The sequence below is a fragment of the Spirosoma flavus genome, from assembly GCF_054778555.1.
On the sequence record NZ_BAAGZL010000004.1, the window covers coordinates 461,371 to 692,056 of the forward strand.

The 230,686-nt window shown below is 48.1% G+C and carries 178 protein-coding genes (1 of these 178 cut by a window edge); 86 read left to right on the forward strand and 92 right to left on the reverse strand.

Annotated features, from left to right (window positions below):
* Together ACYVF1_RS22235 and ACYVF1_RS22240 are read right to left on the reverse strand one after the other, a co-directional pair.
* Positions 1-325, reverse strand: the 5' portion of a protein-coding gene (locus tag ACYVF1_RS22235; RefSeq protein WP_461082981.1) for an acyl-CoA dehydrogenase family protein. 1,487 nt of this gene lie to the left of the window's left edge; 325 of the gene's 1,812 nt are visible here — the first part of the coding sequence; its start codon is at positions 323-325; the stop codon falls past the left edge of the window.
* A gap of 156 nt (positions 326-481) precedes the next feature.
* Positions 482-1,660 (reverse strand): acetyl-CoA C-acyltransferase, encoded by a 1,179-nt coding sequence (locus ACYVF1_RS22240; RefSeq protein ID WP_461082983.1) that lies wholly within the window; start codon positions 1,658-1,660, stop codon positions 482-484.
* 261 nt (positions 1,661-1,921) lie between these two features.
* On the opposite strand from ACYVF1_RS22240, the gene ACYVF1_RS22245 reads away from it, so the two are divergent.
* The 4 genes from ACYVF1_RS22245 (at position 1,922) to ACYVF1_RS22260 (ending at position 5,185) form a co-directional block, all read left to right on the forward strand.
* Complete coding sequence (locus ACYVF1_RS22245; RefSeq protein WP_461082985.1) at positions 1,922-2,245, forward strand: potassium transporter KefB; 324 nt, start codon at positions 1,922-1,924, stop codon at positions 2,243-2,245.
* Positions 2,246-2,446: 201 nt separating this feature from the next.
* Positions 2,447-3,550: a chorismate synthase gene (aroC, locus tag ACYVF1_RS22250; protein ID WP_461082987.1), complete on the forward strand. Its 1,104-nt coding sequence runs from the start codon at positions 2,447-2,449 to the stop codon at positions 3,548-3,550.
* Between the two features lie 25 nt (positions 3,551-3,575).
* Positions 3,576-4,163: a Uma2 family endonuclease gene (locus tag ACYVF1_RS22255; RefSeq protein ID WP_461082989.1), complete on the forward strand. Its 588-nt coding sequence runs from the start codon at positions 3,576-3,578 to the stop codon at positions 4,161-4,163.
* 74 nt (positions 4,164-4,237) lie between these two features.
* Entirely contained in the window at positions 4,238-5,185 is a 948-nt protein-coding gene (locus ACYVF1_RS22260; RefSeq protein WP_461082991.1) for an FAD:protein FMN transferase, read from the forward strand.
* A gap of 28 nt (positions 5,186-5,213) precedes the next feature.
* On the opposite strand, the gene ACYVF1_RS22265 is transcribed toward ACYVF1_RS22260, so the two are convergent.
* Complete coding sequence (locus ACYVF1_RS22265; protein ID WP_461082993.1) at positions 5,214-6,575, reverse strand: Gfo/Idh/MocA family protein; 1,362 nt, start codon at positions 6,573-6,575, stop codon at positions 5,214-5,216.
* 341 nt (positions 6,576-6,916) lie between these two features.
* Between ACYVF1_RS22265 and ACYVF1_RS22270 the strand changes: the two genes are divergently transcribed.
* On the forward strand, positions 6,917-9,475 hold the full coding sequence (locus tag ACYVF1_RS22270) for a GEVED domain-containing protein (protein ID WP_461082995.1): 2,559 nt from the start codon (positions 6,917-6,919) through the stop codon (positions 9,473-9,475).
* A gap of 5 nt (positions 9,476-9,480) precedes the next feature.
* Here ACYVF1_RS22270 and ACYVF1_RS22275 read toward each other — a convergent pair whose 3' ends face one another.
* The 6 genes from ACYVF1_RS22275 to nirB form a co-directional block, all read right to left on the reverse strand.
* The gene (locus tag ACYVF1_RS22275; protein WP_461082997.1) at positions 9,481-10,869 is read right to left on the reverse strand and encodes an APC family permease; all 1,389 of its coding nucleotides are present in this window, start codon (positions 10,867-10,869) and stop codon (positions 9,481-9,483) included.
* 189 nt (positions 10,870-11,058) lie between these two features.
* Positions 11,059-14,022 (reverse strand): TonB-dependent receptor, encoded by a 2,964-nt coding sequence (locus ACYVF1_RS22280; protein ID WP_461082999.1) that lies wholly within the window; start codon positions 14,020-14,022, stop codon positions 11,059-11,061.
* 241 nt (positions 14,023-14,263) lie between these two features.
* On the reverse strand, positions 14,264-14,932 hold the full coding sequence (locus ACYVF1_RS22285) for a response regulator transcription factor (protein WP_461083001.1): 669 nt from the start codon (positions 14,930-14,932) through the stop codon (positions 14,264-14,266).
* Between the two features lie 20 nt (positions 14,933-14,952).
* Positions 14,953-16,437 (reverse strand): ATP-binding protein, encoded by a 1,485-nt coding sequence (locus ACYVF1_RS22290; RefSeq protein WP_461083003.1) that lies wholly within the window; start codon positions 16,435-16,437, stop codon positions 14,953-14,955.
* A gap of 15 nt (positions 16,438-16,452) precedes the next feature.
* Complete coding sequence (gene nirD, locus ACYVF1_RS22295) at positions 16,453-16,806, reverse strand: nitrite reductase small subunit NirD (RefSeq protein WP_461083005.1); 354 nt, start codon at positions 16,804-16,806, stop codon at positions 16,453-16,455.
* 198 nt (positions 16,807-17,004) lie between these two features.
* The gene (gene nirB / locus ACYVF1_RS22300) at positions 17,005-19,539 is read right to left on the reverse strand and encodes a nitrite reductase large subunit NirB (RefSeq protein ID WP_461083007.1); all 2,535 of its coding nucleotides are present in this window, start codon (positions 19,537-19,539) and stop codon (positions 17,005-17,007) included.
* 278 nt (positions 19,540-19,817) lie between these two features.
* Here nirB and cobA point away from each other — a divergent pair, with 278 nt between their 5' ends.
* From cobA to ACYVF1_RS22325, 5 genes are all read left to right on the forward strand, one after another.
* A complete protein-coding gene (gene cobA, locus ACYVF1_RS22305; protein WP_461083009.1) occupies positions 19,818-20,576 on the forward strand; it encodes a uroporphyrinogen-III C-methyltransferase in 759 nt (252 codons plus the stop codon).
* Between the two features lie 487 nt (positions 20,577-21,063).
* Positions 21,064-22,587, forward strand: a complete 1,524-nt coding sequence (locus tag ACYVF1_RS22310; RefSeq protein ID WP_461083011.1) for an alginate export family protein — start codon at positions 21,064-21,066, stop codon at positions 22,585-22,587.
* A gap of 135 nt (positions 22,588-22,722) precedes the next feature.
* Positions 22,723-24,027, forward strand: a complete 1,305-nt coding sequence (locus tag ACYVF1_RS22315) for a NarK family nitrate/nitrite MFS transporter (RefSeq protein WP_461083012.1) — start codon at positions 22,723-22,725, stop codon at positions 24,025-24,027.
* An 83-nt stretch (positions 24,028-24,110) separates the two neighbouring features.
* Complete coding sequence (locus tag ACYVF1_RS22320) at positions 24,111-27,683, forward strand: molybdopterin-dependent oxidoreductase (RefSeq protein ID WP_461083014.1); 3,573 nt, start codon at positions 24,111-24,113, stop codon at positions 27,681-27,683.
* A gap of 43 nt (positions 27,684-27,726) precedes the next feature.
* On the forward strand, positions 27,727-29,187 hold the full coding sequence (locus ACYVF1_RS22325; RefSeq protein ID WP_461083016.1) for a rubredoxin: 1,461 nt from the start codon (positions 27,727-27,729) through the stop codon (positions 29,185-29,187).
* Positions 29,188-29,244: 57 nt separating this feature from the next.
* Here ACYVF1_RS22325 and ACYVF1_RS22330 read toward each other — a convergent pair whose 3' ends face one another.
* A complete protein-coding gene (locus ACYVF1_RS22330; protein WP_461083018.1) occupies positions 29,245-31,041 on the reverse strand; it encodes a M61 family metallopeptidase in 1,797 nt (598 codons plus the stop codon).
* 337 nt (positions 31,042-31,378) lie between these two features.
* Here ACYVF1_RS22330 and ACYVF1_RS22335 point away from each other — a divergent pair, with 337 nt between their 5' ends.
* From ACYVF1_RS22335 to ACYVF1_RS22345, 3 genes are all read left to right on the forward strand, one after another.
* Positions 31,379-31,774 (forward strand): hypothetical protein, encoded by a 396-nt coding sequence (locus ACYVF1_RS22335; protein WP_461083019.1) that lies wholly within the window; start codon positions 31,379-31,381, stop codon positions 31,772-31,774.
* A gap of 164 nt (positions 31,775-31,938) precedes the next feature.
* The gene (locus tag ACYVF1_RS22340) at positions 31,939-34,782 is read left to right on the forward strand and encodes a M16 family metallopeptidase (protein ID WP_461083021.1); all 2,844 of its coding nucleotides are present in this window, start codon (positions 31,939-31,941) and stop codon (positions 34,780-34,782) included.
* 208 nt (positions 34,783-34,990) lie between these two features.
* Entirely contained in the window at positions 34,991-40,339 is a 5,349-nt protein-coding gene (locus tag ACYVF1_RS22345) for a fibronectin type III domain-containing protein (protein WP_461083023.1), read from the forward strand.
* A gap of 43 nt (positions 40,340-40,382) precedes the next feature.
* Here the strand turns inward: ACYVF1_RS22345 and ACYVF1_RS22350 are convergent, their stop codons facing one another.
* The 5 genes from ACYVF1_RS22350 to ACYVF1_RS22370 form a co-directional block, all read right to left on the reverse strand.
* The gene (locus ACYVF1_RS22350) at positions 40,383-41,780 is read right to left on the reverse strand and encodes an MBL fold metallo-hydrolase (RefSeq protein WP_461083025.1); all 1,398 of its coding nucleotides are present in this window, start codon (positions 41,778-41,780) and stop codon (positions 40,383-40,385) included.
* A gap of 55 nt (positions 41,781-41,835) precedes the next feature.
* A complete protein-coding gene (locus ACYVF1_RS22355) occupies positions 41,836-42,633 on the reverse strand; it encodes a sulfite exporter TauE/SafE family protein (protein ID WP_461083027.1) in 798 nt (265 codons plus the stop codon).
* Between the two features lie 107 nt (positions 42,634-42,740).
* The gene (locus ACYVF1_RS22360) at positions 42,741-44,243 is read right to left on the reverse strand and encodes an APC family permease (protein ID WP_461083029.1); all 1,503 of its coding nucleotides are present in this window, start codon (positions 44,241-44,243) and stop codon (positions 42,741-42,743) included.
* Between the two features lie 166 nt (positions 44,244-44,409).
* Positions 44,410-47,490, reverse strand: coding sequence for a protein translocase subunit SecDF (gene secDF, locus ACYVF1_RS22365; RefSeq protein ID WP_461083031.1), 3,081 nt, complete (start codon positions 47,488-47,490; stop codon positions 44,410-44,412).
* Positions 47,491-47,584: 94 nt separating this feature from the next.
* A complete protein-coding gene (locus ACYVF1_RS22370) occupies positions 47,585-47,965 on the reverse strand; it encodes a hypothetical protein (protein ID WP_461083033.1) in 381 nt (126 codons plus the stop codon).
* 122 nt (positions 47,966-48,087) lie between these two features.
* Here ACYVF1_RS22370 and nadC point away from each other — a divergent pair, with 122 nt between their 5' ends.
* Positions 48,088-48,921 carry a carboxylating nicotinate-nucleotide diphosphorylase gene (gene nadC, locus ACYVF1_RS22375; protein ID WP_461083035.1) on the forward strand — a complete coding sequence of 278 codons (834 nt, stop codon included), beginning with the start codon at positions 48,088-48,090 and terminating at the stop codon, positions 48,919-48,921.
* A gap of 60 nt (positions 48,922-48,981) precedes the next feature.
* Here nadC and ACYVF1_RS22380 read toward each other — a convergent pair whose 3' ends face one another.
* The 4 genes from ACYVF1_RS22380 to ACYVF1_RS22395 form a co-directional block, all read right to left on the reverse strand.
* Entirely contained in the window at positions 48,982-49,341 is a 360-nt protein-coding gene (locus ACYVF1_RS22380) for a hypothetical protein (RefSeq protein ID WP_461083037.1), read from the reverse strand.
* Between the two features lie 236 nt (positions 49,342-49,577).
* Positions 49,578-50,558: a pyruvate dehydrogenase complex E1 component subunit beta gene (locus ACYVF1_RS22385; RefSeq protein ID WP_461083039.1), complete on the reverse strand. Its 981-nt coding sequence runs from the start codon at positions 50,556-50,558 to the stop codon at positions 49,578-49,580.
* A 340-nt stretch (positions 50,559-50,898) separates the two neighbouring features.
* Entirely contained in the window at positions 50,899-52,140 is a 1,242-nt protein-coding gene (locus tag ACYVF1_RS22390) for a Ser-Thr-rich GPI-anchored membrane family protein (protein ID WP_461083041.1), read from the reverse strand.
* Between the two features lie 11 nt (positions 52,141-52,151).
* On the reverse strand, positions 52,152-53,168 hold the full coding sequence (locus tag ACYVF1_RS22395) for a hypothetical protein (RefSeq protein WP_461083043.1): 1,017 nt from the start codon (positions 53,166-53,168) through the stop codon (positions 52,152-52,154).
* A gap of 376 nt (positions 53,169-53,544) precedes the next feature.
* Between ACYVF1_RS22395 and ACYVF1_RS22400 the strand changes: the two genes are divergently transcribed.
* The 3 genes from ACYVF1_RS22400 (at position 53,545) to ACYVF1_RS22410 (ending at position 56,305) form a co-directional block, all read left to right on the forward strand.
* Positions 53,545-55,023, forward strand: coding sequence for a type III PLP-dependent enzyme domain-containing protein (locus tag ACYVF1_RS22400; RefSeq protein WP_461083045.1), 1,479 nt, complete (start codon positions 53,545-53,547; stop codon positions 55,021-55,023).
* Positions 55,024-55,148: 125 nt separating this feature from the next.
* A complete protein-coding gene (locus ACYVF1_RS22405; RefSeq protein WP_461083047.1) occupies positions 55,149-55,274 on the forward strand; it encodes a hypothetical protein in 126 nt (41 codons plus the stop codon).
* Between the two features lie 338 nt (positions 55,275-55,612).
* The gene (locus tag ACYVF1_RS22410) at positions 55,613-56,305 is read left to right on the forward strand and encodes a TetR/AcrR family transcriptional regulator (protein ID WP_461083049.1); all 693 of its coding nucleotides are present in this window, start codon (positions 55,613-55,615) and stop codon (positions 56,303-56,305) included.
* Positions 56,306-56,533: 228 nt separating this feature from the next.
* On the opposite strand, the gene ACYVF1_RS22415 is transcribed toward ACYVF1_RS22410, so the two are convergent.
* From ACYVF1_RS22415 to fusA, 4 genes are all read right to left on the reverse strand, one after another.
* A complete protein-coding gene (locus ACYVF1_RS22415) occupies positions 56,534-57,889 on the reverse strand; it encodes a vanadium-dependent haloperoxidase (RefSeq protein WP_461083051.1) in 1,356 nt (451 codons plus the stop codon).
* 104 nt (positions 57,890-57,993) lie between these two features.
* Entirely contained in the window at positions 57,994-61,368 is a 3,375-nt protein-coding gene (locus ACYVF1_RS22420) for a VCBS repeat-containing protein (RefSeq protein ID WP_461083053.1), read from the reverse strand.
* Between the two features lie 69 nt (positions 61,369-61,437).
* Complete coding sequence (locus ACYVF1_RS22425; protein ID WP_461083055.1) at positions 61,438-64,857, reverse strand: VCBS repeat-containing protein; 3,420 nt, start codon at positions 64,855-64,857, stop codon at positions 61,438-61,440.
* 241 nt (positions 64,858-65,098) lie between these two features.
* Positions 65,099-67,216 (reverse strand): elongation factor G, encoded by a 2,118-nt coding sequence (fusA, locus tag ACYVF1_RS22430; RefSeq protein WP_461083057.1) that lies wholly within the window; start codon positions 67,214-67,216, stop codon positions 65,099-65,101.
* Between the two features lie 213 nt (positions 67,217-67,429).
* On the opposite strand from fusA, the gene ACYVF1_RS22435 reads away from it, so the two are divergent.
* Positions 67,430-69,205, forward strand: coding sequence for an ABC transporter ATP-binding protein (locus tag ACYVF1_RS22435; protein ID WP_461083059.1), 1,776 nt, complete (start codon positions 67,430-67,432; stop codon positions 69,203-69,205).
* A gap of 68 nt (positions 69,206-69,273) precedes the next feature.
* Here ACYVF1_RS22435 and ACYVF1_RS22440 read toward each other — a convergent pair whose 3' ends face one another.
* From ACYVF1_RS22440 to ACYVF1_RS22455, 4 genes are all read right to left on the reverse strand, one after another.
* Positions 69,274-70,017, reverse strand: coding sequence for a LexA family transcriptional regulator (locus ACYVF1_RS22440; RefSeq protein WP_461083061.1), 744 nt, complete (start codon positions 70,015-70,017; stop codon positions 69,274-69,276).
* A 206-nt stretch (positions 70,018-70,223) separates the two neighbouring features.
* Positions 70,224-70,502 (reverse strand): hypothetical protein, encoded by a 279-nt coding sequence (locus ACYVF1_RS22445; protein ID WP_461083063.1) that lies wholly within the window; start codon positions 70,500-70,502, stop codon positions 70,224-70,226.
* Between the two features lie 117 nt (positions 70,503-70,619).
* Entirely contained in the window at positions 70,620-72,353 is a 1,734-nt protein-coding gene (locus ACYVF1_RS22450) for a M3 family oligoendopeptidase (protein ID WP_461083065.1), read from the reverse strand.
* Positions 72,354-72,404: 51 nt separating this feature from the next.
* Positions 72,405-72,896 (reverse strand): group II truncated hemoglobin, encoded by a 492-nt coding sequence (locus ACYVF1_RS22455; protein WP_461083067.1) that lies wholly within the window; start codon positions 72,894-72,896, stop codon positions 72,405-72,407.
* Positions 72,897-73,081: 185 nt separating this feature from the next.
* On the opposite strand from ACYVF1_RS22455, the gene ACYVF1_RS22460 reads away from it, so the two are divergent.
* Positions 73,082-73,471, forward strand: a complete 390-nt coding sequence (locus tag ACYVF1_RS22460; RefSeq protein ID WP_461083069.1) for a BlaI/MecI/CopY family transcriptional regulator — start codon at positions 73,082-73,084, stop codon at positions 73,469-73,471.
* 62 nt (positions 73,472-73,533) lie between these two features.
* Complete coding sequence (locus tag ACYVF1_RS22465; RefSeq protein WP_461083071.1) at positions 73,534-75,867, forward strand: M56 family metallopeptidase; 2,334 nt, start codon at positions 73,534-73,536, stop codon at positions 75,865-75,867.
* An 81-nt stretch (positions 75,868-75,948) separates the two neighbouring features.
* On the opposite strand, the gene ACYVF1_RS22470 is transcribed toward ACYVF1_RS22465, so the two are convergent.
* The 3 genes from ACYVF1_RS22470 to ACYVF1_RS22480 all read right to left on the reverse strand — a co-directional run bounded on the left by ACYVF1_RS22470 (position 75,949) and on the right by ACYVF1_RS22480 (position 78,276).
* Positions 75,949-77,019 carry a 2Fe-2S iron-sulfur cluster-binding protein gene (locus ACYVF1_RS22470; RefSeq protein WP_461083073.1) on the reverse strand — a complete coding sequence of 357 codons (1,071 nt, stop codon included), beginning with the start codon at positions 77,017-77,019 and terminating at the stop codon, positions 75,949-75,951.
* A gap of 137 nt (positions 77,020-77,156) precedes the next feature.
* Positions 77,157-78,002 carry an N-acetylglucosamine kinase gene (locus tag ACYVF1_RS22475; protein WP_461083075.1) on the reverse strand — a complete coding sequence of 282 codons (846 nt, stop codon included), beginning with the start codon at positions 78,000-78,002 and terminating at the stop codon, positions 77,157-77,159.
* Positions 78,003-78,033: 31 nt separating this feature from the next.
* Complete coding sequence (locus ACYVF1_RS22480; RefSeq protein WP_461083077.1) at positions 78,034-78,276, reverse strand: cytochrome b5 domain-containing protein; 243 nt, start codon at positions 78,274-78,276, stop codon at positions 78,034-78,036.
* Positions 78,277-78,386: 110 nt separating this feature from the next.
* Between ACYVF1_RS22480 and ACYVF1_RS22485 the strand changes: the two genes are divergently transcribed.
* Both ACYVF1_RS22485 and thiL read left to right on the forward strand, forming a co-directional pair.
* Positions 78,387-78,833: a hypothetical protein gene (locus ACYVF1_RS22485; protein ID WP_461083079.1), complete on the forward strand. Its 447-nt coding sequence runs from the start codon at positions 78,387-78,389 to the stop codon at positions 78,831-78,833.
* Between the two features lie 134 nt (positions 78,834-78,967).
* Positions 78,968-79,984: a thiamine-phosphate kinase gene (gene thiL, locus ACYVF1_RS22490; protein ID WP_461083080.1), complete on the forward strand. Its 1,017-nt coding sequence runs from the start codon at positions 78,968-78,970 to the stop codon at positions 79,982-79,984.
* 43 nt (positions 79,985-80,027) lie between these two features.
* Here the strand turns inward: thiL and ACYVF1_RS22495 are convergent, their stop codons facing one another.
* The 6 genes from ACYVF1_RS22495 to ACYVF1_RS22520 all read right to left on the reverse strand — a co-directional run bounded on the left by ACYVF1_RS22495 (position 80,028) and on the right by ACYVF1_RS22520 (position 88,149).
* Positions 80,028-80,621 carry a hypothetical protein gene (locus tag ACYVF1_RS22495; RefSeq protein WP_461083082.1) on the reverse strand — a complete coding sequence of 198 codons (594 nt, stop codon included), beginning with the start codon at positions 80,619-80,621 and terminating at the stop codon, positions 80,028-80,030.
* Between the two features lie 108 nt (positions 80,622-80,729).
* Complete coding sequence (locus ACYVF1_RS22500) at positions 80,730-81,815, reverse strand: mannose-1-phosphate guanylyltransferase (RefSeq protein ID WP_461083084.1); 1,086 nt, start codon at positions 81,813-81,815, stop codon at positions 80,730-80,732.
* Positions 81,816-81,942: 127 nt separating this feature from the next.
* Positions 81,943-83,436 (reverse strand): efflux transporter outer membrane subunit, encoded by a 1,494-nt coding sequence (locus ACYVF1_RS22505; protein ID WP_461083572.1) that lies wholly within the window; start codon positions 83,434-83,436, stop codon positions 81,943-81,945.
* Positions 83,436-84,536: an efflux RND transporter periplasmic adaptor subunit gene (locus ACYVF1_RS22510; protein WP_461083086.1), complete on the reverse strand. Its 1,101-nt coding sequence runs from the start codon at positions 84,534-84,536 to the stop codon at positions 83,436-83,438. Before ACYVF1_RS22510 ends, ACYVF1_RS22505 begins: the two co-directional genes overlap by 1 nt.
* 4 nt (positions 84,537-84,540) lie before the next feature.
* Positions 84,541-84,840: a DUF952 domain-containing protein gene (locus tag ACYVF1_RS22515; RefSeq protein WP_461083088.1), complete on the reverse strand. Its 300-nt coding sequence runs from the start codon at positions 84,838-84,840 to the stop codon at positions 84,541-84,543.
* Positions 84,841-84,915: 75 nt separating this feature from the next.
* On the reverse strand, positions 84,916-88,149 hold the full coding sequence (locus ACYVF1_RS22520; RefSeq protein WP_461083090.1) for an efflux RND transporter permease subunit: 3,234 nt from the start codon (positions 88,147-88,149) through the stop codon (positions 84,916-84,918).
* Between the two features lie 309 nt (positions 88,150-88,458).
* Here ACYVF1_RS22520 and ACYVF1_RS22525 point away from each other — a divergent pair, with 309 nt between their 5' ends.
* A complete protein-coding gene (locus ACYVF1_RS22525) occupies positions 88,459-88,896 on the forward strand; it encodes a peptidylprolyl isomerase (RefSeq protein ID WP_461083092.1) in 438 nt (145 codons plus the stop codon).
* Positions 88,897-89,068: 172 nt separating this feature from the next.
* Positions 89,069-90,340, forward strand: coding sequence for a LamG domain-containing protein (locus tag ACYVF1_RS22530; RefSeq protein WP_461083094.1), 1,272 nt, complete (start codon positions 89,069-89,071; stop codon positions 90,338-90,340).
* A 106-nt stretch (positions 90,341-90,446) separates the two neighbouring features.
* Here the strand turns inward: ACYVF1_RS22530 and ACYVF1_RS22535 are convergent, their stop codons facing one another.
* A complete protein-coding gene (locus ACYVF1_RS22535) occupies positions 90,447-91,787 on the reverse strand; it encodes an NAD(P)/FAD-dependent oxidoreductase (protein ID WP_461083096.1) in 1,341 nt (446 codons plus the stop codon).
* Between the two features lie 250 nt (positions 91,788-92,037).
* Between ACYVF1_RS22535 and ACYVF1_RS22540 the strand changes: the two genes are divergently transcribed.
* From ACYVF1_RS22540 to ACYVF1_RS22615, 16 genes are all read left to right on the forward strand, one after another.
* Positions 92,038-94,440, forward strand: coding sequence for a TonB-dependent receptor (locus tag ACYVF1_RS22540; RefSeq protein ID WP_461083098.1), 2,403 nt, complete (start codon positions 92,038-92,040; stop codon positions 94,438-94,440).
* Complete coding sequence (locus ACYVF1_RS22545; RefSeq protein ID WP_461083100.1) at positions 94,440-95,372, forward strand: DUF4249 domain-containing protein; 933 nt, start codon at positions 94,440-94,442, stop codon at positions 95,370-95,372. Before ACYVF1_RS22540 ends, ACYVF1_RS22545 begins: the two co-directional genes overlap by 1 nt.
* 178 nt (positions 95,373-95,550) lie before the next feature.
* Entirely contained in the window at positions 95,551-95,922 is a 372-nt protein-coding gene (locus tag ACYVF1_RS22550; RefSeq protein ID WP_190889460.1) for an NADH-quinone oxidoreductase subunit A, read from the forward strand.
* 65 nt (positions 95,923-95,987) lie between these two features.
* Positions 95,988-96,533: an NADH-quinone oxidoreductase subunit B gene (locus ACYVF1_RS22555; RefSeq protein ID WP_461083103.1), complete on the forward strand. Its 546-nt coding sequence runs from the start codon at positions 95,988-95,990 to the stop codon at positions 96,531-96,533.
* A 68-nt stretch (positions 96,534-96,601) separates the two neighbouring features.
* A complete protein-coding gene (locus ACYVF1_RS22560) occupies positions 96,602-97,102 on the forward strand; it encodes an NADH-quinone oxidoreductase subunit C (protein WP_461083105.1) in 501 nt (166 codons plus the stop codon).
* Positions 97,103-97,202: 100 nt separating this feature from the next.
* Positions 97,203-98,435 (forward strand): NADH dehydrogenase (quinone) subunit D, encoded by a 1,233-nt coding sequence (gene nuoD, locus ACYVF1_RS22565; RefSeq protein ID WP_461083107.1) that lies wholly within the window; start codon positions 97,203-97,205, stop codon positions 98,433-98,435.
* Positions 98,436-98,455: 20 nt separating this feature from the next.
* Positions 98,456-98,899, forward strand: a complete 444-nt coding sequence (locus ACYVF1_RS22570; RefSeq protein WP_461083109.1) for a DUF29 domain-containing protein — start codon at positions 98,456-98,458, stop codon at positions 98,897-98,899.
* Positions 98,900-98,902: 3 nt separating this feature from the next.
* Positions 98,903-99,406, forward strand: a complete 504-nt coding sequence (gene nuoE / locus ACYVF1_RS22575) for an NADH-quinone oxidoreductase subunit NuoE (RefSeq protein WP_461083111.1) — start codon at positions 98,903-98,905, stop codon at positions 99,404-99,406.
* Between the two features lie 7 nt (positions 99,407-99,413).
* The gene (gene nuoF / locus ACYVF1_RS22580; RefSeq protein ID WP_461083113.1) at positions 99,414-100,754 is read left to right on the forward strand and encodes an NADH-quinone oxidoreductase subunit NuoF; all 1,341 of its coding nucleotides are present in this window, start codon (positions 99,414-99,416) and stop codon (positions 100,752-100,754) included.
* A gap of 65 nt (positions 100,755-100,819) precedes the next feature.
* Entirely contained in the window at positions 100,820-101,905 is a 1,086-nt protein-coding gene (locus ACYVF1_RS22585; protein ID WP_461083115.1) for an NADH-quinone oxidoreductase subunit G, read from the forward strand.
* A gap of 74 nt (positions 101,906-101,979) precedes the next feature.
* Positions 101,980-103,173, forward strand: a complete 1,194-nt coding sequence (gene nuoH / locus ACYVF1_RS22590; RefSeq protein ID WP_461083574.1) for an NADH-quinone oxidoreductase subunit NuoH — start codon at positions 101,980-101,982, stop codon at positions 103,171-103,173.
* Positions 103,174-103,274: 101 nt separating this feature from the next.
* On the forward strand, positions 103,275-103,841 hold the full coding sequence (locus ACYVF1_RS22595; RefSeq protein WP_461083117.1) for a NuoI/complex I 23 kDa subunit family protein: 567 nt from the start codon (positions 103,275-103,277) through the stop codon (positions 103,839-103,841).
* A 37-nt stretch (positions 103,842-103,878) separates the two neighbouring features.
* On the forward strand, positions 103,879-104,436 hold the full coding sequence (locus tag ACYVF1_RS22600; RefSeq protein WP_461083119.1) for an NADH-quinone oxidoreductase subunit J family protein: 558 nt from the start codon (positions 103,879-103,881) through the stop codon (positions 104,434-104,436).
* A gap of 131 nt (positions 104,437-104,567) precedes the next feature.
* Positions 104,568-105,875 carry a 30S ribosomal protein S12 methylthiotransferase RimO gene (rimO, locus tag ACYVF1_RS22605; protein WP_461083121.1) on the forward strand — a complete coding sequence of 436 codons (1,308 nt, stop codon included), beginning with the start codon at positions 104,568-104,570 and terminating at the stop codon, positions 105,873-105,875.
* A gap of 178 nt (positions 105,876-106,053) precedes the next feature.
* On the forward strand, positions 106,054-107,601 hold the full coding sequence (gene bshC, locus ACYVF1_RS22610) for a bacillithiol biosynthesis cysteine-adding enzyme BshC (protein WP_461083123.1): 1,548 nt from the start codon (positions 106,054-106,056) through the stop codon (positions 107,599-107,601).
* 106 nt (positions 107,602-107,707) lie between these two features.
* On the forward strand, positions 107,708-108,313 hold the full coding sequence (locus tag ACYVF1_RS22615) for a 5-formyltetrahydrofolate cyclo-ligase (protein ID WP_461083125.1): 606 nt from the start codon (positions 107,708-107,710) through the stop codon (positions 108,311-108,313).
* A gap of 6 nt (positions 108,314-108,319) precedes the next feature.
* Here the strand turns inward: ACYVF1_RS22615 and ACYVF1_RS22620 are convergent, their stop codons facing one another.
* Together ACYVF1_RS22620 and ACYVF1_RS22625 are read right to left on the reverse strand one after the other, a co-directional pair.
* Entirely contained in the window at positions 108,320-109,297 is a 978-nt protein-coding gene (locus ACYVF1_RS22620; RefSeq protein WP_461083127.1) for a Gfo/Idh/MocA family protein, read from the reverse strand.
* A 131-nt stretch (positions 109,298-109,428) separates the two neighbouring features.
* Positions 109,429-111,471, reverse strand: coding sequence for an alpha-1,4-glucan--maltose-1-phosphate maltosyltransferase (locus tag ACYVF1_RS22625; RefSeq protein WP_461083129.1), 2,043 nt, complete (start codon positions 111,469-111,471; stop codon positions 109,429-109,431).
* 301 nt (positions 111,472-111,772) lie between these two features.
* Between ACYVF1_RS22625 and ACYVF1_RS22630 the strand changes: the two genes are divergently transcribed.
* The 4 genes from ACYVF1_RS22630 (at position 111,773) to ACYVF1_RS22645 (ending at position 116,415) form a co-directional block, all read left to right on the forward strand.
* On the forward strand, positions 111,773-112,651 hold the full coding sequence (locus ACYVF1_RS22630) for a glycosyltransferase (RefSeq protein ID WP_461083131.1): 879 nt from the start codon (positions 111,773-111,775) through the stop codon (positions 112,649-112,651).
* 36 nt (positions 112,652-112,687) lie between these two features.
* On the forward strand, positions 112,688-113,770 hold the full coding sequence (locus tag ACYVF1_RS22635) for a hypothetical protein (RefSeq protein ID WP_461083133.1): 1,083 nt from the start codon (positions 112,688-112,690) through the stop codon (positions 113,768-113,770).
* Positions 113,771-114,138: 368 nt separating this feature from the next.
* Positions 114,139-114,999 carry a class I SAM-dependent methyltransferase gene (locus ACYVF1_RS22640; RefSeq protein WP_461083135.1) on the forward strand — a complete coding sequence of 287 codons (861 nt, stop codon included), beginning with the start codon at positions 114,139-114,141 and terminating at the stop codon, positions 114,997-114,999.
* A 96-nt stretch (positions 115,000-115,095) separates the two neighbouring features.
* Positions 115,096-116,415: a Gfo/Idh/MocA family protein gene (locus tag ACYVF1_RS22645; protein WP_461083137.1), complete on the forward strand. Its 1,320-nt coding sequence runs from the start codon at positions 115,096-115,098 to the stop codon at positions 116,413-116,415.
* Positions 116,416-116,514: 99 nt separating this feature from the next.
* On the opposite strand, the gene ACYVF1_RS22650 is transcribed toward ACYVF1_RS22645, so the two are convergent.
* The 13 genes from ACYVF1_RS22650 to ACYVF1_RS22710 all read right to left on the reverse strand — a co-directional run bounded on the left by ACYVF1_RS22650 (position 116,515) and on the right by ACYVF1_RS22710 (position 131,639).
* Entirely contained in the window at positions 116,515-117,987 is a 1,473-nt protein-coding gene (locus ACYVF1_RS22650) for an FGGY family carbohydrate kinase (protein ID WP_461083139.1), read from the reverse strand.
* A 111-nt stretch (positions 117,988-118,098) separates the two neighbouring features.
* On the reverse strand, positions 118,099-119,079 hold the full coding sequence (locus tag ACYVF1_RS22655; protein WP_461083141.1) for an ABC transporter permease: 981 nt from the start codon (positions 119,077-119,079) through the stop codon (positions 118,099-118,101).
* A gap of 100 nt (positions 119,080-119,179) precedes the next feature.
* Positions 119,180-120,703 carry a sugar ABC transporter ATP-binding protein gene (locus ACYVF1_RS22660; protein WP_461083143.1) on the reverse strand — a complete coding sequence of 508 codons (1,524 nt, stop codon included), beginning with the start codon at positions 120,701-120,703 and terminating at the stop codon, positions 119,180-119,182.
* Positions 120,704-120,846: 143 nt separating this feature from the next.
* On the reverse strand, positions 120,847-121,500 hold the full coding sequence (locus ACYVF1_RS22665; RefSeq protein ID WP_461083145.1) for a DUF2291 domain-containing protein: 654 nt from the start codon (positions 121,498-121,500) through the stop codon (positions 120,847-120,849).
* Entirely contained in the window at positions 121,497-122,441 is a 945-nt protein-coding gene (locus ACYVF1_RS22670) for a substrate-binding domain-containing protein (RefSeq protein ID WP_461083147.1), read from the reverse strand. The genes ACYVF1_RS22665 and ACYVF1_RS22670 overlap by 4 nt, the downstream gene beginning before the upstream one ends.
* A gap of 100 nt (positions 122,442-122,541) precedes the next feature.
* Positions 122,542-123,960 (reverse strand): DUF1593 domain-containing protein, encoded by a 1,419-nt coding sequence (locus tag ACYVF1_RS22675; RefSeq protein WP_461083149.1) that lies wholly within the window; start codon positions 123,958-123,960, stop codon positions 122,542-122,544.
* A 74-nt stretch (positions 123,961-124,034) separates the two neighbouring features.
* Positions 124,035-124,997: a transketolase family protein gene (locus ACYVF1_RS22680; RefSeq protein WP_461083151.1), complete on the reverse strand. Its 963-nt coding sequence runs from the start codon at positions 124,995-124,997 to the stop codon at positions 124,035-124,037.
* Between the two features lie 13 nt (positions 124,998-125,010).
* On the reverse strand, positions 125,011-126,045 hold the full coding sequence (locus tag ACYVF1_RS22685; protein WP_461083153.1) for a nucleoside hydrolase: 1,035 nt from the start codon (positions 126,043-126,045) through the stop codon (positions 125,011-125,013).
* Positions 126,042-126,869, reverse strand: a complete 828-nt coding sequence (locus ACYVF1_RS22690) for a transketolase (protein WP_461083155.1) — start codon at positions 126,867-126,869, stop codon at positions 126,042-126,044. The genes ACYVF1_RS22685 and ACYVF1_RS22690 overlap by 4 nt, the downstream gene beginning before the upstream one ends.
* Positions 126,870-126,943: 74 nt before the next feature.
* The gene (locus tag ACYVF1_RS22695; RefSeq protein ID WP_461083157.1) at positions 126,944-128,530 is read right to left on the reverse strand and encodes a DUF1593 domain-containing protein; all 1,587 of its coding nucleotides are present in this window, start codon (positions 128,528-128,530) and stop codon (positions 126,944-126,946) included.
* 13 nt (positions 128,531-128,543) lie between these two features.
* On the reverse strand, positions 128,544-129,431 hold the full coding sequence (locus ACYVF1_RS22700; protein ID WP_461083159.1) for an alpha/beta hydrolase: 888 nt from the start codon (positions 129,429-129,431) through the stop codon (positions 128,544-128,546).
* Positions 129,432-129,449: 18 nt separating this feature from the next.
* Positions 129,450-130,868 (reverse strand): L-fucose/L-arabinose isomerase family protein, encoded by a 1,419-nt coding sequence (locus ACYVF1_RS22705; protein WP_461083161.1) that lies wholly within the window; start codon positions 130,866-130,868, stop codon positions 129,450-129,452.
* Positions 130,869-130,874: 6 nt separating this feature from the next.
* Entirely contained in the window at positions 130,875-131,639 is a 765-nt protein-coding gene (locus ACYVF1_RS22710) for a DeoR/GlpR family DNA-binding transcription regulator (protein WP_461083163.1), read from the reverse strand.
* Between the two features lie 252 nt (positions 131,640-131,891).
* Here ACYVF1_RS22710 and ACYVF1_RS22715 point away from each other — a divergent pair, with 252 nt between their 5' ends.
* A complete protein-coding gene (locus tag ACYVF1_RS22715) occupies positions 131,892-132,617 on the forward strand; it encodes a YqjF family protein (protein WP_461083165.1) in 726 nt (241 codons plus the stop codon).
* Between the two features lie 76 nt (positions 132,618-132,693).
* Positions 132,694-133,179 carry a GyrI-like domain-containing protein gene (locus ACYVF1_RS22720; RefSeq protein WP_461083167.1) on the forward strand — a complete coding sequence of 162 codons (486 nt, stop codon included), beginning with the start codon at positions 132,694-132,696 and terminating at the stop codon, positions 133,177-133,179.
* On the opposite strand, the gene ACYVF1_RS22725 is transcribed toward ACYVF1_RS22720, so the two are convergent.
* The 3 genes from ACYVF1_RS22725 to gcvP all read right to left on the reverse strand — a co-directional run bounded on the left by ACYVF1_RS22725 (position 133,176) and on the right by gcvP (position 139,096).
* Entirely contained in the window at positions 133,176-133,913 is a 738-nt protein-coding gene (locus ACYVF1_RS22725) for a tryptophan-rich sensory protein (RefSeq protein ID WP_461083169.1), read from the reverse strand. The genes ACYVF1_RS22720 and ACYVF1_RS22725 overlap by 4 nt on opposite strands.
* Positions 133,914-134,039: 126 nt before the next feature.
* Positions 134,040-136,034 carry an OmpA family protein gene (locus ACYVF1_RS22730; RefSeq protein ID WP_461083171.1) on the reverse strand — a complete coding sequence of 665 codons (1,995 nt, stop codon included), beginning with the start codon at positions 136,032-136,034 and terminating at the stop codon, positions 134,040-134,042.
* Between the two features lie 155 nt (positions 136,035-136,189).
* On the reverse strand, positions 136,190-139,096 hold the full coding sequence (gene gcvP, locus ACYVF1_RS22735; protein ID WP_461083173.1) for an aminomethyl-transferring glycine dehydrogenase: 2,907 nt from the start codon (positions 139,094-139,096) through the stop codon (positions 136,190-136,192).
* Between the two features lie 278 nt (positions 139,097-139,374).
* Here gcvP and rfbF point away from each other — a divergent pair, with 278 nt between their 5' ends.
* From rfbF to ACYVF1_RS22775, 8 genes are all read left to right on the forward strand, one after another.
* A complete protein-coding gene (rfbF, locus tag ACYVF1_RS22740; protein ID WP_461083175.1) occupies positions 139,375-140,145 on the forward strand; it encodes a glucose-1-phosphate cytidylyltransferase in 771 nt (256 codons plus the stop codon).
* Between the two features lie 13 nt (positions 140,146-140,158).
* Positions 140,159-141,259: a CDP-glucose 4,6-dehydratase gene (rfbG, locus tag ACYVF1_RS22745; protein ID WP_461083177.1), complete on the forward strand. Its 1,101-nt coding sequence runs from the start codon at positions 140,159-140,161 to the stop codon at positions 141,257-141,259.
* On the forward strand, positions 141,256-141,807 hold the full coding sequence (gene rfbC / locus ACYVF1_RS22750) for a dTDP-4-dehydrorhamnose 3,5-epimerase (RefSeq protein ID WP_461083179.1): 552 nt from the start codon (positions 141,256-141,258) through the stop codon (positions 141,805-141,807). Before rfbG ends, rfbC begins: the two co-directional genes overlap by 4 nt.
* Positions 141,808-141,812: 5 nt before the next feature.
* Positions 141,813-143,039, forward strand: coding sequence for a methyltransferase domain-containing protein (locus ACYVF1_RS22755; protein WP_461083181.1), 1,227 nt, complete (start codon positions 141,813-141,815; stop codon positions 143,037-143,039).
* Positions 143,036-143,902, forward strand: coding sequence for an NAD-dependent epimerase/dehydratase family protein (locus ACYVF1_RS22760; RefSeq protein WP_461083183.1), 867 nt, complete (start codon positions 143,036-143,038; stop codon positions 143,900-143,902). Before ACYVF1_RS22755 ends, ACYVF1_RS22760 begins: the two co-directional genes overlap by 4 nt.
* Positions 143,899-144,966, forward strand: a complete 1,068-nt coding sequence (locus ACYVF1_RS22765) for a class I SAM-dependent methyltransferase (protein WP_461083185.1) — start codon at positions 143,899-143,901, stop codon at positions 144,964-144,966. Before ACYVF1_RS22760 ends, ACYVF1_RS22765 begins: the two co-directional genes overlap by 4 nt.
* A gap of 74 nt (positions 144,967-145,040) precedes the next feature.
* Positions 145,041-145,778, forward strand: a complete 738-nt coding sequence (locus ACYVF1_RS22770) for a cephalosporin hydroxylase family protein (protein WP_461083186.1) — start codon at positions 145,041-145,043, stop codon at positions 145,776-145,778.
* Between the two features lie 7 nt (positions 145,779-145,785).
* The gene (locus ACYVF1_RS22775) at positions 145,786-146,997 is read left to right on the forward strand and encodes a glycosyltransferase family 2 protein (RefSeq protein WP_461083188.1); all 1,212 of its coding nucleotides are present in this window, start codon (positions 145,786-145,788) and stop codon (positions 146,995-146,997) included.
* Positions 146,998-147,191: 194 nt separating this feature from the next.
* On the opposite strand, the gene ACYVF1_RS22780 is transcribed toward ACYVF1_RS22775, so the two are convergent.
* The 5 genes from ACYVF1_RS22780 to ACYVF1_RS22800 all read right to left on the reverse strand — a co-directional run bounded on the left by ACYVF1_RS22780 (position 147,192) and on the right by ACYVF1_RS22800 (position 154,239).
* Positions 147,192-149,327, reverse strand: coding sequence for a LamG-like jellyroll fold domain-containing protein (locus ACYVF1_RS22780; RefSeq protein ID WP_461083190.1), 2,136 nt, complete (start codon positions 149,325-149,327; stop codon positions 147,192-147,194).
* Positions 149,328-149,887: 560 nt separating this feature from the next.
* Entirely contained in the window at positions 149,888-151,030 is a 1,143-nt protein-coding gene (locus ACYVF1_RS22785) for a glycosyltransferase family 4 protein (protein ID WP_461083192.1), read from the reverse strand.
* Positions 151,027-151,431, reverse strand: a complete 405-nt coding sequence (locus ACYVF1_RS22790) for a DUF2304 family protein (RefSeq protein WP_461083194.1) — start codon at positions 151,429-151,431, stop codon at positions 151,027-151,029. The genes ACYVF1_RS22785 and ACYVF1_RS22790 overlap by 4 nt, the downstream gene beginning before the upstream one ends.
* Positions 151,428-152,126, reverse strand: a complete 699-nt coding sequence (locus tag ACYVF1_RS22795) for a glycosyltransferase family 2 protein (RefSeq protein ID WP_461083196.1) — start codon at positions 152,124-152,126, stop codon at positions 151,428-151,430. The genes ACYVF1_RS22790 and ACYVF1_RS22795 overlap by 4 nt, the downstream gene beginning before the upstream one ends.
* The gene (locus ACYVF1_RS22800) at positions 152,119-154,239 is read right to left on the reverse strand and encodes a DUF7657 domain-containing protein (RefSeq protein ID WP_461083198.1); all 2,121 of its coding nucleotides are present in this window, start codon (positions 154,237-154,239) and stop codon (positions 152,119-152,121) included. The genes ACYVF1_RS22795 and ACYVF1_RS22800 overlap by 8 nt, the downstream gene beginning before the upstream one ends.
* Positions 154,240-154,402: 163 nt before the next feature.
* Here ACYVF1_RS22800 and ACYVF1_RS22805 point away from each other — a divergent pair, with 163 nt between their 5' ends.
* The gene (locus ACYVF1_RS22805; protein ID WP_461083200.1) at positions 154,403-155,422 is read left to right on the forward strand and encodes a lysylphosphatidylglycerol synthase transmembrane domain-containing protein; all 1,020 of its coding nucleotides are present in this window, start codon (positions 154,403-154,405) and stop codon (positions 155,420-155,422) included.
* 4 nt (positions 155,423-155,426) lie between these two features.
* On the opposite strand, the gene ACYVF1_RS22810 is transcribed toward ACYVF1_RS22805, so the two are convergent.
* The gene (locus ACYVF1_RS22810; RefSeq protein ID WP_461083202.1) at positions 155,427-157,055 is read right to left on the reverse strand and encodes an amidohydrolase family protein; all 1,629 of its coding nucleotides are present in this window, start codon (positions 157,053-157,055) and stop codon (positions 155,427-155,429) included.
* Between the two features lie 87 nt (positions 157,056-157,142).
* Here ACYVF1_RS22810 and ACYVF1_RS22815 point away from each other — a divergent pair, with 87 nt between their 5' ends.
* Both ACYVF1_RS22815 and ACYVF1_RS22820 read left to right on the forward strand, forming a co-directional pair.
* A complete protein-coding gene (locus tag ACYVF1_RS22815; RefSeq protein WP_461083204.1) occupies positions 157,143-158,087 on the forward strand; it encodes a hypothetical protein in 945 nt (314 codons plus the stop codon).
* Between the two features lie 62 nt (positions 158,088-158,149).
* Positions 158,150-158,914 carry a hypothetical protein gene (locus ACYVF1_RS22820; RefSeq protein WP_461083206.1) on the forward strand — a complete coding sequence of 255 codons (765 nt, stop codon included), beginning with the start codon at positions 158,150-158,152 and terminating at the stop codon, positions 158,912-158,914.
* A 2-nt stretch (positions 158,915-158,916) separates the two neighbouring features.
* Here the strand turns inward: ACYVF1_RS22820 and ACYVF1_RS22825 are convergent, their stop codons facing one another.
* From ACYVF1_RS22825 to ACYVF1_RS22850, 6 genes are all read right to left on the reverse strand, one after another.
* A complete protein-coding gene (locus ACYVF1_RS22825; protein WP_461083208.1) occupies positions 158,917-159,804 on the reverse strand; it encodes a metallophosphoesterase family protein in 888 nt (295 codons plus the stop codon).
* Positions 159,805-159,828: 24 nt separating this feature from the next.
* Positions 159,829-160,476, reverse strand: coding sequence for a hypothetical protein (locus ACYVF1_RS22830; RefSeq protein WP_461083210.1), 648 nt, complete (start codon positions 160,474-160,476; stop codon positions 159,829-159,831).
* 8 nt (positions 160,477-160,484) lie between these two features.
* Positions 160,485-161,753: a glycerophosphodiester phosphodiesterase gene (locus ACYVF1_RS22835; RefSeq protein WP_461083212.1), complete on the reverse strand. Its 1,269-nt coding sequence runs from the start codon at positions 161,751-161,753 to the stop codon at positions 160,485-160,487.
* Positions 161,750-162,505, reverse strand: coding sequence for a hypothetical protein (locus ACYVF1_RS22840; protein WP_461083214.1), 756 nt, complete (start codon positions 162,503-162,505; stop codon positions 161,750-161,752). The genes ACYVF1_RS22835 and ACYVF1_RS22840 overlap by 4 nt, the downstream gene beginning before the upstream one ends.
* A gap of 446 nt (positions 162,506-162,951) precedes the next feature.
* A complete protein-coding gene (locus tag ACYVF1_RS22845) occupies positions 162,952-163,308 on the reverse strand; it encodes a LytR/AlgR family response regulator transcription factor (RefSeq protein ID WP_461083216.1) in 357 nt (118 codons plus the stop codon).
* A 131-nt stretch (positions 163,309-163,439) separates the two neighbouring features.
* Positions 163,440-163,751: a hypothetical protein gene (locus tag ACYVF1_RS22850; protein WP_461083218.1), complete on the reverse strand. Its 312-nt coding sequence runs from the start codon at positions 163,749-163,751 to the stop codon at positions 163,440-163,442.
* A gap of 443 nt (positions 163,752-164,194) precedes the next feature.
* Between ACYVF1_RS22850 and ACYVF1_RS22855 the strand changes: the two genes are divergently transcribed.
* The 5 genes from ACYVF1_RS22855 (at position 164,195) to ACYVF1_RS22875 (ending at position 169,604) form a co-directional block, all read left to right on the forward strand.
* Positions 164,195-164,587, forward strand: a complete 393-nt coding sequence (locus ACYVF1_RS22855; RefSeq protein ID WP_461083220.1) for a DoxX family protein — start codon at positions 164,195-164,197, stop codon at positions 164,585-164,587.
* A 153-nt stretch (positions 164,588-164,740) separates the two neighbouring features.
* Entirely contained in the window at positions 164,741-167,761 is a 3,021-nt protein-coding gene (locus ACYVF1_RS22860) for a tetratricopeptide repeat protein (RefSeq protein ID WP_461083222.1), read from the forward strand.
* A gap of 35 nt (positions 167,762-167,796) precedes the next feature.
* Entirely contained in the window at positions 167,797-168,327 is a 531-nt protein-coding gene (locus ACYVF1_RS22865) for a hypothetical protein (RefSeq protein WP_461083224.1), read from the forward strand.
* A gap of 11 nt (positions 168,328-168,338) precedes the next feature.
* On the forward strand, positions 168,339-169,061 hold the full coding sequence (locus tag ACYVF1_RS22870) for an ABC transporter ATP-binding protein (protein WP_461083226.1): 723 nt from the start codon (positions 168,339-168,341) through the stop codon (positions 169,059-169,061).
* A 63-nt stretch (positions 169,062-169,124) separates the two neighbouring features.
* Positions 169,125-169,604, forward strand: a complete 480-nt coding sequence (locus ACYVF1_RS22875) for a heme-binding domain-containing protein (protein WP_461083228.1) — start codon at positions 169,125-169,127, stop codon at positions 169,602-169,604.
* Between the two features lie 82 nt (positions 169,605-169,686).
* Here the strand turns inward: ACYVF1_RS22875 and ACYVF1_RS22880 are convergent, their stop codons facing one another.
* Positions 169,687-170,865, reverse strand: a complete 1,179-nt coding sequence (locus tag ACYVF1_RS22880; RefSeq protein ID WP_461083230.1) for a Gfo/Idh/MocA family protein — start codon at positions 170,863-170,865, stop codon at positions 169,687-169,689.
* Positions 170,866-171,043: 178 nt separating this feature from the next.
* A complete protein-coding gene (locus ACYVF1_RS22885) occupies positions 171,044-171,871 on the reverse strand; it encodes a hypothetical protein (RefSeq protein WP_461083232.1) in 828 nt (275 codons plus the stop codon).
* Positions 171,872-172,170: 299 nt separating this feature from the next.
* Here ACYVF1_RS22885 and ACYVF1_RS22890 point away from each other — a divergent pair, with 299 nt between their 5' ends.
* The 11 genes from ACYVF1_RS22890 (at position 172,171) to ACYVF1_RS22940 (ending at position 183,604) form a co-directional block, all read left to right on the forward strand.
* Positions 172,171-174,321 (forward strand): S46 family peptidase, encoded by a 2,151-nt coding sequence (locus tag ACYVF1_RS22890; RefSeq protein ID WP_461083234.1) that lies wholly within the window; start codon positions 172,171-172,173, stop codon positions 174,319-174,321.
* Between the two features lie 101 nt (positions 174,322-174,422).
* On the forward strand, positions 174,423-174,956 hold the full coding sequence (locus ACYVF1_RS22895; RefSeq protein WP_461083236.1) for a DinB family protein: 534 nt from the start codon (positions 174,423-174,425) through the stop codon (positions 174,954-174,956).
* Positions 174,949-177,171: a S9 family peptidase gene (locus ACYVF1_RS22900; protein ID WP_461083238.1), complete on the forward strand. Its 2,223-nt coding sequence runs from the start codon at positions 174,949-174,951 to the stop codon at positions 177,169-177,171. Before ACYVF1_RS22895 ends, ACYVF1_RS22900 begins: the two co-directional genes overlap by 8 nt.
* Positions 177,172-177,339: 168 nt before the next feature.
* Positions 177,340-177,996 (forward strand): hypothetical protein, encoded by a 657-nt coding sequence (locus ACYVF1_RS22905; RefSeq protein WP_461083576.1) that lies wholly within the window; start codon positions 177,340-177,342, stop codon positions 177,994-177,996.
* A gap of 91 nt (positions 177,997-178,087) precedes the next feature.
* Positions 178,088-178,768, forward strand: a complete 681-nt coding sequence (locus ACYVF1_RS22910) for an NUDIX hydrolase (protein ID WP_461083241.1) — start codon at positions 178,088-178,090, stop codon at positions 178,766-178,768.
* A gap of 40 nt (positions 178,769-178,808) precedes the next feature.
* A complete protein-coding gene (locus ACYVF1_RS22915) occupies positions 178,809-179,243 on the forward strand; it encodes a nucleoside deaminase (protein WP_190885638.1) in 435 nt (144 codons plus the stop codon).
* Between the two features lie 53 nt (positions 179,244-179,296).
* On the forward strand, positions 179,297-180,121 hold the full coding sequence (locus ACYVF1_RS22920; RefSeq protein WP_461083243.1) for a hypothetical protein: 825 nt from the start codon (positions 179,297-179,299) through the stop codon (positions 180,119-180,121).
* 60 nt (positions 180,122-180,181) lie between these two features.
* Positions 180,182-181,153: a polyprenyl synthetase family protein gene (locus tag ACYVF1_RS22925; protein WP_461083245.1), complete on the forward strand. Its 972-nt coding sequence runs from the start codon at positions 180,182-180,184 to the stop codon at positions 181,151-181,153.
* 62 nt (positions 181,154-181,215) lie between these two features.
* Positions 181,216-181,836, forward strand: coding sequence for a rhomboid family intramembrane serine protease (locus tag ACYVF1_RS22930; protein ID WP_461083247.1), 621 nt, complete (start codon positions 181,216-181,218; stop codon positions 181,834-181,836).
* Between the two features lie 36 nt (positions 181,837-181,872).
* Positions 181,873-182,769, forward strand: coding sequence for a LytR/AlgR family response regulator transcription factor (locus ACYVF1_RS22935; RefSeq protein ID WP_461083249.1), 897 nt, complete (start codon positions 181,873-181,875; stop codon positions 182,767-182,769).
* A 136-nt stretch (positions 182,770-182,905) separates the two neighbouring features.
* Positions 182,906-183,604, forward strand: coding sequence for a DUF2306 domain-containing protein (locus tag ACYVF1_RS22940; protein ID WP_461083251.1), 699 nt, complete (start codon positions 182,906-182,908; stop codon positions 183,602-183,604).
* A gap of 112 nt (positions 183,605-183,716) precedes the next feature.
* On the opposite strand, the gene ACYVF1_RS22945 is transcribed toward ACYVF1_RS22940, so the two are convergent.
* The gene (locus ACYVF1_RS22945) at positions 183,717-184,925 is read right to left on the reverse strand and encodes an FISUMP domain-containing protein (RefSeq protein WP_461083253.1); all 1,209 of its coding nucleotides are present in this window, start codon (positions 184,923-184,925) and stop codon (positions 183,717-183,719) included.
* A 350-nt stretch (positions 184,926-185,275) separates the two neighbouring features.
* Here ACYVF1_RS22945 and ACYVF1_RS22950 point away from each other — a divergent pair, with 350 nt between their 5' ends.
* The 3 genes from ACYVF1_RS22950 (at position 185,276) to ACYVF1_RS22960 (ending at position 187,898) form a co-directional block, all read left to right on the forward strand.
* Positions 185,276-185,857 (forward strand): cupin domain-containing protein, encoded by a 582-nt coding sequence (locus tag ACYVF1_RS22950; RefSeq protein ID WP_461083255.1) that lies wholly within the window; start codon positions 185,276-185,278, stop codon positions 185,855-185,857.
* A 98-nt stretch (positions 185,858-185,955) separates the two neighbouring features.
* The gene (locus ACYVF1_RS22955) at positions 185,956-186,981 is read left to right on the forward strand and encodes a sensor histidine kinase (protein ID WP_461083257.1); all 1,026 of its coding nucleotides are present in this window, start codon (positions 185,956-185,958) and stop codon (positions 186,979-186,981) included.
* Between the two features lie 140 nt (positions 186,982-187,121).
* On the forward strand, positions 187,122-187,898 hold the full coding sequence (locus tag ACYVF1_RS22960; protein WP_461083259.1) for a LytR/AlgR family response regulator transcription factor: 777 nt from the start codon (positions 187,122-187,124) through the stop codon (positions 187,896-187,898).
* Between the two features lie 8 nt (positions 187,899-187,906).
* On the opposite strand, the gene ACYVF1_RS22965 is transcribed toward ACYVF1_RS22960, so the two are convergent.
* The 3 genes from ACYVF1_RS22965 to prfB all read right to left on the reverse strand — a co-directional run bounded on the left by ACYVF1_RS22965 (position 187,907) and on the right by prfB (position 190,611).
* Complete coding sequence (locus tag ACYVF1_RS22965) at positions 187,907-188,602, reverse strand: SGNH/GDSL hydrolase family protein (RefSeq protein ID WP_461083261.1); 696 nt, start codon at positions 188,600-188,602, stop codon at positions 187,907-187,909.
* A 122-nt stretch (positions 188,603-188,724) separates the two neighbouring features.
* Positions 188,725-189,408 carry an SDR family NAD(P)-dependent oxidoreductase gene (locus ACYVF1_RS22970; protein WP_461083263.1) on the reverse strand — a complete coding sequence of 228 codons (684 nt, stop codon included), beginning with the start codon at positions 189,406-189,408 and terminating at the stop codon, positions 188,725-188,727.
* A 128-nt stretch (positions 189,409-189,536) separates the two neighbouring features.
* Positions 189,537-190,611, reverse strand: a protein-coding gene (gene prfB / locus ACYVF1_RS22975) for a peptide chain release factor 2 (protein WP_461083265.1) whose coding sequence is annotated in 2 segments (ribosomal slippage) — positions 189,537-190,550 and positions 190,552-190,611 — 1,074 coding nt in all. Because the reading frame shifts where the segments join, the coding sequence is not laid out codon by codon here.
* A 232-nt stretch (positions 190,612-190,843) separates the two neighbouring features.
* Here prfB and lpdA point away from each other — a divergent pair.
* The 5 genes from lpdA (at position 190,844) to ACYVF1_RS23000 (ending at position 199,291) form a co-directional block, all read left to right on the forward strand.
* A complete protein-coding gene (lpdA, locus tag ACYVF1_RS22980; RefSeq protein ID WP_461083267.1) occupies positions 190,844-192,244 on the forward strand; it encodes a dihydrolipoyl dehydrogenase in 1,401 nt (466 codons plus the stop codon).
* A 265-nt stretch (positions 192,245-192,509) separates the two neighbouring features.
* Positions 192,510-195,074, forward strand: a complete 2,565-nt coding sequence (locus ACYVF1_RS22985; RefSeq protein WP_461083269.1) for a TonB-dependent receptor — start codon at positions 192,510-192,512, stop codon at positions 195,072-195,074.
* A 90-nt stretch (positions 195,075-195,164) separates the two neighbouring features.
* The gene (locus ACYVF1_RS22990) at positions 195,165-195,878 is read left to right on the forward strand and encodes a LolA family protein (protein WP_461083271.1); all 714 of its coding nucleotides are present in this window, start codon (positions 195,165-195,167) and stop codon (positions 195,876-195,878) included.
* 279 nt (positions 195,879-196,157) lie between these two features.
* Positions 196,158-197,324, forward strand: coding sequence for a YncE family protein (locus ACYVF1_RS22995; RefSeq protein WP_461083273.1), 1,167 nt, complete (start codon positions 196,158-196,160; stop codon positions 197,322-197,324).
* 80 nt (positions 197,325-197,404) lie between these two features.
* Positions 197,405-199,291, forward strand: coding sequence for a malate synthase (locus ACYVF1_RS23000; protein ID WP_461083275.1), 1,887 nt, complete (start codon positions 197,405-197,407; stop codon positions 199,289-199,291).
* 44 nt (positions 199,292-199,335) lie between these two features.
* On the opposite strand, the gene ACYVF1_RS23005 is transcribed toward ACYVF1_RS23000, so the two are convergent.
* The 3 genes from ACYVF1_RS23005 to ACYVF1_RS23015 all read right to left on the reverse strand — a co-directional run bounded on the left by ACYVF1_RS23005 (position 199,336) and on the right by ACYVF1_RS23015 (position 202,716).
* The gene (locus ACYVF1_RS23005; protein WP_461083277.1) at positions 199,336-200,583 is read right to left on the reverse strand and encodes an NAD(P)/FAD-dependent oxidoreductase; all 1,248 of its coding nucleotides are present in this window, start codon (positions 200,581-200,583) and stop codon (positions 199,336-199,338) included.
* A 111-nt stretch (positions 200,584-200,694) separates the two neighbouring features.
* Complete coding sequence (locus ACYVF1_RS23010; RefSeq protein WP_461083279.1) at positions 200,695-201,699, reverse strand: 4-hydroxyproline epimerase; 1,005 nt, start codon at positions 201,697-201,699, stop codon at positions 200,695-200,697.
* Positions 201,700-201,810: 111 nt separating this feature from the next.
* A complete protein-coding gene (locus ACYVF1_RS23015) occupies positions 201,811-202,716 on the reverse strand; it encodes a dihydrodipicolinate synthase family protein (RefSeq protein ID WP_461083281.1) in 906 nt (301 codons plus the stop codon).
* 86 nt (positions 202,717-202,802) lie between these two features.
* Between ACYVF1_RS23015 and ACYVF1_RS23020 the strand changes: the two genes are divergently transcribed.
* A complete protein-coding gene (locus ACYVF1_RS23020; protein WP_461083283.1) occupies positions 202,803-203,729 on the forward strand; it encodes a helix-turn-helix domain-containing protein in 927 nt (308 codons plus the stop codon).
* A 197-nt stretch (positions 203,730-203,926) separates the two neighbouring features.
* Complete coding sequence (gene fbp, locus ACYVF1_RS23025; protein WP_461083285.1) at positions 203,927-204,931, forward strand: class 1 fructose-bisphosphatase; 1,005 nt, start codon at positions 203,927-203,929, stop codon at positions 204,929-204,931.
* A gap of 87 nt (positions 204,932-205,018) precedes the next feature.
* On the opposite strand, the gene ACYVF1_RS23030 is transcribed toward fbp, so the two are convergent.
* The 13 genes from ACYVF1_RS23030 to ACYVF1_RS23090 all read right to left on the reverse strand — a co-directional run bounded on the left by ACYVF1_RS23030 (position 205,019) and on the right by ACYVF1_RS23090 (position 222,689).
* Positions 205,019-208,927, reverse strand: a complete 3,909-nt coding sequence (locus ACYVF1_RS23030; protein ID WP_461083287.1) for an Ig-like domain-containing protein — start codon at positions 208,925-208,927, stop codon at positions 205,019-205,021.
* Between the two features lie 27 nt (positions 208,928-208,954).
* Positions 208,955-210,670 carry a hypothetical protein gene (locus ACYVF1_RS23035; RefSeq protein ID WP_461083289.1) on the reverse strand — a complete coding sequence of 572 codons (1,716 nt, stop codon included), beginning with the start codon at positions 210,668-210,670 and terminating at the stop codon, positions 208,955-208,957.
* A 59-nt stretch (positions 210,671-210,729) separates the two neighbouring features.
* Positions 210,730-211,644 carry a hypothetical protein gene (locus ACYVF1_RS23040; protein ID WP_461083291.1) on the reverse strand — a complete coding sequence of 305 codons (915 nt, stop codon included), beginning with the start codon at positions 211,642-211,644 and terminating at the stop codon, positions 210,730-210,732.
* A gap of 4 nt (positions 211,645-211,648) precedes the next feature.
* Positions 211,649-212,977, reverse strand: a complete 1,329-nt coding sequence (locus ACYVF1_RS23045; protein WP_461083293.1) for an OmpA family protein — start codon at positions 212,975-212,977, stop codon at positions 211,649-211,651.
* A 7-nt stretch (positions 212,978-212,984) separates the two neighbouring features.
* Positions 212,985-214,226 (reverse strand): hypothetical protein, encoded by a 1,242-nt coding sequence (locus ACYVF1_RS23050; protein WP_461083294.1) that lies wholly within the window; start codon positions 214,224-214,226, stop codon positions 212,985-212,987.
* Between the two features lie 18 nt (positions 214,227-214,244).
* On the reverse strand, positions 214,245-214,991 hold the full coding sequence (locus tag ACYVF1_RS23055; protein WP_461083296.1) for a hypothetical protein: 747 nt from the start codon (positions 214,989-214,991) through the stop codon (positions 214,245-214,247).
* Positions 214,992-215,033: 42 nt separating this feature from the next.
* Entirely contained in the window at positions 215,034-215,645 is a 612-nt protein-coding gene (locus tag ACYVF1_RS23060) for a hypothetical protein (protein WP_461083298.1), read from the reverse strand.
* Between the two features lie 191 nt (positions 215,646-215,836).
* A complete protein-coding gene (locus ACYVF1_RS23065) occupies positions 215,837-217,654 on the reverse strand; it encodes a protein kinase domain-containing protein (protein WP_461083300.1) in 1,818 nt (605 codons plus the stop codon).
* Between the two features lie 6 nt (positions 217,655-217,660).
* Complete coding sequence (locus ACYVF1_RS23070; RefSeq protein ID WP_461083302.1) at positions 217,661-218,440, reverse strand: caspase family protein; 780 nt, start codon at positions 218,438-218,440, stop codon at positions 217,661-217,663.
* 32 nt (positions 218,441-218,472) lie between these two features.
* Positions 218,473-220,152, reverse strand: a complete 1,680-nt coding sequence (locus tag ACYVF1_RS23075) for a protein phosphatase 2C domain-containing protein (protein ID WP_461083304.1) — start codon at positions 220,150-220,152, stop codon at positions 218,473-218,475.
* 18 nt (positions 220,153-220,170) lie between these two features.
* Positions 220,171-220,857, reverse strand: a complete 687-nt coding sequence (locus tag ACYVF1_RS23080; RefSeq protein WP_461083306.1) for an FHA domain-containing protein — start codon at positions 220,855-220,857, stop codon at positions 220,171-220,173.
* A 50-nt stretch (positions 220,858-220,907) separates the two neighbouring features.
* Complete coding sequence (locus ACYVF1_RS23085) at positions 220,908-221,978, reverse strand: hypothetical protein (RefSeq protein ID WP_461083308.1); 1,071 nt, start codon at positions 221,976-221,978, stop codon at positions 220,908-220,910.
* A 27-nt stretch (positions 221,979-222,005) separates the two neighbouring features.
* Complete coding sequence (locus tag ACYVF1_RS23090) at positions 222,006-222,689, reverse strand: FHA domain-containing protein (RefSeq protein WP_461083309.1); 684 nt, start codon at positions 222,687-222,689, stop codon at positions 222,006-222,008.
* A gap of 307 nt (positions 222,690-222,996) precedes the next feature.
* Between ACYVF1_RS23090 and ACYVF1_RS23095 the strand changes: the two genes are divergently transcribed.
* From ACYVF1_RS23095 to ACYVF1_RS23105, 3 genes are read left to right on the forward strand one after another with little or no spacing between them, the layout of a single operon-like run.
* Positions 222,997-224,745, forward strand: a complete 1,749-nt coding sequence (locus ACYVF1_RS23095) for a protein kinase domain-containing protein (protein ID WP_461083311.1) — start codon at positions 222,997-222,999, stop codon at positions 224,743-224,745.
* Positions 224,746-224,768: 23 nt separating this feature from the next.
* Positions 224,769-226,043, forward strand: a complete 1,275-nt coding sequence (locus tag ACYVF1_RS23100) for a hypothetical protein (RefSeq protein ID WP_461083313.1) — start codon at positions 224,769-224,771, stop codon at positions 226,041-226,043.
* Between the two features lie 49 nt (positions 226,044-226,092).
* On the forward strand, positions 226,093-226,926 hold the full coding sequence (locus ACYVF1_RS23105; RefSeq protein WP_461083315.1) for a hypothetical protein: 834 nt from the start codon (positions 226,093-226,095) through the stop codon (positions 226,924-226,926).
* Between the two features lie 3 nt (positions 226,927-226,929).
* Here ACYVF1_RS23105 and ACYVF1_RS23110 read toward each other — a convergent pair whose 3' ends face one another.
* The 3 genes from ACYVF1_RS23110 to ACYVF1_RS23120 are packed head-to-tail and all read right to left on the reverse strand — an operon-like array spanning position 226,930 to position 230,533.
* On the reverse strand, positions 226,930-228,171 hold the full coding sequence (locus ACYVF1_RS23110) for a type VI secretion system baseplate subunit TssG (RefSeq protein ID WP_461083317.1): 1,242 nt from the start codon (positions 228,169-228,171) through the stop codon (positions 226,930-226,932).
* Entirely contained in the window at positions 228,168-230,063 is a 1,896-nt protein-coding gene (locus ACYVF1_RS23115; protein ID WP_461083319.1) for a type VI secretion system baseplate subunit TssF, read from the reverse strand. The genes ACYVF1_RS23110 and ACYVF1_RS23115 overlap by 4 nt, the downstream gene beginning before the upstream one ends.
* Before the next feature lie 17 nt (positions 230,064-230,080).
* Complete coding sequence (locus ACYVF1_RS23120; protein ID WP_461083321.1) at positions 230,081-230,533, reverse strand: GPW/gp25 family protein; 453 nt, start codon at positions 230,531-230,533, stop codon at positions 230,081-230,083.
* Between the last annotated feature and the right edge of the window lie 153 nt (positions 230,534-230,686).

Below are 230,686 nucleotides of genomic sequence, written 5' to 3' on the forward strand. Positions count from 1 at the left end.
AATGCCCGGCTCCCGTTGTCTCAGCCACCAGCATCGACGTATTGAAATTGGTTCCGAAACCGCCGTACTCTTCGGGCACCGAGGTACCAAGCAAGCCCAGTTCGCCCGCCTTGTCCATCAGCGACGAAATCAGCTCCGGCGACTTGGCATTGTCGATTTCATTCAGGCGAGGCCACACTTCACGTTCCAGAAACTCGCGGCAGGTAGCCGCAATCATCTGCTGTTCTTCTGTAAACTCTTCAGGGATAAAGACTTGAGAGGCTTCGGTTTCTTTAATCAGAAATTCGCCACCCTTGATAGAGGCTTTAGGTTCGGTTGCAATCATGATTTGTTCTATTGTTATGCTTGCATACTAATTCGTTTACAAAGAAACTAACTTTAAAATTAGTATGCAAGCATACTATTAATAATTTTATAAAATAGCCGGACCCGTTTCCAGACTCGTATTTATGAAGTCTAGAACGCCAGTCCGGCCAGATGATTAATTGAGTCTTTCGAAAATTCCCGCAACGCCTTGTCCACCACCAACGCAAGCCGAAACCATGCCGTATTTCTGATCACGACGGCGCATTTCGTTCAGCAACTGAACTGACAAACGGGCGCCGGTCGAACCGAGAGCGTGCCCAAGAGCGATAGCGCCACCGTTTGGGTTAATTTTGCTACGATCAAGGCCAAGTTCCTGAATAACAGCCAGCGATTGGGCCGCAAAAGCTTCGTTTAGTTCAATCAGGTCAATGTCGTCCTGTTTGATACCGGCTTTTTTCAGTGCAATTGGGATAGCGGCTACAGGACCAATGCCCATAATCTTAGGCTCAACACCAGCCGTAGCATACGATACCAGCCGGGCGATGGGTTGCAGGTTCAACTCATTCACCAGCTTTTCAGACATAACGATAACAAAGGCAGCGCCGTCGGACGTCTGAGACGAGTTACCCGCCGTTACTGAACCTCCAGCGGCAAAGACAGGCTTCAGTTTCGCCAAACCTTCGGCGCTGGTGTCTTTACGAGGGCCTTCGTCCTGCGCTACCGTCCAATCGCGGGTTTTCTTTTTGCCGCTTTCCGTATCGAAATAGGTTTCGCTTACCTTAATCGGTACAATTTCGTCGGTGAATTTGCCATCTTTCTGAGCAGCCAGCGCTTTCACGTGCGACTCAAGCGCAAATTCGTCCTGAGCGTCGCGGCTGATGTTGAACTGCTGGGCAACCTGCTCGGCCGTGAGGCCCATCCCAATGTAATAATCAGGATGCGCTTTGGCGATTTCGTAATTCAGCGCTGTTTTCCAGCCCATTACCGGCACAAGCGACATCGATTCGGTGCCTCCGGCAATAATGCAGTCGGCTAATCCCGAATGAATTTTGGCGGATGCAATGGCAATCGCTTCCAGACCTGAGCCGCAATACCGGTTGATGGTCATACCCGGCACGCTTTTCGGAAGCGATAGCAAGGCGATATATCGAGCAATCTGCATACCCTGCTCCGCTTCGGGCACGGCATTGCCCACAATGAGGTCTTCAACCTGAGCCGGATCGAGATTGGGTACTTGATTTAATAAATGCTTGATCACTTCAGCCGCCATATCGTCGGGGCGGGTAAAACGGAGACCTCCGCGAGGAGCTTTACCAACGGCAGTGCGGTATCCGGCTACAATGTATGCATCCATGTTTGTCTTGATTACTGGTTTGACAGGAACCCGTCCAAATAACAGATTCACTGTTGGAATAATTACAAATCTAAGATAAATTATTATGCAAGCATACTATTTTTAAATTACTTCTTTTGAGACAATTAAGAGGTTTTAGTCTTTCTGGCACATAAACTATTTTTTAAGAAAATAATTTGTTCGTATCAAAAACTCCTATTTACTTTGTATCACAAAGTACTTTTAGATATTTAATTTTATAACAATCAAAATCAGATAAACATGTACGAACTCAAGCCGCTTGATATGGCATCACTCCGCAAACGGGCACTGCTAGGCGCTGTGATTGGTCTTGCCCTGATCAGTTATTTCCTACTTAGCCTGAACCACCCTAATCCAAACTGGCCTAAGTTTTGGATGGTCAGACCGCTGCTTGTTGTTCCGTTCGCCGGTGCCTGTGGCGGTATCTTTTATTATTTCACGAGTCATCTTTCTATCCGGAAAGGCTGGCAAAAGATAGCCCTTAACGTACTAAGCTTTCTTGTATTCATTATTGGTTTGTGGATGGGTATCGTTTTAGGACTGGACGGTACAATGTGGAATTGAGCAGTCACCTTCCGATTATCTGTAGCCTGTTTTGACTTGGAGAACCGTCAGACAGGCTTTATTTATGTCCCAGTTTACCGGATGAATTTTCCTGAAGCACTACGTATACTTCCTGTATAGGAGAGCTATTAGATTTTATTCTGTTATTAGCTCATCAGACTTCGCTATTTTTGGAGTCTTATCTACGTAGCGTCGGTTAGCATGAGCAGTACATACGGCACAATATTCAGAATTTCTACGTTCGGCGAGTCGCACGGGCCGGGCATTGGTGTGGTAATTGACGGATGTCCGGCGGGGCTTTCGTTTGATACGGAATTTATTCAGAATGAACTGGATCGGCGGAAACCCGGCCAGTCGCGCATTACAACCCAACGGCGCGAAGCTGATGAATTTGAAGTGCTTTCGGGCGTATTCGAAGGGGTAACGCAGGGAACACCGATTGCGCTACTGATACGTAACACCGACCAACGTAGCAAAGACTACGGCCACATTGCCCAGCAGTTCCGCCCTTCACATGCTGATTATACGTACCAAGCTAAATATGGCTCCCGCGATTATCGGGGTGGCGGCCGTTCGTCGGCGCGGGAAACAGCCGCCCGTGTAGCCGCTGGTGCCGTAGCTAAGCTGCTATTGGCTCAGCAGGGCGTTCAGATTCAGGCCTACGTATCGCAGGTTGGTACGCTTAAACTTGCCAAAACGTATCAGGAATTGGATCTGGCTCTCGCCGAAGAAAACGCCGTTCGTTGCCCCGATCCCGAAACCGCCGAACGTATGTTCCAATACATCGACGAAACCCGGAAACGGGGTGATTCCATCGGCGGTGTTGTCGATTGCGTAGTAACGGGCGCACCGGCTGGCTGGGGCGAACCCGTGTTCGATAAACTACACGCCGAACTGGGAAAAGCTATGCTGAGCATCAATGCCGTGAAAGGCTTTGAGTACGGCAGCGGATTTGCCGGAGCTGAACTCTATGGTTCGCAGCACAACGATGAATTTTATACCGATGCTGACGGTCGCGTTCGGACGAAAACCAATCAATCAGGCGGTATTCAGGGAGGTATCAGCAATGGAGAAGATATTTATTTCCGTACCGCTTTCAAACCTGTAGCGACCATCATGCAGGATCAGGATAGCGTAGATATTAACGGCCAACCAGTGACGGTTTCGGGCAAAGGCCGTCATGATCCCTGTGTAGTTCCGCGTGCCGTGCCGATTGTGGAAGCGATGGCAGCTCTCGTGCTGGCCGATATGTCTCTCCGTAACAAAGTGGCCCAGGCCGAAAAAAAGGAGGTCGGAATTCTGTAAATTTGTTAAGCAAGAGCTGTTTACTATGATTCTCACTATGGAAACGCCGATACGTTCATCCGCTCAACGAAAAAGCCGGTCGGCTCCGCAAACGGTAGCCGAGTTTGAGAAGTGGCTTACTCGTCGGAAAACGGACGCGAACTACGAATTCGTTCGGGGAAGAATCATCCGTAAACCGCCCATGAAGCAGGAAGAGTTATTTATTGCTCGATTTATGATGCGAGCTTTTGCAAAAACGCAGCTATATAAAAAAGGTGCTGAAATGCTATCGGAAGGCGATGCTTATATAGATACATTTCGAAAGCGAATTCCTGATTTAGCCGTTTTTACGGATGAGCAAATTCGAGAAGCAAAAAACGGTAAACGTTTCATGCCGCCATTGGCCATCGAAATCCTCTCGGATTCAGAATCGCAAAACGACGTACTGGAAAAAGTGCAGGATTATTTCGATGCGGGCGTGCAACTTGTTTGGTACGTAGTGCCTAAGCAGCAGAAAATTTATGCCTATTCTTCCCCGGATGATATTAAGGTTTTTAAAGGGCAGGATGTTTGTTCGGCGGCACCCGTTGTTCCTGATTTTTCATTTGTCATCGACGATTTATTCAACGCCTGAAATTGATTTTTACTCCCGAAATAAGTAGCCGTTTGTGGGTTCACAGGCGGCTTTTTTACGTCTTTTGGCTCCTCATGCTGGCGAACGTAGCATCGGCACAAACCCGATTTACGTATCGGCGGGGACTAATGGGGACGCAGTTTAACGTACTGTTTTACGCGCCGGATAGCCTGACCGCCCAACGTGCCTACGTAGCGGTTTCGGCCCGTATGGATACGCTTAATCAGGTGATGAGCGATTACCTGGATGGTTCCGAAATTAATAGACTGTCGGCGACGGCAGGACAAGGTAAATGGGTACCGGTCTCCGCTGATTTGTTTAACGTATTACAGAAAGCCAAAACCATTGCTCAACGCTCCAACGGTAACTTTGATCCAACGATCGGGCAGCTATCACTTTTATGGCGAAGGGCTGTCCGGCGAAAGGAGTTTCCGGATGCGATTGCCCGAAAAAAGGCACACCAGACGGTTGGGTATCGGTTTATGGAACTGGATAGTATTACACGTTCGGTACGTTTGCAACGACTCGGCATGCGGCTGGATGTAGGTGGCATCGGGCAGGGATTTGCTGTTGATGAAGCGCTACGTGTCTTTCATCAATTCGGTATACGATCGGCTCTGATTGATATTGGAGGGGATATTCTGGCGGGTGATTCGCCACCAAACAGCGCAGGCTGGCGCGTTCAGATTGGCTCCGGGAACGTAGCAGATACTGATACGTCTACCATCTTACTCAAAAATGCAGCCATCACCACGTCGGGTGATACGTATCGTTTTCTGGAAATCAACGGTCGGCGGTATTCGCACATTATGGATCCTAAATCTGGGCTTGGACTGCGGCATTTTGTTCGGGCTACGGTCTTGGCACCAGAAGGCTATCAGGCCGATGCACTTACAAAGGTGTTCAGTGTGGCTGGTTTACAACGTAGCAAAAAACTGCTGAAACGTTTCCCCGATGTGAAACTGCTGATTCAGGAAAAAAAACGGGGCCAACTGCACAAGTGGCAATCGGCCCCGTTTTGAAAAATAGATAATCTGTTACGTCGTGTCTCTACACGGCTATCGTCTTGCCCGGAACGGCGATCTGGTAGAAACCGTCTTTATCGGGAAGGCTTTTGGGTTGGGCATCCCAAGCTAGTGTTGCGGGGAAAAGGTCAATTTGCGAATTGAGGGCTTCTTCCCACTTCACCACTTTGCCCGAATACGTTGCCATACGTCCCATAATGGCGGTCATTGTGCTTTTAGCACCGTTTTCGGCATCGGCGAATTTGTACTCACCTTTGGCGATGGCGGCAAATAGTTCGTCGTGCTCAATCTGATACGGGTTACCGTCGGCTTTGGCATTGTAGCTAAAGATTGGCTGTCCATTGTATCCCATCAAAGCACTGGCTTTCTTTTCAATGCCTTCGATTTTGCCCTTCGTACCCAGAAACATCTCATCGACGCGGCTGTATGTACCTTCATAATGGCGGCACTGGCTGTTGATCGTCGTACCATCTGCATACGTAAAATCAACGATGTGGTGATCGAAAATTTCGCCGTCTTCCTTGCCGTTACGTACCTGACGGCCGCCCGTGCCCTGGCAGGAAACCGGATATCCTTTTTTCACCCAGTTGGCTATGTCGATGTTGTGAATATGCTGCTCGTTAATATGGTCGCCACAAAGCCAGTTGAAGTAATACCAGTTACGCATCTGGTAATCCATTTCGGTCTGGTTCGGTTTACGAGGCTTGTGCCACACGCCACCGCTCACCCAATAAACCTGTCCGCCAACGATATCACCCAGAGCACCATCGTGAATGCGCTTGATCATTTCGCGGTAGCTGGGTTGATAATGCCGCTGTAAACCAACCACTACGTTCAGTTTTTTCTTTTTCGCTTCTTCGGCAGCAGCCAGCACCCGGCGAACACCCGGCGCATCGGTGGCTACCGGTTTCTCCATGAAAATTTGCTTGCTCTGCTTAACGGCTTCCTCGAAATGGCTCGGACGAAAACCGGGAGGTGTTGCCAGAATCACTACGTCGGCCAGGGCCATTGCCTGTTTGTAGGCATCGAAACCAACGAATTTGTGGTCTTCCGGTACGTTCAGTTTCGACGATCCGTCCGGCGCTTTCAGGTTCTTCGCCGTCAGGAAGTTGTTGATGTTCTGATACGAATCATCCAAACGATCCCGGAAGGCATCGGCCATCGCCACAATCTGTACGTTCTGTTTCGTGCTCAGGGCTTGCTGAGCAGCACCAGTACCGCGTCCACCACAGCCAATCAGGGCTACTTTAATCGTATCGTTTGCCGAGAAATGATACCCCGGAGAAGCTTTCGTCTGGAAGGGCAGACTGCTCAGAAGCGCACTGCCCGTTAGCAGGCCGGAAGTTTTCAGAAAGTCCCGCCGGTCCTGATTTGATTCGTTGGTCATATCGGTTACAAAATTTGGTTGAGAGAATTGCCTGATAAAAAGCGAATAAGGTTTCGAATTTACTAGTCTGGGTAGTGTAGTTATAAAGTTGTAGGATTATAAAATTATAGGGTAGTATAGTTAGTTACAGCGTAGATAGGATTTTAGCGTTACCCAACTTCACAACTTTATAGTATACATCTTTACAGTTACACATTCTCGTAGAAAATACCTTTTAATAAATGCTCGCTTGAGATTTAGCCCTTTTTGCTATTTATGTGTTTTAGTTAATTAGACGTAACTTGTTGATTTTAAACGCCTTATTTTATGAACCGTTATATAGAAAATAGTAACATTTGCGTATGCTCAAACCGCTACTTGGCCTTATTGTACTCGTATCTATCCCAATCAAAGGGCAATTATTTGCCCAGCGGAGTGAACCCGTTATTGCTACATGTGACGTAGTTGAATTAATGCCGGCCGCACGGCAAGAACTTGAAAAACAGTCAATTTTTGCATTGCGGACTAAACAGGCTACCCATGGCACATTCAACAGCATAACCTATGTACCTATCCGGCCGCATATTCTGCGCCGGAGCGATGGAACAGGGGGCGCAACCATCGCAACGATCAACCAGGTCATTGCGATTACCAACCGGTATTATTTGTTCAACGGATACGGTATTCAATTTTATTTTGCGGGCAACACACCCGATTACATCGATAATACAGACCAGTATAACAGTTTTACGGACGAACGAATCGTTACGCAGGGGCACGACGTATCCAATGCACTGAATCAATACTACGTCAATAGTTTTGAGTCTGGTGCGGGAGGATACGCTTACTATCCGGCCAATAACGTTCAGTCGACACGCTCGTTTATACTGAATGAGTCGTGGAATGTGGATGATATGGCTTATCGGTTGGTGCCGCACGAACTAGGCCATAACTTCAACCTGATCCATACGTTTGGGAGTTCGAACGGCACATCAGTTACTGACGAAAAAGTGACGAGAGGGCAGGGGGCTAACTGTGCAACCGCTGGTGATCTGCTATGCGATACCCCCGCCGATCCGAACAATACAGCCGGCGCCAAACTTACGTACGACGCGAATGGATGCCCGCGGTATGACCCAGCCAGTACAGCGCGTGACGCCAATAATGACCCCTATTCGCCATCGATTTCAAATCTGATGTCATATTACTATGGCTGTACCCATGATTTCACCCCCGGCCAGTACGACCGAATGCAAACCGCTCTGGCGCTACGTCAGAGCCACACGGCCTATTCGCTGACGTATCCGCCAGCCAACGCTGCGGCTCCGAGTAATCTGGTCGCTACGTTGGTAAACGGCGTCGTAACGCTGACCTGGCAAGACAACGCTACCAACGAAATGGGGTATTTTATCGAACGCTCTACGTCGCCAACGAGTGGCTTTTTACCGATTGGCGGAGTGGCCGCTAACACCACTACGTTTGCCGATACGAAAACGAGCAACGTTGTTACGTACTATTATCGGGTTAAGCCATCCAACAATACCACAACTGGTTTCAGCACCGTTGTCAGCTTCACAACGCCCACCTGCCGACCAAGTTTTTCAGCCGGTTGTTCGTCGGGTGATGGACTGGCCGCTTTTAAATTTAATAACATCAGCCTGAGTCAGAATTCTGGTTGTGCTTCCGGAAGTTATAGATCGTTTACAACGGTTGCCACGGTAATGCCCGGTCAGACGTATCCGTTTTCTGGAACACTCATATCGTCAACCTATAAAGAAGGCGTTACCATTTGGGTCGACATCAATCAGAACGGTAAGTTTGATTCGAATGAAGAAAAAGTATTTCAGACGCTAGTAGCGGCACAGAGCAATCAGTTTGCTGGATCGCTCACCCTACCCGCGAGCTTGACGAGCGGTACGATTCCCCTTCGCATTATCGTCAATTATAACGCCATTCCTGCTGATCCGTGCGGTGCCTATAACTGGGGCGAAGCGGAAGATTATCAGCTTAAGATAGACGCCCCGGCCGTAGCCGATCTGAGTGTATCGTTGCAGGCAGACAGACGTATTGCTTTTGATAATCAGCCGGTTAGTTACTCGTTAATTATACGTAACAATGGTCCGGATAACGCAACTGGTATTCAGTGGGAAAATCAATTGCCACCCGGAATGACGTTTGTGAGCGGTTCTTCGAACGTAGCAGCTTCGGCCAATTCGCTACGTGCCATCAATAGTCTTTCGGTAGCGGCCGGGCAAAGTATTACGATGACGTATCAGGTTCAGGCTACACGCACCGGTACGTATCGAAACTCGGTCCAGATTTTAAGTAGCGACCAGACTGACCCCGACAGTCAGCCCGGTTCGGGAACGGAGGATGGTCAGGACGATACGGCTACGCTTGATTTCCGAACGGCTACTCTCTCCGATACGTTGTATGTTTCGCCTAATCCTAACCCGGCACCCCGGCCAGCAACGGTTTCAAATCAGCCTGTCTCTGATCCAACCCAGGCTGATTTATCGTTAACAATGGCCGTCAATCAACGTATCGTCGCTATTAATCAGCCTGTTACGTTTACCATTAATGTTTCTAATCAGGGAGGTATGAGCGCCGGTAGGGTAGTAGTTCGTGATACGTTGTTTAACTTGATTCCGATGACCAATCTTCCCGATATAAGTATTGTCGGGAGTGGCCCAAACTATACCATCGTTGAGGCAGAAATCGGTGCCCTGCCTGCCAATTCGAAAGTGGATATTGTATTCAGAGCGACCGTTAAAACGGAGGGTTATATTCGAAATGCGGCTCAGATATGGTCCTCGGTAACCCCTGATCCTGATTCCCGCCCCGGAGCTATGACTTCCGCTGCCAATAATCTGAACGGGGAAGATGACGTGTTCTTTGTTGATTTACAGGCAGTTCCCTGATGTCGCTACGTAGATAAAAAAGGCCACCGCTTTCGGAAGGCCGATGAAATCAGAAACGCGACTGTTCCTATGCCGATGACAATTAGTCCTGATGTCATAAACGTAATGCCGGTAGAGAAGAAAATAAACAGCCAGACACTGATTGCCAGCAACACCGGTAACGGGTAGAGCGGCATTCGGAACGGGAACGTAGCACTGGCTCGACGGTTGTGAAGAATGAGCAATCCAATGGCCTGCCCAACAAACTGGATGACGATACGCATGGCTAGAATGGCCGTTATTACGTCGCCCAACCGAAACAGCAGGCTAAAAACGAAGCCTAGTCCGCCCAGAAATAGCAGCGATACGTATGGAAACTGTCGGGTGGGGTGTAAACGGGCGAAAATTGGGAAGAACTGACCATCGGCCGCAGCCGCATACGGAACCCGTGAATAACCAAGCAATACGGCAAATAATGATGAAAAAGCCACCAGCAAAACCAGTACCGTAGCCAATCGGGCTGCTCCGGGGCCATACAGCGTTTCAACGAACGTACTGACAATGAAATCGCTGTTTTGCGCAATTTGCCAGGGCACTACGCTCACTACGCTGATATTCATGAGCAGATACAAGCCCGCAATACCAACGATGGAAATAAACATACTCGCCGGAATGTTGCGGGCCGGCTGCTTGATTTCACTACCCAAATGGCAGACGTTGTAATACCCTAAATAACAGTAAATTGTCTTAACGGAAGCCTGTCCTAACCCCGCAGCCAGTAAACCGCCACTCACAGAACCCATGCCCTCCAGCGTAGTGGCAAGCGGAATGCGGGCGTTACTCAGTCCGCCCACAATAATCCACCCCAGCGTGAGCAGTACGGCTCCCCACATGATCAGCCCGATTTTGCCGATCGAGTCGATTTTTCGATAAAGCAAAGCGATGATTACCAACACAATGCCGCCCGATACGGCTTTTCGTTGCCATTCTTCTAGCGGCATAAGGTACGATGCGTATTGGGCAAATCCGATAGCGCCGGATGCCACAACCAATGGAGCCTGAATAAGTGTTTGCCAGACGTAGAGAAAGGAAAACAGGCGACCCCAACGCTGCTCGCCGTAGGAGATTTTCAGGAAATTATAACTGCCTCCAGCCTGCGGAAAAGCCGCGCCTAATTCCGCCCAGATAAACGAGTCGATTAACGAAACGACTGCTCCCAGCACCCAGGCCCATAGAAAGTGTGGCCCGCCCAGTGTTTTGATAACCAGCGGCAACACCACAAAGGGTCCAATTCCCACCATATCGATCATGTTCAGCGCCGTACCCTGCAACAAGGTCAGCCGACGCGGTAGGGCCTGTTCAGAAGGTGATGGATTTTGATCGGGATCGGAAGGCGGAGGTGTAGAATTAATCAATAGCGTAAGAAAGCAAGACGGATGAAAACGATTAATCAGACTATCGGGCAACGGACAGAAGTGACCTAAAAGTTCGGTTTTCTATACGGGACGGCCACAAAAAAAACTCGCTGCCGATACGTATCGGCAGCGAGGGTTACGAATTTGTTCGAGTTAACTCAAACGGTCTCTTGAGGATTCAGTAGCCGCTTAATTCATCAGCTGATCAAAATTCAGGCTGATGTAATACATCGACCCGACAAGTGGATTACCCCATGCCTGACGATAGAGTGTTCCGGTCAGGTTGGTACCGCCAATTTTCAGGATAGATTTAATACCCGTAAGTTTTTTGCTGATCTGAGCGTCCAGTGTACTATAGGCCGGTACGATGGTTTGTCTACGGCCCGTCGCTTCGGTGTTAGCAAAACTACCCTCCCAGAGGAAAGCATCCTGCGCCCGGTATACGATATTAAAGCCAAAGCCCGACCCGCCTACGTTGCGATTTCCAAAGGAGAGATTATACCGGTACTTGGGCGTATTGAAGAACGTAACAAAACCCGTTGGAAGCTCACCTTCATCGACCAGATAATTCGATGATACGTTACCACCGATTGTATAATTAGCAGGTAGCAAATAGTCTAAACCGATCGCCCAGCCTGCATTTTTTACCTGCGTTGGCGAGTTTACAGGATATGAATACACGCTACGGGTGGCACCGTTTATCAACTGAAGTGCCGTTTGCGGGTTAGCAGCGCTAATTGGCGTTGTTGGCTGTACCACTACCTGGCTACCCAGGAAATTCAGGAAACGGTTGTAGTAGTAATAAGCGTCGATAAATAATTTATTGCCCAGTAAACCTTTATAACCCACTTCGTATGTTTCTACACGCTCAGGGTCGTAACCGGGATCAACCGTGGGTTTTAGCAGCGCAAGGGCTTGCGGTAAAGCGGCCGCTCCACCCTGCTGCAACGTAGCGCCAAACGCCTGTACCGATTGAAGGGTATACGTCGGATTGTTGGCGAAGTTATACCGTTGCTTCAGGAAAGGCAATCCGCCAATCAAGCGTGCCGATGGCGTATTCAAATCAATGTACTGATCCTGATTGGTCGGGATGCGGAAACCGCGCTGGAACGACGCCCGGAAATTATGCACTTTCGACACTGTTAAAACGGCCGATAAGCGGGGGCTAACCTGCGCTTTGAAGTTCTGATTTTTGTCGTAACGTAACGAACCCGTCAGTTTCAATACGTCGGCGATGGTTTTGGAGGCCTGCGCGTAAGCACCGTATTCGTCGATGTTGAATTCTTTACCGCTCTCGTCGCGGGCAAACAACGTACCTTCCGAGTTCAACGCATACCGCCGGAAATTTGCACCAACAATCAGTTCAACGATTTTGGGGCTGATTGCCTTGCTGAAATTGTACATAAACTCACCGTGATAGAGGTTCGTTTTGTCCAGGAACTTAGCACCCACGCCACTTGCATTTCCCGGAATTGGACGGCCTGTTACGTTGTTCAGAGCCCGATCAAATTCGGGAGTGCCGGGCAGATAGCGACCTTGGTCAGCCGCACCTCTGGCCTGATTCAATAAAGCCGCCTGCTGACTGGCAATGTAGCTATTGGCAGCGGCCAAGGCAGCCGCCGGTGCCTGTCCAGTTCCTAATGCCGTCAGATACGCTCCAGCATAGCTTGTCAGCGCATTTTGGCCGTATGTCCCGAAAAACGTTGGAAACCACTTTGCTACGCTGCCGCTCCATTCTTCGTTAATGCCCTGTCCTAAAATCGACGTAGCATAGGCATCGCCTGAACGTTCCTGCGTTGTGTAAGCCCGAACGAAGAAATTAGACCCACGTAATTCGAGTTTGTATTGACCCAGCATAAACCCTTTGATATAATACCGGTCGGCACCCGTGTATACGGTTGTTCCGGTTCCCCAGTTGGCCTGAAGAATGGCTTCTACGTTCTCATTGATCCGATAATGCAGCGCACCATTTAGTTTCAGGTTTGTGGCGTCGTAATTCACCAGATCACGTTCCAGATAGCCTGTCCGTGAGATGTTCAGATTGGGAACAACGTTGTTGAAAATCTGGAGGGGAGTAAGACCCGTAATCTGCGGTAGTGTGCGGTTACCTGCCTGCGCAATCTGCGTTGTAGCGATCGCTCCCAGCAAAGCCGACGTACCGTTAGCACCGGTTCCGGGAGTGCCATTGCCTAAAAGTGATGAGTAAATATTGGCGCTGGCATCGCCGTAGATATTGACGCCATCGTACCCCTGATTATTCTCGCGGGTACCGTTGTCCAGCGTAAAGCCATTCGAAAAGCTCTGATCGCGGTAGTCCGTGGCCTGCCAGTCTTTCGAAGCTATGTACGAAACCCCTACTTTGAACGCAAATTTGTTGTTGAACGCTTTAGCGTACCGGAAAGCAGCGTCATAAAAAGGCGTGGTTGCCGTAGAGCGATTGCTGGCGTTCATGACACCCGTTTTCACATAGGCACTTAAGCCTTGATACAGAAACGGACTCTTCGAGTTCATCAGCAATAAACCATTGATGGCATTAGGGCCATACAGAGCCGATGCCGCGCCCGGCAGCAATTCAACACTTTCAAGGTCCAGTTCCGAAACACCGGCAATATTTCCGACCGAAAAGTTCAGACCCGGCGCCTGGTTATCCATGCCATCGAGCATCTGAACAACCCGCGTATTCCCGTTCGAGCCAAATCCGCGGATGTTAACCGATTTGAACGTCTGGCTCTGCGTATTCATGTCAACGCCTTTGATATTCTGGAGCGCATCATAAAACGAAGCCGAAGGTGTGTTCTGAAACGAGCGAATATCCAACCGTTCGACTGATACCGGCGACTTCAACACGCTCTCTTCCACGCGCGACGCCGATACTACAACTTCCTGTCCCTGAATTACCTGCTCTTTCAGGCTAATATTCAGGTCGGTTTGGTTGCCGTTGATCGCAATTTCCTGCGTTTGAAAGCCAACACCCGTTACAGCAATGGTAAATGGCGCTGCCGTATTGGTGGTGAGCGAAAAATTCCCTTTCTGATCAGTGATAGTGCCGATTACTTTGCCTTTAACGGCGATGCTGATACCAGCCAGCTCATTTTTCTTCTCGTCGACGACTTTTCCGGCGATACGTGTCTGCGCAAGGGCAGAGAGGCTCATTAAGCAACAAAAGCTCCAGAAAAGTAATGATTTAGTAATCGTTTTTTGCATATGCGGTTATAAGTTAGTGTACAGGACAGCCCAAATTTAACTTTGGAGATAAACATACAGTAAGTCTGCGTTTCGTACAAAAATTTCTTGCAATTGTTTTGATAGCTACAAAGTCGTATAGTAATAAGGTTGCACAGTTTTACAGCGTGAGCAGCCAACTATATAACCTTATAACTCTACAACTTTGTAACTATTTTCTGTCTTCCAAAGCAATTCGAATCAGATCGGCTGTGTTTTTAACACCGGCTTTACGGATAATACTCGCTCGTTGATTCGCCACCGTATTGGGACTAATACCGAAGCGCTCGGCGATTTCTATACTGCTCAATCCATCAATCAGACAGGACAGAATCTGAGCTTCACGAGACGTTATTTTTTGCCAGACAGATGGCCTTTTGGGTTGTGTAGGGAGATCTGATTTAGGGATTGTACTGCTTACCTGCATCAGATTGCGAATGATAACCGACGATGCATTGGGCGGGTAATACAAATCGCCGTTGACGATGGTACGTACTGCCAGCAAAATCTCTTCCTGATTGGTGTCTTTCAAAATATAACCAGCCGCGCCATGCTGAACAGATTTCAGAATATAATCCGGATTGTTGTGCATACTGAACATCAGCGTCCGGACGCGCGGATACTGCTGCGACACAACTTTCAGTGCTTCGATGCCCGACATGCGCGGCATTGTAATATCGAGCAGCAATACGTCTGGTTCCGTTTGCGACAGCATTTCAATGGCTTCGTCGCCATCGGCCGCTTCTCCGATGATCTGCATGTCGGACTCGTCTTCGAGCAAGGTTCGAATCCCTTTCCTAACGACAGAATGGTCATCGGCCACCAAAATACGTATCGACATAGCTTTCCTGTTTTAACTTCTCACTGTAAACTATCAGATAAATTGACAATAACCTCAACGGTTGTGCCTTTTTTGGGTTTAGACGTAATACTTAACTCACTACCGAGCAGCCGGGCACGCGTTCGCATGTTATCCAGACCGTTAACCACTGATAACGGACGGTTACTATCCGATTTACTTTTGACGGAAAACCCTTTCCCGTTGTCAATAACTGCCAAAATCAGGCGCTTGCCCTTCTGCTGCAACGTAATACGTATCATTTGTGCTCCGGCGTATTTTATGGCGTTGTTCAGCGCTTCCTGGGCAATCCTATACAAGCCAATTTCCATAACCGGAACGTAACGCTGTGTTGGCTGGCTGCCCTCAAAAATAATGTCGATACCCGATGAACGAGCGGTTTGTTCGGCCAGAAGATGTAACGTAGCAGCCAGGCCAAAATCGCTGAGCGTCGACGGCATAAGGTTGTACGAAATCTGCCGGGTTGTCTGGATAGTTTCGTAAATCAAGTCGCAGAGTTCAGCGAAGCGGGCGCGTTGTTTTTCGTCCGCCATTGGGCCGGATTTCAGCTTCTCGGCATGTAATTTCAGACCCGTCAGCATCTGGCCGATACCATCGTGAAGCTCGCGGGCAAACCGTCGTCGTTCTTCTTCCTGACCTTCGAGCAGTGCTGCCGAACGTACCGTGTCTTCGGCCCGCTGCAATTCGTATTTTTCTTCGGTGGTACGTAGCAGTTCAGCTTGTGTATCAACGAGTTTTCGATTCGACGTAGCGAGATTCTGATTGGTGGCTTCCAGTTCGTGATTGGCAATGGCTAACTGATTATTAGTGGTTTGCAGCGCTTTTTCGGACGTAGTGAGTTTGTTAATGACGTGCCTGGTATGGCTCACCACCGGTCGAAAAATGAATAATCCTTCAATCAGCAAAACCAGCAACGTAGCACCCGTCAGCAGCCATTCGATACGTTCCAGCGTTTTCACCCGCTCAAAACTTTCGGTATCGATCTGAAACACGATGTCGTTCATCTGTTGCAGAAACGGTAGTTCATCCCGCAGAATGATACGTAACGCTTCCTGTTTTTCAGCAGACGTTTGCTGCGGTTTGCCGATACGTTCAAACGCCTTGTACATCGACTGAAAATACGGCTCAATCCTGACGAACATGCTATCCAGCCGCGCGCTTTTCCGAACGGAATACGCCTTTTCCATCATCAACGTACCATTACGTAGCTGAATGTGTGTTTGCCCCCAGCTACGTAGCAGCGAATCAAACGACGCCGTATCAACCGTTGACAAGCCTGTACTACGCATCAGGGCGAGTTTCGTGAGCCGCTGACTTAGCATCCGTTGCCGGCCTGCTACGTTCACGACCCGGCTATCGTCGTAGTGATTGCTGATGGTACGTTTGATAAACAGCAGCCCGCTCAACGACAGCACGGCAATGACGGCAAGCGCAATCATGTAAAACCGGGTCAATCGGCGGGCTACCTGCTGATCAAGCTGACTCATAAACTTCTGTATTTATCACACGCCAATGTACACAACGCCCTGTTCAACCTTAACAGGAAACGTATTGATTCGATAGCCGTCGTCGTTCAGGCAATGGCCGGTTTTGAGCGAAAAGGTTCGTTTGTGAAACGGACAGGCCACTTTCGGCTCCTCACCCTGACTGCCAATCATACCCCGGCCAAGGGCCATCTGCTGTCGATGCGGACATTCGTTGTCGGTAGCGTACCATTCGCCCCGTCGGGCAAAGTTAAAGATAGCAATTTGCCGCCCGTCGATCAGCGCACAAGCGCCCCCGTCCTGAGGAATATCCTCGACACGGCACGCGGGGTGCCAGGTTACTTTATCGGTGTTTATTTCAAGAGCTTCCATGTTTGATTTTGGTTATCAGGTTGTCATTAGGCTCCGACAGGCTCTGGCCGCTTCGGCGCGGGGCGGCCCGTGCCGTCCGATGTCGGAATTGCCGGATGGCTTGGAGTTACTTACTTGTGTTACGTAGTAAGATTGTCTCAGACGGCAAGATGCTGTCTGAGACAAATACAGGCTCCGACAGCCAGAGCCTGTCGGAGCCTACGCCCACTCCTTCGCGCGCACTTGGTCGCGCAGGGGTTCGAATTGAACGGTGGGGTCTTTTACTTCGGGGGCGTTCACAAAGTGGGTGAAGCGTCGGCGGAGGTCGGGGCTTTCAACAACTTCTTTCCACTCACAGGCATACGTATCGACAATGAGTTGCATTTCGCGTTCCAGGTCGGCGCAGATGCCCAGTACGTCGTCAACGACTACAGCTTTCAGGTACGTCATGCCGCCTTCCAGCTTGTTCAGCCATGTAGCGGTACGGGTGAGGGGATCAGCCGTTTTTACGTAGAACATCAGGAACCGGTCGAGAAACCGGACGCAGGTTTCTTTATCAACATCCGACGCCAGCAGTTGGGCGTGTTGGGGTTTGATACCACCGTTGCCGCAGACGTAGAGGTTCCAGCCTTTTTCGGTAGCAATAATGCCAAAATCTTTGCTTTGCGCTTCAGCGCACTCACGCGTGCAACCCGATACGCCCGATTTCAACTTGTGGGGTGATCGTAATCCTTTGTATCGGTTTTCCAGCTCCACAGCGAACGTAACAGAATCTTGTACACCAAAGCGACACCACGTACTACCCACGCAGCTTTTCACAGTACGTAACGATTTACCATACGCATGACCACTCTCAAAACCAGCCGCAATCAGCTCTTCCCAGATTTTCGGTAAATCGCCGACGTGCGCTCCGAACAGATCGATACGTTGCCCGCCGGTAATCTTGGTGTATAAGCCGTATTTCTGCGCGACCTGTCCTAACACAATCAGCTTTTCAGGTGTGATTTCGCCACCCGCCACGCGCGGCACCACCGAATACGTACCACCTTTCTGAATGTTGGCCAGAAACCGGTCGTTCGAGTCCTGAATTGTAGCACGGTCTTTCTTTAGAATATTTTCATTCCATAAACTCGCCAAAATGGAAGCCACGGCTGGTTTGCAAACTTCGCAGCCGTCGCCATGTCCGAACTGATTCAGCGTTTCGGTGAATGTTTTCAGGTCGTTCATTTTCACCAGATCGAGCAATTCCTGACGGGTATAGCTGAAATGTTCGCAAATGATGTTGCGGACGTAGACACCTTTCTCCTTCATCACGCCCTGAATCAGGTCTTTCACTAGCGAAGTGCAGCCTCCGCAACCGGTGCAGGCTTTGGTCGATTTTTTCAGCGCATCGACTGTCGTATGGCCATTCTCGCCGATTTCGTGGCAGAGCATCGCTTTCGTGATGGCTTCGCAGGAGCAGATGAGCGCATCGTCGGGTAGCCCCATAACGCCCGCGCCCGCTTCTTCGCCACCGCGTGAACCTAGAATAATGTCTTCTGGGTCAGGCGGCAGGATGGTTTTATTCTTGCAGGTTTGCAGAAGCATGTTGTACTGCTCGGCGTCGCCTACCAGAATACCGCCCAGCAACTCTTTCCCGTCGGCCGAAACGTTGATGCGTTTGTAAACGCCCTTCGCTTTGTTCTCGTACACGATGGTACGACAGGCTGGAGTGCGGCCGTCCGATTCACTTGCAAATGGATCGCCGAAAGAACCTACGTCAGTGCCGATCAGTTTGAGCTTAGTCGACATATCGAAAGGCTTGAATTCTTTCGTTTCGCCCATCAATTGCGACGCTACTACGTCGGCCATTTCGTAGCCGGGAGCAACCAGACCATAAATCATGTGGTGAGCCACAGCACACTCGCCAATGGCAAAAATGCTGGGATCAGACGTTTTGAGCGAGTTATCAACGAGAATACCCCCGCGAGGATGCGTGTCAAGCCCAGATGATTTAGCCAGTTCATCACGCGGACGAATACCTGCCGAAATCACCAGCATATCCACTTCCAAATGCGAGCCATCGGCAAACTGCATGCCTGTAATACAATCGTAGCCCGTAATTTCCTGCGTACTTTTCGAAAGATGAATGTTCAAACCCAGTGATTCAAGCTGGCTCTGTAAAATCCCCGAACCAGCGTCGTCAATCTGCCGGGGCATCAGCCGGGACGCAAATTCTATGACGTGCGCTTCTTCCAGACCCAAATCGAGCAGGGCTTTGGCCGCTTCCAGGCCTAGCAAACCTCCGCCCAGTACGGCACCCTTACGCGCACGACGTGCATACGATTGAATGAGTTCGAGGTCTTCGATGGTTCGGTATACGAAAACCCCGTCTTTTTCGACGCCCGCCAGCGGGGGCACAAACGCGCCCGAACCGGTAGCCATAATCAGATAGTCGTAAGGCACCACCAGACCGTGATGCGACCGCACTTCTTTACGTTCCCGGTCGATGTCAACAACGGGGTCGGTGAGATGGAGCTTGATGCCGTTTTCAGCGTACCATTCTGCCGGAGCGAGGGTTAAATCCTCGGCGGTTTTTCCCGCGAAATACGCGCTCAGGTGAACACGATCGTAGGCTACGCGTGGTTCTTCCCCAAAAACCGTCAGCGTAAAATAATGCCTGTCTTTTTGTTTGGCTACGAGTTTCTCGCAGAATTTGTAGCCCACCATGCCATTGCCAATCACAACGACACGCTTGCTGGTGTTTGTGTTCATAGTTATTAGTAACTATAACATTGTGAAAACCCTATTTTATTATTGTATTATTCTAATAATCACGCCTTTTTCCTCCCCAAAAAGACAGGTCAAAACTAAACGGTATTTTTTTTAAATCCTAACAATACATTTGTTAATAAGTCTGTTTTGAAAGATAATTATTTAAAAAAAGCTTGTTTTTAAGAATTTTCACTCTACTTTTGAAGTGAAAACAGTATATAGTTGTTTTTGACTATAATAGTACAATACCACTATTAACCTATTAACGAAAGAGTCCGATGCAGCCAAAGCTAACACTCGTGGGGGCGGGTCCCGGCGACGGCGAATTGATTACCTTAAAAGGAATCAGGGCGCTTCGGCAAGCCGACGTCGTTTTATACGACGACCTTGCCAACAATAGTTTACTGGAGTTTGCGCCCGAACAGGCGTTGACGATGTACGTAGGAAAGCGGGCTGGAAAAGCGTCGTTTTCGCAGGATGAAATCAACGGTCTGATTGTCCGGCTAGCGCAGGAACATGGGCACGTAGTACGTCTGAAAGGGGGTGACTCCTACGTATTTGGGCGTGGCTTTGAAGAATTTGCCTATGCTCGTGAACATGGGATTCCGTGCGACGTAGTGCCGGGCGTATCGAGCAGTATTGCGGTGCCGGCTTCGCAGGGAATTCCCGTTACGTGCCGGGGCGTCAGCGAGAGTTTCTGGGTCATTACCGGAACGACACGTACCGGCGAACTCTCCGACGATCTGCAACTGGCCGTTCAGTCGAAAGCGACCGTTGTGGTGCTGATGGGCATGAGTAAGCTGGAAGAAATTTGTGCGATGTACTGCCGGGCCGGACGGGCTAATGTGCCGATGGCGGTAGTGCAGAACGGGACGCGCCCTGATGAGCAGTGCGTGGTTGGTCAGGTCTGGAATATGCCTCAGTTAGTGGCGCAGCAGGGTGTGGGGGCACCCGCTGTGCTTATTATCGGCGAGGTCGTTACGTTGCATCCGTCGTATCTGGCGGAATGCCTGCGAACAGCCGGAATGACGTATTGAGTTTTCTGTTTGGACCAACCGAATCGTCGCGTAGCGACCTAATGTTTGTAGAAGTAAAAGTGTATTATAGCGTTTCCCGTCGCGTAGCGACCCAACAACAATACAGTTTGGTTAGGTCGCTACGCGACGGGAGATTACAGAGAATTCTTTCAAGCTACAAACATTTGGTCGCTACGCGACGATTCGGTGGCACGAATACACAACAGAAAACGTAAAAAAGCCGGTCCGGTGTGGGGGCACCTTTGGACCGGCTAACAGGGTTTGTCTATGCGAAAAACACAAACGTTTCAAAGAAAATGAAAAAAACAGCGTAAAGCAAATTCGTTTCTCTCACCAGTCGGGTCATACGCTTATTGAAGCGACGCTCTTCCCATTGCCTGACTTCTGCTTTTTTACGTACTAACTCGCTGATTTGGGCCGCGTTGACGTGGGTTGGGTATTCTGTGTGCTTTCTCCACCGATTTTCTTCTGTCAACCATCATTTTCGATGAAAAATCATCTTCTAATTATAACACTCTTGGCCGGGCTGACGCTTGGTTTTCAGCGGCCAGTCAACGCGCAATTTTCCTTAACTGGGCAGCTACGTACCCGTACGGAGCTACGTAACGGCGTCGGCAATTTACCCGCAAAAGATAGTCCCATGGCGGCCTTTACGTCGCAGCGGGCGCGGCTTACGTTCGGCTACAAATGGGATCGTGTTACGTTCAACGTAGCGGTTCAGGACGTACGGGTTTGGGGTCAGGATGCGTCTACCATCTCGAACGCCGACGGTAACCGACTGATGGTGCACGAAGCCTGGGCCGATCTCACGCTTCTCAACCGGGCCGATTCAACTATTGCCACGAAAACCATTGATTTCCTGTCGCTTAAAATTGGTCGGCAGGAACTGGTTTACGACGATGTCCGGCTGCTAGGCAATCTCGACTGGCTTCAACAGGGACGGCGATTTGATGCCGCTCTACTAAAAGCGCAGCACAAAGGCTGGGCGCTCGATCTTGGGGTGGGTTTTAACCAGAATACCGATGCGTTTGGCGTGGCCGGAACGTATTACACGCCCGCTAACGTACCAACCTCGGCCCTCTCGACGCAAAACGTTACGTTGTCAGTGCCAGTCGGATTTATCCCAACGAGTGGCAAAGGTGGTGCGCCAGTTGTAGCGAATGCGGTGAGTACCAACGGCCAGAATCAGCAGTTCAAGTCGTTTCAGATGGCGTATCTGACGCGCAAGTTTAAGAGCACTAAATTCTCGGCGCTGGTTTTTAAAGACGATTTCCAGAAATACCGAATTGACTCCATCGGTACGTCGACGACTGGTTACGTATATGGGCGCCGTTACGACCAGTCGGGTACCAACTCGCGCGTTACGTATGGGGCTATGCTGACCGGGCAAGCGGGTAAAACGACGCCCGTTTTGTGGCAGGTGTTCACCTACGGGCAAAGCGGTCGTGATCGAGATGGGCTTCAAATCAAAAATGCCTATCACTATGGCGGAAATGTCATGTTCCAGCGTGGCGTGTTCAGCGTTGGGCTAGGTTATGAAGTGCTGTCGGGTAATGACGATACGAGTATCAGATCAGGCGAAACCAGCCGCTTTGATCCGCTTTACGGTACGCCACACCGGCATTGGGGCTACATGGATTACTTCTACGTCGGAACGGGCTCACCAGCGGGCGGTTTGCAGGATGCTTTCCTGAAGTTCAAATACGCCGGAAAGCGCCTGACCACTACGTTCGATGTGCATTATTTCGCGCTGGCCAACACTACGTTCAACAAACTTCCCGACGTAGCACCTGCTACGCCATTGTCCTCAAAACTGGGCGTTGAATACGATCTGATTGCTACGTATGCTCTCAACAAATTCACGACGCTGGAGGGCGGCTACGCTATCATGAACGGCACTAATACGCTCGAATACACCAAACAGGGCACTATGAATCAGAAAGATAAAATCGGTACGTGGGCATACTTAATGATTAATATCCGCCCAGATTTTCTAGCATCTAAAAAGTGATGAAGGCCCCGACAGGCTCTGGCTGCTTCGGTGGTCCGATGTCGGAGTCGCGCCAGCGACTAACCCAGTAGCTACAATCCATCCGGCAATTCCAACAGCCAGAGCCTGTTGGTGCCCTAAAAAACACATACAACCATGAACCTAACGACGAATAAGCCACTCGAATCGCTTAATATTTTCAGTTTCAAAGACATACAGATGCGGACGTTCCACATTACGTGGTTCACTTTCTTTGTCTGCTTTTTCGGATGGTTTGGTCTGGCTCCACTCATGCCCGCCATCCGGGCAGACCTCGGCCTGACGAAACCACAAGTTGGCAATACCATCATCGCGGCTGTATCAGCTACCATTTTCGCCCGCCTGATTATCGGAAAACTGTGTGATACGTGGGGGCCTCGCAAAACCTATACGGCGTTGCTGGCGATTGGTTCATTGCCCGTAATGCTAGTCGGATTGGCGCATGATTACACTACGTTCCTGCTGTTCCGGCTGGCGATTGGCGTTATTGGTGCCTCGTTCGTGATTACGCAATTTCATACGTCGGTCATGTTTGCGCCGAAAATTAAAGGAACGGCTAATGCGGTGGCTGGTGGCTGGGGTAACCTTGGCGGTGGAATCACGCAGTTGGCGATGCCCGTTATCATGGCAGCTATCGTTGGGTTTGGCTACACAAAATCCGAAGCGTGGCGCTTGGCGATGATTGCGCCGGGGGGACTGATGCTTATCATGGCGTTCGTGTACTACCGTTTTACGACCGATACGCCAAACGGCAACTATGAAACTATTGAACGTACTACCGCAACAGGCGAGAAAGTAAGTTTCTGGAAAGCCTGCGCCGACATTCGTGTTTGGGCGCTGGCACTGGCCTACGCTTGTTGCTTCGGTATGGAAATCACCTTCGACGGTGTGGCTGCACTATATTTCTTCGACAACTTCAAAATGGCCGAAACTGAAGCGGGTTTCTGGGCCATGCTGTTTGGCTTCATGAACATTTTTGCCCGTGCGCTGGGCGGTATCGTGGCCGATAAAGTCGGGAATAAATACGGCATGCGCGGCAAGGGAGTTTTGCTGGCTAGTATGCTACTGCTTGAGGGACTAGGTATTATGTTGTTCTCACAGGCCGGTAGTTTGCCTATGGCCATTGCGTCGATGCTCACGTTTGCGCTCTTCCTGAAAATGTCGAATGGCGGTACGTATGCCATCGTTCCCTTTGTGAATCCGAAAGCCGTAGGTGTCATTTCGGGTGTGGTGGGCGCAGGCGGAAACGTTGGCGGGATGCTGATGGGCTTTCTGTTCAAATCCCAGTCGATTAGCTACGGACAGGCGTTCATGTACATCGGTTCCCTCGTCGCCGTCGTCGGCCTGATTCTCTTTCTCGTGAATTTCAATAAATCTGTAGTGGTCGAAGAAGTGGCCGAAACGGAATTGCAAACAGCTTAATTGAATGAATAATGTAGAATGAATAATGATTCGTAAGCCCGATCCCATTATTCATTCTGCATTGTCCATTATTCATTAAAATTATGACTCATCAAACGACCTGTTGTTATTGTGGTGTTGGCTGTGGAATCGTGGTCAAACAGGAGTCGAATGGCCGGCTGACCGTCGAGGGCGATAAGCAGCATCCGTCGAACCGGGGCATGTTGTGCTCGAAGGGCATGAACCTGCACTACACGGTCATGGACCAGTCGGATCGGCTGCTGTATCCGCAGATGCGGCTCAATCGGTCGATGCCCATGCAGCGGGTGAGTTGGGATTCGGCGTTGGACCGTACGGCCGCCGTTTTCAAAACGTTTATCGAGAAATTTGGCCCTGATTCGGTCGCGTTCTACGTATCGGGCCAGTGCCTGACGGAAGAATATTACTTGGTCAATAAGCTCATCAAAGGATTTATTGGTTCCAATAACATTGATACCAACTCGCGCTTGTGCATGAGTTCGGCAGTAGTCGGCTATAAATTGTCGCTGGGCGAAGATTCGGTACCGGTTTGTTACGACGACATCGAAGAAGCCGACCTCTTTCTGGTGCAGGGTGCTAATCCAGCTTGGTGTCATCCGATTCTCTGGCGACGTATCGAAGCCCACAAAGCTGCCAACCCCAACGTAAAAATTATCTGTGTCGACCCACGACGTACCGATACGGCTCGTTCGTCGGATTTACATCTGCCCATTCGCCCCGGCACCGATATTGTATTGAACAACGCCATCGGTCGACTGCTGATTGAAAACGGGGATATTGATCTTGGTTTCATTACCAACCATGCCGACGGTTTCACTACGTATCGCGAGCAGGTCATGCTACGTTCGATAGACGAAGCGGCTGAAATTTGTGGAGTTTCGGAAGCCGACATTCGCCAGACAGCCGATTGGATTGGCCGTTCGAAAGGCTTCCTATCGCTTTGGACAATGGGATTGAATCAGTCGGTGGTTGGCGTGAACAAGAATTTGTCACTCATTAATTTACACCTCATTACGGGACGTATCGGCAGACCCGGAAACGGTCCGTTTTCGCTCACCGGCCAGCCTAATGCGATGGGAGGCCGCGAAACTGGCGGTCTGGCGAACGTATTACCCGCCCACCGCGACGTGACGAATGCCGCTCACCGTGCCGAAGTTGAAGCCTTCTGGAACACGCCGGTACGTATCGCCGACAAACCCGGCCTCACCGCTACCGAAATGTTCGACGCGCTGAACGCCGGTACGTTAAAAGCCATCTGGATTATCAACACAAATCCAATGGTAAGTATGCCCGACGTAAATACGGTGGAAGCGGCCTTGAAAAAAGCCCGTTTTGTGGTCGTGCAGGACGTATCGAACCGCGCCGACACAGTTCAGTTTGCCGACGTAGTACTACCGGCAGCCGCCTGGCTTGAGAAAGAAGGCACGATGACCAACGCCGAGCGCCGGATTGCCTATCTTCCTAAAGTACTCGACGCGCCCGGCGAAGCCCTGCCCGACTCAGAAATCATCTGGCGATTTGCCCAGAAAATGGGTTTTGAAGCCAATTTCAATTATACCAACGTAGCAGAAGTCTATGACGAATACGCCAAAATTACCGCCGGGACCAACGTTGATATTACGGGCGTCAGTCATGAATTGCTGAAGCAGAAACGTACTGTTCAGTGGCCGTATTCGGCAGCGGGTAAAGGGCAGGGGACGAAGCGGCTGTTTACTGATAACCAGTTTTACACTGCGAATCGCCGGGCGCAGATTCATGCGTTGCCCGATGAAAATACGTCGGAGCCGACGGACAGCGATTTCCCGTTGGTGCTTACGACCGGACGTATTCGCGATCAGTGGCATACGATGACCAAAACGGGACGTGTAGCCAAACTGAATCAACATAGTCCGCAGCCATTTTTACAGATTCATCCCGACGATGCCCGTATTCGTGGTATTCAGGAAGGACAATTGGTAGAAGTACGTAGCAGACGGGGAGAGGTACGTGTAAAAGCACAACTAACCGAAGACGTACGACCTGGACTCTGTTTTTTGCCGATGCACTGGGGGAAACGACTCGGCAATAACCTCAATCGAGCTAACAACGTAACGAACGCGCTCATTGACCCTCGTTCTAAAGAGCCGGATTTTAAATTTTCGGCGGTGGACGTAGTACCGTACCGGAAACCGGTCGAGAAGATCATCATTATTGGCGCTGGTTCGGCTGGGTTGGGTTTCATTAATACGTATCGTTCGCTCCCGACTTCGGCCAACGACGAAATTCATGTCTTTTCCAAAGAGATTTATCCATTCTACAACCGCGTATTGCTTCCCGATTACATCAGCGGAGCGCAGTCGTGGGAGCAACTCGTCAAGTTGCGCGAGGAGCAGTTTGAAGAAGCTAACATCATCGTTCACAAAGGCATAGGCATTGCGCATATCGACCGAAATGCTAACGTAGTAGTCGATACGAACGGTGTAGAACATCACTACGATAAGCTGTTACTAGGTACGGGTAGTAGTGCGTTTATGCCCAAAGGAATCCCGAAGCTGCCTGGCATTTTCAACATGCGGTCAAGGCTCGACGCGGATTCACTCATGCCGTTTTTGAGTCCTCGAGCTGGCATTTCAGGTGAGCCGCATACGGTTATTGTTGGGGGTGGATTACTTGGCCTTGAACTGGCTGCGTCGCTACGTCAGATTGGCGTTCGGGTAACGGTGATTCAACGGGTAGGTCGATTTATGGAACGCCAACTTGATCCGCTGGCCAGCGAACTGCTTTATCTGGAATTAATTGACCGGGGCATCGACATTTATTTCAACGAAGAAGTTCAGACATTTCTGGGTACCGACCGTGTCGAAGGTATTACGTTAAATTCCGGTAAACGTATTGATTGTCAGGCGGTCGTTATAGCCATCGGTACCGTGCCAACTATTGATCTCGCCCGCAATGCCGGACTTGTATGCAACCGGGGCGTAGTAGTGAATGATTACATGCAAACCTCTGACCCTGACATTTTTGCGGCTGGCGAGGTGGCCCAATGGAACGGCCAAATGTGGGGTATTACGTTAGCCGCCGAGCAACAAGCCGACGTAGCAGCCCGCTACATTGCCGGTGATATTTCACAGCCGTATCGCGGAAGTCTGGCGATCAGCATTCTGAAAATGGAAGGGTTACACCTGTGCAGCATGGGCTTAACCGAAGTGCCTGTAACGGGTTCAGGAACGCCCGACCGTGATTACGAAGAAATCGTTTTCATCGACAAGGCGAAACGGTATTATAAAAAGTGTATCGTTCACCACGACAAACTGGTTGGCGCAATCCTGATTGGTGATAAAAATGAATTCGCCGAATTCCGTGAACTGATTGCCAATGGTATCGAGCTATCCGAAAAACGCCTGCAACTGCTACGTGCCAGCAAAAAAGTCGATCCGGTCGAAGGCAAGCTGGTTTGTTCGTGTAATACTGTCGGTCAAGGAAATCTGGAACGCGCCATCAAAGCGGGCTGCACTGATTTTCAACAACTCTGTCAGAAAACCGGCGCGGGCACCGGTTGCGGTTCTTGCCGGCCGGAAGTACGTAGCATTTTAGAATCAATGAGTGCCGCAACGGATGTTGAAAGAGCGAATGAGCGAAAGAGCGAAACCATCCGGTAGCCTTCGTTCTTTCACTCATTCGCTCTTTCGCTCTTTAAATCTCATGCGCGATTATTATACCCTGAAAATCAATCTTCCCGGTGGCATTGTGGCGCCGGGAGCTTTGCAGAACGTACTGACGCTGGCTTACGAAGCGGGCGTTCGAAAGGTGCGTTTCGGTGCACGTCAGCAGTTGTTGATGACGGTGCATTATGAAGATATGCGGGCGCTGGAAAAGAGCTTGAAACAGCAGTCAATTTCCTATGAAGCGAACACGGAGCAGTATCCCAACATCATCAGTTCGTATTGTGGCGAAGACGTGTTTCGGACGGGAGCGTGGCTGCGCGAGAGCGAATACCACACGATTCTCGATCAGTTTGATTATGAGCCTTGTCTAAAAATTAATCTCTCTGATTTTAGCCAGAGTTTTACGCCGTTTTTTACGGGAAATCTGAATTTTATTGCCTCGCCTGAACCGCATTTCTGGTACCTCTACGTTCGTCCGAAGCAAACCAACGTCTTGTTTCGCTGGCCCCAGTTGATTTATACAAATGATATTGGCCGACTCGCCAAAACTGTTGAAGAAGCGATGCTCGAAGGGCAATTCCTTGATGAGCATACGCTTTACAAGGCCGTTACGTCGGGGCAGTCATTTATTACGCAGCCCGCTACGCAGGAGGTCGATTTGCCAGAATTTTCGCTGCCGTACTACGAAGGTTTTAATCGATATGGTCAGCGTTCGTGGCTGGGGTTGTATCGTCGTGATGAGCAGTTTTCGATTGCTTTTCTGTTGGATGTGTGCGCCCTGTGCCTGAAAACACGTATCGGGGAAATCTGCACAACCCCTTGGAAGTCGCTCATTATTAAAGGTATCGAAGAAAAAGACCGATCAGCGTGGTCGTACGTATTGGGTAAGCACAACATCAACGTGCGTCACGCGGCTAACGAACTGGCCTGGCAGACAGAAGACCATACCGACGAAGGCGCACAACTTAAAAATTACATCGTCCGGTATTTCGAGAAGCACGATACGCGCACGTTTGGCCTATGCTTCGGTGTGCAGACTCGCCCCAAATCGGAAGTTTTCGGTTCCGTGCTGATTCGCCAGCGACCGTTGCTACGTATCGGCCAACTGGCTTTGTTCAATCGATACGATATCTATTTCACGGAGAATTTCAATCCTAACAGCCGGACGTATCACCTGTTCGAAAAAGGGTTGTTCAAATTACACGTACCCAATCAACTCCACCGCCTTTGCCGGAAATTCAACGCCCGCCGTGCCACTGAAACCAGCGAAACGATACGTCTGGAGCCGGAACGTACTGAGCCGGTGCTGGCTGACGTAGCAATAGTACACCAATGCCCGCATTGCTTTACCGTTTACGACGAACAATACGGTGACGAACGTAACAGCATTGCACCCGGCACCCCTTTTAACCAGCTTCCCGCAAATTATACCTGTCCGACTTGTGATGCGCCGAAACAGGAAATGGAGCAACGTAACGCGGCTCTGTTGCCAGTATAGTTTGTTTAACTCAACTATACTGGCAACAGAGCCGCGTTACGTTGCTCCATTTTTACCTTACAAATTCTTTAGCCACTGGCCGCGAAGCTGAAGCTGCTGCGCAGTTGCCTGTGCGTCAGGTTCGAAGCTGTATTTTTTGACCTCGTCAATTTCCTGCATCGTCGGTTTTACGGTTACCGACTGACCATTCCGAAGCACCGTTACTTCATACGCATCACCCGCTTTTAAGCTGTTGACCTGACTGCGTAGAGTAGCGAACGTGGCGGGGCTAACTGCCTGCTGATTAAAACTAACCAGTACGTCATTGTCCTGCAAACCAGCCTGACGGAGTGGTTCACTGACTTGTCTTAAACGTATCGTGTCGTTTGCTGGAACGAGTCGCATACCGAGCGAAGGAAGCTTGTTACCAGTGCTGACGGCTGGTTCGTAGCGAATACCCAATTTGCCAAAATAGTCTTTCAGCGGTAGCGGCTGAGCATCTTTAACGTAGCGATTAAAGAAGTCCGCGATTTCGGGATACGTTTTCTGCGCGAAAACAGTGAAAAACTCTTTCTCTGGAAACGGGCGATTCGGACCATACGCAGTGGCCAACTCGTTAATCACTTCCCGCAAACCGCGCTTTCCACCTGATAATTCCAGCAACCGAATATCGAGCAGCGCACCAACCAGCGCACCCCTATTGTAGATGTTGACGTACTGCCGCTGACCCTCAGGTGTATAACAAGTGAGAGCCAGTTTCGACAAACTATATGTAGTGTCTAACTGCTTGTCAACCTGCACTTTCTGACTCATTTCCTGTAAATATTCCGGCAAATCAATCAGACCACCCCGAAGCCGCATGGCGCCGTTGGCCCATTCCGTTATGCCCTCATATAGCCACAAATGCTCTGAGGGTGTGGGCGTTACGAAATTGAACTGCTGAATAAGTTCGCTGTGAATATTGAGGGGCGTTACTACGTGGAAAAACTCGTGAGCCGCAATGCTGGTAGCGCGAGCAGCCAAACGTGCCGAATAAGGTTCTTCTTTGAAGATGTACTCCGAGCTGTACGAGTGCTCCCAGGCTCCCCACGATTCATCTTCGAAATGATATAGAAAAGCGTAGCGCTTCACCGGCAACTGCTTCAGAAACTGACCGGCTGCATTGAGCATCGACTGCATCCCATCGAGCAACTGCTTCGATGTAACCTGATCCGATTTCGAATACGTATACAACTCAATAGCTGCCCCGCCAACGGTCGTTTGCGCTTTGGTCAGGCGGCCCAGCAGAATGGGTGAATCGACGATACGGTCGTAATTATCAGCCAGGTAATATCCTTTATTGTTTTTCTCCAAGGCTGTTCCAACCTCCCAGCCAGATGGATAGTTTAGCTTCACGGCTAGTGGCGCCCCCTGCATGCCCGCCGGAAAACCAAATACGCCCTGACCGTTAATTAATACGTGATCCTGCTCAATCGACGTACCACACATGCGGTAAATGACATCTTTATCGACTTTCGTATCCCATGTTTCGGCAATACTGTAGCGAATTTCACGAACCTGTTCGGGCTGCTCAATTTTCCACTGATTGGTCGATATGTGTTCGGTTTTTAGTTCTTTACCTTTCTTGTCAAATGCCTGAAAGGATTTTACAAATCGGCCGATATCCATCACCTGATACGTACCGGGAGCCGTGGCAGCGAACTGATACACAGCATTTTCGGGTTTCAGGCCATCTACGTGTAAAGTGACCTTAAAGTTATCGTCGGCGCGGTCGTTCAGGTTCACTTCATAGCTGAGCACCGATGGCGGAGCTGCCCGCAGGACTGGGGTTAACGAAAAAGCAATCAGGAAAAGGAAAAGCGTCTGTTTTTTCATGAAAATGGTATTGCTGGAAGTAAGAAGTTGTATATGCGAACGTAATCGTCGCGTAGCGACCAAAGGTTTATAGAACCAATTACTTCCAGTAACTCCCCGTCGCGTAGCGACCTAACCTTAGCTGGGTTCTGTTAGGTCGCTATGCGACGGGGGATGGGATGAAATCTCTTTTTATCTACAAACCTTTGGTCGCTACGCGACGATTGTTCGAACTCAAATAGATTTTAAGGTGTAACTACAAATTTACTAATCAATTTGGTTACGCAGCCAGTGAAATTGGATGGTAGGTGTAATACCTTGATTTGTGGATATTCGGAAAAAGTGGTATTCTTAAAACATGACCCGTCAGATCGCCGACCTCAAGCAACAAATCGAACGAATTTTACGCTGGGAGCCATCCAGTCATTGGCGCCCCCGCGATTTTGCGCAACTGAGCGAACGTATCGAACGGCACACGCAGCAGTACGTAGCGGCTCAGGAGTTACAGTTGTTCTGGCAATCAGCCGCCAATCCGTCAGCGGGATTACTTGATGCACTGGCCCGTTTCGCTGATTATGATGACTGGATGGATTTCTGCGACCGAAATTTCTATGGCAACGTAACGCCCGATGAGGAAACGCAACTGCTCCACGCGCCCATGTGGGAAATTCCGATACGTTGGGTCATTGCGATCTGCTGGTTATCGGTAATTGGTTTAATTGTGGTCGCGGCCTTACTGATCTGGAAACGATAAACGATTAGGGCGCGTCCATCGTTATTAATTAAATGAAAACTGCACTGTCGATTCTCAGAGCAACGTAGTGATAATCAGAGTCTGTTGCCGCTTATCAATTACTCCTCGTAAATCGCAGGTAAGTCAATAACTTCGTCCCAATCATCAATTTCTTTAAACCACTAATGGTACGTTTCCCGCTCTTTTTGAGTCTGTTAGCGAGTGCTACGTTCGTATGGGCGCAGCCTGTTCCTAAACCGAAAACAACGGCTTCAAAAGCCGCTCCCAGTGCCCTTAATCTAACTACTCCTATTCCTGTCGATCCAGCTGTTAAGGTTGGGAAATTGCCGAATGGCCTGACGTACTACATCCGCAAAAATGTGGAGCCGAAAAATCGCGCCGAACTGCGGCTGGTGATTCGGGCGGGTTCGGTGCTGGAAAACGATAATCAGCAAGGTTTGGCCCACTTCATGGAACACATGGAGTTCAACGGCACCAAAAATTTTCCAAAAAACGAACTGGTCAATTTTCTGCAAACGGCTGGCGTTCGCTTCGGCGCCGATCTGAATGCGTATACAGGGTTTGATGAAACGGTCTATCAGTTACCCGTTCCAACCGATTCGGTCAAACTGTTTCGGGAAGCTTTTCAGATTCTGGAAGACTGGGCACATAACGCAACCATCGACCCCACTGAAGTAGACAAGGAGCGGGGCGTTGTGCTGGAAGAACGTCGGCTTGGGCGCGGGGCTGGTCAGCGGATGCGCGATCAGTATTTTCCGGCTTTGCTGAATAATTCACAATATTCAAAACGGCTTCCCATCGGTACTGAACAGGTGCTTACTACGTTCCGGCCCGAGACATTACGTGAATTTTATAAAGACTGGTATCGCCCTGATCTGATGGCCGTTATCGCCGTTGGCGATTTCGATACAAAAGAGGTCGAAGATATCATTCGGGAGAAATTCAGCCGGATTCCGGCCGTGAAAAATCCGAAGCCACGTACCGACTTTGAAATCCCGGCGCACAAGGATACAAAAGTTGTTATTGTAACCGATCCCGAGCAGCCGAATACGGTGATTCAGGTGATTTACAAGCGTCCTGAAATCAAGGAGAAAAACTTGAATGACCTTCGTGAGAGTATCAAACGAGGTTTTTTTAATACCATGCTGGGCAACCGGATTCAGGAGTTGACCCAACGCGCCGATCCGCCGTTTTTGGGTGGGTACAGCAATTACAGCGATTTCCTGGGTAATCTTGACGCCTTTACGTCGATTGCCGTGGCGAAGGAAGGCAACGTAGAGAAAGCCATTCGGGCCGTGCTGGACGAAAATGCGCGCGTGAAACAGTTTGGCTTTACGGCTACCGAACTGGCGCGGGCGAAGCAGGAATTCATGACCAACGTAGAGCAGGCCTACAGCGAACGTAATAAAACCCGTTCGTCCAGCTACGTGAACGAATATGTCCAGAATTTTACGGATAAAGAGCCGTACACGAGTATCGAGTTTTACTACAATTTCCTGAAAAAAGTGCAGGACGGCATCAAGGTAGACGAGGTAAACGCGCTGGTTGATCTATTCATTCACAACGACAACCGGGCTGTGATCGTCATGGCGCCCGAAAAAGACAAAGCCAAACTCCCGACCAAAGAGCAGATTTTGACATTTATTGATGAATCGGGCAAGGGATTGTCGGCCTACGAAGACAAAACACTCAGTAGTCCACTACTTGCAAAAATGCCGACGGGTTCGCCAGTTGTGGATGCTAAGAAAATCAACGACATCGGCGTAACGGAATGGAAGTTGAAAAATGGCGTGCGCGTCATTCTGAAACCCACCGATTTTAAAAACGACCAGATTTTGTTTTCGGCCAATAGCCTTGGTGGTACGTCGCTGTATGATTTAAAGGATTTTCAGTCGGCACGTTTTTCTTCTACGTTGACGGCGATGGGTGGTACGGGCGAGTACAGTCAGATTCAGTTGGGTAAGTTTTTGTCGGGCAAGCAGGTAAGCGTTTATCCGTATATTGGCGAATTGAGTGAAGGCATCAATGGGAGCGCGGCTCCTAAAGATTTGGAAACCGCTTTTCAGTTGATTTACAGCTATTTCACGCAACCTCGTAAAGACGCCGACGTAGTGAAAGGTTTTTTATCGAACCAACGTAGCGGTCTGCAAAACCAGATCAATACACCAACCCCCGCCAAAGTATTTCAGGATACGGTAGCCGTTACGTTGGGTAATAACAACCCGCGTCGGCAACCACTCAAACCAGACGATCTCGACAAAATTGACCTTGACAAGGCGCTGAAAATCTACGAAGAACGTTTTTCTAACGGTGGTGATTTTACGTTCTTTTTCGTCGGCAATTTCAAGGAAGACCAACTTAAACCATTGGTAGAAAAATATCTGGGGGGATTGCCATCTTCCGACAAAACCGAGAAATTCAAAGACCTTGAAATTCGTGCGCCAAAAGGCCAAATTAGTAAAACCGTGTATCGGGGACTTGATCCGAAAGCGTCGGTGCAGTTAGTTTATAGCGGAGATATTACGTGGTCGCCGGATGTCGCTACGCAACTCGATGCCCTGAGTGAAGTGCTGGAAATCAAACTGTTAGAGAAACTTCGGGAGGAAGAAGGGGGTGTTTATGGCGTTGGGGCCAATGCCGCTTATGCGAAATACCCGGTTCCGCGTTATACGTTCCGCATCAGTTTCGGTTGCTCGCCCGACAACGTTGAGAAACTGATTGCCAAAACGCAGGAGTTAATCAACGACTTGAAGCAGAAAGGCGCGGCTCCCACCGATATTGCCAAATTCAAAGCCGAAACCCGTCGCGAAACTGAAGTACAGCTGAAAGACAATCAGTTCTGGCTCGGCTACCTGCAAAATCAATACTACAACGGCGACGCTCCCGACGAAGTCCTGCACGAAAAAGAGCAGTTAGACAAGGTGACCGTCGAAAGCACGAAAGCGGCCGCCAACACATATTTCGGCTCGAATTACATTCGACTGGTATTGATGCCTGAGAAGAAGTAGTAAAAACTTTCTTGGCCAAGCCGCTACGGCGGACCGTTCCAGCTTGGCCCAAACACGTAATAGCCCGATCAGGAAATTTCTGGTTGGGCTATTGATTTTCAGGTTGGAACGTATCGTTGATGGGCCAAAAAAAGGAAATAATACGTAATGATTTGGCGGAGTTTTTGCTGCATTTTCTAGTAGTAAAATAACCTTCCTGAATCCATCTATGCCATTTCGCTACCTACTTCTCGTACTGGGATTTGTTTACGCTACGTCGGTCTTTGCAGATTGTAGAGGTCCGGAATCATTAGCTGCGGCCGATGTTACGTATCAGTCGGCTACGTTAACGTGGAGTTATTTTAGTGGTGATCCTTCATACAAGTTTCAGGTTCAGTGGCGAGCTGCTGGAAGTACAGGATGGACAATCTCGCCGGTATTGACTGCATACTCAACCAGCCTGACAAACCTGACTAATAACACGACGTATGAATGGCGTGCGCGTACAATTTGTGCTGTGGGCGATACGTCGGTTTTCATAAACGGAATACCTTTTCAGACAAAATGCGCGACTCCCTACCCAAGCAACGTAACAAATATTACCCATCAGTCGGCGCAGTTAAGCTGGCATCAGCCCGTAAGCGGTGCCACATCTGAAGTGCATTGGAAAGCGGCTGGCGATCTTAACTGGACCATCGTCAGTGGCTTGACAACCGACTTTCTCAACCTGGCGGGGCTGCCCGAAGAAACATCGTTCGAATGGAAAGTTCGAACTATTTGTTCAGCTACGGAGAATTCTGATTTTCTGATTGGTAGCTCATTCCGCACACGTTGCCTGCCGCCAGCCAATGCCCGTGCGAAGGCAATTAATCCTGACGCCGTAGAATTAGCCTGGGATAACCCCAAGACCAACGTATCATTTGATCTTCAATGGCGACGCGCCGGAAGCTCAGCCTGGACGGTGGTAGAAAATATCAGGTCGGCGGAGTACACACTAACAGGATTAGAGAATTCCACTACGTATGAATGGCAGGTACGTACGGCTTGCTCGTCGACGGACAAATCGGCTTTTACCGATGTACAATTAGTGCAGACTAGCTGCCCGTTGCCTACAGATGTATTGACACGATCTGTAAGCTATAATTCGGCTGTGCTGGAATGGAAAACGTTTGCTGGTGAGCTACAGTGGCGAGCTGCCGGAACTGCTGCATGGAACGTTGTTTCGAATGCACAATCTCCATATAGCCTTACTGGTCTGATAAACAATACTACGTATGAATGGCGGGTGCGAACGGTTTGCTCGTCGTCGGTGTCATCGGCCTTTACACCAACGCAATTGATAACGACGCGATGCGCAGCTCCGACGTATACGTTTACCAGTGCATCACAATCCAACGGCCTATACCTTACCTGGGATTCGCCTATCACTAGTTTATCCGAAATTCAGTGGCGAATTGTAGGCACAACCAGTTGGTCGTCGGTGACCGGCATTGCCGGAAATAGCTACCTCTTGACCGGCCTACAGGTTGGAGCGACGTATGAGTGGCGCGTGCGAAGTCAGTGTTCGGCTACCGAGTATTCTAATTTCCTGATGGCGCAACCCTATACGGTATATTGCCTTGCGCCTGGCTCTCTTCGGACGGAGAATGCGACGAGAACAGCCATTGATCTTGTGTGGGATTCGCAGGGAGGGGCAACAACTTATGAAGTTCAATGGCGACCTGCTGGAGCAGCTAATTGGTCGATCGTGCCGGGTATTGCGGCAACTCGCTATAAGTTGACCGAATTACAACTGGGTACGACGTATGAATGGCGGGTCCGGAGCGTATGTTCGAGTACTGCCATGTCGGAATTTACATTTACCCAGTCGTTCTCTTTACAATGCGCCAATCCATCATATCTATCCGTAATTGCTGTAGACATTTCGTCGGCTGTAGTTGGTTGGTTTGCGTTCGAAGGTCAGTCTCTTTATGAGCTACAGTATCGTATACAGGGAACAACTGACTGGACATCGATAAACAGTCTGACTACCACGGCCGTATCACTGACCGGATTGGCTAATAATACAACCCACGAGTGGCGGGTAGGCTCCGGTTGCTCCATAGATTTTTCGCCGGTGCAGACATTTAAAACGCAATGCGTTACACCAGTAAATCCTGTAGTGTCGACTATCAATTTCAATGCGGTACGGCTGGAGTGGCAAAGTAGTAAAAACAAGCTGACTGAGATTCAGTACCGTGAAACAGGCGCGGCTACTTGGATCAGTATTGTTACAAAGGGGAATGAACCAATTGTTGAAGATGGTAACTGGTATTCAAACCAAAGCTATTCGCTTTATAATCTACCGATTGGCAAAACGTATGAATGGCGGATTAGAACGCAGTGTGCTACGTCGATTTATTCAGATTTTGTGAATGGGCAGCCCTTCGACTCTAACTGTTCAGCGCCAGTGCCTTTTAATGCTGTTCAGCAATCGACTACATCGTTAAGGATTTTTTGGTATGCGTCTGCCTTACCTACCGAATATGGTTTGCAGTGGCGTTCTGTCGGAAGCTCCGTTTGGAACGACGTGAATGGAATTACGGGGAATAGCTATGACCTGACAAATCTGACAACCGGCCTGAGTTATGAATATCGGCTTCGGCAAACGTGTTCAGCGGGTGTAGTTTCCGATTATTCATCGACTTTCACTGCTACGTTAGGATGTTATGCCAACTACGTTCCGGCTCAGACTTTATTACCGAATTTCGCTGTACGATTACATTTTGACTGGTCGACTAGCGTCTATAATGCTGATCTTGTAAGCGAATTGCAATACAGAAATAACCCATCTGGTGCCTGGACTACGATTTCTGGAATTATTGGTACGACGTATTCGCTCACCGGCTTAACGCCAAATACCACGTATGAGTGGCGAGTAAGAAAGCAATGTTCGCCCGCTGTTTTCACTGATTTCTCTGCTACGTCGTCGTTTGTCTGGACCTGCTCCTCACCTCAGCCAATAGGCTCCTCGGTGAATGCCAATTCCGCTACGTTACGGTGGCGAAATTATTCACAATACATGCCTTCGAACGTAGTACAATGGCGGGTAGTAGGTACAACGAACTGGTCGAGCGTAACGGTGCCGGGCGAAAGACTTGAGATGACATACGCTCTAACCGGGCTAACAAACAATACTGTTTACGAATGGCGGGTGGCTACTAGCTGTGGTGACGGCATTTTGTCGGACTTTTCAGCGCCGGTATCCTTTCAAACCGCCTGTCCAGCAGTTACCTATGTAGGGTACTCTTATCCGGGGTATAACACGGCGCAGGTTAACTGGCCAGCTGTAAACCTGTCGGCAGGCCAAACCTATACCGTTCAATACCGAATTGTTGGCCGGGTAATCTGGTCGGAGCTGACGGGTATTACGTCGGGAAATGCCTTGCTGACCGGTTTGGCTGGTAATGCGAATTATGAATGGCGCGTAAAAACCCAATGTGGAGAAGGTGGAACTGCGCTGTTTTCACAAATTGGTACGTTTATAACGCAATGCCAAAATCCAGCGAATGTCAACGTCTCCAACCTTACCTCCAGCTCATTCTTACTAAGCTGGACGAATAGAGTTGATAATACAGCGGTAAATTTATTGGTACGTTCCCGGGCCGAAAATGGCTCCTGGGTTAACATGATTACTGTCAATGGACTCACTAATTCCGCGTATCTAGTGAAGAACCTGAACCCGGGCACTACTTACGATTTTCAGGTTCGGGGAGTCTGTGACGTCAACACACTGGCTGATAATCCTGGGTTTTCGAATCCAATAACTACTCCTGGTAGTGCGTCGGCTCTCAATATACGAGTGGATAGTATGTCTTATCAGACAGTCCGACTCAACTGGTCGGATGGGCCTGAAGCTACTAACTACGTTCTGCAATGGCGAACACGTAACGGAAGCTGGAACTCAACGGGTTCTCTGTCAACAAAGCGATATTTACTAACGGATTTAACGCCAAACACGACCTATGACGTTCGGGTTAGCTACGTTGATAACGCTGGCGTAGCGCATGAAGCAAGCACCAGTTTTACCACGACGTGTTTGTACCCATCTAATCTATCAACCGCTCAAATTCGGTCGAACTCGGCTCGGTTAAATTGGGTTGCCCTCGGCTGGCCAGTTACGATACAATGGCGAGTAGCGGGTGCTACTGACTGGCAATCAGTAACGGGTATAACCAGCAATACCTATTCATTAACTGGCCTGACCAATTATACGATCTATGAATGGCGGGTAGTGACCAAGTGCTCAGACAACGTAATGAATGCTTCTCCAATCGCTCTATTCAGAACGATTTGTCAGATGCCATACGCTACCGAAACACGTAACGAAACTCCTCAGGCTGCTCAACTTAGCTGGGCTGGTTCGGGACCAATCTACTCGATACGCTACCGGGTCGTTGGCGAAACTGCCTGGACGGCGATTTCCGGAATAACGAGTACTACGTATGCACTCACCGGCTTAACGAACAATACGGATTATGAATGGGCCGTCGCCACTGTTTGCGAGCCGACTACATCCACCCTTTACACCAGCCCAACACGCTTCAAAACGCAGTGTAAACCTCCGACCAATCTGCGCAGCGCTGGTGGAAAACCCAATCGGACTTATTTGATATGGGATGGGGGCGAACCGACGTATCAGGTCGAATGGAGACCGGTGGGAAGCAATTCCTGGACGACAATCCCGGCTGCTACGTCCCCGTATTTATTGACAGGGCTTACCAACAATACGACGTATGAGTGGCGGGTGCGTGGGGGCTGCTCAGATAGTCCTAGCGTTCCAGCAGAGTTTCTGGTGCAATGCTATTATGGTGGCTATGAATATAAATATCAGCCAGATGTAACAGCTACTTCCGCTCAACTCAGTTGGTCTTCCGATAATTATCCTCTTTATGTCCTACGCTGGCGAAAGCTGGGCAATTCAAACTGGACGACTGTAACGGACATTACTACGTTGCCATACAAGCTGACTGGATTAACAAATAATACGATTTACGAATGGCAGATACGTAGCGATTGCCAGGCTGACTTCGGTACGTCGGATTTTTTCCTGACGCGCTGTAGTTCACCCAGTCGACTATGGACGGAAGACCTAACTACTACGTCCGTTCGGCTCCGCTGGAATGACTCTGGCGACGGAGTTGGGTATCAGCTCCGGTGGCGGGCCGTTGGTAATTCGGAATGGAACACGATTTCCAATAGTACCGAAACTCAATTTCTGCTCACTGGTCTGACGAATAATACGTCGTATGAGTGGCAGGTTAGTTCTCAGTGTGGTGATGAAAGCAACTTTCAGCTAACGACTTCTTTTAAAACCGTAAACAATTGCCCTTTCGGTTTGTATACGCTACGTGATGGTTCTTGGAACGACCCGACAATTTGGTCATGTGGTCGCGTACCAGATTTAATAGATTTAGTGGAACTCAACCACGCGATCTCTGTGCCAATGAATTATACGGCAAAAGCACTAACGATACGTTATGGCACTGGTGCCCGAATTACGTTTGGAAGCGGTGCTACCTTGCGGTTAAAACAGTGATTTTACGAATGCCATTACTTAGGGTGATGGCATTGTAGTTCTATTAATTAGCAACTGTCGACTGAACCGGAACGTTGGTTTGCCTGATGGCCGCCATGCCGCCCTCTACGTTCACTACGTTCTGAAAACCGCGCGCTTTCAAAATGGAATTGGCGACCATTGATCGGTAACCACCAGCGCAGTGAACGTAGACTGGTTCGTTACGTTGAATTTCGGCCATGTGGTCGTTTAACGTATCGAGCGGCATGTTTTCGGCCCCTGTTACGTGTTCCTCTGAAAACTCAACAGGTTTCCGTACGTCAACGACAGCTACGTTCGGGTTTTGTGACCAACGGTCGGCGAATTCTTCGGCTGAAATTGACTCGATTGTATCTACTTCTTTGCCGGCATGCTGCCAGCTAGAAAATCCGCCGTCCAGATAACCGATGCAGTTGTCATAGCCGACGCGGGCTAAACGTAGTACGGTTTCTTCTTCCTGACCGACGGGCGTGACGAGCGCAATCGGTTGTGTTACGTCGGGAATCAGCGAACCGACCCAAGGCGCAAATTGGCCATTTAAACCAATGTTGATAGCGTTGGGAATGAAGCCTTTTGCAAAATCAGCAGCGTTACGTACATCCAGCACCAAAGCGCCTGTTTCGTTGACGGCGGCTTCGAACGCTTCGGGCGAGAGTGCCTGACTACCGCGTTGTAGTACTCGATCAATGGATTCGTAACCTTCTTTGTTCAGGCGGGCGTTTTCGGCAAAATAGGCTGGAGCGGTTGTGAGGCCATCCAGTACTTTTTCGATGAACTCTTCCTTCGATTTTGCCCGAAGCGCGTAGTTGAAACGCTTCTGATTGCCTAATGTATCGGTCGTCTCCTTACTCATGTTTTTACCACAGGCCGAACCCGCTCCATGTGCCGGATACACGATTACGGAATCAGCTAAGGGCATGATTTTCTGGTGGAGACTGTCGTATAGCATACCCGCCAGATCGTGCTCAGTTAAATTACCTTTAATTGCCAGATCGGGTCGGCCAACGTCGCCAATGAACAACGTATCGCCGGTGAAAATGGCGTAATCGTTTCCGGATTCGTCAATGAGCAGATACGTAGTGGATTCGAGCGTATGACCGGGTGTGTGTAAGACTTTTATTGTTACGTTGCCCAGCGCAAACGTCTCGCCGTCGTGGGCCAGATATACTGGATAGTTCGTGTTGGCATTGGGGCCATAAACAATCGTAGCACCTGTCTGCTGGGCTAAATCGAGGTGACCCGATACGAAGTCGGCGTGAAAGTGGGTTTCAAAAACATATTTAATGGTGGCACCGGCTTTTTGCGCTTTCCGAATGTACGGTGTCGTTTCGCGAAGTGGGTCGATGATGGCGGCTTCGCCGTTGCTTTCGATATAATAAGCGCCCTGGGCTAGACAGCCCGTGTATAATTGTTCGATGGTCATACGTAACGCGGATATATTATCCGCGGATAGATACATTGCGGATGCAATATCCGCGTTATAAAATCTCTCTTAGAATCATGTAGCTTGCCACGACCAGCACAAACCAGCCGAATCCTTTTTTTAGTTTTTCGGGGGCCACGAAACGGGCTAAATACATCCCAACGAAAATACCGATGATAGATAAACCCGTAAACGGCAACAGAAAATTCCAGTTCAGTTCCGTATGATGAATATCGCCCAGAAAACCAACGAACGAATTGATCGCAATAATCAGTACCGACGTAGCAACCGCCCGATGAACGGGCAAGCCTGCCAGCAAAACCAGCATGGGCACGATAAGAAAACCACCGCCTGCGCCAATAGTGCCTGTAAGCAACCCAACGGCTAATCCATCAAGCGCCAGATTTTGGTAGCGCGGTCGGCCGTCAGCCGCTTCGCCTTCTTCAGGTCTGTCGCTACGTATCATGGCACGCGCGGCAAGAATCATAACAAGGGCAAAAAAGTAAAGAATAGCATCGCTTTTCGGCAGAACAAAACCCTCGATACGTAACATGGGGTCGGGGAGGGCAGGTACCAGAAATCGGCGACTTATGTAAACCGAAACAAAAGAAGGCAGCGCGAACGCCAACGTAACCCTCAGGTCAACCCTTTTGCCCCAGATGTGATTCAGCGAACCGACAAACGACGTCGTACCGACAACGAACAACGAATACGTAGTAGCCAGTATGGTCGGGATATGAAAAACGTAAACGAAAATAGGGACCGTCAGAATAGAACCTCCGCCCCCCGCCAGACCAATAACCAGTCCGACGACAATCGCTGATGCATACCCGAATAGTTCCTGTGTACTCATTAAGTGACAAAACTACGTTTCTCACCTGAGATGTTTAGTCTATAGAGAATGAAAAACCCCTCGACATGGCGCCGAAGGGTTTTGATAATGTCAATCGGAAAGAAAATTTATTCCTGGGGTTTGTTCAGATTGCTGTGATGACGGCTATAAGCGAAATACACAATCAGACCCAGAATACCCCATACCACGAATGTAATTTTCGTATCGGTACGTAGGTTCCACATCAGGTATAAATTGGCCAGAATCCCCAACGTAGCGATGACCGGCAGGGCTGGCGTACGATAAGGGCGCTCCAGGTTCGGTTCGCGCACACGGAGTATCCAAACGGCTCCGCAGATCATGGCGAAGGCAAACAGCGTTCCCGAACTGGTAAGTTGTGATACTTTGTCGATAGGGGTAAGAGCCGCTACAATCGACACAATAGTACCCACGAAAATAGTGCTTTTCCAGGGCGTTTTGAAGGTCGGGTGGATGGACGCAAACAGGTTTTTTGGCAGAAGACCATCTTTCGCCATACCCAGGAAAACCCGCGTCTGGCCGAGCATCATCACAAGCATTACAGACGTGAGTCCCGCAATAGCTGCAATGGTAATCAGATAAACCGCCCAGTTAAGTCCTGCATCAGCAAAAGCCTGGGCTACAGGGGCTTTCAGATCTAACGTATCATATTTAACCATACCCGTCAACACCAGCGAAACCAGAATATAGAGGGCCGTACAGATAAGCAGCGAGGCAATAATGGCAAACGGTACGTCTTTTTTCGGATCAATAGCTTCACCAGCCTGCGTCGAAACGGCGTCGAAACCAATATAAGCGAAGAAGACAATCCCGGCTGCTGTAACAATTCCCGGCCAGCCAAAGTGTGTTTGGCCAGTTTCGTCAGGAACGCCGACTGGAATAAAGGGCGTCCAGTTTGCAGTATCAACGAAGAACGAACCAGCTATAATCACAAAAATGACGGTTGCCACTTTCAGAATTACAATCAGGTTGTTGGTGCTGGCAGCTTCTTTGATCCCTTTTACCAGAATATACGTAACAACGATTACGATCAGGAAGGCTGGCAAATTCATAGCAAACGTAAAGTCAGGAACGGGGGTCCCGGCGGCACGTAGCGCTTCGGCCTTTTCGTGCGCCGTTACCGGGTCGTTCATGAGCCATATGGGCGGTTCTATATGGAATAGATGGAGAAATTTCTCGAAGTACCCCGACCAGCTTACGGCTACCGTTGTGGCCCCCATCATGTATTCCAGAATAAGGTTCCAGCCTATCAACCAGGCAAATAACTCACCTACTGTACCGTACGAATACGCATAAGCCGAACCTTCAACGGGCAGAATAGACGCAAACTCCGCGTAGCACAGGGCTGCAAACGTACAAGCAACGCCCGCGATAATAAAGGCTAGTGCAAGAGCTGGGCCAGCCCACTCGCGAGCGGCAATACCGGTCAATACGAAAATGCCACCCCCAATAACGGCACCAATACCTAATGAGGTCAGTCCCCAACGGGTCAGTACGCGTTTAAGTTCACTTTTCTGTGCATCAGCCGCATAAGCCGAAAGTGGCTTTTTGCGCATAACGCTCGTATCAACCGGTTTTAGTTTAGTTTCCATGCAGAAAGGATTATCGTTTGGTGATTGTGTCTTTTTGAAAAAGATTGTTGGGAGTTTGAAGCGAAAGATACGAAAAATAAAGAGCGAAAATGCGAAAGAGTGAAAGCGCGAAAAATTTACCGAATGGCATTCGCTCTTTCACTCTTTCATTCTTTCACGCTTCAAATTACGACTGTGAAGGACGGATCAGCGGTTTTTTGTCTTTCTTTTCTTTCTTAGCTGTAAACTCTTCGGGCGTAGCTGGGGCAGCCGTTGTGAAGTCGGCCGGAATAGCATCGTAACCGGTTTTCTTTTCCAGTTTGGCTGGTAAAGCGTCTTCTTTATCCTGATCGCGGCTCAGCGCGTCTACGACAATCGGCGTAGCAACGAACAGTGACGAGTACGTACCGACGATTACGCCAATCAGCATGGCGAATGAGAAACCCCGAATGGTTTCACCACCGAAAATAAAGAGTACCAACAAGACCAGAATGGTCGAGAAACCGGTTACTGCCGTACGACTCAACGTACTATTCAGGGCGTTGTTAATAATCGTCGGAATGCTTTCTTTCTTACCCCGGTTTTCGGACAAATACTCCCGTACGCGGTCGAAAACAACGACGGTATCGTTCATCGAGTAACCCATAATCGTGAGCAACGCGCCCACAAACGCCTGGTCAACATCGAGCGAGAAAGGCAGAAGTCCGTTGAAAATCGAGAAGATAGCCAGGATAATCAGTACGTCGTGGAACATAGCCACAACCGCACCATAACCAAAGGCCAGTCGTTTGAAGCGAATCAGAATATAGGCAAATACGACGGCTACCGCCAGCAAAATCGACCACAGGGCTGATGTCAGAATATCATAAGCGATTGTCGGACCAACTTTCTGCGAGCTCTCGATTTTGGCCGGATTTCCTTTTAATGTGCTTAAACCTTGATAAATAGTCGCTTCCGCTTTCTTATCGGCTCCCTGCGAATTATCGTCGATCAGGTAAGGCGTCGTTACTTTCACCTGACTCGCGCCGATACCCGTACCACCGTAGGTTTTTACCTCTGGCGATGCCCCTAAAACACCTTCCAGCGCGTTCCGAACGTCGTCGGTACTTACCGATTTTTCAAAACGTATTACGTATGAACGGCCACCTTTGAAATCGACGCCCAGGCCGAAGCCTTTGATCAATACCGAGATGATGCCCGCAGCAATAATAACCGACGATACGGTGTAATACAGTTTCCGACGTGATACGAAATCGAAGTTAGAATCGGCAAACAGATTTTTCGCCCACGATGAAGTAAACGTCAGCGTTTTGCCGTTGCGGATGTAGTATTCCAGGATAAGCCGTGTGATGAAAATAGCGGCAAACAACGAGGTCAGAATACCAATAATGAGCGTAGTAGCAAAGCCCAGAATCAGACCCGTTCCGAATATGAAGAGGACAATACCGGTCAGGAAAGTCGTTACGTTCGAGTCGATGATGGACGACATAGCGTTCTTAAATCCATCGGCCACCGCAATCTTAAATCCTTTCCCTTCAGCCAGTTCCTCCTTGATACGTTCGAAAATCAGTACGTTGGCATCAACGGCCATACCGATCGACAATACGATACCAGCAATACCCGGCATGGTCAGTACGGCACCCAGCGACGCCATTACACCAAGCAGGAAGAACAGGTTGACAATCAGTGCTATGTCGGCAATGAGACCAGCGCGATTGTAGTAGAACACCACAAAACCCAATACCAGCAGAATACCCACCAGCGACGAAAGTACCCCAGCACTAACGGCTTCTGAACCTAACGTAGCACCTACTACGCTTTCTTCTACGATGTTGGTTGGCGCAGGCAACTTACCGGCTTTCAGTACGTTAGCCATATCTTTAGTCTCTTCTACTGTGAAGTTACCCGAGATGCTCGAACGTCCGTTCGGAATTTCGTTCTGTACGTTTGGCGCGGTATAAACCAGGTTGTCAAGAAGAATAGCGACTGGGCGACCCACGTTAGCAGCAGTCAGGTTACGCCATTTGCGAGCACCTTCCGGGTTCATGTTCATCGTTACTTCCGGACGGCCACGATCATCATAATCGTTGGTAGCATCCGTAATAACGTCACCTTCCAGCGGAGCGCGGCCACCCAGTTTTTTCAGGAAATAAAGCGGCAGAATTTCTTTGCCATCAGTAGCTTTGAACGTCTTACGATCCCACGCAAACACCGCGTCGGCGGGGAACAAACCACGTACTTCAGAAGCGTTCAGCACAGCGTTGGCGCGTGCGGTATCTTTCAAATAAACGCCCAACTGATCCTGACCAACGGGCAGGAATAATTGCGTAAGGGCTGTTCCCTGAGCAGCAGCGGCCGCCGTATCATTTTTTGCTTTACCGGTTGAATCAGTTTTGCTACCCTGCGCCAGCTGCGTTTCAAGGCTGGATGTGCCTTTGGCAGCTGTACCCGTGGCTGGAGCAGTCGTTTTCAGAGCTGCTTTGCGCGCTGTTTCTTCACGAAGCAGATACGCACCAATACCTTCAATGGCTGGAGCCAGTTCGTTCAGACGGTAAACTTCGGTGAATTCGAGTTTGGCAGCGCCGGTCAGCAGGCGACGAATACGTTCTGGATTATCAACACCCGGTAATTCAATCTGAATCCGGCCCGAACCTGGTAGGCGTTGGATGTTTGGGTTTGCTACACCAAATTTATCGACACGAGCCTGAATGATCTGGTAAGCCCGTGTGATAGCACCGTTTACCTCTTCATTCAACAACTTCCGTACTTCCGTATCCGACGATTGGAAGTTGATCTTGCTACGGTTGGCGCTTGTTGCAAAAACGCTTGCCAAACGTGTATCAGGAGCCAGCTTTTTGAAGTTATTCGCGAACAGATCTACGAAGCTCGTGTTGCTGGTTTTTTGGTCTTCGAGCGCCTGTTTCAGCGCCTGGCTAAACTTAGGATCACGATTGTTACCCGATAAGCTACGCAGAATATCTGCTGGTGACACTTCGAGTACAACGTGCATACCACCCTGAAGGTCAAGGCCTAATCCTAGTTCGCGCTCGGTAACTTCCTGTAACGTACTACCTAGAAAAACAGGTTCTTTCCAAAGCGAATCAAGATAACGTTGTTTTTTGTTACGGTCTACAACGCCTTGTTTATTAGTTGCGTAAGCCTCCGCGTCAGCCTTAATGTTCCGCGAGACGAACGTAAACGACAGGAAGTAGATGCAAATGGCTGCAATAACCCCTGTCAGAATGAGAATTCCGGTTCTGTTTTGCATGGTTTTTAACAAGCAGTGCGCTTGTTAGAAAAAATAAAATAGTAGAAAAAAGTTAGAAATGATCTGATTGTCAGGCTATAGCCTGATAATACCACTAGGGCGCATTAGTGGCAATGTGATGGCCGAAGACGTGCCGGAAATAAGAGAAATAAAAATGCGGAAGCGTAAAATGCCGAAGCAATGGAACGCTCAGCAAGAGCAGGATCACCAACGTAGGTGCAGGAAGCAAGAATGCTGTCTGCCCTGAATCACCTAACTGAATCGCCGGTGTTACGACCGCTTCAAATTGGGCCGTACTCAGTTGGGCATCGTTCGCATGATCAGCCGACTTACCCGATTTGCTCTGTTCAGCAACCGCTTTTTTAGCTAGAAGTGCTTTCTCCGATGCAGAATGCTGACTCCAGACTGCTGTAAAGAGCAGCAGTGTAGCTAGCATCAGGCTGGAAAGACGTTGTATGACGCGCGGTTGCTTCATAATTTTCCTTAGCGGATGACAAATTTCGTACCATTTTTATTAGAATCCAATAGGTTGGCCAACGGATTTTGAAAACCAGTCGAAGCTGGAAGGGTTTATAGGAAATAATGTACCTTGCGACTATGAATCTGCATGAATTTATTCAATTGGCCCTTGCCGAAGATGTTGGCGACGGCGACCATACATCCCTTTCTACCATCCCGGCAGACGCTCAGAAACGCGCTCGCCTGTTAGTAAAAGAAGCGGGTATTCTGGCTGGCGTTGAAGTTGCCAAAGCCATTTTCGCCGAAGTTGACCCGAGTTTTGTTGTCGACGTATTGATGCAGGACGGGGCATCCATCAAACCCGGCGATATTGTGCTGACTGTAAGCGGAAATGCACGTAACATACTCACCGCAGAGCGCCTGGTACTCAACTGTATGCAACGTATGAGCGGCATAGCCACGCATACGCGCGAATTGGTGAATCTGCTCGAAGGCACACGGGCGAAGCTGTTGGATACACGCAAAACCACACCAAATTTCCGGATTTGTGAGAAAATGGCCACAAAAATTGGCGGAGCCGTCAATCACCGCTTTGGATTGTACGACATGATTCTGATTAAAGATAATCACGTCGATTACGCGGGAGGTATCGAAGCTGCTGTTACCAAATCCGTAGCTTATCTGAAAGAAACAGGTCGCCAGCTACGTATCGAAGTAGAGACACGCAATCGGGCCGAAGTAGAAGAAGTACTACGTGTCGGGCAAATTGACATTATTCTGCTGGATAACTTTTCGCCCGAAGGTACGCGCGAAATGGTACGTTTAATCGATGGCCGTTTTATAACCGAAGCGTCGGGCGGTATTGATGAAGCGAATCTGCGCGCTTACGCCGAAACAGGCGTCGATTTCATCTCTTCGGGTGCTCTTACCCACCAGGTCAAAAGTCTGGATTTAAGTTTGAAAGCTTATTAAAATGAGTCATTAGTCATTAGTTGTTAGCACCTCTAATACCTAATGACTCATAATTTCTCTTCATTTCGCTGGATTTTCGTCGATACCCAGCCGGGGTAGAGGTGGGTTTAATAAGCGCGGAACTACTTTAAGGCGAAATACCTTCGTGCCTGCTACGTCGAAATCACAGCTATAAAACTGCCGTTGCTTCACTCCTCGATATACAGCCGTGTAATTCACTTTTGGTGGCCAGTTGTTGAGAGCTAATTCCGCGGCTATTGCGTCTACAGCTTTACGCAAATTTGAAAAGAACGTAACAGTCGGCTCACGATGACGTAGCGTTGTCAATGAACCGACGTATTGAATTGTAACTTCATAAATTACACGGCTCCCTAAACGGAGTCGCGATTCATTTGGAGCTGTCTCTACTAAATTCTGCATAATCGAAAATAATACGAAAAACTATGCCACTATTTTTCAAGGTGTAAACTTTTTAGTCAGTATGGGCGTTTTACTATCAATTCCAGCAAACTAAATGCCCGACTGTTTTCGCAGCCGGGCTTTTTTATAAACAGCAAACGTCGACCAGATGGTCGACGTTTGCTGTTTAGCATGTGAGTGATGTAAAATAATAAATGCTTCTTACCAAGCATTACCCATTTAACTTTTTACAGTATTTATTTCTTGTACATCACAGTATCAACTGCCTGCAAAGTGCGTTTTACGTTAGGCAGAATCGCTTCAATCAACGTAGGGGCGTAGGGAAGGGGCAAATCCATGCTGTTGACACGTACTACCGGAGCATCCAGATAATCAAAAGCGTTACGTTGGATATTATAAGTTAACTCCGACGAAATTGCCGCTAATGGCCAGGCTTCTTCCACAATCACACAACGGTTCGTTTTCTTTACCGAGTTGATGATCGTCGCATAATCAATTGGACGAACTGAACGAAGATCAATTACTTCGGCCGAAACGCCATTTTTCGCTAGTTCTTCGGCTGCCGCGAGAGCTACCTTCATAATTTTGCCGAACGAAACAATCGTTACGTCGTTTCCTTCGCGTACAATATTGGCCTGACCAATTGGAATTAAATATTCCTCTTCTGGAACCTGACCTTTGTCGCCGTACATCAATTCCGACTCCATGAAAATAACGGGGTCGTTGTCGCGGATACAGGATTTCAGCAGTCCCTTGGCATCATAAGGATTCGAAGGAACCACTACTTTCAGCCCCGACGTATTGGCAAACCAGTTTTCGAAGTTCTGCGAGTGCTGCGACGACAACATACCGGCGTTACCGGTAGGCCCCCGAAATACAATTGGGCAGGAGTACTGTCCGCCCGACATCGACATCACTTTAGCCGCCGAGTTAATGACCTGATCGATAGCAACCAGCGAGAAGTTGAACGTCATAAACTCGATAATAGGCCGTAGCCCGTTGATGGCCGAGCCAACGCCAATACCGGCAAAACCCAGTTCGGCAATGGGTGTATCGATAACACGCTCCGGGCCAAATTCGTCGAGCATGCCCTGACTGACTTTATAAGCGCCGTTGTATTCGGCAACTTCTTCGCCCATCAGATAAACCAACGGGTCCCGGCGCATTTCTTCCGACATGGCCTCCCGTAGGGCTTCACGGAATTGTATTTCTCTCATAATGAGCTTATTGATTTCGTGTTAATAACTCCCTCAATACATCCAGATTCAGAGCGAGGTGGCTAAACGTCGGTCAAAATTAGGCAAAATGCCCTGATTCATCAAATCGGACGTACTGTTTGATAACCTATCTTTTACTAAAAGTATAAACCCATAAATAGGCGAGCCGTTACGTTACTTTTGGGCAGCTATATACCAACGTAACGCCCGGCCAGTGATAAACACTCAGCCGGGCGCTACGTTGGTATGAATAAAATGAATTTTTCGCAAACGTGAATACTTGATTGGCTAACGTATTACGACATATTAGAAATTGATACTATTTATTATCCACGTTAATCTAGGGCGTTAGTTGAAGTCGGGCGTTCAGATTGTACCGTAGTTGCCCGCCTAGATCGTACTTGAGCTGCTTTGCCTGTCCGAGAATAGAGGTAGGTAACGTAACAAGGTGTTTTAGCTGCACAACATCCGTAACCGCCGGTTGCCGATTACAGGTCCAGGTGGCAGGATCATTCCAGTTGCCGATACGTATGCTGGCAATGGTGGAGCAGGTGCACACGTTTGTAACCGGAAACTCCAGGCTAGGCATGTTTGTCAGTGATGGATTACTGGCTATCATTCTGATTCGATACCCTGAACCGATAGCCACAGAATTTGGCACTGTTACCGTCACCGTACCCGACGTAGTGCTATTGATGTTCGCCAGGGACGTAACACCGCTCAGAAAACTTCCTGTAGAGTTGGAGAGCTGAAGCGTAAATACGTTGTCACCGCCATACGTACCGGTGGCTTTATAAGCCAGGTTAAATGGCGTATTACGGCACCAGCCGGCTGGCGCAGAAAGCAAAACCACTACGTTGTCCTGAACCGTAAAATCGCGCACACTAATGGTGCTCCATCGGCCAAGGCCATTTTGAGCCCGGATATTTAATGTGTGAGCGCCATTAGAAATGCCTGTCAGATCGACGGTGTATTCCAGATTATTGATGGAAGTGCCTTGTGTAATGGCTACTGCCCTTGCAGCACCAAAACCTGGATCATTATCCACAAAATATTCCAACCGAACGATATCGGACTGATTGACTTCGTTTTTGAAGAATAGTCGCCGTTCCAGATTACTCCACTGCCCGGAAGCATCCCGCCCTCGGATAAACAGACTGTGAAAACCCACTGCTACGTTCGTCAGGGGAACCGTAAAGTCCAGATTATTGACCGATGTATTGGCCGTAAAGTTTACCGCCGTAGCTGCTCCAAAACCAGGGTCGTTGTCCACAAAGTACTCGATGCGATTAATGTTGACGAACGGGTTAGTACGTTCTTTATAGAACATTTGTCGGGCCACGGTACTCCATTTTCCTGCGGCTGATCTGGCCCGGATATACAGACTATGAAATCCAGGCTGCACACTGGTCGTTGGAACGGTGAATGCCAGATTTGTCAGGGTTGTAGCGGGAGAAATGTTGACCGACGTAGCACTGCCAAATCCAGGGTCGGTATCGATAAAATATTCAACCCGATTGATTTGTGCCAACAATGGCTGAATCGTCAGTAGGCAGACGATGATTCCCAATCCAATTTTCATAGCGACTGGGATTAATTGTTCGACCGAATACTGATTTTGACTTTCAGGGGCGAATTATTGTTGCCCGATGGATCGCTGCTAAGATTAGTAATAACAGGAATAGGGGGTTGACCTGATAGTACATAAGGGTTACTGCCACCAAACGCTCCGATATCTGTTCCACCCGTGCCCGCTCCCTGAGCTATTGATCCTTGTGCCAGCCGGAAATTAATATCAATCTGCGGGTTGCTCGACTCAAAAATTGACGCCCAGTTAGCGCCATTTACATTGCCATTTCCAGCAGGGAGGTCATTCGTGCTATTGATAGTGTTATTAAAGGTCGTTGCGGTATTGTTATTGATACTCTCTCTAATAATTGAGTTCGTGACTGTACTATTAATTAGATTACGTAGACCTCCGCCTAACACGGAATTAGCAACGAGAACATTATTTAGAGTGGTAATGTGGTAAAATCCACTTTGACGGAGAATGCAGTTTAGAATAGTTATGCCGTTTGCATTATTTTCTGGAGTTCCACAGCTACCTACCACACCACCTGAATTAATGAAGCACTGCTTGATAGCGCAATTTCGAGCAAACTGGCTTGTAGCTCCCGAGCATGTACTGGTAAACGTAATACCATTGGCAATGTACGAACGCTCAACCGTGATGGCCGAAATACTCGTACCAAACGTAATAGTTCCTTGTACATTGACCCCACTGAACAGCGTATTACTACTGCCAGATCCGAATGATACGTTGCCAATTGAGGGCGAAATTTGATCGGGCGAACCAATTGGGCTGTTTTCGAGAAAATACCCTTTTCCGTAAATCGTCAGGCGTTTGGCGCAGTTCAGCGTACCATAACTTGTGCCGGAGGATTCGATGTAAATAATGTCATCGTTAGAAGCGGCATCGTGGGCAGCCTGAATACTGGTATACACGTTGGGGCCGGTAACGCCGGGGTTGTTGTTGCAACGGCGAATCGTTTGTGCCGGGAGCGTAGTGACAACTAAAAACAGGAACGACAACGTAGAGAGTATACGCATAAAAAATAGGAAGGTTTACTAATGGCTGGACAATAAAAAGCCTAAAATCCTTCAATATTTTCATACATTAAACCTCACCTTTACCAATCTCCGGTTTCTCTTTCTGAAACCGGGTATTTTTCTTATGAGGCTTTGGTATCGGTAGGGTTAAACGAAGCCCGCAAGTACAGGCAAAGTCCTGAGTTGATATAAACAGATCGTGAAATTTGATGAACGTAACGAATCAAACCCCCTACTTATTCGTTAACAATCTTGCGAATCAATTCTTTTTGCAAAGCCCGATTTTCGGGGCCAAATTCGCGCCTGTTTTTTTGAATGCTGTACTAAAAAAGGTATACTTCGTAGGGACTATCCATTTTATGCGCCGAAGCCAGGGATGAAGACATATTATGACCTGATTGATCAGACATTTGAATTCCCGACGCGGGAGTTTAACGTTGAAAATAATGAGTTGATGTTCAATAATGTTCCATTGATGGACATTATCAAGGAGTACGGTACGCCCCTGAAGCTGACGTACTTACCAAAAATCACCGAACATATTGAACATGCGAAGCTGCTGTTTAAAAACGCGATGAAACGCTATAACTACAAAGGCAGCTATACGTACTGCTATTGTACTAAGTCGTCGCATTTTCGGTTCGTGCTGGAGGAAGCTCTTAAGAATAACATCCATCTCGAAACATCGTCGGCATACGATATTCCCATCATTCGGGAGTTGTATAAGATGGATAAAGTATCTAAGAGTACGTATATCATCTGTAATGGATACAAACGTCCTCTTTACACGCAATACATCAGCGAGCTAATCAACGACGGGTTTACAAACTGCATTCCTGTCCTCGATAATCTGAAAGAAATCGAGGCTTACGAAAATTCAATTACGGCTGAGTCAGTAAATTTTGGGATACGTATCGCCACGGATGAAGAGCCGAATTTTGCGTTCTATACGTCCCGGCTGGGTATTCGTTACAGCGATGTGAATGAATTATACCGGAGCAAGATTCAGCCAAATGAGCGGTTTAAGCTCAAGATGCTGCATTTCTTTATCAACACGGGTATTAAGGACAGCGCCTACTACTGGAGCGAACTGAGCCGGTTCATGTACAAATACTGCGAATTGCGCAAAATTTGTCCTGATCTCGATTCAATTGATATTGGTGGCGGAATGCCCATTCAAACGTCGTTCCAGTTTACATACGACTATCAGGCCATGATCGACCAGATTGTGGAAAGTATTCAGTGGATCTGTAATAAAAACAACGTACCAGTTCCGCATATCTTCACCGAATTTGGTTCGTATACGGTCGGCGAGAGCGGGGCAGTTATTTATCGGGTAATCGATCAGAAGTTGCAGAATGACAAGGAGTTGTGGTATATGATTGACGGTTCATTTATCACGCAGCTTCCCGACTCTTGGGGATTAGGACAGAAATACATCATGCTGTCGGTGAATAACTGGGACAATCCATACCAGAAAGTGAACCTGGGCGGCTTAACCTGCGATTCGCACGATTTTTATAACACAGAAGCCCACAGCGCCGATCTATATCTGCCTATTTTCGACCAGGATGCCGAAGAGCAGTACGTTGGTTTGTTTCACACGGGTGCGTATCAGGAATCGCTTGGCGGCTATGGCGGCATTCAGCATTGCCTGATTCCGGCCCCGCAGCACGTAATTGTTGATAAAGACGAAAATGGAAATTTACGCACCCGCCTGTTTGCACCCGAGCAAAACAGCGAAGTGATGCTAAAAATTCTGGGTTATGGCGGAGCCGAACCCGGCATGACCGAACTGGAAGCAACTGAAGCCGCGGAAGAGCGTGAAGAGGAGTTGATAAAAGAAGAAAATTGAAATTAATTCCTATCAGATAGACAGATTAGGCCACCGTTGGTACAAAAAAATGCCGAACTGTACCATTTTTGGCATTATATTCGTTTCAAAATCTGAAGATTAAGCGCAAAAGGACGATTATTTACATGAAAAAACTACTGATTTTCGGGGCTGTGCTGGCGACATTGTCGCTTGGGTCGTGTGCACGGAAAGCAAACTGCCCGGCTTATGGCAGTGTACAGAAGCCTGCTTCAGCGCAGGTTCGGGTTTAACGAAACGAATTTTTCCAGGAAAAGCCATCCTTTTAACCAAAAGAGGGTGGCTTTTTCGTTGTAGTTATAACTTGACAATCCAACGGAAACAATTAACTATTCATAGTGAGCCGTTAGTTATACTTACTGATTTGACTTTTGAAAAAAAAGTTCAAACGTGCTGAAAGGCAATCCGATAGCTCACAATTTGTTGCTGAAACAACGTTCTATCGACGTATTGCTATAAGTGTATCTACCCTTTTTTCAGAACAATTGTTAGTAAAATACATCTTACCTAAAACCTAAAGTGACTTTCTAATGAAGTTATAGTCTGATAGAGAATAGATACTTGAAATAATATGAATGTAGTTAATATGGAGAAAGATGAAAAAGTAAGACGGAACCGGGTAAAAACCACCCAACGTATCGTTGAAGCCCTGGAAGAAGTCATTGCCGAACGCGGATTGGAAGGGGTTGGTGTAAACCGGGTAGCCGAAAAAGCCAATGTTAGTAAAGTGTTGATTTACCGATACTTTGGTGGCATGGAAGGCCTGCTGGAGTATTACGTAAAAATGGGTAAATTATTTCCAGTATTTACGACTACAGTGCTCGATCAGATTCGTCCCCTGCATGAAACGGACGTGGCTAGAATCTGGTATCGTCAGGTGATTCAAACGTACCGATATTTCCGTACGTTTAAAGCGGCCCGCGAAATCATCAAGGCTAGTGTTATTGAAAATGATTCTATTGCCGAAACAACTGCCCGCGCTCAGGACGAAGAAATGACTCGCCTTGTCAGTCAGTTATCATTCGTGAAAGGTGCTGATATTCAGGCCATTTCAGCCGTAGTTATCGGTGCTATGAACTACCTCACCATCATGGCGCAGAACGACCGGACTATGATCAGCATCGACCTACGTAGCGAAGAAGGCTGGCAACGAATCGAAAGTGCCATTAAAACAATTTATATCGCATTGAACAGACTGGCAATCAGCTCGAAAGAAGTCGAATTAGAACTTCAGTCAGCGCACCTGCCAATGGCTCAGTGGTAGATATAACCGTTTCAAAGTATTCTTAGTGATTAGCGTATTAAAATTCTTAACTGAATTACAGGTGTTTAGATCGTCTGTGGGCTTCTCTATCGCCAGCGTAAATCACTATCATTGATTTTTGAGTTTAGATATTCCTCTTTCGCCATATACTTTAAGAGCTAAACAAATCAATGTTTAGCTCTTTTTTTATAGACAGTTGTAGCGACAAGACAGGCCTTTGTGAATAGGCTACCGAATAGCAACGTCTGATTTACGGGACTTTATTTTCTCAATTACCCATTTACCGACTTTTTCACCTTCTTCCTGCCCATTCATCAGGGCCGAACGGTAGTGAATGCCCCCATACATTCGACTGATAGAAGCTTCATCGGCAGCTTGCCGGAACGAAGTAAACGAGCGTACTCCATGGCCGTATTTAAACTCGGTTGAGTCCGTAAACGCAATATTATTGCCCATAAGCTGGGTGAGTACCGTAGCCGCTGCAGTCGAGATAACGCTGTGGCCACTTGGATATTCTGGAAAAGGGGGCGTTTGCAGGAAAGGTGTCCACTTTGGGTCAATATATTTATTGATAACCGTTTCCGGACGAATCGTTTTGGTCCTGTATTTTTCGTCCCAGCATGAAATAAAGCCATCACTTAGTGCAAACGACGTTAGCGCGTATGCTTCAACGGTTTGCATCATATTCATCTTTTTCTGACGGGCCACAGTTTGAGCAATGCCGAGCCAGTGACCACCCGGCGTCATTTTTTTGCTGGCATACATTACGTGCCCCGCTACGTTCATTACGAAGGCGTTGTCATCCCAGAAATAGGCAATGTCCTGCTTCAGCTTATCAAGATTTTTTCCGGTCAGATATACCTCATCCAATTCCTTTTGATAGGGGCTGCCCTTAGTCAGACTATAAGGAAATGGGCGAGGAGGCATAAATTGATTACAGGTGTCCATTGCCCAGCAACGTAGCTTATTCCACTGAGGCTCAGCCGCATCCATATAAGCGGGGGGGGTAGGCACCCAGGTACCCTCTTCGTTTGTCACAGTGTGCTTAAAGCCACGTGTTTGTTTATAGTTGTCTTTGGCAGCGTAATCGAGTATGTGCTTGGCAACAGCCTCTCCATAGGCCATCGAGCGTTCATAAACTTCATCAGGTACGCCGTCTTTCTTATACTGTTCGTAGAACGGTTTCTCAAACTCATCGTAAAAAGGAACGGAGAACGTCAGCGCCCGCGCCACAGTCAGAAAGGCCCGTGTGCTGGCCAGCGGAAAACAGTATTCTTTACCTACTTCTGGTTGTGGACCAGCCTGAAATCGCTTCAGTTTTCCGCCAAGCGATTGATAATGAGAATCGAAAGGGACCAAAGCTTCGTAACCTGCCAGATTGGCGTACGAATAAATACGGCTGGCTACCGGAGGAGAGAAAATGTCGTGAATAATAACGTCGGTCATCTGGTTCAGTGCCGAATTGTAGTACTCAGGATTGGAAGCTTTGGCATTATACTCAGCCGGAGTAGCTGATTTTTTGCAATTAGTTAACCCAACCAGAAAAAGTATGAAAAGAAAACTTAATTGGACAAAAGATTTCATAAGGTTAATACAAGTTAAAACCGGAACAAGCTAAGTTATAGCCTATAGCAGAATTACAAAATTAACGGAAATTGCTGGACAAATCGTAGGGAAGCTCAGTTTGCTCAAGGAATCGTTGGCTTAAAAACTTGAATCCCAGCGTTGTTTCTGGCTACGAAAATCAACAATCCCTGACTCGTTAAAACTGGCTGAATATCCCGAATTTCACCATTTAGCAGAAATCCGCTGTCGATAGGCGACAAAGCAGTGAAATTTCCTTTGCCGTCGTTACGTAGTACCAGACCGTAGCTGGCGTCGTAACGCCCCTGATACGTACTGACACCGTAGAAGTTGCCGCCACCTAATACGTCCAGATCGCCATCGTGGTCGATGTCGATAGCCTGTAAAGCAAACAGTTTAGATACCTGCGCCATCATTGGTAGCGTATGTACTACAAACTTACCACCCTGGTTTTCAAGATAAATCGATGCAAATTGATTAACTGTGAATTCTTCGGCTCCTTTCAGTTCATCGTCTTTTACGACTTCATCCAGCTTTTTCCCGGCGAATGATACGTAATCAGTAAAGCGCTTATTTATAATGCTCGGCATCTGTTTTCCCAGCTCGTCTTTAAACGCCAGTGGATACCAGTCTTTACCTCGATTGTAGGCAATAATTTGTTCAGTACTCTGATTATTGTCTACATCTTTCACCCACATATGTAGCTGTGAATCAGGCGTTTTTTGCAACTTCGTATTTGTACCCAAATTGCCGGCCATGAGATCAATATCGCCATCGCGGTCAAAATCGGCCGCGATGATACGTTGATAAAAGCCATTCAATGGCGTTTCATCGGAAGTAATCGAGCGGATTTCCTCAAAAGCTCCTTTATTGTTCGCAAAAACGCGAATGGGCATCCAATCTCCAGCAAGAATTAAATCTGTGTCTTTATCACCATCGTAGTCAGTCCAGATGGCATCTGTTACCATACCTGCTTTACGTAAGCCTTTCGCCAGTTTATCGGTCTGATCAGTAAATTTTCCTTTACCATCATTGATTAACAGATACGAGTTTGGCGATTTTCCATACCCAAAACCTACAACACGGCCTCCTACAAACAGATCGAGGTCGCCGTCACTGTCAATATCAAAAGGACGCACACAACTTTTGTTGTCGAACATAGGAGGCAGTGCGTTTGCTGCCCGACTGAAATTGCCTTTCCCGTCGTTTAGATACAATCGGTCATTCTGTTCGGGCATCTGGCCGTAAAACTCGTTTCCGCCCGACACTACGTACAAATCCAGATCTTTATCGCCATCGGCGTCGAAAAATGCGGCATCGACGTCTTCATAGGTCGAATCACGCACGAAAGCTGGTTGTGTACTTGGTATAAACGTACCACTACGTTGCTGAAGCAATAAACTGCCAGGAATCCACTTGGCGCTACCAGCATATACATCGGCTAATCCATCGCCATTGACGTCACCAACGGCCAAATGAGGCCCTTCAGTCGACACCTGAAAGGGCATCAATGGTTCCCGCACATAGTCAAAATAGCCGAGGTTTTCCCGATGCCGATAGGGAATCGAGTCCGCAGCCGTTACATCTGCGAACAGTGGCTTCCCTTTGGGAATAGCGTAGTGATACGTAGCCGCATCTCTCCGAGCATCAGTTTGTTTTAGAACCAGCGTCTGATTCGTTGTTACGTTCGTACGTACTTCCATTCGCTGATTTGGCCAGATCACAACCAACGTATCAATAGCCGCCCGGTTACCCACGCCAAATAACAATTCCGGCGGCACCGACGACTCAAACCCCCGTGTGAGCATGAGCTGCTGCACCTGAATAGTATCAGCCTCTTTTGCTGCACCAGCATACTTCAGAATAACTTTGGCACCCACGCCAAATGAGTTCGGTGAGTCTCCTTTTAGTCTAACTGTCAAGTGCTTATTGTCTGGAAATAGCTCATTCGCATCGTTACGGTAAAGGCTGGCCGGATCATCGATATTGTTCGTGACCAAGTCCAGATCGCCGTCATTATCCAGGTCGGCATACGTAGCACCATTAGCGTAGTTGGGCGTTTCGAAACCCCAGGCTTTCGATTTGTCATCGAATCGAAGCGACGTAGTGCCCCGGAATAAATAGTTGTGTGTTTTGCCATCGGGCATCAATTTTATAGCCCGCTCGTCAAGTGATTTTGATGTTTCCATGGCATAACGAAGCGAATCGTCGGCGGCAAATTTCACGTAATCCAGGTTATTAGGCCGATGGACGATACCATTGGAAATGAACAGGTCTTTAATGCCATCGTTGTCATAATCAGCCAGTAATGGTGACCAGCTCCAGTCGGTAGCCGCAATCCCCGCCATCGCGCCGATTTCCGCAAACTTTTGTCCCGACATGTTGAGTTGCAGGCAGTTGCGGCTATACTGGTTCATGTAGCCGTACGACATTTTGTAGAGATATATATCGAGCGGATCTTCGCCCAGCGACGATTTTTCTATGGTCTCATCTTCGGGGTACATATCCAGCGTCACTACGTCGGCAAAGCCATCGTTGTTGACGTCCGCTGCGTCGTTTCCCATCGAGAAACGGCTCACGTGCTGAAACGCTTTTTTGACGCTTTCGGTGAACGTACCGTTTCGGTTATTGATGTAATAGTAATCGTCTTCGTGGAAATCGTTGGAGATGTACAGATCTTCCCAGCCGTCGTTGTTCAGGTCGGCTACCGAAATCCCTAGCCCGTAGCCCATTGCAGCTCCAAAAATACCGGCTTTCTCGCTCACGTTTACAAAGCGGGGCGCTTTGCCAGCAGGCGCTTTACCAGCTTTAGTAATGAGCTGATTTTCATACAAATAATCTCCTGATTCGTTATGGCGGAGGGAACGGGCATTAACACGGTCGTAGCTACGTGACGTATGCACGGCGTGATTGAGCAGGTAACAGTCTAAATCACCATCGTGGTCGTAGTCAAAGAAAGCAGCTTGTGTAGAAAAACCAGTGAAATCCAGTCCATAATCGGCGGCTTTTTCGGTGAAGGTGCCGTCGCCATTGTTAATGTACAATTCGTTAGAACCCTCCAGGCCCCGAAAATTTCCGACAGCGCATACGTAGATATCAAGAAATCCATCGCCGTTGATATCGACCATGGTAGAGCCCGTTTGCCAGTCAGAAAAGCCTTCAACGCCCGCCTTCGTCGTTACGTCCTCAAACTTGAAATTGCCTTTGTTCAGGTATAGTTTATTTTTACCCTGATTGGAAACGAAGTACAAATCAATTAAGCCGTCGTTGTTAATGTCGCCCGACGAAACGCCCGCCCCATTATAGAAATACAGGTAGTCGAGAATATTCAGTTTATCAGTTGGAACCAGTTTATTGACAAAGCCAACGCCTGTCTGCGTCGAATCGAGAGTTTGGAAAAGCTGCTTTTCAGCATTGAACGGGTTACAGCCTGATAACGCCAGCCCGACAATCGTCAGCAATAAAACAATACGTATCATAGGTAAAAGAAGAGTGCAGGAATGCTACGTAGTGAGGAGACCGAATCTGCCTCATCTCGTTACGTAACACTACTTCATCAAAAAAATTTGTGCCCGGTCGTTGTTTTTGGCGAGAATAAGCTGGCCCTGTGCCAGTCGTGCCATCCGGCGAACCTGACCGCGAACAAAAAAGCCTGATTGTGCCGGATTGATGGATACATAGTTGATGGTGCCGTTAGCCGCTTTCCCTGTATTGCGTAGCACAACGCCGTAGCTGGCGTCGTAGCGACCAATTTCGGGTAATACGTCCAGAAAATTTCCCGTTAAAATCAAGTCAGTACGTCCGTCGTGATCGTAGTCCGAGAAAATGGCTCCACAAACAGGGGAATATTGCGCTTCACCCGGCAACGTCTGGGCTGTAAATTTCCCTTTCCCATCGTTCACAAGTAACCACGTTTCAGCCGTGTAAGCTTGTCGCACAACGGCCTGTTTCAATTGTGCTTCGTCCAGGATGTCGGTTATTTTTTTGCCAGCATAATCATTGAATTTTATGTACTTCTTTTTGATGCTAGGCATTTCCTTCTGCAAATCGTTTTTCAGCACCATTGGGTACAATTCGCCGGTCTCATCGGCGCAGTTAATGATTTGCTCAACGGTACCACTCTGATCGAAATCACCGATATATATTTCTGCCGGCTGTTTTTGTGTAGCGCGGATTCGGGAATTAAGCCCCAGATTACCCACAACTAAATCCAAATCACCATCACCGTCGGCATCACCCGCTTTGATGCAGTTCCACCAGCCGTTTGTTTTCAAAACATCACCGGTCGTCGACGTGATTGTCATTGCCGAATTCTGCGCTAAACGACCGCGTTTGTTCTCGAAAACGGTTATCGGCATCCAGTCGCCTACCACAATGAGTTCAGGGTATTGATCGCCGTTGAGATCGGCCCACGTAGCGCTCGTAACCATTCCTAACTGGTCGGCATCGGGAAGAAAACGTTTAGTGTAGTTTTTGAAGTTACCGGTGCCGTCGTTGCTAAGCAGAAAACTGGGCGGACTGTAACCGTATTGGCTTGGAATAAGCCGCGAACCGACAAACAGATCAATATCGCCATCTCGGTCAAAATCGGCCGCAGCTACGCAGGAGCCGCTCATTTTAAGGTTAGGCAAGCCGGTCTCCGACCGCGTGAAATTGCCTTTCCCATCGTTTATGTATAATCGGTCGATCAGTTCATCGGCTTCTGCCGTGAATTCGTTACTTCCCGACACCACGTATAAATCGAGGTCTTTATCATTGTCGGCGTCGAACAGAACCGCATCAACGGCCTCATACGTAGTGTCTTGACGAATAACGGCAGGCGTTCGATCGGCGAATTTCCCGTTGGCCTGTTGTATAAATAAGCGGTGCGGCTGCCCACTTGCCCCTCCCAGAAATACGTCATCCAGGCCATCGCCGTTCACGTCGCCTGTAGCTAGAGCTGGTCCTTGTGTGGATAATTGCTGTTTCAGCAGCGCATCTCGGTTGTAATCCACAAAATTGCTTTCGGTATGGACGTAGTTTAAGCCCGTATTGGACGTATTATCCACAAAAAACGTTTTACTCGGCTTTGTGGACGGCTTCCATGTCTGATTGGCATCCTGCCAACGTAACGTCAGTAGTTGGTTGGCTTTTGGCTGACGTAACGTCTGCATCCGGTCGTCGGGCCAGATCACCACAACAGAATCAATGGTCGGTTTATCGCCAAGTCCAAAGAGCAGATTTAGATCGACGGATGACTCAAATCCCCGGTTGGGCATCTGCTGTAAAACCTGCGTCTGAGAGGATTGGTGAAGGAAAACACGCGCTCCAATGGCGTTTCGGTTGAGGTCTTTTCCTTCCAGCTTTACCCTTAAATAATTAGTTTTATCTTTATTAACCGACTGATTCTGGTATACAGCAACTGGCGCATTCATGTTATTTACCACCAGGTCCAAATCACCGTCATTGTCGAGATCGCCATAAGCGGCCCCATTCGAAAAATCAGGTTCTGACAGGCCCCACTCAACAGCTTTATTGGAGAATTGGAGGTTGCCATCGTTGTGGAAAGCATAATTTGGCACCGCTTCGGATGGCGCCTTATCCAGAAATTCTTTGAAGTTGAACTTACGCTGACGGGCAATCTGCGCCATATTTTCGCGATCGGCCAGAAAATTCACAAAATCCTGATCTGTTACGTCCTTGGCAATACCGTTGGCGACAAAAATGTCTTTACGACCGTCATTATCCATATCAAAAATCAAGGCTCCCCAGCTCCAATCGGTTGCCTGAACACCTGCAAAACGCGCAATTTCGCTGAAAACGGGCAAGCCGCCATTTCCCGACTGATTGCCCTGATTCAAATGCAGCATGTTCTGCATATGCTGATAATGAAAATCACGATCATGCTTTATCACTTCAAGATCATGCCCCTCGAACGTAGAGGTTTTTTTCAATCGCCGGTCATTACCAGGCAGCATGTCGGTAATGAAAATATCCAGTTGCCCGTCGTTATTGACATCGGCAATATCGGCCCCCATCGACGAGAGGCTGGTATGCGGCATCGCGTCTTTTATCGACTCCCGGAACGTACCGTCGTGGTTGTTGACGTATAAGTAATCCCGTTCGTAGAAGTCGTTGGAAATATAAATGTCCGGCCAGTTATCGTCATTCACGTCGCCAATGGTAATGCCCAAACCAAAGCCAATCAAACTTCCATAAATTCCCGCTTTCTCAGATACGTCAACAAACTGAGTTAAAACTTTCCCTGTCTGCGTAACAGCTTTACTACGTTCCACGGCCATATTCTGAAACAGTTTATGGCCTCCTAATGAATCCCGTTGCGCGCGAAGGTTCGCGTACGCCAGCCTGCCTACCGGCATAAAGCTGTTGTTAAGCAAATACATGTCGAGATCGCCGTCGCGGTCATAGTCGAAAAAGGCCGCGTGGGTTGAAAAGCCACGGTCGTTCAGGCCGTATTCCGCGGCTCGTTCGGTGAACGTAGGAATACCATTGGCGTCGTTTCCGTTGTTGATAAACAGTTCGTTAGCCCGGTCGTCGCCATCGCGTATACCCGCATTGCAGATGTAAATATCCAGTCGGCCGTCGCCATTGACGTCGGCGAACGTAGCGCCCGTACTCCATGCCCGTTTGCCTGCTACACCAGCCTTAGCTGTTACGTCCTCGAACTGCATCGGAGTTGTCCCCTTTTTGCCTTTGTTCAGATACAATTTGTTATCGCCCATATTGGCAATGAGCAATACGTCCGAGTAGCCATCGTTGTTGACGTCGCCAATAGCAACGCCCCCGCCATTGTAGAAATTGCGGTAATTGAAAATGTTAAAGTCTTTATCGTCAGTCACTACGTTGGCGAAATCGATCTTCGTTACGTCGGCGGGTAGTTTCTGAAAGAGTGGGTCAGTCGGCTTCTGTTGACCCGAACGGCAACCAGCTAGTAGGCCAATTGCCAGAATAAACAAACTAATGCGCATTAGCACAGGTCAAGAAAATAAAATAGAGTGTAGAAGAGCGTTGAGCTCGAGAGTATAACTAGTTTAAGAAAAAGGATTGTAAAAATAACAAATAGCGAGGAGTATTCTCCATTTTTTGCTGTAGAGTCTGAGTAAGAATGCCTAGGTAAGTGATAAATTTAATGCCTTTTTGATATGTATAAAAGAAAAGGGATACCTGTTAACAGGTATCCCTTTTCATATTACTGAACCGATTGAGTTGTTACGCTTTCACGGTGCCTTTTTCTTTAGCTACTACTTCATCAGAGATGCTCTGCGGCACGAATTCGTAGTGCGAGAAAGTCAAGTTAGCCGTAGCACGACCCGACGACATCGTCCGAAGGTCTGTTACGTAACCGAACAGTTCAGAAAGTGGTACGTCGGCTTTGATAACCTGCGAACCTGCTTTTGAATCCATTCCTTTCATCACACCCCGACGACGGTTCAAGTCACCCGTGATCGGACCGGTATATTCTTCTGGCGTCAGAACTTCAACAGCCATGATCGGTTCGAGCAGTTTCGGACCAGCCTGACGAGCAGCCTCACGGAAGCCCAGACGAGCGGCCATTTCGAACGACAGCGAATCGGAGTCAACGTCGTGGTAAGAACCGTGGAACAGACGAACTTTCATCGAATCCAGCGGGAAGCCGGCCAGCGGACCATTTTTCAGCGACTCGTCGAAACCTTTCTGTACGGCAGGGATAAATTCACGAGGAATAACACCACCCACAATACCGTTTACGAACTCAAGGCCCGAAGGTACAACACCATTTTCGTCGGCAGCACGGGGTCCAATTTCAAACACGATGTCGGCGAATTTACCACGACCACCCGTTTGCTTTTTGTACACTTCGCGGTGTTCAACGTTTTTGGTCAGCTTCTCTTTGTAAGCCACCTGAGGAGCACCTTGGTTCACTTCTACTTTAAACTCACGACGCATCCGGTCGATGATGATTTCAAGGTGAAGCTCACCCATACCCCGGATGATGGTTTGGCCGGTTTCTTCGTTTGACTCAACCTTCAGAGTTGGGTCTTCTTCGATCAACTTACCAATGGCTTTCGAGAAGTTGTCCTGATCGGCGGTTTTCTTCGGCTCGATAGCATAACCAATAACCGGATCTGGGAATACCATCGATTCCAGGATAATTGGGTTTTTCTCGTCCGATAACGTATCGCCGGTTTTGATATCTTTAAAACCTACTACAGCACCGATGTCACCAGCTTCCAGACGCTCGATCTGGTTTTGCTTGTTGGCGTGCATCTGGAAAATCCGCGAAATCCGCTCTTTGTTACCCGACCGGTTGTTCAGAATGTATGAACCCGACTCAAGTACACCCGAGTACGAACGTACGAAGCACAAACGGCCAACGTAAGGGTCAGTAGCAATTTTGAACGCAAGCGCCGAGAAAGGCTCGCTAGCCGATGGCTTCCGCGAAATCTCTTCACCCGTGTCAGGATTGGTTCCTTTGATGCTTTCCTTGTCCAACGGCGATGGCAGCAGGGCCATTACGTAGTCGAGCATGGTTTGCACACCTTTGTTTTTGAACGACGAACCGCAAAGCATCGGAACGATCTTCATGGCGATGGTTGCTTTACGAAGAGCAGCCAGCATTTCGTCTTCCGTGATCGACTCAGGATCTTCAAAGTATTTCTCCATGAGATGATCGTCGAATTCAGCTACGGCTTCGAGCAATTTCTCGCGCCATTCGGTAGCTTCTTCGAGCATATCATCCGGAATAGGAACAACCTGGAACGTCATACCTTTATCAGATTCGTTCCAAACGATACCCCGGAAGTTTACCAAGTCAACAACGCCTTTGAAGTTATCTTCTTCGCCGATTGGCAACTGAAGAGGCACGGCGTAGCTGCCCAGCATTTCTTTAACCTGCTTGCAGACATTCAGGAAGTCAGCTCCCGAACGGTCCATTTTATTTACGAAGCCCAGACGTGCTACGTTATAGTTGTTAGCCAGACGCCAGTTGGTTTCTGACTGAGGCTCAACGCCATCAACGGCGCTGAACAGAAACACCAGCCCGTCGAGTACACGTAACGAACGGTTCACTTCAACCGTGAAGTCAACGTGGCCAGGGGTATCGATGATGTTGATATGGTATTTTTTGTCGCGGTAGGTCCAGTCAACAGTCGTAGCGGCCGAGGTAATCGTAATACCGCGCTCCTGTTCCTGCTCCATCCAGTCCATGGTGGCTGCACCATCGTGCACTTCACCAATTTTATGACTTACCCCGGCGTAATAGAGAATCCGCTCGGTGGTGGTCGTCTTACCCGCATCGATGTGGGCAGCGATACCGATGTTTCTCGTAAATGCTAAATCGCGAGCCATTAGCTTGTTAAACTGAAAGTTATGTTTTTCTAAATTGATAAGGAAAGAGTTGTCGGTGTTGACAGAGGTCTTCCTGCAAAATCAGGTCGCAAAATTACTGAAATTCAATAAGAAAAGCAACTCATTTATAAAGAATATCCAAGAAACTATTCTTCATTTTTGTCCATTTAAAGAGTGACTACGTCTCAGAAAATGAGACCAGTCCTTAGAATCATGCAAAATCCATACATAGCCTTACTTCGTACGGCCTGGACGTATGCCCGCCACGAAAAACGGCAATATGTATTCGTTTATGTTTTATTCATCCTGGCCAACCTAGTGGCGGCAATGCGTCCGTTACTGTTCGGCTGGTTTGTGGGTCAGTTTCAGCAACCTAACGTTGATATCCTGCGGTTGGTGTGGATTTACGCAGGTAGTTACCTGGGTTTGGAAGTATTGGAATGGGTATTTCACGGCCCGGCCCGGATTATGGAACGACGGTTGGCGTTTAACCTGAGCCGCAATTTTCTGGATGAACTGTTTCATCAAACGCTGCATCTGCCCGTTGGCTGGCACAAAGATCACCACAGTGGCGTAACCATCAACCGCATCCGAAAAGCGTATGACGCCCTGAAAACCTTTTTTCAGGATGGCTTCATCTATCTTCAGGCGCTGGCGAAGTTCGTTTTTTCGTTTGGAGCCATGCTATATTTCTCGCCCCTGTTTGGCTTGATTGGCGTGGCGTTGGGCGTAGTAACTATCTGGGTAATACTACGTTTCGATCGGCCATTTATCAAAGCGCTAGACGAAACCAACGAGCGGGAACACGTAGTATCTGCTACGTTGTTCGATAGCTTGTCGAATATCATTACGGTCATTACGCTACGTTTGGAAGCCCGTATTCAGGCGGGGCTGGGACTGAAGATTGTAGATGTTTTCCCGCCGTTTATGCGGCAGGTACATATTAATGAATGGAAATGGTTTGCCGCCAGTATGCTCGTTGGGCTGATCTACGTAGTGATGGCTGCGGGTTACGTGTATCAGCATTACACGCCTGGACAGGTTTTTCTGGTGGGTGGACTTGTTACGTTACTGGGCTATGTAAATCAATTTACCAGTGTGTTTCATGATGTAGCGTGGCAATATACCGAGATTGTAAAATATAACACCGACGTACAAACGGCACGTAGCATCAGCGAAGCCTATTCTCAATACGAACATCCTGAATCAGAGCAATTACCCGACAACTGGCGTACAATTGACATTGCCAAACTTAACTTCTCGCACGGACGTAACACAATCGGAGTGAGCCGTAAAATTGCGAATCTAAGCAATGTACAACTAAGCATCAGCCGGGGTAAACGAGTTGCGTTTATTGGCGAAAGTGGTTCTGGGAAAAGTACGTTGCTGACATTGCTACGTGGCTTATATCAGCCCGAACCGGGCGTATCGGTTTCGGTAGGAGAGGAGCAATTTTCAGATCTGAACGCCGTGGCCAATACTGTTACGTTGTTTCCGCAGGAGCCCGAAATCTTCGAGAACACAATTGCCTATAATATTACGTTAGGGTTACCTTTCAGCGACGATGAAATACGTGAAGTGTGTCGGGTAGCGCGTTTCGAAGACGTAGTGAAGCAATTGCCGAATGGTCTCGAAACCAATATTCAGGAAAAAGGAGTAAACCTGTCGGGTGGGCAGCGACAGCGATTGGCGTTGGCTCGTGGCGTATTGGCAGCCCGCACCAGCGATATTGTTTTACTGGATGAACCGACCAGCAGCGTTGATCCTAAAACGGAACTAGAGATTTATCGCGAGTTGCTACGTGAGTTTTCTGATAAAGCTGTTGTTTCCACGCTCCACCGATTGCACCTGCTACCCTTGTTCGACTACATATATATCATGCAGGACGGACGTATCGTCGATGAAGGTACTTTTTCAACGCTTCGCCAACGTAGCGCCATTTTTCAGGATATGTGGGCGCACCAAAAAGACGTAATGGAACTAGTATAGATATATAGAATGCGGATTTTTATGATAATCCTAAAGATCATATAAATCCGCATTCTATTAAAAGTCATCTACTCTACTGGCGCTTCCACGATAGATACGATTTTCCAGATACCCCGAATGTCTTTCAGAGAAACCGTTACATTGCCGCCGTTTGGGTTGTCGGAATGAAGGGTGAGGTATTTACGGGTTAAAAGCTCGTTGTCGATGATCCGCTTGACGACAAAATAGTCGCGGTACATCACCGCATACACTCCGCCAGATTGGTACTCCCAGTTGGTTTCGCTGATAGGTACGGCCAGTACTTTGGCACCGTGAGCCAGCTGCGGACTCATGCTATTTCCCGAAATCTCCAGCACAACCGCCTGTTTATGACCTTTCATAACCGCTTTCCGGACTCGAAACATTTCGGCATCAGCGCCATAAGATCCATCGGCATAACTCTCTACGAAGCTGGCGTAGAACTTGACTGGAACGAACGGAACTTCCAGAGAATCTTCGTCGGCAGAAACCATCCGGGCGTTTGTTTCCGGCGAGTTTAATATAGGTAGCTTACCCCGAATCAGATAGTCAGAGCTGATCTGCGGATAGCAGGCCAGCAAACTCATAATGGTATCGTACGACGGTTTTGCCCGACCATTCAGAATGTTATAAAACTTCGACGGGTTCTCGCCTAACTCTTTCGCAATCTGGTAGATAGTTATGCCTAAAGCGTCAAAGACGTGCTTTAGTCGATCCTGGATAGTCACAGCACTAGTGGTTTTGGGGACAATATTTAGATACTCCTGCCTGAGAAAATGGCAATGCAATCGCATTAAAGTGTACTACACTTGTATTACAACAAATATACTGCAAATATAAATATGTGGCCTTCGTAGAGGTGGCTTTCTGACATAAACGTTGGATAAATTTACCTATAGGTACCTATATCTGTGTATGAATTCAAATCTGTGGGAAGAATATAAAAAGCGACCAATCAGTCTATATGCTGATTGGTCGCTTTTTATAATTGATTTAAAAACTACAGGCTTTGCGTCTTATTGTTTGGACCGTACAGTTTTTTACGGATATCTTCAGCTTTGGCATCCAGAGCCGGATTGGCCGTGTATTTATAACGCGACTGTACGGCTACTGAATCTTTTCCGAGGCCATATACTTCTGGATCACCCGCCCGGTACGTCGGACTAAAATCCCGCGCCCGGTAATCGTTTTGACGTATTGAATTGTATTTCTGGTAGTCGCAGGAAGCCAGCGACAATACCGCCACTGCCAGCAAACTTATATGGAATACGCGCTTCATAGCTCTTTGGTTACGAATTGATTCGGCAAAAATAAGAAAGAGTCGTTAGTCGACCGTCGTTCGTCAATAGTTTTTTTCGCTACGTTCCTTTTTAAGTTCAGTCGGCTACGTTATTGTCTATCGGCCTAGCTTCTGAATTTCGTCCCACACAAACTGCATTAACTCCTGAATATGGTCGCGTGAAAAATCGAATGGTACGTTGGCAGCAGCGTAAATGTCACGTATCGGCGCTTTGTAGCCCAGACGTAGCGCGTTTTTATAACCCTCAAGCCCGGCTTTAGGATCTTTCCGATAATTTCGCCAGACGCCAATAGCACCCAATTGCGCAATGCCATATTCGATGTAATAAAATGGCACTTCATACAGGTGAAGTTGCCGCTGCCAGATATACTCTTTATAATAGGCGAACCCGTCCCAGTTCGTCACCGAATCGGCAAACTGCTCATAGATTCTTAACCAGTTTTCTCGGCGCTCTGCGTCGGTGTGCGTTGGGTTTTCGTAAATCCAATGCTGGAATTTGTCGATGGTTGCTACCCAGGGTAGCGTTTCAATGATGGATTCCAGATGCTGAAGTTTTGCCCGACGCAGTTCTTCTGGATTCTCGAAAAACACATCCCAATGATCCATCGAAAGCAATTCCATGCTCATCGAAGCCAGTTCAGCGACTTCCATCGGCGGATTCCGAAACGCTTTTAAAGGCAAATCACGAGTCAGGAACGAGTGCACAGCGTGACCACCTTCGTGCACCATCGTCACCAGATCGCGGAGGCTGGACGTAGCATTCATGAAAATAAACGGTACGCCAATTTCTTCCAGCGGATAATTGTAGCCGCCGGGCGCTTTGCCTTTCCGCGATTCCAAATCGAGGTGGCCCATCGCCCGCATGATACGTAGGTCGTCGCCTAATTCCTTGTCCAGTCGGTCGAAACACGTAATGGCTTTTTCGAGCAGTTCGGTTCCGGTAGCGAAGGGTTTCAACGGTGGGCGGCTCTCTACGTCGACTTTCGCATCCCACGGACGTAGCGGATCTACTGAGAGCTTGTTCTTACGATCCTGCGCCAGTTCGTTTAGTAAAGGCACTACGGCCTCCGCCACCGATTCATGAAAATTGAAGCAGTCCTGCGGGGTATAATCGAACCGCCCCAGTGCGGCAAACATATAATCGCGGAAGTTTTCGAAACCGGCGTTCACCGCTATTTGATGACGTAGCGTACGCAACCGGTCGAATAATTGGTCGAGTGTTTCGTGATCGGCATAGCGACGCTCCCAGATTTTGCGCCAGGCTTCTTCACGTACCGCCCGGTCGGTCGATTGGAGCAGGTCGCTGGCTGCGGGTAGGGTTATCTCGCGACCGTCAATTGTCACGGTCATAGCTCCAACGATGGCTCCATATTTCCGCTCCTCGGTCTGAAGTTCAGTCTGAAGCGGAATGTTTTCGTCCCGGAAAATTTCGATGGCCTTTTTCATGCCACGTACCATAATATCGTAGCCTTCGTCGGTCAGCTGGCTCAGGTAAGGGCTATGAACGGCTTTCAGATCAAGGTCATTGCCGAACGCCGTCATCGGCGGCTGAATTTCCGCGATGAAAAAATTCAACTGATTCACCAGATCCTCATTCGCTGTATCGCAGGTCATTTTGATGTAGCGCCACGCGAAGTCTTCGGAAAGATAGGATTCCAGCTCACTCCGATCGACCAGCCATTGGCGTAGCTCGTCGGCAGTTTCAATCGGGCGTTCGCGAAGGTTTTCGTACAAAGGTTTTACGTCGTCCCAGCTTTTCAAGGCTAAATTTTCGCCAATAAACGGGCGTTTCGGACGGGTTGGAATGGGTAGCGATTCGTTTGCGGTCATTAGTAATTGAATTGAAAATCGTCGGGCTGCAAAAATAATATAATAGCGTAACTAGCCTTGATTAGCTGTACTTTCTGGAATATAAGGGCCACCGGTTTCGCCCCAGCCCCATTTAGGCATTGGTTCACTTTCGGCAATCGGTAGTTCAAGCAATTGCGAATTTATAACCGCCAATCTGGTGCCCCATTCGATGTAGCCGACAAAAGCAGACCGGAATTCCGGGTCACTCTTCAGGCCAACCTCATCGGCAGTCTGCAATAAAAGCTGAACCCAACGCTGCCGCTTGTCTTCAGTAAGCATTTTACCAATGTGCTTTCCGATCATCTGCGCATGGCTCCCGTTGTCCTGCGTAGTGTATAACGTTTCGCCACCAAAAACCTCAGCCACAAAATGCGCTACGTGTATTCGGTGTTCGGGCGACATATTCTTAAATACGTCTACTAACAGTTCGTCGTTCAGGACTTTGTCGTAAAACCTTTCAAATAATGTTTCAAAGGTTTTCATATCGCCCGCCCATTCGTATAGCGTTGGTATTGACTTCATCAATTTTAGAGCGTTTTTAAAACTAGATGTGAAGCCTTTTTAACAGATAATAGGGCTAGTACGTTCGCTTGATCTGGATGATCCCATTTCACTAAATAAAGGGTTTTAACAATTTTTTTGTTTTAAAATTTGGATCTACGAAACTGTTCGTATATGTTTGCTACGAAATTATTCGTAGATCGGAAATGAAACCTACTGATGCCGAACTTGAAATCCTGCACGAACTCTGGGCGAATGGCCCCAGCACCGTACGTCAGGTGCACGAAGCGTTGAGCCAAAGTCGCGATATTGGCTACACAACCGCGCTGAAACTCATGCAGATTATGTACGAAAAAGGCTTACTTACCCGTGAAGAAGATGCTCGTTCGCACACGTACACGGCGGCTGTGACTGAAGAAGATACGCAACGAAATCTGGTCGACCGGTTTGTAGAAACGGCCTTTCGCGGATCGGCGTCTAAGCTGGTGATGCAGGTGCTGGGTCAGCATAAGGCGTCGCGGGAAGAACTGGACGAAATCAAAAAGTTACTCAACAATCTGAATCAGGATACCAGCCGCCGGGATTCAGCTGATTAGCGGATTGGCTGGATTGTGTTCGAGACAATGATTTTACTGATAACAATATATTCCTTTAACTCATGAACGCTTTCAATTTTTTACCGAGTTCGGTTGTGGACGCGCTGGGCTGGACGTTGCTTCATGCTGTCTGGCAGGGGTTTGCACTGGTACTGCCCGTGGCCGTACTACTTCACCTGCTACGTAATCAATCGAGTAGTCTACGCTATCAGATCAGCGTAGTTACGTTGCTGGCTCAATTGCTGGCGTCGACCGCTACGTTCATCTGGTACTACAAATCGGACGTAGCCACACAGCCGCTTCTTTCTGCGCAGTTATCGCAACAGCTTTTAGTGATGCGCCTTCAGGTGGCTTCCCAGAACGTATCGTGGACGTATCAATTCCAGCAGTTTCTTCAGGCGCATCTGAGCGAATTTGTCCTGATCTATCTCATTGGTGTCGCGCTGTTTGGGTTGCGGTTGGCGGGTGGCTGGGTTTATCTGCAACGGTTGACCAAAACCGCTACGTTGCCCGCGTCGATAGCCTGTAGGCAGTTAGTTGGTCAGCTACGTTCTTCGCTGGCTATTCGGTCGGCAGTGCGGGTGCTGGAGTCGGCGCATATTGCTGTGCCTATGGTAGTTGGCGTGCTGAAACCTGTTGTGCTGATGCCTATCGGCTTGGCCGCGCACCTGACCCCCCGCGAAGTCGAAGCTGTTCTGGCGCACGAGATGGCGCACATTAAGCGGCACGATTACGCCGTCAATCTCCTGCAATCGGTGGTTGAAGTGCTGTATTTCTTTCATCCGGCGTTGTGGTGGTTGTCGGCGCGGGTTCGTGAAGAACGTGAGCATTGCTGCGATGATCTGGCCGTGGCTGTTTGTGGGGGCGATGGGCACGTGCTGGCACAGGCGCTGGCTCGTGTGGAGGAACTACGTCTAATGCAACTCGAACAAACGCCTACGCTCGGTATGGCGCTGGCCTCTAACCGGCAGCATCTGTTGTATCGGGTTCGGCGAATGCTGGGCGTCGCAAATCGCCCGTTTGTGTCAAATAGCAGCCTGGCCGGGCTTACACTCGCTACGTTGCTGCTGATGAGCGTATCGGTTTATGCGGTGCAGAAACAGGACAAGCCAGTACATAAAACCACCCAGCCAAAACCTACCCGTAAACATAAAATCGACCGCGATTCAGAGTACGGAATGGCTGGTAGTGATGTCATTAGCTACGTTACCTGGAAAGGTAAAAAGCTATCGGCAGCCCGTGTTGCTACGTTGCAGCGAGAGTTGGATGCGGTTATGGGCGGAAAATTATCGCTTGATAAGGTACCGAAAGCTGACCGCGATATTTTATTGACCATTATTGAAAAAAACGCGGCATTCGATGGCGGCATGGAGGCTTTGGCGGAGGGTTTATCCCATATCGATTACAATACGATTATTAATACGAGTCTTGCGTCTGTCAATGCGGCTGGTGCGTTTCCAGTTGACATAAGTAAGACACTAAGGGAAGTTGAGAAAACTGACTACAACAGCTTAATTGGTGATGCCATGGCATCCTTGGGTCATTTGCAGCCACTCAGCGATTCGCTTGATCGACTGCGCACTCTACAGCAAAGCCGGATGGATAGCCTCAGTCAGATCATGGGTGAGCGTTCGAAACAAATGGAAATTCTACACTCCCAAATGGAAAAACTTCGATTCCCAATCGAAGCATCGGAACGGAATCAGCAGGTTCTTGAGTGGAAAAAGCAAAAACTTGAACAACAGCGCCAGGCACTTATTGAAAAACACAAACAGTTACTTTATAATGATGGAAAGCAGAAACTGAATCAGGCTGAGATTGAAAAACAGTTGGCCGCGCTTGAACCAGATATTAAAACGCAGGAAACGGGTATTGAAGACTTAAACAAACAACTCGACGCAGCCCGACAAAAAATGGAAGAAGCTCGCTTGCCAATCGAGAAGCTCGAACGGGAATCCATGCAGCTTCAGGAGCAGTTGGACCGGTTATCTGACCAGCTTGATCGTCAGCATCGGTACCGGGATCAGGAATGGCACCGGTCGAAAGAGCTAAACGAGCGTGATCCGGAAATGAACTCAGATCTAAACATGAATTTGAATTCGGATTTAAATCTGGATTTGAACGTAGATACGAGCTTGAAACGAACTCGTTGGAAACGTATTAAGGGTGCGAAATCTGTACCTCGTACTCCTCGTGCACCCCGCCCAGCCATAGCCCCCCGAGTTAGAGTGACTCCTGCCTTGCCCGCAGCACCTGCTCTGGCACCAACACCGCCAGCCGTTGAAGCTATTCCTGACGAGGCTCTCAATCCACCTGCAGAAGTTGTAAGTCCTCGGGTAAAAGTTACAAAGCCTCGGTCTAAGCCAAAGCCAGCGATAGCGCCGAAACCTGAGTAATAGGGGGGTAAGCCAGTAATTTACTATCAACGTAACGCGGTCGGACTTTTGTAAAAGTCCGGCCGCGTTACGTTGATACGTTTACTCAATCTCAATTACGACATTCGGGCCAACGGGGTGGGCCACGCAGGTCAGTACGTATCCCGCTTTCAGTTCAGATTCCGACAAACCGTCTTCTTCGTCGAGCTTCACTTTTCCCGATGTGCAGCGGCCCAGGCAGGCGGTACACATGCCCGCCTGACAGGAGTAGGGGAGGTCAATATCCAGATCCAGCGCAGCTTCCAGAATGGTCTGGTGCGGAGCTACGGCAAATTTATACTCACTGCCTTCATACAGCACCGTAACTTCGGGCGTACCTGAATCGTCGGCCGTCATGGGTTCTTCTACTACGTCGCCAGCGGGTACAGACGCATGAGCGAAACTTTCTTTATGAACCCGTTCGGTCAAAACACCCAGTAACGCCAGCGCCGACCGTGCTTCGGTCATCATGCCATCGGGACCGCAGAGATAAAAACTGGCATTCTGACGTTCGGCAGCCGGAAGTTGTTCCAGTAATTTGGTGAGCGAATGTTGATTCAAGCGTCCTTTGGTGCCCGTCCAGGTCCATGAAGGCTGGCTCAATACGTGCGTTATCTGAAACCGTGAACGGCCATATGCCTGCTCCATCGCGTCCAGATGGGCTTTATAGATAATCGAATTCTGATTCCGGTTTCCGTAGATGAGCCAAACGCGGCTGTTCGGCTCGACGTGCAGAGCCGATTTCGCCATCGAAAACAAAGGCGTAATGCCACTGCCTGCCCCAATTAGTACAATTAATCGGCGGTTTTGCGGGTCGAGTTTAGGAACGAACGTACCCATTGGTTCCAACGTCTCCAGAATATCGCCGGGCCGAATTCGGTCGCAGAGATAATTGGATGCTATTCCACCCGGCACTCGTTTCACCGAAACCGACAGTGATACGTCGACATGGGGCGAAGACGCCATGGAGTAAGACCGGCGAATCTTTTGGCCGTTTATGTTCAGTAGAAACGTCAGAAACTGACCGGGCTGGTAACGTACTTCTTCGTTGATGGGGTGCCAGAAACTAATGGTGACGGCATCGGATGTTTCCCGAACAACGTCTTTCACTTTCAAAAAATATCGATTTGCCATTCGTCTTCAAGTTGTATAGTTATAATGTTTTAAGGTTATATAGTTTTGCTACAATCGCCCGGCCGGAGCCTTATAACTATACAATCCTGTAACTTTATAACGTACTAGTTGCAAAGTTACGCCTGATCTGTTGGAACTTACCCATTTTTGTGAAATTCGACCAATTGGGTGGCTGGCGCTTTGAGGATACGGCCCATTTTTAAACCAGTTTGGTCAACAGCCTGTTCCAGCAACGTCGCAAAATAATGGGCAATCGAACCCACAAAATGAACAGGCCATTGGCTGGATTCCGGAAAACGCCGAACGTAGGTAGTGAGAAACAAAACAAACGCGTCGGTAACTAGCCCACTGATGTATGGATGCGTCAGATGCTCCGATAAAAAAGGTGTAAACGACGCGAAATAGCGGTTAGGGTACGGTTTTTGGTAAGCGTTTTCGAGCAATGTCGGACGGTCGAGCGCGTAACGAGTTTGAAAAGCGCTACGTAGTTCGGCTGGGAGTCGTTCCTGGAAAAAATCACGTACCAGCGTTTTGCCCAGATAACCACCGCTACCTTCATCGCCCAGCCAGAAGCCGAGCGACTGAATTCCTCGAATAATAGTATTGCCATCGTAGCAGCAGGCATTCGAACCTGTACCCAGAATACAGACAATACCCGGTACGTGCCCAGCGGCTCCGCGAGCCGCTCCCAGCATATCGCTGTTCACCGAAACAGACGTTACGTTCGGTAACACAGCACGTAACGCGTTGGCAACAATATAGTTGACCGTTTCGCCCGTACAGCCCGTTCCGTAGAAAAAAACATCAGTAATAGCATCGTTTTGAAGCTGTGGCACTAATTGTGCTTGTAACGTAGCAACCATTTCGTCGGTTGTCTGATAATATGGATTGAATCCATCCGTTTGAATAGCAGCAGCTTGACCTTGCGGACCGACCAGCCGCCAGTCTGTTTTGGTTGAACCGCTATCGGCGATGAGGAGCATAGGGCTTGTGGGTAAGGGCAGAGGAATATGATTAGATGAGTTTGCCGACGACTGGGAAACGCCCAAAAACACTGTCTGTGTGGGGGGCGTCGGGGAGTTCGTCAGTTAAATCCTGACCGGCCCAGTGCTCGTAATGATGACCGTTTCGCCAGAGTCTGGAGCCGGATACGTCGTAGATGATTCCCTGGTAAGCACACCAGATTTCGTCTCGATCTTGGCCATTGCGAAGGGCGAGTTGCGAACGGGTAAATTGGGCGGAATGGGCGGGCAGCATAGTAGCCGTTAAGTCAATTGAATGAATTATTAGTAGCTGCGTTTTGCGCAGAACTACAAAATTAGCGTAACTTTAGCCACTACTGTTTTTCTGTATAGATTAGATTGATTATGAAAAAGATTCGTTTTACAGCTTTTATCGCGCTAGTAACTCTGGTCAGTGTGTTTACAGGTTGTAAGAGCAAAACACCTGCGCCTGTTTCAGAACGTATCGCTAAAGTCTGGACGGCCAGCAAAGTTGATGAAAACAGTTCAACGGTGTATACACGCGGAGCCACCACCAATGTCCGTAATTATGCCAACTATAAACTCGATTTAAGTGCAGCCCCTACGGTCAAATACACCGAGTTTGATGGGTCTATTTTTACAGGACAATATTCCGTTCCATCTGATACGCGGCTCGTACTGAGCAATCTAAATCCTCAGCCAACCGGCACCAACGGCACGATTGAATTCAACATTGAACTGGTTGATGACAACAATCTGAAGCTGACGCGCACAACGACCAGTCAGAAAACGGGCAACTCCACAAACGTGTATACGCTAACGAATCCGTAAAGCTCCGCAAACCAATTTACCCGAAAAGCCGTTCCGTAGATCAACCGGAATGGCTTTTTTAATGTGTAATGACTAATGAAGTAGTCAGTTTCTGAATCATTATTCTTTATCCATTAATCATTATTCACTGACTCATGACAGACCTCAATACGCTGGGCGAAATTGGCCTCATTGACCGCATACGTAACGCAACACCAGCAACCAAGCATACCGAAACCGTACGCGGCATTGGCGACGATGCCGCCGTGTTTGACTGGGGCGATGATTATGGCCTGCTGGCTACGGATATGCTGGTCGAAGGTATTCATTTCGACCTGACCTATGTGCCGCTTAAACATCTGGGTTACAAGGCCGTTACGTTCGGTGTATCGGATATTGCGGCTATGAACGGGCTGCCTTTACAGTTAACCGTTAGCATCGGCCTGAGTAGCCGTTTTCCGGTTGAAGCGATTGACGAGTTGTACGACGGCATTCGGGCTGCCTGCGAAGCATACAATGTCGATCTGGTGGGGGGCGATACTACGTCCTCACGTTCTGGGCTGATACTATCGGTCTCGGTGCTGGGTAAGGTGCCGAAATCGCTGATAACGTACCGGAACACCGCCCAACCCGACGACGTAGTGTGCGTAACTGGCGATTTAGGAGCCGCTTACCTGGGCCTTCAGCTGCTGGAACGCGAAAAACAGGTATTCCTGGCCGATCCAAATATGCAGCCCGGCTTATCGGAAGAACGGGCGTACCTGATTCAGCGTCAGCTACGTCCCGACGCCCGCACCGACATTGTTCACGAACTTCGCGATTTAGGCGTTCGGCCAACGGCTATGATTGATGTTTCGGATGGACTGGCATCGGAACTGCTTCATCTGTGCCGCCAGTCAGGAACGGGAGCTGTTATTTTCGACGAAAATATTCCAATTGATGATCAGGCATATCTGGCGGCTGACGAGTTTAAAATCAGCCCGGTAACAGCCGCTTTGAATGGGGGAGAAGATTACGAATTACTCTTTACCGTTCGTCCGCAACTCTTCGAGAAACTGGCCAACAATGCACGTATCACGGCCATTGGCTACCTTACCAACAATCCAGAGCAAGTAGTATTAGCCACCAAGGCCGGGCAGCAAACGCCAATTCGCGCACAGGGCTGGACGTAGCTCCGGGCAATGGCATTCGTATTGACTTATTGCTTATTAAACCCTACCGTATGCGAACAAATTTGGAGAAACAGGGCTGTTCACAGAGGGGGGAAAGCACCAGTGTATCTTTCCGAAAAGCTAACCCCTGCCGGAATGGTACGTTAGCGCGATTCGTATAAATGAAGAAGTCGATTGACAGACTGTCTGGAAACGTTTTGTCGATGCGGTAGTATTTTATGGGATTGTAATAGGTCATTTCGGGGCCACTGGCGCTCAACTGTCCATTTGCATCGAACGTAACGGTTTGGGGTTGACTCACCGGGTAACGGCGGGTGGTGTAAAACGACGTATCACGCTGTACGTACAGCGTATCTTTCCGGGTGTAAGTCGTAACACCGCCTGTAACTATTGTATCCCACTTAACCTTCGTACCACCGATTACGGTCACTGTTGTATCGTTCGGAGGACGGGTTATCGTGTTGATGGTCTGGAATGAATACGTAGAGTCTTTGGAAAAGCGTCGTTCGACCAATTGCCACGTACCTGTAATACGTGCGTCACTTTCGCCGGGCGAAAACACCGGTGCCGTCTCTTTACACGAAGCAAGCAGTGCGGCAATAAATAGCGTCAGGCTCAGGTAAAAAACTTTTTTCACAAGTCAGTTGACAGTTCGTAAGGCTAACGAACAAATAGTGGCTGCCATTGCCTTTTCTAGTACGTTAGCGCTTCCCGAACTAAAAAGCATCGGGAAGCGCTACGTTACTTACACAAACTCCGTGCCCCGTTCTTTAGCGTCGGCCACAAAGTTTTTCACTTTTTGTTCTTCTTCTTTCCGGCAGATCATCAGTACGTTGTCATATTCTGCCACAATGAAACCATCTAGCCCATTGACAACCACCAGCTTATCTTTGGGCGTTTTAATAATGCAATTTCGCGTATCATAGAGCATGATATGCCCGTCGATTACGTTGAAATCTTCGTTTTTATCGGATACTTCATACAGCGATTTCCACGTACCCAGATCCGACCAGCCGAAATCACTCAGCACTACGTATACGTTTTTCGCCTTTTCCATCACACCGTTGTCGATGGAAATGCTTCCGGTAAGTGAATACGCTTTGTCAATAAACGCTTTTTCCTGATCGGTATAATAGACGTCATTCCCTTCTGCAAAAATTTCGGCTACTTCAGGCAAATAGGTCTCAAACGCACGGATGATAGCCTGCGCATTCCAGACGAAAATACCGGCATTCCAGACGAATTCGCCACTGTCCAGAAATTGCTGGGCCAGTTCGAGATGCGGCTTCTCAGTAAAGGTTTTTACTTTTTTGACCTTTTCATTTGCTTCCGAAGCGCCCCCATCAGCGATGTACTGAATATAGCCATAACCGGTATCCGGACGGCTCGGCTGAATGCCCAGCGTCACCAGAATATCATCGTTTTGCGTCGCCTGGAGCGCCGTCTGAATGGTACGCTGGAATTCTTCTTCCTTCAGAATAATATGGTCGGCGGGAGCCACTACAATATTGGCTTGCGGATCACGCTGGGCGATTTTGTAGCAGGCATAGGCGATGCAGGGCGCCGTATTACGGGCAATTGGCTCACACAGTACCTGATCGTCGCTCAACTGAGGAAGCTGCTGCTGACACAGATCTTTATAAAGCGAACTGGTGACGATGTAAATATGCTCGGGTGGACAGATGCCCTTAAACCGGTCGGCTGTTTGCTGTAGGAGTGTTCGGCCTGTGCCGAGAACATCGTGAAATTGTTTGGGATAACTGGTTCGGCTGAACGGCCAGAATCGCGTTCCGACACCTCCAGCCATGATAACCACATATGTATTGCTCATTTATACTTCGATAATTTCCACAAAGGTAACGGATTTAACAGGTATGGGTTTTGAATACCGATTTAATGGAGTTCTGTATGGAGCAAGCCGCTACAGCGGACCGTTCCGGCTTAATCCATACAGAAGATTAATACTCTCCGCCAACCGCTCGTAGCAACGCTACTGAAAACTGGGCTTCCTGACTACGTAGCTGCACCAGTTGTTGTTCAGCACCGAGGATAGTACGTTGGGCGTCGAGAACTTCCAGATACGTAGCAAGTCCCCGGACGTAAAGTTCCCGATTATATTGTTCAGTACGTCGAGCTAAAGTCAGAGTTTGGCCTTGTAAGTCAATTTGTTGACGTAGCATAGTAAGATTATCCAGCGCTGTTTCAGCTTCACGCTGCGCCAGTTGCAGGGCCTGTTGATACGTCTGTTGGCTGGTTTGGGCGAGTTGTTTCGACAATGCGATGTTCTGGCGAGCGCGATGGCCTTCGTATAACGGAACCGACGCATTTACCCCAACCAGATACGTAGCGCTACCGGGCGTAAACCAGTTGCCGATACGTCCCGACAGAATACCTCCCGAACCAACAATATTGATACGTGGCTGCGTACTGGCCTGCTGAAACGTTATCTGGGCTGTTGCAATCTGATTCTGGCGGCTAAATTGAAGCAGATCAGGCCGTTGTTGAATTTGCTCAATCGGGACGCTATTGTATGAATAAGCAGGCATCTGGGGCGGTAGCGCGCCGTTCGGAATAGAGAATTGTCCTAAATCCTGAGCGCAAAGCTGAGCAAGACTGTTGACCAACTCAGTACGTGCTCGTTCGAGCCCTTTCAGCGTGACCTGTAAGCCAGCATAATCGGTTTCGGCACGCTGTACGTCTATTTGGTTGATTAATCCAACCCGGAACCGTTCGCGGAGAATCGATAACGTAGTATCGCGGGATTGAATATTCCGGCGAAAAACGGCCTGTTCGCTGTCGTTGCCCCGAATAAGCAGATACGTTCGGGCGATGTCGGCCGCTAGCGTAAGTCGAAAAGCCTGGTAATCAGCCTGACTAGCCTGCGCCTGTAAATCCGCTACGACAATACTGCTCCGAATCCGTTTGAACAAATCGACTTCGTAACTCGCATCAATGGGTAACAATTGAAACGTATTGAGCTGAAAACGAGGTAGTTGATCAGCCTGATTTGGTACAGTCAGTGGTCGGTGTTCAGATAAACTTTGGGTCGTAATCAAAGCCGAACTACGTAACGAGGGCGACAAAAACGACTGCGCTACGCTAACCCGAATCCGCGCTTCTTCCAGACGACTTAGAGCTGCTTTTATGTTGGGGCTATTCTCCAGACCCAGCTGAATAAGCGATTCGAGCAAAGGATCGCCAAATCGCCGAAAACCACTCAGACTCAGTGTAGGAACTAAGTTTCCCGTCGTAACGGCTGATCCTGAAGACGTTGGCTGAACCGTACCCAGTGCAGGATTGGCATTTTGGGGTTGAACGCTCCCCGGCGATCCGGGCGAACTGGCTCCCGGTTGAACGGTGACCGAACCGGCCTGCGGGTTAATTGGCGTGGTCTGCGCCTGTGCTACGTATCCAAACCAGCTAAGCCCCAGACTATAAACTAAATATTTCATCATTGACGTGCTACTGTTTTTTCGGCCATGGGTTTCCGAAGCCTTACTTTCTGACCATCGCGCAGGCGGTCATTTGGATTTGTTACTACGTATTCCTGACCCGTCAGCCCACTCGACGCTTCTAACGTAGTACCAAAATCGCGGCCCAACGTAATGGCGACAAACCGAACCCGCTGGTCATTGTCGACAACCACAACGCGAGGGCCTTGTGGCGTGATTTGCAGGGCGTTGGCAGGAATCAGAATGGGTGATTTACTCGCGATCATATCAAATTTTACCTGACTATACAGCCCCGACGGCAGCTCCTGTTTCGGGTTGGGAATCACCACTTCGGTAAGCAAGGTCCGCGATTCGTTACGTAGCGCGCCGGACGTACGTACCACTTTTCCCCGGAATTTCTGATTTTTCAATTCGGGCACGATGACCGTAGCGGGGAGCCCCACTTTAACGTAGCGAAAATACGTCTGTGGTACGTCGACAAATACACGTAGCGTACCAAGTTCTGAAATCGTAAACAAGGGTTGCCCTGCACCGGGCGACACCAACGTACCGTTTTCGGCCGTTCGGCTGGTAATTACCCCACTGAACGGCGCCCGAATTTGCTGTAAATCTTTCAACGCTACCAATCGATTCAGATTGGCCTGCGCTACCGCCACTGCTGATTGTCGCGTATCGACATCCTGTTTGGCCACTGCGCCCGGTAGTTGCACACTTTTAAGTCGGTCGAGGTTGGTTTGGGCGAGTTGCTGGTCGGCTTTGGCGCGAGCAATATCCTGGTCAAGTTCGGGCGCATCGATGGTCGCCAAAAGTTGGCCCTGTTTTACCTGAGTACCGATGTCAACGTACCAGCGACGCAGAAATCCTTGTGTTCTTGCATATAACGGCGTTTGGCGATACGGCTGAATTTGACCCGGCAGCAACAAACCTGTTGTGTCGGATGCGTATTTCAGCGGAACAGCATTGACAATCGGTTCCCGGTTCTTTTCCAGTTCGGCCGACTTTTGTAATTCCTGCTTGTTACGAAGGCGCGGCATCACACCGAAAAAAACGAATACGCCAATCAGCACTACCAGCAGAATAGCAATACGTAGCAGTTTCATAGGTTTAATTCAAGGCTTCAATCTTAACGATTGCATCTTTATTGAGCGGACCGTACAAATGAGGAAACAACTCATTGTTAGTCGACGGTTCGTATTTCAAAGTATGCGTGAGTTTCGCCGTATCTACGTGCAGTAACAGTAAATCTGGTACGTTCTGATAATAGCGACTTAACGTTTGTGCAACTTGCTCTTTTGTCGACAGGTGAATAAAGCCCTCTGTCTGTAAACTAGCCGCTTCGTAATTGTCTTGTTCTTTGAAAGCCAGCCAGTTCGTATTTGGAACAATATGGTAAATAAGACTCATGTATTAATCGTAAATTATGAGGTATGCTGCTTATGTTATGCTAACCAAGGAAGCATGACATAAGAGCGCTCAATTTTATACACTTTTCACTGTCTCTTTTTGACGCGCCAGATAACTGAATACCACAGGCACGAACAACAGCGTAGTGAACGTGGCCATCAGCAAACCGCCAATGACTGCCCGGCCCAGCGGAGCGTTCTGTTCACCACCCTCTCCCAATCCCAGCGACATAGGTAACATCCCGATAATCATGGCAATTGCCGTCATCAGAATCGGGCGCAAACGAGTACGTCCGGCTTCGAGCGCGGCTTCATAAGCATTACCGTTTACCGCAGGCAGATGGTCTTTGGCAAAACTAACCAGCAAAATACTGTTAGCTGTAGCCACGCCCACACTCATGATTGCGCCCATGAGCGAGGGAATGCTGAACGTAGTACCGGTGAGAAACAGCATCCAGACCATCCCGCACAGCGCACCAGGCAACGCTGTAATAATAATGAACGGATAGCGAAACGACTGGAAATTTACTACCATGAGCAGGTACACGAATAAAGCCGCGAACACAATCCCTAAACCAAGCCGGTTAAAAGCACTTTCCATGCTCTCGACCTGTCCCCGAACCGAAATGGTGTTACCGGGCTTTAGCTGCGTTTTATATTCGGCTGCCAGTTTGTTGAGCGCTTCCGCCACCGACCCCAGATCCGTTTTCTCAACCGACGCATAAATATCATAGGTCGGCTGCGTATTGACTCGGTTGATAATGACCGGGGCCGTCGTTCGACGTACCGTCGTGATGTTGCTGAGTAGTTGCGGAGTGGCCTGCTGACCCGGCGCCAGCGGTGTACGTAGCAGTTTGTCGTATGAATCCAGTTGATAGGGTGGCGTCTGTACGGCAATAATGTACGGGAAACCCGTGTTCGGATCGGGCCAGAAGTTCGGGCGGGTTTGGCCGGTACCGCTCAGCGAAATATTAAGGTTCGTCGCTACGCGCTGTTCTGTCAGGCCGAATTGACTAGCTCGTTCGCGGTCAACATCCAGAAAAATTTCAGGCGCATCGAGTACCTGATGTAAATGCACGTCGACCAATCCGGGAATCTGGGTCATTTTTTCCTGCATTTCCCGAGTCAGTTTCAGGTTATTGACCCGGTCGAAGCCCGAAACCTGTATATCAATGGTCGAGGTCAGTCCGAAGTTCAGAATCTGGCTGACGATGTCGGCTGGAAGAAAGAAATACGTAATGTCGGGCATTTCTTCGCGCAATCGTTCACGTAGCGCGCGTACATACGTATCGGTTGCGCCCTCGCGTTCCTCACTGAGCGAAATCAGCAATTCGGCATCGGCAGAACTGGCTGTAGCGTTGTCGGAGAAAAAGAAATTATACCGTTCCGACGTCAGCCCGATATTGCTGATTACCGATCCAATTTCTTCTTCGGGGATCACTTCGCGAACAATTTCAGCCGTTTTCGCCGAAATCTGTTCGGTAGCCTCAAGCCGGGTGCCAGCCGGAGCGCGGAGGTGCAAACGAATCTGTCCCGCATCGACTTGTGGAAAGAAATCACGCCCCACAAACGGTAACAGCACAAACGTAAAGGCTACTACGCCAACAAAAATGACTAGCACTGATCGGCGGTGGTTGAGTACCCATTCTAACGAACGCATGTAGCGGGTCTGAAACCGTTCGAAACGGGCGTTAAAGCGCTCGTGCAAACCAGCAGAAGGTGTTGGGGGCGGGGATTGTTTGGCAAAGCGTGGCGCTACGGGCAGTGAATGATTTTCGGGTTCGACAGGTGCAGGCAGTTCGGCTTTGGCTTCCGATTTGTGCGCGTGTTCGTTACGTAGCATCAGGTCGGCCAGCGCGGGCACCAGTGTTCGCGACAGTACGTAGGAAGCCAGCATCGCAAAAACAACCGCCTGCGCCAACGGCCCAAATAAGAACCGAGCCGGGCCTTCCAGAAAAAGCACGGATGTAAATACGATACAAATCGTCAACGTAGAGACGAGCGTTGGCGTCGCAATTTGCTGAGCGCCTTCCAGAATTGCCTGACGTAGCGGCATGCCCAACTCCTCATTTCGGTGGATGTTCTCGATAGTTACCGTCGCATCATCCACCAGAATACCAATTGCCAGCGCCAGTCCGCCCAATGTTTCAATATTCAGCGTTTCGCCCAGCAAATACAGAATAATCAGCGACGTAAGAATAGACAACGGAATAGAAATCGCCACAATGAGCGTACTCCGCCAGCTACCTAAAAACAGGAGGATCAAAGCGGCTGTCAGTAAGGCCGCAATAAGTCCTTCCACCAAAACACCCTTGATGGACGCGCGCACAAACAACGACTGATCGAACAGGGCTTCGACCCGCAAATTGGCCGGTGCAGCCGCCCGGATAGTTGGCAAAATCTGATTTTTGATCCTGTCGACAATCTCAGTGGTCGATGCGTTACCGGTTTTCACGATACGCATCAGAGCGCCCTTACTACCGTCCTGTTTCACGATATTGGTCTGCACGGCGGCCCCGTCATGAACGTTCGCTACGTCGCGCATGTGAACCGTTGTGCCGCCCACCACCTTAATTGGAATGTCGTTTAACGTAGTGATTACATCAGGCTTGGAGTTGAGCCGGATGTTGTATTCGCGGTCTTCAATACGTAGTGAACCGCCGGGCAGCGTCAGGTTCTGCGCGGCTACAGCGTTTAGAACTTCTTCGGGCGTTACGTTGTAGGCAATCAGTTGTTCAGGCTCCAGATCAACCGCAATTTGTCGGGTTTTCCCCCCGAATGCCTGCGAAAGTCGGCTGCCCTGCACCGTCGAAATCTGTGGTCGAACCCGCGTTTGGGCGTAGTCGGTAATTTGCGGATCAGTCAGGCTATCCGAGGATAGGCCCAATTGAAGTACTGGTACGTCGGTAGCGTTGTACCGGACAATTAAAGGAGGCTGGGTGCCGGGTGGCATCCTGACCAGAATCGTCTGTGAAATGGCCGTTACCTGCGCAATAGCTTCTTCAATTTTAACGGTCGGTTGAAAGAAGATTTTCAGAACAGCCGTACCGTTATACGTTTGTGATTCAACCCGTTGAATATCGCTTACGTTGTTAATGATTGAGGTTTCGGAGAAGTTCGTAATCATTTTCTCCATCTCGTTGGTCGACAGACCGCTATAGCCCCAAATAACCGATACAACCGGGATGTTGATACGTGGAAAGATATCGGTAGGCATTTGCGTAACAGCCAATCCACCCATAATCATAATGAGCAGGGCCATCACGGCAATCGTGTATTTTTTTTCAAGCGCTAGGCGAACAATCCACATGGTAGAAAGCTAAAAAATAGAGATAGCGGAAACTGCGAGGGTAGTACTACTCAAAAAGCGGTAATTGCGTGAGTATAATTGCACAAAAACAAGCATTTAAACAGTAACTTATCTCATTACCTACTTACGGTCAGGCAATTTAGGCCAATTTTTTCAAAAAAATGATCTGGATAATTGTCTTATTCCAAGAATTTGTTGCTTAGTGATTTTGGGCTGACTGATTGCCACTATACGTATGAAGTTTGATACGTTACCTATTCCCGGAAATTCTGTCGTAATTTTGGCCTTACAACAAAATCTGATTTTGCTATGCCAAAGGCACAAATGAACACCGATAAGGGTACAATGCTCATCGAATTTTTTGATAAAGACGCACCCAAAGCGGTCAATAACTTTATTACGCTTGCCAAAAAGGGATTCTACGATGGTATCACGTTCCACCGCGTTATTCCCAACTTTATGATTCAGGGTGGCGACCCAACGGGTACGGGCGCAGGTGGACCCGGCTACACCATCGACTGTGAACTAACTGGCGAAAATCAATACCATGATCGTGGCGTTCTGTCGATGGCACACCGGGGACGTAACACGGGTGGTTCTCAGTTTTTTATCTGCCACAACCGCCAGAATACGCAGCACCTCGACCGCAACCATACTGTTTTCGGAAAAGTAGTTGAAGGGCTGGACGTAATCGACCAGATCCGTCAGGGCGACAAGATCAACAGCATCGCCATTATTGAAGAGTAAACATAACGCTACGTTACTGTATTAACTTTTATGCCTGGTCAAAAATGAGCCGTTTCTGCCATGCTTCTTTCGTTAGCATGGCAGAAACGGCTCATTTTTGACCTTTTAAGGTAAAATGAATTCAATACTGACTTTCTCCATCTCATCCTGAACCAGACGTATCTTTTGATCTATGCAGAAATCTTTACAACTACTTTTCTTACTAGGAGTAAGCGTTTTTTTGGCCATTAATGCTATCGCCCAAGCTCCTACTGCCGGTTTGGTTGCTTATTATCCTTTCAATGGAAATGCCAACGATGAAACTGGAAACGGTCACGCGGGCTCGGTGTTTGGTGCAGGCTTAACCACCGACCGATTTGGCAATGTCTCGAAAGCCTTCAGCTTTGATGGTGTCGATGATGTAATTGTAGTGGCGAATCAAGCCGATCTCAACAGCCTCGACTTCACTTATTCCCTTTGGGCTAATATCAATGAGTACGGTACTAGCACGCTGGATGATAACCGTATTGCCAGCATGCTAATGGCGAAGTATGACAACAGTAAAGGGTTTGTCATTTTTAACAACGAGCCCGGTCAACTCGTCCTTCGGCCCACTCCATCAACCGCTCTCCCAGCGTCTAACGACTTCTTTACGAACCAACCCATACCGTTAAACAGCTGGAAACAGGTGGTTTTTACAAAATCGGGTCAGCAGATTCGGGTATATGTGGACGGTACGTTATCGAGTGCAGGTGTTTACGAAGGAAATTACACAACATCAGCTTCGCATCTGATGATCGGTAGTGGTCCCTGGCAATTTGACGAATTTTTCAAAGGCAAACTGGATGATATTCGTATCTATAACCGGGCTTTGTCAGAATCTGAGGTAGCTCAGTTATATACTAGCGAAGCAACACAAGCCAACTGTGTTTCGGTGAAATCAGGGTTTTGGAATGATCCCAGTGTTTGGTCTTGTAATCGCATTCCACTGATCTCAGACTTGGTTCAGTTGAAGCATGTTGTGACCATTCCGACTGAATACCAAGCTTTAGCGATGCGAGTTACGTTCGATGACAGCCAGCGGTTGGTTTTCGGCACAGGGAGTACCATTCGATTAGGTATTTCTTCAATCCAGGGAGTATGGACTGGGACTTATACGTACAACGGGAATCCTGAATTAGGTGCTCAGTATTTCAGCTTCGAAATAAAACCTGACGGAACGCTGATCGTAAATTCAGAAAATTTGGGCCAGCGTTATACCGCAACTGGTACCTGGGTTTTAAACGGGAATGCGTTCAGCGGTTCATACACCTATGTCAATGGTAGTTCACCAGGTTTTGGTACTTCACAAACCGTTACTGCCACTTGGGACAACGCTACAGGCAAATTGACTTCTGGAGTCTGGGCAAATACTTCTCCCGACAACGGGTATACTGGCACGTTTTCGTTGACCAAGGTCAATTAAAAAATACAATGGAAAAGCCAGCGAATTGGAATCGATCATAAAAGTGAAGGGCCACATTACAAACGTGGCCCTTCACTTTTATGATCGATTCCAATTAAATTAATCCTTACTCCATTTCGTTCTGCACCAGAATTTTCTGGCCAACTTCGTCATCTTTCCGCACGAATGGGCGAATGATGATTCGGGTACCACGTTGGTACGTAAATAAGCGGTACATCCAGTTGCTGAAGACAATCAGTTTACTTCGGAAGCCAACCAGATACCAGATGTGTACGAACAGCCACGCCATCCAGGCAATGAAACCGCCTAAGTGAACTTTACCCGGCAAATCGGCAACGGCACGGCTCCGGCCAACAATCGCCAGCGAGCCTTTGTCGAAGTATTTAAACGGTTCGGTCGATTCATTTTTGAGGATGTGGCGCAGGTTCTTGGCTAAATGTTTCCCCTGTTGAATAGCTGGTTGCGCTACGCCCGGGTGGCCTTTCGGATAATCTTCCAGCTTCATGAAAGCGATGTCGCCGATGGCGAAAACGTCGTTCAGGCCCTGCACCCGGTTGATGGGATCGACCAGAATCCGACCTTTTTCGATAGCTTCTGCCGGAATACCCTCAATAAGTGCGCCCGTCACACCAGCTCCCCAGACGAGCGTCTGCGTTCTGATTTTTTCGCCCCCTTTGAACGTAACAGTCTCGCCGTCATACGATTCTACCAACGTATTAAGCTTAATAATCACACCAAGGTCTTCCAGATATTGCTGCGATTTCTTACCGGCTTCTTCCGACATCGGCGGCAAAACTTTTCCCAAGCCCTCCACTACGTAGATTTTCATCTGGCTGAAATCCAGACCCGGATAATCGTTGGGTAATACGTGTTTCCGCATTTCAGCCAGCGACCCCGCCATCTCGACGCCCGTCGGACCCGCACCCGCAATGACGAACGTCAGCAGACTTTCGCGCTCGGTAGAGTCAGTAGTAACGCTGGCCTGCTCGAAACACTGCAAAAACTGGCTACGTACGTTGAGGGCTTCGGGGATGGTTTTCAGCGGGAAAGCATATTTCTGAATTTCGGCATTTCCAAAGAAATTTGACTTCGACCCCGCGGCAATCACCAGATAATCATAGTGTAAATCACCAATTAACGTAGTGACCGTTTTCGCCGACGTATCAATTTTGTTGACCCGCACCATGCGGTAATGAAAGTCTTCATGGCCGTCGAACATCTTCCGAAAGGGCTCGGCGATGGCATCCGGCTCCAGTCCGGCGGTGGCTACCTGATACAGCAGCGGCCAGAATCCATTATAATTTTGCTTGTCGAACAGCACCACCTGCACATCCGTATTGCGCAGGCTTTTGGCCAGGTTCATACCACCAAAACCGCCCCCGATTATCACGACGCGCGGCTTGGCTGTATCTGGTATATTGAGCGAAAGTTTATCGAATTGAAGCATAATCGGTCATTGATTTCCGTAGACAGGAACGTCCCGTTGTAAGTACCGTTCAATATCTACTTTTGTTTGAAAAACAGCGTTTTGACTATCTCTTGTTCCCTTTTATACACGATTTCAATGGCCGAGCGTTTTATTCTTTAAAAGGCCTCGACAGGCTCCGGCTGTAGGCTATAGCTGCAGAGTTAGTCGCCAGCGCGACTCCGACGGCCGGAGCCTGTCGGGGCCTTCTTTTGTACCCTCTCAACTATTCATGCTGCTACGTCTCCTTTGTTCCTTTCTTTTAATACTTTTTCCCTATCTGCTACGTGCCCAGGCAGTTTCTCGCTTCACTGTGAGTGGCTACGTTCGCGAAACAGGCAGTCAGGAGGCTTTGATTGGCGTGAACATTTACCTGCCCGGCACTACGACGGGTACGACTACCAATACGTACGGCTTTTATTCGCTTACGTTACCTGCGCAGGATAGCGTTCGGCTGGCCTATTCATTCGTTGGTTATGAGAGTATTAGCCGAACCATTTCACTACGTAGCAATCGTACGCAGAACGTATCACTCACACCCGGACAGGCACTGGCTGAAGTAGCTGTGACGGGAACATTGGTTGAAAAAGTGAGCGAAACGCCACAAATGAGCGCGATTGACGTACCGGTAGCGCAGATCAAGAAAATTCCGGCCTTTTTGGGCGAGAAGGACGTATTGAAAGTGCTTCAGTTGATGCCAGGCGTTCAGAAAGGTTCTGAAGGGCAAACGGGTATTTACGTCCGGGGTGGCGGCCCCGACCAGAATCTCATTATTCTGGATGATGCGGTGGTTTATAACGCTAATCACCTGTTTGGCTTCTTTTCGGTTTTCAACGGCGACGCCATCAAAAGTGTTGAGCTGATCAAAGGCGGTTTTCCGGCTCGCTACGGCGGTCGTCTCTCATCGGTTATTGATCTGAACATGAAAGATGGTAATCGGGATAAACTGCATGGCGAAGGCGGTATTGGCCTGATTGCCAGTCGGCTGATGCTTGAAGGGCCACTGACAAAGAACAAAAAAAGTTCATTTCTGGTATCGGCTCGCCGGACGTATCTGGATATCATTGCTGCGCCAATTATCAAAGCTCAGACGAACGGACAAACTGAAGCCGGTTACTACTTCTACGACCTCAACGCCAAAGCGAATTACGATTTCAGTCCGAAAGACAAAGTGTACCTAAGTGCCTACTTCGGCCGCGATCGTTTCTACGCTACCGACAAAACCAGCAATACCGATACCGGTCTGAACTGGGGAAACGCCACCGCTACGTTACGTTGGAATCACCTCTTCAATCAGAAACTTTTCTCAAATCTTTCACTGATTTTTAGTGACTATAAATTCCAGATTTCGGCCGTTGAACGTAGCGCGCAGGATACCGAAGTGTATTCGCTATTTTACAATTCTGGCATTCGGGATTTCGGGCTGAAATACGATTTCGATTTTTACCCAACTCCTCAACACTCCGTTCGGGCGGGAATTCAGAGTACGTATCACCGATTCACGCCGAGCGCGGTGGTGTTGCAGAATGCAGGAATCAACCAATCTATCAATAATGTCAGCAATATCGACGTACTGGAATCGGGCATTTACGCCGAAGATACTTGGCGGCCTTCGAGCAAGCTGCGCGTGAACGGTGGATTGCGGCTGAGTTATTTTCAGGGAACGGGCGTTGGTTACATTCGTCCCGAACCCCGGCTTTCGGCCGCTTTCACCATCAAACCTGATTTGTCGGTGAAAGCATCGTATGCGCTGATGAATCAATACGTTCATCTGCTTTCCAACACCGGCATCGGACTCCCCACCGATCTTTGGGTGCCTACTACTGACCGCGTGAAGCCCCAGCAGTCGCAGCAGGTGGCGGTCGGTATCGCCAAAGATTATACTGATAAAGGCTTGACGCTTACGGTTGAAGGGTATTACAAGCAGATGAACAATATTATTAATTATAAAGAAGGGGCCAGTTTCCTGCTTATCAACGATCCAAGCGCGGCTAATCGGGTTCGTTGGGAAGACAACGTAACGGCCGGCCGGGGCTGGAGCTACGGTGGGGAGTTTTTGCTGCAAAAGAAAGTCGGGCGATTGTCGGGATGGGTTGGCTATACACTCTCGTGGACGCAGTGGCAATTTGACGAACTGAACGGTGGAAAACCTTTCTTCCCGCGTTATGATCGTCGTCACGACGTATCGGTGGTAGGTATTTACGAACTGAATAAACGTATTACGCTGTCGGCTACGTGGGTATATGGCACCGGCAATGCGCTGACTGTGCCTGTTGGTCGATATGATACGTATCGCCCTGCTAATGCAGTAGTTACGGGTGGCATATCAAATTCTGCTGTTGTTCAGTCTCTTTTCCAGAATACACGTACCGTTGATGATTATGGTACGCAGAAAAATACGTTTCGCGCTGAAGCCTACCACCGGTTTGATTTCAGTATTCAGTTTCACAAGCAGAAGCGAAATCACGAACGTACCTGGGAAATCAGTTTTTACAACCTGTACAATCGACGAAATCCATTTTTTTACCGACTCGAATCCGTTCCGGCGACGGCTACGACAAGTTCCCGAACGGCACTGTTCCGCTATTCTGTTTTCCCGATTGTTCCGGCGGTTAGTTATAATTTCAAATTCTGATGCAGGTATTCGTTCGAAATCATCGGGCATTTGCTACGTTGCTGATTATTATTGTCAGCTTTATCGGACTTGTTAGCTGTTCCAGTCTTCGAAATGAGGTGTCGCCTAGTTTGCTGGGCGCTACGTCGTCGAAGTTGGTGATTACCTGCTATTTATCTCCTCAGGATACAATACTGGCTGTCAAAATTACCCGCTCAAACACGGTCGTGGGTGATAGTTTATCTTTACTACAAACCGGAAATAACGTAACAGATGCCACCGTTACGTTATCTGATGGAAGCCGTACCGCTACGTTAACGTACAACCGGGTTGCACCAGGCGACACGCTGAAAAGCCGCCCTTATTATAGTGCTGATATTCGTTCATTGCCAATTGCTGTGGGGCATACATATACGTTGCGCGTGACTACGCCCGACGGTAAAAGCGCTACCAGCCGATGTTCTATACCAGCGGCAGTGCCAATAAAGGACGTAACGCTCGAAGCGCTGAACCAACGCTATTTTCTACGGGCAAGCTGGCAAGACCCCGCTAATCAGACGAACTACTACCAGGTATCAGGCACATTTCGCTACGTCTCGACCAACTGCAAATCGTGCCAGATAGAAGCCATCAATAACCTGTCGTTTGACGACGACGGTCGAGGGTTGTTCAGCGATGCGGGTTTAGATGGAACCGTGATACCGTCCGGACGGTCTTATCTGACCGCTAATTCAATCAGTGACATAAATGCGCAGTTCAGAAGTGCCAGAGCTATCATTAACCTGCTTAGTATCGATCAATCCTATTATCTTTTTCAGGATGCCATCAACCGCCAGCGACGTTCACGTAACAACCCATTTGCCGAACCCGTATTGATTCCCAGTAATATTGAAGGTGGATTAGGCTGTTTTGCTGGTTATAATACTATAAGTAAAGAGCTGAGTATCAAATAGACCAAGGCATAATGTTTTGTCATATTGAGGCAAGAAAATCGGTTTGCTTAAAACAGCTTTTGCCAAAAAAGTTTAAACAGATTCTATATTTGACAGGCATCTGACGCTACGTAGCTTATTGTCACGAGTCTATCGGTTTTATCGTTACCTTTGTACTGTTTTTTTCTTACCTACTCCTATGAATGCAACTTATGTTCCGGCCGATTACCTTCCAGTGCTCATCCAGCTTGGTTTAGCTCTGGGATTCATCGTGACAACGATGATCGTTACCCACAACATTGGCCCCAAACGGAACAGTCAGAAGAAAGACGATCCGTTCGAGTGCGGTATTCCCGTACAGGGCGACGCCCGGACTCCCATTTCCATCAAGTATTTTCTGATTGCTATCCTGTTTGTTCTGTTCGACGTGGAAGTTATCTTTTTATACCCCTGGGCGGTCAACTTTAAAGGGCTGGGAATGACCGGCTTTATTGAAATGATTCTGTTTATGGGGCTGCTTCTGGCGGGTTTTTACTATATCATCCGCAAGGGAGTTTTGAAGTGGGAATAAGCCTCGATAAATGAATTTTTGTGCATACTTATTCGTTGTTTTAGTAGTCCAATACAACGTTTTTCATGGCAACTGATATAAAGCTGGCTGAAGCCCCCGCGAGTTACGATGGTCCCGGATTTTCAGCTACCTCCTTCGATAAAATAATTGGTTTGGCCCGGGCAAACTCGCTCTGGCCATTACCGTTTGCTACGTCCTGCTGCGGTATCGAGTTCATGTCGACCATGGCTTCGACCTTCGACCTGGCTCGTTTTGGCTCTGAGCGACCGAGTTTCTCGCCCCGTCAGGCCGATATGCTGCTGGTAGCGGGTACTATCGCTAAAAAGATGGGGCCTGTGGTCAAACAGGTATACCTGCAAATGGCTGAGCCTCGGTGGGTTATTGCTATTGGTGCCTGCGCATCGAGTGGTGGTATTTTCGATACGTATAGCGTTTTGCAAGGTATCGACCGTATCATTCCCGTCGATGTATACGTACCGGGTTGCCCACCTCGTCCGGAGCAGATTCTGGAAGGCGTGATGCAAGTGCAGGAGCTCGCCAAAAACGAATCGCTACGCCGACGTAACACCGAAGAGTATCAGAAGCTTCTGAATTCGTATAATATTCAATAACGATTGAATGAGTGAATAAATGGCCGATAATATGCCGTTTGTTCACTCATCACCATTCATCCCCGAAGATGCTGACCAACGAAGAAGTTGCGCAGACCATAATCAACCAGTTTGGCGAGGCCGTCACCGACTTCGATGACCCGTATAATCTGCTTACGTTTTCGACTAGCCGCGAGCAAATTATTCCGCTTATTACCTTCCTAAAAGATCATCCGACCCTACAGGTAGGTTTCCTGACCGACGTAACGGCCATTCACTACCCGGATTCGAAAGGGAAAGAGTTCTGTGTGGTTTATCATTTGCACAGCCTGACGAATAATTTTCGGATACGTATTAAGGTCTATCTGACTGCCGAAGATGTGCATATTCCAACATTGACGCCTGTATTTGCCGGAGCCAACTGGATGGAACGCGAAACATTCGACCTGTTTGGTATTATCTTCGACGGTCATCCCGATCTGCGCCGGATTCTGAACATGGAAGAAATGGATTATTACCCAATGCGCAAAGAGTACCCGCTCGAAGACGGTACGCGGGAAGACAAAATAGACGCATTGTTTGGACGATGAAGAATAGTTGTAAAGTTGTAGGGTTATAAAGTTGTACAGTTCCTCCAGTGCTAGTCAACTTTATAACCCTACAACCTTACAACTTTATAACTTAACCAATATGGTTTCTGAAGAACTTGATATAGCCCAAAAAAACCTGCCTGCCGAACAGGGGCCGGTTCAGTACGTTAACGAACTGACTACGCTTAATCTGGGACCAACGCACCCGGCCACGCACGGCATTTTTCAGAACATCCTGCAAATGGATGGCGAGAAAATTGTGTCGGGCGAACAGACCATCGGTTATATCCACCGGGCCTTTGAAAAGATCGCTGAACGTCGGCCTTTTTACCAGATTACGACCCTCACCGATCGGATGAATTATTGTTCGTCGCCCATCAACAACATGGGTTGGTGGATGACGGTTGAGAAGCTGCTGGGTGTCGAAGTTCCCAAACGGGCGCAATATATCCGCGTGATTATGATGGAGTTGGCCCGTCTGGCCGATCACCTCATTTGCAACGGGATTCTGGGCGTGGATACGGGCGCGTTTACGGGCTTCCTGTATATCTATCAGGAGCGCGAGCAGATTTATGAAATCTACGAGGAGATTTGCGGTGCCCGTCTGACGACCAATATGGGACGTATCGGCGGCATGGAGCGCGATCTTTCTCCTACGGCGATACGTAAGATCAAAGAATTGCTGGTACGTTTCCCGAAAGTGCTACGTGAATTTGAAAACCTATTCAACCGCAACCGCATTTTCATGGACCGCGTGATAGGTGTGGGTGGTATTTCGGCGGAGCGGGCGTTGAGCTACGGCTTCACTGGGCCAAACCTGCGCGCTGCCGGTGTGGACTATGACGTACGCGTCATGAATCCGTATTCGTCGTATCAGGATTTTGAATTCGATATTCCGGTGGGGCAAAGTGGTGATACGTATGATCGCTTCATGGTACGTAACGAGGAAATGTGGCAGAGTCTGCGCATTATTCAGCAGGCAATGGACAACCTTCCTGAAGGTCCATACTACGCCGACGCTCCTCAATATTACCTGCCTCCGAAACAGGAAGTTTACAAAAACATGGAAGCCCTCATCTATCACTTTAAGATTGTGATGGGCGAAATTGATGCACCAGCTGGCGAGGTTTACCACGCTGTGGAAGGAGGCAATGGTGAGTTAGGTTTCTACCTGATTAGTGACGGCGGTCGCGCACCGTATCGCCTGCATTTCCGGCGGCCCTGTTTCATTTATTATCAAGCTTACCCAGAAATGTGCAAAGGATTGACCCTGTCCGACGCCATTGTGATTATGAGTAGCATGAACGTAATTGCCGGCGAGTTGGACGCTTAATGAATTTAATAACCGAAAATATGAAGACGATAGACTGGCAGGAGATGGTAGCTACGTCTCATTTAGACACGGTAGGGGCTATTCGAAGGCTTCTTGAAGAAAAAGAATACGAAGAAGCTCAGGAAGCATTAGATGAGTTATACAATGCAATGGCCAATGCCGAACGTAGAGCATTAAGTAGTCAGCTCACGCGGTTAATGATGCATGTATTGAAGTGGCGTTATCAGGCTGATAAACGCTCTACGAGTTGGGTCAGGACAATTATTAGTGTTCGCCGTGAAATTCGTGTTCTGCAAAAATACATGCCTTCCTTTACGCGTGAGTACATTGAAAAAATCTGGGATGAGACGTTTGAGGACGCCATTGCCGAAGCAAAAGCAGAAATGAACTTATCCCGTAAGGATAAATTTGAACCGGCTGCACTCACTTGGGAAGAAGTTTTTGATGATGAATACCTGCTGTAGACAATGACGACAGAGACAAATAATTCCGCTGTAGAATTTACGCCGGAGCGGTTGGAAAAAGCAAAGGAAATTATTGCACGCTACCCAGAAGGTCGACAAAAGTCAGCCCTGCTGCCGTTATTGCACTTATTGCAGGAGCAGGAGGGTTGGACCAGTCCCGAAGGTATGGACTACGTAGCGCGTATGCTTGATATTCAGCCAATTGAAGTATACGAGGTTGCTACGTTCTATACCATGTATCACCTCGATCCGGTTGGCAAACATGTTATTGAATATTGCCGTACGGGTCCCTGCTGTCTGATGGGTGGCGAAGAAGTCTATGCTCACCTGAAAAATCGGTTGGGTATTGATGCAGGACAAACTACAGTAGACGGACAATTTACGCTGAAAGAAGTGGAATGTCTGGCAGCCTGCGGGATGGGGCCTGTTTTCCAGATTCGGGAAAAATACTACATGCACCTGACCAACGAGCGTGTAGACGAAATCATTGACGAGTTATCGAAATAATCCGCAGATGGGTATTAAGATATTAACCGAACATATTAACGTTCCTGGCATCGAGACATTTGATGTGTACCGGAAACAAGGTGGCTACACGGCTGTCGAGAAGGCGCTTAAGACGATGACGCCCGACGCCATTGTAGAAGAAGTAAAAAAAGCAGGCGTTCGTGGCCGCGGTGGAGCTGGCTTTCCGATGGGTATGAAGTGGAGCTTTCTGGCTAAGCCCGAAGGTGTTCCCCGCTACCTGGTCTGTAACGCTGATGAGTCGGAGCCCGGTACGTTTAAAGACCATTATTTGATGAAAAATATCCCTCACTTATTGATCGAGGGCATGATTATTTCATCGTTTGCGCTGGGTGCCAACAAATCGTTCATCTACGTGCGGGGCGAATTGATGTACGTAATACGTATCCTCGAAAAAGCCATCGCTGAAGCCACTGCCAAAGGATTTTTGGGTAAAAACATCCTCGGTAGTGGCTACGATCTCGAACTGGTTGTGCAGCCCGGCGGTGGTGCTTACATCTGCGGTGAAGAAACGGCACTTCTCGAATCACTGGAAGGCAAGCGAGGTAACCCACGTAACAAACCGCCATTCCCGGCTGTAAAAGGACTATACCAGTGTCCAACAGTAGTTAATAACGTAGAGTCGATTGCGACGACGGCCTGGATTGTCAATAATGGTGGTGATGCTTACGCAGGTATCGGCATTGGACGTAGCACGGGAACGAAACTGATTTCGGCTTCAGGGCATATCAACAAACCCGGCGTTTATGAAATTGAGCTAGGTGTTCCGGTCGAAGATTTTATTTACGCTGACGAATGGTGTGGTGGTATCCGGCCTGGTCATAAATTCAAAGCGCTTGTCGCTGGCGGTTCATCTGTCCCCATTTTGCCCGCCAATCTGGCCCTAACTTTAGCCAATGGCGAAAAGCGGTTAATGTCCTATGAATCGCTGTCGGATGGTGGGTTTGCTACGGGGACAATGTTAGGTTCAGGTGGATTTATTGTGTTTGATGAAACATCGTGTATTGTACGTAACACCTGGAATTTCTCCCGATTCTATCATCACGAATCGTGCGGACAATGCAGCCCGTGCCGTGAAGGAACCGGCTGGATGGAGAAAGTGCTACACCGCATTGAATACGGTCACGGTCATCAGCAGGACATTGATTTGCTGGTCGACGTATCGAAAAAAATTGAAGGAAATACCATTTGTCCGCTTGGCGATGCAGCCGCCTGGCCCGTAGCCAGCGCAATTCGGCATTTCCGGGACGAGTTCCAGTGGCACATCGATAACCCATCAGAAGCTACTCAACCAGGAGCTGTCTACCGGGGCGAAATGGCATTGGTCTAAGTAACGCGGCTGGAAAGCCGTGACTAATTTAGCTTATTGGCGGCTTCTTAGCCGCGTTACAATATATGGAAGACGTAAAGCCGCAATTATTGAAAGTCACTATTGACGGAATTGAAGTCGAAGTTGAGCCGGGCACGACTATTTTACAGGCGGCCCGCAAAATTGGTCCGTCGGTAGCTCCGCCGGCCATGTGTTATTACCAACCCTTAAAAGGTAGCGGTGGCAAATGCCGGGCTTGTCTGGTTCGAGTGGCAGCTGGTTCGGCAAAAGATCCACGGCCAATGCCAAAACTGGTAGCGTCCTGTCTGACTGCCGTTCAGGACGGTATGATTGTCGAGAATGAGACTAGCCCCCAGGTTATTGATGCCCGTAATGGCGTGGTTGAGTTTCTCTTGTTAAATCACCCACTCGATTGCCCGGTTTGCGATCAGGCAGGCGAGTGCGACCTTCAGAATTTTGCCTTTGATCACGGCAAAGCGACAACCCGTTACGAAGAAGAGCGCCGGACATTCGAGAAAAAGGATATTGGCCCGTATGTGCAACTGCACATGACCCGTTGTATTCTCTGCTACCGCTGTGTTTATACGGCCGATCAAATTACAAATAAGCGGGTTCACGGCGTATTAGGTCGGGGCGATGCCTCCGAAATCAGTACGTATATTGAGAAAGCCATCGACAACGATTTTTCCGGTAACGTAATTGACGTTTGCCCAGTCGGTGCTTTGACTGATAAGACGTATCGTTTCAAAAACCGGGTGTGGTTTACCAAACCCGTTGACGCCCACCGCGATTGCCCAACTTGTTCAGGTAACGTAACGCTTTGGTATCGGGGCGATGAAGTGATACGTGTTACGGCCCGGAAAAACGAATGGAGCGAGGTAACAGAGTTCATTTGTAATACGTGCCGCTTCGATACCAAGAAAACCAGCGACTGGACAATCGAAGGGCCAACGAAGATTTCGCGGAGTTCGGTGATTTCGGCTAACAAGTATCGGGCTGATACCATCAAACCGAGCTTTGGTCAGCGACTGGCGGCTGCGGAATACAAACCCATTCATGATGAGCGTGATACGTCGCAGTTAGCAATTCAGCAATTGCCACCTGAGCGCTTTGCCAAAACGCTGCCATCAGCCTTAGAACCAGAACCATGAGAAGTTGTATGGTTATAAAGTTATAGAGTTGTAAAGTTTTATTCTTCGACTCATAACTATATAACCTCACAACTATACAACTTTATAACTTAGTTAAAATGGACGTTACCGTATTAATCGTTAAAGGAATTATTATCCTGGTCATTTTCGGGATAACACTCCTGATTGCGACCTATTCTACTTACGCCGAGCGGAAAGTAGCTGCTTTTTTGCAGGACCGTATCGGCCCAAACCGGGCGGGGCCTTGGGGATTGCTTCAGCCGATTGCTGACGCTGGTAAAATGTTCTTCAAAGAAGATTTTATCCCTTCTCAGGCCAGCAAGTGGTTATTTATTCTTGGCCCTTGTCTGGCCATGCTAACCGCGCTGATGTCGAGTGCTGTAATTCCGTTCGGCGACAGTATCCGGTTTGCGTGGGATAAAATCAATTATGACGTACCAGTTCAGGGCATCGAGATCAACATAGGCGTACTCTACATTTTTGGCGTTGTATCGCTAGGGGTGTACGGCATCATGGTTGGTGGCTGGGCTTCGAACAACAAGTTCTCGTTGTTAGGGGCCATTCGGGCGGCTTCGCAGAATATTAGTTATGAAATCGCACTGGGTTTATCGCTGATTGCCATCCTGATGATGACTGGCTCTTTGTCGGTACGTGCTATCGTAAACGAACAGGCTAGTTTCTTCGAATGGAATATTTTCACCCAACCACTAGGGTTTGTTATTTTCCTGACCTGCGCTTTTGCTGAGTGTAACCGCACCCCTTTCGACTTGCCTGAGTGCGAAACGGAATTGGTTGGCGGTTATCATACGGAATACAGCTCGATGAAACTCGGCTTTTATCTGTTCGCCGAATACATCAATATGTTTGTTTCGTCGGCCTTTATTTCAGCGCTTTATTTTGGCGGCTTCCACTATCCGTTCATGAACGAAGTAGCTGGCATGCTCGAAAAATCGCTGGGTAGCGTAGCGGGTCATAACGTAGCAACGGCCATTACGTTTGTCGTTTTCTTTGCCAAGATTTTCTTCTTCATTTTCTTTTTCATGTGGGTACGCTGGACGCTTCCACGCTTCCGATATGACCAACTGATGAACCTGGGCTGGAAAACATTCATTCCGTTAGCTATTCTGAACGTAGTAATTACAGGTGCTGGCTTGCTCTATAACTTTAAATACGCAAGCTGGTTAATTGCCATTGTCATGATTGTGCTGGCCGTTACGTCGACAGCTCGCGCGCCAAAACGGGAAATCGTGTCACAGCGAACAGCTTAAGTGAACGCGTTTTCATTTTACGGTTTACCGTTAGCTAATGCACAAATTAATGTCGCTCAGCCAACTGTAAACCGTAAACCGTAAACTGAAAACTGAGAAATATGCAACTAACAAATCGCTCTAAACAGGTCAGCAATAAGGAAATGACGCTGGCCGAAAAAATGTACCTGCCGGCCGTAGTGGGTGGGCTGGCGATTACGATACGTCACTTCTTCCGTAAGAAACCGACGATTCAATATCCAGAAGTAAAAAAATACCTTGGCCCAATTTATCGCGGTCACCACGTACTGAAACGCGATGAACAAGGCCGCGAACGCTGTACGGCTTGTGGTTTGTGCGCCGTTGCCTGCCCTGCCGAAGCAATTTCAATGGTGGCCGCCGAGCGGAAGAAAGGTGAAGAAAATCTCTATCGCGAAGAGAAATATGCAGCTGTGTATGAGATCAATATGCTACGTTGCATTTTCTGCGGATTATGCGAAGAAGCATGCCCTAAACAGGCTGTTTACCTGCGCCACGATCGGATGGTGCCGGTTTTTCAGGAGCGCGACGACGTGATTTATGGTAAAGACAAACTCGTTGAAAAACTGGACGACCGCTACGTTCGGGTAAATAATTCTGAAGTAAAAACAACTCCCACCGAGCCTAGCCTGACGCGTGCCGCTACGTAGCAACCCGTCATTTCAAACGGCGAATATATATTGATCTATGACTGAGACACTTAATTTCTTTAAAACCTTAACCGGTACCGGATACCTTTTTCTGGGGCTGACTGCTGTTACGTTATTCTGCGCCATTGGGGTAGTAACAGCGCGTAACCCCATTTATAGCGTACTGGCACTGATTGCTACGTTCTTCTGCCTCTCGGGCCATTATATTTTACTAAACGCCCAGTTTCTAGCGGCTGTAAATATAATCGTGTATGCGGGTGCCATTATGGTTCTTTTCCTCTTCACCATCATGTTCCTGAATTTGCGGAAAGAGGATGAAGAGTCGAAAACGAACCTGACCAAAATGGCTTCGGTCGTAGTCGGTGGCTTGTTGATGGTGATGCTCATTACCATTTTCCGAGCCAAAAGTGCACAGGTACCGACAGTAAGTCCTAACTCACCTTTCGATCCAAAAACAGGCTTGGTCGAGCAATTAGGGAATCTTTTATATAGCGATTATATACTACCGTTTGAGCTGGCATCGGTACTATTTCTGGTAGCTATGGTTGGCGCTGTGATGCTCGGTAAACGTGAAGCAGGCGACCGACATTTCTAAGAATTTACCCGTATCGCCAACGTAACTTGGAGGCCGCTCGTTAGAGCGGCTTTTTCTTTCATTAATCCAACCGAACTTTGTCGTTGAAGAGGATTGTTATCCAAAAACAATAATTTGACTAATTACCTGTTTTGAAAACCAAAGGATTACGTACGAATAAAATTAATATCGTTACGCTCGGCTGCTCGAAGAATCTGGTCGATTCGGAAGTGCTGTTTACCCAGCTCAAGGGCAACGGAATGGACGTAACGCACGAGTCGAAGAAAGACGATGCCAATATTGTGGTCATCAATACGTGCGGCTTCATCGATAATGCCAAGGAAGAATCGGTTAACACTATTCTGCGCTACGTTGACGCGAAGGAAGCGGGTGTAGTCGATAAAGTGTACGTAACGGGCTGCCTCTCGCATCGCTATAAGGACGAACTGGAAGTTGAAATTCCAACCGTCGATGCGTGGTTTGGGACCAACGAAATGCCCCGATTGTTAAAAACGCTACGTGCCGATTACAAACACGAACTCGTTGGCGAGCGGCTCCTGACGACCCCCGCTCATTTTGCTTACCTCAAAATTGCCGAAGGCTGCGACCGTCCCTGCTCGTTCTGCGCTATCCCACTTATGCGCGGAGTACATGTATCACGCCCAATCGACGAATTGATCACAGAAGCGAAATCGCTGGCTCGTCGCGGTACGAAAGAATTAATTTTGATTGCGCAGGATTTGACGTACTATGGTCTCGATTTATATAAAAAACGTAATCTGGCTGACCTTATCGACCGTCTGTCCGACGTAGAAGGCATTGATTGGATACGGTTGCAATACGCTTATCCTTCTGGATTTCCGCTCGATGTATTGGACGTAATGCGAAATCGACCGAACGTGTGTAATTATCTGGATATGCCCCTTCAGACGGGTTCGACGGAACTGCTGAAAATCATGCGTCGGGGCATTACGCGCGAAAAAACAGAAGCGCTAATTCATACGATTCGGGAGAAAATTCCTGATATTACGTTGCGTACTACGTTGATTGTAGGTCATCCCGGCGAGACAGAAGCCATGTTTCAGGAGACATATGATTTCGTGGAACGGATGCGCTTCGACCGAATGGGCGTCTTTACGTACTCGCACGAGGAAAACACCCACTCGTTTTCCATGCCCGACGATATCGATGCTGACGTAAAGCAGGAACGTGCCGATGAACTGATGGAATTACAACAGGGAATTTCGCAGGAATTGAATCAGCAGAAAGTTGGCCGGACTTATAAAGTATTGTTTGATCGTAAAGAAGGCGGTTATTTTATCGGACGTACCGAAGCCGATTCGCCCGAAGTCGACAACGAAGTGCTGGTGCCAGCCAGTCAGTATGTTCGAATAGGTGATTTTGCCAACGTTCGCATCGACCGCGCCGAAGAGTTTGATTTGTACGGAACTGTACTATAAAAGATATGATTTGTCCGTGATATTTCTCAAAACCGAACGAGAATCAGTATGTTTTGAGAAACATTACCTATCAGCTTATTATAACTGACATCACATCTGCACCCGATAAAGTAATACCATCGAACCTTGCGGGATTTTCTGTTGTTGAGCCGAATAAATACATATCGTAGCCCATCGCATGGACTGTCAGTACCTGCCCCTTACATCTACCGGCCAGTTTTCGCCCCTTTTTCTCGATTATATTAACCAAAACGATACCTTAAAACCTTTTTATAACCGATTTCCTCAGGTATCGGCGTTTGGAGAGCAATTAAAGGAAAAAACGTTCGAGGACTCAAAACGGCAGGTTCTGGTGCGTGTGCTGGAACGGCAATACCAGGCTATTCCGAATAAGTCCGACTTTTCGAAGTTATTGGAACCCAATACGTTTACGGTAACGACGGGGCATCAACTCAATATTTTTACGGGGCCGCTGTATATCCTGTACAAACTTATTACCACGATTAAACTGGCCCGCAAACTCAAGGAGACGTACCCTGATTACAATTTCGTACCCATCTACTGGATGGCCACCGAAGACCACGATTTTGCTGAGATCAATCATTTTTCCATGTTCGGACGAAGCTATGCGTGGCAAACCGAACAGCGCGGTGCGGTTGGACGAATGAATCCGCAGGAATTAAAAAGCATTTTTGGACAGATTCCTGAGAAACTAACTCTATTTGAAGAGGCTTATCTGAAAAATACTACGTTAGCTAATGCCGTCCGGTACTACGTTAACGAATTATTTGGAGCGGAGGGGCTAGTTTGCCTGGACGCCGATGATGCGGAGTTGAAACGCGTCTTTCTGCCCGTGATGCGGGATGAGTTACTACGTCAGGAATCGGGTGAACTGGTTCAGAAACAGACTGAGCTGCTGGAAGATTTAGGCTACAAAACCGTTATTACACCCCGCGATATCAACCTGTTTTTCCTGGATAATCAACTTCGCGAACGTATCGAACGCAAAGAAGATGGAACGTATCGGGTGCTTCATACAAAACTTAAGTTTACAGAAAGCGAGCTGCTGAAACTTCTTGATGAGCATCCGGAGCAGTTCAGTCCTAACGTAGTACTTCGGCCTCTGTATCAGGAAACCATTCTGCCAAATCTGGCTTACATTGGCGGTCCGTCGGAAGTGCCTTACTGGTTGCAGCTCAAGCCCGTTTTTGAGCGTTTTCAGACTGCTTTCCCGATTCTGATGCCTCGTAATTTCGCGATGTACGTACCGTCGGTGAGCGCGAAACGAATCTGCAAACTGGGCCTGACACCTGAAGAGCTTTTCCAGGATATAATGAAGCTAAAGCGTGAATTTGTGGAACATCACACGCGTCATTCGCTCAAGTTCGATAACGAAAACAAAATCGTGAACAAAGCGCTGGACGCTATTCTGCATAAAGCGCAGATGGTTGATCCTACGTTGGAAAAAGCCGTTCTGGCTGAAACTAAACGGTTTGCCGACGCCGTGGCCCGACTCGAAAAAAAGATGCGCCGTGCGGAAGAACGCAACCAGGAAGTGGGTGTACGGCAGTTGTTGGCGGTCAAAAATGAGCTGTTTCCGAACGGCGGTTTGCAGGAACGTAGCGAAAACTTCCTGACATTCTACCTGAATGACCGGCAGTTTCTCCAGAAAATGTTAAACGTTTTCGACCCGTTTGATTTTCGGATGCAACTGTGTCTGGAGTGAATAGGCCCCGGCGGCCTCTGGCGGCATCGGCCGTCCGACGTCGGAGTCGCCATAGCGATTAATCTTGTAGCTACCGCCGACAGCCAGAGGCTATTGGAGCCCCACTATGAACAAAGCTGAGTTACGAAAACTGTTTCTAGCCAAACGTAAGGCTCTTTCAACTGATGCAGTTCAGCAACGTAGCAAACAGATAGCTCAGCTTTTTTTTGATTTTCTCGATAAAAGCTATTTTGCTAACCCATCTATACTTATCCACACGTTTCTCCCCATTGAACGGCAAAAGGAACTTAATACGTGGATAATTATAGGAGAGATATGGAGCAGTTATCCACAGGTTCGGCTTAGTGTGTCGATAACGGATACGTCAACGAATGGCTTGACGCATTATCCACTAAATGCCAATACACGCTTACAGGAAAATCGGTGGGGGATACCAGAGCCTGTTCAACCAGCCGAAACTTCTATTCCCGCTAATCAGTTCGACGTAGTGCTTGTGCCATTACTTTGCTTTGACAAACGTGGCCATCGAGTTGGCTATGGCAAGGGTTATTACGACCGCTTCCTGGCCGATTGCCGAGCCGACTGTGTAAAAATTGGCCTTTCTCTATTTGAGCCTGTAGACCAAATAGACGATATTTTGGAGACAGACGTAGCACTGGACGTAGTGATTTCAGTCCGCGAGATATTTATCATATCAAAGGGCGAAGGATGATAATCACTACGTTGTAATCCAGTCCAGAATCTTGGACGAACGAGCGCCTGTTTCGCCGGTACTTGGGCTTTTACCTTCGCCCCGAAGGTCGCTCACGATCAACTCAATGAGTGGTTGTTGTACGTGTTCCGGAAATGGAATGGAATAATCCACAGAGCCAGATTCCGTTTCGACGAGCAGACGGAAATTTTCAAAAAACGAAAACGTGATTTTACCTTTGGAGCCGATAAGTTGCGTTTGCTCCATCCGCTGCTCTGGATTGACCGTAAAACACCAGTTTCCCGTTCCCACCGCGCCCGACTCGAAAGCGAACGTAGCCACTACCATGTCATCGGCTTTATATAGCCCAGCCTGATTCAGGCTAATGCCACTGGCGTTTTTGATGGGGCCGAGGAGGTATTCCAGAAAATCGAATTGGTGTGAGGCCAGGTCATGGAAGCGTCCACCGCCAGAAATTTCTGGAAAGACACGCCAGCCCGGTTGTGGATTGTCGCCCGTTTCGCCTGGAAGGGGTTGCCAGTAAAGCTGTACATTTACGCAGCGAATTTCGCCAATTGCCTGCTGATCAACTAGTTCTTTTACTTTAAGAAAATAGGGTAACGCCCGGCGATAGTAAGCCACAAAAAGCGGTACGCCAGTTTCCCGACTCGCCTGGTTCATAGCTTCACATTCGGCGGCATTGAGTGCCATTGGTTTTTCGACGTAAACAGGCTTACCGGCCTGCATAGCCCGGATAGCGTAATCGGCGTGGCTATCGGGGGGAGTTGCTACGTAGATGGCGTTTACTTCAGGGTCGTTAATGAGCTTGTCAGCATCACTATACCATTTCGGTACGTTGTGTCGACGGGCGTAATCGGCTGCTTTTTCAGCGTCACGGCGCATGACGGCTACCAGTTTCGAATGAGGTACCTTATTAAAAGCCTGGCCACTTTTTACTTCTGTTACGTCGCCACAGCCGATAATTCCCCACTTTATTTCGTCCATCGGATTTAGGTTTTAGGATTAAGTAAGCTAGTTAATAAACCACAGAGAGCACCGAAGAATACACAAAGGTCACAGTGTACTTATTTCTGTGGACTTTTTGTATCCCTGAGCACTCTATGTGGTAAAAATCGTCACACGTCGATACGAAACAAATGCATAGGCAACGAATAGGGATCTAACTCTACGTAGTTGGATTCGCCCTGCCAGATATAATAAGCGCCAGTAAGCAGGTCGTACACAGTATATTGCTGCTCCTGGCCAATTCCCAACTGCCAGATGGGTACTTGTACTACGCCCGCCCGACGGCTATACGCATCCGTATTGACAATAATTAGCAGGCGGTTATTGCCCGATACTTTCAAATACGCCATAATGGCATCGTCGTTGACTGAACAGAAGGTAATGTTGTTGGTCGTCTGTAGCGCTACGTTCTCATGGCGAATCCGGTTGACCAACGTAATGAGGTACGTTAGCTTGTTGGTTTTATCCCAGTCCCAGCGCCGGATTTCGTACTTTTCAGAGTTCAGGTATTCCTCCTTATTAGGAAATGGTACGTGTTCCATCAACTCAAATGAGGGCCCGTAAATACCATAGTTGCTCGCTAACGTAGCGGCTAGGCAGTAGCGGATCAGGAATTGTGGTTCATGGCCGCTCTGTAGGCTATACGGGTTGATATCGTGGGTTGTTGGCCAGAAATTTGGGCGGTAATAATATTTCATGTCCGACTGCGTCAACTCGGTCATGTACTGCTCTAGTTCCTGTTTTGTATTTCGCCAAGTGTAATACGTATACGATTGCGCAAAACCGCGTTTTCCCAACTCCTGCATCACTTTGGGCTTGGTAAAGGCTTCGGCCAGAAAAAGCATATCCGGAAATTCTTTTTTCACTTCGGCGATGACCCATTCCCAGAATACAAACGGTTTAGTATGTGGGTTATCGACCCGCACGATACGTACTCCCCAGGATGCCCACACGAGCAGGATGCGCTTAAGCTCCTGCCAGAGATTCTGCCAATCGTCGGTTTCGAAGTAAACCGGATAAATATCCTGGTATTTTTTGGGTGGATTTTCAGCATATTGGATCGTACCATCAGGTCGTTTTTTGAACCATTCAGGGTGATCTTTCGCCCACGGATGATCGGGCGAACACTGAATAGCAAGGTCCATTGCTACTTCCATTCCGTAATTGGCCGCAATAGCAATCAAGTGCTTAAAATCGTCAACCGTACCCAGCTCAGAATGAATGGCATCGTGGCCACCCTCCTCTGAACCAATACCATAAGGAACGCCCGGCTCACCCGGCTGGCAAATGACTGAGTTGTTTTTACCCTTCCGGTGCGACGTACCTATAGGATGAATAGGGGGCAAATACAGTACGTCGAAGCCCATATTTGAAATGCGAGGCAGTAATCCTTCTACGTCTCTGAAAGTGCCATGGTGAGGTTCGCTGGTTGTTTCATCGCGTGATGCTGAACGCGGAAACAGACAATACCACGTACTGAATTCAGCCCGCGCCCGGTCAACCTCGATACGTAGTTCATGCTCATAACGCGTTACGTTCTTTCGCTCGGGGTATCGATTTATATAGAACGTAAACTGGTCACTCTCAGCTACAGATACAGCTTCATCGTAGCGATTTTCGTCACGGAATAGGGCCGCCATTTCTCGCAAAGCCTTTACATCGGAACTTTCATCGACTGGCTGAACCGCTTTTTTAGACTTACTTCCTTTTGTGTGTTCCGACTTTCCACCAGCCCGTTCAAGCATTCCTTCAACGTAGTGCGACCCAGCCAGCAACTCACTGGTAATGCGTTGACCGTCAGCTGTTTTAAGGTGAATTTCATGCTGCCAGGAAGCCAGATGATCTACCCATGCTTCTATAGTATAATAGTATTGTCCCTGTTTTTGAGCGATAAACGCAGCGCCCCATCGATCGTTAACAATCAGCGACATAGCTGTTTTTGTCCAGGACGTATCGTCGGAGTGTTTATAAAGGAGGTAAGCAGCCAGATAATCATGTCCATCAGCAAATATGTCGGCCTCAACCGCAATTACGTTCCCAGGAATGGCTTTGATAGGGAATCGACCGCTGTCGAGTTCGGGCGATACGCGTGCAATGACCACGCGAGACTGACCAGGCCCGTCGAGGCCGGAACGATGAACAGGAGTATTCATGCACGTAATAATTAATTTCAGGCAGGTTTGTTAAGGCGCTAACGCTCTATTATCCCCCTGTCTGATAAGCCTGAATGATGCGACAATGTTACAAAAAAAGGCTATGCGACTGCCGTTTTAAGGCTGACCAAGCCCTAACTGCGTACAAATAATGGTCGCAAGAGTGCAGTAAATGATCGATGTATGAGTCATCTAAACGCTATGTTAACCAAGCCGCAAGGTAGGAATCACGCACGCAATCACCTTATTATCTATCGGAACAGCTATCTTTGCGGTTGATTTCTTCGTACATAGAATCGTTATGATTGGTAAAAAAGATATTGCAGGGGCTGTTGTTCTGTATAATAGTCCTATGGAAGTGCTGGATAATATTAGTACTTATATTGATCAAATTTCTAAATTATACGTTGTCGATAATTCTGCCAAGCCTAACGTTGCGTTAATAAAAGAATTAGAAAAAAATGATAAAATAAGTTATATTTCACTAGATGGAAATAAAGGTATTGCTACTGCATTAAACTTAGGCGCTCAACATGCTATAGCTGATAATTTTGCTATATTACTAACGATGGATGATGATACCAGAACGCCACCGACTATGGTTGACGAAATGATAACTTTCTGGAATAATTATCCACAGCCAATCGGTATTTTATCGGGCGTTCATCACACAAAGCCGGATAAAGTCGCTTACAGAAAACTACCTTACACGCTCACATCAGGAAATTTGTTAAACCTGAAAGCTTTTTCGGAAGTAGGTAGTTTTCAGGATGATTTATTTATTGATCACGTTGATCATGATTATGGTTTTCGATTAAATGAGAAAGGATATGAGGTGATAGAAATACCAAGTATTCGTTTAATTCATCAGTTAGGATATGCTAAGCCGATAAAAATTGGTTCATACGTAGTAGGCCAATATGGAAATCACTCGCCGATCCGCTTATATTACTACACAAGAAATGGTTTATATTTGTCGGGCGTTTACTCAAAAAGACTACGCGTATCAAACATTTATTTAAAACATTATCCGTCGTTTGTGCTAAAATTTGTCATACACATTAGCAGAATGTCACTGAAAGCAATTTTGCTGGAAAAAGATAGGAAATATCGGATCAAGATGTTGATAAAGGGGTTAGTAGATGGCTGGAATGGGAATTTAGGAAAAATAAATACCTAGCTTTATCGAACTCACTCGTATTAACTAAATAAGCTGATGAGGAATTATGTGTTTAAAATTCAAAAATTTGAATTGTTCCTATTCGCTTATTTTCTAGTTGCCCTGCTTTTTTTCTGGTTAGTAGCTTATGATGATATCTATAATGCTAGTACACAGAATAATAGCGTTGAAAGCCTTCATCTTTACGCTGACCATCCTACTTATGTAAATGATTATAAAACTTATAACGATAACCTACTTGTTTATTTTGCCCTAAGACCCAACTTTATTGGCCCTTTTTTTATAATATGGCTGATCGGAGACAATTTGATATCTGTATTTATATTTAATGTATGTTGTCTATTAATATCGATACGTATTATAAATAGAATAAATTACTTTAATATAAATAGATATACTATTCTGCTAGCCATCAATCCAATTACTTTTATAAGCTTATTTTCTATCAACAAAGAAGTTTTGTCTTTGTTGGCTATGACATTTTTTGTGCATTCGCTAATTAAACCTAAGTTCTTTTATGTTGTCTTAGGATTTATTATTGGCTTCTTGGCAAGAAAAGAACTTACTTTATTTATGGTCATAATTTACTGTAATTTCTATTTCGTGCCTCAATGGAATAACTATAAAATATTACTTTATTGTACTTATATTTTTATTATTTCTGTTGCCAGTAGTTATATTAACCAAAATTTTAGCGCTATTGAAAATTATAGTATCGAAATAGAAAATACTGTAGAGAGCTCTAACAGTGGAGGAACTATATTGGCATTAAATAATATTCAAAATAAATACGGTTACTTTTTAGCGGTAATTCCAAAAGCATTACTTAATCTTTATGGAAGTGTTCTGTCAAGAACCAGTCAAATGATTTTTTTTAAAGAAGTCTATAACGATGTAGTTGTGTGGGGACAATCGTTTTTATTTGTGTATACCATACCTAAAGCAGCTTATATTTATTGGAAGACCCAAAATATACTGGCGAGCAAATTGTTATATTCATTTGTAATTATGTGTATTATATTTTCATACATACCTGTAGTTCAGACCAGATATTTTTATAGCGGTTATATTTTATTAATAGCTATTATTTCTATAAAAAAGCCAACAGTTGAGAATTAATGATGGCTTACTAAATTTGACTAATCTGTTAAGAATTAACACTATCTTAAAATGCAGTGAATAGTGCATAAGTTGATATGCGCTGTTTTAGCCGTCACTGATAGGTCGCGATTATGAGGGGCTTATTTTTGTATATATTAGTAATAGTTAGGGTTCCGGCCTTTGTTTGGCTCTGAGCTAACTCAGTTTCTGGGTTTTCCCGGCTGGTGAAGTTGTCGTACAAGGTAAGTATGATGGTCCATTTACTAAGTTTACCTACTCTACATCAATACTTAATGAGGGGTAAGGGGTACTAAACCTTCCTTGATTTGCCGGACTAGCAGGATTTCTCTAAATTTGAAACTTTTGCGTACGTTCATCCTGTAATCATGAAAGTTAACAACTTAGTTACACTCCGGAAGATTTTACCATCCCCAATCTATAAAACGCTAAAACCTGCTTCTAAAATGATCCAGAGAGGATATTTCAGTTTCCTTGATGGATTAGATACGCTCCTCAATCGTAAAGACCCTTTAGTTCCACCCAGAACTCAAATTTTTGTTGGACACGGCGATTTTAAACGGACGGGGATTGAATTTAAAGATTTGTTTATAAAGATAGCTGGACTGAAACCTGATGAGCGAATTCTGGACATAGGCTGTGGAATCGGACGTATTGCGGCTCCCTTGACAAGTTACGTAAGTAAAAAAGGCTCCTACGAGGGATTTGACATTGTTGAGTATGGAATCAAATGGTGCCAGGAGAACATCACTACGCGATATCCTAACTTTCGCTTCCAGGTAGCAGACATTCACAACGACCACTACAATCCAAAAGGGAGATATCCAGCTCTGGAATATAAATTCCCCTTTGAGGCTAACAACTTTGATTTTGCTTTCCTTACCTCTGTTTTTACCCATATGCCAACGCTGGAGGTTGAAAACTATGTAAGTGAAATTAGCCGTGTATTGAAGCCTAGTGGACGCGCTTTCGTAACATTCTTCTTGATAAATGAAGAGTCGAAAGTATTGATGAAAACCGACAAAAGTGTCCATAATATTGAACACTATGAAGATGGGCGGTATATAGCCTATCCCGATGATCCCGAAATATGTGTAGGCTTCGATGAATCGTACGTAAAAGAGTTATTTAAGCGTAACGGTATGAAAGTTGAAATATTCCCCGGTGCGTGGTGTGGTCGGGAGAAGTTTACATCGTTTCAGGATATCGTCCTTGCTACAAAAATTTAAGTCGCCGGCTGTAGCTTTTCATAAGAAAATACAAACTCTAAATTAGATTTCATTGGGAATCATGCTTTTGGGTATAAACCTTAACGCTGGTTCACAATGAAAGATAATCAGTCCATTAATCGTCGGGATTTTATCGGAAAGGCAGCCACAGTTGCGGCCGGATTTATGATAGTCCCCCGGTACGTTCTGGGAGGAAAACGCCCCGACGGTTCAAAATACTTGGCTCCCAGCGATGTAATTTCTTTGGGGTTTATTGGGACAGGTAAGCAGGGGCGTGGTCTAACCGCTTCATTTCTAAATACGAATGAAGCTCGTATTGTCGCTATCAGTGAAGTCTATAAGGCTAAAGCCCAGCTCACCCTCGACCGAATTAAAGCTCATTACGAGAAAAACACTCAATTAGGCGCTTACTCCGACATTCCGGTGTACAACGACTTTCGGGAACTGCTGGCCCGTAAAGACGTTGACGCCGTTGTTATTGCCACACCCGACCATTGGCACGCGGCTGCGGCAGTGCGGGCGGCCGAAGCTGGCAAAGATATTTACTGTGAAAAGCCGCTTTCGCTGACCGTTAAAGAAGGTCGGGCTATGGTCAACGCAGCCCGAAAATATAACCGCGTATTTCAGACGGGGAGTATGCAGCGTTCTTGGCCAGAATTTCGGCAAACGGCCGAGTTAATTCGGAATGGCTACATTGGTCAAATCAAACACATTAAAGTTAACGTTGGGCCTCCGCCGACTCCTTATAATCTACCTGCTGAACCCATTCCGGATGGGCTCGACTGGGTAACTTGGCTTGGGCCCAATGAGCCTGTGGCTTTCAATTCAGAATTAGCGCCCCCAACTTCTAAAGACGTATTTCCAAACTGGCGAAACTACAAAGAGTTTGGTGGTGGCATGGTGACCGACTGGGGCGCCCATATGTTCGATATTGTGCAGTGGTCACTGGATATGGACGATAGTGGCCCGGTTGAAGTGATTGCACCCGATGGTAAAGAGCATCCGTTTCTTACGTATCGATACGATAATGGGGTCACAATGACCCACGAGAAATGGGACTGGAATAATGCTATTCTCTTTACCGGTAGTGAAGGAGAGCTCAGAGTGCAACGCCGAAAACTGGAAACAACCCCCGCTTCGCTAGCTACAAAAGTTATTGGCGAAAACGAAAAACACGTTTACAAAAGCGATAATCACTACAAGGATTTTCTGGACGCTATGCGGAAACGTAGCAAACCCATCTGTGATGTCGAAATTGGTCACCGAACAGCATCCGTTTGCAACATTAGCAACATTGCATATCAGTTAAAACGTCCTCTCCAGTGGAATCCTAAAAAGGAAATGTTCAAGAATGACGCAGAAGCCAACGCTTTGCTTGGTCGGCCCATGAAAAATGATTGGGGAATACGTATCTAAATCATTAGTACGTTACCAAGTGCCTCTGCCATAACGCAACGTATTGCTGTCGAAACCCCACACGACAGCAATACGTTGTTCTATTTACAAATCAGTTAACTATTGGTATACGGCACTCTGCCAGCCTTGGTAAGATTCATGAACGGCTGTATTGGAAAGGTTCGGATAGATAGCCTGTTTGTCAGCTTCTAACTGCGACAGATGGTCCAGGTTTTTGAAAATTCCGGCTTTTAGACCAGCCAGATAAGCCGCTCCCTGCGCCGAAACATCCGGCATCCCTTTATTAACAACCGGTTTTTTTAGTAAGTCAGTCAGAAAACGGAGAACGAACTGATTCGCACTAATACCCCCGTTGACTATCAACTCCGCTAACGGAATACCAGTATCCTGCTCCATGGCTGTAATCACATCCTTTATCTGATAAGGAATCGATTCCAGAGCTGCCCGAACTAAGTGGTTTTTGGTGGTACCGAACGTAAGTCCGACAATAGATGCTTTACGCGACATCTCCCAGTAAGGCGCCCCCAGACCGCTAAAAGCAGGAATCAGGTAAACGCCACCATTATCCGATACAGCCGTAGCCATCGCTTCGGTTTCCCGACTTTCGGCAAATAGACCTAAGTTGTTTTTCAGCCATTCGATGGTAGCCCCGCAAGTCACGATAACGCCTTCTAACGCATAATCAACGCGCTCTTCAGTACTCCAACAAATCGTTGAAACCATACCATGCTGAGATTCAGTGAGCGTTTGGCCGATGTTCATAATTATCGAACAACCTGTACCCAACGTAGCTTTGGCCGTGCCGGGAACAAAGCAGCCTTCACCAAAGGCAGCCGCGTGCGAATCCCCGATCATGGCCGTTAATTGAAGCGAATGATCAAAAAGGCCGCTAAAGTTCGATTCACCAAAAAAAGCCGACGATGGTTTAGCTTCTGGTAAGTTTAGCCCGGTTAAGCCGAATACATCCAGTAATTCAGCATCCCAGGTTAGTGTTTGCAGATTGAAAAACAGGGTACGCGATGCATTGGTGTAATCTGTGAAATAACACGTACCCTTGGTCAGTCGGTAAAGCAACCACGTATCGACGGTACCGAAATACGCTTCTCCCGCCTGAATCGCCTGACGTACTGATGCTACGTTCTCCGCCAACCAGATCAACTTTGTACCCGAAAAATAGGGGTCGATAAATAATCCTGTTTTAGCCCTAATGATTGGTTCAAGGCCCTGCGCCTTCAACCTGTCGCAGACGCCGATGGATCGCTTACATTGCCAGACAATTGCGTTGTAAAGCGGTTCTCCCGACTTATTCCAGACAACAAACGTCTCCCGCTGATTGGAGATACCTGCTGTCGAGATGGCTCGTAAATTACCCCCTGCAGCGGCAAAATCACCGATACATTTGCTAACGGAAGTCAGTACGTTCCGGTAAATTTCTTCGGGCTCCTGCTCTACGTAGCCATCTTCAAAGTAGTGCGTCTTCAGGGGCTCGGATGCCCGTGCAACTACCTGCCCGTTCTGGTCGAAAATGAGCGATTTTGTACTACTTGTTCCCTGGTCAATGGCTAAAATCATGTAACGTGTTGTTAAGGGAAGTTATAAAGTTGTAAGGTCATAGGGTTGTAGAGTTTTGAAGCGCCAGCCAACTATACAACTCTATAACCTTACAACTTTATAACTAAAAACTCATTCTCGTTTTGAACTCTTCTGATCAATAATCACGGCGAGCAGAATGACGAACCCTTTGACGACCTGCTGCCAGAAGGGCGATACGTTAAGCAATACGAGTCCGTTGTTCAGTACGCCGATAATGATAGCCCCCTGCACCGTACCTAAAATACTACCACGCCCACCCGATAACGACGTACCGCCGATAACAACAGCCGCAATTGAATCCAGTTCGTAGCTGATACCCGCATTGGGTTGCGCCGAATCCAGCCGCGACGTAACGAGCAGGCCACCTATACCTGCTAACGTACCTGCTAGCGTATAAACCACCAGTTTAATACGTTCGATGTTGACACCCGACAGCCGGGCGGCCGATTCGCTCCCGCCGATGGCGTAGATGTAGCGCCCAAGCCGGGTTTTGTTCGTAATCAACGTAGCAATCAGGACAATCAGCCCCGACACCCAAACGGGCACAGGAATCCCTAGCAACCAACCCGTGCCGAGATACGTAAACGAATCGCCCAAACCCGTAATTGGGAAGCCGCCGGTCCAAAGCATGGTCAGGCCGCGGGCGATGGTGAGCATCGCTAACGTAGCAACAAAGGGCGGCAATTTGAAACGCGTAATGGCCCAGCCGTTGAACCAGCCTAGTCCTGAACCAGCTAATACGCCCGCTAGCATGGCACCGAGCAACGTAAAGCCGATAAACAGGTTGGCGCTTGGAATCGGAATACCGTTACGTAGCAAGCCTGCCGTAATAGCCCCCGATAAGGCCAGTACCGAGCCGACCGATAAGTCGATACCCGCCGTTAGCACGACGAGCGTCATACCCGTAGAAATACAGACGTTGACCGAAATCTGACGTAGTACGTTCCAGAAATTAGCGACCGTCAGAAATTTGTCGGACATCAGACTAATGCCCAGACATAGGATAAACAAGGCAATCAGGGACTGAAAACGAGCGAGTGTGGGCTTATGCGATTGTAGGGATAGTTGCATGAGTATTAAGTAAAAGAGCGAGAGTGCGAAAGAGTGAAACCGGGCCGCCGGAGCGGAGCGATTTGCCAGACGGTATTCGCTCCGCTCCGGCGGCCCGGTTTCACTCTTTCGCACTTTCGCTCATTGTTTTCGGAATAGCCGCTTTGAGAATTGAATCTTCGGATGCGTCTGCTATAGCCATTTCGGCGGTCAACGAGCCTTCGCACATCACCAGAATCCGGTCGGAAATGGCTAGGAGTTCCGGGATTTCTGACGAGACGACCAGAATGCCCATGCCTTCGCTGGCCAATTTTCCGATGAGTTTATAGATTTCGGCTTTGGCGTTGACATCAATTCCGCGCGTGGGTTCGTCTAACATCAGCAATTTGGGCTGAGTCGCTAACCATTTCGACAGCACGATTTTCTGCTGATTTCCTCCGCTCAGGTTTTTGGCGGCCTGTTTCTCCGACGACGTTTTAATTCGCAAATCCGCTATGTATTTCCGGGCCAACGAGGTTTCTTTAGCCTTGTTGAGAAACCCTGCCTGTTCAATACTTTCCAGCGCAGTCAGGCTGATGTTGGTCTGCACGTCGAGGTCCAGCACCAGCCCGTCACGTTTACGATCTTCGGGAACCAGCGCCAAACCTGCGTTAATAGCCCAACTGGGTGATTTTAGCGGTACTACGTCGTTATCGAGTTGAACGGTGCCAGTGCTACGTTTCGGATGCAGGCCAAAGAGTGTTTCGAGCAATTCAGTACGTCCGGCGCCCATCAACCCAAAAAGTCCTACAATTTCGCCCTGCCCCACGCGGAACGTAACGTTTTTCAACTGGTTTTCCTGCACACGAACCGGGTGTTTCAGGCACAGATTCTCCACCGAAAATAACGTATCATAATCACGACTATCGCCCTGACGACGAACGTTAGCAACTTCACAGCCCACCATTTTCCGAATTAACGTATCATGGTCAATGCCCTGCATATCGCCTGATTCGATGGATTTTCCATCGCGAAGCACCACGTAGCGGTCGGCAATTGTGAACAGTTCGTCTAGCTTGTGCGAAATATAAACGATAGCCTTACCTTGCTGCCGAAGGTCGTTTATAATCCGAAATAACACCGCCACTTCGCTTTCGCTGATGGCTGATGTCGGCTCATCCATGATGATTACTTCCGATTCTTCCAGCAACGATTTAGCAATTTCTACTACCTGCTGTTGTCCCACTTTCAGATTGGCAACCAACGTATCAGGGTCGAGGTCAAGCTTTAGATCGGCCAGTAGTTGCTCCGTTCGCTCGCGCATGCTACGTGTATCGAGCGTGCCCCAGCGGGTAGTCAGCTCACGGCCCAGAAAAATGTTTTCGGTAATGCTGAGATAAGGTATCAGATTTAATTCCTGATGGATGATCGCAATTCCGCAATCCTGCGCGTCACGTATCGAACCAAACCGAACGGGCTCGCCTTTGAACCGAATCTGTCCTTCATAATCGGAGTAGACCCCCGACAGAATTTTCATCAACGTCGATTTTCCTGCCCCGTTTTCGCCAATTACCGCCGTGACCTTACCCGCCTGAAATTCCAGACAGACGTTGTCCAGCGCCGTTACGCCCGAAAATCGTTTCGTTATGTTTTCTGCGGTTAGCATAGGGCTTTATGTGATGTCGGGTTTGTTTTTGTCATTCCGACGCGAGGAGGAATCTTAAACCATCCTTACCTGAGTGCCTGGAGACTTTAAGATTCCTCCTTCGACTCCGCATCCCGGTCGGAATGACAAAACGTATTAGGGGTTTAATTAACCAAAATCGGAATCACCTCCATATTCTCCAGGTGCAAATGCGCCCGGTTCAGCTCAATAGCTCCTATAAATTGTAGTTTTTTGCCGGGTTTCGCTGCCACTTTCAAGGGTGGTATTACGTCTTTTCGGACGATATCGTTAATGGCTGCTGACACGTTGTTTAGGTCGGTTGTATTATCGAATTCTGTAATCTTGATCAGCCCCGACGCATCACGGGCGGCATTACCAAAAATGTACTCGGTCGCCAGACGTACCGTTTCGCCGGAGGTTAGCGACAACGTAACGTCATTGTCATTGACGGCGGTTACGGTACCTTCACCTTTGACCAGAAAATACCGAATGTTGCCAATGCCCAACGCCTGCGAATACGTAGTAAAAGCCTTGTCTTTATCGGTTTTCAGCAGGGGTAGGAGGGTGGCTAAATCTGTTGCGGCATTGGGCAGCGAAGGAATCAGTTTCGTTCTCCAGAAGGTTTGTGCATACGTAGCAGCATCAAATTTTCCTGACCCAGCGCTACCAGCGGCTTTTACTTCGTCTAGTTTTTTGAAATAGACCGAGTTATGGGCTAGGAGCAGGGCTATGACAGCGCCAGCTACGTATTTCCAGAGGTTAGTACGAGTTTTCCGACGAGCGATACTGGCGTTCATGGTTTGGCAGGGGTTTCGTAGTCGTCGATTGTTTTTTGCGTAACCAGTTCAACCGCAACCGGAATCCGTTGGGCAAAATCACGTTTGCCTTTGAAATACGTATCGGCAAATTGAGCGGCTGTTTTAGCCATTGTCTGTGGAGATTGCAGGCCAGTTACCTTGATCTTTTTGTCGCGGATGGAATTCATTACGTCGTCGGCCCCGTCGAATCCATAAACACCCACTTCCTTCGCTTTCCCAGCCGCCACCAGCGCCTGATACGCGCCCATTGCCATGGCATCGTTACCACAAAACACCGCGTTGATGTCGGGATGCGCCTGTAAAATGGATTCAAGTACGTCCATCGCTTTGTTTCGGTCGAAATCTCCGCTTTGCTGCGCCACCATTTTCAGCCCCGGATACCGATCAACGACGCTATGAAAGCCTTTCGAGCGATTCCACGTGTTGTTATCGCCCACCATGCCGAGGATTTCAACGTAGGCCCCTTTTTTATTCAGGTCTTTCACAAATTCCTCCCCGATGGAGACGCAGCCGGAGTAATTATCAGACAATATTTGCGACGTAGCAACCTTCGACGAGTTAACTTCCCGGTCCATGCAGAATACCGGAATCCCAGCGTCTTTGGCTTTCTGGACGTTTACGATGGAGCCGTCTGAATCCGTTGGATTGAGCAGAATCGCGTTAAATCCCGACACAATCGCATTCTCGAAATGATCTGCTTCTAATGATGGATTATTCTGAGAATCAAAAACTTTAGCTTCATAACCAAGTGATTTGGCTTCAGCAGCTGCGGATTCTGCCAGCACCACAAACCACGGATTGTTCAGCGTGGAAACAATTACTGCTACTTTTTTGGGCTGGCCAGAATCGGTCTTATTTGTGCAACTGCTGGTCAGGAGCAAGGAAATAAACCAAAGGAAAATAAATCGTTGGCTAGTCATGAGCTAGTTTTTGTCATCCCGACGCAGGAGGGATCTTCGGTAATAGTATGACTTAAGATCCCTCCTGCGTCGGGATGACAAAAGCTAGATTAACAAAATATCACGGCATTACTGTCAATATCACGCGTTGGTACCGGGTCAGCGCTGGAACGCCTTTGTCCGTTACGGCCAAAATGAAATGCATCGTTTCGGGCTTTGAAACTTTCGGCGCAGTCAACGAAGCTACTTTTTGCTGCGAGTTGCTAACCTTAGGTAATCGGGGGCCAGAGTAGGATCCTACTTCCGAGTAATAGATCCATTCGTATGTCAACTCGTTTCCATCTGGGTCAGTCGATCCTTCGGCACTGAGCGTAACAGCTTCTCCGCTTTTGGCCTTTAGTTCATTCGCATGAGCCAGTTTTGCAACCGGTGGATGGTTTGCTTCTTTATATGGTTTGATAGTCCAGTCGATGCGGGCGGCAAAATCGTTTTGGTATGCCTGCCGCCACCGCCAGATGGTCGCTTTGTTACTCGCATACCAGCCGCCATCAATACCCTTTACCTGATCTTCCGCATCGGTCCAGATGGGGCGGGTTTCGGGTTCTAGGAACCACTTACGGGTTCGGGGCGTGTAGAGTTCATACCGACCGCCCCAACTACCGTAGTTTGGATGTTCCGGATCGCTTAAGCCATTGTTGATCAGATTGAAAAAACTGGGCGTGTCACCTTCCATGATGTATTCTGTATGCGGATGCTCAGCACCTAGCGGACCGTGATTTTTGCGAATATTGGCATCCAGCCAGGTGTTATTTACAATGTTGGAATCAGGCCCTGCGAAACCCGGCGCGTAAGGGAATACGTCTCCGCTGATACCCCGCCAGGTGGAGGGTTCATAGCCACCGAGAGAATGGAAGCCAGGACTGACAATATAAAATAGGTTCGGGAAGGTCTTGCGCAGCCACGGTCCAGAGTCGTCCTGATCGGAAATTGTGTACACCCGAAGTTTCGCTACGAACTTGTCAACTTCTTCAGGTGTGCGATTCTGTCGTACTTTCCAGAGTGCCTGCGCCAGACAGTTCGCTCCGCCCCAAACCGGAATCCAGATGGGCCGATCATCTTTCTTGTCAACTACGGCAATAATGTGTTCCGACCCTTCCGAATCGTTACCCGGCCCAACGGCGTCCATGCCATATTTTGGAATAGCTGGTTTGATAACGCTTAGCAAATAGGCCGTTTCGGGATAACCTTTTTCGTGCAGGAGCAGGTTGCTACGTACTTTACCATAGGCTTCGACAATCCGCCGAATCCGCTCGGCCGCAACCCTGTTACGTTGGTGAACGGACGTAGTAGCAATCAATCCCTCTACGTCCCATTGATTCACATACGTCAGGAAACGTACCAGCGACTGGGCGTCGTCGGGTTCGTTTTCAATGTCAGTCAGTACCAGAACCCGCAGTTTTTGAGGAGACTGCTGGGCATGGCTATGTATCGCGAAAAGCGATAGAAGGAACGTAATGGATAAGGTGAATAAAGGTTTCATTGAGGTAATTGTGTGTTTATTGTAAAGACCGTTCCGCTGATACGCGGCATGCCTCCGCAACGGCGGACCGGTCTCTACAAAATCGTCAATGCTTCTTTCGCAATGCCATCTTCCGATAAACCGTAGTGAGTCATAATTTCTACCTGCGAACCGGTTACGGTATATTCATCGGGAATGCCCATGATTTTGAAACGATTGCGAAAACCGTTCTGCAACAAAAACGACGCGCAGGCTTCCCCTAGTCCACCAAATACACTATGCTCTTCCACGGTCAGAATTGGGCAGCCTTTGGATGCTACGTTCGCCAGTAGTTCATAATCCAACGGCTTGATCGTGTGCATACTAACCACCGTTGCGTGAATGCCATGTTTGGCTTCCAATTGTCGGGCTGCCTGAAGCGCGGGATAGACAGTTTCACCCGTTCCGATCAGTACTACGTCGTCGCCTTCGTGAATGATACGTCCTTTTCCAACCGTAAAATCCTGATTTTCTTCGGATAATAATGGCATTGGTTTTTTACCGAATCGCAGATAGACAGGCGTTGCTGATTGAGCGGCTTGCCGGATGGCTTGTTCCGTTTCGAAATTGTCGGCAGGAACAACAATTGTCAGGTTATGGACGGCACGTAGCGCGGCAAAATCGTGTAGACTGTGATGCGTCGAACCTAAAGCGCCATAACTAACCCCCGCGCTAATACCCACCAGGCGAACCGGATTATTTGAGTAGGCTACGTCGGTTTTGATCTGCTCAAACGAACGAGCCGTGAGAAAACAGGCGGGCGATACGGCGAACACATTCTTCCCGGTTGAGGCCAGACCAGCGGCTACGCCTACAAGATTCTGTTCGGCAATTCCAATTTCGATAAGTTGCTTCGGGTATTTCTGTGCAAAAGGCACCAACTTCCCCGACCCCCGCGAATCGCTGGTAACGACCAGCAGATTTCGGTCAGTTTCGGCTAACGTCTGGAGCGTGGCTGAAAAGACGTCCAGATTAGCTAGGGCTGTTGAATTCGATAAAACAGTGGTTACTTCTCCCATCGGGTCTGCTACGTTAGGGGTTCATCAGTTCTAGTTTGGCGAAAAAATCGGCAAACATTAGGTTGGTATCCAGATAGGTGTAGACTCGTATTGGTCTCCCCTTATGGTTGTGTGCATACGTACCGGCCTGATTGATACGGGGTGACTGCCGCACTACGTACTGGCTAGAAGAGGGATCTGGTTCAAATGACGATTGTAAGGCCGTGAGTAGCACCAGTGGACTATCGCCGAGAATGTAAGTTTCTCCGATGTTGATAAACTGTTGAATGCGTGCCATTAAAGTTTCCAGCGTATTACTCAAATAAGCACCAGTTTTTCCGCGTGGTTTCACTTTGGTCAGCAGTTGGGCATATGACAGCAGGCATTGGCGATAGACGTTTCGGGGTATTTGCCACATCGGTAGCGCCGACCGATTGAAAACCGACCGAGCTGCTGCCTGATCGATATTGAGATTGTATTCAACTTCCGAGTAGCCCGGTGGGGGCAGGGCTAGCTCACTATACTCAGGACCGCCGATCCAGATAAGTGTTAGTTTGTCGGCAATCTGTGGATTAGTCAGCGCAGCCGACGCGATTTCCGTAAGTCCGGCCCCGCACACTACGTAGAGCGGCTGTTTGGTATCGGTACGTAGTGCTTCCTGAATGATGAAGTTGACCGCTTCATTTTTTACGGGCGTACTGTCATTTGGCATCGCCGTGTTCGAGCCCGCGAAGACCGGAATGTTCTTTGTTACGTTCATTACTTGAAGAACCTCCCGCGCTTTTTTGGCGGCATTGTCAGCTTGTGTGGTAGAACGATCAAAACCGTCGCCCACGCGCAGATGCGACCCAATAATGGCCCGAATTTCTACGGAAGGTGATAGCAGCAAATGCGCTAACTGGAACAAACCATCAGGATCACCACTAAAATCATTGTCTACAATTACGCGCATACGGGGCTGAACGCTGGCTAGCCCCTGCGACTGTCCGAACGTAGCGAACGAAGTCGTTAGGCAGATTAGCAAGCCAAGCCAATAGCTTGGGCGACAGAGTAATACGTTATGTATCATATTGAGTTTGCTAATTCAGGGGTTAACTCGGCCAACGCTTGTTCGTATTGTTCGGCATTCGGTACGCCGTGGTGCCATTTAACCTGGTTTTCCATAAAACTGACGCCTTTTCCTTTCACCGTATGTGCGATAATCAGACTTGGTTTTCCTTGCTCAAACGGTAGCGCATCAAACGCTTCAGTAAGTGCCGTAAAATCATGTCCATCTACGTGACGAACGGCCCATCCGAAAGCTTCAAACTTTTGATCGAGAGGGTCTGTGTTGCACACTTCGGCGGTCGGTCCGGCGATTTGCAGTCCGTTTTTGTCGACAATGGCACAGAGGTTATCCAGCTTGTAATGCGACGCCAGCAAAGCCGCTTCCCAATTCGAGCCTTCGGGCAGTTCACCGTCGCCCAGCAACGTAAAGACGCGATACGTTAGGTCGTCTAACTTAGCAGACAGCGCCGTACCAACACTGAGCGAAAGTCCGTGCCCCAGCGAACCGGTATTCTGCTCAACGCCAGCTACTTTGCGAGTTGGGTGGCCGATGTAGTGTGACTTGTACTGGCACAACGTTTCCAGATCAGATTCAGGGAAAAAACCGCGGTCGGCCAGTACTACGTAGAGCGCTTCTACCGTATGGCCTTTGCTTTGGATATACCGGTCGCGGGTGGGCGAGCTGAAGGTTTCCGGGCTGACATTCAATACGTTGTTGTACAACACGTTCAGAATGTCGATGCAGGACAAGCTTCCGCCCGTATGTCCGGCCTTAGCTTTGACTATGTATTTCAGAATGTTTCGGCGATACTGCACCGATTTCTGAGATAATTCGTTGACAATCATATGTTTTAAGTTGTATTCAGGTCAGATTTTTGGAGGTGCGTTGGTCTTACTTGCTACCAAGCCCGGTTCAAAAATCATTTAGTTCGCACTGTGATAATCATTCGTTGATACTTGGTGAGCGCTGGCGTTCCATTATCCGTTGCTTCAAGAATGAGATGAATCGTTTGACCACCCACAGCATCCTTTGGAATCTGCACTTCTGCCTGCGCCGACGTCGGATTTGAGATAACCACCTGGCCCGGATAGCTGCCTACCTGAAACTGCCACCAGTTGATGGATACTGCATTTTTATCCGGGTCGGAAACGGCCCCGTTCAGACGTATTTTATCACCGGCAGAAGCCATTACTGTTAATGGTCCTTCGACTCTTACAACCGGTTCATGATTGGCGTCGGCGTATTTAGGCGTAACCGACCATTTCAAACGGGCCGCAAAATCACGTTGGGCTTGGGGAAAGAAATTAGGGTAATCCGATTCCTTTGCTCTATTATTTAAGGTGCTTAGCGAAGTTGCCATGGCGTTGGCACTTGTATCTGGCGATACTCCGAACGAAAATCCCACTGCTTCCTTACCACCGATTCCACGGCCACCCCAGCCGCCATAACTGCTTGATTCGTAAGCCCGCAAGCCATTGCCTAGCATATTCATAAACGTGTGGTTATCACCTTCGCCTAGCCAGGAACCTTTCTCCTGCACCGGCATCCAGACCACATAGCCCATTTTCTTTAGCTCCTCCGTAGTCTTGCCTGCTATGCCAAAATAATCCATGATATCGCCTTTCACCATCTGTTTACCATCTCCCCAAACTCGGTATATGGAGCCTAAGGGGCCACGGTCCGATACGTTTTCCTTCATCCAGGATGCAGTTACATATGGAGCATTCTCAGGTTTAGCGTTCAACTGCGCGCCATATCCATAATTTGGGCCGGCTCTAAATTGTCGGTACTCAATTTCCGGCCAATTTGGTTTGATGTAGGTTGCATACGTATCGTCCTGATCACCAGAGGGTAGCAGTACTACTTTTCGCGCTATTTTCTTTTTAATGGATTCCCACTGCGTAGTGTACTCGTATTGATTCTGAATGGATTTGAGCGCGCGGGCAATCGTGCTTGCTCCGCCCCAGGCAGTAATAAAGAGTTGCCCCGGTTTATCATCCAGTATCAACGATTTAATCAAATCCGAACCCGGCGAATCTTTGGAGATATCACCGTCGAATTCAATGTTTCCGTAGCGGATTTTTGACTTGAGTTCTGCCGGAAGCGGATAATTGGGGTTGTGTACTTTCAGGTTCGGGTACACTTTTGTATACGCTTCGACAGCATCGTGGATAAAGTGTTCATCTTTAGTCCATCGCCACGACTCACAGGGACACAGTTTTAAGCCAAAACGGTTGTATTCCCTTCCCGGAACGAACCACTTTGTTCCTTTCCCATCGCCGGTCCAGTGAAATTGACTGCTGGCATAGATGAGCCCTTCAATGTCCAGGTCGCTACTGTAGAGCAGAAACCGGATCAATGAGTTATTGTCGTCTAATTCCGGGTCCGCTGTAATTATGATACGTGGCCGTACCTGCTTAACGGAAAGTTGCTGTGCCCGCAAAGAAGTAGACGTAGCGAAATAAATCAGGCAACCCAGACAGACGAGCGTTACGTTGTGTTTCATATCCGGGTCTGATTTATTGTTTGGATTTCATAAATCCCTGCTGCTCCATCCACTCCGCAAATCGCTCAATCCAGTGATCCGTTGGGATGTTTTGCTTGTTCATACCGAAGCCGTGTCCACCTTTAGCATACATGTGCATTTCGACGGGATGCTTGGCCGCCAGCCATTTACTGTATAAATCAACGCTATGCGGAGCCAGATTCAACTGATCGTCAGACGCACAAACGATAAACATCGGCGGTGCATCGGCCGCGACGGTACCTTGTAACGTAGCGGGCATATACGCGTAAATGGGTGCGACAAAATTTGGGCGATTTTCCGCCGAATAATTAAATGCCGACGAAGCCGTAACCGTACCACCCGCCGAAAAGCCGACAATACCAATCCGATCAGGAGCGATGCCGTATTCAGCCGCGTGTTTGCGAACGTAAGCAATGGCAGCCCTACCATCGGCAATCACCAGAGGGATTGTGGCTTTATTCTCGGCATCCCATTCAGCTTTGCGTGGGCCGTTCATCCCGGCCATCATGTCGGCAAACGGGTCGTCGGTGTTGATATGAGCTGTGCGGTATTTCAGCACAAAAGCGGTAATGCCTTTTTTGGCGAGCCAGGTTGCTACGTCGTTCCCTTCATTATCAATTGATAAAAAGTGAAAACCACCACCCGGACAGACAATGACCGACGTACCGTTGGCAACCGTCGGATCAGCCGGAAACACGGTAAGCGTCGGGTTCACTACGTTAAAAACTGTCACCAGCTTGATGGAATTCTTATTATTCTTTTTCTCTTCCCAATTCCACTTTTCGGAACCCGGTGCAGGGCCATCGTAAATACGTACCTCCTTTTGCTGAGCCTGAACCAGCCCTGATAGCAGGAAACAAAAAATGAAAAGTGCTCTCACGTCTGATTTTGTTTAGAACTAATGCGAATACACTTCCCAACCCATGTAGTTTTCCATGGCTTCTTTCAGGATGCCCGCCGTTTTGGATGCGTTCATCACGACATGGTGTTCAAACCCGTTTCGGCAGACGTACTGCATTAACCCTTGCAGGTTATTAATCTGAGCCACAGCCCGGTTGCCGAACGTATTGAGTGGGTCGTCGGTCAACATACCTTCTCCGATGTAAGCTTTCATAATACCTTTCGGGTCGTCGGTGCTGATACGTCCGAACGTCAATGGATTAGCCGGAGTGCGACCTGCGAGTGCACCAAACGTATTTTCTTCGCCAACGGTCGTGCCTAAAATCGGGGCCGTACTGATCTCAATATCAGGCAGGAAAGACTTGGCCCAGTTGCCGCAGTGGAAGAGTACGCATTTGTTTTCGTCGTCGGCGTAGTTGTTGTTCCAGTCCACCAAGGCACTCGGCGAGCCGGATGCTAGTTGCATGGCATACATGCTGAGGGTTCCTGTTACGTCCACCTCGCACGCGCTCGGCAGCATGTTCTCGCTCATGATGCTCATGCTCGTACAAACGTTACAGCCGTAGTTTTGCTGCAACGACGTCCAGCATTGAATGGCCGTAGCGTCGAGCGCGTGTTCCTGCATGAAATCGTTGAGTACTACGTCCAGCTTGGCAATTTGAACGAGTTTGTCGTCCGGTGTGCGGCCGGTAGGTGTGTACGCTTTAATCGCTTCTAGCCGATCTTTAACCGATTGATCATCCTTTGTCAGTTTATTGGCAAAACCCAGAATGTGCGACAGATCGATGGTGACTACCGAAATACCGTTACGTTGCAGAATCTTTTCGCTGTAACGTACCGTGTTGAACGCTCCCGGCCGTGCGCCAACGGCACCAATCCGGACGTTACGTAGCCCCTTGACAACCCGGCAAACGGCTATGAAATTCTTTAGATCAGCCTCAAAGCTAGGGTCGGAGGGATGTACTACGTGCTTGGTTGTCAGCGAGTATTTAATGCCAAACTGATAGAAATTGTTGCAGACCGAAATTTTTCCGCACCAGGCATCCCGCCGACGCGCTACGTCCAGCCGATTTAAGTCGTCGGGATACGCCTGAATGAGCACCGGTACGTCTAATCGAGCCAGTTTTAGGGTTTCGGCAATACCTTTTTCGTCGCCGAAATTGGGCAGTACAACCAGAACGCCCATAATTTCGTCGGCATGTTGGCGAAACAATTCGGCGCATTTTTGCGCTTCCTGAAACGTTTCAACGCCACCAAGTTTCGTGGCCGATTCGGGCAGCATAACGGGGTTAATGCCTGCTTTTTGGAAAGCATCCAGTAGGTCGGCGCGACATTCGCCAACCAGTTTATCGGGGAAAAAATCGCGGTTTCCAATGATGACGCCTAATGTAACAGGGCCTTTCGGTTTCGGGGTCATAGGTAATTAGTTAGCTATAATGAGTTCAATCTCGTTGTCGCGAAAAACCTGCTTGTGTTTCTCTTCGATGCCGGGGTCGGTAATGATGTAATCGATCAGCGACAAGGCACCTAAACTAGCCAGCGCGCTTTTGCCCATTTTGGTGGAATCAGCGACTAGATAGGTAATATCGGCCGCATCGATCATGGCTTTTTTTACCACTAAATCGCTGATACTCGGATACGTAAGCCCCGACTTGAGCGAAATGCCCGCCGTTGCCAGAAACAACTTCTGCACGTTGAGTCCTTTGAAAAAATCGGCAGCTTTTTGACCCGTCAGTGATAGGGTAGGAGGCTTAAATTCGCCACCCGTCATAATGACTTCAATACCCGGTTCGGCACCCAGAATGAATGCAATGTTCAAGGCGTTAGTAATCACCGTCAGGTTTTTGTACCCCCGCAGTTTTTTAGCGATCTCCGTCGTAGTAGAGCCGGAGTCAAGAATGATTGTGTCGCCAAACTCAATGAATTCCAGGCACTTTCTGGCGATCAATTCTTTTCGAGCCATATTCTCCTGGTTGCCCAGCGACAAGGTACGTACCTGATCTTCAATATTTTTCAGATATGCCCCGCCGTGTTCTTTGATCACCAACCCATCTTTTTCGAGTTTTTCCAAATCCTGGCGAATGGTAACCTCGGTTACCTTAAATAGTTTCGCCAGTTCAGTAACTTTAGCCGAGCCGTCTTCTTTAAGTAGTTCGAGAATTTTATCCCGCCGTTGATTCGCCAGCATAACTCAGATTTTTCGATTGGTTTCTATTTTTTGCAAGAAATAGACGAATTTCTAATTTTTAAACTCTTAAATGCAAATCAATAGCATCTATAGGCTACTAAATTTGGATATATTTAAGGTGAGAACCTTTAATTCGAAAACAAAAGAAAGAAAAAATAATAAATAAACAAAAAATAGAAAATATAACGCCTTTAGAAGTTGTATTTTCAGCCAGAATATTATTACGTTGCTCAAACGGTCATAAATTGTAGCATGGAAAAGCGAACGTTTCTGAGTGCAGAGTGGCGTAACCTGCTTATGCTCAATTATGAAGTACCAACAGACGTACTGATACCTCATTTGCCGCCCGCTACCGAACTGGACTTATGGGAAGGAAAAGCGTTGGTTAGTATGGTTGGTTTTCGGTTTCTCAACACGAAAGTACTGGGTATACGATGGCCGTGGCATGTCAACTTTGAGGAAGTTAATCTTCGCTTCTACGTTCGTCGTTTCGATGGAAAAGAGTGGAAACGGGGCGTTGTTTTCATCAGCGAAATTGTTCCGCGCCCCATCATTGCCACCGTGGCCAACGTATTGTATCATGAACGATATAGCTCAATGCCAATGCGTCACACGATTCAGGATGCAAACCCAGACAGCAAATTGATACGTTATGAATGGAAGCATAAAGGCCGCTGGAATGCGCTGGGCGGAACCGTTCTCACTGCGTTACAAGACATGCCGCCCGATGGCGCTGAGGCATTCATTTTTGAACACTATTGGGGATATAACAAACTGAGCGAAACGGCTACGCATGAATATCAGGTAGAGCACGTTACGTGGAAAATTGCTGAGGTTCGTGATGCATTTTTGGATGCCGACGTAGCGGAATTATATGGGCAGGAATTCACTCCTTTTTTGACAAAACCACCCGTCTCCGTCTTTTATGCCGACGGCTCGCCTGTATCGGTACGTATTGCCGGCAAAATTTATCGATAATCTGTTTCGCTGCTGACACACCGCTGTCACTACGTCGGTCGACCTTTGTTGTGGTCATTCATTAATACCAATAACCATGACAACACAACTGTCGATTCCCGAAAAGGCTTTATCCATTCAGGAAACGCTTCCCTTCACGGCGCTCACGTTTACCAGGCGCACTACGTTACGTACGCTCGCTCAATACGTGCGTACTGTTGCTGAAGATCTTTATGCTGAAGCCAGTCGACTTAACCTCGACGTATCTGGCCCAATATATTGGATTTACACAGGAAGCAGTGGCGACGAAAACCATGAATTTCAACTGGAAATTGCCTTACCCATCGCCCTGGCTGGCGAGTTTTCTACCGAATTTCCCTACAAAACGTTTCCCGCCTTTCGTTGCGCGGCCTACACCTATGCAGGACCCTGGAGCGATTTCGCTGAACTATACAAAATACTATTTACTCAATTCTATCGGGATGGTTATCAGGGCAATGGCAACGTTCGCGAGGTATATACTGTCATTGATTTTGAGAATCAGGAGAATTGCGTGACGGAGATTCAGATTGAACTGGTTTAAACGACTGCTTTTTTAAGATTTCCAACGGCTAAGCCAATCGCTATGATAGCTCCGGCAAAAGCGGTCCACATAATTGGTTTAGTAAGCTGGTGTTCCAAAGCGATAGCAATGTACGCCCATGCAAATACCAATATGTAAGCAATCGAACGAAACCGATTAAAAACAATTGCACCAACAACTAGCCCCACAATTAGTACGCCTAGCGCCCAGGTCGATTCACTTAAACCCATGAGCGAAAAGTCGGATGCTTTTAGATAAACGGCTACGTTCAGGATGGTCGCGACTGTCAGCCAGCCAAAGTAAATGGAGAAAGGTATGCGTGCCAGCCAGGTTTCGGTAGCGGTTGCCGTCGTTTCGGGTAACGTAGCGTCGGGGTCAATCGGAATAAGTGGTACGTTCGGGCGGGCGAGCAAGTATTGCTCAATAACGGCTGCTGAGAAAAGCATTACCAGAATAACCACCAAAGCCAGACCGATGCGTTCGTTGTTGAACAGTGGGCTCCAGATGCCATTACAGATTGTATTGAGCACAACCCACCAGCCAATTAATCGGAAACGTGGATTGGTACGTTGGGATGGTAAAGCCTGATATATGGCGAAAGCCAGCAGACCCAGAAAAATAAGCCCCCAGATGGCAAAAGCATAACCCGCTGGTGTGATTAAGGTATGGTATTTGTCTGAAATATCACCATTCGTTTTTCCTCCGAATGCTCCTGCATTTGACAGATAATTCATTGTAATCATTGCTATAACGCTGATTACGACCAGAATTTGTCTCGGTTTATCCTGCTGCATATAACAAATCCCATTAGCTGATACGGCTATCAACTAATGGGATTTGAGAATGTTATTAAGCGCTTGTTACAACTCCAGAATTTTAAATTCGGTCCGTCGGTTGCGTTGGTGCTCTTCTTCGGTTTTAGCGTTCTTGACGATTAACACCGATTCGCCATAGCCCTTATACGTCAAACGATCGGCGGCAATTCCTTTCGAAACAATATATTCAACCGCTGATTTCGCCCGATTCTGTGACAGTTTCTGGTTATAAGCATCGCTGGCGCGTGTATCCGTGTGCGAACCCAATTCGATTTTTAACGTCGGATTATCCTGTAGAATCGCCACCAATTTATCGAGCTCAACCGCGGCATCTGGACGGATGTTGTATTTATCCAGATCGTAGTAAATATTTTCGAGTACGAACGTTTTGTTGAGCGTTGCCTTGTCGAGCAAAATATCTACCGTAAAGGTCGTATCCGTTTGCGGTTTGGTCAGGAATATCTGTGGAATGCTTTTTCCCTGCATCGTAAACGCTTCCCGACGGGTTAGATAGCCTTTTCGCTGCGCCAGAATCGTGTAATCTTTACCTTCCACAAGCGGATATTTACCAAACGTACCGGGCTGACCCGTTACGACTTCTGCAATTGGCTGACCAGTAGCATCATCCAGAATGCGTACCTGCGCCGAATCGAGCGGGGTTACTGGCGTTTCGTTGGCAGAAACCGTTCCCGCCAGGAAATAACGTACCGTTTTTGGCGCATCGGCAGGCGGATTCTGGGCAACCGTTGGTGTTTCGGGCGTTATACCTTCCTGGAAGTAATAAATATCGTCATCGCCTTTACCACCTGGCCGGTTTGAAGCCAGAAAGCCTTTATTGGGGTCGGTATAAATTAAACCGAAATCATCGGAAGCAGAGTTAATGGGCTGCCCCATGTTTTCAACCCGCGTAACACCTCCCGAACGGGTTGCCACAAAAATGTCCAGTTTCCCTAAACCAGGATGGCCGTCAGACGCAAAATAAAGCTTGGCATTTGGTGCTACGTATGGAAACATCTCATCGCCCGGTGTATTGATATCGCGGCCCATGTTAACCGGGCGACTGAAACGTCCCGAAGCGTCGATGCTGGTCCGATATAAATCAATGCCACCCGCTCCACCGGCACGGTTCGAAGCAAAATAAAGCGTTTTCCCATCACCTGAAAAAGCGGGCGAACCGTCCCAGGCAGTCGAGTCGCTGATTGGCAAACGTAGTGGTTGGCTCCACACGTTACCATCGCCTAAACGGCTGATAAATAAATCAACATCAAGTCCACCTTTCCGTTTACCATTGTTTCCACGCGCAAAAACCATCGTCTTGCCGTCTTTTGTGAAAGCCGGGGTACCTTCGTTCACATCGCCCTGAAATACGTTGTTGCTGAATGGTTCGGGAGCAGGCGTCGTACCCGTTTCGTCAGGATTCTGATTCAACTTGGTTTTGTACAGACCTAGCATCGGCAGACCGTTGTTCTTGTACGTCGTTTCTTTCCGCGACGCCGTAAACACCAGCTCTTCACCACGTACCACAGGCGCAAATTCGGCACCGGTCGAGTTTAGATTGCCCATGTTTTTCAACGTAATGAGCAACTTGTTTTTCGAAATGATGTCAATGGCTTTCAGCGTTTCTACCTCGCGTTTGGCCTTATCGAGCGTAGGCTTTGCCGTGGTTTTTGGCGCGTTGGCAACGTACTGCTGTAACTGCTCCAAAGCAGCGCCGTAATTGCCCTGCGACTTCAGTGCATACGCGTAATTCAGGTGAGCGTCTGGTTCAGTAGTTTTGGCCTCAATGGCTTTCTGATAGAACGGAGCTGCCTCACCAAAGCGATTCGACAGACGGTACGATTCCGCTACGTAGTAATTGAGTCGGGCCTGGTCGATAGTACCCGTATTCGCTTTTTGAAACTGGGTGAGGGCAAGATTATATTCACCAGCGTCGAAATGACGGACGCCTTTTTTATAAGCCTGCATAGCCGAATTACAGCCACTCAGTCCGAGGGCCAGACTCAACGCCACCAGTAGCACCGACAACGTATTGATTTTCATAGAGATAATTGAGCAGAAAGTAATTCCGCGCCCAAGATAACGCAAATTTGAGCGGGTATTACTTTTAACGAATGGAATCCCCTAAATATTGAGCAGTTTATAACGTAACATGGCCCGACTAGTTCACTAATCGGGCCATGTTACGTTAGACTATCTTACTGAGCAACTTCGCTGGCTTCTTCGGCATAAGCCTCTACCGGTACGCAGGCACAAACCAGATTTCGGTCGCCGTATGCTGAATCGACACGGCTCACGCTTGGCCAGAATTTCCGCGCGCGAACCTGCGGCAGTGGATAAGCAGCCTTTTCGCGACTGTAGGGACGATTCCACTCATCATTAATCACAACCGATGCCGTGTGCGGAGCGTGTTTCAGTACGTTGCTGGTGCGATCAGCTGCGCCATTCTCGATTTCGCGAATTTCGTTACGTATCGCAATCATGGCATCGCAGAAACGGTCAAGTTCGGCTTTGGATTCGGATTCCGTTGGCTCGATCATCAATGTACCAGCCACTGGGAACGACACCGTTGGCGCATGGAAACCGTAGTCCATCAGGCGTTTGGCAATGTCCTCCACTTCTACGCCAGTCGACGATTTGAAAGGACGGCAATCGACAATCATCTCGTGCGCACAACGACCATTTGTGCCGGTGTACAACGTATCAAAATGGCCTTCGAGCCGCGCTTTGATATAGTTCGCGTTCAGAATGGCGCGTTTTGTTGCATTCGTTAGCCCATCCCCACCCATCATCGCGATATACGCATACGAAATGGTCAGAATGCTGGCCGACCCGTACGGAGCAGCCGAAATGAGCAGACTTGTACCTTCGGCTGATGACGTTGGATTCGCTTTTTGAATAGCAGGAACCACTGATGGTAAAAACGGAACCAGTTGCGAAGCCACGCCAATCGGACCCATACCAGGACCACCGCCACCGTGAGGAATACAGAACGTTTTGTGCAGATTCAGGTGGCAAACGTCAGCGCCAATTGAAGCGGGCGAGGTCAAACCAACTTGCGCGTTCATGTTGGCACCATCCATATATACCTGCCCGCCATGTTCGTGAATGGTCGCGCAGATTTCCTTGATGCTTTCTTCGTATACGCCGTGGGTCGATGGATACGTAACCATCAAACATGACAGTTCATTGCTATATTGTTCAGCTTTGGCTTTCAGGTCCGCTACGTCGATATTGCCCCGCTCGTCGCACTTCACAATCACGACTTTCATCCCCGCCATAACCGCGCTGGCCGGGTTAGTTCCGTGGGCCGACTGAGGAATCAGTGATACGTTCCGATGACTGTCGCCCCGGCTTTCGTGATACGCCCGAATCACCATCAGACCCGCATATTCGCCCTGAGCCCCAGAATTCGGTTGTAGCGACATGGCCGCAAATCCGGTAATTTCACAAAGCCAGTCGTTCAAATCACTGAATAGTTGCTGATACCCAAGCGTCTGATCTTTAGGCGCAAATGGGTGCAGTTTTCCGAACTCCGGCCACGTAACAGGAATCATCTCTGCCGTGGCATTGAGTTTCATGGTGCAGCTTCCCAGCGAAATCATCGAATGCACCAGCGACAGGTCTTTTTCTTCGAGCGATTTCAGGTAACGTAGCATTTCGTGCTCCGTATGGTGCGTATTAAACACCGGATGCGTCAGGTAATCCGACTGGCGGACGAGCGCTTCCGGCCAGGTGATTTCAAGCTCATTTAGTATAGCGTCCATGTCAGCTTTCACACCAAAAACCGTCAGCAATTCGCTTACGTCATGAAGCGTCTTTGCTTCATCGAACGATACGCTGACGTGTTCGCCATCAGGAAGATAGCGCAAGTTTACCTGAGCTGCCTTAGCCGATTTTTTCAGCGATTCTACGTCGTCCACGCGAATCGTGACTGTATCGAAATACTGTTCCGTAATGACTTCATGAGCGCACCAACGTAGCGCGGTAGCGAATGCTTTCGTAAGCCCATGAACCTGCTCAGCAATCGCACGAAGCCGTTTTGGGCCATGATACACGGCATAGCTACTTGCCATTACGGCCAGCAAAACCTGCGCCGTACAAATGTTCGACGTAGCTTTCTCCCGACGAATATGCTGCTCGCGGGTCTGAAGCGCCATACGTAGCGCGGGCTTACCTTCGGCATCTTGAGATACCCCAATAATCCGACCCGGAATCTGCCGTTTGAAAGCGTCGCGCGTAGCATAGAAACCAGCGTGTGGGCCACCATAACCCATTGGAACGCCGAACCGTTGCGACGAACCAACCACTACGTCGGCACCCATTTCACCGGGCGACGTCAGTAGTGTCAGCGCTAGCAAATCGGCGGCAACTGCTACGTTGATATTCAGTTCGTGAGCTGTGGCAATCAGATCAGTATAATCAAACACAGCACCATCGGATGCTGGATATTGGAGCAACAAACCAAAGATACCCTCGCTAGTCAGGTCTACGCTCTGGTGATCGCCAATTACTACGTTGATATCCAGTGGAATGGCCCGCGTTATTACTACGTCGATGGTTTGCGGATGGCAGCGTTCTGATACAAAGAATGTAGCCGCATTTTTCTTTGCGGCTGGACGTAGCGCGTACAGCATGTGCATGGCTTCGGCGGCTGCGGTCGCTTCATCAAGCAGCGATGCGTTGGCTAAATCCATCCCCGTTAGATCCGATACAACCGTCTGGAAATTCAACAGGGCTTCGAGACGCCCCTGTGCAATTTCAGCTTGATAAGGCGTGTAGGCCGTATACCATGCCGGGTTTTCCAGAATGTTACGTAGAATGACATTCGGCGTAATGGTATCATAATAACCCGCGCCGATGTACGATTTAAAAACTTTATTCTGTCCGGCCAGCTTTTTAAAATCCGTCAGAAACTGCATTTCTGATTTGGGAGCCGGTAAATCAAGCGATTTCTCAAGTCGAATAGCTTGTGGAATGGTTTGCTCGATAAGCTGGTCGAGCGAGTCGACACCAACTGTTTTGAGCATATCGGCCTGAGCCGCATCGGTTTGACCGTGGTGACGATCTTCGAAGATGTCTGTCTGCTGAAGCGTTAATTTCATCTTGGGAAACCCGCGTGTTCGTTTGGATGGAAACCCAAATTTACGCCAAAATGTGCGATTCGCCGATACGTTCTGGAAGATTTGGCCCCGACAAGTTCTGGCTGTTGGAGTCGTGATAGGGACTAACTAAACAATTATTAAGGCAACCCATAGCCAGAGCCTGTGGGAGCCTATTAAAAAAATATCGTCATTTGGGCGATCAACTCAAAACCTCGCATGATATTTGTTAAGCGGGTTTATGATAGATTTCTTTTCACCCTTGACCTTTACCCATATTCATGAAAGTTGTGATTCTTGCCGGCGGACTGGGCACTCGCCTGAGTGAAGAAACAGTCGTTAAGCCCAAACCCATGGTCGAAGTTGGCGGTATGCCGATTCTATGGCACATCATGAAAATCTATTCGGCGCACGGTTACAATGAGTTTATTATCTGCGTGGGCTACAAGGGCTACATCATCAAGGAATATTTTGCCAATTATTTTCTGCATCAGTCCGACGTAACGATTGACTTAAGCACGAATCAGATACAGATTCACGACTCGCACGCCGAACCCTGGAAAATTACGCTGGTCGATACGGGTAAAGACAGCATGACGGGTGGACGTATCAAACGAATTCGCCATCACGTTGGAAACGAGCCTTTTATGTTAACCTACGGCGATGGGGTGGGTGATGTCGATATTACAAAGCTGGTCGCTTTTCATCAGGAACATGGGAAAAGGTGTACACTAACCGCCGTTCAGCCGTCGGCTCGCTTTGGGGCGCTCGATGTGAGTGAAGCGGAAGGCGTGCGTTCGTTTCTGGAAAAACCTAAAGGTGACGGTGCCTGGATTAACGGCGGCTTTTTCGTCTGCCAGCCCGATGTATTTGACTACATTGAAGGCGATAGCACCACCTGGGAACGTTATCCGATGGAAACCCTCGCGGCCGAAGGCGAACTAATGGCGTTCCGGCATTACGGTTTCTGGAAACCAATGGATACGTTACGTGATAAACTTGAACTCGAAACCGCCTGGAACTCAGGCACTGCTGACTGGAAAATCTGGTAAGCTCGCCTGACTCATGACGAAACCTCTTTTCGCCGACCAATACCGCAACAAAACTGTGCTTCTAACCGGCCACACGGGCTTCAAAGGCTCCTGGCTGGCATTCTGGCTGCACCAGCTTGGCGCAAAAGTAGTTGGCTATGCATTACCTGCTCCCAGCGAACCGAGCCATTGGGAGTTACTTGACTTACCCATTACAAGCCAGCTAGGTAACATCAACGATCTGGCGCAACTAAAACAAACATTTGCGGAGGCTCAACCGGATGTAGTGATTCACATGGCCGCGCAGCCTCTGGTACGTTATTCGTATCAACATCCGCTAGAGACTATTGAAACGAATGTAATAGGTACGGCCAAAGTGCTGGAATGCATTCGACAAACGCCTTCCGTTCGAGCTGCTGTCATTATTTCGAGCGATAAATGCTACGAAAATCCCGAGGATGGCCATGCCCTAACCGAAAGTGACCCTATGGGCGGTTACGATCCCTATAGCATGTCGAAGGGCGGAACAGAATTGGTAACCAGTAGTTATCGAAATTCATTTTTCAATCCTTCTCAATACGGCCAAATTCATAATACGTTGATTGCCAGCGTACGTGCCGGAAACGTAATCGGTGGGGGAGATTGGGCCGCCGACCGGCTGATTCCAGATTTAATTCGGGGAAGTGTATCGGGGAAGCGTGTCATCATTCGAAACCCTGAAGCCGTTCGTCCGTGGCAGCACGTACTGGAGCCTCTATCGGGTTATTTGCTGGTGGGCCAACAACTGTTAGAAGGGAACGTAGCAGCCGCAACAGGCTGGAATTTCGGGCCTGCGGTTGACGATATTTTGTCCGTTCGGGAGGTAGTTCAGTTGGCGCAGCAACATTGGGACGTAGTAGGTATTGATGAACAGCCATCGGCGCAAAACCCGCACGAAGCACACGTATTAAAACTCGACTGCACCAAAGCGCACCAATCGCTAAACTGGTATCCAGTCTGGTCAACCAGCGAGGCTATCGAACGTACCATCAACTGGTATCGAACGTATTACCAGCAAAACTTACTTACTACGTCCGACGATTTGCAGGCATACGTAACAGAGGCTCAAAAACACGATCTTATCTGGACGAAATGACGTTTACGGAAACATCTTTACCCGGCACTTACCTCATTACGTTGTCGCCACGTAGCGACAGCCGGGGTTGGTTTGCCCGTACGTACGATAAACAGTTGTTCGGCCAGATTGGCCATACGGAAGATTGGGTGCAGATGAATCACTCGATGACCCGTCAGACAGGTGCGATACGTGGCCTACATTTTCAAAACCCACCTTTTGCTGAAATCAAACTGGTACGTTGCGTGGCTGGCCGAGTCTTTGACGTAGCAGTTGATTTACGAAAAGATTCACCAACCTTTCTGAAGTGGTTTGGCGCGGAGTTATCGGAGGAGAACGGGCAGATGCTGTACATCCCGAAAGGATTTGCGCATGGTTTCCAGACGCTTACCGAAAATTGTCAGCTCGTTTATTGCCACAGTGCTTATTACACACCCCAATCGGAAAGCGCCATTCGTTACAACGACCCGAAGCTGGCAATCGACTGGCCTTTACCTGTTACAGATTTATCGGAGCGCGACGCTACACACCCACTTTTAGATGACCGATTCGTCGGCTTAACTATTTGATTGTCATGAACTGCCGTTTTTGTGAAACACCTTTAGAGCACGTTTTTATCGATCTGGTCAACTCGCCCGCGTCGAACTCGTTTCTGACGCAGGAGCAACTCAACGAACCCGAAACGTTCTATCCGCTAAAGGTCTATACATGCCCGAAGTGCTTTCTGGTGCAGGTTGATGAATACAAAAAATCGGACGCTATTTTTGATAGTGACTACGTCTATTTTTCTTCATTTTCAACCAGTTGGCTCGCTCACGCCAAACGCTACGTGGATAGGATGACCGAGCGATTCGGCTTGAATAAAGACTCGCAGGTGGTTGAAATAGCGTCAAACGATGGCTATCTGCTGCAATATTTCCTCGAAAAACATATCCCCGTTTTGGGCATCGAGCCAACCGCCAACACGGCTGCCGTAGCGATTGAGAAAGGAATTCCGTCGATTACCCGTTTTTTCGGAACCGAACTGGCTCGTGAGTTAGCACAGCAAGGCACAAAAGCCGATTTGTTGTTGGGAAACAACGTATTGGCGCACGTTCCCGACATCGTGGATTTTGTGGCGGGGATGAAGATTATTCTTAAGCCGAACGGCGTAGTGACAATGGAATTTCCGCATCTACTAAATCTGATTGCTCAGAACCAGTTCGATACCATTTACCACGAACATTTTTCGTACCTCTCGTTCTATACCGTCAGCCAGATTTTTGCCGCGCAGGGGCTGGTGATGTTCGATGTAGACGAAATCCCGACGCACGGCGGTTCGCTACGTATCTACGCCAAACACGCAGAAAATGATACGTTGGCGATTTCTGACAACGTAGCGACCCTGCTTAAAAAAGAGGAAGAAGCTGGCCTAACCACGCTGGATCACTATAACGGTTTTCAGGATAAGGCAGAGCAGATAAAACTGAAACTGCTACGCTTCCTGATTGATCAGAAAGAGGCCGGGAAATCGGTTGCAGCGTATGGCGCGGCTGCCAAAGGTAATACGTTGCTCAATTTCTGTGGCGTGAAGCATGACCTCATCGACTATGTAGTGGATGCCAATCCTGCTAAGCAGAACAAGTTTTTGCCCGCCAGCCACATTCCCGTTGTACAGGAAGACGTATTAAAAACCAACAAACCCGACTACGTTCTGATTTTGCCCTGGAACATCCGCGACGAAATCACGAAACAACTGGCTTATATTCGCGAATGGGGTGGGCAGTTTGTGGTAGCCATTCCTGAACTAACGGTTTTGTGAGCAACGTAACAACAGTATTGGTAACCGGCGCAACAGGCTTTATCGGTCAGCACATCATCGAACAATTGCTGGCGATAGAGGGCGTACGTATTATCGCAACCGCCCGAACCGAGCCCTCAACAGAGCGAGCAAACTGGCTTCCGAAAGTGCAGTTTATTCCGTTTGACATTGCTGCTGATTCTACCGATATAGACCTGTTTACACATTTTGGGAAACCCGACGTAGTAATTCATCTGGCTTGGTCGGGGTTACCTGATTACCGGTCGATGGCGCATCTCGATACGTACTGGCTCCAGCATTATCGTTTTCTGACGAATTTTCTGGCTAATGGTCTAACCAATTTGACCGTAACAGGCACTTGTCTGGAATATGGCCTACAGTCAGGTTGTCTTTCTGAAAGCTTGGCGACGCTTCCAACAACAGCTTATGGGCTGGCAAAAGATACATTACGAAAATCGCTTGAGTTATACGTAGCGGGCCGGAACGTATCGTTTAAATGGCTTCGGCTATTTTATATGTACGGGCGTGGGCAAAACCCAAAATCCTTGCTAGCGCAGTTGGAAACAGCCGCGTTACGTGGCGACACTACGTTCAACATGTCTAAAGGCGAACAGTTACGCGATTATTTGACCGTAACCGACGTAACATCGAGCATTATTCAAGTGTCTATGCAACAGAATATTACCGGAATTTTTAATATCTGTAGCGGTCAGCCGGTATCTGTACGAACATTAGTGGAACGATTTATGCAAGAACATAAGTACCAGCTCCAGCTTAATCTGGGTTATTACCCGTACCCCGACTATGAGCCGCTGGCTTTCTGGGGAGATAATCAAAAATTACAAACCATACTGAATCCATGAATGCACTTTATTCAGTAACCCATATACCGATCTTTCAGAATAAACTTTATCCTTCATTTCAGGATGCTGTACAGTCCACAACCGGCGATGTCGAGTTAGTTATTGACCCCGATTCTGGGCTCGTCAAAAACCGGTATTTCGACCCCCAATTAATGGAGTACGATGAAAACTACCAGAACGAGCAGAATTATTCGCCATATTTCCAGCATTATCTGGAAGAAGTGTCCGATACAGTAGAATCCTTTATTAACCATAATAAATCGCTGAATATCATCGAAATCGGCTGTGGGAAGGGTTATTTTCTGGAGCATTTACGCAGGAAAGGATATTATGTAACCGGCTATGACCCCACTTATGAAGGCGATGCAGATTACATTGTAAAGGATTACTTTGGCCAAAACAATGAAAAAACGAATGGCGATATGCTCATTTTACGCCATACTATGGAGCACATCCCAAACCCGTTTTCGTTTTTACGAACAATTGCTGAAGCGAATGGGCATCGGGGCAAAATCTTTATTGAAGTTCCAACGCTTGACTGGATAGCCGACAATAATGCGTTTTGGGACGTATTTTATGAGCACTGCAATTACTTTACAGAATCATCATTCGGTAACCTTTTTTCGACAGCCCAAACGGGGCGGCTATTTAATGGGCAGTATATGTATTTATTTGCCGATTTGGCCGATTTAAAGTCGACGATTGATGAGCATGTTATTGATAAAGACAAATTAATGCTTGACTTCTCCGGTACGCTCGAAAAATGGACGAAGTGGCTTGAACAGTATCATCAGGAAGGGATTGCCGTTTGGGGCGCTGGCGCCAAAGGTTCGACGTTTGTAAATCGACTGGACAGAGAGGTAACGCTTGTTAAATGTCTGGTTGATATCAGCCCTCGAAAATACGGCAGATACGTAGCAGGAACTGGTCATCCGGTTTTGAGTCCAGACGCTTTCCGCACTCGCACCGACGTTCGACATATTCTGGTTATGAATCCCAATTATCTGGACGAAATCAAGGCTCAGTTTGCGCCGGGTACGTATAATATCCTGCCTTTAGAATAACGTAGCAGTTTGCCAGACACTGACGTTCAAATAAATTGATCTTCAAGATTTTCTTTATTAACATTCCTAGTATTATGGACAATCAGCCAATAACCCAGTTCTTTAACGAATCTGCTCAGCGAGTCGCTTCCTACCCGAATAATAAAACCCTGACCGAGGCTGCCGAAGTATTCAATACTGTTTCTATTCAGGAGCAATACTCGTATAATTTCACCTGGATGGGTCGCCCAATTATACAGTACCCACAGGATTTGGTGGCGATGCAGGAATTAATCTGGCGTATTCAACCCGACATTATCATAGAAACAGGTATTGCTCACGGAGGTTCGCTGATTTTCTATGCTTCTATGCTGGAATTGATTGGGAAAGGGGAAGTTGTTGGCATTGATATCGATATTCGGGAACATAATCGGCAGGCTATTGAGAGCCATCCAATGTTCAAGCGGATTAAAATGATTCAGGGATCGTCTGTCGATCAGCAGATTGTAGACCAGATAGCAGCTTTAGCTGCTGGAAAACAAACGATACTGGTTTGTTTAGATTCTAACCATACGCACGATCACGTAGCGAAAGAGTTAACCTTATATTCCCCCTTTGTAACAGTAGGTTCTTATTTAGTTGTTTTTGATACGATTGTGGAGGATTTACCAGCTAACTTGTATAATAATCGTCCCTGGGATAAAGGCGATAATCCCAAAACGGCCGTTTGGGAGTTTTTAAAGAAGAATGACAACTTCGAAATTGATCACGCTATCGATAATAAATTACTGATTTCGGTCGCGCCTGAGGGCTATTTGAAACGAGTGAAGTAAGCAACCTATGGATGCTTTACCTAAGATTACCATTGTTATTCCGACTCGTGAGCGGCTTTCTACGTTGCAGTGGACGTTGAAAACCTGTCTGACCCCACAAGTCGACAATTACGAAATTTTGGTCAGCGATAATTTTAGTCAGGATGGTACCCGGGATTATGTTGAATCACTTCGCGACCCGCGTATTCGTTACGTAAATACGGGCAAACGTATCAGTATGTCGCATAACTGGGAGTTTGCCCTGAGCCACATCGCTGAAGGCTTCGTATCGTATGTAGGTGATGATGACGGTATTTTGCCAGATACAATTGAGCGTGTAAGGTCATATATTAAGGAGTATAACGTAGCAGCTGTTAACAGTAAAGCCATTAATTACTGCTGGCCTAGCCATATTGATCCTGCGCTTAAAAATCTGTTAACTATTCCGCTCAAAAAAGGCTTCACTCTGTTGGAGTCGTCGGCGGTGCTGACTGACGTAGCAGCCGGACTTCGGACGTATCACGACTTACCTTGGCTATACGGAGGTTTTGTATCGGTTGACATAATTAATACGAATAAAAAACGCTCTGGCGGTTCGTTTTTTTTATCGCAGATTCCAGATGTGTATTCCGGCGTTTCACTAACCAAAATCATTCCCCGCTACGGTTATTCATACAAACCCCTGATTATAAATGGTATATCAGGACACAGCACGGGCTCTTCTTATTTTAGTCCGGATAAAAGTCAGAAATCGCAGACTACGTTTTCCAGCGAGGAAAATATTCCTTTTCATCACAAGTTTGTTCCTGGGCCCGCCATTCAGGTATTAATTTCAGAAAGCTGGCAACAGGCATATGATCGAAAGTTGATCGATAGTGCGCCAGATATTCGTGCTACGTTGATACAGGCTGCTAAAGAGAGCCGGGTAGAGTCGTCTTTATACCAGCAAAAAGCAAAAGAGATGTTGCTACAGGTTGCACACCTCAACGAGATTCCAGCATCGTTTGTCGAAGAGTTGTTTGCAAAACCGAGTGGGCGTGGAGGTTTGACAAAGAAGATAGACTTAGTGAAAAAATATTTGTCGCAGAAAATCGCTGTGGCCGATGCGTCGCGTTGGAAGGTAACAAACGTCTACGAAGCGTCGCAACTCTGTGACAAATTGTTGCATAATAATAACGGTTGGGGCTTTGTTGTAAGCAACTTGGGGCGATTTGCTCTATCGCGTATAAGCGCTAAATAACGTCTGTCAGAATAATAAAACTATATATTCTTATTGCTGCCTACTTGAGACGAAGGGCATTCATGTAGCTGCGCTTCAGATGAGACTATAGAGAGGGAAGAATGTAGCTGCGAAAAGTATAAGAGAAAGCTGCAACTATCAATAATAAGCCGGACCCTAAGGCCCGGCTTATTAAATTGACGAATGAATAGCTGTTACGGTTTAACAACCCGAATCACTTGCCGCTGAGTAGCTGTGCTCACCTGTAGTAAAAACACGCCTGGCTTACTGCCTATATTTAGTTTAACCCGGTCAAGAACACCCGCTTGCTCCAGGTGTTGATCTTGCAAACGTTGCCCACCCAAATCGACTAGCTCCAGATTGACTCGCTGGCCTTCAACACCACTAATTTCTAATTCCAGACTTTGTGTTTGTACAGGGTTTCCAAGCACTTTCACCTGTAAGCCTGTTCCAGCTTCCGATGCGCCAACCCGGCCAGATGCGGGGCAAGCTTGCAGCCAGTTATAGGCATAGCTGGTTTGTACACCACTTTGCTGCGCTCGGAGGTTGATTACTGGATTATCTGTGAAAAGATCCAGCCTATATGGCCCTGCTGCCGTGGTGGGCAATATCTCATTAACCGCCGAGAAACTAATTGGACTACCATTTACCCCACTGTACTGGGGAGTAAACGTAAGCCTACGTTGATCGCTCCTTAATACCTCACAACTGACCGTACTTACCCCAACAATGGAAAACCCGGATGTTTGGCAGGCTGCCAGCCAGTTGTAGACGTAACGGGCTTCAGGACTACCAGATTGTTTGGCGACCATGACAACGCTGGGGTTATCAATATAAAGTGTTAGGCTATAAGGGCCGGATGAGGTTGTGGGTAACATTTCCTTGGTAACCGAGAAGCTGACCGGGCTAGCGTTGGTACCTGAGTAAACAGGAGTAAATCGAACCTGATAGCCTAGTTGTCTGGCGTCAATTGGCTGACACTGAATTGTATTGACGGAACTGATAGCAAAGTTGCCGGTCTGAATTTGCAAAGAGAGAGTATTAGATGGCAGGCCAGTACAACTTCCTTGTGAGCAGGTAGCCGAAAGAGAATACGAACCGGGTTGCGAGAACGTATAGATATTGCCATTAGCCTGTCCGATTCCGCCGACAGGGGTCCAGTTAAGACTACCTGAGCATCCAGTGGCGGTGACGGATATAGGCTGGTTAGAGACTAGAGAACTAGCGAATAAAGTCGGAGGGGTCGATTTCTTGATATCGTAGATAAATAAAGCGGGTTGTCCGAGACATTCGGTTCCAGGATTGAATCGCCGATCGTTGTTAAGATCAATATAAGGCGTAAACGTTTCGCTCAAGGTTCCGGTAATGTTTGGATTGAGCAACGTATAAGCACCATAAGAGCGGTTGAAGTATTCAATTCCTACGTCTGTCTGTGCCCGCTGTGCGGGAACCGGTAGGCCATCAAACGCTACGTTTCCGTCTGAGTTCATTCGTTCGATAAAACGAAGATTGGCCGTCGGTACATCAGCAGTCAACATACCTACTACCATTTGACCGCCGTTGCAAAAGGTTAAGGTAGTAGCTGTGGGTGAAGCGTTAGAGATGACCGCTGTGTTGCTGCTCGAAACCGTAAAACTAAATGCGGCCGAAGCGCAGGTAGCTTGTGTAGATTCGCTAGTATACAACTGAGTTACTTCGGTTTCTGATAATGCCCGATTGTAAATGCGAATATCATCCAGTTTGCCTCTGAAAAACTCGTCGGATCGCCAGGGGCCAGAACCTATATACAGACTCTCCGGTGAAGGCGTGTAATTACCTGTATAAACACCTGTACTTGATAAAACGCCGTCCACGTACGACCGAATCTGCTGACCCGATTTGGTGAACACAACTTGCTTCCAGGTATTTACCGGTATGGATTGGTTGGTAAAGTAGTCATTTGACGCTGGCAGAACGGTTGATGGAGTAGGCCTAAGGACAAGTTGGCCGGGCAAGTTGTTGAAAATGACAAACCCCTGACTACCGCCATACTTAGCCATCAACATGCTGGCAATACGTGTCTCATCCAACGTACTGGTGCCATACTCATTAATATTGACCCAGATGGAATAGGTAAAGTTAAGACTATTAAGATCGGCTTTGTGAGCCACCTCAATTCGATCATCGACCCCATCAAAGCTGTAAGCTTTGGAGGCATTGCCAAAGCGGTCGGCAGTCACGCTTGCTCCATTTACCAAGCCATTGTGGCCGGTCCCAGTTTCATCGTTAGCATTGCCATTGAAGGGATAGTAGGCCACCAAACCGGCACTAGGGGCCTGGGCGAGAGCCATAAATGATACAAAAACGTTAATTTCCAATAAGAAAAGCGCTCGTAAAAATGTCTGCATAGATCGAATTTAAAATCAGTTTGGAGTTTGTTTAAACATTAAATTATTTCATTCCCAGGCGCTAACAGGAGCTTTTTGGTCTGAAAAAACAAGATGGATGGATTAGATAGAGTGGTCATTCAGGGGGCATATGATAAAAAGCTATTTAGGTTTTGTAAAGATTACCTGAGGTAAATTATACTGTGCCTGTTATGATTTCACCAGGCACTTGTCATATTTGGTTTTCAAACGAAGGGTTTCATGAAAGAGCTCCTGAGTAAGACGAGGAATACTTCATTTAGTTACTTTATAAATGAGGAATTTTGCCAGACTATAAAGTAAGATCTATTAAAAGCTAATTCTATCTCGTTGAGTTTATCAATTCATGAATAATCATTTCCGTGGGGTCAGCTTTGAGAATCTGGCCTAGTGAGGTTTTCAGAACCTACTCATGAACTGTTCGATTTTGAGAAACACCATAGAGCTGCCGGAATGGTTTAAGTACTCACCATCTCTTACCTAAGCTAAAGACTCGCGTACATTTCTTTGTGCTCATCCACCATTTTCTGCACGGTGAACGTAGTGGGGCGGGGTGTTGTAACGTACTGACCTATCTGCATTTTGGCAACGGCATCGGCAATAGAGGCCGGATTGGCAGGTTCAGCCAGAAGATGATTCCCGCCGATTACCTCTGGAATCGACGTAGTATTTGAAGCTACTACTTTGTCGCACAGGCAACTGCTTTCTACCACTGCGTAGCCAAAACCTTCCGATAGGGATGGAACTACTACGCAGTCGGCAGCCTGTATAAAGCTCAGTAACTCCTGCCGTGTTTTTTTATCAAGTACTTGTACATCAATCGATTTTGGGAAACGACTAATTTCCTCAACCAACGTATCGCGTAACGTAACGAAGTTGGGCGCGGTGGGCCAGATGAAAACAAATCGAATCTTAGGCGCGCGTTCGTGAATCATCGGAATGGCACGTACCAGATATTCAAATCCTTTCGAGAGGCCCGTTCGGCCAAAGCCAAGCACCACAAAATCATCTGGTTTGAAGCCGAATCGTTCGCGAAGGGCGGCTAAATTCGGTTGATCGCGTTGGCGGGCTTCGTCTATTTCGCTATAATCTACACCTGGATAAATTCGGGTAGCTCGTCGGGTTGGATGTACTTCCCGGAAAGCACGTAGCGTACTCTCGGAGATACACACGTGCTGGTTGAATTTAAGCGCCAGCACCATTTTTTCCAGAACATAAAGCACGGTCGATAAGACTTTACTATCGCCAAATCGGAACCAGTTCTGACCCCAGACTTCGTAAATGGTAATGACTGATTTACGGCCCGTTAATAGAGATGCGATCCAAGCCGGAAAAGCGGCATTGTACGTAGCGGTGTGAATGATATCATGCTTACGAGCCAGCGAAATCGCCTTGGGAATCGCAAACAACGTAAAGAAGTATCGTTGCAGGAAATTAGGCACCCAAGGCCGAATAATGTGAACGCCGTTGTAGGTTTCGGACGCCTTGTAATTGGGAAAACTTCGCGGAGTTAGTACCGTAACGTAGTAACCTTCAGCAGCTAATTGCTCGGCCAGATTCTGAAATAACAGTTCGGCTCCGCCAATATGAGGGTAATAATTATCTAAAACGAATAAAATACGCTTCATGAAATCGGTTGCGACGGGTTGCTGGTTTTAGGCGACGTAGCAGCCGACGACTCCAAATTCTTCTGCGCGTTACGTATGGCATTGTCACGTACCAACATCGTAATTACCTCATCCTGACGTAATAAGCGCCGGTAGATGATAATCGTGACAAATACGTAGCCCGTAAAGAGCATGTAAAAAATCATGTCGACACCCCGACCAACACCCACCGCATTGGCCAGATACGCCGTCAGATCGGGATTGATGACCAGCACCAGACCAATGAGTAGAAACGTCAGAAACGCCAGCCGGTAAAATAACTTATTGCGGAAAATCCGGAATGCCAGTAACAGCGCCCCAATCACCAGTACGACCAGCAGTAACTGGATGGGCCGAAACGAAAGAATCATTGGAACTGTCATCGTAAGTGGCGGCTAATCAGTAAGTCCAGTAAAATATTGATCGAGTTGGACCAGGATTGTCCCTTTTGCTTTGAGTAATCGGTGTAAACAATGTGCGTTGGTAGTTCAACGTAGCGCAGCTTGTTTTTCCGGATTTGAGACAGAATTTCCGTCGCGTGCGCCATCCGGTTCTCGCGCAGGCGAATGGCACGTAACGCTGTCGGTGTGAGCACCCGGAATCCGTTGTGCGCATCGCTCAGCCACATGCCGGTCATCAAACCGTTCACTGTGGCGGCTACTTTCAAGACAAATCGGCGGAACGGCGGAACGGCTTTTAAGTCTTCGCTACGTATGAAGCGCGAACCCAGTACTATGTCGCAGCTACCATCGAGAGCTTTTTCGATGAAACGGGGAATGTCTTCGTGATTGTGTTGACCGTCGGCATCGAAGTGAACCACTACGGCAGGGTCTTGCGTCAGCGCGAAACTCATTCCCGTTTGCAAAGCCGCTCCCTGGCCCAGATTGACGCTGTGGCGAACGTAGTACACGTCGAAATTCTTCAGAATAGCCTCTGTATTATCGGTAGAACAATCATCGACCACAACAACCGAGTAGTTGTGGAACCGCCGGAGTTTCTGCAACGTGTGTGCGATCACCTTGCCTTCATTGTAGGAAGGAATCACAATAAACACCTTACGTGGATCGACATTAATCATTGGCTCTGTAGATTCGGATGTTTCCTAACGTCTGCATCAATTTCAAACAGCGAACTTCTACCGCTTGCGGTTCCCGGTCAAATACGAAGTATTTAACGTTCAGCGCTTTGAGTTTTGGCGAACAGGCGTCCATACCCACGGTATAGCCATCCTCGAACGTACTGTTAAACACCACCGTATCGCGACCATTAATGTACGAATAATAGACCGTATGCGCGTAACGGTTATAGGCAGAATCCCGTTTGGCGGTTGGGTCAAGCGTACGCATGGTTTTGAAGTCCGGAATAAACTTGACACCACTTAACAAATCAACTCCCGTGCCAGAAATTAAGTACGATAGAAAACGGTCTCCCATTACCACCCACTTCGCGTTTGGTTCAGCCTCGCCCATCGTTTTCACCGTGCTGAAAAGCGTATTTTCCGTCATAGCAGTCAATCCCTTATTCACTGGATTGACCTTTAGATTAGGCAGATAATACAACGTAACGATTATCCCAAAAGCAAGGAACCGATACCGCCAGGAAAAACTAAACAGCAGCAGCCCGTTTAGTATAATAAACAGAAGAGACGATATAATTAGTTGATTCGTGGTGAACAAGTTACCAGAATCAGTCTGCATGGTGCCCGAAATAAAGTAAGAGGCTATGGCAAGAACGATTACCAAACCAATGGTTACCAACCTGTTATCCAGCTGACTCGATTTGCTGGCGTAATCGATATACAGTACAGCAAACAACACACTGGCGAAGCCAAAAGGAACCTGAGTCCGGCGGGTCGGGCTGGTATTGAGCAGGGTTAGTTTCGCCAGGAATTCCGGGAAACCGACTAAAATCCAGAGCAGCAGAACAATTGACAAAATGCTTAGACCCAGCATCATTACGTCGATTTTTCGATTTTTCACGAACGTAGCAACCGAACCCAGCACCAACACCGGAACGAAGTTCATATAGTGCGAGAACTCGCAGATATTTAGCCATTTAGGAGGCAATTGTTTCTCCATGACCCAGGTGTAATAAAACTCGGAGAACCAGTTTCCTACGAAACCTGTTCCGCCCAATTCACTACGTTTGCCGGGATATACTGTATTTGCCAGTACCTTGATGGTATCTTTCAGATCATTGTAAACGAGATAACCCAGAATTCCCATGACAAGGATGGCTATCCCTGCTGAAACGAGTTTCATGTTTAAGCCACTCTTCATTCGATTCCAGTCCGGGTTTCGAACGATGAAGCCAGCCAGGCATATTAGTAGGAAATATCCCAGTGGAACCTCATACGGCGGATACAGCAAAATAGCAAACCACAATAGTCCGAGGGTGGCTACCAGCGCCGAGATAATTATAGTGCGGGTTTGGGTACTGTAGAGATAGTAACACGTAGCCGTAAAAAGAAGGCACCCACTTGTAAACATATCCGGCACCGTTACGGAAAACCACCACTGGGTTCCCGACGAAAGCAGCACCCAGATTGAACCGAACAACGACAGCCAGAAATTACTGTTAGTCAGCACCATGAGAAACATCATAACTGATATCAGCATTCCGAATATTTTAAAGCCCCACCAGTATGAATAGCCCCGCTCAAAATCGAAAATAAAGAAACCCCAAAGGTTTGGCTTGATTAACGCAATAGGATGCTTAACCGGAAGACCCATTAATGACCCATTCTCCCCCCCATTTGTAAAGTTTTTAATTGGAAACCCTTTGGCGGCCTGCGATGTCATAAATGGCGTCAAAATAGCCCATTCATCCATACGTATCATACGCGGCTGCCCGGAAATAACCGTCCGATTCGCTACGTTGCCGCTGGGAATAATCTGGTCCCAGACGCCTACTGACGAACCGTTTAGTTTGGCCATAATCATAAAGGCATACAACGCAGCGCAGGTGTACAGAAAGATTTTCATCTTCCTGTCGAACACCACCAGCGGACGGCCATCGTTGCGTAGGCTGGGCGGGGGAGTAGGTTCAGATTTTGGTTTTGGCGCGGGTGGCTCTGTCCGTTTGCTGACACTGACCGGGGGCGTTACGTTGGTTTGGGCAGGAGACGTAGTAGGACGTGGATTTCCGGCTGAGCCCGTTTTATTAGCTATGGGTTTATTCTTTTTGGCCATTAATCAATGGAATTTAATACTAGACGTACCGACCCGTAAAAGGTTGCTACGTATTGGGCTTTCGTCAAATTTATTGCCTTACGCACTTTTCTCCAAACTATCGCGACGTATCACCTGAATTGGTAACTTGCGGGTCATAATCGAGGCCCTTAGGACTGACAGAATGAATCGATACGTTAAACGAGTTTTACTACTGGCCGCAGCCATCGCGATTGTCGCTTATACACTCAAGGACGTACCCCTGTCTTTACTACTGCAAAAAGCCAGCCAAGCTAATCCAATTTACGTAGTTTTAGTAGCAATTGTTACCACGCTCACCTACATATTACGTGCCGAGCGGTGGCGGCAAGTGCTGAAACCGCTCGGTTATTCGCCCTCTCTATTCCGAACCACCATCGTCATTCAGACCGGCATCATTGCCAGTTTAATCATACCCGCTTCGGGCGAATTGACGCGCTGCCTGAGTCTACAAAAAACGGATGGGGTTCCGGTTTCGCAGGGCGTCGGTTCGGTCATCGCCGAGCGCGTTCTTGATCTGACAATGCTTGTTGTGATGCTTATATTGACCGTATTGGTCGAATTCGACCGGATGAGCACGTTTTTGTTTGGTGGGACTTTTTTTCAAATCAACTGGCTTACGGGAATTGCCCTTGTTGCTACGTTCGCGGGATTAGCCTGGCTTTTGCTTCGTTTAGCTGGTCCATACGTATCGGGAAAAAAGAAAATGCCCGTGCAAAATCCGCTCGTGCTACGTCTGGTTAATATCGGCAAAGGGTTGTGGCAGGGGTTTATCGCGCTACGTCATATCGAACGCCCGATCTGGTTTGTCCTGTTAACGATCCTCAATCAGTTTATGGCCTGCCTCGTTACGTATCTGCTGCTTCAATCGATGGACATGACTCGTGAGTTACCCGTCAGTGCTACGTTGGCGATTCTGTCGGTGATTTCCATTGGCGGTTTTGCGGTGCCTACGCAGGGTGGCATTGGAACCTATCACTTTCTGGTCAGCCGAACTTTGCTCCTCTACGGCTTCGATTTGAAGGATGGCGCCATCATCGCTACGTATCTGCACGCGGTTCAGTTTCTGATTGGTATTCTGCTGAGTGGCAGTAGTTTGCTGATATTACCTTTGTTGATTTCTTCTCCTATAAAGGAGAATCAAGAGACGGTGGTTAAGGAATAACAACTTAGTTTTTCCCACCTCCCACTTTCCCCGCTTTGGCTGGTATACCGGGCTGTGTGATCTCGAAGTTTTCTTTGATTTTTGCGTCGGCTACTAATTTCCGAACGTCGGCTAAGAGCTTTTTTGCGTCGTAAACTACGCCATCTTTCACTGTATACGTAACGCCACCCACGCGCTCTACTTCATTTTTCTCGTTGAGGTGAATGGCCCCTGTACCATACAAAACTTTCAGATTCGCCAGCGGATTCTGATCAACAATCACAAAATCAGCGAGTTTACCGACCTCTACAGAACCAATTTGATCGGCCATGCCGAGCGCTTCAGCCCCTTTTAACGTAGCAGCACGGATCACTTCAAGCGGATGAAAACCCGCTTCACGTAGCAATTCCAGCTCGCGGATGTACGCGAAGCCGTAGAGCTGGTAAATAAAACCTGAATCAGAGCCTGTAGTAACGCGGCCACCTCGGTTTTTGTATTCGTTGATGAACTCCATCCAGAGTTGGTAATTTTTCTTCCAGGCCACTTCCTGCTCCGTGCCCCAATTGTGCCAGTACGACCCGTGCGAAATGCGGCTAGGGCCATAGAAACGCCACAAACTCGGCATGGTGTATTCGTCGTGCCACTCAGCCCGCCGAGCGAGCATCAATTCGCGGTTGGCTTCGTAAATGTTGAAGGTTGGGTCGAGGGTGAAATCGAGCGCGATGAGCTCGTCCATTACTTTATTCCAGCGCTCGGAGCCGGGTTTGGCGGCTTGCTGCCAGAGGTTACCCGCTTCTTCAAATCGGTTCTGCTCGTTGTTGTAATTATACGTAGCGGGGTAGTTCTGAACGGTTTTGTCATCGAAAAGGGCTTCGGGTAGGCCATACCAGTGTTCCAGCGATGTCAGACCGGCTTTGGCGGTGGCCAGCGCGTTCATTCGAGCCACCTCCAACTGCGCGTGGTGACAGGCCGACCGCAAACCAAGTTTTTTGTTCTCTTCCAGCGCAGCCCGGAAAATGGCTGGTTCTGCACCGAAGAATTTAATGCCATCGGCCCCCCGTTTCGCGTTTTGTTGTACCCAGGCACGCGCCTGTTCGGGAGTGCTGATAGGTTCTTTTGATCCTTGCCCAAATACGGTGTACGCTTTGATACGTGGGGCGGTAATTTCGTTACGTTCACTTTTTGCGCGATGTTCCAGCACCCAATCAAGGCCGTTGCCGCAAGATGGATCGCGGATAGTAGTGATGCCATGACCAAGCCAGAGTTTGAATACGTATTCGGCATTCGCTCCCTGCGCCTGACCGCCAATGTGCCCATGCATGTCGATAAAACCCGGCATCAGATACATGCCTTCACAATTCAGTTCTTTATCGCCGGGATCGGCTTTCGGACGGCTTTTAGCATCAATTGGTACGCCCGGAAAACCCACTTGTCTGATTTGCACAATACGGTTTTTTTCGACGACAATATCAACCGGACCGACTGGCGGTGCCCCTGTGCTGTTTACCAACGTAACACCCCGAATAATCAATTTGCCGAAAGGGCCATCGCCTTCGCGTCGGGCGGGGGCTTTTTCGACCTGCGCCGAGCTTGAATGAACAATGAATAATGTGAAATAAAGAAAGAGGAGAAGTCGCGTAGCAGGTTGTAGCATGGTTGGGTAAATCGTTTTCGATAAACAGTTGTAAGATAAGCGAATCTGCCGGAATTTTGCGCACAGACAGCTCTCTAGTCGATCCACATGAAACAATTCGTTACCAGGTACTTTCTGCTTTTTGTGTTGTTGCTGGCCGTAGTAATTGCTTTCGCCATGAAGGCTACTGTTTTTCAAAATCCCAAACCAGCGCAGGGCCCGACAACTACTTCGCAACGATCTTCTGGTTGGAATGCGGAAGAAGGCGCTTATTGGGCGGGTAATCTATTGGAAATCAATACGTATCGACTTGAGCAAGCGCATAAAGGCGTGCTGAATAAAGGTGAAGCCAAGTTGGTTTTTGCAGTTGAAAACGTTCTTCCCGATAAACTTGTAACAGCTGATAACGACGAAAATACAATACTCACTTTAAAGTCAAACCTGAACTGGCGATTTGGAATTGGTACGTCGGATGCATCGTTCGTTACGTCGGTTTTGACGCCAGTTCACAATCCTATTTTCCCTAATACGTTGCTGGTCAATACGTCGAAGCAGGTTTGGGATGGGTATGGTTATCAGCAAGTAGCGTATCGAGATAACGCTTACCAGGTTAAAACGCAGGTATCAGATAATAAAGAAGCGAACCAGCCAAACGTATTATCCAAAACCCGGCTTGAGGACGAACTCTGGAATCGAATTCGGCTGGAACCCGATAAACTGCCTACCGGTGAAATCCAGCTTATTCAGGGAACAGCCATCACACAGCTACGTAACATTCCGCTGAAAACGTTGCCCGCAAAAGCCACACTTGCTGACTATGAAGGCGTTCTTTATCCGGGTAAGTTTTTGAAAGCATATACCCTCGAATATCCGACTGATGACCGTACGCTGGCCATCATTTTTGAGCGCAATTTTCCGCATAAAATTGTCGGCTGGGAAGAAGAGTATCGAACGCAGGATAACCTTCTGACCTCCCGCGCCGTTTTAGTAAGTACAGTTCAGACGGATAAACAGAATCATAAAGTCCGTTCGGACAGTACGTTGCATAACTAATCATTCACAGAAAAGAACAGTGATGCTGCTACGTTGCTGGCAGTAGTCGCGACAAATACGTAATGAATCGACTCATCATCATTTGCCTACTTACTTTTTGGGCGGTTGCCTGTTCATCGGAGAAAGAAAAACCAGTACGTACTGACGAACCAATCTACACGCTGATTTTTCTGGATAAAACACGTAGCGTGAACGTCAACAAAGCGTTTGTGGCTCAGAAATACCAGCAGGCTATAACCGACATTATTGAACAGAATATCAGGCAGAAAGGCGATAAACTAGACGTTTATTTCATCCACGAAAATACGTCCAAAGCCCGCGCGCTGAATCTGACGGTACGTACCGAAATGGAGGATATGTCAGCCGCCAGCCCCACTGACCGCGAAGCCGCCGAAACCGAATTCAATCTGTCACTAACGCGCGAAAAAGGACAAATCCGGCAGCGCGTGTTGCAACAATTGATGACGCAGAACGACGGCGCATCGAATCAGGAAACCGATATCTGGGCCAGTTTACCGGTGATTGCCCGGGCGAATGAAACGGGCGCCACGGTAAAAGTCTATTACCTCAGCGACATGATTGAGAGCGTGAAAGGTACCAACCGACGCGATTTTCAGGCGACTCCTCCCAAAGACAATGCGCAGGCTGATGAATGGGCCAAAGCCGACGCCAAACAACTCAAACGATACGCTATCGGCAACCCAGACGTAACGATGATTTTGCCGTTTGAGCCAAATGCGGCCGTTAAAGAAAATAATCCGGCTGTAACGCAATACTGGCAAACGCTGCTCGCTGAGCTAGGTGCCGGGAACGTAGCAGAAGAGTAGTGCTACGTTGGTATGGGAGCTTCTTCGACTTCAGCGGGTATTTCGAAATGGTAGCCTTCTGAAAAACCTGAAAAATCGTTTTTCAGGCAGTAGGAAGTCAACTCCAGCCCGTTGCCTTTTCGCTGGACGGACAGGTAATGAAACAGCGGTTTATAGTCGGCGGCCAAATCGGGCAACCGACTGACCGACGTATTAAGCGGCTGTCGTAAACCGCCCCCGCCCCCAATAACCAGAAATGTCTTGCCATCGAATTCGTACCGTTCGAACGCGTGCGAGTGTCCCGTAATAAACAGTTTCGCTTTTTTTGACTTCAGGTAATTTGGCACGAATCGTTGCTGCACCAGCTTCGACGAACCCACCAGTTTGCTGTTTGAATACGGAGCGTGGTGGCACGTAACAATCACTACGTCAATATTCTGGTCGTTGTCGAGTTCTTCCAGCGTTTGTTCGTACCAGGTTTGCTGTTTGACCAAATCGGCGACCGAAAGAATGCCGAAATTAGAATTGAGCATGACCACCGCAATTCGATCAGTTACTTTTACGTAGCCCGTCGGAATGTGGTCAGGAAAGCGTTTCTGAAAGTTGCGGGCCCCTTTCTTTGGGCGGCCCATTACGTCGTGGTTGCCCATAATGGCGTACACGGCAGTCTGTATTTCGGTGCATTTCAACAGAAACTGGTCGATAATGCGCCACTTGTTGTTTCGGTAGCCTAATGAAACGATGTCGCCCAGCCAGTAGAGCACAGCAGGGCGAATACGCAGGATTTCGGCAAAAATAGTTTGGGTTGCTTTCTTATTCTGATGGGCACGTAACACCAGACGCTCGACAAACATAGGCGCCTGAGTATCGCTCAAAAATAATATCTGTTTATTTCCTTCCTTGTTTTCCATAATCGTTTTTATCAGAACGTAGCATTACCACGAAAATGCGCGCCACACCGCATGAACTTCGGCGACAAAAGCGGCATTTTCGCTGGCAACGGCATCGTACCATTTTAATTCAACCGCTGCCCGGAAACGCCGACCAACGGGTTGCGCATACGAAGCACCAGCCATCCAGCCTGTGCTATACGTAGTCGCGTTCACTATATTACCGTAATTTAGTCGCGAACGTACTATATAAACGCCGGTTCCACCCATTACGGACATTCGGCGTGTAAAACTACGTTCGGTGCCTGTCAGCCAGCCAAGTGGCATGGCAAACATGACTAAAATGGGCGTGGTCGATACGTACACCTGCGAACGGTCACCTGCTATAAAACCCCGATAGCTGTAGAGTGTTGTCCAGCCCGTTTCTATTCCTACCCGCAGTCGATGGTCGGGATACCACATAACCCGTATTGTTCCCGGAAAACCGAAGCGGCTAAGCCGAGCCGCTTCCAGCGTAGCAGGTACGCCGATATGCGTTGAATAATACGATAAGCCCGTTCCGGCCGTAACCACAATGGCATATGGCCCACGCTGACTTAATAATGAGTCGATTTCCGATTGCTGAGCCCGCGCGCCTGAGTAGCTAATGAGCAGTGCGAAAAGCCAGAATAAGAGACGATTAGATGGTTGCATGAGCTTGTTTATTGCTTAGTGTAATGGTGAAAAGCAACCAGTGTCGAATAGTTCGATAGAATACCGTCGAAACGACTTTCGTTGATAAACTCCCGAATAAATTGGGGCTCGTCGAGTGTCCAGACGAAAACGGTTCTACCCTCATTTTGCATCGCGCGCACCTCGTCGGTTTGCGGTCCGAGGGTCCAGCGGGGCGCCCAGATCGGCGAATTCAACGTGCTACGTGTGATGGCCGTGTCCAGTTCTGAAAGTATCGGTGTATTACTTTTATCGGCTAAAGCTTCATACGAAGCCAACGCTTCTTCACTAGGTATGCCAATGACAATCTGAATTTTACGGCCAAGTTGTGCGGCCCGTTCCCGATACTTTCGCTGAATGGCCTGAATGGGGGCCATTGGACCTATGTACTTGGTATCGAGCCAGACAAAGCTCAGTGGCGTATTCATAAGAACGGTTTCCAGAGCTTCTTCCAGCGTTGGTATTTTTTCGCCGTTAATCAGCCGGACCATGTTGTTCAGTTGCTTGTACGTGTAATCCTCAATCGGTCCATTCAGACCGTTTTTTTTGATTAACCGTAAGTTCAGGTTATTGTCATGGTATAAAATAGGAACCCCATCTTTCGTGTAGCGCACGTCGATTTCGATCCCCGTTGCGCCCAGTCGGGAAGCCAGTTTGATAATTTCAACTGAATTTTCGGACGAAGGCAGTAGATCAGACGTTCGTCCACCGCTGCGGTGGGCCAGAATAGCAAACGGCTCTGGATTGAGTGGCCGATTGTAGGTCAAGGTCAGCCGGCGGCTTGGTTTCGCTTTAGCATCGTCGTATAAGCCGCTAATAATCAACGTATCACCGCTTGCCAATCGTCCTGCATAATTCTGAAGCTGTCCATTATGCTTCATCTGCACGGCAAACTGAGCCAATCCTATGTCCGTATTTGACAATTTTCGCCAATACCCCGCTAATGCAAGACTATCGGCCTGCGGCTGACCGACCAGCGAAAAATACGTAGCATCGGCGCCCGCGAACATGGAGAGGTAATAAATTGTGTCTGATTGTTCACGCAGAAACGTCCATTTCACAACTATCTCACCACCAAAGCGATCGGAGCCATCGGTAACAGTATATACACCTTCCATCGATTGCCGAACCGACGTAGTGAACTTACCAGCTCCCGGCATATCAACGCCTTCGTAAGGTACAGGAGCTTCATAAACCTGTCGGCACCCCACGAACAGTAGCCATGCCAGACTAATCAGCCAGATGTAAGACAGTTTCATAGGATAAAGCCGAAAAAAAGTTGGGGGTAAAACAAAGGACGGTCGAAGGTTTCGTACAACGACCAGAATTGCCAGTTGAACCGGGAATAAGACGCGCGGATGCCCAGCGTTACGTGCTGTTTTTTATAGAAAGGTTGTTCGAGTGCGAACGCAAACGCCACGCCACTCAGTTGGCTCCGGTGGTAATCGACCGACAAACTACCCACCTGCGAGTGGTAATAAAAATCGAAGATAGCCTCGGTACGTGCCATGAGCTGAAGCGTGCGGGTGAGTCGGTAACCAACGGATAGGTTTGGGTAATTCGATACCCCATACGCCTGAGCATCAAATACGTCCCGGATTTTCAGAACGCCAAACCAGCCATTTATGTCGTAGCCCGCCGACGCAAACCATTTTTCGGAAATTGGTATGGCATAACGCAATCCTACGTTCAGACTATTCTGGATAAACTGCGTTTGCAGCCGACCCACTACATAAAGGTTTTTCGTCAGGCCGCGCTGGAGATGTATATCGATTGCCGGAACTGAAACGCGCACTTCTTCGGTGATTTCGGGCGGTGTGGCCGTGAAAACCAAACCTACCGAACGGCGCCATTCGCCGGGTTTAGGGGCCTGCGGAAAATAAATGCAGGGTTGTTCTGGCTTTTCCCGCTTCTCCCGTCGCTGCATAATCTCCTCGCGGCTTCGGCCAAGCCCCAAAAAGCGTCGACGTTGGGTAGGTTGGGTTTGGGCCATCGCTGCCTCGGTGGCCATCAATAACCCGATTGATAATAAGCAAATAGAAATAAACGTAGTGTTCACCTGGCGGGGCGGTTAATTCAGATGAATTAAACTACGTAGCGAATCATTATGTTAGGTTGAGCCCTTTGAATTGGCGTCGAAAGTGCCGGGCTTAGATAGTATCGGGAGGAAAAACGTGCGCTATGCAGTTAACAGCCGTGACTGATACGTGGCATTTTACTACGTTGTCTGAAACTGGCAGGCCAAAAAAATAAAAACCCCCGACACCGAACAGGCATGAACAGTGCTACGGGGGTCACCTCAACTTTAAAGGCTGTGCGGCTGAGGTGAGCTGCCACGACGCAATATGCAAAGCCTGTATTAAAGTCAGGCATTTATTGATTAAACGGTAGTTTAACGCAAATTGTTTCGGCAAATGCCTCATTTTTCGTTGTTCAGGCCAATGAAGGTGTATCCATTCAGGCTATTGGCAAAGCTGCCAGCGCCCGGTTATGACTGGCCAGTTGAGGCCGGAGTCGCCGGGTCTGTCGGCGGGAAATGGGAAGTTGCCGTGATTCGGAGAGTTCAACGAAAGGACTTTCTACGTACCGGTACCGATACGCAACAATATGTGCCGGATTTACCAGCGTGCCTTTATGGATTCGTAGAAAATTGGGCAGTCGTTCCTCCAGCCGTTTGAGCGTGATGGCAACCAGCATTGGTTTTTGGCCTACTACGTATAGCGTAGTGTAGTTGCCCATAGCTTCGAGGTATTCGATGGCGGCAACTGGAATTGAGCGTTTCGTCGTAAAGTGGGGTAATTGAATTGTGTCCATTGAGCGTATTTGTTTGTTTCATTTGTCAGTCGACAGACGAAACTAGGTGCCCTATGGCTCATGCCCATCAGGAAGCTGTATGAAGCGTCAGAAAAAGAGGCTGAACTGTCATTTTCAAGTTTCTGCGGGCACTATTTTGTATTGCCGCTATACCGTTGAAAAGCTTGCTCCTGTTTAGCATTGGCCAAAAGGAGCCCTGTCATTTCATTGCTCAAGTGAAGTTGTACGAGATTATCCTTCATCGAAACCTGATGGATGTGACCTAGCCGCATAAGCTCCCAGATGGCTTTAATGGTTTCTCCAGCGGGCCCGTTTATTTTTTCCATCAATACGGCCGGGGTTGCTGCGTAATTGGGTTGTGTTACAAGTAGCTGTAAAACTTGCTGCTGACTAGTAGGAAAATCCTTAATGCTTGTAATCATGCCCGGTGAGATAATATGCATATATAACTTCATGAAAGAAGATCAAGTTTGGCGGAGAACGGGTTAAAGAATAAGTTAGGATAATCATCTAGCCCATAACTATATAATAATGGGCTGGTTTTTAGGAGAGTAGAAAAAGCTATCTAATAGTAAACGTTTAAAAACCGACCTAGTAAAGATGCCCCGCACAGCCAAGCGGCCAGAGCGGGGACACTAACCCATAAATGATAAGAGTATGAAGATAGTAATTATTTACCAGATGTACACACTATATGGTAATTATTTTTTATTAATAGTAACATAAAGTTTATGATAAATAGCATCAACACCTTTTCTGGATACATCAATTTTACCGCCATTGATCGGGTTTTAAGTACTGTGTAGGGGATAAAATTCACTTTTGAAAAACAATATAGATTTATAGCGTATTGTAGTTCAGTATATATAGACTTTAACGAAACGTTATGATAATCCAGAAAAACACCAAAAAAGCAGCCCGGATTTTATTAGGTGGGTCGCTGATTCTAGCAGGTATCGGTCACTTGACATTTGCCCGAAGAGAGTTTCAGGCACAGGTACCAGACGTGATTCCGCTCAAAAAAGATGATACTGTTGTTTACTCGGGTATAGTTGAGATCGCGTTAGGCAGTACATTAGTTCTGACCGATGATGAACATCAAAAAACAGTTGGAAAAGTAGCGGCTGCCTTTTTTACGGCTGTTTTCCCAGGTAACATTTCTCAATACATTAATAAACGGAGTATGCCCGGATTAGATACCGACCTGAAGCGGTTTGTACGGTTGTTTTTCCAGCCCGCGCTCGTTTTCTGGGCACTGAAAAGCACGGACAATGTATAGTACTACCACGCTTAGCCTCCTCCAGTTTAGGGAAGAAGTCGGGCGTAGTGATACCCAGACTGATACGTAGTAAGTTTGCAACGTAGCACCAATGCTAGCAGATGATACGTTGGCTATTAGGCACTAACGTATCATCTGTTACGTTTCTCTTTCATGTCATCTTTATTTTTCTGGAACGACTGGCGTCGGCCTTACCGACTTGCCTATATAGTCAGTTTTAGTGCATTTATTATCAGTTTAATAGGATTCGTTACGGCCTGGGTGCGCGGCCTTGGAAATGTTGTCCGTTGGGACGTACTGAGCGAGTTGAACGAAGTCCCGATCATATTTCATTCCTTCACGGATGGCCTGCTCGATTATGCCGTCGATGGAAAGGGCTACGCCGTGTCAGAGCAGTTTCTGGCTGGATCGATGGAAGTACATCCCGAGCTGGCAACGGCATTACTGGCAGGCGTTGGGCTATCGTTTGTGCTGTTAATCAGTGCTCTTACCCGCTTTGATCGGATACGCTACCTGGTAGGCATGGGTATTCTGATTCTCGGACTGGCGTTTTTTCGTTGGGAAATGATCGAAGTGCCTGGTTTGGGTGGCAACTACATATTTCTGTTGCTTACCTTTCTGTTTGGATCGGTGAGTTACTATTTTCATGCTTTTCGCTCCGATTACCCTATTCTGATCCGTCTGATTGTTTTTGGCCTGCTTACAGGTTTGGTGGCTGTATTATTGAGTGTTTTATCGACCGTTACGTTCCCTGCGCTGATTTTAGTAAGTTATGGTATGCCGGTTTTGCTGGTCATCAGTGCCGGTTTTATCTTTTTCATTTCTATCGAAATTATCGCCGGTTTAGTCTGGATTACCTCCGTTGGCCGGGCCGAAGAGTTGCCAGCGCAGATCCGGGCACGGCGGGTGTTGGGCGTAAATAATTTGCTGTTTATCAGCCTGCTGTACTTTATCAATCTAATACTCATCTGGCTGAAGAATACAAAATCAATTGACTGGGATATATTGTCAATCAGCCCATTTGCGATTTATCTGATTTCGGTGACGCTGGGTATCTGGGGTTTCCGGCGATTGATTCAGCAACAGGATACTGTGTCGTTTCGTGATTCGGGAGCGTTTCTCTACGCCGGTTTGGCGTTGCTTTCCACGCTGACAATTGCCTACACGTTTGCAACCGCCAACGATCCATTAATCGAGCTATTCGAGGATATTATCGTCGATACGCACCTGGTTATGGGCGTATTTTTTCTGGCCTACGTGCTGATTAACTTCTGGCCCATTTACGAGCAGAATTTGCCCGTGTATCGAGTATTATACAAGCCCAAGCGTCTGGAATTGAGCCTGTTTCGTGTAGCGGCTGTGTTTGGCGTCGTAGTTTTTCTGGTGCTGGGCAGCGACATTACGTTTCGGCAAAGTTTGGCTGGCTATTACAACGGCCTGGCCGACTACTACGTTGCCGACAGAGAAGTTACCTCGGCTAATGCATTCTATCAGCGGGCCCTCGAAAGCGAGTTTCAGAATCACAAGTCTAACTACGCAATGGCGTCGTTGGCGATGGCGCAGAATAATCAGCCCGTTGCAGCTTTCTATTACAACCAATCCCTGCTGAAACAGCCCAATCCGCAGGATTACATTGGCTTAAGTCAGGCTTATCTTCAGTCGAATTTGTTCTTTGAAGCGGTCAAAGCCCTGCAAAAAGGTATCCGTGCGTTCCCCAAAAGTGGCGAACTACAGAACAATTTGGGGTATCTCTACGCCCGCACCAGCGTAGCTGATTCAGCGTACTATTATTTTAAAAATGCTGCGAGCTACGCCAGCCGTGATGAAGTTCCCGAATCGAATCTATTGGCCTTGTATGCGCGAAACCCAAAAGTGCTCCTTGCCGATTCAACATTAGCCAGTAACGTAGCAGAATCGTCATATGAATCGTATCAGGCTAATGCGTTGGTGTTACGGCTGGTCGCTCAAACGGATAAGTCCCAACCCAGACAGCCTGATTGGCTAACGGGCGACGTAGTGAAACAAGGCTTGAGTGTTGGTCGATTTGCGAGTCTGTACAACTACGTGTTAGCCGGTAACCGTCCGGATACTACGTTGGCTGCTACGTTGCAACGCATATCAACTTTGCCTGTTAACCAGGATTTTACCGACGATTTATTACTAGCTCAGGCTGTTGTTGAGTACCGAGACTACAATCATTCAAAGGCATTCGGATTGATAGAGCAACTCGGTGAGGTCAATCAGCAGAATGGAGCCGCCTACCGGTCGATAGCGGGTTTGTGGCAACTGGAGCAGGGGCTATACCGAAAAGCCGCCGAAACTTTTGGTTACAATAGCGATACTACGTCAATTTACTACCGGGCTATTGCCTACACCAAAGCCAACGACCCGGCTCTGGCTCAGGCATTTTGGGAAACGGCAGCCAAAAACGACGCGGCCGTAACGGCGCTTAAACAAGTCTATTATCAGGAGCGGAAACCCCAAACCGATTTAGAAAAAGCCTTCTATGTTACGTATCGAACCGACGATCCGAATCGGGGTGCGTTTTGGGAAACCATTCAGGATCCCAATCTGAAAACGGTGGCCGGTGTAGCGCTGACAAACGATTTTCTCGATCAGTTGCAATGGCGTAATGCGCAGCTAGTTCTGGCGGGTCTGCCCGATTCCACGAACGTTAATCCGGTAGCTTTATCGTTACGTAACGTAGCGGCTATACGTTTGTCGGCCTTTCGACGTAGTGTTGGCTCGGCAGAAACGATGGCGAAAAAGAATACACTTCCTCAGTATCAGGCTGAACGAAATTATTGGCTGGCCCAGACCTACGAACGTACCCGACACGTACCACAAGCCCGCGAATCGTATCGAAAGGCGTTGCAGTGGGCTCCGCTCAATGCCCGTTTTGTGACATCGGCTGCGCAGTTTGAGCAGCAACAGAAGCAAACGAAGCGAGCGTATGAACTGGTACTAACTGCTCTTCCATTTAACGAGGACAACGCTGAACTGCTCAAAACATACGTAACGTTGTGTCTTGATCTGAGCCTGTTCGACTATGCGCAGAATGGCATGGACAAGTACCGGGCCGTAGCTAAACCTGCCGATTATCAGGCGTTTCAGACAACTTATCAGGAAAAACTAGCGTCAATCGAAAACAGTCGTCAAAAATTCCTGCAATAAAGTAGCTTTGCTTATTAACTTAAACGGACCTGTTAATGAGCCAGAAATTGAACTGGGTGAAAGAAGCATTCAGTCGTGAAATTAATATTGTTCAGGGCGGCCAGGTGGTGGGTACGATGCATCGAAATATACTGAGCCGTGACGTAGACGCTTATTTGAACAACGTTCGTATACAGTTTGATGTAACGGGTTTTCTACTGCATTCCGTAAATATTCACAACCAGAACGCTAATAACCAGATTATTGGCCATATTGAGTTTAGCTTTGGCAAGCGTGCTGAATTAAAACTGACCGACGGGAGAAGCTATATCTGGAAACGCCACAACGTATTGATGCGCGAATGGGACATGATCCGTGAAAATCCAGATGGTTCGCCCGATAAAGAGCTGGTTAATTATGACTTGACTCATCGGTTTTTTGAAGAACATGGTGATATTACCGTGAATGAAAACGATGAATCAACCCCGGTTGAAGTTATTATTCTGACGGGTTTGTTCATTCGAAATTACTTTCAACGTCGTCGACGAATGGCTGCGGTGGCAGCTGCGGGTGCAGCGTCCAGATAATTCAACACAGTATGAACATCATTGAAACGCGCAACATTGCCAAGCGCTACGTTATGGGTACCGAAGTGGTCGATGCGTTAAAATCGATCACTATTGATATAAAAAAAGGCGAATACGTAGCATTTATGGGTCCTTCGGGGTCGGGTAAATCTACGTTGATGAACATTGTCGGCTGCCTGGATTCGCCAACATCGGGGCAGTATATTCTGAACAGTCAGGACGTGAGCCGCATGGGCGAAAACGAACTGGCTGAGGTACGTAATAAAGAAATAGGATTCGTATTCCAGACCTTTAATCTGCTGCCACGACAAACCTCGCTTGAGAACGTAGCGTTACCCCTGATTTATGCGGGCTACAACAAAGCCGACCGCACCGAAAAAGCCATGCTGGCGCTCCGAAATGTAGGCCTGGAAAATCGGGCCGGTCACCGTCCGAACGAGCTTTCGGGCGGGCAGCGGCAACGGGTCGCGGTAGCGCGCGCGCTGGTCAATGACCCTAGCATTCTGCTCGCCGACGAACCGACTGGAAACCTCGACACCAAGACGTCGTACGAAATCATGGATCTTTTCGATCAGATTCACAGCAAGGGCAACACGGTGATTATGGTGACGCACGAAGAAGACATTGCCGAATACGCTCACCGCATCATTCGTCTGCGTGATGGGCTAATTGAAACCGATCGGGTCAACAAAAACATTCGGAAAGCCCAGACTTTGATGCAATCGCTGGAGTAATTTGGGAATGAGATTTTTAGGGCGTTATATTTAGAGCAGATACTATAATCTGAACTCACTCTTATGCTCCGTAAAATCTTACTTGGCCTTTTAGCGGTTTTCGTTGTTATTCAATTTTTCCGTCCCGAGAAAAATCAGTTTACGGCTCCGTCTCCCAACGATATTACCACGAAATATGCTGTGCCCGCCGACGTGCAGACAGTATTAAAGCGTTCCTGTTACGACTGCCACTCCAACAATACTACCTATCCGTGGTACGACAATATCCAGCCCGTTGCTTGGTGGCTAAGTCAGCACATCGACGAAGGCAAAGACGAACTTAATTTCTCTGAATTTACTACGTATACGCCCAAAAGAGCCCGGCATAAGCTTGAAGAAGTGGGCGAAGCCGTAACCGATGGGTGGATGCCACTTGGTTCTTATCTCTGGATTCACCACGATGCCAAGCTAAAGCCTGAAGAAGCGAAACTCATTGCCGACTGGGCCAGCAACCTGCGCAGTCAAATCCCTGCCCCTGCTGACGAGGAAGAAGAGCATCATTAAGATGATACGTTGTTTTTTGTCCTGCTGACGAAGCCGGCCGCAAGCTCCGTCAGCAGGACAAAAAGACTGTTCTTGGTACGTATCAACCTTTCAAATTAATCTTCCGGCCGGTTTCGGCGGCCTGGTAAATAGCTTGCAGAAGCGTTACGTCCTTTAATCCCTCTTCGCCTGTTACGTGGTTAGGAAGCGTTTTGCCATCGAGTAAGTCCTTGCAGATACCGTCCATGTGTACAGCCTGGTGATTTACAATGGGTTGATCGATCGGGCCTTTGCTGGTCATTCCTTTTAAAGGGCCATAGCCAAACGCGGGCGACAACTCAAACCATCCATTTTCGCAGGACGCCCGAAGCCGTTCAATGCCAGCTGTATAACTGGTTGTGGAATTAGACACCGCACCGCTCGGAAACTGGAATTGCCAGAACATTGTCTCTTCTACTTCCGTAAATTTCTGCGGCTCAGTTTTGGGCGAAAACTGTGCTGTTACCGAAATTGGTTCTTCGCCCGTAACGTAGCGCGAGCCCTGCACGGCATAAATGCCAACGTCCATCAGCGGGCCACCGCCAGCCATTGCTTTTTTCATGCGCCATTGCTTGGGGTCGCCTACGCGGAAGCCGTCGCTGCTTTCAATAAATTTAACCGGACCATACACTTTTTGCTGACCAAGACGTATCACTTCTTTCGTAAATGGTTCGTAATGAAGTCGATAACCGACGGCCAGTTGTTTGTTTGCCTTTTTACAGGCATCAATCATGTTCTGGCATGCTTTCGGGAAAATTGCCATTGGCTTTTCGCAGATAACGTGCTTGCCCGCCTGAGCCGCCCGTATCACGAATTCCTCGTGCATGGAGTTGGGCAGCACTACGTAGACGACATCAATATCTTTATTATCAGCAATCCGGTCGAAAGTTTTGTAATCGTACACGTTCGCCTGAGGGATGTTGTATTTTTTCTTCCACTCCTCGGCTTTGGCCGGCGTACCAGTCACGATACCGGCCAATTTGCAATATTGAGTTTCCTGAAGAGCCGGCGCTAATCGGCCGCTGCTGTAATAGCCCAATCCGACCAGCGCAATTCCCAACTTACGTCCCGGTTGCCCTGCTTCCTGATCACGTAGCGCTGTCGGTCGTGAATAAAGTCCAGTAGTATTATCTCGGGTAAGCTCATTATTGCCATAGCCGATAAGCGGCAGGGAGAGTGCCGATGCACCCGCTCCCAGATGGCGCAGAAAATCGCGTCTTGAATTAGATGATTGATTATGCATACGTAGTTAGACTGCTGAAAAATAGGCTGGAAAACGAAAAAGAATCGCAGCAGCTTTTTCTACCAGCATTTGCCTACACGTACCAGCGCAATGCCTGAATTCTCATTTGCCCGTTTGCCCGAAAAAGGGGCGTGTTCATCAGAAAGATTCTGATCCAGAACGAACTAGAATCACGATTTTATTTTCCGCCAAGCGGGTAATTAAAGCCGAACGCATAAACAAATTGCAGCGAATAAAAATAATGCGTAGCCAACCCCTGATGGTCGGCACCGAGTTTTGTATCAGTATAATCGGCCCAGGCACCCTGAAGATTGGATTGCAGGAAAAAATACTTGAACAAGTCGAGCTTCAAACCTCCACTCACGCCAGCTACTATGCCCTGATAGCGAAATTTACCACTGTCGTTATTACCCAACACGGTCGAAATGGTGTAGGAAATTAACGCCCCTCCGCCAATTTTTCCGATGGCGCTTAACTCTGCATGTTTAGCGCGCCATAATTTCTGGCGTTTTACCAGGTTAAGCATCAGGTAATTATTGCCGTTCGTGTGTTGTAGATGCACAAAATCAGGTGTTACGAGGGTATCCTTATCAATCTGGTGACCCCGAATCTGACCTTGTACGTGAATCACCTGATTGTCAGTTACTACGTATTTTAAATGATCCCAGCTCACTTCGACGCCGAGATCATGTTTGTCATTAAAAAAATAACCGCCGTACATGTTATACTGCGGAATAGTCAGTTTTGTGATTTTATAGAATTCGTAGTAATCGGGTTTATCGTGTGCATTGGCATCGATAAACGTAAAATCGTAATTATCGGTTGTGGTGTTCCGGAAATGAATGGTGCTCTGGCTGTACCAGTCGCGGTTATATCCCCAGAGGAAGTAAAAGCTGCCATGCATTTTGCCAACTTTAGCGGTATTAGTTGGAAAGGCAAGTTGAGCTAAAGTTGATTGGGAAAGACATAGTAATAGTGTAATCGCTAGTAAAAGTGAACGATTCATAGTGTATGTTATACAAGTGACGGTGGTGTTGATTTCAGAAGAAATCTAGCTGCAAATAAAAAACAAAAGCTTTTATAGCTGGATTAAAGATTTTTAATACAAGAAATTGTATGCCGCTGATGAATAATGTATTACAAATACTTGCGTAGCATAATTCTATGAATACTATATTTATAATATGACGAGTGTTAACTGGCATTACTCAATTTATTGCCGGATTTTTTAACGGCTTCTGACTGGGCAAAACGTTTGCTGTAAATTCACGTTTTTATTAGTAATCAAACCTTATTCTATTTCTGATGCAGCTAAAGTTCATTCGTAAATGCTCCACACTACTCACTGGTTTCTTATTGATTCTGGGAGTTCATCTGACCGTCGCTCAGAATACAGCGTCAACTATAACTGATACAACAAAAGGTGGTCCGCTCGATTTGGGCAAGATGTGGACATTCGATAATCCGCCCAAAGAATTTTTCAGTAAAACCTATCCAGGATTCAATCCAGACGAAAAATGGTTTGAGGAAGCGCGGCTGGCGTCGCTACGTTTTGCGGATTATTGCTCGGCTTCGTTTGTATCGGCGAATGGCCTTGTCATGACCAACCACCACTGTGCCCGCGAGTCGGGAACGGGTGTTACACGTAAAGGCGAAGATCTGAACGCAACCGGTTTTTTTGCCAAAACAGCCGCCGAAGAACGGAAAGTGGAGGGTTTGTTTGTGGATCAGCTGGTGAAAATTGAAGACATCACGAAGCGAGTGCAGGACGCCATGAATAGCGCTACGTCGGAGCAGGCAAAATTGCAGGCCCGTGAAGAAGCCTTTTCGGCAATCAAGCAGGAATACGGACAGAAAGATGGCTGGAAAGGACTGGAGTTACAAACCATAGTGTTTTACAACGGCGGTCGTTACTCTATTTACGGCTTCAAACGCTACACCGACGTTCGGCTGGTGTTTATGCCCGAATTACAACTTGGCTTCTTCGGGGGTGATTACGATAACTTTACGTATCCTCGTTACGCGCTGGATTGCTCGTTCTTCCGCGTTTATGACAACGGCAAACCGCTGCAAACCACTCATTTCTTCAAATTCAATCCAAACGGGGTTCGCGATGGCGAGCCGATTTTCGTAATTGGCAATCCCGGTCATACCGAACGTCTCAAAACGGTGGCCGAACTGGAAATGGATCGTGATATGCAAACCCCAGCGACTATTCAGCTTTTAGAAAATCGGTCGGCGGCTCTGAAAGTGTATAACCAAACGGCAAAAAGCGATAGTGTACTGAACGAGATTTTCAGCTACGATAATAGTCTGAAAGCCTACAGCGGACAATTGGCCGGTCTGAAAGACGCTAGTTTGCTGGCGCGCAAAGCTGTTTTTGAAAATCAATTTAAAGCAGCCGCTAAAGCTAAAAACTTACCAGCCGACCAGCTTAAAACCTGGGACGATATTGCCGCCAATACGGCACAGATGCGTAAGCTCTTCAACGATGCCAATTACCTCGGCCCCAGCGAACGTACCATGGGCGAGTTGATGACATTCGCGAACGTAGTGACACAATACAGCGAATTGCTGGCTTCCCGGCCACAGGATGCCGAACGAGCGCGCGGCATAATGATTCCTCCACCCGTAAAAAGTCTGGCGCTGGATGAGGCTTATCTGGCGGCTCATCTGGCCGAAGCCCAACAGGCACTCGGTAATGATGACCCTTACGTAAAAACGGCGCTGACTGGCCCCGATGGAAAAATGCGTACGGCGAAAGAAGCGGCCGCTTACCTGGTGAAAAATACAAAATTGCGGGATGCCGCTTTTGTTACCGAAATGGCCACACGCCCCAATGCCGCTAGTGCCTCAACCGACCCCATGCTGGTGTTGGCACGTATCGGATTTCCGCGTTACCGAAATGCCGCCCTGCAAATGCGCGATCTAGGCCAGAAGCAGGAGGTGCTACGTGGTCAGTTGGGCCGGATGCTGTATGATGTGTACGGAACAGCCGTTCCGCCCGACGCTACGTTCTCGCTACGTATCAATGACGGAGTTGTGAAATCGTACGATTATAACGGTACCAAAGCGCCCATACTTACTACGTTCGCGGGCTTGTATGACCGGAATTATTCGTTTGCCGACAAAGCTCCGTGGAACTTACCCGCTCGCTGGAAAAACCCACCGGCGGAGTTGTTGAAACAGCCCATGTGTTTCATTTCGACAAATGACATCATTGGTGGCAACTCAGGTAGCCCTATGATAAACAAAAACCGGGAAGCCGTTGGGTTGGCCTTCGACGGAAATATGGAAAGTTTGCCGGGCGAGTTCATTTTCGTGCCCGACGCGAACCGGACCATTTCTGTACATACAGGTGGCATCGTTGCCGCACTACGTTACATCTACAAAGCCGACCGGCTGGCTACCGAATTAGTTGGTGCTCCCGCAAAGTCAGCCCCGGCCAAAAAATGACGTATCCGGCCAAAATAGGCTCCTGTTTTCAGTTGATATAGGCAAACTCCCCGAAAGTCAGTATTTTCGGGGAGTTTGTTTTTTGACTATACTGACCTGATATGACAAAGTCTGATATTCCGGTAATGCCGCAATTTTTCGATCGGTACATTAACATCGCCGACAATACGTTTATTCTGGATGCCCTGGAGCAAGGCGCTACGTTCGAGAAGCTGATTCCGGCTAAAACTCTGGAAGATTTGGGTGAACTCCGCTACGCTCCCGACAAATGGACAGTGAAAGATATTGTTCAGCACGTAATTGATAACGAGCGCATTATGACGTATCGGGCGATGCGTTTTTCACGAAACGATCAAACGCCGTTGCCCGGTTATGATGAAGAGTTGTTTGGTCAGTTTGCCAACGCCAACCACCGCACGATAGCTGACCTATACGACGAATACGCATCACTACGTCAGGCGACGATTGCTCTGTATAAAAGCTTCGACGACGAGATGCTGCTACGTAGTGGCGTCTGTTTTAATCAGACTATTTCGGTGCTGGCGCTGGGTTTTGTGCTCGTAGGCCATGCCACGCACCATATCAACATTATCAAAGAGCGCTATCTTCCTCTTCTTTCAACAAACAATGCTTAAACGAACACTTCTGCTGATTGCCATTACGGCGCAAACCGTATGTGCGCAGACTAAATCAAAAGTTACCGTCACCGACCTAACACGTATTAGACAGGTCGGCGGAATCGAAATTTCTCCCGATGGGCAACGGGCAGTATACATCCTCACAACGATCGAACCCAGTCCTGACCAAAAAGCGGACGGCCGCCCCGAGGAATACGATTACAAAACGCACATTTACCTAACCGACCTGAAACCCGGTGACACGAAAGCGTTAACGCGTGGCCCGGAGTCGGCTCGGCAGGCAACCTGGTCGCCAGATGGGAAACGGATTGCGTTTGTCCGTACCGTGAAGGCCAAAAGCCAGATTTTCGTTATGCCGCTGGATGGGGGCGAAGCGTGGCAACTGACGAACAGTACGTATGGTGCAACCACTCCGATCTGGTCGCCGGATGGAAAACGTATCGCCTTTACGTCTGGTGTCGGTATGAATCAGATGCTGACCGATTCGCTGCTGAACCCGTCGAAAAATGGACCTTCCTGGTCGCTGGAGAAGCCGGGTTTTACGAACAATAATTTCGTGAAAGTCGATAAAAAAGTGAAGCCCAATCCCGATGGTTCACTGGCCGAAATCCGGGCGTATCTGAACAAAGACGTAGAGGATAAAAAAGCGAAAGTCATCAACCGGCTCAATTTTCAGGGAGAAGCCACTACCGAACCTGACATTACGTTCTCGCACCTTTACGTGATCGACGTAGCAGAAAACGCTACGCCCAAACCGCTAACTCGTGGTTTCGCTTCTTTTCAAGCCGCCAACTGGCTTCCGAACGGACAAGGCTTACTGGCCGTTACCGATCGCGACTCGCTCAAACACCCTGACCGTGAGCAGGATAACGCCATTGTGTTTATCTCGGCCGATGCGTCAGGCAAACAGAACGTAGTACTGGGCGAAGCCGGAAAAAGCTACGGTGCCCCCGAAATTTCGCCGGATGGGAAACAACTGGCCTTTCTGGTCAGCCCATCGGAAGGCGTAAACTTTCCGTCGATTGGTTTAGCTACGTTAAACGGTACGTCGGCATCTAATACCCAGCTCGTTACGTTCGACCGGGCCGCTGGAAATCTGGTCTGGACTACTACGTCGACGACGGCAAAAGGCAAAAAGCCTTCGACAGATTATGCGATTTACTTCACGGCCAGTTCAAACGGTGGCGCTCCGCTTTATAAACTTGATCCGGCAACCCGCCAGGTTACGCAGTTGACTGATTTTGAGAGCGGTGTGACGAATTTTGATATTGTTGGTAATCGGGTTGTTCTGGCCAAAACGGAAGTCGCTAATCCGTCTGAATTATACGTAACGGATGGTGTCGCAAAAAGCCAGACCAAGGTGAGTAATCACAACGATTGGGTAGCGCAGCGGCAGCTTAGTTTCCCGGAAAAACACACGTTCAAAAACTCAATCGGTCAGGACGTTGAGTATTGGATTGTAAAGCCTACCAGTTATCAGGCCGGTAAAAAATATCCGCTACTGCTGAACATGCACGGTGGGCCAACAGCCATGTGGGGGCCGGGTGAGCAGTCGATGTGGCACGAGTTTCAGTACATGGCTTCGCAGGGATACGGTATTGTGTACGCCAATCCGCGTGGCTCGGGGGGGTACGGTATTAATTTTCAGCGCGCTAACATAAAAGATTGGGGTACTGGCCCCGCCGAAGACGTACTGACGGCAACAACGGCTGCGGCCAAAGAAGCTTGGGTTGATACGAGTCGGCAAGTGATTACAGGCGGTTCTTATGCGGGCTACCTGACTGCCTGGATCGTCGGCCACGACAATCGTTTCAAAGCCGCTTTTGCGCAACGCGGTGTATATGACCTCACTACGTTCCTGGGCGAAGGAAATGCTTGGCGACTGGTTCCCAATTATTTCGCCTATCCCTGGACTCCCGAAGCCAAAGTTTTAGATGCTAACTCGCCGTATACGTTTGTGCAGAACATCAAAACGCCTTTGCTCATTAAGCATGGCGAGAACGACTTGCGCACTGGTCCGATTCAAAGCGAGATGATGTACAAGAGCTTGAAAATTCTGGGTAAACAAGTCGAGTACGTTCGGATGCCCGGCGCTACGCATGAATTGAGCCGGACGGGTAACGTGCGCCAACGTATTGACCGGCTGCTACGTATCTATGAATTCTTCGAGCGATACATCGGTCCTGATTCTCAGGTGTTAACGCAGAAATAAATTAAAGAGCGAAAGAGTGAATGAGTGAAAGAGCGAATCTCCCGGATGGTTTTTCGCTCTTTCGCTCTTTCACTCTTTAAAAAGCTGACCGAATACTCAAACGGTCTGATACGTAGTGATTTAATTCCGGTAAGTTTGCCCGACAACAAATCTAATTCACTACGTATCATGACACGTTTCTTAGTTTACTGCCTGCTCTTTTTTACTACGTCGGCATTCGCGCAGATTGCCAACGACAACACGCTGACGGCCCAGGTTGATGGGAAAGAATTTACGACGCAACCGCGCCGGATCAAGATTGGAAATTTCTGGTGGATAACGGCCAATTCGGTTAAGCCCGACAAATCGCTACGTATCTGGTTGGGTAGTTTCAACGGACAGGATGCCCTGGAGCCGGGAACCTACGTAGTGGTTGATGCGGAAGATCCCTACAGAAAAGAATACCGGAAGAAATATGAGGATTTGGGCAAATATAAAGGCATCGCGGCTATCCGGTACATCGAAGAAACGCGCGAGCCACGGATGGAATACCACGTTGGTGATTCAGGAAACAACGACGAAACCGTTGTCGTAACGATGGGAGCCGACGGTTATCTGGAAGCTACGTTCAGCAGCAAACTGGCGGGAACGTACTGGAAAGAGAAGGGCACTGCCACGGTTTTTGGAGGTGTTGGCCGATTAATGAATAAGCTGGAAGATAAAGCCATTACCAAAACGACTGGCTATGATTCGGATATTGACCCGGAAGGAAATGGCTACAAGAAACAATCGAAAACCGATGAGGTTGCTGTAACGAATGGAAAAGTCCGGCTAAAGATCAAATAATTAGCCAATTACAATTAACAGTGTTACCGTTTTACGTCTCCGAGCAGTAAGTCTTGTTTGGAGACGTTTTTTATTTTACGAAATTGCCGGTATGAGTAAAAAGAAAGAATCGCTAGAGGAAGCGCACAAATTCCGTTTCTGGAAACGGCAGGCCGAAGCAAACGGGTTGACTATCAACGGCGTAAAAGATTACTACGTCCGTCATCGCCACAACGGCGAGGTCTTATTTGCCATGCTCGAAGTGGATGCCGATACGCCCGAGGGCGATAAAATTCCACCAGCTTTATTCCTGAAAGGACACGCGGCCTGCATGCTGGTTTGTCTGATCGATAAAGAAACGCGTGAAAAATTTGTGGTGCTGGTCCGCCAGCGACGTATCGCGGATGGGTCGCATACGTATGAGCACCCGGCTGGCATGATCGACGCCAGTGATGCCGCTGATGACGTAGCGGCCCGCGAAATTGGTGAAGAGATTGGCTTAACAGTTGCGGCTCATGAACTGACCAAACTCAATTCTCGACTCTGGTTTCCGAGCACCGGTACCAGCGACGAAGCCATGCACTTTTTCTGTATGGAGAAAGAGATGTCGCGGGAGGAGATTATGTCGTTTCACCTGAAAAACATGGGTAGTGAATCTGAGCACGAACGTATCACGAGCATCGTTGCTACGTTGCCTGAATCACAAAAACTCATCACTAACGTTAACGGGTTGCTGCTTACTTTTCTCTACTTGAAGCACATTAGTGATTATGAAACAATGAAGTTATTATAAATAGCATTTCGTTAATCCGAACTTGAAAGATCATAATCTTATGGATGAATTTATGCAGGAGGCCATTCGCCAGGCCCGTAAAAGTTTAAGTGAAGGAGGTATTCCCATCGGCTCGGCCCTTATTAAAAATGGAGAATTAGTGGCTTCCGGGCACAACAAACGTGTACAGGAAAACAACCCGATTTTACACGGTGAAATGGATTGCCTGAATAATGCTGGTCGTGTGGGCTCCTTCAAAAACACGGTTATTTATTCGACGCTGATGCCCTGCTACATGTGCGCGGGCACCATTGTGCAGTTTAAAATTCCGAAAGTAATTGTGGGCGAGTCGCGGACGTTTGCCGGAGCGCGGGAATTTATGGAACAGCATGGCGTTGAGGTAATTGACCTTGATCTCCCCGAGTGCGTGGACATGATGAATCAGTTCATTGCCGAAAAACCGACGCTCTGGAATGAAGATATAGGCGAGTTGTAAGTTACCTTCAATGGGTTGATACGTCACATGGTCTTTAGAAAGCTAAGACCATTGTGATACGTATACCTTTCATCTGGATTCTGCTAATTTCACTGCTTTGGGCCACGAATATCTGGGCGCAACGTTCGGAAATATGGCGAGAGCAACCCGGTACACAGTTACTGAATATTGGCATCGGAACAACCCGGTATCTGGGCGATCTGAACGAACGCGATAATCTGGCTCATTTGCAGCTCGGGTTTGCGCTCAATGCCGCTTTCGCATATCGCTATTCGCCCCAACTCACACTACGTGCCGAAGCGCAGCTTTACTACGTTCGGGGTAGTCAGGAAGATACTCATCTTTCACCTAACCACTTATCGTTCTGGAGTTTGAATCCTGATATTTGGGCAGGCTTGCAATGGGATTTCTGGAAAGCTTCTGACCGAAATCATGTCGTTATTCCGTATGCGCTGGCGGGGTTGGGCATAACCTATATGACGCCTAAAACGAGCTACAAAGGCCAAACCGTTAGCCTTGCCCCTTTGCAGACGGAAGGCGTAGCTTACAATCGATTTCCCTTTATATTACGTTATGGCCTTGGCGTGCCCATCTTTGCCACCGAACGGTTTAAATGGCATCTGGAAGGCACATATACGCACGTATTGAGCGACTATCTGGACGATGTCAGCACGGTTTATCCTGACAGATCCAAAATGACTCCGTTAGCTGCTGCGTTATCAGACAGACGGCTGGAATTGAGTCAATTACCGAATGAGATTGGCGCAAAGCGCGGTAATTCTAGTAAGCGGGATGGCTACTTTACGTTATCGGCCCGGATGGTCTTTCTGCTCAGTACGTCATCGCAGCGGAATTACCGACGGATGTTCGGCGGTTAGGCTTTTGGCGGCTTTTCGCCTATTTTTGGGGTAAAACCGGTAGAATGCCGCTACAGCCGAATGAGTCCAACCCACTTTATTGACGCTCTCCAGAACGAACTTTCTCAACTTCAATACGGTCAGCAGCCGCCCGAACTTTACGACCCGATTCGGTATATCATGAGTCTGGGAGGTAAGCGGTTACGCCCACTGCTGACCCTAATGGCTACGTACCTTTTTACCGACGATTGGCAGAAAGCGGTACGTCCGGCGCTGAGCATTGAAGTGTTTCACAACTTCACCCTCCTACATGACGATATCATGGACAAGGCTCCGCTACGTCGTGGAGAGCCGACGGTTCATGAAAAATGGAATGACAACATTGCGATTCTGTCGGGAGATGTAATGCTGGTGAATGCCTATAAACTGCTGCTCCATGTTGAAGCCGATAAACTGAAGGCCGTATTGGCTCGATTCAGTGAAACTGCGGCCGAAGTATGCGAAGGGCAGCAGATGGACATGAATTTTGAAACGCGCTGGGACGTTTCCGAAGATGAATACATCGAGATGATTCGGCTAAAAACTTCAGTATTAGTCGGATACGCGCTTGAGCTAGGGGGGCTTATTACGGGTGCCGACGACGAAACCAACCGCCATTTGTACGAAGGAGGTATGAATATTGGCATCGGATTTCAGCTTAAAGATGATCTGCTTGATGTTTATGGCGACCCGGCTAAGTTTGGCAAGCAGGTTGGGGGGGATATCATCGCCAATAAAAAAACGTTTCTGCTGATTGAAGCCCTGCAGCAGGCTACAGGCTCGCTAAAAGATGAGCTTATCGATTGGCTGCAAAAGTCTGAATTTAATCGGGATGAAAAAGTGCAGGCAATTACGGCCATTTATGATAAATTGGGCATTCGCCAACTGACGGAGAGCCGTATAAATGACTATTTCGCTCGTGGTTTTACCAATTTTGAAGCTATCGACGCCGACCAGAGCCGAAAAAGCCTGCTGATTCAATTCGCCCGTCAGCTCGTAGAGCGGGAAAGCTAAAAAAATGTAGGGTATAGTTTGAAGCATATATCCTACATCACCTATCATACATCGTTTAGATTATGGATACAACAGTTATCATTATCGCTGTTACGGTCATTATTAGTATTATGGCCTGGAACAACTATGGTCTAATGGACCGGTGGGTAATGAACCCCTATCTGGTTGCCAAAAAGGGCCAGTATTACCGGCTGCTTACCTCCGGATTTCTGCATGCCGACTGGGCTCACCTGTTGTTCAATATGCTCAGTTTATACTTTTTTGGTGGGTATATTGAGCAGATATTCGGGATGTTATTTGGAGCGGTTGCTCCACTTTATCTAATCGGATTTTATCTGATTGGGATTATCGTGTCCGATATTCCCACGTTTCTGAAACACCGGAATGATTCCAATTATAATTCATTAGGGGCTTCGGGCGGGGTAGCGGCTATTGTTTTTGCGGGTATCTTGTTTCAGCCGCTCACCAAAATTTGCCTGTATTTCACGCTCTGCGTTCCGGGGTTTATCTTCGGTATAATTTATCTGGGATATTCTTACTACGAATCCCGACGCGGGTCAGGAACCATCAACCACGATGCTCACTTATACGGCGCCCTGTTTGGCGTTCTGTTCATGATTATTATTTACCCGCCGGCGTTGTCCAATTTTTTCCAGCAGATAGCAAGCTGGCAATTATTCTAATCCGAACTACGTAGCGCCCAGGTCGACAGATAGATTATGTTTAAACTACTTGGTCAACCTTATCCAAACGACGAGAACATCGGTAGGATACTATGGAAATCGTTTCTGATTGGTCTTTTTGTTAGTCTGTTTCTACTCGTCTTTGAGCCGTTCGAATTAAACCTCTGGCAGACACCGTATAAACCACTTAAAATTCTGGGTTTCGGCGTGGTAACAACGCTAGTGACCTTCGTTAACACGGTTTTCTGGAAACGATTGCTTCACGGGCAGTTTTCGGAAGAACAATGGACCGTTGGTCGCGAAATTATATTTATTACGGGTAATCTTCTCCTTATTGCCCTGGCGAATCGCTATTACATCGAATTGCTTCTAGGGGCATCGAAGAGCGGTTACATGCATAACTGGAGCATGATCCTGTTCACGTTTGTGGTTGGTATTTTTCCAATAACGGGTTTGGTTTTGCTCAACTACATTACTCAGCTCAAAAAATACAGTCAGTCTGCTGCCGAACTACCCATCCACCATTCGCTCCCAACGAATCTGGAAAAAACTGATACGTTACGTAGTCACGAAAACCAGCCGACAGACGACGTACTACGTTTGATCGCAGATAATGAAAAAGACACGTTGAACGTAGCGGCAAACGATTTGCTCTTTGTTGAATCGAGTGATAATTACTGCACAGTTGTTTATCTGAAAAACGACCGACCAACAAAACTGTTGCTACGTAGCAGCCTTAGTCGGATGGAAAAGCAGATTGACCGACCCAACATTGTTCGTTGCCACCGGTCCTACGTAGTGAATCTGAACCGGATCGAGCGCGTGACGGGCAACGCGCAGGGCTACAAACTTCACTTGCTTGACGGACAGTTTCAGATTCCAGTGGCGCGTCAGTATAACGAAACACTCGTAGCTCGTTTAAAGACTTTGTGATACGTCCCGCCACTCATCCCAACGGGATTATCAGCTTGTCAAACGTCCCTAAAGCTGCTGTCTGGCCCTTTTCAGGGCAACTATCGCTTCAGTAACTATATGTTTGTCCCAACAAACGACAACCGCTGAACCGATTATGAAAACGCTCGTTATATCCCTACTGATACTTCACATTGCCACTGGTTCCATTGCTCTGCTGGTGGGCTTGGTTCCGATGTTCTCAAAAAAAGGCAGCCGATTGCACAACCGTACTGGTCTTGTGTATGTGTACTGCATGATTACCGTTGCCATAACCGCGCTACTGCTTTGTGTGGTGCAACCTTTAACCATGATGCGGCTTTTTCTGACGGGTATTGCCGTGTTTAGCTTTTACCTGAGTATGAGCGGATGGCGCGCCACCAAGCAGAAAAAATCCGGACCAACCACTGCCGACCGGGTGCTGATCTATGCTACGGTGGTGGTAAGTTTTGCCATGATTAGCATGGGTGTTTATTTGATAAGCCGGGCTGGAAACGTATTTTTCCCCATACTATTTACATTTTTTGGCGTATTGACAGGCGTTTTTGCCAGGCAGGATATCCAGCAATTGAGAAAACCAGCGGAAAAAATGCATTGGTTCTTTCAGCATTTTACCCGTATGGGCGGCTCCTACATTGCTACGTTCACAGCCGCGCTTGTTACAAACATGGGGCGCATTTTACCTCCCGATGCGCCGGCCTGGACACACACAATTGGCTGGATTGTACCAAGTATCGTTGGCGGAATGCTGATTGGCCGGACGGTACGTTATTACAAACAGAAATTTAACGTAGCGAAACCAGCGTTGGTGGCGTAGTTTTCATAGTTGCTTTGCTACGTAGCAAAGCAACTATGCGTGTTGTTTAAAAATTCTGATACTACGTAGTATTCATTGATAGGTTCATGAACCTGAATACCACGTAGTAACTTTACCTGTCCCGAACCAGTCGGACTGGCGTAAGTGTCGGGAAATAGCCAATTGGTTGTGGCGTGAATCGGGCATAGGTGCTGCTGGGCATCTGTATGAGGTTGAAAACCATCGGACTGTCTTCGGCGTCTTTGTCGGAAGTCCACAGTACGCAGTTGGTTCCTTCGCCATAATTAGTGCCGTTAGGTCGTCGCACGTCGGCAGGGATGGCATTGAAACCGGATTTGTTATTGGCGTAACCGTCCTTTTTTGTCCAGGCATCGGTAGCCATCAGTTGTCCCAGCAATCGCTTGGATGATACGTCGTCGCCGTCGGTTCCCCAATCGTAGACGGTCAGTCCCTGCGATTTCAGCAACTTCACGTAATCCTGTTGGGTCGGAATCCGCCAGCCAGCGGGCAGAGGAATATTTTTCAAATCCGCGTAGGCCAGAAAGGTGCCGTACTGCGGTTTTGCCGATTCTTTTAAACTACCAGCACCTGCGTAATTCGTAGCCATCCACTCCTGATTTCCAATGTTTATCGTCGGATAATACAAGTCTCCGATTTTCACGGAGCTGCCGCTGGTGATGGGTGTTTTCGATGGCAGGCCCGTCGTGGGGGTCTGACTGGCGCTGCCTACTTTTTGGTATTTCACCGAATACCGACCGTCCTGATCGATTATAGTGCCTGTAAGAAAATTTTTGGCATCCGGAATATTGGTGGCTTGCGGCTTCTCCCAAACTGTCTGGTACTTGCGTATATCTTCAATACGTATCGGCGATTCCTGATACCCTGAAGACCGATTACTAAAGACCCGCATGGTACCTGCCTGCGCGTGAAACGTGATTGACGCTGGACTGTCTTTATATTCCAGCGTGCCGGTGATCTTATAAAAGCGCTGGTGCGTTTCGCTGCTCGTGTTATAAACCGACGTAGTATACTCGATGGCGTTTTTGCCATCCTGTGTAAAAACCATCGTCCGGAATTCGCGGAAGCCCTGCTCGCCCTGAAACGTCTTATTGTTCCAGTTGTCGGTCAACGGCCCTTCATTATGACTAGCAAACCAGGTACCAACAAATTCGTCGGGGATGGTCGTGTAGGGTGTTTCAAGCGTTGATTCTGGATTTTCACCCGGCGCAATGGGTTCATTCGGTTTGCAGCTGCACAACGCAGTAATCAGTGAGGCAACGAGGGTGTAGGCTGCTAAAATTAATGTTCTGTACGTGTTCATTAGTCTAAGTGATTTGATAAAAAAGAGGTTACCGCTTCGATTCCAGCTGGCGTTGAAGCGGCATTCTGCGCTGAACGGGAGCAAAATTGAGCGGCCTGATTCGGCTGCCGAAACAGCGATCTACTGAAACGTGACAGCCGTTTACTGAAGCGTATTAAAGTTCGACTCAGTCGGTAAACCGAGAAAAGGAGGACTAAAACGGCGAGAATTTTTGAGAAAAGGTAGCTTAGTAAGGTCAGCTTGGGTCTGTGACGCTTCAGTAGCTGTAAATGATCTTTCGGTAGGATGGTCTTCGGTACTGGAAATAGATTAGGTCAGTTTTGCATTAGCAATTTAAAAACATCAAGCTCATGCAAACGACAAAAACACGATCTGCCGCGTTAACCAAATCACGCACGATTATCAATCCAATCCTGAAAGATGAAGTGGTTTTTCTGGAAACTAGCCGCGAAAGCAATAGCTATCAGACCTTGGTTGAAGTTACATTATCGGCCGGGGGAGGGAATCCGCTTCATTACCACGAAGAGTTTTCGGAAGAATTTACCTGTCTGGAAGGAGAATTGAGTATTCAGGTGGGCAAAGACATTATTCGTCTCCAGCCCGGAGAGTCGGCCACGGCGCCTGCTTTCAGCAAACACCGATTTTTTAATCAAAGCAACGATTCCTGCCGTTTTCAATGCCGGATAGCGCCGGGTTGCCCCGGTTTTGAGCAGACGCTTCAAATTACGTATGGTCTGGCCCGCGATGGCCAATCGAACGCACAGGGTATGCCTAAAAGTATCTACGCCCTGGGATACGTCGTCATGATTAGCGGTACGTACATGACGGGATGGATGTCTGTGCTCCAACCGGTATTACACTGGTTTGGGCGTCAGGCGCTTAAGAAAGGTGTTGCCGCCGAATTGCAGCGCCGTTACCTGACCATTTGGTAGTTGTATGGAGTAATCCGTTTGTTCGCCACTAATCGCCTTACTGCGTTGATTATGCCGCACCTAACTCCTATTTTTGATAGAGAATAATTTTTCCTCTTATGAAAAAGTGGGCTACGTTTGACCGCTTCGATTTTCTGGTTTATCTGCTGAATTATCCTGCTGTCATCATTGCCAACTATCTGATTTTTGGGCCTACTTACTTTCAGGATCGGCCGCTGTTTATCGGTTCTACGCTGATTATCAATATCTGGGGCGGGTTAATTTTCGTAATCCTAACTACCTGGATGAAATACATGCGGTTTCGGTTCGGCGGACCTGATCAATTTGGTCAGCGACTGCTGTATTCCATGCTCATGTACGTTGCGGTGATGGAAACGACCATTCCAATTGTTTTCTGGATTTACGGTCAACTGGGCTATCCTTATAAGCCTGAAATTATTCCCTGGATCATGATGATCGGGTTTGTTACCAACGTTGTGTCCGCCGGATGCCATGAAGCGATTTTTACGTATAACCAGTTGAGAGAAAGCACCCGGCGCGAATTTCAACTGAAGCAACTGCATATGCAGCAGCAGATGGACGTATTGAAACAGCAGGTAAATCCGCATTTTCTGTTCAATAGCCTGAATTCGTTGCTAACGCTGATTGGAGAAAGTCCTCAGCAGGCCGAAGTTTTTACCGAGGAGTTGAGCTCAGTATATCGCTACGTATTGCGGGCTAATGAGCAGGACCTGACCGATTTAGCAACGGAACTGGAGTTTATTAATTCCTACACGCATTTGCTACGTACCCGCTATGGCGCTGGTTTCGATCTGCTCATTCAGGTCGATCATCGTTTTCGAACGTACCAGATTCCGCCTTTAACGTTGCAGTTGCTGGTCGAAAACGCCGTGAAGCACAACATTGTCATGAAAAGTAAACCGCTCACCATTGAAATTCAGACCGATGCGTTGGCTAATCTGCACGTTCGCAATAATATTCAGAAGAAAAAACAGGGCGTTGTGTCGAATGGTGTGGGATTAAACAACATCCTGGCGAAATATGAAATGCTGGGTCAGCCCCGGCCATCGGTTCGGGAAGAAACGGGCCAGTTTGTGGTAGCTTTACCCCTAATTCCGTCCTGATTGTATAACGTAGCGAGTCATCCTGCATCTGTTCCACTTCAGTAGCCATTTTAGTACGTTGGTGCATGTTTCAGTCGGTATAAAAAAGCTTTTAATCTAGTTTAGCGAAGCCATTTGCCACTCTTATAGGGAAAAACCGCATGAACGTACTGATTATTGAAGATGAGGATTTAGCTGCCCTCCGACTAACCAAATTACTGGCCGAAATCGATCCGCAGATACGTATTGTAAATAAAACGCCCAGTATCGAAGCCTCTGTTGATTACCTGCAATCGAACCCGGCTCTTGATTTGATCTTTATGGATATTGAACTGGAGGATGGTCAAAGTTTCGAAATATTTGAGCAGACAGCCGTTTCCGCACCGGTGATTTTCACTACGTCGTACGATGAATACGCTATTAAAGCCTTTAAGGTCAATAGCATCGACTACCTGCTGAAGCCAATCAAACAACCCGAACTGGTGGCAAGTCTGCAAAAATTCCAGCAGTTGGCTCAACCTGCGAAAACCCCGGCTCGCCAACTTGATGCTATCGACACTCTAGTTAAGCAGTTACGTCGGCAGACAGAGCCGGACGAGTATCGTCGTCGGTTTCTGGTACGTCATCTCTCGCAATGGCTACCGGTTGAGGTTAGTGAAATTGCCTATTTCCATTCCGAGGAGCGGGTGACGCTGTTTCGTACGTTTAAAGGACAGAAGTTTTCGCTGGATTACACGATGGATCAGGTAATGGAAATGCTCGACCCTAACCTGTTTTTTCGGGCCAGCCGACAGTTTATCGTGAACATCCAGTCTGTGCAGCAGATTCACCCCTATTTCAATAACAAACTCAAGTTGACGCTCAATCCACTGCCCAGCGAGGACGTATTGGTAAGCCGTGAACGCGCCACCGATTTTAAAAACTGGATGGGGAAATAGGGTACGAGTTAATTCACTAACAGTCCTTTAGCTACAAGCAATGCTTTGATTGCCCATTGCTGCATTTGTTTGCCAGAATAGTGTAGTCCATCAGAGGCAAATTGTGAAGCGTCGCCTGCGGCTGAGCGCGTCAGGGGTGTAATATCCACAAACGGAATGCTCGCTTTCTGGCATTCTTCTTTGGCGATGGCGTTAAACTGGTCAATATCCTGCGCAATTTTCGTCTTGTTTTGACCCGTAGCATACGGAGAAGCGCCCCAATCGGGAATAGAAAGCACAAATACGTGATTGCTTTTTCCGCCCGCAAACTTGATCGCTGTTTGAAGCAAATCTTTAAATTCAGTCCGGTATTGATCCTGACTCTGCCCGCGGTACTGATTATTTACGCCAATCAGCAGCGAAACGAGGCTATAGGTTTTTTGATTGCCACTGGCTTTGATCGCGTCCTGAAGTTCGGCAGTCGTCCAGCCAGTTTTAGCGATAATGTCAGGATTCGCTACGTCGACGCCTTCTTTTCGCAACATCCCGGCGAGCTGAACACTCCAACGGTCGGCTTCTGCAACGCTTTCACCAATGGTATACGAGTCGCCCAGCGATAAAAAAGAATAGTTGGCTGCCGGAGTAGTTGGAGTAGGCATAGAATCTGCGCTACGTTGCACGCAGGCGAGTAGGAGGGGAGCAAGGAAAAACAGTAGTTTCGTCATAGTCGTATCCGTTGAGTAATCACTACGTTCGCACACGAACACCGTCGATTTTGAGCCAACTTTGTGAACGTAACGTATCAAGAAGTACGTACCAACGTAACAACCGGATTGTTTTCCGAGGCTTAGGCCTGATTATAGAATTTGATGACAGTCTCGCGCATCATCTGGCCAGTATCATTTAGCACAAAGCCAATTACTTCAGCGATGCTTTTTGCCGATACCCAACGACTCGGATCAGCGCTGGGCATGGCAGCTCGATTGGCTGGGGTATCGATGGTGCTGGGAACAATTACAGTAGCCGTTATATTTTTTGATTTCCCCTGCGCGTTGATGATCTCGGCCAGTTCAAACACCAGCGTTTTGCTCAATGCATACGCCACTACGTTCTTTCCTTCGCTGGCGTGAAGCGCCGGACGGGAACCGATAAGCACAAACTGACCTCCTCCCTGTTTCTCGAACTGGGCCATCAGCGGTTTGACGAGATTGAAAGCGGATAGGAAATTAACGTCGAACATGCTCTGCAACAGCGCCGTATCTGTTTCCTGAAGGGTGCCCATCGCAAAGCCACCTACCAGCAGAATAGCTGCCTGAACCGCATCTGATTGATGGTCATTGAGAAACGTATTGACGCTGGATTCGTCCAGTACATTTACTTCCTTCGTGACGACGTGGGGCAATTTCTCAAACAGATTGACATGTCGGCCCGACCCAACTGTCGCCAGAATGCGAAACCCCTGCTCATGAAGATGGTTCACTACGTCCTGGCCCAATCCACCCGATGCTCCGGTAATCAAAATCGTTTTCATGCTATCCGCTCGTTTGGCTATGTAGTTTTGACGGTGAAAACATATGTTAGATACAGTGCAGAAGCGAAAGTAATTGAAAAACCCTGCCTAACGTAATGTCAGACAGGGTTTTGACGAGTAAATCGAAATTACTGATCGAGCAGAAACGCTTTAATGAATGGGTCCAGATCACCGTCTAAAACAGCGTCGGTATTGGAGGTTTGGTGACCGGTTCGGTGGTCTTTCACGCGTCGGTCGTCCAGTACGTACGAACGTATCTGCGAGCCCCATTCGATTTTCTGTTTACCCGCTTCCACTTCGGCGCGGGCCGCGTTACGTTTCTGAACCTCAATCTCATACAGTTTCGATTTCAGCAAACGCATTGCCACTTCTTTATTCTGCAACTGACTACGTTCCTGCTGACATTCGATAATCAGGCCAGAAGGTCGGTGCCGCAATCGAACAGCCGTTTCTACTTTGTTTACGTTCTGTCCACCAGCTCCCCCCGATCGGAACGTATCCCAGTCAATATCAGCCGGATTCACTTCAATGTTAATGGTATCATCCACCAACGGATACGCAAACACCGATGCAAAAGACGTATGCCGCCGGGCATTGGAATCGAACGGAGAAATACGTACCAATCGGTGAACGCCGTTTTCTGATTTCAGGAATCCGTACGCCAGCGGTCCATCAACTTCAATCGTAGCTGATTTAATGCCTGCTGTATCACCTTCCTGATAATCAACCTGTTTTAGGCTGAATCCGTGTTTTTCTGCCCAGCGCATGTACATTCGGTACAGCATATCGGCCCAGTCCTGGCTTTCGGTGCCACCGGCTCCGGCATTAATTTCGAGGACGGCGCTAAGCTGGTCTTCTTCGTTACCGAGCATTTTTTTCAACTCAAGGTCATCGAGCGTTGCCAGCACTTTTTCCTTTTCTTCGTCGACCTCTTCTTCAGTTACCTCACCGGCTTCGTAGAATTCAAATAGGGTTTCGAGGTCGCCGAATTGGGTGTTCAGGTTTTCGTAACCAGAAATCCAGCCTTTCAGTCCGCGTACCTGCTTCATCACACCTTCGGCGCGGGCGGCATCCGTCCAGAATTCGGGCTGGAATGTTTGTTGTTCGAGTTCGGCTAATTGTTCTTTTTTGTTATCGTAGTCAAAGATACCCCCTCAGAGCCTCTACTCTGGCTCTCAAGTCGGTCAACTGGTCAGTTGTCATGAACTTGTCTTTAAAAGTTATAAGGTTATAGAGTTGTAGTGTTGTAAAGTTGACTTTACAGGCTGTAAAACCTTACAACCCTACAACTATATAACTTTACAACTTCTATTAAACCGCAAAGATAGAACAAAAGCAAGTGGCAGAAGGGTTTGGTCTCGGTATCAACTTTTCAACCTACCTTTGCGTTCTCCTTAAAGAGCATTACTCATTTTTCATTATACATTCATAGATAATGGCTTCACAGTACGATGTAATCGTTGTGGGTAGCGGGCCGGGCGGCTATGTGGCTGCTATTCGGGCGTCGCAATTGGGTTTAAAAACCGCTGTCATCGAGCGCGAAAGTCTGGGCGGCATTTGCCTGAACTGGGGTTGTATTCCCACCAAAGCCCTGCTGAAATCGGCACAGGTTTTTGAATATATCAAGCATTCGGCCGATTACGGCATTACCATCTCGGGCGAGTCGAAACCCGATTTTGGTGCAGTTATCAAACGGAGTCGGGGCGTTGCCGATAGCATGAGCAAAGGCGTTACGTTCCTGATGAAAAAGAATAAAATCGATGTCATTTCCGGCGTTGGTAAAGTAAAAAAAGGCAAGAAAATCGACGTAACGGCTGCCGATGGTAAGGTTACAGAATACGAAGCCAAGCACATCATCATTGCCACTGGTGGCCGGGCGCGTCAACTGCCAAGCGTCCCCATCGACGGTACCAAAGTAATCGAATACCGGAAGGCAATGTCGCTCGAAAAGCGTCCTGATTCGATGCTGGTGATTGGTTCGGGAGCTATCGGGGTTGAGTTCGCGTATGTGTATGCCAGCATGGGCACGAAAGTAACCATCATTGAATTTCTGCCGAACGTAGTACCTGTCGAAGATGAAGATATCTCGAAAGAACTCGCCAAGCAGTACAAGAAGATGGGTATCGACATCTACACAAAATCGGAAGTAACGAAAGTCGATACGAGCGGCAACGGCTGCAAAGTGTTCGTGAAAACGCCCGACGGTGAGAAAACTTTCGACGTCGACGTAGTGCTTTCGGCAGCTGGCGTTGTGGCCAACATCGAAAACATTGGTCTTGAAGAAACGGGTATCGCCGTTGATCGGGGCAAAATTGTAACCGACGATTATTACCGCACTAACGTAGAAGGATACTACGCCATTGGCGACTGCACGAAAGGTCAGGCGCTGGCACACGTAGCGTCGGCAGAAGCCATTATCTGCGTCGAGAAAATTGCGGGATTGCCACACGTAGAGCCACTGAATTACAACAACATTCCGGGTTGTACGTACTGCACGCCCGAAATCGCGTCGGTGGGTTATACCGAAAAAGCGGCTCGCGAAGCTGGTTACGATCTGAAAGTTGGAAAATTCCCATTTTCGGCGTCGGGTAAGGCTAAAGCGGCTGGTACGCCGGAAGGTTTCGTGAAAGTTATTTTTGATGCCAAATACGGTGAGTTTTTAGGTGCTCACTTCATCGGTAACAACGTAACGGAAATGATTGCCGAAGTGGTAGCCGCTCGCAAACTCGAAACTACGGGCGAAGAAATTCTGAAAGCCGTTCACCCGCACCCAACCATGTCGGAAGCCATTAAAGACGCGACCGAAGCGGCTTACGGTGAGGCAATTCACTTGTAGAGTTCAGTAGATTTTTACAAATGCCGTTAAGTTGTGATACGTAGCAACTTAACGGCATTTATGTTTCTTACCCCATCCTAAATCCCTCCCCAGTGAGGAAGGAACTTGACCTCGCTCGTCTGCGAAGCTTCTCCCTCACTGGGGAGGGGTTCCTATTCATTCGTCACCAATAAACCGACGTCCATCCGGTTGAATACCGACTTTATCCCTTTTCCTTTTTATAGGAAGTATTCCTATACCAACTTTGTAGCAACAATCTGCTGCTATGAAAACGACTACCTCTTTATTCGCAACACTTCTATTTGTTCTGACTTTGCTGGGATCGGCTCAGGCTCAATTCCCAATGGGGGGCGGGGCAACTCAACCTAAAGCCTTACCAGGAACTGCTGGAGATACAAGACCGACCGGAACCGCAAAAATTATCGGCTCAATAGCCGACTCAACGCAGGGCAAAGCGGTTGAATTTGCCAGTATTGCGCTCTTCAACAAATCAAACGATAAGGCCGTCGATGGTACGGTTGCCGACGAGAAAGGGAAGTTTACCCTACCAAAACTACCCGCGGGTCAGTATCGGGTGCTGGTCAGTTTTGTAGGCTTCCGCAACAAGACCATTGATAACGTTACGTTGACGGATGGACAGACTCTAGATCTGGGAGCTATCAAGCTGAGCTCGAGCGTTAAAACGCTGGAAGAAGTTACGGTTGTTGGTCAGGCGGCTCTCATCGAAGAAAAAGTGGATCGGCTGGTTTACAACGCTGAAAAAGACATTACTGCCAAAGGTGGTGACGCTACCGACATTCTCCGCAAAGTGCCCATGCTCAGCGTCGATCTGGATGGGAACGTATCATTACGTGGTAGCCAGAACATTCGCGTATTGATCAACAACAAACCATCGACCATCGTCGCCAGCAGCGTTTCAGACGCGTTGAAGCAAATCCCTGCCGATCAGATCAAAACGGTTGAAGTTATTACATCGCCATCGGCCAAATATGATGCCGAAGGATCGGGTGGTATCATCAATATCATCACCAAAAAGAACAGTTTACAAGGTCTGAACCTCAATATTGATTCAGGCGTCGGGAACCGGGGTGCGCAACTGGCGCTCAACGGCAACTACCGCAAAGGAAAAGCTGGTTTTACGTTAGGTGGCTTCGGTCGGGCGATTTACAATACGAAAACGTCGACCAGTCTGGACCAAACGAGTGTCGCCAATGACGTAACGACGCTAACACGGCAGATTGGCGACGGACGTAGCTCGGGCATGTTCGGTCAGTATAACCTGGGTTTTGACTATGATCTAGCCAAGGACCAAAGTCTGACAGCCGGTGTGCGCTACGGTTTGCGGAACTTCAACAGCCAACAGGATCTTATTACGCAACTGTTTACCAACAACGCTCTTACATCGACGGCAAACCGGAATGTTGATGCCAAAAACCTGTCGGGAACTATCGATGCCAACATTGATTACCTGCATACATTTAAACCGCAACAGGAATGGAGCATTTCGACGCTGTATAGCCGCAACGATCTGACCAATAATTTCGATGCCGATTTGCTGAATAGCTCCAGACAATTGACTGGTCGTCAGCGGAACTTAAACAGCAACGTAAACGAAGAATTTACGTTACAGACTGATTATCAGACGCCGATTAAGAAAAATCAACTGCTTGAATTTGGTGGTAAAGCCATCTTCCGGGAAGTAAACAGCGATTATAAATATCTGGTCGCTGGTCCGTCAGGTGTTTTCAGCACCGAAGCCAACAATACGTTGGGTGAACTAACGTATCACCAGAACATCGCTGCCGGTTATTCGTCGTACACCTACACCACCAAAAATCGTTATACGCTCAAAGGTGGTTTACGTTACGAACACACCTTCATCGACGCCAGCACCCGCGAAGGTGGAAACTTGGGTGTGGCCGATTACGGCGTGCTGGTGCCGAGTGTGAACGCGTCGAAAACGTTTAAAGGTACTACGTTGAAACTGGGCTTTAACCGACGTATTCAACGTCCGGGTCTGCAACAGCTGAACCCCAACTTCAACGCGGCTAACCCGCAGGTAATTCAGGTTGGTAACCCAACGCTACGTCCTGAATTGACCAACAACTTTGAACTGGGGCTGAGCAAAACCATCGGCAAAACGTTCGTAAACGCTACATTCTTTGGCCGGTCAACCAACAACGCCATTACGCAGGTGAGCCAGCCTTCCGATTCGATTCCTGGTGCCATTGTTACTACGTATCAGAACATTGGTCGTCAGCATAGCTATGGTATCAACTTGTTCACGAACATCGCCTTTACCTCGAAAATCAACATGGGGATTTTTCTGAACGGGTTCTACACCAGCTTGACAGGCCAAGTGATGAGCCGTGACCGCGTATCGACCGAGTTTACCAACACAGGCGTGAACATAAGCGGTGGTTCGTTCCTGAACGCTACGTTCAAAAATGGCTGGGGTGCGCAGGCATTCGGATTCATGCAGGGTAATCAGGTGCAGTTGCAGGGTACACAAGGCGGGTTTGCCTTCTACACGGTGGGTGTCAAAAAAGAATTTAAAGACAAAAAGGCCAGCGTGGGCTTAGCTGCTGAAAACTTCCTGAGCAATCGCTACAATATTCACACGGTTCTGAACTCGCCGTTGTTTAATCAGACAAATGATGTGTATCTTTATAACCGGGGGGTTCGGTTGACGTTCACGTACAAAATCGGTAAGATGACGATGGATGCTCCCAAGAAAAAGGCAAAATCGGTTAATAACGATGACGTGAAGAGTGATGGTCAGAGCCAGGGCGGAGGTAATGCTCCAGGTGGCGGAACACCACGTCAATAAAGTGATAACGCAGACGGTCTATCGCTGGCAGACCGTCTGCGTTACGTTCAAATCCCTAATACTTAACTTAATCAAACTCCAGATTATCAAATGAAAACGAATCAATTTCTGGCCGCGACGCTGGCCGTTTGCTTCTCCGTCGGTGCATACGCTCAGACCGTGGACGAAATCGTTGATAAACACGTTGCCGCCCTGGGTGGTAAGGATAAATTGAGTGGTGTGAAATCGGTGTATACCGAGCGCTCGTTATCGGTGCAGGGCATGGATATTCCGACCAAATCGACGGTCGTTGTCGGCAAAGCGATGCGTACTGAATCGTCGGTGATGGGTAATTCGATGGTTCAGGTTGTCGATGGCAGCACGGGTTGGATGATTCGTCCGGCCATGATGGGCGGCTCTGGCGATCCGGAAGACATGCCAGCCGATCAGGTGAAGCAGCAAATGGGTCAGCTTGATCCGTTTGGCCCGCTGGTCAATTATAAAGACAAAGGCAATAAAGTTGAATTGGTCGGCAAAGAGAAAGTCGACGGTAAAGACGCTTACCACCTGAAAGTGACCACGAAAGAAGGCAATGTGGTAGACGAGTTTGTGGATGCCGATTCCTACCTGATCAATAAAATTAAGATGACGATGAATGGCCAATCGGGCGAAATCAGTCTGTCAAATTATAAGGAGAAAGATGGCATCAAGTTTCCGAATACTATGGAAATGAATTCGCCACAGGGCGCCCTTACGTTCACGACCGAAAAAATCACGATCAACGGCCCGGTTGACGACGCTATCTTCAAAAAACCAGCCAAGTAAACCGTTTCGCTACGTTGTAGCGCTTGTTTTAGCCAGAAGCCGGATTTGCAGTTTATGGACTGCGAATCCGGCTTCTGGCTTTGTTACGTTACTGATCGCATTCGCTACTACGTTGATTAACTTTTTGAGTTACTGCGTAACGTATTGCTACGTCGAAGTATGGACCGGGAACGGTAAAACGATAGCTACTCTGTCTTATCTGAACCAGATATGTACTTAAGCCGGTATCAAATCAATGAGCAATAAAATTCCTTTCTATATCCAAGCACTTACCAGATTATGAAGACGATTAGAACCGCTTTTCGGCTGCTGTTGGGCAGCTTGTTTTTTGTATCTGCCACCGCCTGGATAGCGTCATCGGGTGAGAAACTAACAGCTTCAGCGCCAAAACCGGCGCCTAAAGTTCAGCGTCTGCTTTACGTAGTGACGCCCGGTATTCGTAACTACCTGGGTTACGGGGGGCACGGTATCCAGGTTTTCGATATCGACAATAATCACAAGTTTTTGAAGTTCATTAAAACACCTGGTGGGATGATGAAAAAAGGCATTCCATCCAATGTGAAAGGTGTTGATGTGAGTTTAGCCACTAACTGTATTTATATCAGTACGTTAGAAGCTATTCAATGCATCGATCTGGTCACGGAAAAAACACTCTGGGAGAAAGAATACGAAGGTGGCGTCGACCGGATTTCGATTTCGCCCAATGGTAAGATCATCTACGCGCCCTCACTCGAAAAAGCGCACTGGAACGTAGTAGATGCCAAAACCGGCGACGTAATCACTAAGATCGTGACCAACTCCGGCTCGCACAATACCATTTACGGGCCCGACGGCAACGAAGTGTATCTGGCCGGTCTGAAATCGAAGATGCTAAACGTAGCGGATACGAAAACGCATACCGTAACCAGACAGGTAGGGCCGTTCGGCGCCGAAATTCGTCCGTTTACAATTAACGGTGCGCAGACGCTTGTGTACGTGAATGTCAATGGATTACTTGGTTTTGAAGTGGCTGATTTGGTGACCGGGAAATTCCTGCATCGGGTAGAAGTTGAAGGCTGGAATCCGGGAGAAGTAAGACGGCATGGCTGCCCCAGTCACGGTATTGCCCTGACGCCCGACGAAAAAGAACTTTGGCTGTGCGATGGGCATAATCTTCGCCTGCACGTTTTTGATAACACAGTGATGCCGCCGGTTCAGAAAACCACCATCGCGTTGAAAGACATGCCCGGCTGGATTACGTTTAGCCTGGATGGCAAGTATGCGTATCCCGCAACTGGCGAGGTTATCGATGTGAAAACGCGAAAAATCATTACGTCGCTGGAAGATCAGGATCACAACGATGTACAAAGTGAGAAGATGATCGAACTTCACTTCAGTGGTGGAAAACCGGTTGCCGCTGGCGATCAATTCGGTCTTGGTCAAGTGAAAAAAGTGATTAAAAATTAAAGCTGTTTTTCGCCGGAAAATTGACTAAACTGCCTATTCCACAGCTTATTAATCTGTGATCTGATTTTAGTTTTATGACCATGACAGACCAAATCACTATACGCCCGCATCTTCAGGAAAGTTATCCTGACGTTTACACGCCTGAAGCGCTGGCGGCTCTCTCTGCGCTGGCTCCGTTCAATAAACGTATCAAAGAAGTAATGGAAACCCGGATGCAGCGCCGGGCTCTTCGGCAGCAGACCCAAACCCGTATTACGTTCCTCGACCCTGATAGTGTGATTCCGGGAACTACAATCCGGGTGCAGGACGCCCGCGACGGAAAGTTTGATGGTGCGCTGATTCCGGCTGATTTACAGCGCCAATGGATTCAGGGGACGGGGCCGGCTGCCAAACCGAACGCACCGGTCGAAAACAGTATTCGGAACGTAGCGTATGCTTTGCTGTCGGGTGCCGATGGCTGGATGTTCGACGGGGAAGACGCGCTGGGCCAAACGGCGACCATGTCGCTCGACAACCAGCGTAATCTGAAGTTGGCCATTCATAAAGACCCGCTTTTCCTGAACGTAGCACAGCAGGTGGCAACCGAAATGAACCGCTGGGCCAAATCGTTTCTGGGTCGTCGTACCATCACCAATTGGGAAAAACAGCTCGATTTCACGACAAAAATTTTCCGGGCGCGCGGGCTTCATCTCGACGACCGACACATTCGCGATGCGGATGGCGTAGCGATGGCCGCTTCCATTGTGGACCTGACACTCTACGTAGTCAATAATTATCAGGCGCTTCAACAGGCCGGTTCGTCAATTGTATTGTATCTGCCTAAAATTCAGACGGCTGAGGAAGCGGCTGTCTGGAACGCGCTCATCAGTGCCCTCGAAAACCATCTTGGGCTGGTTGAAGGGATAATTAAAGTTTACCTGCTGGTTGAACAACTCGAAGCAACGCACCAGTTGATGGAAATTCGGGCGGTTTTGGGCAAACATTTCGTGGGTTTTAATACGGGTCGGTGGGATTATATCAACAGTGTTTCCGATGCTTTGGCCTGGGATAAAAACTTTGTCAATCCGAATATCGAAGCCATCACGATGACGTATGGCTACATGCGCAATTACGAAGACCGCGTGCGTCGGGCCGTGAACACGCCGGATATCAATGGTAATTTTGCACTATGGCAGGGCGGCATGGAGCCCAACATTCCGGTAGGTTCCGAAGCGGGTGTATCGGCCAGTATGCAAAAAGCGGTGGCCGGTGCCGAACGTGAACAACGCGAGGGAGCCAGCGGCAAATGGGTTGCCCACTGGAAAATGGTTCACGTAGTGAGGCCGGTTTGGGAGAAAGTAGGACAGGCGAATCAACTGGGACGTCAATTTCCTCGCTTAACCTACACGCAACAGGATGCTGATGGATTGATGCAACTTGAACCAGCCCCAACTGACATTCGGGGCGCCCGCAACTTGCTGAGTGTAGCCCTGCAATACGGAAACGCGTTCGGCCAGGGGATGCAGGCAGCCGCATTGAAACCCGCCGATTTCTTCGGTAACGATGATATTTTGTACCTGATGGAAGACATGGCAACGGGCGAAATCCGGCTGAGTATTCTTTGGGAGTGGCTGCACAAAGGAGCTGTTCTGACGGAGGCTGATTCGGCGCTTGGTCTTGAAGCTGGCTCGGTCTTTTCGGCCGAACTCTACAAAAAACTACTGGTCGAAGAGTATGATAAACTTCTGAATGCCAGTAATAAAGATGTTTTTGACGCATCGAAAACCACTACGTTGCCCATCTCCAGAGAAATTGCTACTGAATACGTACTAAGCGATATAAAAGCTCCTTGGTTCATCGATTTATTGAACATCAATCTGAATAACACCGATTTGGCCGAAGCCAAAAAACGCATCCGATTGTACATGGATACGTTGGTCAGTGAAGGAAAACGGATTACGGAAAACTTAGATTTTAAAACAACGTAGCGGTTCACGTCTGGGCCAGGCTGGAGCTTGGCCCAGACACAGGCTTATGAGAATCGTTCCGGACTGAACGCTGAAATTTCCAGACTGTCAACCTTATCGTTCGCCAGTTCGCTGACCAGTTTACCCGTCGCGGGCCCCAGACTAAGTCCCATCATACCATGCCCGGTTGCTACGATAACGTTGTCGTACGTATGCATCTTTCCGATATAAGGCAGCCCATCCGGGGAACAGGGACGTAGCCCCCGCCAAACTTTTTCTACGGCAGGCATTTCGACAGTAATATCCGGGTAGTAATTGTTGATTGACGACACAATGCCGCGTACCCGGTTCATATTCACACTCATATCCGTGCCCGCCACTTCGAGCGTACCGGCAAACCGGAGGTCGTGGCCCATTGGCGTAGCAGTAGCCCGCGCTTCGAGCATGATGGCCGGAATACGAACGTTACGTTGGAGATTACGTAGCATAAAACTGTAGCCCTTGCCACCCTGAAGTGACAAATTCAATCCCAGTTGGCTGGCAATTTCAGGCGACCACGCTCCACCTGCAACCACAACTGCGTCTACCTCAACAGAGCCCTGATCTGTCTGAATCGACCGGATATGTGAATCCGCTTTTCCGAAACCAGTTACAGAATGACCTTCCAAAACCCTAACCCCAGCATTACGTAGATAGCTTAGTAATGAATGGATTAATTCGTTGGGGTTCAGATGTGCATCGCCGGGGTAGAGAATGCCCCCTCGAACGTCTACGCGGGTATCAGGCTCAAGGTCCTGCACCTGCTGGCCGTTGAGTATGCGTGCTTCTATGCCGGCGCGATTCGCTACGTCGGCTTCCTCGGCCATCTCGTGTTCGGCATTAGCGGTTTTGTATAGCATAAACAAACCGCGTTCCTGCCACTCGAAATCCAGATCGCCGTTAGCGGCTAAATCCTGATAAAGCGCTTTACTTAACAGGCTCAGATCACGTAGCGCCGGAATCGAACGTTGAACGTGAGCATCGTTCGCATGTCGATAAAAAAGCCAGCCCCAACGTACCAAATCCATGTTTAGCCGAGGCTTTACGTAGAACGGACTAGTCGATTTGAGCATCCAGCGCATTCCTTTGGCAATCATACCCGGCTGCGCCAGTGGAATAATATGGCTGGGAACAATCATGCCCGCATTACCGAACGAACAGCCATCGGCAATGGTGCCTCTATCAAAAACGGTGACCTGATACCCAGCCTTTTGTAGGTAATAAGCCGAGCAAAGCCCCACAATACCGCCACCGATGATTCCAACGTGTGCCATTTCTTAAAGAGTGAAAGAGCGAAAGAGTGAATGAGTGAAAGAGCGAATGGCTGACGCGAAAGACTACTACCATATGGCATTCGCTCTTTCACTCATTCACTCTTTCGCTCTTTAAATTACTTGAAACCCATGTACATACGGGTCATCTTCGTCCAGAATAAGGTGATTGTAGCCATGAATACGTGCCCACCCTTCGATGCTCGGTACGATGGCCGGAACGCCCGCCAACTCGGTTTCGGCTTCGATACGTCCGTTGAAAATCGAACCGATGATGCTTTCGTGCACAAAAACGTCGCCGGGTTTTAAAAGTCCTTTAGCGTACCGTTGTGCCATCCGGGCTGACGTACCCGTGCCACAGGGCGAGCGGTCGATGGCTTTGTCGCCATAAAACACCGCGTTACGTGCCGATGATGTTTCTTTCAATGGTTTTCCTGCCCAGAGAATATGGCTTAAGCCGTTAATTGTTGGGTTTTCGGGATGAACGAAGGTGTATTGTTCGTTCATCCGCTGGCGCATCACTCTGGCCCAGCCAATCAGTTGCTCGCCTTTATAATACTCCAGTCCGGGGAAGTTCGGCTGCGGATCAACGATGGCGTAGAAGTTCCCGCCGTATGCTACGTCTACCGTTAATGTACCCAAATCTGGACATTCAACGGTCAATCCCTCTGCCGCCAGATACGACTTGATGTTGGTAATTTTTACGGACGTTACCTTTTTGCCTTCCTGAACGTATTCGGCACGTACCAGCCCGGCCGGAACTTCCAGATTCAATACGCCCGGCGTTTTCGGCATAATCAGATTCTGCTCAATAGCGACTGTTACGGTACCAATGGTTCCGTGGCCGCACATCGGCAAACAACCCGACGTTTCGATGAACAGCACGCCCGCGTCGTTGGCTGGATTGGTAGGTGGATATAGAATGCTCCCCGACATCATATCATGACCCCGAGGTTCAAACATCAGGCCGGTACGTATCCAGTCGTATTCACGCAGGAAATGCTGCCGCTTTTCGCTCATGTTTTCGCCCTGCAAAAACGGAATGCTACCTCCCGTTACCACACGTACCGGATTGCCACACGTATGCGCATCGATGCAGAAAAAATGATACTCAGCCATAAATTAAAGAGCGAAAGAGTGAATGAGCGAAAGAGTGAAGGGTTGAGTGAAAGACCAAGCTGGCGTACGAACTTCGCACTTTCGCTCATTCACTCTTTCGCTCTTTAAACTTTATACAAGCACCGGCCGTTTTGCCAGCGCTGTTTCAATAATGTTTAGTACTTGCTCTCGCTCAGCGCCAATCAACGGCAGGCGAGGGGCACGTACGTATTCTGAACCCAGACCGGTAGCCGTGGCGGCTAGTTTGATGTATTGTACGAGTTTCGGATGGATGTCCAGTTCGAGTAAGGGCATGAACCAGCGATATATTTCCAAAGCCTCCGCAACCTGACCTGCTTTGGCAAGTTCGTAAATCGCCACCGTTTCGTTCGGGAACGCATCCACCAATCCGCCAACCCAGCCATCGCAGCCCAGCAACAAAGCTTCCAGCGCCAACGTATCGACGCCCCCCAGCAATTTGAAGCGATCACCAAAGGCGTTTCGCATCCGTGTTACGTTGGTCAAATCGCGGGTTGATTCTTTTACCGCCTGAATATTAGGAAGTTCAGCCAACTCTTCAAACATAGCAACGGTAGTCATGATCTTATAATCGTACGGATTATTGTAAATCATAATTGGCAGCGATGTTTCCTGCGCTACAGCCTTGAAGAACGTAACGGTTTCGCGCGCGTCGGCGGGGTAGCGCATGGGCGGCAGGAGCATCAAACCGTCGGCGCCGTTGGCTTCAGCGTCTTTGGCGCAGGCGATGGCCTGTTTGGTCGCTTGTTCGGCAATGTTAATTAACACTGGTACGTTGCCGTCTGCTACTTTTAAGCCCGATTGTAGAAGCTCAATTTTCTCAGAATTCAGTAACGTACTGGCTTCGCCCAGCGAACCGCCAATGATAAAGCCATGCACACCCGCTTCCAGTTGGGCGTTGAGATTCTTTTCAAACAGAGGCAGATCGAGCTGATCATCAGCCGTAAAAGGGGTCAGCAGGGCTGGATAAACACCCTCCCATTGCACAGATACGTTCATGCGAAAGTCGCTTTTAGGTTGAACCAAAAATTGTTACCAAAGCTACAGTCTTCTTTTATCCACTCTTTGATAATAGTTAACCAATTATGGTATTATTTTCACCAGTTGGATCTAACGTAGTGAAAAATATAGTGAAAAAAACACCAGTAAAGCCACTCTTATTTAAAGTACCCGCCGTCGATGATGGAACGTTTCGGGTTGAACATGATAGTTATCCACATTTTTATAAACATCTCCACTTTCATCCCGAAATTCAGCTTACACTTATTCAAGAAGGAGAGGGTACGCTGATTGTTGGGGATAAAATTGATCGGTTTGGCCGGAATGACGTATTGCTGTTAGGACCAAATTTACCCCATGTGCTACGTAGCGATCCCGAGTATTTTGCCCCAGAATCAGTACGTCGTTCGGTCTCGGTTTCGGTGCTGTTTCGGCCTGAGCATCTGGAGACAACATTGCTTCAATTACCGGAGACCCGTCATCTATACCAATTGCTACGTGAATCTCAGCACGGCGTTCGGTTGCGATGTACTGACGATCATCCCCTTATCGAACAGTTTGCTACGTTGACTAGTCAGCGTCCTTTCGATCAGTTGCTGACGTTTCTGCATATTCTCGATTGTATAGCTGGAAGTAGCAGCCGGGAAGTGCTTTCCGTTACGTCGTTCGAACAACCCCGACGCCCCGACGATCACCAGCGGCTGGAACGGGTGTTTTCGTTCATTCTGGAAAATTACCAGGCCGATATTACGCTGCAGGACGTAGCGGGTATCGCCAATCTAACGCCGGGCGGTTTTTGCCGATTTTTTCGGCTGCATACGCAGAAAACGTTTTCGAGATTGCTCAACGAAGTCAGAATTGAGCACGCCTGCCGACACCTGCGCGAATCCAGATTGAGTATCAATCAGATTGCTATGCACTGCGGCTATAGCAATCTGTCTAATTTCAATCGGCAATTTAAAGACGTAGTGGGTCTGTCGCCCAGTGAATACCTCCGGAATTATTCGCAGTGACGAAGGTCAATACGTAACCAGATGCTACGTTGGTTACTCTTTCCAGAGAGTACAGGAGGGTACTGTTTACTACCATTTTTATATTCGTAAAGTGGATGGTCGTTCGTAGCCTTGCAAATCCGCAGCCTTGCGCTTAAACAATTCGTGATTTAAAACGGTGGCCGCCCGTTCGCTGTCGCTTCTTCCTGATCTACTTTATGGAAATCACTGCTTCACATCCCCTGGCTTTACCCGTTGGCGTTACGCTCGACCGGTATATTATGAACCGCCAGACAGCATTTGCGTATGCAACGGGCGAGCTGTCTCAATTGCTACGAGATATTGCGCTGGCCAGCAAAATCATTCATCGGGAGGTAAACCGCGCCGGATTGATCGACCTGACGGGTGGTATGGGGGTAGAAAATGTGCAGGGCGAAAGCCAGCAGAAACTTGATGTTATTGCGAACATTCGTTTTATAAGAGCACTCAAAAACGGCGGGGAAGCCTGCGCGCTACTGTCGGAAGAAGACGAGGAAATTATTTACACGGGTAATAACAACGGCAAGTACGTCGTCGCAATTGACCCGCTGGATGGCTCTTCCAACATTGATGTCAACGTATCGATTGGTACTATTTTTTCGATTTATCGACGGGTAACGCCGATTGGTACGTTGCCCCAGCGCGAAGATTTTTTGCAGGGTGGTCAGGAGCAGGTGGCTGCTGGTTACATTCTCTACGGCTCATCGACGATACTGGTTTATACGACGGGCTGTGGGGTTAACGGCTTCACGTACGATTACTCGTTAGGCGAATTTATTCTGTCGCATCCAGATATTAAAAGCCCGGAGGATGGTACAATTTATTCCTGCAATGAGGGGAATCTGGATCAGTACGCTCCGGAAATTCAAAACTACGTAGCCGCATGTCGTCAGCAGCAGTACTCGGCTCGATACATTGGCTCCTTAGTGGCTGATTTTCATCGAAATCTGTTGAAAGGAGGAATTTATTTATATACGGCAACGACCAAAAATCCGAACGGTAAACTTCGGTTATTGTACGAATGCTACCCGCTGGCGTTCATTGCTGAGCAGGCTGGTTGCAAAATATCGGATGGTACGCAGTCAGTACTTGATATTATTCCAACTGATTTTCACCAACGCAGTCCACTTTTTATGGGTGCTCCCAATATGGTGAAAACGCTACTAAGCTATATGGATAAATAGACACTAATGGTTTGTTAACTAATTGAATAGAAAGCTAAAGAGATCAGCCGCATTTTTGTGGCTGATCTCTTTGCGTTAACTTAAAATTTATTGTTTTACAATCCTTCGTTCGACCATACTCGCTCCATCTGACTGAAGTTGGAACACATATAGTCCACCCGCCCAGGAACTCGTATTGACATATTCAGATTGGGTATTGCCCGTTCCGGTTTGGTCCGTTTGCCAGACAACACGGCCTGCTGACGTAAGGATACGTAACGTAACGGCTTTGCGGGGTGTAGCTGACCAGTCGATCCGAATAGAACCGCTCATCGGATTTGGATATGCCGAAACCGTAGCGTCTCCAGTGCCTGGGTCGATGGCGGTAACCGGATTAATTGTCAGTGTATAAGGTGCTGGTAGCACTCCAGCACCACAGTCGTTGGAGAGCGCAGTGATCGAATAAGTTTGCGGGTCTTTGGTTTTAATATCTACTGGTTTTGGTAGGCTAACCCACACAATCAGAGGGTTATCCATTCTTCGATCGAACGTGCGGGATTTGGCTCCATCCTGGAACGTCAGTGTCCAGGGGCCCTCTCCACCCAGGTAAATGCGAATGGCGGAGCTATCAGTGCTATACATATTGCCATCGCCAACCATTCGGGCCGTTGCCTGCGAGAGAACGCGTGCCAAAACAGGTATAGGCGTACTTTCGCAACCGCTACCATCGGCCTGTGTTACGTACCAGGTTTGAGACGATGAACTTCCCGTCTGGATGGATGCCTGCGACTTTGAGTTGCTTCTACCGTCGGCGTCAGCCTTTGAGGCATACCATTTTAGTGTATTCCCCGCCGTCGTAACATTTGCCGATAACGAGAATGTCGTATTGATACAGGCTGTCTGTACAGATAGTGCGGTTGGAGAGGTAGGGATCGCCCGGACGGTAAAGGTGATTGAACTAACCCCTGTACTGACACAGCTGCCAACCTTCTGCCGAACTGAATAAACTTCGGTGCCAGGCGTAGTACGCTGGGGCTGAGGAGCGGTGGTCGTAGTTCCTGAAATAGGACCACCACTCCAGATAAGTACAGCTCCATTTTGCGCATTAGCGGTGAGTGACTGAACCTGAGTATCCTTACAGACCAGTTGTTGGGCTGTGACGCTGGGCGCACCGGGAGTGCTAACCACAGTAACCGATATGGGCTGTTGCAAACTCTGACAACCATTCCCATCGATCTGGGTAATATAGAAAGTTTGTGAGCCAATCGCAGTCGTAGGCGTAGGAGCTGTAGTCGTTCCGGTTGCTGGATTAGGCAAGGATTGCCCCGCATCTGTAGTGTACCAACGTAGCGTAAAGCCAGTTGCGGCTGTTGCCGACAGGGGGCGGGCTGATTCGTCCTGGCAACGTAGTAAGTCGCTGGCGGCAGGAGCCGAAGGACGGCCTGGTGCAGCATTGACCACCTGCGTAATGGTAGCCCTATCAATACTTTCACATCCACCTACAATTTGCCCGACGTAGAACGATTGATTACCAGCCGATGTGGAAGTAGGAATAGGAGCCTGATCCGATTGCCCAGTGTTGCCTGTTGCCTGTGAGTACCAACGTAGTGTCCCGTTGGCGGAAGCAGTTGCCGTGACTGCAGGCGGATTTGATACGTACTGACAGATAGCTGGTGGCGCAATAGCCGTGGGGGCGGCTGGCAGTTCTCTTACCGTAAATGAAATTGAACTCACGCCTGTACTTACGCAACTGCCAATCCGCTGACGGACCAGATAAACCTCGGTGCCAGCTGTGGTACGTTGGGGTAATGGAGCCGTAGTGGTCGTTCCCGAAATAGGGCCGCCACTCCAGATAAGCACAGCTCCATTTTGGGTACTGGCGGTAAGGGCCTGTGGCGTAGTGCCTCGGCAGGCATTCTGCTGAGCAGTCACGCTGGGTGCACCGGGCGAGGTAACAATAGTGACCGATACGGGCTGTTGCAGACTCTGACAACCATTACCATCCGTTTGGGTAACATAGAAGGTCTGTACACCAATAGCGGTCGTTGGGGTAGGCCCCGTTGCGGTCCCATTGGATGGATTAGGCACGGACTGTCCAGCGTCGGAAGTGTACCAACGTAGCGTAAAGCCGCTAGCCGCCGTTGCCGACAGCGGGCGAGCCGATTCGTCCTGACAACGTAGCAAATCGCTGGCATCAGGGGCCGAAGGTCGACTTGGTGCGGCATTGACCACCTGCGTAACAGTGGCTCGTTGGGTACTTTCGCACCCACCTATAACCTGTGCAACGTAGTACGTCTGGCTACCCGCCGAAGTGGAGCTGGGACGAGGAGCCTGATCTGTTTGACCGGCATTACCGGTCGCCTGTGTATACCAACGTAGCGACCCATTTGCGGAGGGAGTTGCGGCTAGCGCGGGCGGGTTTGCTACGTACTGACATATCGGCGCTGGCGTAATAGCCGTGGGGGCGGATGGTGGTTCACCAATTGTGACGGTGATCGTTGCCTGATCACTTCGGCAACTATTACCTTCCTGCTGTGATACTTTATAAACCTGCGTACCGACTGCATCGGTCGAAGGAGAAGGAGGGCCGGGAAGCTGCGTACCGCTTGCGTTATACCAGAGCAAGTTCTGGCCGTTGGCGCTTAATGGCTGCAAAGGAGAGCCTTTACACAGATTAACATTTGATACGCCAGGGGTGTTCGATTTACCAACAACGGTCAACGTAAATGTAGCAACGCTGCTCATACAGCCAGCATTGTCTATTTGGGCGACTTCATAACTATGCGATCCCACAGCGGTGGGTATGTTTGGAGTTGTCTTGCTATCCCACCCCGTTCGAACTCCATTCGAAGTAATACCGAACCACATTAAATTACTGGCCCCAACTTCGAACGATGAGATAGGGTCATTCTGGCAAAAGGCCTGCGTTTTCACCGAAGGCAGATCGGGCCGGTAAAGGGTTACCGGTATTGAGTTTCCATCATCCTGAACACTACTATTATTTGAGACAACTTTTATTCTGTAACTGCCTTTGGGATATGTATCAATTGGACGTTGTAATACAGTGGTAATTGGGGAAATTGTTGATGAAGTTCCCAATATATTACCGTCACTTAAGGTACTGGAGTTAGGATTTGAGAAAACGCCAGCCTGATTGGATATTAAAACAGTATATTGAGTTCCAGCCGGAGGGCTACCTGTAACGGAGAAATTTACAACGAACTGGTCACGACCCGGGCAGTATTGGCTAGCGTTGTTTAAGATAGTTACACTAGTTGTTTTTATGGTCGACTGGTTCGATTTTACAACGAACGTTGGACTTGCCGATCCAAGAACTTGCGTTGTCAAACCATTCGTAACGACTCTGGCTCGGTATGTACCGGGTGGTACGTCGCTTGGTACCGTTGCTCTTATAATGCGGTTGGCCCCATTACTAAAGCCAGGCCTTTCAGTTGTACCATTATCGTAATCCACGGAATTATTCATATCCCGTATATACACGCCACTTGAGCTGAGCAACTGAACCTTACATCGATTAGCTGCTAACTCTGTCGGAAATATACCCACACCCACATTGTACGAAAATTGTAACTCGGAGCCAGCTGTTGTTTCTGATAAGTTTACCCCAACGGTTGTGATAGCTAGCTGTTTGACCGTTACGCCAATTGAGCCAAAAATATTAGCCGTAGACCCTGAAAAGTTTAAGACTTTCGTTTTATCGATCGTCATACTTGCCGTGGGACGGATGAAAAATAAACCATTTTGTGTAATGGTTAACGTTTTGTTTTCACCGGGCGAAACAATCTGAAATGACTTAGTTCCGGTACCCCCAAACCTAGCCCAAATAGGAACATCACCGAATTGATTACCCGAATAAAATATAATACCGGCAAAAATCTCAGTACCAGAATCGTCTCGGTTGCTTAGGGTTAGCGAAACAGGTTGAGCCCATAAATTGGTCAGACTAATTAGGGATAGCAGACTCCCCAATAGCAGTTGATAAACTATATGTTTCATGGTGTGTAAGATTAGTTATCTCAACAATTATTTCTTTACTGGCTTGATTTTACCGGCTTTCGTAAACGAACGGATACTATTTATAACCAAGCCAAGACTAACGGCCCCGCCCACATAAGCGCCGTATACACCAGGCTTGCCATAACCGGTAATCGACATTGGTTCTAGGGGGGCACCGGTTGGGTTTCTTGATAGATCGCTCCAGGCATTATACCCGGTATTCAATTGGTCGACGCGGGCTTTATAAGCGTCGTAATCTTTCTTAATAGCTGAGTAAGCCATATATCCGCCTACCAAACCTGCAATACCCGTCACGATTTGCAGCCACCCCGCCCGACGATACCGTGCTTTCTGAGCCGCCATCGCTTTTGTCAGCCCTGATGTTTCGAGTGTTGTTGGAGGTGGCACAGCCACAATAGGTTTTGTAGGCTTAACCTGCTCTTTCGCCACTGCCGGAGCTGCGTCTGTCGTTACTGACTCTGGTGAGGACGTTGTAGGTAAGGATGCTGTGGTTGGTGATGAAGAAGTTGACGTTGAAGCAGGCGGAACCGCTGTTGGCGTATCGAACTTTGGCTCTGTCTTCGTATCGGTCTTAGCGACTTGAGCCGACGCTGATGCCGGTTGAGTTGGCGAACGGGTGTTCGTTGTTTTAGGTATTAATTGGGGTTCGGTTGGTTTAGTGCGACTGGCGATTGCCGTAGTTTCGGACAAAGGTATCGTTGGATTAGGTGTTGGTACTGCCGCCAAGGCCGTTGTAGAAGTCGGTCGGGGCCTAATCGTGGATGCTATCTGATTTACCCGGTCGTAGCCGGAGTAGTTCAGACCCTGATAAAAAACCAGTCGGTTACTGTTATTCTGAAGCTCGATCTTGTTTTGTTCATCCAATTGATCGCCTTTCACCAGTAGGTAGGTCTGTAACTTGCCCTGCCTTTTGTACAAACCAGTCGGAATGTCGACAGACCCAGATTGAATTACTTCCGCCCATTCCCGGCTGATTTTAAGTTTAATTTCGATTCCCGTATCACTTTGTTTATACGCAATTTCGGCACCAGAGATAGAGAGATTTGCCGGAACTGATATTTTGGCTGTTTCCATGGTGCTCGCAGTGGTTGATGTGGGCTTCTGAGAAACTGCTTCATTACCCTCGCCAGGCTGGAAAAATCCCATACGGATGATACGTACCTGCCATTTTTTATTTATTCGCTCAGCTCGCATTTCCACCACCCGGTTCGTTGGCAGATACGCTTTGTCGATTTGAGTATGTTTTCCGCGGAACGTTGAGGTAAAGAAGCATTTCTTTAAAATGAAATCTTTTTCGGGCCGGGCGGGTAAGAAACTATAACGGGAAAAGACGATCGTGTTCGGCTGATCGGTTTTGGAGTAAAACAGGGATAAATTGGTCAGGTACTTTTCAACATTGACGTCATCATCGGTTTTGTCTGATGATACGTGATTGGGATCAATGTCATCCTCAATAGTAATAAGGTCACTGTAAAATATTTGATTTTCGCTGGGCTGGTAACTTTGTGATATTAGCTGTTCAATGTCCCTCTCATCATTATTGATATACGTTAACTGATTCATTATCTGATTTAGTAGTTCCAGCCTTTTTCGGGTAAGACTTGTAATAACCACGTCGTCATCCTTTGTTAAGGACGGCGGTTGGGATTGTCCCCAAACGGATATTCCAACCAGTTGCAGAGCGGTCTGTAGAGTAATAAATAGCGTAAAGAGATGTTTCATAGTAACCAAGATTTTATAACCATATCTATATCCATCTGTGATGCGTGAGAACGCACTCATTATTCACAGTTGGAATAAACATAGCGGACACGCTGGCCATCGCTGCGGTCGTAGCCCAGCGAATAGCGATTCTGATAATAGGCTTGTTTGTATCGTAAGGTCTTGTCTGTCAGCGCGTCGCCCCATCCAGTCCCGGCCTTTCGATACGTTTTTGTGTTGAGAGTAATGATATTATTGATAGCGAGATTCTGACCTGGTTGATTGAAGTAAGGACCAGGCTGACCAAATCGATCAGCCTGACCTATTTTAGGAAAACCTCTAAAAAACAAACCGGTATAGAGGTACGTAAGCTTGTCATCGTAGGTGTATGTAGATACCGACCGATCCAGACCATTGGAGGATATACTTTCTGAACTGGTCAATTGATCGAGATTGTTATAAACATCGGTCATGCTGTTTCCAGTTACAGCAGTGTATTGAACAATCTTGCCGTTTTGTACTTTAGGCGTATTCCCCGAGGTAACCTTTACGTCAGTTAATTGCCCTCCTGAATAAGTATAGGTTGTTTCGCCTGTGGAATTCTGAGCCGTGTACGTTTTTAAGTTATCACCCTCGTAAACGTATGTGTACTTCTGTGTACCACCCGAAATTAATTTGATACGTTTCGGCGTGCCTTCATACTGATACGTTAAGGACGTACTACCATCGTCCAATTTTGTAAGATAACCGTCGGAAGCATATGTATACGTACGTGTTCCTGTTGGGGTAACTACTTTGATCAAGTTACCCGACTGGTCGTAATCATACGTAGTGGTACTTCGGAACGTTGTATCAATAACTTCAACCCGCGCTACCCGACATTGATAAGGTATGATTGAATCGGGCAAAGCCGGATTTTCGTGGCAACCGACTAATGCTATCAGAAAGCCTAACAGCAAACAGCCCATTCCGGTACGTAGCCAACTAGTTTGCATTTTTTCAGGGAGTTTGGTATGGAATAATTTTTAATTGGACACGCCGATTTTTGGCTTTATTAACTTCTGTATCGCTTGGGGCTGCGAGGTATCGACTTCCGTAGCCAACTATTTCTAGTCGACGGTCGGTAATACCCTGCACCATCAGGAAGTTCGATACTCTTTTGGCCCGATACTCGGATAGGGCACGATTTAGGCGCTCGTCGCCTTCACGGTCGGTGTGCCCAATAATCCGGAGTTTTAGGTCGGGATGCTGCTGGAGATAGTTTACGACTTGTAGCAGCAGCTGTCGCGACGAAGGCTGTATTTCATAGCTTGCCTGTTCAAAGTACACAAACGGTAACGTATCAGTCTGTGTCAGGGGTGGTACGTTTGCCAACGTAGTAGTTACAGGTGCCGTCGGTGCAGGCGGACCAATTAATTTTGCTACGTTCAGGCCCCGTCGAAGCGTAATTGATCTCTGTTCGCGTATGTTTCCGCGCCGATCCAGAACGACCATTGTGTAGAGCTGCGGCAACGCATTGGTAGCTACTAAAACGCCTGTCTGTTCTGGAATAGGAACCAGAGGAATCCCTTTGCTACTGCCTGACGGCCGAAGCTCGCAACTACCCGCCCCGCCATCGATTTGTACCGATAATAAGACAAGCTCCCGCGTTAGTCGGATCGCGTGTTGTAGCCGACGACCATCTAACTCCTCTACGTTGATATTTCCTATATACATCTGGTAGCCCGGAGCCGCTATCTCCACCGCGACAATATCCTTCCGATCAAAGTCCACCGTCAACTGCCCCGTTTGGTTAGCATCTAGACACTTTTTCTGGCCGCTACTGGTAAAAATAAAACAGGCCTTAGCGGCCAGGGCTTTATTGGTGAGGGCGTCCGTTATCATAAATACGTTATGTTGAGGACGTGTGCCAGTTGTTCCAGTGCCCTGTTGTTCAGTATATGTCTGTTCGCTTTGTAGATATGGACGGTCAGTTCCCTGCGGATCGACTGCAATCAAAGGGATGATAACGGAAATAGTCCCACCGTCGATTTTAGAAGCAAACTCGTTGAGGTAGAGTTGTTGAGGTCGGTAGCCAACCCGTTCAATCTGCAAAATGGTTGCCTGACAGTTAATGTCAATCCGAAATTGGCCTGCTTCAGTCGAACTCCCCAGAACTGAACGACCTGTAGGAGTTTTTACAAACAAACGGGCAGCTAAAGGGTGATGCGTGGCATAATCCTGGACCACGCCTGTAAGTCGCAAACAAGGCGCTGCCTGTAACGATCCGCCTGGGCCACTGAATAGACCAACGGTTAATGCGACCAACCAATGCCTCAACCCTTCCATAACCTACCTAATTCTGCTCGGCTTCAACGCTCACATTACCTAATAGCACTCGCCATTTATCGATCTCCTGTCCGTCAATTACCTTCTGATAGGATTCTAATTTAACCCGGACATTCTTAGAGACTTTATCAATATACATGGGTTTTCCATTAGCATCCTTCCCAACAAAAGTCTGCTCACCTGCAATGGTACCGTAATAGTTTCCATCGGTCTCCTGCGTTAAATCGTTAATGAATTTGGTATCCGCCCATTCAATCTGAGTGGTTTTGTAAGGGAGTAATTTTAATCGATTTAGGTAGTTTTTGATAGACAATTTATTCGATCCAGGCCGTCTGGTTGAGGTAACTTCAATCGTAGATCCTTTTATGAACAGCTTTTCTGCCTGGGCAATAGCCCGTTCTTTAGCATCATCACTTACACTTTTATCGGTGATGATATTTATGTAAGCCACAAATTCATCGACGCGGCTCATTGATTTTTGTCTATAAATTTCTTTCTCTTCCTCAGAAAGTACTTTCCGTGGGCGGGTAAGTGTAACGTTAGGAGCAGTGACAGGTTGGGCTGTAGAAGGCTCAGTGGTTGGTGAGGTTGTCTGAACAGCAACGGGTTCGGTAGCCGATGTTTTGATAGGGGTAGTTTCTGCTTGCCCGTTTGTTGCTGTCTTAGACGATGGGACACTCGTGGCCGGTTTACTGCTGCCATATATTGATGGGCGACTTTCGGCTAAGATCGGAGCAACGTCACCTGCTGGAGCAATAATGGAGTGCCGCCCATCCCGATAAAGGATTGCCATTAATTCGACTTTATTAATCGATGCTGAATTACCTGAAGCGGCTTTATAATTCACTGCGTCATCACTTTCATAAGTGATTTCTGCCGGAATTACTGTGAGCGGAACTGCTTTAATCAGAAAGTCTTTGCCATCGTTGCGGGGCGGAGCTTCCAAAAACGTCCGAAGCTGCTGTTTTGCCTGCTCAAGATCAGTTGCCAGCTCTGACATAAGCAAATAATTTCCAGCTTTTGTGAAGGCCATCAAAATACTGGATCTACCAAATTTGTGCGTCTTTGCGTCGCCATCTACACCGACAGTAAAAACAATTTTGTCGCCTATCAGGTCAACAAGCCGAGCATCAGCTACCGATGTGCCATCACTTGAAAAATAGATTACATCCTGCGCCCATGTATGGCTATTCGATAAACTTAATATCAGCAGGCAAACAAGGCAAGTATACGTCTTTATGAGATTCATCTGTTTAATAATCAGTTGTTAGCGCATTGCTTCGACTAATTCTTTAGTAGCAGTAGTCATAAAAAGCTCCAATTCATTCTGTTCAACAGCCTCATAAGGGCCAATCTTCGTTCGCGGCACCGGTGGATACAATCGCCCCCCCTTGTAGATGTACTGACAGCCATCTGTGCAGGGAGTGTAATGCAGTTTGTAGGTACCAACCACCTCATTTGTTTTCACGTAAATGAGCTTAAATTCTACTGAGGCACCAAGCCGCCGGAAGTTATTTGGTAGCTGAATTTCCCGCTCTTTCCCTTTGCTGGTTACCTCATAGCAGCGGTTTGTATTATAGTTTACCTCTCGATCCATGTTGATCCATTCCAGGATCAGATCAGTATTTGTCAGGCCATTAACTTTCGTGTAATCAACGCTCGATGCTTTGTCTAGTACCTCATTGAACAAGCCTCGGTCACGAACGCTGAATCCTTCCCGAAAGAGTTGCTTCTCAATCGCATTATAGAGTAAGTTATTGTCCTGCGGACCTGTTGATTTGTTCGATTCGCGAGGCTTCTTCTTTGCTTGGCTATCTGTACTTTGATCGTTTGTTACGCCTTTGCGCGTTTCAGGAACGCGTAGTACGATTTTAGGCGCCTTATTAACCAGCATCATCTGGGTCAGCGACTCCGAGGAGTGCATTTCCGTAGGCAATTGTTTGTAGCGGACCATAACTTTTTTGCTACAATTGGTCAAGGCTAGCCATAAGAATAAGTAAATAATTCGACGCATGGTTGGATTAGTAAGAGGGTGGGTTCAGAACTTTGACAACTTTTAATGTTGATCACCTTTGATCGATTTTAGGGCTTTAGTTTCCATTTTCGATCGCGTTGCTTCTTTGGGAGTACTAGGCATACTACTGGTTATAGTCTTAGGCGGAGGTGCCCCCAATGTTGGTTTAGGCTTGGTAGGTCGACGAATGGGAGTTGTAGGACGTAGTGGTGCCGGACGGCTAACCTCTTCATCGCTGTCTGCTATATTATCTTCGACTTGCTTCAGAGCGTTTGCCCTACGTAACAAAACCTTATAATTTGATACGGTTGCATCCTCATTTTGTTGAAGAGCAATCAGTTCGCTTTGTATTCGGTTTCGATTCGTTGTGCTGGAAATTTTGGCCGTGACCTTACGTATCTCCTGAGTCTGGGATTCGATTACAAGGGTTTGTTGCTGGATTAGTTCATCCACACGATTAATGGCCTGCTGAACTGAGGAGCGTGTGGTAGGAGTGGCATAATTCAGAGCCTTACGATAAACTTCAAGAGCTTTACGGTAATGACTCTGTTCCTCGTATCGATGGCCCTGATCTAAATAAGTCTGAACGTTCTGATCCGATTGTCCCCAAACCGCGAGAGCATGGAAAAAGAACAGGCCAATAAACCATTTCATATATGGAAAAGCAGACATAACAATAAGCTCAGATGGGTGGATACGAATGTAATTCGTTGACTCTCAACCCAAAAATAAGCAATTTTGGGCGTTTTTTAGTCTATAATGAATTCGAGTTATTTAACGGTAGCTAATCGTTGGCCTAAATCTTTACTCCTATTTTTCTAAGAGTTTCAGAATTGTTAATACGCTTATTTATTCGCTACGTCCCATGACTGTCCGAGCCGACGAAGCTCATGCTGGGCATTCGGTTCACCCTGCTGAGCTGCCGACTTATACCACTGAATAGCTTTCGATTCACTTTTTTCTACACCCTTGCCGGTTGCATACATGGTACCGACGTAGTATTGAGCAGTGGCAAAATGTTGATTGGCGGCTTTCATATACCATTTAAAGGCTTCCGGGTTATTAGTAGATACACCCAGCCCCTGTTCATACATAATGCCGAGATTTGCTTGTCCCTCGGCGTTTCCCTGATCAGCCGAAGCCCGATACCATTTAAGCGCTTCGGAATGATTCTTCTCAACACCAAGTCCATTCAGATACATATATCCCAAGTTTTTCTGCCCTTCTGGATTACCCTGTTTAGCCGATGACTGAAACCACTTAACTGCAGTATCTACATTTTTATCGACTCCTTGACCGTATTGATACAACCAGCCTAACATATTCTGGCCAGCCGAGTTGCCGAGTTCTGCTGCTCGGTTATACCAAAAAGCCGCCTGTTTGAAGTCTTTGGCACTATAGAACGTATTACCAACTTCGTAACTGGAATCGGCTGCAACGAGCGAAGCTATAGAGACGCCCGTCGTTACCATCGCAGAATCCTGAACAGTAGTATTCACTGGACCCGATGACGGTCCTTTCATGAACCAGAAAATAGATCCAACTAGTATAACTACGCCGATCGCCAAAGCTGCATACAATGCCCCGCGTCGGTTTGGAGCAACGTTTTCCTGATTGTTATTCTGCGTGACCGGTTCTGGCTTTGGGTTGGCTGGCTGGCGTGGTTGTACTGGCTCTGACGTAACAGCTGGGGCAGGTGATTCAGGCTGGCGTGGGGGAGCTGTCGAAGCAGGCTTTATGCGGGTCTCCTCCGAGTCAAGCCCCTGATTTTGCCACTCTATAAATACCTTCTCCAGAGCTGCTTTCATTTCGTCGCAGCCCTGATACCGATAAACACGGTCTTTTGCTGTGGCTCGTCCGATAATTTGATCAAGCCGTTGCAGAAAGAATCTTTCTTCAGGCTTTGGCTCCGATACTGACCGTAGAAGTGATGGAAGCGGCTCAAAACGAATCTGTCGTTGAACTTCTACAACAACTTCATGCGTAGTGACACGTGGATAGGGTGAGTGCCCCGTCATCATCTCCCAAAGCGTTACACCTATGGAGTAAATATCGCTACGCCAGTCTACATCGGTTGGCGTAGCAATCTGTTCGGGACTCATATACGGTACAGAACCCATCTGAAGTTTCGGGTCCGTAAGTGTGCTCTGAAAACTAGCTACCCGCGAGATACCAAAATCCAGGATTTTGGGACTGCCATCGGGTTGAACGATAATGTTACTGGGCTTGATGTCGCGATGAACAATTCCCTTTTCGGTTCGACCTCCAAGCGTTATTAAGGCATTGTGGGCGTATGAAAAAGCATCGAGTAGACTGTTGAAAAACGGGATCAGCACCTCCGGACGCCGGAACGTATCGGGGTCTTGCTTAAGCATGTCAGACAGAGTTCGTCCTTCCACAAACTCCATCACAAAAGCATCCTGCTCCTGGTCAAAGCCAAGTATCTTGACGATACGTGGATTGTCAAGCATTTCCAGAATCTCCGCTTCCCGAATAAACCGACGTCGTACTACGTCGTCATCACGCAGGTTTTCAAGTAACTGCTTGATGGCTACCTTTCGTCGGCTTCCCCACGACTGTTCGCCTTCGAAGACAACACCCATACCTCCCGCTTTGATACGTCGGGTGATGGTATAATTCAGAATTTTATCGCCGGCACGCATAACTACTTATTGTCCAAGACGGGTGAAGGGAAGAGACGATGGAAACCGGCCAATGATAACAGGAGTTTGTCTTTTTCCCGTAACATCACTGATCGATTTATGCATGTACTTAAATAACTCATAGATGGTCACAACACGGTCCCGGTTCTCATCTGCTTTGCCAGCCGCGCCCAGAGCCAGAAAATACGTAAAAACGCCATGCTTAATTGCCCCTAGTTCCTGAGATAACTGATTCGCTCGGGACGACATGAACACGACGACGTTTTTGTTCAGATCCGACGGTTGATTCGTTGGCGCTTCGGTGTAGGTATGTCGTCGAATATTGCCCGATTTGCAAGCATCTGCCACTAGAAACTTTGACTGCGCTTTTGACTGTCTGAATGCTTTCTTAATATCATTATGGAACAATACAACACCTGGAGCGGCATCGTGAGGGAGCAGGTAGCTCTGGTCGCCGTGTCCGGAAAAGTAAAATATAATACGGTCCTGGCTAGAAGCTTGCCGAAACAGACTTAGCGCTCTTAGAATGTTATTACGAGTGGCGTTACGTTCAGTGAGCAAAATAATATGGTTGGAAGGAACGCTGCCACCTTCCCGGCTCATCAACAACTCAGAAAAAAGTTGGGCGTCGTTGTCGGCAAAGTGCAGGTCGCCATTATTCGGACCGAAATTAGCGTAGTCAGAAACACCAACTACTACTGCGTAAGTTGTTTGAGCCGAAACAGAATTGGCGGTTGTGATCAGGTTGAATACTAGTAAACAAGTTACCTGTAGAATTTTTTGCATAGAAACAGGAGATTAAATAGTGTGGATGGTACCTAGTTGCTGCTAGCTTTTGTATGCCCCTGTTTATCAATTCGGATTGTTTTCCCATTTTCTATCACTTCGGCGGTGCCATCGGCCTGAAAAGGTTTAGCCTGTTCGTAGCGTAGATTAATGGATAACTGCCCTTGAGTATTTAGATATCCCCAACGGTCGCCTTTTCGAACAGGCATCTTGCCGTTTTGAGATTCTCCGATTTCATCGAACCACCTACCATCCCGACTGAGAAAACCACTTTTCCCGTCGAGGTTTACCGATGCAACGCCGTTTTCGAAGGGGCCAATCGAACTATATATAAGTTCACCAACTAGCTTACCGTTTTGCTTTTGCAAACCCATTTGCTTCGTTTTCGTATCACGGACAACCGATAGCTGGTCATCGACTCGCTTTACTACTTCAACTTTAACCGTTGTTCGATCTGATTCCTTTTTAGAATCCTTTTCTTTCGGGCTAGATTCTTCGGATGAGGTTGGCTGATCCCTTTTTTTTGATTCACTGGCCGGAACCGTTAAATCTGTCAATTCATTATCATCTGGGATGTCGGTGGGAGTACTCGTTGAGGCAGAAGCTGGGCGTGAGATTGGTAAACTTTGGGTAATCATTTTAGCCGGTTCGTCAACCTTATTTGTGCCGTATTGCTGCCAGGCCCAGTAACCGCCAGCACCAACTAACGTACCAATCACTGCCAACAATGGTACTAGCAGGTTATTCTTCCTGCGAGGGGCAGGCTGATGGCTGTTTTCTTGCCGTAAACCCTGCTGCTGACGCAGGCTTCTTGGTACGTCTGCTGTTTCAACCGGACGGGGCGCAGGGTCTTGCGGGATAGGAACATTAATCAACGTAACACTTTGATCGGCATCGCTCTCCGGTTCGTGTTGTTCATAGACGGGCGGAGAAACTTGATAAGCCGGATCGATTGATCCTGAAGTATGCTCAATCTGAAGCAGATACGCAGTGAAATTGTCGCGCGTATTACCCAGGCTATACTGACGAAGGGTGTTTAATTTATGTTCGTTCGACTGATCGCGTGGGTAGAGCGTACCAACCAATAATTCGTCGCTGATACGTTCCAGAATACCATCGGTACACATAAAAAAGTAATCACCCGGACGTAAGTCATTAATGATTTGTACCGAAGCCTCAACGGACCTCTCGCCCCCCTGTAGTGCCCGTGTGATAACGTTACGTTGCGGATGATTCTGCGCTTCTGCAGGCGAAATGACGCCGGCTTTCAGCAATTCATTTACGTAAGAATGATCACTGGTGCGCCAGATAACCTGACCATCCCGAATGTGGTATACCCGGCTATCACCAATGTGCGCCACAGTGGCACCCGCTTCGTGAAAATAGACCAAGGTCAACGTAGTAGCCATTCCGGCTGCTTCTTCGTGATCGCTCAGATACTGGTTGAACTGGGTTTCAGCATACCCGACTACCTGTTGAATGAATTCGTCGGTAGCGACGGCAACAGGATGATGTCGCAGGTAGGCATCCACGGAGGTAACGGCTAGCAGACTGGCTACTTCGCCACGTTCCATTCCGCCTACACCATCGCACACGATAAACCATTTCTGGTCTTTCGATACGTTAGTTGGGTGCGGAAACAGGTTGTCTTCGTTATTACTTCGACTGCCGAGTTCAGAATAGCCGAGTGGCTGAGCAATACGAACGTCCATACAGTTGGATCAAGAGTCTTAGGTTGTGGAATTTTTGGGCTTGAAACTGACCACGGTACGTTCGTAGTCCATGGCATCTACTTCCTTTTCGGCCTGCTTTTCGGATTTAACGGATGCCCCCGTTTTCAGCACCAACTTGGTTTCGCCAATCTGGATAGTATCGCCATCTTCTAGGTAAATCCGATCGTACTCACTTAAGCCAGGCTCTTTTCCATTCAGATAGGTTCCGTTCGTGCTTTTTTGCCAGACTCCGTTTTTTAGTCCTCCATCACGAAGAAGGTATTCTGGCATGCCGGTACGTCCCATCTTGATGTCGATAGTGCAATGTGGCCGACTCATGTATTCGTCCCGCGTCTCTACCATATGAACCGATGGGTATTTGGCCGATGTGCGTCCGACTGTATTTACGCCCAGTTGAAGCGTAAAAGTCTGTGTATCGGTTAATTCGTCCTTAACGATAAGCCAGCCGATCGTGGCAGGCGGTGATACGGTTGTTGTCCGTCGTTGTCCGTTATAAATCGTCTCGTCTCCTGAGCTGAACGGCTGAGGTGAAGTAGGGATTGGGTTTTCTTTAGGCCGGGGAATCGGATTAATATACCCACAACGCGGACATTTGGCATCTTTTAATTTGTCAGCGTTTTTGATTAGCAATCCTGCCCGGCAGTTCGGATTACCACAAACGATTTTTATTGGCTCAACAGACATGAGGAAGGAATTTGAAAATGAGGGAGGTGTTTATCCAGCCCCCCTTATTTTCAGGCTGTGTAATCGAAGTCGGAGATGTCGGCGTTATTGTCGTAATCGGAGCCGAAATCTGAATTATCAGCTAAATGCGTGTCATTAAAACCAGCCGTATGCGTTGAGTCCTCTTCCCCATGTAGCGATTCCATACTAATACTAGCAAGCTCTTCCTGCAGAGGTTCGGAATGAGTGACATGGTAGTCCTGATCATATACTACCCGCGTATCCAGTCGGTTATCATGATCGGTATCTACGAGGGCATCGTGCGTATCAGGGCGCATGATTATGTCTGCATTGTCGTCGTGGTCGAAATCCATAACATAGATATCGCCTTCATCGCCAGCAATTTGAACTGCGTCGACGTCATTGCTCGATGCGTCAGACACATGTACTTCGTGTGTATCATCCTGAGCAACAACTACGTCGTCATTATGGGCAACAACGTGGTCATCGTCCTGACCTACCACCTCTATGTTCTCTACCGGTGGGGGGACATTCTGGTTGTGTGCGATTCCCGTATCATGGTGTAGTTCGCTACCTCCCCCACCTATTCCGCCCCCGCCAGTAGGTGCATGATAGTCAGGAACAGTCGCAAAAAATTCCTGCCGTTCGTGGTGACTCAAATGGTCCCACTCCGAATCGAGATACGTACTGTAATACTCTTTTTTACCATCTCCATCCCGATCAAATTCGAAGTAGCCACCACCACCGCCATGGGCTTCACGAGCCTCGGCAAAGGCTTCGGCAAACGTCAGCTCGTGTGGAGGGACAGGTGGGACAGGTGGAGTGGGATCAGGGTTTGGGTTAGGGTCAGGATTTGGGTTCGGATCAGGATTTGGGTTTGGATCTGGGTTCGGATTTGGATCAGGTTCTGGTTTAGGATCAGGATTTGGGTCTGGATCAATTTCACTTACTGTTCCATCATCTAGGAAATGGGACATCGCGTACGCGGCTCCCCCAAGAGCTGCTGTACCAACAACAGCGGCTGTAATTGCTGATTTTTGATCTGGATTGGCCGATTGACCGGAAGAAGGAGGTGGTGTCCCCTGAACGTTAGTTGGGGCGTCGTCATCGTAAGGATTCATAAAAATGCGGATTCGTTAAGGTGAAAATCAATCGGACCATTTAGCTTTACAGCTGGGGCACTGTTTACGCGTCTTTAAATCAATATAAGGTGTGTTGCCCAAGGGTCGTTTACAATCCGGATTAGGGCATACATACGAGCGCTTGTATTCTTTTTCGAGCGCAATCATTTTCTGGCTGGGATTCAGAAATTCAGCTGCTAAAACCTGACTGACGCAGCCAACTACCGCCCCCACAATCATTCCGGCCGGGCCGAAGGCCAAACCTGCTAAGGGAGCCAGTGCCAAACCGGCCCGGAGCCGGCCCTGTTGTTTAGGGTTATTTATCTGAATTGCCTCACGAGCCTCCTGGTAAATCTGCTGTACTTTCTCTAATGCTTTGAACTCTTCCCGAAAATCAAGCGGATCGCGTTTGGGAGGAGCAGGAGATGGGGGAGGAGGGGGAGTTAAATTTGACAGCCTCAGAGACAGAATTTGTCGATAATCTAATTCTTCCACTAGCCCCAGTAATACCCGGCTGTCAGGACCGATAATAGTTTGTTGAATTCGACGACCATCCACACTTGTACCAAAGGTGGAATCGGTGTCTTCAAGTAAAACGACGTGATCGGTGATGAACGTTATTTTCGCGTGGTGCTTGCTAACGCTGGGTTGATTGACAACGAGCGTATTATTAATAGCCCGCCCGATGGTGATTACCTGGGGAGATGTCATACTTATTGATGGTGTGCATGGACTAAAAAAAAGGACTTTTACTCCGCAAAATCGCTTACTATGGTTAGATTAGCAAGCAACTCAACAAGTATTTTTCGATGAGTTTATTAAGCGTAGTAGTAAGTATTAATTTACCCTAATCAGTAGTAATAATATGAAAGTTAATAAATTATAACCTTCTGGAAATACTGGTTATTGGGTATTTATCCAAATAAACAATAGTTAAGCGAATCTCCTAAAAAAATATTGTATTCCGAAAATTATTTCTTTGTTTAGCAATTCAGTTTATATCCATATCCATACCATCATGCAGTCCCCCCGCCGTTTGCTTAACTATTCGTTGCTACGCGAAATTGGTCGTGGGGGTATGGCTACTGTCTGGTACGCCGAAAATTCTGTTGGACGCAAATTCGCCGTCAAAATTCTCAAGCCCGAACTAGTTGCTGAAGAGTTGTCAGTTGCTGAACGTTTTCGCAACGAAGCCCAGATTATGGTTCGGCTGGAGCACCCGGCTATTTTACGGGTCGAAGATTTCTACGAGGAAGGTACTACGTTAGCCATTATAATGGAGTATTTGGCTGGACACGATTTGAACCAGCATATCCGGTTGCATGGCCAGTTACCCGAAGCCAAAGTAGTTGCCTGGTTTACCCGAATACTCGATGCCTTCGCGTATGTTCATCAGAAAGGGTATTTCCACCGCGACGTAAAGCCTTCGAACCTGTTTCTGACCGATTCGGGTCTTATCAAAGTCATGGATTTTGGCATTGCTAAGATTGTAGGAGCCGATTTGAGTCTAACGCAAACCGATATGCTCATGGGTTCACCACTTTACATGAGCCCCGAACAAATCACCTCCCCTAAATCTGTTGACTTTCGCACGGATATTTATTCACTTGGTGTGACACTTCATGCGCTCCTGGCGGGTAAGAAGCCTTATGATGATGTCGAAACCTCAATGTTTCATATCCAGACGGCTATCGTCCATGAACCACTTCCGCGACTGGCTCATGTTTCTGATACGTTAAACGACGTGATTCAACGGGCAACGCAGAAAAAAGCCTCTGACCGCTTTGCTGATTGTGCCGAATTCGCTCAGGCTCTGATCGCCCAAATACCCATAAGCGACGATGCAACTGTTTTGAAGTCTCAGACGCCACGTCGGAACGTAGCAGCGTCAGACGACGCAACGGTGGTACGTTCAAAAGCACCCAAAGTAACGGACGAAATTCTTACTGAAGAAACGGTACTACGTTCCCAGCCGGGTCCACGAGCTAAAACCATTACGAATTCGCCCGCTACGTCTCCCCCAAAGCCATCAATCCCACTGCCTATAACGGCCGAGATCCCGGTAGCAACGCCCGCCAAAAATCGTATGCCTTTGATAGCTGCTAGTATAGTAGGTTTTTTAGTGCTGGGAATTGGTGGTTGGCTTATATGGTCAAAGCAATCCGCGGGTAGTCAGACGCCTGTTACGTTGGTAGTCAATTCTTTGCCCGCTAAGACCGAAGCGACGACTAAATTGTCTCAGACTGGAGACGATCTAAACCGGGCCATTTCATTTTATAATAACGGCCAGTATGATTCAGCTCTCGTTCTTTTCGATCGATATAAAGATAGTGCTACGTTTGCTGAAAACGACGAAGCTATGACCGATCTGGGTATCATTCATTACTTCGGCGATGGCCCAAAGGGTATTCCACAGAATCTGACTTTGGCAAACGAATGGTTGCAAAAAGGTGTCAATAAGCAAAATCCTAAAGCTTATTATTACTTCGGTCTCCTAAAGGATGGAGTTGATTTTTCAAGTCCGGAAAAAGCCAAAGCGCAAGGTCGAAATAGAGACGCTGTTAATTTATATAAACAAGCAGCGGAATTAGGCGAGCCCTACGCTCAGCTTACATTAGGTGAATTGTTCCTGATGGAAAATCAGTACGTTGTTAATATGGACGCCTGCCAGGTGCTAGACTATGTAAAACAGGCAACTGACAAAAAGATTAGTGAGTCTCTCCCAATTTATACTAAGTTGAAAAATTCAGGTAAGTGCACCCGGTAATACTTATAAACCAACATTAAACAATGCTTCCCGAACTTAACCATTATCCGGTAAATTGGGTAGACGGTATGCGAATTGCCCGTCAGCACTTTACTGAATTCGAACACTTTGTGTCCGACCATCTCCGCGACGCTAGTGCTACCGGCCTTAATCGGTATAACTACGGTTTGCTTGCTTCCGACTCTCCCGATTTCAGCATTCAGGTTATTACCGATCCAAATCAAAATCTCCGTATTCAATTAACAAATTGCCGGGCTTTAACAGGAGCGGGATGCCGAGTCGAATTAGTTAACTCTCCTGTTGAGTTATCCACCAGCCTGAATCAAATACTGACGAAATATGGCATTCCAATGGCCGACGAGCTCCATTTTTTGGTAGTGCTGTCGGTCGATTTATTTAATCGTCAGCCAGTCGGTACTCCCTCGGCCACCGAAGGTTTCCCACGGCCTCCGTTCTCGCGGCCAACCTACTCACTGAACGTAATACCGCGCCATCAATATGACGCTCCCGTTGGCCAGCGACCAGCCTACCGCTCTAGGGATTTCGAATCGTTTCATCTGATTGTAGGGCAGTTATCATGTCAGTATGGACAGCTTCGTAACGATGATCAGTACATTCCAGCCTGTTCGTCGATAGAAAGCCATACGCGGCTTCAGGCTTGGGCCGATCAAACGAATCGGTTATTGTCGGAGGCTCAGCGCGATGCATTTGCCATTGTGCGGAAAGTGTGTGAGAAGCGAGGTACAGAAGATGCCCGTAAAGCGGGAGTGCTTGCCGAGTTAATTCGTGACCTGTGCGAACAATTGGCCCTAAGCTTAGACACACCCTTGAATCGGTTTGATTTTACGGCTTACGAGCAACCTCCCATCTATTTGCTGGAAGCGATTACGTTGGCCACACGGCAATTTCGTACATCGCTGATGAACCTTAACAACCCGGCTACGTCTGGGGCCGTTCGTATGGGAGATCAGTTGGTGCTGAAATATTTTCAGGATTGGACCGACATTTCGCCCGAACGTTTGACCAAACAGGGGGTAGAGCGGGTTGTCAATTTCGCCTACGATCACGCTAATATTCAGCCGCACCTGCAAACCGTTACCCAGTGCTGGACCGACATCGCAAAAATCCTGAACGAACTCTCAAAACTCGATTATATTGGTCAGGAACGGCAGGATAAGCGAATTCGCTACGACTCTGTGGTAACCAGTCCCGAAAATTTGCCTAACCGTCCGCCATCGGCAATATTAGACGATACGAACACCGGTACAGTCCGTCGCCGGCTAACAGGAGGACATTAAATTTACCCGAACTATCACATCAAAACCCTAAATCAATCCACTACAAACAATGGAAGCCATCAATCGCGCTGAGCGGAATACGTCTGTCATTAATTTCGTTGCTGTTTACCTGATTATCATTGCCATTCCTGTCTTTATGGCTTTTTTCGCTGGTAACCGTAAAAATGCCGGTGCAATGACGTCCTCGTCAGCAAAGGAATACGAGAAGCTGGAAGCGCAAATGACTCAATTGCAGGCGTATACTGCCCGAATGCGGGAACAGGACGAGAAATTGACCAATATGAGTAACGCTTCACCAGCACAGTGGCAAAGTTGGATGGATCAGGCCAAGCGCGAAAACGAAAATTTTCGAAATGCCATTGAGAAGTTTCGGCAAATGAAATTTAAAGACGCACGCACGAAAATGCAGACCAGCGTATGTACGTATTTAGATGCACTACATACTGAGCGGGCGGTCCATCTGCAATACATGGAGAAGCAGCAGGGTATTAATAATCAGAACCTGACGGTGCAGCAGCTACAAAATGAAAAACAGCAATTACAGGCCCAGAATGCCAGCCTCCAGAATACAATCAATACGCAGAATGCCTTACTTGCCCAAAAACCAGCCGGTGGCGGTGCGGGTGGCGGAGGAGGTGGTGCTCCGGACAATCAAGCCTTGACGGACCTGAAATGGCAGTTGCGGTTTGAGGATGCAGATTGCAAAAAAAGCCAGGCCGATATACTAGCGGCCTATAAGGCTGATGCCAAACGCAAACAACTGTATTCAACGGCTAAAGTGAATTTTCAGCAGATTGCCCAACTGGCGCGGACAAGCTTCACTATTCAGCGGCAGGCAACCGCCAAAGTTCGTGAAATCGACCAGTCACTGAGCCAGTTGTAGAGCTCAGATAAATGAAGCCCAACCTAGTACACTTGTGGGGCTATCAGCATCCTCGGCAAGCTTTAAAAGTTTGTTTTCGTCATCGGGTAGCAGATGCGTAATAATCTCTGTCTCGGCGGGTAAAAAATAACTAATCAATACGTCTAAAACCGCCCGACTGCGGCCTTCCGGCAGGAAATCCGTCAGTTGGGCTTCGTTTAATGGCCCCAGCCGGATTTCTACGGCGGGCATAGTATCCTGATAAATACCTTCAAGCGAAAAGTTTCCCATCTGAATTTGCCCAAGTTCGACTGGGCCAACCCGATCGTCCGGTCCTAAATCAATCGGAATCAGCAGGGGCGGAATGGTGCTCAGTTCTACAGGTACGGCCAGTATTAACTCCAGCACCCGCTCGATCAGGCTCCGATCATTGATTAGCCGGTGGGCCACCGGGAGTAAATGCAAGAGATTATTTAACTGACGAATATCGAATAAGGGCTGTCGGGTTGTTGTCCAGCCGGAGCCGTTTGCGTTAGGTTCGCGCACCAGCCTATCAGCGGGTAACCCCCAAATGTTACGTAGTATGGCCCCCTGTTCGCCACGCTGAAGATTTTCCTCGGTAATGAGATATTTTCGTTCCTCTAGCTCCAGCAGCAATCCCTGTAAGTAAAATTCCTGCTCAATAGGGCGAAAAAAACGCCGGGCCGCCTGTTCGCGCCGGTCCTGCTCATCAATCTCTTTGGCATACTCCCGTTCATCCTCTTCAGTACGCTGGTGAAACAAGCCTTCCGGCAGATAGTCGTATAAACCATCCCGGAATACAGGTATGTTCAGAAAATTCGGATGTTCAGGTAAGTTAAAATTGGGCTGATCATCCTCGAAAACGTGAATTGGCCCTGCCCAGACGCCCGATTTGTCAAAAAGAAATTTAATTCTATGCCATCGTATTGCGTTCTTTTTCCGCTGCGCCTTCGCCTGGCGTAAATAAAACAATACGATACGATACCTTGCATTTGGTAGCTTTTTGTTAGCCCAGAGTGGTCTGGCAGGTTTCGGGATCGCACGAGACAAACCTACATCGGGCCGATAGGATCGGGAAAAGAGTCCCTGAGGATAGATCATAACCTCGCGACGGGGGTCTAAGCCACCTTTCAGCAACTCCGCCAGCAACACCTCGAGCCGAATATCGACGCCAATGTTGTACCCAACGTTATTAATTTCGTTTGCGTAGCCAGTAATTCTTGCTAGTTGAGGCTGTGGTTTCATCGTTTAGCAATCAGACGGACGCGATACGGCAAATTCATAGCTGATTTGGTCTCCAGAACACGGCGACAACGCTCCGCTTCGGCTTCCCATTCACTTGTTTCCATTGTTGGACGACCTACTGGCCAAACTGTTACGTTCAGGCAACGCACGTATCCAGCCCCCTCAATCAGTCCCTCAGCAAAACCTTTCTGCACCTCTACGTCTACCTCACATCCCATTTTAGGGGGGAAATATTCGCGGCATTCTGCTTTGATGTCTTCCGTTGTTACTAAGCGGCTCCGGGTTAGCAGATCGCGACGAAGCTGTCGTTCTTTTTCGGTTGACGTGGGTTTATCACTACCGCCCACTGTGGTGGTGAGCAGGTATAGGTCCTCTTTTTCATCTCGCATAAAGTACCGGCCCCGCCCTTCATACTGCCCCAACCGTGTGCCGGCCGAAATATCATTAGCCAGTTGGCCATTTGTGCTCCAGAATTCAATAAACAGGTTTATGTCTTTTCGGCGAGGTTTGATGAAAATATAAGGAAATCCCACCCGAAAGCCGTCGTCCGGATTTTCGAGAATCCGTTGACTTAACTCCTCTACGTTTTTATCCAAGCTGTCGATGATCTGGGAAAACACGCCCGAACCGAGTGCAGAAAAAGCTTTGCTTTCGTCACGTAGCATCTGCTGAACGTAGTGAATAATCTCGCGGGCGTTACGTCGGTCGAAGCGGCCAACGCCATGCGGGCGCCACATAAACGAATTGTCGGCCAGTTCGTCAGGATTACGTAGCGGAGACTGTTTATAGGGCGTATTTCCCTCAGCATCATACACACGCCGGATAAACAGAAACTCTTCGGCCGAACGTAGCGCATACACATTCAGGTTCTGCTGCAATCGTTGTACCATCTCATTGAGGTGACGATTCATAACCGGAAAACAGTTGAGCCGAATCTCGATGTTTTCGATTGCCGAGGTGGGAATATCGTAACCCAGCCGCAGTTCGAGCCAAAGCAGATTATCTGAGAAGTAGCGTTGACGCTGAGTCTCAGAAAAGGCATACGTATCGGGGTAGGGGCGGAGGTCGTAATTCCAGGTGTCGCGGTCGGGTACGTCGCCGAGCGTTACGAAACAATGATCGTATTCGTACAGGATCGATTGCTCCAGTTGGTGCAAACCGTCCAATTCTCGGGCCAATGGATCATCGGTAGGCCATACCGGGCGAAATCCGGCGTGTGCGGGTAATTCGCGGTTGTCCAGAAACCAGCGCGCGCGGGCTATATCCCCAATTTTACGATAATAAGCCGATTTAGCCCGATCTGGCTCATTTTCCCAGTTAAAATAGATGGGTAGGTAGGCCAGCGATTTCAACCCCGCGTCGGCCTCGATACCTACCCAGATTGATTGATAATCGGTGGGGAACAAAGGCTTCAGGCTCCCTTCGAGCCGAACACGATCACGCCCACGCATGGCAAACAGACCCTGTTCGCTGAGCAGATAGCGTACGTCGGCGTTAACAAGACGTGCCTGAACGACCGGCGAAAAAAATAGGTCCGTGACACGTTCGTCGCCCGCCCTTCCCATGTGCCGGTAGAAAAACTGCGCGGTTTGGGGTAGTTCGAGCAGCGCATCGTCGGAACGGGCGTGGAAGATGGCATGAGCCGGACGCGGCAGATCGATTACATCGGGACAAAGCGTGCTGGCCAATCTATCGAGAATGCGGGTTCGGGTGGCCTCGATAGCACGGGCTGTGTTCTCGAATTCAAAGGCACAGGCATCCATCAGCAGACCCACAATTGGGTCTGCGGCTTCTATATCCCGAACACGCTGTTGCCAGATGGCAGCCGCGTGTTCTTTCATCCGACGGCGAACTTCTTCGCGCGTAAAATCAATGGCGCTTAAATCGTTCATACGAAAACGTTCAGTTATCAGTTACGGGTAGCGTAGGGGGCAATCAGAATGATACGTTGAAACCGAAATATCCGGTGACTTGATTTCTTTATTTCGGCAGTAACGGTGATGACGAGCCGTTTATGTGCATCATTCGATCCGTCGCGGTCGTATTCAGCAACCACCTCGACACGTTCGAGCCGGGGCTCGTAGGTTTTTATGGCACGTAGTACCGATGACTGTATCTGATCGGTCCAGCGCGTATCGTTCGACTCGTTGCCTGATGAAAAGTCGCCTTCCCAGATTTCGCAGCCATATTCCGTATCAAACCGAACTGCCCGGAAAGGCGTCGTCACGATGAGGTAGATGTGCGCGTGTATTGAGTCGTCGAGTGAGCCGTATAGCTCACGCGCATGAACGGGCTGGCGGGCAACAGGCCCCTGAATGAGCAGGTCGCAACGTAGCGGCAGGGCGTAGTATTCTTCAGCCATAAGAGGAGCTTTAATTCAATGATTCCACAATGCTACTACGCTCTATAGATAATTTCCGGATTTCCTATCTCCATAACTTCAGCCATATCCTAGTGTAAGTCAACCCAAATTTCAACAGATTGCATTGCTCTTGATCCATCTGGCTTGCTTTGA

Excerpts from the sequence above, each read along its gene's own strand:
- ACYVF1_RS23110 (WP_461083317.1), bottom strand. The coding sequence starts at position 228,171 with ATGAAACCACAGCCTCAACTAGCAAGAATTACTGGCTACGCAAACGAA.
- ACYVF1_RS22805 (WP_461083200.1), top strand. The coding sequence starts at position 154,403 with ATGAATCGATACGTTAAACGAGTTTTACTACTGGCCGCAGCCATCGCG.
- ACYVF1_RS22910 (WP_461083241.1), top strand. The coding sequence starts at position 178,088 with ATGAGTAAAAAGAAAGAATCGCTAGAGGAAGCGCACAAATTCCGTTTC.
- ACYVF1_RS22595 (WP_461083117.1), top strand. The coding sequence starts at position 103,275 with ATGCAACTAACAAATCGCTCTAAACAGGTCAGCAATAAGGAAATGACG.
- ACYVF1_RS22730 (WP_461083171.1), bottom strand. The coding sequence starts at position 136,034 with ATGAAAATCAATACGTTGTCGGTGCTACTGGTGGCGTTGAGTCTGGCC.
- ACYVF1_RS22335 (WP_461083019.1), top strand. The coding sequence starts at position 31,379 with ATGACCCGTCAGATCGCCGACCTCAAGCAACAAATCGAACGAATTTTA.
- ACYVF1_RS22415 (WP_461083051.1), bottom strand. The coding sequence starts at position 57,889 with ATGAAATCTTTTGTCCAATTAAGTTTTCTTTTCATACTTTTTCTGGTT.
- rfbC (WP_461083179.1), top strand. The coding sequence starts at position 141,256 with ATGACGTTTACGGAAACATCTTTACCCGGCACTTACCTCATTACGTTG.
- nirD (WP_461083005.1), bottom strand. The coding sequence starts at position 16,806 with ATGGAAGCTCTTGAAATAAACACCGATAAAGTAACCTGGCACCCCGCG.
- ACYVF1_RS22955 (WP_461083257.1), top strand. The coding sequence starts at position 185,956 with ATGAAAAAGTGGGCTACGTTTGACCGCTTCGATTTTCTGGTTTATCTG.
- ACYVF1_RS22930 (WP_461083247.1), top strand. The coding sequence starts at position 181,216 with ATGGATACAACAGTTATCATTATCGCTGTTACGGTCATTATTAGTATT.
- ACYVF1_RS22790 (WP_461083194.1), bottom strand. The coding sequence starts at position 151,431 with ATGACAGTTCCAATGATTCTTTCGTTTCGGCCCATCCAGTTACTGCTG.
- ACYVF1_RS22710 (WP_461083163.1), bottom strand. The coding sequence starts at position 131,639 with ATGCTGGCGAATCAACGGCGGGATAAAATTCTCGAACTACTTAAAGAA.
- ACYVF1_RS22615 (WP_461083125.1), top strand. The coding sequence starts at position 107,708 with ATGAACAAAGCTGAGTTACGAAAACTGTTTCTAGCCAAACGTAAGGCT.
- ACYVF1_RS22265 (WP_461082993.1), bottom strand. The coding sequence starts at position 6,575 with ATGACCAACGAATCAAATCAGGACCGGCGGGACTTTCTGAAAACTTCC.
- ACYVF1_RS22705 (WP_461083161.1), bottom strand. The coding sequence starts at position 130,868 with ATGACCCCGAAACCGAAAGGCCCTGTTACATTAGGCGTCATCATTGGA.
- ACYVF1_RS22960 (WP_461083259.1), top strand. The coding sequence starts at position 187,122 with ATGAACGTACTGATTATTGAAGATGAGGATTTAGCTGCCCTCCGACTA.
- ACYVF1_RS22770 (WP_461083186.1), top strand. The coding sequence starts at position 145,041 with ATGGACAATCAGCCAATAACCCAGTTCTTTAACGAATCTGCTCAGCGA.
- ACYVF1_RS22310 (WP_461083011.1), top strand. The coding sequence starts at position 21,064 with ATGAAAAATCATCTTCTAATTATAACACTCTTGGCCGGGCTGACGCTT.
- ACYVF1_RS22890 (WP_461083234.1), top strand. The coding sequence starts at position 172,171 with ATGCAGCTAAAGTTCATTCGTAAATGCTCCACACTACTCACTGGTTTC.
- ACYVF1_RS22330 (WP_461083018.1), bottom strand. The coding sequence starts at position 31,041 with ATGAAAAAACAGACGCTTTTCCTTTTCCTGATTGCTTTTTCGTTAACC.
- ACYVF1_RS22445 (WP_461083063.1), bottom strand. The coding sequence starts at position 70,502 with ATGAAGCGCGTATTCCATATAAGTTTGCTGGCAGTGGCGGTATTGTCG.
- ACYVF1_RS22685 (WP_461083153.1), bottom strand. The coding sequence starts at position 126,045 with ATGATACATAACGTATTACTCTGTCGCCCAAGCTATTGGCTTGGCTTG.
- ACYVF1_RS22870 (WP_461083226.1), top strand. The coding sequence starts at position 168,339 with ATGAACATCATTGAAACGCGCAACATTGCCAAGCGCTACGTTATGGGT.
- ACYVF1_RS22290 (WP_461083003.1), bottom strand. The coding sequence starts at position 16,437 with ATGAGTCAGCTTGATCAGCAGGTAGCCCGCCGATTGACCCGGTTTTAC.
- ACYVF1_RS23015 (WP_461083281.1), bottom strand. The coding sequence starts at position 202,716 with ATGAACGTATCTGTGCAATGGGAGGGTGTTTATCCAGCCCTGCTGACC.
- ACYVF1_RS22895 (WP_461083236.1), top strand. The coding sequence starts at position 174,423 with ATGACAAAGTCTGATATTCCGGTAATGCCGCAATTTTTCGATCGGTAC.
- ACYVF1_RS22715 (WP_461083165.1), top strand. The coding sequence starts at position 131,892 with ATGGAAAAGCGAACGTTTCTGAGTGCAGAGTGGCGTAACCTGCTTATG.
- ACYVF1_RS22505 (WP_461083572.1), bottom strand. The coding sequence starts at position 83,436 with ATGAAATATTTAGTTTATAGTCTGGGGCTTAGCTGGTTTGGATACGTA.
- ACYVF1_RS22270 (WP_461082995.1), top strand. The coding sequence starts at position 6,917 with ATGCTCAAACCGCTACTTGGCCTTATTGTACTCGTATCTATCCCAATC.
- ACYVF1_RS22645 (WP_461083137.1), top strand. The coding sequence starts at position 115,096 with ATGAAAGATAATCAGTCCATTAATCGTCGGGATTTTATCGGAAAGGCA.
- ACYVF1_RS23050 (WP_461083294.1), bottom strand. The coding sequence starts at position 214,226 with ATGAATCTCATAAAGACGTATACTTGCCTTGTTTGCCTGCTGATATTA.
- ACYVF1_RS22625 (WP_461083129.1), bottom strand. The coding sequence starts at position 111,471 with ATGAATACTCCTGTTCATCGTTCCGGCCTCGACGGGCCTGGTCAGTCT.
- ACYVF1_RS22885 (WP_461083232.1), bottom strand. The coding sequence starts at position 171,871 with ATGAATCGTTCACTTTTACTAGCGATTACACTATTACTATGTCTTTCC.
- ACYVF1_RS23075 (WP_461083304.1), bottom strand. The coding sequence starts at position 220,152 with ATGGACGTTCGTATTGCTCAGCCACTCGGCTATTCTGAACTCGGCAGT.
- ACYVF1_RS22695 (WP_461083157.1), bottom strand. The coding sequence starts at position 128,530 with ATGAAACACAACGTAACGCTCGTCTGTCTGGGTTGCCTGATTTATTTC.
- ACYVF1_RS22420 (WP_461083053.1), bottom strand. The coding sequence starts at position 61,368 with ATGATACGTATTGTTTTATTGCTGACGATTGTCGGGCTGGCGTTATCA.
- ACYVF1_RS23040 (WP_461083291.1), bottom strand. The coding sequence starts at position 211,644 with ATGCAAACTAGTTGGCTACGTACCGGAATGGGCTGTTTGCTGTTAGGC.
- ACYVF1_RS23105 (WP_461083315.1), top strand. The coding sequence starts at position 226,093 with ATGGAAGCCATCAATCGCGCTGAGCGGAATACGTCTGTCATTAATTTC.
- ACYVF1_RS22630 (WP_461083131.1), top strand. The coding sequence starts at position 111,773 with ATGATTGGTAAAAAAGATATTGCAGGGGCTGTTGTTCTGTATAATAGT.
- ACYVF1_RS22320 (WP_461083014.1), top strand. The coding sequence starts at position 24,111 with ATGACTCATCAAACGACCTGTTGTTATTGTGGTGTTGGCTGTGGAATC.
- lpdA (WP_461083267.1), top strand. The coding sequence starts at position 190,844 with ATGGCTTCACAGTACGATGTAATCGTTGTGGGTAGCGGGCCGGGCGGC.
- nuoD (WP_461083107.1), top strand. The coding sequence starts at position 97,203 with ATGGTTTCTGAAGAACTTGATATAGCCCAAAAAAACCTGCCTGCCGAA.
- ACYVF1_RS22995 (WP_461083273.1), top strand. The coding sequence starts at position 196,158 with ATGAAGACGATTAGAACCGCTTTTCGGCTGCTGTTGGGCAGCTTGTTT.
- ACYVF1_RS22355 (WP_461083027.1), bottom strand. The coding sequence starts at position 42,633 with ATGAGTACACAGGAACTATTCGGGTATGCATCAGCGATTGTCGTCGGA.
- ACYVF1_RS23010 (WP_461083279.1), bottom strand. The coding sequence starts at position 201,699 with ATGGCTGAGTATCATTTTTTCTGCATCGATGCGCATACGTGTGGCAAT.
- ACYVF1_RS22555 (WP_461083103.1), top strand. The coding sequence starts at position 95,988 with ATGGCAACTGATATAAAGCTGGCTGAAGCCCCCGCGAGTTACGATGGT.
- fbp (WP_461083285.1), top strand. The coding sequence starts at position 203,927 with ATGGAAATCACTGCTTCACATCCCCTGGCTTTACCCGTTGGCGTTACG.
- gcvP (WP_461083173.1), bottom strand. The coding sequence starts at position 139,096 with ATGAAATTAACGCTTCAGCAGACAGACATCTTCGAAGATCGTCACCAC.
- ACYVF1_RS22440 (WP_461083061.1), bottom strand. The coding sequence starts at position 70,017 with ATGCGATTGCATTGCCATTTTCTCAGGCAGGAGTATCTAAATATTGTC.
- ACYVF1_RS22800 (WP_461083198.1), bottom strand. The coding sequence starts at position 154,239 with ATGGCCAAAAAGAATAAACCCATAGCTAATAAAACGGGCTCAGCCGGA.
- ACYVF1_RS22520 (WP_461083090.1), bottom strand. The coding sequence starts at position 88,149 with ATGTGGATTGTTCGCCTAGCGCTTGAAAAAAAATACACGATTGCCGTG.
- ACYVF1_RS22535 (WP_461083096.1), bottom strand. The coding sequence starts at position 91,787 with ATGCTTCAATTCGATAAACTTTCGCTCAATATACCAGATACAGCCAAG.
- ACYVF1_RS22370 (WP_461083033.1), bottom strand. The coding sequence starts at position 47,965 with ATGAAGCAACCGCGCGTCATACAACGTCTTTCCAGCCTGATGCTAGCT.
- ACYVF1_RS22485 (WP_461083079.1), top strand. The coding sequence starts at position 78,387 with ATGAAAAAGATTCGTTTTACAGCTTTTATCGCGCTAGTAACTCTGGTC.
- ACYVF1_RS22395 (WP_461083043.1), bottom strand. The coding sequence starts at position 53,168 with ATGCGTATACTCTCTACGTTGTCGTTCCTGTTTTTAGTTGTCACTACG.
- ACYVF1_RS22340 (WP_461083021.1), top strand. The coding sequence starts at position 31,939 with ATGGTACGTTTCCCGCTCTTTTTGAGTCTGTTAGCGAGTGCTACGTTC.
- ACYVF1_RS23080 (WP_461083306.1), bottom strand. The coding sequence starts at position 220,857 with ATGTCTGTTGAGCCAATAAAAATCGTTTGTGGTAATCCGAACTGCCGG.
- ACYVF1_RS22775 (WP_461083188.1), top strand. The coding sequence starts at position 145,786 with ATGGATGCTTTACCTAAGATTACCATTGTTATTCCGACTCGTGAGCGG.
- ACYVF1_RS23085 (WP_461083308.1), bottom strand. The coding sequence starts at position 221,978 with ATGAATCCTTACGATGACGACGCCCCAACTAACGTTCAGGGGACACCA.
- ACYVF1_RS22840 (WP_461083214.1), bottom strand. The coding sequence starts at position 162,505 with ATGGCCACCGAGGCAGCGATGGCCCAAACCCAACCTACCCAACGTCGA.
- ACYVF1_RS22425 (WP_461083055.1), bottom strand. The coding sequence starts at position 64,857 with ATGCGCATTAGTTTGTTTATTCTGGCAATTGGCCTACTAGCTGGTTGC.
- ACYVF1_RS22465 (WP_461083071.1), top strand. The coding sequence starts at position 73,534 with ATGAACGCTTTCAATTTTTTACCGAGTTCGGTTGTGGACGCGCTGGGC.
- ACYVF1_RS22905 (WP_461083576.1), top strand. The coding sequence starts at position 177,340 with ATGACACGTTTCTTAGTTTACTGCCTGCTCTTTTTTACTACGTCGGCA.
- ACYVF1_RS22830 (WP_461083210.1), bottom strand. The coding sequence starts at position 160,476 with ATGCAACCATCTAATCGTCTCTTATTCTGGCTTTTCGCACTGCTCATT.
- thiL (WP_461083080.1), top strand. The coding sequence starts at position 78,968 with ATGACAGACCTCAATACGCTGGGCGAAATTGGCCTCATTGACCGCATA.
- ACYVF1_RS22990 (WP_461083271.1), top strand. The coding sequence starts at position 195,165 with ATGAAAACGAATCAATTTCTGGCCGCGACGCTGGCCGTTTGCTTCTCC.
- ACYVF1_RS22985 (WP_461083269.1), top strand. The coding sequence starts at position 192,510 with ATGAAAACGACTACCTCTTTATTCGCAACACTTCTATTTGTTCTGACT.
- ACYVF1_RS22675 (WP_461083149.1), bottom strand. The coding sequence starts at position 123,960 with ATGAAACCTTTATTCACCTTATCCATTACGTTCCTTCTATCGCTTTTC.
- ACYVF1_RS22450 (WP_461083065.1), bottom strand. The coding sequence starts at position 72,353 with ATGACCGCAAACGAATCGCTACCCATTCCAACCCGTCCGAAACGCCCG.
- ACYVF1_RS22545 (WP_461083100.1), top strand. The coding sequence starts at position 94,440 with ATGCAGGTATTCGTTCGAAATCATCGGGCATTTGCTACGTTGCTGATT.
- ACYVF1_RS22855 (WP_461083220.1), top strand. The coding sequence starts at position 164,195 with ATGATAATCCAGAAAAACACCAAAAAAGCAGCCCGGATTTTATTAGGT.
- ACYVF1_RS22410 (WP_461083049.1), top strand. The coding sequence starts at position 55,613 with ATGAATGTAGTTAATATGGAGAAAGATGAAAAAGTAAGACGGAACCGG.
- ACYVF1_RS22845 (WP_461083216.1), bottom strand. The coding sequence starts at position 163,308 with ATGGACACAATTCAATTACCCCACTTTACGACGAAACGCTCAATTCCA.
- ACYVF1_RS22345 (WP_461083023.1), top strand. The coding sequence starts at position 34,991 with ATGCCATTTCGCTACCTACTTCTCGTACTGGGATTTGTTTACGCTACG.
- ACYVF1_RS22390 (WP_461083041.1), bottom strand. The coding sequence starts at position 52,140 with ATGAAAATTGGATTGGGAATCATCGTCTGCCTACTGACGATTCAGCCA.
- ACYVF1_RS22640 (WP_461083135.1), top strand. The coding sequence starts at position 114,139 with ATGAAAGTTAACAACTTAGTTACACTCCGGAAGATTTTACCATCCCCA.
- ACYVF1_RS22500 (WP_461083084.1), bottom strand. The coding sequence starts at position 81,815 with ATGAGCAATACATATGTGGTTATCATGGCTGGAGGTGTCGGAACGCGA.
- ACYVF1_RS22635 (WP_461083133.1), top strand. The coding sequence starts at position 112,688 with ATGAGGAATTATGTGTTTAAAATTCAAAAATTTGAATTGTTCCTATTC.
- ACYVF1_RS22690 (WP_461083155.1), bottom strand. The coding sequence starts at position 126,869 with ATGATTGTCAACGAATTATCTCAGAAATCGGTGCAGTATCGCCGAAAC.
- ACYVF1_RS22475 (WP_461083075.1), bottom strand. The coding sequence starts at position 78,002 with ATGCTCCTCATCGCCGATAGCGGTTCAACCAAAACAGACTGGCGGCTG.
- ACYVF1_RS22865 (WP_461083224.1), top strand. The coding sequence starts at position 167,797 with ATGAGCCAGAAATTGAACTGGGTGAAAGAAGCATTCAGTCGTGAAATT.
- ACYVF1_RS23045 (WP_461083293.1), bottom strand. The coding sequence starts at position 212,977 with ATGGAAGGGTTGAGGCATTGGTTGGTCGCATTAACCGTTGGTCTATTC.
- ACYVF1_RS22470 (WP_461083073.1), bottom strand. The coding sequence starts at position 77,019 with ATGGCAAATCGATATTTTTTGAAAGTGAAAGACGTTGTTCGGGAAACA.
- ACYVF1_RS22940 (WP_461083251.1), top strand. The coding sequence starts at position 182,906 with ATGAAAACGCTCGTTATATCCCTACTGATACTTCACATTGCCACTGGT.
- ACYVF1_RS22670 (WP_461083147.1), bottom strand. The coding sequence starts at position 122,441 with ATGACTAGCCAACGATTTATTTTCCTTTGGTTTATTTCCTTGCTCCTG.
- ACYVF1_RS22880 (WP_461083230.1), bottom strand. The coding sequence starts at position 170,865 with ATGCATAATCAATCATCTAATTCAAGACGCGATTTTCTGCGCCATCTG.
- ACYVF1_RS22525 (WP_461083092.1), top strand. The coding sequence starts at position 88,459 with ATGCCAAAGGCACAAATGAACACCGATAAGGGTACAATGCTCATCGAA.
- ACYVF1_RS22835 (WP_461083212.1), bottom strand. The coding sequence starts at position 161,753 with ATGAAACTGTCTTACATCTGGCTGATTAGTCTGGCATGGCTACTGTTC.
- ACYVF1_RS22860 (WP_461083222.1), top strand. The coding sequence starts at position 164,741 with ATGTCATCTTTATTTTTCTGGAACGACTGGCGTCGGCCTTACCGACTT.
- ACYVF1_RS22455 (WP_461083067.1), bottom strand. The coding sequence starts at position 72,896 with ATGAAGTCAATACCAACGCTATACGAATGGGCGGGCGATATGAAAACC.
- ACYVF1_RS22620 (WP_461083127.1), bottom strand. The coding sequence starts at position 109,297 with ATGGACGAAATAAAGTGGGGAATTATCGGCTGTGGCGACGTAACAGAA.
- ACYVF1_RS23035 (WP_461083289.1), bottom strand. The coding sequence starts at position 210,670 with ATGAAACATCTCTTTACGCTATTTATTACTCTACAGACCGCTCTGCAA.
- ACYVF1_RS22815 (WP_461083204.1), top strand. The coding sequence starts at position 157,143 with ATGAAACAATTCGTTACCAGGTACTTTCTGCTTTTTGTGTTGTTGCTG.
- ACYVF1_RS23100 (WP_461083313.1), top strand. The coding sequence starts at position 224,769 with ATGCTTCCCGAACTTAACCATTATCCGGTAAATTGGGTAGACGGTATG.
- ACYVF1_RS22560 (WP_461083105.1), top strand. The coding sequence starts at position 96,602 with ATGCTGACCAACGAAGAAGTTGCGCAGACCATAATCAACCAGTTTGGC.
- ACYVF1_RS22385 (WP_461083039.1), bottom strand. The coding sequence starts at position 50,558 with ATGAGAGAAATACAATTCCGTGAAGCCCTACGGGAGGCCATGTCGGAA.
- ACYVF1_RS22600 (WP_461083119.1), top strand. The coding sequence starts at position 103,879 with ATGACTGAGACACTTAATTTCTTTAAAACCTTAACCGGTACCGGATAC.
- ACYVF1_RS22480 (WP_461083077.1), bottom strand. The coding sequence starts at position 78,276 with ATGCTGCCCGCCCATTCCGCCCAATTTACCCGTTCGCAACTCGCCCTT.
- ACYVF1_RS22720 (WP_461083167.1), top strand. The coding sequence starts at position 132,694 with ATGACAACACAACTGTCGATTCCCGAAAAGGCTTTATCCATTCAGGAA.
- ACYVF1_RS22325 (WP_461083016.1), top strand. The coding sequence starts at position 27,727 with ATGCGCGATTATTATACCCTGAAAATCAATCTTCCCGGTGGCATTGTG.
- ACYVF1_RS22950 (WP_461083255.1), top strand. The coding sequence starts at position 185,276 with ATGCAAACGACAAAAACACGATCTGCCGCGTTAACCAAATCACGCACG.
- ACYVF1_RS22405 (WP_461083047.1), top strand. The coding sequence starts at position 55,149 with ATGAAAAAACTACTGATTTTCGGGGCTGTGCTGGCGACATTGTCGCTT.
- ACYVF1_RS22285 (WP_461083001.1), bottom strand. The coding sequence starts at position 14,932 with ATGTCGATACGTATTTTGGTGGCCGATGACCATTCTGTCGTTAGGAAA.
- ACYVF1_RS22820 (WP_461083206.1), top strand. The coding sequence starts at position 158,150 with ATGAATCGACTCATCATCATTTGCCTACTTACTTTTTGGGCGGTTGCC.
- ACYVF1_RS23030 (WP_461083287.1), bottom strand. The coding sequence starts at position 208,927 with ATGAAACATATAGTTTATCAACTGCTATTGGGGAGTCTGCTATCCCTA.
- ACYVF1_RS23070 (WP_461083302.1), bottom strand. The coding sequence starts at position 218,440 with ATGCAAAAAATTCTACAGGTAACTTGTTTACTAGTATTCAACCTGATC.
- ACYVF1_RS22400 (WP_461083045.1), top strand. The coding sequence starts at position 53,545 with ATGAAGACATATTATGACCTGATTGATCAGACATTTGAATTCCCGACG.
- ACYVF1_RS22550 (WP_190889460.1), top strand. The coding sequence starts at position 95,551 with ATGAATGCAACTTATGTTCCGGCCGATTACCTTCCAGTGCTCATCCAG.
- ACYVF1_RS22850 (WP_461083218.1), bottom strand. The coding sequence starts at position 163,751 with ATGCATATTATCTCACCGGGCATGATTACAAGCATTAAGGATTTTCCT.
- ACYVF1_RS22585 (WP_461083115.1), top strand. The coding sequence starts at position 100,820 with ATGGAAGACGTAAAGCCGCAATTATTGAAAGTCACTATTGACGGAATT.
- ACYVF1_RS22280 (WP_461082999.1), bottom strand. The coding sequence starts at position 14,022 with ATGAGCCTCTCTGCCCTTGCGCAGACACGTATCGCCGGAAAAGTCGTC.
- ACYVF1_RS22970 (WP_461083263.1), bottom strand. The coding sequence starts at position 189,408 with ATGAAAACGATTTTGATTACCGGAGCATCGGGTGGATTGGGCCAGGAC.
- ACYVF1_RS22680 (WP_461083151.1), bottom strand. The coding sequence starts at position 124,997 with ATGGGAGAAGTAACCACTGTTTTATCGAATTCAACAGCCCTAGCTAAT.
- ACYVF1_RS22765 (WP_461083185.1), top strand. The coding sequence starts at position 143,899 with ATGAATGCACTTTATTCAGTAACCCATATACCGATCTTTCAGAATAAA.
- ACYVF1_RS22510 (WP_461083086.1), bottom strand. The coding sequence starts at position 84,536 with ATGAAACTGCTACGTATTGCTATTCTGCTGGTAGTGCTGATTGGCGTA.
- nirB (WP_461083007.1), bottom strand. The coding sequence starts at position 19,539 with ATGAACACAAACACCAGCAAGCGTGTCGTTGTGATTGGCAATGGCATG.
- ACYVF1_RS23115 (WP_461083319.1), bottom strand. The coding sequence starts at position 230,063 with ATGAACGATTTAAGCGCCATTGATTTTACGCGCGAAGAAGTTCGCCGT.
- ACYVF1_RS23055 (WP_461083296.1), bottom strand. The coding sequence starts at position 214,991 with ATGCGTCGAATTATTTACTTATTCTTATGGCTAGCCTTGACCAATTGT.
- secDF (WP_461083031.1), bottom strand. The coding sequence starts at position 47,490 with ATGCAAAACAGAACCGGAATTCTCATTCTGACAGGGGTTATTGCAGCC.
- ACYVF1_RS22780 (WP_461083190.1), bottom strand. The coding sequence starts at position 149,327 with ATGGCTCTCGCCCAGGCCCCTAGTGCCGGTTTGGTGGCCTACTATCCC.
- ACYVF1_RS22655 (WP_461083141.1), bottom strand. The coding sequence starts at position 119,079 with ATGCAACTATCCCTACAATCGCATAAGCCCACACTCGCTCGTTTTCAG.
- ACYVF1_RS22530 (WP_461083094.1), top strand. The coding sequence starts at position 89,069 with ATGCAGAAATCTTTACAACTACTTTTCTTACTAGGAGTAAGCGTTTTT.
- ACYVF1_RS22460 (WP_461083069.1), top strand. The coding sequence starts at position 73,082 with ATGAAACCTACTGATGCCGAACTTGAAATCCTGCACGAACTCTGGGCG.
- ACYVF1_RS22315 (WP_461083012.1), top strand. The coding sequence starts at position 22,723 with ATGAACCTAACGACGAATAAGCCACTCGAATCGCTTAATATTTTCAGT.
- ACYVF1_RS22260 (WP_461082991.1), top strand. The coding sequence starts at position 4,238 with ATGCTGGCGAACGTAGCATCGGCACAAACCCGATTTACGTATCGGCGG.
- ACYVF1_RS22875 (WP_461083228.1), top strand. The coding sequence starts at position 169,125 with ATGCTCCGTAAAATCTTACTTGGCCTTTTAGCGGTTTTCGTTGTTATT.
- nuoE (WP_461083111.1), top strand. The coding sequence starts at position 98,903 with ATGACGACAGAGACAAATAATTCCGCTGTAGAATTTACGCCGGAGCGG.
- ACYVF1_RS22725 (WP_461083169.1), bottom strand. The coding sequence starts at position 133,913 with ATGAATTATCTGTCAAATGCAGGAGCATTCGGAGGAAAAACGAATGGT.
- nuoF (WP_461083113.1), top strand. The coding sequence starts at position 99,414 with ATGGGTATTAAGATATTAACCGAACATATTAACGTTCCTGGCATCGAG.
- ACYVF1_RS22810 (WP_461083202.1), bottom strand. The coding sequence starts at position 157,055 with ATGCTACAACCTGCTACGCGACTTCTCCTCTTTCTTTATTTCACATTA.
- aroC (WP_461082987.1), top strand. The coding sequence starts at position 2,447 with ATGAGCAGTACATACGGCACAATATTCAGAATTTCTACGTTCGGCGAG.
- ACYVF1_RS22240 (WP_461082983.1), bottom strand. The coding sequence starts at position 1,660 with ATGGATGCATACATTGTAGCCGGATACCGCACTGCCGTTGGTAAAGCT.
- ACYVF1_RS22660 (WP_461083143.1), bottom strand. The coding sequence starts at position 120,703 with ATGCTAACCGCAGAAAACATAACGAAACGATTTTCGGGCGTAACGGCG.
- ACYVF1_RS23090 (WP_461083309.1), bottom strand. The coding sequence starts at position 222,689 with ATGACATCTCCCCAGGTAATCACCATCGGGCGGGCTATTAATAATACG.
- ACYVF1_RS22795 (WP_461083196.1), bottom strand. The coding sequence starts at position 152,126 with ATGATTAATGTCGATCCACGTAAGGTGTTTATTGTGATTCCTTCCTAC.
- ACYVF1_RS22965 (WP_461083261.1), bottom strand. The coding sequence starts at position 188,602 with ATGACGAAACTACTGTTTTTCCTTGCTCCCCTCCTACTCGCCTGCGTG.
- ACYVF1_RS22360 (WP_461083029.1), bottom strand. The coding sequence starts at position 44,243 with ATGGAAACTAAACTAAAACCGGTTGATACGAGCGTTATGCGCAAAAAG.
- nadC (WP_461083035.1), top strand. The coding sequence starts at position 48,088 with ATGAATCTGCATGAATTTATTCAATTGGCCCTTGCCGAAGATGTTGGC.
- ACYVF1_RS22570 (WP_461083109.1), top strand. The coding sequence starts at position 98,456 with ATGAAGACGATAGACTGGCAGGAGATGGTAGCTACGTCTCATTTAGAC.
- ACYVF1_RS22935 (WP_461083249.1), top strand. The coding sequence starts at position 181,873 with ATGTTTAAACTACTTGGTCAACCTTATCCAAACGACGAGAACATCGGT.
- ACYVF1_RS23065 (WP_461083300.1), bottom strand. The coding sequence starts at position 217,654 with ATGCGTGCCGGCGATAAAATTCTGAATTATACCATCACCCGACGTATC.
- ACYVF1_RS23000 (WP_461083275.1), top strand. The coding sequence starts at position 197,405 with ATGACAGACCAAATCACTATACGCCCGCATCTTCAGGAAAGTTATCCT.
- ACYVF1_RS22900 (WP_461083238.1), top strand. The coding sequence starts at position 174,949 with ATGCTTAAACGAACACTTCTGCTGATTGCCATTACGGCGCAAACCGTA.
- ACYVF1_RS22755 (WP_461083181.1), top strand. The coding sequence starts at position 141,813 with ATGAACTGCCGTTTTTGTGAAACACCTTTAGAGCACGTTTTTATCGAT.
- bshC (WP_461083123.1), top strand. The coding sequence starts at position 106,054 with ATGGACTGTCAGTACCTGCCCCTTACATCTACCGGCCAGTTTTCGCCC.
- rfbG (WP_461083177.1), top strand. The coding sequence starts at position 140,159 with ATGACGAAACCTCTTTTCGCCGACCAATACCGCAACAAAACTGTGCTT.
- ACYVF1_RS23120 (WP_461083321.1), bottom strand. The coding sequence starts at position 230,533 with ATGGCTGAAGAATACTACGCCCTGCCGCTACGTTGCGACCTGCTCATT.
- ACYVF1_RS23095 (WP_461083311.1), top strand. The coding sequence starts at position 222,997 with ATGCAGTCCCCCCGCCGTTTGCTTAACTATTCGTTGCTACGCGAAATT.
- fusA (WP_461083057.1), bottom strand. The coding sequence starts at position 67,216 with ATGGCTCGCGATTTAGCATTTACGAGAAACATCGGTATCGCTGCCCAC.
- ACYVF1_RS22785 (WP_461083192.1), bottom strand. The coding sequence starts at position 151,030 with ATGAAGCGTATTTTATTCGTTTTAGATAATTATTACCCTCATATTGGC.
- ACYVF1_RS22540 (WP_461083098.1), top strand. The coding sequence starts at position 92,038 with ATGCTGCTACGTCTCCTTTGTTCCTTTCTTTTAATACTTTTTCCCTAT.
- ACYVF1_RS23005 (WP_461083277.1), bottom strand. The coding sequence starts at position 200,583 with ATGGCACACGTTGGAATCATCGGTGGCGGTATTGTGGGGCTTTGCTCG.
- ACYVF1_RS22925 (WP_461083245.1), top strand. The coding sequence starts at position 180,182 with ATGAGTCCAACCCACTTTATTGACGCTCTCCAGAACGAACTTTCTCAA.
- ACYVF1_RS22515 (WP_461083088.1), bottom strand. The coding sequence starts at position 84,840 with ATGAGTCTTATTTACCATATTGTTCCAAATACGAACTGGCTGGCTTTC.
- ACYVF1_RS22825 (WP_461083208.1), bottom strand. The coding sequence starts at position 159,804 with ATGGAAAACAAGGAAGGAAATAAACAGATATTATTTTTGAGCGATACT.
- ACYVF1_RS22435 (WP_461083059.1), top strand. The coding sequence starts at position 67,430 with ATGCAAAATCCATACATAGCCTTACTTCGTACGGCCTGGACGTATGCC.
- cobA (WP_461083009.1), top strand. The coding sequence starts at position 19,818 with ATGCAGCCAAAGCTAACACTCGTGGGGGCGGGTCCCGGCGACGGCGAA.
- ACYVF1_RS22915 (WP_190885638.1), top strand. The coding sequence starts at position 178,809 with ATGGATGAATTTATGCAGGAGGCCATTCGCCAGGCCCGTAAAAGTTTA.
- ACYVF1_RS23020 (WP_461083283.1), top strand. The coding sequence starts at position 202,803 with ATGGTATTATTTTCACCAGTTGGATCTAACGTAGTGAAAAATATAGTG.
- rfbF (WP_461083175.1), top strand. The coding sequence starts at position 139,375 with ATGAAAGTTGTGATTCTTGCCGGCGGACTGGGCACTCGCCTGAGTGAA.
- ACYVF1_RS22350 (WP_461083025.1), bottom strand. The coding sequence starts at position 41,780 with ATGACCATCGAACAATTATACACGGGCTGTCTAGCCCAGGGCGCTTAT.
- ACYVF1_RS23060 (WP_461083298.1), bottom strand. The coding sequence starts at position 215,645 with ATGAAATGGTTTATTGGCCTGTTCTTTTTCCATGCTCTCGCGGTTTGG.
- ACYVF1_RS22245 (WP_461082985.1), top strand. The coding sequence starts at position 1,922 with ATGTACGAACTCAAGCCGCTTGATATGGCATCACTCCGCAAACGGGCA.
- ACYVF1_RS22255 (WP_461082989.1), top strand. The coding sequence starts at position 3,576 with ATGATTCTCACTATGGAAACGCCGATACGTTCATCCGCTCAACGAAAA.
- ACYVF1_RS22665 (WP_461083145.1), bottom strand. The coding sequence starts at position 121,500 with ATGAACGCCAGTATCGCTCGTCGGAAAACTCGTACTAACCTCTGGAAA.
- ACYVF1_RS22380 (WP_461083037.1), bottom strand. The coding sequence starts at position 49,341 with ATGCAGAATTTAGTAGAGACAGCTCCAAATGAATCGCGACTCCGTTTA.
- ACYVF1_RS22650 (WP_461083139.1), bottom strand. The coding sequence starts at position 117,987 with ATGATTTTAGCCATTGACCAGGGAACAAGTAGTACAAAATCGCTCATT.
- ACYVF1_RS22945 (WP_461083253.1), bottom strand. The coding sequence starts at position 184,925 with ATGAACACGTACAGAACATTAATTTTAGCAGCCTACACCCTCGTTGCC.